This is a genomic window from Nocardia sp. NPDC052001 (assembly GCF_040680615.1).
GTDB lineage: Bacteria > Actinomycetota > Actinomycetes > Mycobacteriales > Mycobacteriaceae > Nocardia.
The window spans coordinates 1-230,686 of the sequence record NZ_JBFAXC010000005.1; the positions used below are offsets into that span (position 1 = coordinate 1).

General features: G+C 66.9%; 167 protein-coding genes and 1 pseudogene (1 of these 168 cut by a window edge). 59 read left to right on the plus strand and 109 right to left on the minus strand.

Annotated features, from left to right (window positions below):
- Positions 1 to 289: 289 nt before the first annotated feature.
- Entirely contained in the window at positions 290 to 1,444 is a 1,155-nt protein-coding gene (locus AB0L82_RS24360; protein WP_364640578.1) for a serine/threonine-protein kinase, read from the plus strand.
- A 1-nt stretch (position 1,445) separates the two neighbouring features.
- Here the strand turns inward: AB0L82_RS24360 and AB0L82_RS24365 are convergent, their stop codons facing one another.
- Complete coding sequence (locus tag AB0L82_RS24365; protein ID WP_364640581.1) at positions 1,446 to 2,087, minus strand: response regulator transcription factor; 642 nt, start codon at positions 2,085 to 2,087, stop codon at positions 1,446 to 1,448.
- Positions 2,088 to 2,097: 10 nt separating this feature from the next.
- Positions 2,098 to 3,420, minus strand: a complete 1,323-nt coding sequence (locus AB0L82_RS24370; RefSeq protein ID WP_364640584.1) for a PspC domain-containing protein — start codon at positions 3,418 to 3,420, stop codon at positions 2,098 to 2,100.
- 211 nt (positions 3,421 to 3,631) lie between these two features.
- On the opposite strand from AB0L82_RS24370, the gene AB0L82_RS24375 reads away from it, so the two are divergent.
- The 8 genes from AB0L82_RS24375 (at position 3,632) to AB0L82_RS24410 (ending at position 17,937) form a co-directional block, all read left to right on the plus strand.
- A complete protein-coding gene (locus tag AB0L82_RS24375; RefSeq protein ID WP_364640587.1) occupies positions 3,632 to 4,876 on the plus strand; it encodes a helix-turn-helix domain-containing protein in 1,245 nt (414 codons plus the stop codon).
- A 195-nt stretch (positions 4,877 to 5,071) separates the two neighbouring features.
- A complete protein-coding gene (locus AB0L82_RS24380; protein ID WP_364640590.1) occupies positions 5,072 to 6,040 on the plus strand; it encodes an alpha/beta hydrolase in 969 nt (322 codons plus the stop codon).
- A 202-nt stretch (positions 6,041 to 6,242) separates the two neighbouring features.
- Positions 6,243 to 6,893, plus strand: coding sequence for an MspA family porin (locus tag AB0L82_RS24385; protein WP_364640593.1), 651 nt, complete (start codon positions 6,243 to 6,245; stop codon positions 6,891 to 6,893).
- A 65-nt stretch (positions 6,894 to 6,958) separates the two neighbouring features.
- A complete protein-coding gene (locus tag AB0L82_RS24390) occupies positions 6,959 to 11,026 on the plus strand; it encodes a WD40 repeat domain-containing protein (protein ID WP_364640596.1) in 4,068 nt (1,355 codons plus the stop codon).
- A gap of 129 nt (positions 11,027 to 11,155) precedes the next feature.
- Positions 11,156 to 15,241 carry a hypothetical protein gene (locus tag AB0L82_RS24395; RefSeq protein WP_364640599.1) on the plus strand — a complete coding sequence of 1,362 codons (4,086 nt, stop codon included), beginning with the start codon at positions 11,156 to 11,158 and terminating at the stop codon, positions 15,239 to 15,241.
- Between the two features lie 106 nt (positions 15,242 to 15,347).
- Positions 15,348 to 15,992, plus strand: a complete 645-nt coding sequence (locus AB0L82_RS24400) for an MspA family porin (protein WP_364640602.1) — start codon at positions 15,348 to 15,350, stop codon at positions 15,990 to 15,992.
- Between the two features lie 90 nt (positions 15,993 to 16,082).
- Positions 16,083 to 17,744: a PspC domain-containing protein gene (locus AB0L82_RS24405; protein WP_364640605.1), complete on the plus strand. Its 1,662-nt coding sequence runs from the start codon at positions 16,083 to 16,085 to the stop codon at positions 17,742 to 17,744.
- A complete protein-coding gene (locus AB0L82_RS24410; protein ID WP_364640608.1) occupies positions 17,737 to 17,937 on the plus strand; it encodes a hypothetical protein in 201 nt (66 codons plus the stop codon). Before AB0L82_RS24405 ends, AB0L82_RS24410 begins: the two co-directional genes overlap by 8 nt.
- Before the next feature lie 126 nt (positions 17,938 to 18,063).
- On the opposite strand, the gene guaA is transcribed toward AB0L82_RS24410, so the two are convergent.
- On the minus strand, positions 18,064 to 19,623 hold the full coding sequence (gene guaA / locus AB0L82_RS24415; RefSeq protein ID WP_364640611.1) for a glutamine-hydrolyzing GMP synthase: 1,560 nt from the start codon (positions 19,621 to 19,623) through the stop codon (positions 18,064 to 18,066).
- 292 nt (positions 19,624 to 19,915) lie between these two features.
- Here guaA and AB0L82_RS24420 point away from each other — a divergent pair, with 292 nt between their 5' ends.
- Complete coding sequence (locus AB0L82_RS24420) at positions 19,916 to 20,767, plus strand: alpha/beta hydrolase (RefSeq protein WP_364640614.1); 852 nt, start codon at positions 19,916 to 19,918, stop codon at positions 20,765 to 20,767.
- A gap of 80 nt (positions 20,768 to 20,847) precedes the next feature.
- On the opposite strand, the gene AB0L82_RS24425 is transcribed toward AB0L82_RS24420, so the two are convergent.
- On the minus strand, positions 20,848 to 21,981 hold the full coding sequence (locus AB0L82_RS24425) for a GuaB3 family IMP dehydrogenase-related protein (RefSeq protein WP_364640617.1): 1,134 nt from the start codon (positions 21,979 to 21,981) through the stop codon (positions 20,848 to 20,850).
- 137 nt (positions 21,982 to 22,118) lie between these two features.
- Positions 22,119 to 23,663 (minus strand): IMP dehydrogenase, encoded by a 1,545-nt coding sequence (guaB, locus tag AB0L82_RS24430; RefSeq protein ID WP_364640620.1) that lies wholly within the window; start codon positions 23,661 to 23,663, stop codon positions 22,119 to 22,121.
- Positions 23,664 to 23,939: 276 nt separating this feature from the next.
- On the opposite strand from guaB, the gene AB0L82_RS24435 reads away from it, so the two are divergent.
- Positions 23,940 to 24,353 carry a DUF5319 domain-containing protein gene (locus AB0L82_RS24435; protein WP_067561879.1) on the plus strand — a complete coding sequence of 138 codons (414 nt, stop codon included), beginning with the start codon at positions 23,940 to 23,942 and terminating at the stop codon, positions 24,351 to 24,353.
- A gap of 127 nt (positions 24,354 to 24,480) precedes the next feature.
- On the opposite strand, the gene AB0L82_RS24440 is transcribed toward AB0L82_RS24435, so the two are convergent.
- The 3 genes from AB0L82_RS24440 to AB0L82_RS24450 form a co-directional block, all read right to left on the minus strand.
- Complete coding sequence (locus tag AB0L82_RS24440; protein ID WP_364640625.1) at positions 24,481 to 25,617, minus strand: anti-sigma-D factor RsdA; 1,137 nt, start codon at positions 25,615 to 25,617, stop codon at positions 24,481 to 24,483.
- Positions 25,610 to 26,191 carry a sigma-70 family RNA polymerase sigma factor gene (locus tag AB0L82_RS24445; protein ID WP_364640628.1) on the minus strand — a complete coding sequence of 194 codons (582 nt, stop codon included), beginning with the start codon at positions 26,189 to 26,191 and terminating at the stop codon, positions 25,610 to 25,612. Before AB0L82_RS24445 ends, AB0L82_RS24440 begins: the two co-directional genes overlap by 8 nt.
- A 156-nt stretch (positions 26,192 to 26,347) precedes the next feature.
- The gene (locus tag AB0L82_RS24450) at positions 26,348 to 27,337 is read right to left on the minus strand and encodes a hypothetical protein (protein ID WP_364640631.1); all 990 of its coding nucleotides are present in this window, start codon (positions 27,335 to 27,337) and stop codon (positions 26,348 to 26,350) included.
- A gap of 610 nt (positions 27,338 to 27,947) precedes the next feature.
- Between AB0L82_RS24450 and AB0L82_RS24455 the strand changes: the two genes are divergently transcribed.
- From AB0L82_RS24455 to AB0L82_RS24465, 3 genes are all read left to right on the plus strand, one after another.
- Positions 27,948 to 28,241 (plus strand): WhiB family transcriptional regulator, encoded by a 294-nt coding sequence (locus AB0L82_RS24455; protein WP_067561966.1) that lies wholly within the window; start codon positions 27,948 to 27,950, stop codon positions 28,239 to 28,241.
- Between the two features lie 454 nt (positions 28,242 to 28,695).
- On the plus strand, positions 28,696 to 29,259 hold the full coding sequence (locus AB0L82_RS24460; RefSeq protein WP_364640635.1) for a sigma-70 family RNA polymerase sigma factor: 564 nt from the start codon (positions 28,696 to 28,698) through the stop codon (positions 29,257 to 29,259).
- Between the two features lies 1 nt (position 29,260).
- On the plus strand, positions 29,261 to 29,572 hold the full coding sequence (locus AB0L82_RS24465; protein WP_364640638.1) for a hypothetical protein: 312 nt from the start codon (positions 29,261 to 29,263) through the stop codon (positions 29,570 to 29,572).
- 285 nt (positions 29,573 to 29,857) lie between these two features.
- On the opposite strand, the gene groL is transcribed toward AB0L82_RS24465, so the two are convergent.
- The gene (groL, locus tag AB0L82_RS24470; protein WP_364640641.1) at positions 29,858 to 31,465 is read right to left on the minus strand and encodes a chaperonin GroEL; all 1,608 of its coding nucleotides are present in this window, start codon (positions 31,463 to 31,465) and stop codon (positions 29,858 to 29,860) included.
- A 131-nt stretch (positions 31,466 to 31,596) separates the two neighbouring features.
- Positions 31,597 to 31,899, minus strand: coding sequence for a co-chaperone GroES (groES, locus tag AB0L82_RS24475; protein ID WP_067818842.1), 303 nt, complete (start codon positions 31,897 to 31,899; stop codon positions 31,597 to 31,599).
- Positions 31,900 to 32,481: 582 nt separating this feature from the next.
- Here groES and AB0L82_RS24480 point away from each other — a divergent pair.
- The gene (locus AB0L82_RS24480) at positions 32,482 to 33,963 is read left to right on the plus strand and encodes an Hsp70 family protein (RefSeq protein ID WP_364640644.1); all 1,482 of its coding nucleotides are present in this window, start codon (positions 32,482 to 32,484) and stop codon (positions 33,961 to 33,963) included.
- Between the two features lie 404 nt (positions 33,964 to 34,367).
- On the opposite strand, the gene tsaD is transcribed toward AB0L82_RS24480, so the two are convergent.
- The 6 genes from tsaD to dapA all read right to left on the minus strand — a co-directional run bounded on the left by tsaD (position 34,368) and on the right by dapA (position 39,204).
- The gene (gene tsaD / locus AB0L82_RS24485; RefSeq protein WP_364640647.1) at positions 34,368 to 35,399 is read right to left on the minus strand and encodes a tRNA (adenosine(37)-N6)-threonylcarbamoyltransferase complex transferase subunit TsaD; all 1,032 of its coding nucleotides are present in this window, start codon (positions 35,397 to 35,399) and stop codon (positions 34,368 to 34,370) included.
- Entirely contained in the window at positions 35,396 to 35,908 is a 513-nt protein-coding gene (rimI, locus tag AB0L82_RS24490) for a ribosomal protein S18-alanine N-acetyltransferase (RefSeq protein ID WP_364640650.1), read from the minus strand. Before rimI ends, tsaD begins: the two co-directional genes overlap by 4 nt.
- On the minus strand, positions 35,905 to 36,597 hold the full coding sequence (gene tsaB / locus AB0L82_RS24495) for a tRNA (adenosine(37)-N6)-threonylcarbamoyltransferase complex dimerization subunit type 1 TsaB (protein WP_364640653.1): 693 nt from the start codon (positions 36,595 to 36,597) through the stop codon (positions 35,905 to 35,907). Before tsaB ends, rimI begins: the two co-directional genes overlap by 4 nt.
- Positions 36,598 to 36,655: 58 nt before the next feature.
- A complete protein-coding gene (gene tsaE / locus AB0L82_RS24500; RefSeq protein WP_364640656.1) occupies positions 36,656 to 37,108 on the minus strand; it encodes a tRNA (adenosine(37)-N6)-threonylcarbamoyltransferase complex ATPase subunit type 1 TsaE in 453 nt (150 codons plus the stop codon).
- Positions 37,105 to 38,241, minus strand: a complete 1,137-nt coding sequence (gene alr / locus AB0L82_RS24505) for an alanine racemase (protein ID WP_364640659.1) — start codon at positions 38,239 to 38,241, stop codon at positions 37,105 to 37,107. The genes tsaE and alr overlap by 4 nt, the downstream gene beginning before the upstream one ends.
- A 69-nt stretch (positions 38,242 to 38,310) precedes the next feature.
- Entirely contained in the window at positions 38,311 to 39,204 is an 894-nt protein-coding gene (gene dapA / locus AB0L82_RS24510) for a 4-hydroxy-tetrahydrodipicolinate synthase (RefSeq protein WP_364640662.1), read from the minus strand.
- 70 nt (positions 39,205 to 39,274) lie between these two features.
- On the opposite strand from dapA, the gene AB0L82_RS24515 reads away from it, so the two are divergent.
- On the plus strand, positions 39,275 to 40,162 hold the full coding sequence (locus AB0L82_RS24515; RefSeq protein ID WP_364640664.1) for a LysR substrate-binding domain-containing protein: 888 nt from the start codon (positions 39,275 to 39,277) through the stop codon (positions 40,160 to 40,162).
- 99 nt (positions 40,163 to 40,261) lie between these two features.
- Here AB0L82_RS24515 and AB0L82_RS24520 read toward each other — a convergent pair whose 3' ends face one another.
- Positions 40,262 to 41,341: an amidohydrolase family protein gene (locus AB0L82_RS24520; RefSeq protein ID WP_364640667.1), complete on the minus strand. Its 1,080-nt coding sequence runs from the start codon at positions 41,339 to 41,341 to the stop codon at positions 40,262 to 40,264.
- A gap of 56 nt (positions 41,342 to 41,397) precedes the next feature.
- Positions 41,398 to 42,831 carry an NAD(P)H-hydrate dehydratase gene (locus tag AB0L82_RS24525; protein ID WP_364641763.1) on the minus strand — a complete coding sequence of 478 codons (1,434 nt, stop codon included), beginning with the start codon at positions 42,829 to 42,831 and terminating at the stop codon, positions 41,398 to 41,400.
- Positions 42,832 to 43,015: 184 nt separating this feature from the next.
- Between AB0L82_RS24525 and AB0L82_RS24530 the strand changes: the two genes are divergently transcribed.
- On the plus strand, positions 43,016 to 43,438 hold the full coding sequence (locus AB0L82_RS24530) for a cupredoxin family copper-binding protein (protein ID WP_364640670.1): 423 nt from the start codon (positions 43,016 to 43,018) through the stop codon (positions 43,436 to 43,438).
- Positions 43,439 to 43,497: 59 nt separating this feature from the next.
- On the opposite strand, the gene glmS is transcribed toward AB0L82_RS24530, so the two are convergent.
- Entirely contained in the window at positions 43,498 to 45,366 is a 1,869-nt protein-coding gene (glmS, locus tag AB0L82_RS24535; protein ID WP_364640673.1) for a glutamine--fructose-6-phosphate transaminase (isomerizing), read from the minus strand.
- A gap of 101 nt (positions 45,367 to 45,467) precedes the next feature.
- Here glmS and AB0L82_RS24540 point away from each other — a divergent pair, with 101 nt between their 5' ends.
- Complete coding sequence (locus tag AB0L82_RS24540; protein WP_364640676.1) at positions 45,468 to 46,331, plus strand: dienelactone hydrolase family protein; 864 nt, start codon at positions 45,468 to 45,470, stop codon at positions 46,329 to 46,331.
- A gap of 294 nt (positions 46,332 to 46,625) precedes the next feature.
- Here AB0L82_RS24540 and AB0L82_RS24545 read toward each other — a convergent pair whose 3' ends face one another.
- The 4 genes from AB0L82_RS24545 to AB0L82_RS24560 form a co-directional block, all read right to left on the minus strand.
- Positions 46,626 to 48,704: a hypothetical protein gene (locus AB0L82_RS24545; RefSeq protein ID WP_364640679.1), complete on the minus strand. Its 2,079-nt coding sequence runs from the start codon at positions 48,702 to 48,704 to the stop codon at positions 46,626 to 46,628.
- Complete coding sequence (locus AB0L82_RS24550; protein ID WP_364640681.1) at positions 48,701 to 49,015, minus strand: hypothetical protein; 315 nt, start codon at positions 49,013 to 49,015, stop codon at positions 48,701 to 48,703. The genes AB0L82_RS24545 and AB0L82_RS24550 overlap by 4 nt, the downstream gene beginning before the upstream one ends.
- 30 nt (positions 49,016 to 49,045) lie before the next feature.
- Positions 49,046 to 49,354 carry a DUF6802 family protein gene (locus AB0L82_RS24555; RefSeq protein ID WP_364640684.1) on the minus strand — a complete coding sequence of 103 codons (309 nt, stop codon included), beginning with the start codon at positions 49,352 to 49,354 and terminating at the stop codon, positions 49,046 to 49,048.
- Positions 49,355 to 49,476: 122 nt separating this feature from the next.
- Positions 49,477 to 49,671 (minus strand): PspC domain-containing protein, encoded by a 195-nt coding sequence (locus AB0L82_RS24560; protein WP_364640687.1) that lies wholly within the window; start codon positions 49,669 to 49,671, stop codon positions 49,477 to 49,479.
- Positions 49,672 to 49,787: 116 nt separating this feature from the next.
- Here AB0L82_RS24560 and AB0L82_RS24565 point away from each other — a divergent pair, with 116 nt between their 5' ends.
- Entirely contained in the window at positions 49,788 to 51,428 is a 1,641-nt protein-coding gene (locus AB0L82_RS24565) for an ABC-F family ATP-binding cassette domain-containing protein (protein ID WP_364640690.1), read from the plus strand.
- 83 nt (positions 51,429 to 51,511) lie between these two features.
- Here AB0L82_RS24565 and glmM read toward each other — a convergent pair whose 3' ends face one another.
- The 5 genes from glmM to AB0L82_RS24590 all read right to left on the minus strand — a co-directional run bounded on the left by glmM (position 51,512) and on the right by AB0L82_RS24590 (position 59,205).
- The gene (gene glmM / locus AB0L82_RS24570) at positions 51,512 to 52,873 is read right to left on the minus strand and encodes a phosphoglucosamine mutase (RefSeq protein WP_364640693.1); all 1,362 of its coding nucleotides are present in this window, start codon (positions 52,871 to 52,873) and stop codon (positions 51,512 to 51,514) included.
- 159 nt (positions 52,874 to 53,032) lie between these two features.
- On the minus strand, positions 53,033 to 53,545 hold the full coding sequence (gene rpsI / locus AB0L82_RS24575; protein ID WP_364640696.1) for a 30S ribosomal protein S9: 513 nt from the start codon (positions 53,543 to 53,545) through the stop codon (positions 53,033 to 53,035).
- Positions 53,542 to 53,985 carry a 50S ribosomal protein L13 gene (rplM, locus tag AB0L82_RS24580; protein ID WP_364640699.1) on the minus strand — a complete coding sequence of 148 codons (444 nt, stop codon included), beginning with the start codon at positions 53,983 to 53,985 and terminating at the stop codon, positions 53,542 to 53,544. Before rplM ends, rpsI begins: the two co-directional genes overlap by 4 nt.
- Before the next feature lie 201 nt (positions 53,986 to 54,186).
- Positions 54,187 to 56,394 carry a hypothetical protein gene (locus AB0L82_RS24585; RefSeq protein WP_364640701.1) on the minus strand — a complete coding sequence of 736 codons (2,208 nt, stop codon included), beginning with the start codon at positions 56,392 to 56,394 and terminating at the stop codon, positions 54,187 to 54,189.
- An 84-nt stretch (positions 56,395 to 56,478) separates the two neighbouring features.
- On the minus strand, positions 56,479 to 59,205 hold the full coding sequence (locus AB0L82_RS24590; RefSeq protein WP_364640704.1) for an FHA domain-containing protein: 2,727 nt from the start codon (positions 59,203 to 59,205) through the stop codon (positions 56,479 to 56,481).
- Between the two features lie 251 nt (positions 59,206 to 59,456).
- On the opposite strand from AB0L82_RS24590, the gene AB0L82_RS24595 reads away from it, so the two are divergent.
- Positions 59,457 to 60,902, plus strand: coding sequence for a metallopeptidase (locus AB0L82_RS24595; RefSeq protein WP_364641766.1), 1,446 nt, complete (start codon positions 59,457 to 59,459; stop codon positions 60,900 to 60,902).
- Between the two features lie 5 nt (positions 60,903 to 60,907).
- Here the strand turns inward: AB0L82_RS24595 and AB0L82_RS24600 are convergent, their stop codons facing one another.
- Entirely contained in the window at positions 60,908 to 62,290 is a 1,383-nt protein-coding gene (locus tag AB0L82_RS24600; protein WP_364640708.1) for an FHA domain-containing protein, read from the minus strand.
- A 206-nt stretch (positions 62,291 to 62,496) separates the two neighbouring features.
- On the opposite strand from AB0L82_RS24600, the gene AB0L82_RS24605 reads away from it, so the two are divergent.
- The 6 genes from AB0L82_RS24605 to AB0L82_RS24630 all read left to right on the plus strand — a co-directional run bounded on the left by AB0L82_RS24605 (position 62,497) and on the right by AB0L82_RS24630 (position 68,638).
- The gene (locus AB0L82_RS24605; protein WP_364640711.1) at positions 62,497 to 63,696 is read left to right on the plus strand and encodes a hypothetical protein; all 1,200 of its coding nucleotides are present in this window, start codon (positions 62,497 to 62,499) and stop codon (positions 63,694 to 63,696) included.
- Between the two features lie 67 nt (positions 63,697 to 63,763).
- On the plus strand, positions 63,764 to 65,320 hold the full coding sequence (locus tag AB0L82_RS24610) for a serine/threonine-protein kinase (RefSeq protein WP_364640714.1): 1,557 nt from the start codon (positions 63,764 to 63,766) through the stop codon (positions 65,318 to 65,320).
- A gap of 34 nt (positions 65,321 to 65,354) precedes the next feature.
- Positions 65,355 to 66,569 (plus strand): hypothetical protein, encoded by a 1,215-nt coding sequence (locus tag AB0L82_RS24615; RefSeq protein ID WP_364640717.1) that lies wholly within the window; start codon positions 65,355 to 65,357, stop codon positions 66,567 to 66,569.
- Between the two features lie 16 nt (positions 66,570 to 66,585).
- On the plus strand, positions 66,586 to 67,797 hold the full coding sequence (locus AB0L82_RS24620) for a hypothetical protein (protein ID WP_364640720.1): 1,212 nt from the start codon (positions 66,586 to 66,588) through the stop codon (positions 67,795 to 67,797).
- Between the two features lie 165 nt (positions 67,798 to 67,962).
- Positions 67,963 to 68,292, plus strand: a complete 330-nt coding sequence (locus AB0L82_RS24625) for a WXG100 family type VII secretion target (protein ID WP_364640723.1) — start codon at positions 67,963 to 67,965, stop codon at positions 68,290 to 68,292.
- Between the two features lie 43 nt (positions 68,293 to 68,335).
- Positions 68,336 to 68,638: a WXG100 family type VII secretion target gene (locus AB0L82_RS24630; protein ID WP_067561747.1), complete on the plus strand. Its 303-nt coding sequence runs from the start codon at positions 68,336 to 68,338 to the stop codon at positions 68,636 to 68,638.
- A gap of 86 nt (positions 68,639 to 68,724) precedes the next feature.
- On the opposite strand, the gene eccCa (AB0L82_RS24635) is transcribed toward AB0L82_RS24630, so the two are convergent.
- Entirely contained in the window at positions 68,725 to 72,744 is a 4,020-nt protein-coding gene (gene eccCa, locus AB0L82_RS24635) for a type VII secretion protein EccCa (RefSeq protein ID WP_364640728.1), read from the minus strand.
- Between the two features lie 256 nt (positions 72,745 to 73,000).
- On the opposite strand from eccCa (AB0L82_RS24635), the gene eccD (AB0L82_RS24640) reads away from it, so the two are divergent.
- Positions 73,001 to 74,461 (plus strand): type VII secretion integral membrane protein EccD, encoded by a 1,461-nt coding sequence (gene eccD, locus AB0L82_RS24640; RefSeq protein WP_364640731.1) that lies wholly within the window; start codon positions 73,001 to 73,003, stop codon positions 74,459 to 74,461.
- Positions 74,462 to 74,498: 37 nt separating this feature from the next.
- Entirely contained in the window at positions 74,499 to 75,944 is a 1,446-nt protein-coding gene (gene mycP / locus AB0L82_RS24645; protein ID WP_364640734.1) for a type VII secretion-associated serine protease mycosin, read from the plus strand.
- A 6-nt stretch (positions 75,945 to 75,950) separates the two neighbouring features.
- Here the strand turns inward: mycP (AB0L82_RS24645) and eccB (AB0L82_RS24650) are convergent, their stop codons facing one another.
- On the minus strand, positions 75,951 to 77,429 hold the full coding sequence (gene eccB / locus AB0L82_RS24650; protein ID WP_364640737.1) for a type VII secretion protein EccB: 1,479 nt from the start codon (positions 77,427 to 77,429) through the stop codon (positions 75,951 to 75,953).
- Between the two features lie 124 nt (positions 77,430 to 77,553).
- Between eccB (AB0L82_RS24650) and eccE (AB0L82_RS24655) the strand changes: the two genes are divergently transcribed.
- The gene (eccE, locus tag AB0L82_RS24655; protein ID WP_364640741.1) at positions 77,554 to 79,155 is read left to right on the plus strand and encodes a type VII secretion protein EccE; all 1,602 of its coding nucleotides are present in this window, start codon (positions 77,554 to 77,556) and stop codon (positions 79,153 to 79,155) included.
- A 51-nt stretch (positions 79,156 to 79,206) separates the two neighbouring features.
- On the opposite strand, the gene AB0L82_RS24660 is transcribed toward eccE (AB0L82_RS24655), so the two are convergent.
- From AB0L82_RS24660 to AB0L82_RS24670, 3 genes are all read right to left on the minus strand, one after another.
- On the minus strand, positions 79,207 to 79,767 hold the full coding sequence (locus tag AB0L82_RS24660; RefSeq protein WP_364640744.1) for an NAD(P)H-dependent oxidoreductase: 561 nt from the start codon (positions 79,765 to 79,767) through the stop codon (positions 79,207 to 79,209).
- Positions 79,768 to 79,802: 35 nt separating this feature from the next.
- Entirely contained in the window at positions 79,803 to 81,122 is a 1,320-nt protein-coding gene (locus AB0L82_RS24665; RefSeq protein WP_364640747.1) for an NAD-dependent epimerase/dehydratase family protein, read from the minus strand.
- A gap of 96 nt (positions 81,123 to 81,218) precedes the next feature.
- Complete coding sequence (locus tag AB0L82_RS24670) at positions 81,219 to 82,034, minus strand: S-methyl-5'-thioadenosine phosphorylase (protein WP_364640750.1); 816 nt, start codon at positions 82,032 to 82,034, stop codon at positions 81,219 to 81,221.
- A gap of 71 nt (positions 82,035 to 82,105) precedes the next feature.
- On the opposite strand from AB0L82_RS24670, the gene AB0L82_RS24675 reads away from it, so the two are divergent.
- On the plus strand, positions 82,106 to 82,486 hold the full coding sequence (locus tag AB0L82_RS24675) for a metal-sensitive transcriptional regulator (protein ID WP_364640753.1): 381 nt from the start codon (positions 82,106 to 82,108) through the stop codon (positions 82,484 to 82,486).
- Between the two features lies 1 nt (position 82,487).
- Here the strand turns inward: AB0L82_RS24675 and AB0L82_RS24680 are convergent, their stop codons facing one another.
- The 14 genes from AB0L82_RS24680 to infA all read right to left on the minus strand — a co-directional run bounded on the left by AB0L82_RS24680 (position 82,488) and on the right by infA (position 94,187).
- Positions 82,488 to 83,462, minus strand: a complete 975-nt coding sequence (locus tag AB0L82_RS24680) for an AraC family transcriptional regulator (protein ID WP_364640755.1) — start codon at positions 83,460 to 83,462, stop codon at positions 82,488 to 82,490.
- Between the two features lie 56 nt (positions 83,463 to 83,518).
- Positions 83,519 to 84,487, minus strand: a complete 969-nt coding sequence (locus AB0L82_RS24685) for a nitrilase-related carbon-nitrogen hydrolase (RefSeq protein WP_364640758.1) — start codon at positions 84,485 to 84,487, stop codon at positions 83,519 to 83,521.
- A gap of 113 nt (positions 84,488 to 84,600) precedes the next feature.
- Positions 84,601 to 85,563 (minus strand): AraC family transcriptional regulator, encoded by a 963-nt coding sequence (locus tag AB0L82_RS24690; protein ID WP_364640760.1) that lies wholly within the window; start codon positions 85,561 to 85,563, stop codon positions 84,601 to 84,603.
- A 161-nt stretch (positions 85,564 to 85,724) separates the two neighbouring features.
- Entirely contained in the window at positions 85,725 to 86,600 is an 876-nt protein-coding gene (locus tag AB0L82_RS24695) for a nitrilase-related carbon-nitrogen hydrolase (RefSeq protein WP_364640763.1), read from the minus strand.
- A 68-nt stretch (positions 86,601 to 86,668) separates the two neighbouring features.
- On the minus strand, positions 86,669 to 87,649 hold the full coding sequence (locus AB0L82_RS24700; protein WP_364640766.1) for an AraC family transcriptional regulator: 981 nt from the start codon (positions 87,647 to 87,649) through the stop codon (positions 86,669 to 86,671).
- Positions 87,650 to 88,162: 513 nt separating this feature from the next.
- Positions 88,163 to 89,125: a helix-turn-helix domain-containing protein gene (locus AB0L82_RS24705; protein ID WP_364640769.1), complete on the minus strand. Its 963-nt coding sequence runs from the start codon at positions 89,123 to 89,125 to the stop codon at positions 88,163 to 88,165.
- A gap of 281 nt (positions 89,126 to 89,406) precedes the next feature.
- A complete protein-coding gene (gene truA / locus AB0L82_RS24710; protein ID WP_364640772.1) occupies positions 89,407 to 90,258 on the minus strand; it encodes a tRNA pseudouridine(38-40) synthase TruA in 852 nt (283 codons plus the stop codon).
- Between the two features lie 79 nt (positions 90,259 to 90,337).
- Positions 90,338 to 90,847, minus strand: coding sequence for a 50S ribosomal protein L17 (gene rplQ, locus AB0L82_RS24715; protein ID WP_364640775.1), 510 nt, complete (start codon positions 90,845 to 90,847; stop codon positions 90,338 to 90,340).
- 47 nt (positions 90,848 to 90,894) lie between these two features.
- The gene (locus tag AB0L82_RS24720) at positions 90,895 to 91,953 is read right to left on the minus strand and encodes a DNA-directed RNA polymerase subunit alpha (protein ID WP_364640777.1); all 1,059 of its coding nucleotides are present in this window, start codon (positions 91,951 to 91,953) and stop codon (positions 90,895 to 90,897) included.
- 106 nt (positions 91,954 to 92,059) lie between these two features.
- Complete coding sequence (gene rpsD, locus AB0L82_RS24725) at positions 92,060 to 92,665, minus strand: 30S ribosomal protein S4 (protein ID WP_067561710.1); 606 nt, start codon at positions 92,663 to 92,665, stop codon at positions 92,060 to 92,062.
- Between the two features lie 24 nt (positions 92,666 to 92,689).
- The gene (gene rpsK / locus AB0L82_RS24730; protein WP_364640780.1) at positions 92,690 to 93,103 is read right to left on the minus strand and encodes a 30S ribosomal protein S11; all 414 of its coding nucleotides are present in this window, start codon (positions 93,101 to 93,103) and stop codon (positions 92,690 to 92,692) included.
- 9 nt (positions 93,104 to 93,112) lie between these two features.
- Entirely contained in the window at positions 93,113 to 93,484 is a 372-nt protein-coding gene (gene rpsM, locus AB0L82_RS24735) for a 30S ribosomal protein S13 (RefSeq protein ID WP_067561705.1), read from the minus strand.
- Between the two features lie 244 nt (positions 93,485 to 93,728).
- Positions 93,729 to 93,842, minus strand: a complete 114-nt coding sequence (rpmJ, locus tag AB0L82_RS24740; RefSeq protein WP_067561702.1) for a 50S ribosomal protein L36 — start codon at positions 93,840 to 93,842, stop codon at positions 93,729 to 93,731.
- Positions 93,843 to 93,965: 123 nt separating this feature from the next.
- A complete protein-coding gene (gene infA / locus AB0L82_RS24745; protein ID WP_040804562.1) occupies positions 93,966 to 94,187 on the minus strand; it encodes a translation initiation factor IF-1 in 222 nt (73 codons plus the stop codon).
- 3,931 nt (positions 94,188 to 98,118) lie between these two features.
- On the opposite strand from infA, the pseudogene AB0L82_RS24750 reads away from it, so the two are divergent.
- Together AB0L82_RS24750 and AB0L82_RS24755 are read left to right on the plus strand one after the other, a co-directional pair.
- Positions 98,119 to 99,057, plus strand: a pseudogene (locus AB0L82_RS24750) (MinD/ParA family protein); the annotation flags it as partial.
- A gap of 144 nt (positions 99,058 to 99,201) precedes the next feature.
- A complete protein-coding gene (locus AB0L82_RS24755) occupies positions 99,202 to 102,285 on the plus strand; it encodes an NAD-glutamate dehydrogenase domain-containing protein (RefSeq protein ID WP_364640785.1) in 3,084 nt (1,027 codons plus the stop codon).
- A gap of 77 nt (positions 102,286 to 102,362) precedes the next feature.
- Here the strand turns inward: AB0L82_RS24755 and AB0L82_RS24760 are convergent, their stop codons facing one another.
- The gene (locus AB0L82_RS24760; protein WP_364640788.1) at positions 102,363 to 103,889 is read right to left on the minus strand and encodes a PucR family transcriptional regulator ligand-binding domain-containing protein; all 1,527 of its coding nucleotides are present in this window, start codon (positions 103,887 to 103,889) and stop codon (positions 102,363 to 102,365) included.
- 140 nt (positions 103,890 to 104,029) lie between these two features.
- On the opposite strand from AB0L82_RS24760, the gene AB0L82_RS24765 reads away from it, so the two are divergent.
- The 10 genes from AB0L82_RS24765 (at position 104,030) to AB0L82_RS24810 (ending at position 118,743) form a co-directional block, all read left to right on the plus strand.
- Positions 104,030 to 105,457 (plus strand): aminobutyraldehyde dehydrogenase, encoded by a 1,428-nt coding sequence (locus AB0L82_RS24765; RefSeq protein ID WP_364640791.1) that lies wholly within the window; start codon positions 104,030 to 104,032, stop codon positions 105,455 to 105,457.
- A 48-nt stretch (positions 105,458 to 105,505) separates the two neighbouring features.
- A complete protein-coding gene (gabT, locus tag AB0L82_RS24770) occupies positions 105,506 to 106,846 on the plus strand; it encodes a 4-aminobutyrate--2-oxoglutarate transaminase (protein ID WP_364640794.1) in 1,341 nt (446 codons plus the stop codon).
- Positions 106,847 to 106,864: 18 nt separating this feature from the next.
- On the plus strand, positions 106,865 to 108,322 hold the full coding sequence (locus tag AB0L82_RS24775) for an NAD-dependent succinate-semialdehyde dehydrogenase (protein ID WP_364640797.1): 1,458 nt from the start codon (positions 106,865 to 106,867) through the stop codon (positions 108,320 to 108,322).
- Positions 108,323 to 108,484: 162 nt separating this feature from the next.
- Complete coding sequence (locus AB0L82_RS24780) at positions 108,485 to 110,062, plus strand: APC family permease (protein WP_364640801.1); 1,578 nt, start codon at positions 108,485 to 108,487, stop codon at positions 110,060 to 110,062.
- Positions 110,063 to 110,109: 47 nt separating this feature from the next.
- Positions 110,110 to 111,075 carry a nitrilase-related carbon-nitrogen hydrolase gene (locus tag AB0L82_RS24785; RefSeq protein WP_364640804.1) on the plus strand — a complete coding sequence of 322 codons (966 nt, stop codon included), beginning with the start codon at positions 110,110 to 110,112 and terminating at the stop codon, positions 111,073 to 111,075.
- Positions 111,075 to 112,121 carry an agmatine deiminase family protein gene (locus tag AB0L82_RS24790; RefSeq protein WP_364640807.1) on the plus strand — a complete coding sequence of 349 codons (1,047 nt, stop codon included), beginning with the start codon at positions 111,075 to 111,077 and terminating at the stop codon, positions 112,119 to 112,121. Before AB0L82_RS24785 ends, AB0L82_RS24790 begins: the two co-directional genes overlap by 1 nt.
- Positions 112,122 to 112,288: 167 nt before the next feature.
- A complete protein-coding gene (locus AB0L82_RS24795) occupies positions 112,289 to 113,653 on the plus strand; it encodes an NAD(P)/FAD-dependent oxidoreductase (protein ID WP_364640810.1) in 1,365 nt (454 codons plus the stop codon).
- A gap of 113 nt (positions 113,654 to 113,766) precedes the next feature.
- Positions 113,767 to 114,936: a hypothetical protein gene (locus AB0L82_RS24800; protein WP_364640813.1), complete on the plus strand. Its 1,170-nt coding sequence runs from the start codon at positions 113,767 to 113,769 to the stop codon at positions 114,934 to 114,936.
- A 64-nt stretch (positions 114,937 to 115,000) separates the two neighbouring features.
- Positions 115,001 to 116,860: a serine/threonine-protein kinase gene (locus AB0L82_RS24805; RefSeq protein ID WP_364640816.1), complete on the plus strand. Its 1,860-nt coding sequence runs from the start codon at positions 115,001 to 115,003 to the stop codon at positions 116,858 to 116,860.
- A complete protein-coding gene (locus AB0L82_RS24810) occupies positions 116,857 to 118,743 on the plus strand; it encodes a serine/threonine-protein kinase (protein WP_364640819.1) in 1,887 nt (628 codons plus the stop codon). Before AB0L82_RS24805 ends, AB0L82_RS24810 begins: the two co-directional genes overlap by 4 nt.
- A gap of 58 nt (positions 118,744 to 118,801) precedes the next feature.
- On the opposite strand, the gene AB0L82_RS24815 is transcribed toward AB0L82_RS24810, so the two are convergent.
- On the minus strand, positions 118,802 to 119,197 hold the full coding sequence (locus tag AB0L82_RS24815) for a DUF4254 domain-containing protein (protein ID WP_364640822.1): 396 nt from the start codon (positions 119,195 to 119,197) through the stop codon (positions 118,802 to 118,804).
- Between the two features lie 286 nt (positions 119,198 to 119,483).
- Between AB0L82_RS24815 and AB0L82_RS24820 the strand changes: the two genes are divergently transcribed.
- Positions 119,484 to 120,323, plus strand: coding sequence for a GntR family transcriptional regulator (locus AB0L82_RS24820; RefSeq protein ID WP_364640825.1), 840 nt, complete (start codon positions 119,484 to 119,486; stop codon positions 120,321 to 120,323).
- On the plus strand, positions 120,320 to 120,907 hold the full coding sequence (locus tag AB0L82_RS24825; RefSeq protein WP_364640828.1) for a GNAT family N-acetyltransferase: 588 nt from the start codon (positions 120,320 to 120,322) through the stop codon (positions 120,905 to 120,907). The genes AB0L82_RS24820 and AB0L82_RS24825 overlap by 4 nt, the downstream gene beginning before the upstream one ends.
- Positions 120,908 to 120,923: 16 nt before the next feature.
- Here AB0L82_RS24825 and AB0L82_RS24830 read toward each other — a convergent pair whose 3' ends face one another.
- The 5 genes from AB0L82_RS24830 to eccD (AB0L82_RS24850) form a co-directional block, all read right to left on the minus strand.
- Positions 120,924 to 122,528, minus strand: coding sequence for a protein kinase (locus tag AB0L82_RS24830; RefSeq protein WP_364640831.1), 1,605 nt, complete (start codon positions 122,526 to 122,528; stop codon positions 120,924 to 120,926).
- A gap of 24 nt (positions 122,529 to 122,552) precedes the next feature.
- Positions 122,553 to 124,016, minus strand: a complete 1,464-nt coding sequence (locus AB0L82_RS24835) for an FtsK/SpoIIIE domain-containing protein (protein WP_364640834.1) — start codon at positions 124,014 to 124,016, stop codon at positions 122,553 to 122,555.
- A complete protein-coding gene (eccCa, locus tag AB0L82_RS24840) occupies positions 124,017 to 128,039 on the minus strand; it encodes a type VII secretion protein EccCa (RefSeq protein ID WP_364640837.1) in 4,023 nt (1,340 codons plus the stop codon).
- An 18-nt stretch (positions 128,040 to 128,057) separates the two neighbouring features.
- Complete coding sequence (mycP, locus tag AB0L82_RS24845; RefSeq protein WP_364640840.1) at positions 128,058 to 129,419, minus strand: type VII secretion-associated serine protease mycosin; 1,362 nt, start codon at positions 129,417 to 129,419, stop codon at positions 128,058 to 128,060.
- Between the two features lie 62 nt (positions 129,420 to 129,481).
- Positions 129,482 to 130,957 (minus strand): type VII secretion integral membrane protein EccD, encoded by a 1,476-nt coding sequence (gene eccD / locus AB0L82_RS24850; RefSeq protein WP_364640843.1) that lies wholly within the window; start codon positions 130,955 to 130,957, stop codon positions 129,482 to 129,484.
- Between the two features lie 154 nt (positions 130,958 to 131,111).
- On the opposite strand from eccD (AB0L82_RS24850), the gene eccA reads away from it, so the two are divergent.
- Both eccA and eccE (AB0L82_RS24860) read left to right on the plus strand, forming a co-directional pair.
- The gene (eccA, locus tag AB0L82_RS24855) at positions 131,112 to 132,947 is read left to right on the plus strand and encodes a type VII secretion AAA-ATPase EccA (RefSeq protein WP_364640846.1); all 1,836 of its coding nucleotides are present in this window, start codon (positions 131,112 to 131,114) and stop codon (positions 132,945 to 132,947) included.
- Between the two features lie 68 nt (positions 132,948 to 133,015).
- Positions 133,016 to 134,752, plus strand: a complete 1,737-nt coding sequence (eccE, locus tag AB0L82_RS24860; protein WP_364640849.1) for a type VII secretion protein EccE — start codon at positions 133,016 to 133,018, stop codon at positions 134,750 to 134,752.
- A gap of 30 nt (positions 134,753 to 134,782) precedes the next feature.
- Here the strand turns inward: eccE (AB0L82_RS24860) and AB0L82_RS24865 are convergent, their stop codons facing one another.
- The 18 genes from AB0L82_RS24865 to AB0L82_RS24950 form a co-directional block, all read right to left on the minus strand.
- A complete protein-coding gene (locus AB0L82_RS24865; RefSeq protein WP_364640852.1) occupies positions 134,783 to 135,766 on the minus strand; it encodes a hypothetical protein in 984 nt (327 codons plus the stop codon).
- 281 nt (positions 135,767 to 136,047) lie between these two features.
- Positions 136,048 to 137,940, minus strand: coding sequence for a serine/threonine-protein kinase (locus tag AB0L82_RS24870; RefSeq protein ID WP_364640855.1), 1,893 nt, complete (start codon positions 137,938 to 137,940; stop codon positions 136,048 to 136,050).
- Entirely contained in the window at positions 137,937 to 139,802 is a 1,866-nt protein-coding gene (locus AB0L82_RS24875; RefSeq protein WP_364640858.1) for a serine/threonine-protein kinase, read from the minus strand. The genes AB0L82_RS24870 and AB0L82_RS24875 overlap by 4 nt, the downstream gene beginning before the upstream one ends.
- Before the next feature lie 49 nt (positions 139,803 to 139,851).
- Positions 139,852 to 141,042, minus strand: coding sequence for a hypothetical protein (locus AB0L82_RS24880; RefSeq protein ID WP_364640861.1), 1,191 nt, complete (start codon positions 141,040 to 141,042; stop codon positions 139,852 to 139,854).
- Positions 141,043 to 141,210: 168 nt separating this feature from the next.
- A complete protein-coding gene (gene eccB, locus AB0L82_RS24885) occupies positions 141,211 to 142,764 on the minus strand; it encodes a type VII secretion protein EccB (protein WP_364640864.1) in 1,554 nt (517 codons plus the stop codon).
- 109 nt (positions 142,765 to 142,873) lie between these two features.
- Positions 142,874 to 143,173 (minus strand): hypothetical protein, encoded by a 300-nt coding sequence (locus tag AB0L82_RS24890; RefSeq protein ID WP_364640867.1) that lies wholly within the window; start codon positions 143,171 to 143,173, stop codon positions 142,874 to 142,876.
- A 48-nt stretch (positions 143,174 to 143,221) separates the two neighbouring features.
- Entirely contained in the window at positions 143,222 to 143,539 is a 318-nt protein-coding gene (locus tag AB0L82_RS24895; RefSeq protein WP_364640869.1) for a WXG100 family type VII secretion target, read from the minus strand.
- A 96-nt stretch (positions 143,540 to 143,635) separates the two neighbouring features.
- Positions 143,636 to 144,424, minus strand: a complete 789-nt coding sequence (locus AB0L82_RS24900; RefSeq protein WP_364640872.1) for an ESX secretion-associated protein EspG — start codon at positions 144,422 to 144,424, stop codon at positions 143,636 to 143,638.
- On the minus strand, positions 144,421 to 145,452 hold the full coding sequence (locus AB0L82_RS24905) for a PPE domain-containing protein (RefSeq protein ID WP_364640875.1): 1,032 nt from the start codon (positions 145,450 to 145,452) through the stop codon (positions 144,421 to 144,423). Before AB0L82_RS24905 ends, AB0L82_RS24900 begins: the two co-directional genes overlap by 4 nt.
- A gap of 15 nt (positions 145,453 to 145,467) precedes the next feature.
- Complete coding sequence (locus AB0L82_RS24910) at positions 145,468 to 145,782, minus strand: PE family protein (RefSeq protein WP_364640878.1); 315 nt, start codon at positions 145,780 to 145,782, stop codon at positions 145,468 to 145,470.
- Between the two features lie 27 nt (positions 145,783 to 145,809).
- Positions 145,810 to 147,192 carry a hypothetical protein gene (locus tag AB0L82_RS24915; protein ID WP_364640881.1) on the minus strand — a complete coding sequence of 461 codons (1,383 nt, stop codon included), beginning with the start codon at positions 147,190 to 147,192 and terminating at the stop codon, positions 145,810 to 145,812.
- A complete protein-coding gene (locus AB0L82_RS24920) occupies positions 147,189 to 147,503 on the minus strand; it encodes a type VII secretion target (RefSeq protein ID WP_364640885.1) in 315 nt (104 codons plus the stop codon). Before AB0L82_RS24920 ends, AB0L82_RS24915 begins: the two co-directional genes overlap by 4 nt.
- A 110-nt stretch (positions 147,504 to 147,613) precedes the next feature.
- Positions 147,614 to 147,901 (minus strand): YbaB/EbfC family nucleoid-associated protein, encoded by a 288-nt coding sequence (locus tag AB0L82_RS24925; protein ID WP_364640888.1) that lies wholly within the window; start codon positions 147,899 to 147,901, stop codon positions 147,614 to 147,616.
- Between the two features lie 27 nt (positions 147,902 to 147,928).
- On the minus strand, positions 147,929 to 148,291 hold the full coding sequence (locus AB0L82_RS24930; protein WP_364640891.1) for a hypothetical protein: 363 nt from the start codon (positions 148,289 to 148,291) through the stop codon (positions 147,929 to 147,931).
- Between the two features lie 112 nt (positions 148,292 to 148,403).
- Positions 148,404 to 149,195, minus strand: coding sequence for an ESX secretion-associated protein EspG (locus AB0L82_RS24935; protein ID WP_364640894.1), 792 nt, complete (start codon positions 149,193 to 149,195; stop codon positions 148,404 to 148,406).
- A complete protein-coding gene (locus AB0L82_RS24940; RefSeq protein ID WP_364640897.1) occupies positions 149,195 to 151,081 on the minus strand; it encodes a hypothetical protein in 1,887 nt (628 codons plus the stop codon). Before AB0L82_RS24940 ends, AB0L82_RS24935 begins: the two co-directional genes overlap by 1 nt.
- A gap of 25 nt (positions 151,082 to 151,106) precedes the next feature.
- Complete coding sequence (locus AB0L82_RS24945; protein ID WP_364640900.1) at positions 151,107 to 152,900, minus strand: YncE family protein; 1,794 nt, start codon at positions 152,898 to 152,900, stop codon at positions 151,107 to 151,109.
- A gap of 90 nt (positions 152,901 to 152,990) precedes the next feature.
- Positions 152,991 to 154,520: a YncE family protein gene (locus AB0L82_RS24950; RefSeq protein WP_364640903.1), complete on the minus strand. Its 1,530-nt coding sequence runs from the start codon at positions 154,518 to 154,520 to the stop codon at positions 152,991 to 152,993.
- A gap of 336 nt (positions 154,521 to 154,856) precedes the next feature.
- Between AB0L82_RS24950 and AB0L82_RS24955 the strand changes: the two genes are divergently transcribed.
- Entirely contained in the window at positions 154,857 to 155,465 is a 609-nt protein-coding gene (locus tag AB0L82_RS24955) for a DUF4126 domain-containing protein (RefSeq protein ID WP_364640906.1), read from the plus strand.
- Positions 155,466 to 155,565: 100 nt separating this feature from the next.
- Here AB0L82_RS24955 and AB0L82_RS24960 read toward each other — a convergent pair whose 3' ends face one another.
- From AB0L82_RS24960 to AB0L82_RS24970, 3 genes are read right to left on the minus strand one after another with little or no spacing between them, the layout of a single operon-like run.
- Complete coding sequence (locus AB0L82_RS24960; RefSeq protein ID WP_364640910.1) at positions 155,566 to 155,955, minus strand: YwqJ-related putative deaminase; 390 nt, start codon at positions 155,953 to 155,955, stop codon at positions 155,566 to 155,568.
- Positions 155,948 to 156,421, minus strand: a complete 474-nt coding sequence (locus AB0L82_RS24965) for an SUKH-3 domain-containing protein (RefSeq protein WP_364640913.1) — start codon at positions 156,419 to 156,421, stop codon at positions 155,948 to 155,950. Before AB0L82_RS24965 ends, AB0L82_RS24960 begins: the two co-directional genes overlap by 8 nt.
- 28 nt (positions 156,422 to 156,449) lie before the next feature.
- Positions 156,450 to 162,983, minus strand: coding sequence for an alpha/beta hydrolase (locus tag AB0L82_RS24970; RefSeq protein WP_364640916.1), 6,534 nt, complete (start codon positions 162,981 to 162,983; stop codon positions 156,450 to 156,452).
- Between the two features lie 399 nt (positions 162,984 to 163,382).
- Here AB0L82_RS24970 and AB0L82_RS24975 point away from each other — a divergent pair, with 399 nt between their 5' ends.
- From AB0L82_RS24975 to AB0L82_RS24985, 3 genes are all read left to right on the plus strand, one after another.
- On the plus strand, positions 163,383 to 164,909 hold the full coding sequence (locus AB0L82_RS24975; protein WP_364640919.1) for a hypothetical protein: 1,527 nt from the start codon (positions 163,383 to 163,385) through the stop codon (positions 164,907 to 164,909).
- Between the two features lie 86 nt (positions 164,910 to 164,995).
- Complete coding sequence (locus AB0L82_RS24980; protein WP_364640922.1) at positions 164,996 to 165,319, plus strand: hypothetical protein; 324 nt, start codon at positions 164,996 to 164,998, stop codon at positions 165,317 to 165,319.
- 3 nt (positions 165,320 to 165,322) lie between these two features.
- Positions 165,323 to 165,820, plus strand: coding sequence for a YbaB/EbfC family nucleoid-associated protein (locus AB0L82_RS24985; protein ID WP_364640925.1), 498 nt, complete (start codon positions 165,323 to 165,325; stop codon positions 165,818 to 165,820).
- 102 nt (positions 165,821 to 165,922) lie between these two features.
- On the opposite strand, the gene AB0L82_RS24990 is transcribed toward AB0L82_RS24985, so the two are convergent.
- Positions 165,923 to 166,321, minus strand: a complete 399-nt coding sequence (locus AB0L82_RS24990; RefSeq protein ID WP_364640928.1) for a hypothetical protein — start codon at positions 166,319 to 166,321, stop codon at positions 165,923 to 165,925.
- Between the two features lie 152 nt (positions 166,322 to 166,473).
- Between AB0L82_RS24990 and AB0L82_RS24995 the strand changes: the two genes are divergently transcribed.
- A complete protein-coding gene (locus AB0L82_RS24995) occupies positions 166,474 to 166,845 on the plus strand; it encodes a hypothetical protein (RefSeq protein WP_364640931.1) in 372 nt (123 codons plus the stop codon).
- Positions 166,846 to 166,863: 18 nt separating this feature from the next.
- Positions 166,864 to 167,631: a hypothetical protein gene (locus tag AB0L82_RS25000; protein WP_364640933.1), complete on the plus strand. Its 768-nt coding sequence runs from the start codon at positions 166,864 to 166,866 to the stop codon at positions 167,629 to 167,631.
- Here the strand turns inward: AB0L82_RS25000 and AB0L82_RS25005 are convergent.
- From AB0L82_RS25005 to AB0L82_RS25060, 12 genes are all read right to left on the minus strand, one after another.
- Positions 167,600 to 168,841: a hypothetical protein gene (locus AB0L82_RS25005; protein ID WP_364640936.1), complete on the minus strand. Its 1,242-nt coding sequence runs from the start codon at positions 168,839 to 168,841 to the stop codon at positions 167,600 to 167,602. The two genes, AB0L82_RS25000 and AB0L82_RS25005, sit on opposite strands and share 32 nt — an antisense overlap.
- Positions 168,838 to 169,155 (minus strand): type VII secretion target, encoded by a 318-nt coding sequence (locus AB0L82_RS25010; RefSeq protein WP_364640939.1) that lies wholly within the window; start codon positions 169,153 to 169,155, stop codon positions 168,838 to 168,840. The genes AB0L82_RS25005 and AB0L82_RS25010 overlap by 4 nt, the downstream gene beginning before the upstream one ends.
- 183 nt (positions 169,156 to 169,338) lie before the next feature.
- A complete protein-coding gene (locus AB0L82_RS25015; protein WP_364640942.1) occupies positions 169,339 to 169,680 on the minus strand; it encodes a hypothetical protein in 342 nt (113 codons plus the stop codon).
- A 23-nt stretch (positions 169,681 to 169,703) separates the two neighbouring features.
- The gene (locus AB0L82_RS25020) at positions 169,704 to 170,480 is read right to left on the minus strand and encodes an ESX secretion-associated protein EspG (RefSeq protein ID WP_364640945.1); all 777 of its coding nucleotides are present in this window, start codon (positions 170,478 to 170,480) and stop codon (positions 169,704 to 169,706) included.
- 5 nt (positions 170,481 to 170,485) lie between these two features.
- The gene (locus AB0L82_RS25025) at positions 170,486 to 172,270 is read right to left on the minus strand and encodes a hypothetical protein (RefSeq protein ID WP_364640948.1); all 1,785 of its coding nucleotides are present in this window, start codon (positions 172,268 to 172,270) and stop codon (positions 170,486 to 170,488) included.
- A 77-nt stretch (positions 172,271 to 172,347) separates the two neighbouring features.
- Positions 172,348 to 173,967: a hypothetical protein gene (locus AB0L82_RS25030; RefSeq protein ID WP_364640951.1), complete on the minus strand. Its 1,620-nt coding sequence runs from the start codon at positions 173,965 to 173,967 to the stop codon at positions 172,348 to 172,350.
- A gap of 65 nt (positions 173,968 to 174,032) precedes the next feature.
- Positions 174,033 to 174,302: a hypothetical protein gene (locus AB0L82_RS25035; protein WP_364640954.1), complete on the minus strand. Its 270-nt coding sequence runs from the start codon at positions 174,300 to 174,302 to the stop codon at positions 174,033 to 174,035.
- A gap of 102 nt (positions 174,303 to 174,404) precedes the next feature.
- Positions 174,405 to 204,557: a hypothetical protein gene (locus tag AB0L82_RS25040; RefSeq protein WP_364640957.1), complete on the minus strand. Its 30,153-nt coding sequence runs from the start codon at positions 204,555 to 204,557 to the stop codon at positions 174,405 to 174,407.
- A gap of 29 nt (positions 204,558 to 204,586) precedes the next feature.
- Entirely contained in the window at positions 204,587 to 205,084 is a 498-nt protein-coding gene (locus tag AB0L82_RS25045) for a YbaB/EbfC family nucleoid-associated protein (protein WP_364640960.1), read from the minus strand.
- A gap of 10 nt (positions 205,085 to 205,094) precedes the next feature.
- Positions 205,095 to 205,409, minus strand: coding sequence for a hypothetical protein (locus tag AB0L82_RS25050; RefSeq protein ID WP_364640963.1), 315 nt, complete (start codon positions 205,407 to 205,409; stop codon positions 205,095 to 205,097).
- A gap of 139 nt (positions 205,410 to 205,548) precedes the next feature.
- A complete protein-coding gene (locus tag AB0L82_RS25055) occupies positions 205,549 to 206,337 on the minus strand; it encodes an ESX secretion-associated protein EspG (protein ID WP_364640965.1) in 789 nt (262 codons plus the stop codon).
- Positions 206,334 to 208,424, minus strand: a complete 2,091-nt coding sequence (locus AB0L82_RS25060; protein WP_364640968.1) for a hypothetical protein — start codon at positions 208,422 to 208,424, stop codon at positions 206,334 to 206,336. The genes AB0L82_RS25055 and AB0L82_RS25060 overlap by 4 nt, the downstream gene beginning before the upstream one ends.
- A gap of 114 nt (positions 208,425 to 208,538) precedes the next feature.
- Here AB0L82_RS25060 and dtd point away from each other — a divergent pair, with 114 nt between their 5' ends.
- On the plus strand, positions 208,539 to 208,982 hold the full coding sequence (dtd, locus tag AB0L82_RS25065; RefSeq protein WP_364640971.1) for a D-aminoacyl-tRNA deacylase: 444 nt from the start codon (positions 208,539 to 208,541) through the stop codon (positions 208,980 to 208,982).
- Between the two features lie 4 nt (positions 208,983 to 208,986).
- On the opposite strand, the gene AB0L82_RS25070 is transcribed toward dtd, so the two are convergent.
- Positions 208,987 to 209,394 (minus strand): nuclear transport factor 2 family protein, encoded by a 408-nt coding sequence (locus AB0L82_RS25070; protein WP_364640974.1) that lies wholly within the window; start codon positions 209,392 to 209,394, stop codon positions 208,987 to 208,989.
- A 71-nt stretch (positions 209,395 to 209,465) separates the two neighbouring features.
- Here AB0L82_RS25070 and AB0L82_RS25075 point away from each other — a divergent pair, with 71 nt between their 5' ends.
- Positions 209,466 to 210,374: a LysR family transcriptional regulator gene (locus tag AB0L82_RS25075; protein ID WP_364640977.1), complete on the plus strand. Its 909-nt coding sequence runs from the start codon at positions 209,466 to 209,468 to the stop codon at positions 210,372 to 210,374.
- Positions 210,375 to 210,468: 94 nt separating this feature from the next.
- On the opposite strand, the gene AB0L82_RS25080 is transcribed toward AB0L82_RS25075, so the two are convergent.
- From AB0L82_RS25080 to rpsH, 11 genes are all read right to left on the minus strand, one after another.
- On the minus strand, positions 210,469 to 210,687 hold the full coding sequence (locus AB0L82_RS25080) for a hypothetical protein (RefSeq protein WP_364640980.1): 219 nt from the start codon (positions 210,685 to 210,687) through the stop codon (positions 210,469 to 210,471).
- A gap of 11 nt (positions 210,688 to 210,698) precedes the next feature.
- Entirely contained in the window at positions 210,699 to 211,667 is a 969-nt protein-coding gene (locus tag AB0L82_RS25085; protein ID WP_364640983.1) for a DUF6585 family protein, read from the minus strand.
- A 174-nt stretch (positions 211,668 to 211,841) separates the two neighbouring features.
- Entirely contained in the window at positions 211,842 to 212,642 is an 801-nt protein-coding gene (gene map / locus AB0L82_RS25090; RefSeq protein ID WP_364640986.1) for a type I methionyl aminopeptidase, read from the minus strand.
- On the minus strand, positions 212,643 to 213,188 hold the full coding sequence (locus AB0L82_RS25095) for an adenylate kinase (protein WP_364640989.1): 546 nt from the start codon (positions 213,186 to 213,188) through the stop codon (positions 212,643 to 212,645).
- On the minus strand, positions 213,185 to 214,504 hold the full coding sequence (gene secY, locus AB0L82_RS25100) for a preprotein translocase subunit SecY (protein ID WP_364640992.1): 1,320 nt from the start codon (positions 214,502 to 214,504) through the stop codon (positions 213,185 to 213,187). Before secY ends, AB0L82_RS25095 begins: the two co-directional genes overlap by 4 nt.
- A gap of 155 nt (positions 214,505 to 214,659) precedes the next feature.
- Positions 214,660 to 215,103 (minus strand): 50S ribosomal protein L15, encoded by a 444-nt coding sequence (rplO, locus tag AB0L82_RS25105; protein ID WP_364640995.1) that lies wholly within the window; start codon positions 215,101 to 215,103, stop codon positions 214,660 to 214,662.
- 2 nt (positions 215,104 to 215,105) lie between these two features.
- Entirely contained in the window at positions 215,106 to 215,285 is a 180-nt protein-coding gene (rpmD, locus tag AB0L82_RS25110; protein ID WP_153809684.1) for a 50S ribosomal protein L30, read from the minus strand.
- 1 nt (position 215,286) lies between these two features.
- Positions 215,287 to 215,937 carry a 30S ribosomal protein S5 gene (gene rpsE, locus AB0L82_RS25115; RefSeq protein WP_067574578.1) on the minus strand — a complete coding sequence of 217 codons (651 nt, stop codon included), beginning with the start codon at positions 215,935 to 215,937 and terminating at the stop codon, positions 215,287 to 215,289.
- Between the two features lie 31 nt (positions 215,938 to 215,968).
- Complete coding sequence (rplR, locus tag AB0L82_RS25120) at positions 215,969 to 216,376, minus strand: 50S ribosomal protein L18 (RefSeq protein ID WP_364641000.1); 408 nt, start codon at positions 216,374 to 216,376, stop codon at positions 215,969 to 215,971.
- Between the two features lie 3 nt (positions 216,377 to 216,379).
- The gene (gene rplF, locus AB0L82_RS25125) at positions 216,380 to 216,919 is read right to left on the minus strand and encodes a 50S ribosomal protein L6 (RefSeq protein WP_364641003.1); all 540 of its coding nucleotides are present in this window, start codon (positions 216,917 to 216,919) and stop codon (positions 216,380 to 216,382) included.
- A gap of 14 nt (positions 216,920 to 216,933) precedes the next feature.
- On the minus strand, positions 216,934 to 217,332 hold the full coding sequence (gene rpsH, locus AB0L82_RS25130; protein WP_364641006.1) for a 30S ribosomal protein S8: 399 nt from the start codon (positions 217,330 to 217,332) through the stop codon (positions 216,934 to 216,936).
- A 441-nt stretch (positions 217,333 to 217,773) separates the two neighbouring features.
- On the opposite strand from rpsH, the gene AB0L82_RS25135 reads away from it, so the two are divergent.
- Complete coding sequence (locus AB0L82_RS25135) at positions 217,774 to 218,928, plus strand: hypothetical protein (protein ID WP_364641009.1); 1,155 nt, start codon at positions 217,774 to 217,776, stop codon at positions 218,926 to 218,928.
- 244 nt (positions 218,929 to 219,172) lie between these two features.
- Here AB0L82_RS25135 and AB0L82_RS25140 read toward each other — a convergent pair whose 3' ends face one another.
- The 6 genes from AB0L82_RS25140 to rplN form a co-directional block, all read right to left on the minus strand.
- Positions 219,173 to 219,448 (minus strand): hypothetical protein, encoded by a 276-nt coding sequence (locus tag AB0L82_RS25140; RefSeq protein ID WP_364641012.1) that lies wholly within the window; start codon positions 219,446 to 219,448, stop codon positions 219,173 to 219,175.
- A gap of 139 nt (positions 219,449 to 219,587) precedes the next feature.
- Positions 219,588 to 221,507, minus strand: a complete 1,920-nt coding sequence (locus AB0L82_RS25145; RefSeq protein ID WP_364641015.1) for an FAD-dependent oxidoreductase — start codon at positions 221,505 to 221,507, stop codon at positions 219,588 to 219,590.
- 142 nt (positions 221,508 to 221,649) lie between these two features.
- Positions 221,650 to 221,835: a type Z 30S ribosomal protein S14 gene (locus AB0L82_RS25150; protein ID WP_029923637.1), complete on the minus strand. Its 186-nt coding sequence runs from the start codon at positions 221,833 to 221,835 to the stop codon at positions 221,650 to 221,652.
- Between the two features lie 3 nt (positions 221,836 to 221,838).
- The gene (rplE, locus tag AB0L82_RS25155) at positions 221,839 to 222,405 is read right to left on the minus strand and encodes a 50S ribosomal protein L5 (RefSeq protein ID WP_364641018.1); all 567 of its coding nucleotides are present in this window, start codon (positions 222,403 to 222,405) and stop codon (positions 221,839 to 221,841) included.
- Position 222,406: 1 nt separating this feature from the next.
- A complete protein-coding gene (gene rplX, locus AB0L82_RS25160) occupies positions 222,407 to 222,721 on the minus strand; it encodes a 50S ribosomal protein L24 (RefSeq protein ID WP_153808457.1) in 315 nt (104 codons plus the stop codon).
- A 2-nt stretch (positions 222,722 to 222,723) separates the two neighbouring features.
- Positions 222,724 to 223,092, minus strand: coding sequence for a 50S ribosomal protein L14 (gene rplN / locus AB0L82_RS25165; protein WP_364641022.1), 369 nt, complete (start codon positions 223,090 to 223,092; stop codon positions 222,724 to 222,726).
- A 324-nt stretch (positions 223,093 to 223,416) separates the two neighbouring features.
- On the opposite strand from rplN, the gene AB0L82_RS25170 reads away from it, so the two are divergent.
- Together AB0L82_RS25170 and AB0L82_RS25175 are read left to right on the plus strand one after the other, a co-directional pair.
- Positions 223,417 to 225,465 carry a M13 family metallopeptidase gene (locus AB0L82_RS25170; protein WP_364641025.1) on the plus strand — a complete coding sequence of 683 codons (2,049 nt, stop codon included), beginning with the start codon at positions 223,417 to 223,419 and terminating at the stop codon, positions 225,463 to 225,465.
- Positions 225,466 to 225,595: 130 nt separating this feature from the next.
- Positions 225,596 to 227,632: a M13 family metallopeptidase gene (locus AB0L82_RS25175; RefSeq protein WP_364641028.1), complete on the plus strand. Its 2,037-nt coding sequence runs from the start codon at positions 225,596 to 225,598 to the stop codon at positions 227,630 to 227,632.
- A gap of 18 nt (positions 227,633 to 227,650) precedes the next feature.
- Here the strand turns inward: AB0L82_RS25175 and AB0L82_RS25180 are convergent, their stop codons facing one another.
- Together AB0L82_RS25180 and AB0L82_RS25185 are read right to left on the minus strand one after the other, a co-directional pair.
- Entirely contained in the window at positions 227,651 to 228,004 is a 354-nt protein-coding gene (locus AB0L82_RS25180) for an MmcQ/YjbR family DNA-binding protein (protein WP_364641031.1), read from the minus strand.
- Between the two features lie 29 nt (positions 228,005 to 228,033).
- A complete protein-coding gene (locus AB0L82_RS25185; protein ID WP_364641034.1) occupies positions 228,034 to 229,020 on the minus strand; it encodes an ABC transporter substrate-binding protein in 987 nt (328 codons plus the stop codon).
- Positions 229,021 to 229,132: 112 nt separating this feature from the next.
- Between AB0L82_RS25185 and AB0L82_RS25190 the strand changes: the two genes are divergently transcribed.
- Positions 229,133 to 230,191 (plus strand): AMP-binding protein, encoded by a 1,059-nt coding sequence (locus AB0L82_RS25190; RefSeq protein WP_364641037.1) that lies wholly within the window; start codon positions 229,133 to 229,135, stop codon positions 230,189 to 230,191.
- 346 nt (positions 230,192 to 230,537) lie between these two features.
- A protein-coding gene (locus AB0L82_RS25195; protein ID WP_364641040.1) for a glycosyltransferase family 4 protein crosses the window boundary here: on the plus strand, positions 230,538 to 230,686 show its 5' portion. 1,114 nt of this gene lie beyond the right edge of the window; only the first 149 of its 1,263 coding nucleotides appear in the window; its start codon is at positions 230,538 to 230,540; its stop codon lies off the right edge, out of view.

Sequence of the window (230,686 nt, forward strand, 5' to 3'; positions counted from 1 at the left end):
GGGCGGCCACCGGGCCCGGCCCGGGCGCGACCGCCGCCGGCACCCCGCGCGCCGGAATGGCCGCCATGCGTCGCCGCAGTTCAGCGAGCTGTGCCTGTTTCGCTTCCGCCGCCGCACTCATCTATCGACCCACCTCTCCCAACCGATGTCCGAGCCCGAGGAGACAGCACCGATCCAGCTACCTAACATAATCGAATATATGTTCGATCGCAGCAAAGTAGAACTCGAGTGTCGCCGCGCGTCAAGAGGGTGTGGCGCAAACGTTCGGCTTCGAAGGAGGCCGTTCAGGATGGTTTTCCGCTACCCTGCACCCGTGACCGAACGCGCCCGTCCCATCGTCGGCCCTGATTACCTGGTTGCCGGCCGCTATCGCCTCCAGTCGAAGCTCGGTGGCGGTGGCATGGGTGCGGTATGGCTGGCCACCGACCGCCTACTCCACCGCGATGTCGCCATCAAACAGGTGCTCACCACCGCCGGACTCAGCGAGGACGAGGCGCAGGAGGTGCGCAAGCGGATCATGCACGAGGGCCGGGTCGCCGCCAAGCTCTCCCATGAACACGCCATCGCCGTCTACGACGTGGTGCTGGAAGCCGGTGAACCCTGGCTGGTGATGGAGTACCTGCCCTCTCGCAGTGTGGCCAAGGCACTTTCGCTGGCCAACGCGCTCTCCCCCATCGAGGTGGCGCAGATCGGCGCACAGGTCGCCGACGCGCTCGCCACCGCGCACGCGGCGGGCATCGTGCACCGCGATATCAAGCCCGGCAACATTCTGGTCGCCGATCGCGGTGACGAGGTCGGCATGGTCAAGCTCAGCGACTTCGGCATCTCCAGCGGTGCGGGCGACGCCTCCGACGATCCCGGCGACGTCATCACCGGCACCCCCGCCTATCTGCCGCCGGAGGTCGCGCGCGGCACCCAGCCCAGCGCCGCCAGCGACGTATTCTCGCTCGGCGCAACGCTGTACACCGCCATCGAGGGCCAGCCGCCGTACGGCTTCCACGAGGACAGCGATGTGATCGTGGAACGCGCCGCCATGGCGCAGATCATTCCGCCGCAGCGCAGCGGACAGCTCACCGAGGTGCTGCTGCACATGATGGAACCGGCGCCGCAGCGCCGCCCCACCATGACCGAGGCGCGCAATGAGATCCTCACCGCCGCATTCGGTCCCGGCACCGCGCCCTACATTCTGGGCGCGCCGGTGCGCACCGATGACGGCACCATTCCGGCCTGGGCGGCCCGCAATTCCGCCGCCGGACTGCGCAGCCCGCACTCCAGCCCGCTGCCCCGGCCGCAGCGTGCCAATGCCTCGGCTCCGGCTGCGCCGCAACAGAAGTCGAAGGGTTTCGACTTCGCCAAGCTCGGCCCCAACGCCGGACCGCTCGCGGTGGCGATCGGCCTGCTCATCGGCCTGCTGATCATCATCGTCATTCTGGTGGCGCTGTAATTCAGTCGATACGGCGGCGGTGTGCCCAGCGCGTCAACGCATTCCGGTTGGACTGCTGGGTCTTTCGCAGCACGTTCGAGGCGTGGGTCTCGACCGTCTTCACCGAGATGAAGAGGTTCTCGGCGATTTCGCGATAGGTGTAGCCGCGCGCCAGCAGCCGCAGCACTTCCAGCTCACGCGGAGTCAGTGAATCGAGCTCCGGATCCAGCGGCGGTTCGGGCACCTGCGACTTACCGGTGAACGAGTCGAGCACGAAACCCGCCAGGCGCGGGCTGAATACGGCATCGCCACCCGATACCCGGCGAATGCCGTCGGCCAATTCCGGGCCGGAAATCGTCTTGGTGACATAGCCGCGCGCCCCCGCGCGAATCACCGCGATCACATCCTCCGCGGCATCGGACACGCTGAGCGCCAAGCACACCGGCCCCGCCTCGATACCCTGCAATACCGCCACGCCGCCGCCGTCCGGCATATGCACATCCAGCAGCACCACATCCGGCGTGGTCGCCTTGATACCGGCGATGGCCTCGGCCACCCCGCCCGCCTCGCCGACCACCTCCATATCGGATTCGCGGCTCAGCTCGGCCCGCACCCCGGACCGGAACACGGCGTGATCATCGACCAGAAACACCCGGACGCTCAACAACATCTCCTCATTCGGCGGCGGAATTCTCTTGCTGCACCACAATGCGCTCGTCCGCACCATCCTTGCGCGGCATGATGATTCGCACCTCGGTGCCCCGCCCCGGCGTGGACAGGATCTCCACCTTGCCACCCCGGCGCTCGATCCGCGCGCGGATGGATCTGCTCAGCCCCTGCCGGTCGGACTCGACGGCGTTCACATCGAAACCCTTACCGCGATCGCGCACGAACACGCTCACCTGATGCGGTTCCACCTCGGCGAACAGATCGATCGACGGCACCTCGGCATGTTTGGCGGCGTTCACCAGCGCCTCCCGGGACGCGCCGAGCACCGCGGTGAAATGTTCCTTGGGCAGGCCGATTCCGCTGTCGTCCACATCCATCGAGACATCGCCGACCGTCACCGGCGTCACCTTCACCCCGTGCTGATCCTCCACCTCACCGGAGATGGTGCGCAGTGCGGCGGCCAGACTCGATTCGGCAGGACCGGAATCGTCGAACAGCCAGCGGCGCAGTTCGCGTTCCTGACTGCGCGCCAGCCGCACCACCTCGTGCGGATCCTCGGCCTGCCGCTGAATCAGGGCCAGGGTCTGCAATACCGAATCGTGCAGATGCGAGGCGATCTCCTCGCGCTCGTCATTGCGAATGCGCGCCGCGCGTTCATCATTGAGCGCCCGCACCATGCGCAGCCACAGCGGCACCGTGAGCAGTCCGGCCCCGACCAGGGTCACCGCCACCGCCAGTAGCGCCGACCCCATCGAACTCCAGTTGATGCGCGCCAACACCACCACGCCCAGTCCGACCACGATCAGCGTGGCGCCGCCGACGATGCGCGCCCAGGTGACCACCGACGGCCGCGCGGGCAGGCCGATGACCGATCGCGGTCCGTCCGCGTCGAATTCGCGCCACACCAGCGCCGCGCCGATCGCCACCACGATGACCGGGCCGATCACATGCGCGGCGGTACCGCTGAACAACCACGACATGCCAACGGACAGCGCCAAACCCAGCAGCACCAGGCCGCCCGCCTGCCGCCGCTCCGAGGCGGACGGCCGCGCCTGATCATCACCGCCGGGGGTGAAGATCCACAGCATGCCGTAGGCCACCACCCCGGCCCCAAGCAGACCGGACAGCAGTACGAACGCGATCCGCACCTTGAATACGTCGATGCCGAGGTGATCGGAGATTCCGCCCGCCACACCACCGACCACCCGGCCGCCCGCCCGCCGCACCAGTTTCGGCGGCTGACCCGCCGGACCGGCCGCGTCGACGGACCCGCGCGCGGGATCGAACGCCCCACGGGCAGGGTCGAACAGGGGTGCGGACGGATACATGCCTTCGATACTGGCATGCGGCCGGGACACGCGGCATCGGGAAACACCCCGATTCAGCCCTGAGAACCGCCGCCGCGCGGTAGCGCCGCCGGTGCACGAAATGTAGAACATCGGCGTCTAAATTTGTATCCGGAGACAAACATATTGTCGAAATCCATGACCGGATTGCACAAAGATTGCGCCGAATCCTGTTCCACGTGACAATTCGGCGATGTCCATCACGCAGCATCACCTCACCCTCGACGCTCCGGTCCTGCTGCGATTGCTGCCCAAACTCTCCGAACTGGCGGACGAACTCTTCGCCGCCGGCCTGGCCACCGTGCCCGGTGCGGAACAGGTGCCGGACGAGCTCTTCTCCGATGACGTCGCGGCCCGCATCATCAGCGGAACCATGGCCGTACTGCGCGCGGTCGACGAACGGCGGGACGTGGACGAGCACGAGCTGATCGAACTGATCACCCCGATCGTGGAACAGCGCGCCGAGGAACGCATCCCGCTGCGCGTGCTCATCACCGCGTTCTTCGGCAGCGTGCGCCTGCTGTGGCGCAAGGCGGCCGCCGCGGCCGCGCCCGAGGATCTGCCCGATCTGATCGCGCTGTCGGAGATCCTGCTCGAGGTGCTCCAGCGCTCGACCATCGCCATGGCAGAAACCCATGCCGATGTGGAGCGTTCCCTGTACGGCAGTGAACGCGAAGCCCGCCGGGAACTGTGCGCCGCCCTGCTGCGCGGATCGGCCGGCGCGGATCTCGCGGCCCGCGCCGATATCACCATCGCCGAGAGCTACGACATGATCGCGCTCCAGGTGGTGCCGCCCGACCATTCGATTCCCCTGGTGGACAATGCCATCGCCCGGCGGCGCATGCAGCGGGCCCAGCATGCGCTGGAGGAGCTGGCCGGTGGCACCACGGCGCTGCACACCTTCGACGGCGCGGCCGGAATCGCGCTGCTGCCGCCCGGACCCATCCGGGGTGCGGCCCAGTACGCGGCCCTCGCGGCCGATCTCGAGCAGATCTTCAACGTTCCCGTCGTGATCATCGACTTCGGTGCGGTGGCCCGCGCCGACCTTCCCGAATCCAGTACGCAGATCACCGAATTCGGCGTACTGGCTCGAAAACTGGGCCGTCCCACCGGCGCCTATCGCCTCGATGATCTGATGCTGGAGTATCAGCTCACCCGCCCCGGCCCCGCCCGGGATCGGCTGGCGTCCCGCATCACCCCGCTGATCGAGCATCCGCATCTGCTGGAGACGCTCGAGGTCCACATCCGGTACGGCTGGGATCGCAAGAGCGCGGCGGCGGCGATGCACCTGCACCCCAACAGTTTCAGTTATCGACTGCGGCGCATCGCCGAACTCACCGGATTCGATCCCGCCGACCCCTACGATTCGCGGATGCTGGCGGCGGCGTTGACGGTGTACCGGCTCAGCGAACCCGAACCCGCCTTCGTCCCGAATTAGTCTCCGGTCACAAATCCGTACCGCCGGGTTCTCCCGAACATGCAGTGACACCGCGTATTCCGGCCTTCGATACTTGTCTCCGAGCACATCGGCACACGATGATGCCGGGCGGCGACGGGGCCGGAAACAGCTGTACCCCGGTGCGCGCGGACCCCGGTCCGCCGGGCACGACCGCACCGGCGGGAAGGCACTCTCATGACCGCGTCGGATCCCCTGCACCGCACCGATTTTCCCGGCGGCAGCCCGCAATCCCGGCTGGTATCGGCCCTGATCCGAGGTACGGTGCGGCCGCTCATCTCGATCTGGGCGCGCCATCCGCGGCTGCGCTGGCCCTACCGCGCCGCCGACTGGCTGGGGCGTCCACTGCCCGGTCCGCGCGGGCTCACCCGCACCGCGGTGGCGCTGCCCGAATGCGGTGCGACACTTACCGTCCCGGACGTCGTGGATCCGGAGCGCTTCGTGCTGTATCTGCACGGCGGCGGCTTCGTCGTCGGCGGACGGCATCTGCACCGGCAGCTGACCGCGCGTTTCGCGGTGCGCTTGCGCACCCGAGTACTCGCCGTGAACTATCGCAAGCTGCCCGAACACGGCATCCCACTGGCGATTTCGGACTGCGTCGACGGTTACCGGCAGGCATTGGAGTGGGGTTATCCACCCGAGAAGATCACCCTCATGGGCGATTCGGCGGGCGGCTATCTGGTCTTCATGACCGCGGTGGAGATCCGCAGGCGGGGATTGCCCATGCCCGCCGCCATCGTGTCCATGGCCCCGCTCGCCGATTGGGATTTCACCGCCAAGCTCGCCGCGGCCACCGCGCACACCTGCGATATCTTCGCCCCCGGCGCGATCCCCGCGTTCGAGGTGATGGCGCGCGCGGCGGGCGGCGGAATCGTGCCGGAATCGCCCGCGCACTGCGATCTCACCGGTCTGCCGCCGACCCTGATCCAGGCGAGCTCCTCGGAGATGCTCTACCCCGACGCCGTGCTGATGGCGGAACGGCTACAGGCGCACGGCGTCCCGTGCCGGCTCCAGATCTGGGGCGATCAGGTGCATGTGTTCCAGGCGGCGGCCGGGTTCGCACCGGAGGCCACGGCCGCCGTCGCCGAGATCGGTTCCTTCGTCGACGGCGTCCTCGACACGGCGGGCGAATACCGCTCGGCCTGAACGCGATACGAGCCGGTTCCTGTCCGGTCCGGACAGCGGACCGGCTCGCGCGCGGCCGGACCGGATAACCGGTCACACCAGCGGCCACCGGGTGTTTTTCCATCATCCGGCCCGAAACTCCGGCGTCCGGAACCGTGCTCCTCCCTACCTTTCGATCAGCGGGTCATCGAGTCCCGCAACGAGGTTCGGGGAGGAACCACACATGATCATCAAGACCGCGATCGCCGGAGCGCTCACCGCACTCAGCCTCATCGCTGCGCAGGGCGAGGCACAGGCCGGAGCACTGGCACCGCACGAGAAGACGGTGACCGCGCCCAACGGCATGAGCGTCACCGTCGGGCACACCGATAACGCCATCCGCCCGGTGCCGCCGTTGAACGGCATGCCCACCAGTCGGGAGGCGTACCTGGACAACACGTCCTACGGCACCGTCACCGGCGGCACCGGCAAGCTGCACACGGGCTGGTTCATCGCCTGCGCCGTCGACCTGGACGTCAAATTCGATATCAAGGCCAGCGCGGGCATCGATGTGAACGCCTCGGTGGGGGCGAGCGCGAGCCTGACCGAGGTGACACCGACCGCCAGCGTGTCGATCTCACCCGAGCTCGGGGCGAGCATCGGAGCCAATCTGTCGATCACGCCCGGCAAGATCATCGATCTGACCCTGCCGCCCGCGCTCACCGATAAGGAGCTGCCCGCGAGCGGCACCGGCTACATCATCAACCGCGACTATCGCCTCACCGTGCAGAACTGCGGCGGACCACTGACCGTGCAGGCGTACACCGTCATTCAGGCCACCTCACCCGAGGTCAGCGTGACGGAATACGTTCTCGGCGAACCGATGTCGCTGTGATCCGCGCACGACGGCGGCTAAATTGGCGGTATGCGGGTGGGGAGCGATCGAATGCCGGACGAACCATGGTGACCAGGGACACCGATTCCGAACCCCAGGTCCGTTCACCCCGAACGCATTTCGCCCAGCGCTTCGCCGAACTATATGAGGCGGCGGGCAATCCGACCCTCCGCCGCGTCGCCACCGCGGCCGAGCAACGCATGCGCGCCGCCCAGGGCACCCGCCCGGGCGGCGCGTCCGCACAGCGCATCAGCGATTGGAAAGCGGGCCGAAATGTCCCCGCCCGCTTCGAATCCCTGCTCCCGGTGGTGCTCACCCTCATCGACCTGGCCCGCAAAGCCGGACATCCACTGACCCGGGAACTCGCCGAACCCAAGGAATGGCAACGCCTCTGGCAATCCGCCACCACCTGGAATCCCGAAGCCGACACCGAATCCGCCTGCCCCTACCCCGGTCTGATCTCCTACGCCGCCGCCGACCACAACCTCTTCTTCGGCCGCACCCGCGCCACCACCGAACTCACCGACCTGATCCGCACCGCCACCGGCCCGATCACCCTCATCGGCGCCTCCGGCGCAGGCAAATCCTCCCTACTCGCGGCAGGCATCATCCCCGCCCTCACCGACTGGGAGACAACGGCACTCACCCCCGGCACACACCCACTCACCGCACTCGCCGAGGCGCTCACGGGATGGGCCTCGAACCCCGAGCCAACCGATTCGCTGCCAGCGCAGGAAAATCCAGCTCTCGCGCAGGCCGATTCGGTGCCCGCGCACACCGATTCGGCTCCCACACAGCTCGAATCGGCCCTCGCCCCGCGCGCGGACGGCCCGCGCCGACTGCTGATCATCGACCAGTTCGAGGAACTCTTCACCACCTGCGCGGCCGAACGCGAACGCGAGGACTTCCTCACCGCCCTGCACACCGCCGCCACCCGCACCAACGATCCTTTCGCCGTCGTACTCGCCCTGCGCGCCGACTTCTACGCCCACTACCTCAACTATCAAATCCTCCAGGACGCCCTGGAGAATCGCAGTTACCTTCTCGGCCCCATGCGCCCCGACGAACTGGCACAGGCGATTTCGGGCCCGGCTCGCTCCGTCGGCCTGGATCTCGAGCCCGGCCTCGAAGAACTCGTCATCACCGAACTCTGCGGCGCGGGCGACCACCACGGCCGCCAGAGCTACGACCCGGGCGCGCTCCCGCTGCTCTCGCACGTCATGGCCGCCACCTGGCAACACCGCGAAGGCCGCCGCCTCACCATCACCGGATACCGCAATTCCGGCGGTGTGGTCGGCTCGGTCACCGAAACCGCCGAACACGCCTGGAACGAACTCGGCCCCTCTCAGCGCGCCGCCGCCCGCGAAATCCTGCTCGGCCTCGTCACCGTCAGCCAGGACTCCCGAGACACCCGCCGCCGAGCCCAACGCCCCGACCTCCTACGCCGCGCCGAAAACCCCGAAGACGCCACCGCCGCACTGGAACTCCTCTCCCGCACCCGCCTCATCACCCTCGACGCGGACGCGGTCACCCTCACCCACGAAATCGTCCTCATCGCCTGGCCCCGCCTGCGCACCTGGATAGACGAGGACCGCGTCGGCTACCTGGTCCGCCAGCGACTGGAAACCGATGCCGCCGAATGGGCAGCGCAGGAACGAGATTCATCCCTGCTGTACCGCGGCACCCGGCTGCAGAACGCCATGCAGCATGCGGCCCCTCCGCCAGTCGGACCGCTGGCACAACAGTTCCTCGACGCCGCGAGCAATACCGCTCGCAAGTCCAAGCTCCTCGGTCGAATCACCAGGGCGGGACTGGTTTTCCTCGGCGTCTGCCTACTCATCGTCGGGATGGTCAGCTACAACAACGGCCGCCGCGCCGATCAGCAACGCGAGGACAAGAACTTCGCGGCGGTAATGGCGACGGCCGACCGCCTGGTGGCCGCCGATCCGTCAGTGGCGGCACAGATGTATCTGATCGCGCACCGCATGCGCCCCGAGGACGAGGATGTGCGCACCCGGTTACTGCAAACCCAGAACCTGCCGTTGATGACGCGAATCACCGCGCACGACAAAGAGATATCGGAGATCGAGTATCGACCGGACGGCAAGGTGCTGGCGTCGATCGCCATCGCGAACACGCTGCGCCTGTGGGATTCCACCGCGCCCCGGCAGTTGCGGCAGTTGGGCGCGGAAATATCGGACGTGAAGCACGTGGCGTTCAGTCCGGACAGCACGCTCATGATCACCTCGGGCTACCTGAACGATCCCCGAGTGTGGGATATCCGCACACCCGGCGCACCCCGTCTGGTGACCACGCTGAGCCGAGACGGGCAGCAGCGGACACGGCCGATAGAGATGATCTTCATCGGCGACGGGCACACCGTCGCCGCGTACTCCGCGACTGATCTCACGCTCTGGAATCTCAGCGATCCGGCTACCCCGATTCCGGGTCCACCCGCGCCGCGGCCGCCCAGATCCGATCCAGCGATACCCGCCTCCGTCGGGTTGGAATCGCTGGCGTACAACGCGACCGGACGCATACTGGCCACCACCGATTTCGCCGAACCCACTGGGACGGTAGGGCTCTGGGATGTCGGCAACCCGGCAGCCGCCACCCCGCTGAGCGAATTCCAAGCTGCCAGCGGTGGCGTCCGCCATATCGCCATCAGCCCCGACGGCAGTACTCTCGCGGCGGGCGGTTACGAGGCGGTTCCCGGCACCACGCGCCTGACATCGACCCTGCGCCTGTGGGATATCACCGATCGCGCGCACCCGCGACTTGCCTCGATCCTGGCCGACCCGGACGGCAGCACGGTGCTCGGACTGGCGTACAGCCCTGACGGGCAGACCCTCGCCGTCGCGGGCGGCAACGGCGGCGCGCTCTGGAACGTACTCGATCCAGGCAATCCCGTGCGCCGCCCGAACCGCCTGTCCACCAGTGCCAACACCTGCCGATACGACGGCAGCGCCGCGGCTTGCGAGGGCGGTTTCGAAGTGCTCACGTACGCTCCGGACGGGCGCACCCTGACCACCGGAAATCAGAGCGGGCAGATCCAACTGTGGTCGCCCCCCTCTGCAGATCTGAGCGGATACGCCGGAACCGTGTCCACAGCTGTCTTCGACGACCCCGGCGATCGCATGGTGACGATCTCCGCCGACGGTCGCATACTGGTCTGGGATCTGCGAAATCCCCTTGCGCCCAAGCGCATCGGCGAGTTCACCCTGCCACGGGTGTACTACGCACCGCATCTGAGTCCGGACGGGCGCACCCTGCTGGTGACGGCCGCCTCCCCCGCCACCGCTCTGCTGCTGGATCTGTCGGATCCCGCACACATCCCACCGCCGGTCAACTGGCCGTTGATATCCGGCGGCGAACTGGTCACCGTCACGGTGAGCCCCGATTGGCGACGCGCGGTCACGGTCGGCAACCACCACGCACAACTCTGGGATCTGTCCGACCGCACCCGCCCCACCCCGCTCGGCGCACGCATCACCCCGGCCGCGGAGATACCGGTCTTCCAAGGGGCAACAGTCACCCCGGACGGCCGCGCCCTGCTGGTCACCGAACTCTCGGGCGGCAGCTCCGGTGATCTCGTCGTCGTGCGCTGGGACATCAGCGATCCGGGCACACCACGGCAACTCGACGAGTTGTTCCGCGCACCTTTGCAAGACACCTATCGGGTGGCCTTCACCCCCGACCTGCACACCCTCCTGGCCTTCGGCGCGAGGACGACGCGGAGTTGGGCAATCGAGAATCCGGAAAAGCCCAGGGCCCTGAGTGATCCGATCGTCAGCCCACCCGGTTCGATCCTTTCGGTCGATTTCACCGCCGACGGTCACACAATGGCCATCAACACCATCGACGGCGCGGTTCAGCTCTGGGACTTCACCGATCGCGCCCATCCCCGGCGAATCGGCGGCTCCCTGGTGAATTCCGGCGAGATCATGGACGCCCGATTCCATCCATCCGGCCGCTTTCTGATCGGCACCGGAGGCGGTGGCGCGGTACGACTCTGGGACCTGAACCCCGACCACGTCGCCACCCGCGTCTGCGCCGCCACCGGCGTCACGTGGACCCCGCAGCTCTGGCAGTACTACCTACCCCAACTCCCCTATTCACCACCGTGTGCCTGAATGTGCGCGCCGTCAGCGGTCATAGAACCGGCTGGCGGCGCGCCGCGTCGGCGCGGCATACTCCCCAGGGGATGATCGAAGTGCGGTGGGGGCGTGGTGACGGGGAACGTGGTAGTCGACGATCGGGAAATGCCGACGCCGCGAGCGGTTTTCGCGGAGCGATTCGCCGAACTGTATGCGGCCGCCGGTAATCCGACACTGCGGCGGGTCGCGACGATCGCGGAGAATAGAATGCGGGCCGCACAGGGCAGTCGTGCGGGCGGGGGTGCCTCGGCGCAGCGGATCAGTGATTGGAAGGCCGGGCGGAATGTGCCCGCGCGGTTCGAATCACTGCTGCCGGTGGTGCTGACGCTCGTCGAACTGGCACGCAACGCCGAGCATCCGCTGACCAGGGAACTCGCCGAACCCAAAGAGTGGCAGCGCATCTGGCTCGCGGCCACCAGCTGGAGCCAGGACGATGCGGGCGAAACCGATTGCCCTTACCCGGGTTTGACCTCCTACGCCGCGGCGAACCAGCGGCTGTTCTTCGGCCGCGACCGAGCCACCGCCGAACTCGCCGAACTGGTGCGCACGGCGCACGGCCCGGTCGCGGTGATCGGTGCGTCCGGAGCAGGCAAGTCCTCACTGCTGGCGGCCGGTCTGGCACCGGTACTGGGAGATTGGCGAATCACCGCCCTCACCCCGGGCGCGCATCCGCTCACCGCCTTGGCCGCCGCACTGGAACTTGCCGAACCCTCGACCGCCATGCTGAGACCCGCCGAACCCTCGACCGCTGTGCTGGGACCTGACGAATCCCCTGGCGCGGCACTGGAACCCGTCGAACCCCCGGTCACAGCCATCGACGGTTCCGGCGTAGCGGATTCCACCGCGGCGGTCAGCATCGACGCGCTCACCACCGCTCTGGGCCCGTCCGACGGCCCGCGGCGGCTGCTGATCATCGATCAGTTCGAGGAGTTGTTCACCACCTGCGTGGGCGAATCCGAACGTGAGGAATTCCTGCGCGTCCTCAACGAGTGCGCGACGCGCGGTGACGATCCGGTCGCCGTGGTGATGGCGCTACGCGCCGACTTCTACGCGCAGTGCCTGAATTACCGGGTATTGCAGCACGCACTCGAGCAGCGGAGCTATCTACTCGGGCCTATGCGACCAGATGAACTGGCACAGGCGATTTCGGGTCCGGCCCGCACGGTCGGCCTCACCCTGGAACCCGGGCTGGAAGAACTCGTCATCACCGAACTGTGCGGCGTCGGCGACCAGCACGACCGCAGCGAATACCACCCCGGCGCGCTCCCCCTGCTCTCGCACGTCATGGCCGCCACCTGGCAGCACCGCGACGGCCGCAAGCTCACGGTCGCCGGATATCGCCGCGCGGGCGGCGTGGTCGGCTCGGTCACCGAGACCGCCGAACACGCCTGGAATGAACTCACCGACCCGCAGCGGACAGCGGCCAAGGACATACTGCTCGGACTTATCGCGGTGAGCCAGAATTCCCGCGACACCCGCCGCCGAGCTCAACGACCGGAACTACTCCGCCGCGCCGCCGATCCCGAAGCCGCCACCGCCGCACTGGAACTCCTCGCCGCCACCCGCCTCATCACCCTCGACGCCGACACCGTCACCCTCACCCACGAGATAGTCCTCACCGCTTGGCCCCGCCTGCGCGCGTGGATCGACGAGGACCGCGTCGGCTACCTCGTACGTCAACGCATGGAACTCGACGCGGCGGAATGGGCTGCGCAGGAACGGGATTCATCGCTGCTCTATCGCGGCACCCGGCTGCAGAACGCTCTCGAACACGCGAATCCACCACCCTTGGGTCCGCTCGCCGGGGAATTCCTCGACGCCGCGACCACCGCGCACACCCGCACCCGGCATCGCTCCTCCCGCATCAAGACGATCCTGGCGCTGTTGGGTGTCGCCCTGCTGGCACTCGGTTTCGCCGCGTACACCCAGACTCGCCTGGTCGAACAGCAACGCGATGACAAGACCTTCACGGCCGTACTCTCCGAAGCCGATCGCGTGCGCAATACCGACCCGTCCCTTGCCGCGCAGCTCTATCTGGTCGCACGACAGCTGCGCCCGCACGATGAAGACGTGCGGATCAGGCTGCTGCGCACCCAGGCCATGCCGCTCGCCAACGTGAATCGCGTTCAAAAAGAAGGTATTTGGCAGCAGCAGTACCGCCTCGGCAAGCTGCTCGTCACTCTCGGCTGGAGCGGTGAACTGCGCCGGTGGGATGTCAGCGACCCACACCACCCGCTGGCACTGGGGCAGAGTCTCGACAAAATCGAATCCATGGCCGTCAGCCCCGATGGGGAACTTCTGGCCACCGTCGCACGGGACTCCGGAATTCGAATCTGGGATGTGCGAGATCCCGCTGTCCCGCAACAGATATCGGAGCTTCCCGCACCCGGAGGCAGCCTGCTGGACATGCGTTTCGCCGGTGGTGATGGACGCACCCTGATCGTGGTGAAGCCGAATGACCTGACCTTCTGGAGCCTGCGGAAGCCCACCGCGCCCGAATCGAGCGCACCGTACGAATTCCACCGCCCCGCACCGAACACGCCGATCCCGCACCTCGCCGTCAGCCCGGATGGGCGCATGCTGGCCGTGAGCCGGGACACCGACGGCAAGGCGTTCAATCAATCCATCGAACTACTGAACCTGGGCGACGGCCAGATACCGCGGGTCATCACCGATCGGCTCGGCCCGGTCGACGCGTCCATCGGCGATCCGATCTTCAGCCCTGACGGCCACACCCTCGCGGTGATCACCATCGGTAGCGATTCGACGCTGCTCGACAGCAAGAACTTCATCCAACTCTGGAATATCACCGACCCCGCGAAACCACAGCAGGTCGGCATCCCCATCGCGACCGGGACCACCAGCATCTCCGCCATGGCCTACAGCCCGGACGGCCGCATACTGGCCATCTCGGAAGCCGTGGGCGTCGCGCTGTGGAATATCACCGAGCCCACCGCCCCGGCACTGATCACGAACGAACTCGCGCTGAGCACCGCCACCTGCCGCATGCGCGGGATCGAATTCCCCTGTACCGGAGCGCCATCGGTCTTGGACTTCACCTCCGACGGGCGAAACCTGTTGGCCTCCGGGGCCGGCGGCGAGATCCTGACCTGGTCGCTCCCACCCGCGATACTCACCGGCCAGGCCGGAACGGTATCTCAGCCACAATTCGACAGCACCGGCGAACGCATGGTCACTCAATCCGGCGACGGCCGAATCATGGTGTGGGACTTACGGAATAGGCACGCACCCGACCGAATCGGCGAATATCGGCGGCCACCGGGTATCTACGAGATCCAATTGTCTCCGGACGGGCGCACCCTGCTGCTGATCAGCGGCAATCGCGACACTCCACTCCAACTGCTGGACCTGACCGATCCCGCACACATCCGTCTACGGGCCGAATGGCGCGTACCGGGTGATAGAACCCAGGCATTTCAGGTCAGCGCGGATTGGCGCACGATGGCCACCGCCGGCGCCGACGGGACAGTCCGGCTGTGGGACCTGTCCGACCCGGCCCACCCACGGGGCTTCGGAGCGCCACTGGCACTGCACGTTTCCTCAGCCACCGACCTGGAATTCAGCGCCGACGGCAAAACCCTCTACACGCGGCAGCAGACCGACGCTGCAACCAACCCGGAAGCGATCATCAGCCGGTGGAATCTCACCGATCCGGACCACCCACGGCAGCAAGGTGAGCCACTGCGGTTGTTCGACGGCTTCTATCCACGCAGTCTCCGGCTCTCGCCAGATGAACGCACCATGGTCACCATCAATCAGCAAACGATCCAACTCTGGGACATCACCGATCCGAACCGCTTCACCGCACTCGGCGACCCCATCGCCGCGCACTCGCGAATGGTGATTTCGTCGATCTTCACCGCGGACGGGCGAACCATGGCGACCTCCAGCGCCGATGGCTCGATTCAACTCTGGGATGTCACCGATCGCACTCACCCGCGTCGCATCGGCGCACCGCTCGTCGAACCCTGGAACATTCTCTGGACCCTCGACTTCACCCCGGACGGCCACGCGCTCACCAGCGTCGCCGAGGATGGCGCAATCCTGCTGTGGGACTTGGACGAACAACCCGCCATCGACCGTGTGTGCGCCATCACCGGCAAATACTGGACCCCCGAACTCTGGCGGCGTTACCTGCCACAACTCCCCTACCACCCACCTTGCGATTGACCGTGCGCACAGGCGATTCACAGTCGTCCCGCAGCAGCCATGGAGGTTGCGGCTAGATCATCAGTGCTGGCTCGCGGGGCGGGTCGCCTGGTGGATGGGGAGAAGAATGCAACGCACATGGGTAGTGGCTGCCCTGATCGCTGTGGGCGGGTGCGTGCTGGGCGCGCCCGGGGCGGGCGCGGTGACGTCCGCCCCGCATGAGAAGAGTTACTCCACGCCGAACGGGTTCGAGTTCACGGTGGGGAATCAGGATCAGGATGTGCGGCCGGTGCCGCCCATGAACGGGATGCCGACCAATCGGGAAGTGTTCCTGGACAACACTTCCTACGGGAAGATCGCGGCGGGCGGCAAGGGGCATCTCAAGGCCGGGTATTACGTGGCGTGCCAGGTCGACGTGGACGCCAAACTGCATATCGATCCCGAGTTCGATCCCAATCCGGGCGTCACCGCGCACGCGGGCGTCGGACTGGACGGTCCGCAGGCCGGGGTCGACATGTCGATGGGGCCGACCGTGTACGGCGGTATCGGGCTCGACATCTACCTGGCCCCGGGCAAGATCGCCGATGTACTCGCCGGGGAGAAGGATCTGCCCGGCGACGGCAGCCTCACGTACCTGATGAACAAGGACTTCCACCTCGATGTCACCGGCTGCGGCGGACAGCTCACACTGCGGCCGTACACCATCATCACCGCCAACTCCGACGGTGACGGCGGCAGCGGCGCGGTCTACGGGGACCTGATCACGCTCTGACCGATTTCCGGTCCCCGACAGGCAATTCAGGTGCGGTTTCAGGGTCTTCCCCGATGCGCCCGGACCCGGCGCACAACCACCATGGAAGCCATGACGAGAACGAGCGACTGGTCCAGGGGCACCGGGCGTGCCGGCTTCGCGGAACAGATTCACGAGATGTGGCAGAGCCGGCCGCTGCGCCTGCCCCAGCAGGGACCCATCGCGGGCGTCGCCGCCGGATTCGGCCGCCGCTACAACGTCGACCCGGTGCTGATCCGGGTCGCGTTCGTGGTCTCGGCACTGTTCGGCGGCGCGGGCATCGTGCTCTACCTGCTCGGCTGGCTGTTGCTCAACCAGGCCGGCGACCAGTCCTCGGCGGCGGAATCGCTGTTCGGCAAGGGCCAGAGCTCGCAGACCTCGTCCAAGACCATCGTGCTCCTGGTGGCGTTGGGGATCGCCGTGAGCACGATGGGCCCCGTCGGCATCGGACTCGGCGGATCCGGTGTGGTGAGCTTCGGGCTCATGCTGGCCGGATGGTGGCTGCTGCATCAGCGCCAACCCGAACCGCCGATCGGCTATCTGGAGCAGGCGGGTGAGAGCGCGCTCGGCGGATTCCCGGTCGCCAACTCACCGTTCTGGACCGGATATCCCGGTACCACAGCGCCTTTCGAGACTTACGGGCCGTACACCAAACTCCCGGACAGCTACGTCCCGGACCCGGCGACCCAGCAGGCCGCGGAAGCCCCCACCGAAGCCTTTGCCGCCCAGGGTGTTCCGATGCCCGAGCAGGCCACGACCGTACTGCTCCGCAAAGACGCTCCGGCCGAACCGCCGGTAGACGCTGCGGCACAGGACATTCCGCCGGTCACCACCAACGACACGGTGGTGCTGACCAAGAGCGCGACGACCCCGGACGATCCGAACTCCGACGCGGAGACGCCATCGGAGTCCACCGGCACCGCCCTCGACATCCCGCCCGGCAACAGTCCGGCGGTACCGCCGAACCCGCCCGAAGCGCCTGTCCTGCACCGTATTCCACCGACCGGCGAACGCCCCTCCTACGCCTACGGTCCGGCTCCGATCTCCCCCGACTTCGGCCCCACCCCGCCCGACTGGGATCCGCTCGCGGTGGCCCCGCTGGCCTGGGATCTGCCCGAACCCGTTCCGGCACAGTCGCAAGCGCAACCGGTCCAGGTGGTTCCGCGCAAGCCCCGCTCCCGGCTGACCCCCGTCGTCATCGGCCTCTCCATCCTGGCCGCGGCGGCAGCGGGTTCGGCGGCCGCGGCGGGCGTGGAATGGATGACACCCAGCCGAATCGGCGCGGCCGCACTGGCGGTGCTGGCCTTCGGACTTGTCATCGGCGCGTTCCTGCGCCGCGGCTACGGCCTCATGGTGCTGCTCGCCCCGCTGGCCGGATTCGTCATCCTGTCCTCACTGATCGGGCCGATCCAATTCGATCAGGGCGCGATGGGTGATCGCACCTGGTCCGCGACCGGCGGAACCGAACTGCTGCCGGAGTATCACGTCTCCATGGGCTCGGCCACCCTCGACCTGAGCAAACTGGCGCTGACCGAGGACAAGACCACCAAGGTCTCGGTGCGCATGGGTGATGCCCGCGTGGTGCTGCCGGAGAACCTGCGGGTGAACACCACCTGCACGGTGCGGCTGGGTGATTCGAACTGTGTAAGTGGAATGTCCGGCCCCGCAACGGGTCCGGTCCTCAATCTGACCGTGGATGTGCAAATGGGCAATGCGGAGGTGCGTCGTGGCTGAGCAGAAGAATCGCAAACCGTCCTTCTCACTGCTGCTGGCGGGCCTGCTGGGCCTCGGAGTGAGCGTCTGGGCCTTCATCGGACCCAGCTCCTGGCCGGTGTCCGAAGGCATCTCACTCGGCTGGATTCTGGTCATCGCGGCCATTGTTGTCGGAATCGTGCTTGTGCTTTCCCCCCGGAAGAACAGAGACTGAATCACGCGCTGCCCCACCCTCGCCGGGGCAGCGCACCGCCTTTCCGGACTGCCCTCCGAAAGGCAGAAGGCCCCTCGCCAGTGCGGCGAGGGGCCTTCGTCATGCGTCAGGCGGGACCTGCCGCACTCACTCCCATTCGATGGTGCCCGGCGGCTTGCTGGTCACATCGAGCACTACGCGGTTCACGTCCGCGACCTCATTGGTGATGCGGGTGGAGATGCGCTCCAGCACCTCGTACGGCAGGCGCGTCCAGTCCGCGGTCATCGCGTCCTCACTGGAGACCGGGCGCAGCACGATCGGATGACCGTAGGTGCGGCCGTCACCCTGCACGCCGACGCTGCGCACATCCGCGAGCAGCACCACCGGGCACTGCCAAATCGACTTGTCCAGACCGGCGGCGGTAAGTTCCTCGCGCGCGATGGCATCGGCCTGACGCAGCAGATCCAGGCGGTCCTGATTCACCTCGCCGATAATGCGGATGGCCAGACCCGGACCCGGGAACGGCTGGCGCGCAACGATTTCCTCGGGCAGGCCGAGTTCACGGCCGACCGCGCGCACCTCATCCTTGAACAGCAGGCGCAGCGGCTCGACCAGCGAGAACTCCAGATCGTCCGGCAGACCGCCGACATTGTGGTGGCTCTTGATGTTCGCGGTGCCGGTGCCGCCGCCGGACTCGACCACGTCCGGGTACAGGGTGCCCTGCACCAGGTATTCGACCTTGGTCTCGCCCTGCTCGCCGACCACCTCGGAGACCGCGTCCTCGAACGACCGGATGAACTCCCGGCCGATGATCTTGCGCTTCTCCTCCGGATCGGTGACGCCCTTGAGCTCACCGAGGAACTTGTCCACAGCGTCAACGGTGACGAGCTTCGCGCCGGTCGCGGCCACGAAATCCCGCTGCACCTGCTCCCGCTCACCCGCGCGCAGCAGACCGTGATCGACGAACACACAGGTCAGCTTGTCGCCGATGGCACGCTGCACCAGCGCCGCCGCCACCGCGGAATCCACACCACCGGACAGACCGCAAATGGCATGCCCGTCACCGACCTGCTCGCGCACCTGATTGATCAGCGCCTCAGCGATATTCGACGCCGTCCACGCCGCCGGAATGCCCGCGATCTCATGCAGGAAGCGGCTCAGAATCTGCTGACCGTGCGGCGAATGCAGCACCTCGGGGTGGTACTGCACACCCGCCAGGCGACGCTCCAGGTTCTCGAACGCCGCGACCGGCGCGCCCGCGGAGGTGCCGGTGACCTCGAAACCGGCCGGGGCATCGGTGACCGCGTCACCGTGGCTCATCCACACCGGCTGCCGAGTGGGCAGGCCGCCGTGCAGAATGCCGCCGTCCACACTCAATTCGGTGCGGCCGTACTCCCGCGTCCCGGTATGCGCGACGGTGCCGCCGAGCGCCTGCGCCATGGCCTGGAATCCGTAGCAGATGCCGAAAACCGGCACATCCAGATCGAACAGGCGCGGATCCAGCTGCGGCGCGCCCTCCGCGTACACACTGGACGGACCACCGGAGAGAATCACGGCGAGGGGCTGCTTCTCCGCGATCTCCTCGACGGTGGCGGTATGCGGCACCACCTCGGAATACACGCTCGCCTCGCGCACCCGGCGCGCGATCAATTGCGCGTACTGCGCACCGAAGTCGACAACTAGGACTGGTCGCTGGGTATCTGCCACCGTCACAGTCTAAAGAGCGACATAGGACACAGTCCCGCCACCCCGAGACTCCAACGCACAGCTGAGAGCCGTAAACCGCTGGGAACGCGTAGGCCCGGTCGAGAGCCGAAACCATGTCGGCCGTACCCCCGGAGTTACCCCGACCGGAACGAAATCCGCCGTCGCCTTCGGCTACGCAAGGGCCTTCCGGCATCGAAATTCCGGGCAGTCCGGCCCACGGTCGACGGGCCGAGGACATCGGCCGCGTACAAAGCGACCGTTTTTGTCAGAGCGTCTGGCTATCCTCTATCTCGTGCCATTCGCCCGTGCGATCGATGCAGAGATCCACTACGAGGACAGCGGGGGCGAGGGTCCGGTACTGCTTCTCGGGCACGAATTCCTCATGGACAGAACGATGTTCGCGTCGCAAAAGGCGGCGTTGACACCGGAATTCCGATTGGTCACATGGGATGCCCGCGGCCACGGCGACACTCGCGACGAGGGTCTGCCGTTCACGTATTGGACCTGCGCCCGCGACGCGCTCTCCGTACTGGATCAGCTAGGCGTGGAAAGGGCCGTGCTGGGCGGGATTTCGCAAGGCGGCTTCATCGCGCTGCGCACCGCCCTGCTGGCCCCCGAACGCGTCTCCGCCCTGGTGCTCGTCAGCGCCGAGGCGCATGAGCCCACCGCCACCGAACTCGACAATGCCCGCAAGTTCCTGGACAAATGGCAGGACGACGCCTCCCGCGCGGCCCTGGCCGATCATCTGGCGCGCTCACTCATCGGCGATGACAGGTGGTATCGCTCGGTCTGGGTGCGGCACTGGCTCACCCGCGACCCGCACGCCACCGAGATCGCCGCGGGAGCCCTACTGAGCCGCGACTCGGTCCTGGACCGACTAACCGAAATCACCTGCCCCACACTGGTTATCCACCCCACCCGCAGCGGTATCCCGCGCTCGCACGCCCGCACCCTGGCCGACCGCCTCCCGACGGCCCACTACCTCGAACTCGACGGCGGCCACCGCACCGTCAACATGACCCACCCGGCGGCCGTCAACTCCGCCATCCAGGATTTCCTGCGCGAACACATCACCCCCCGCCCCCTCTCCTCCCCCCGAGTCCGCACCGGCGAAGTCCCCATCCCCCGCAAAACGCCCCGCTGACAAGGGATTTCGACTCCCGGAAACGATTTCGCCCCCGACCCGCGAATGCGCGGACCGGGGGCGAAGGTTCAAAGCTCTACTCAGGCGCGAATATTGAGGCCGACCTTCTGGAACTCCTTGAGGTCCGAGTAGCCGGTCTTGGCCATCGCACGGCGCAGGCCGCCAACGAGATTCAGCGAACCGAAGGGGTCGTTGGACGGGCCGTCCAGGACCTGGGACAGCGGGACGCGCTCCTCGTCGATGGCGTAGGGCAGCAGGGCACCACGCGGCACCGAGGGATGCGCGGCGGCGGACGGCCAGTACCAGCCCGCACCGGGGGCCTCCTGGGCCAGGGACAGCGGCACACCGAGCATGACCGCGTCCGCACCGCAGGCGATGGCCTTGGCGATATGGCCGGAGGTCAGCGTCTCACCGTCGGCGATGACATGCACGTAGCGGCCACCGGTCTCGTCCAGGTAATCCCGGCGCGCGGCGGCGGCATCGGCGATGGCGGTGGCCATCGGAACCCGAATGCCGAGCACCTCATTGGTGGTGGTCGCGCCCTGCAGGGAGCCGTAGCCCACGATGACACCGGCCGCACCGGTGCGCATCAGGTGCAGCGCGGTGCGGTGATCGCTCACGCCGCCCGCGACCACCGGCACATCCAGCTCGGCGATGAAGGTCTTGAGATTCAGCGGCTCACCATCGCCGACATGCTCGGCGGAGATGATGGTGCCGTGCACGACCAGCAGGTCGATTCCGGCCTGCACCAGGCTCGGGGTGAGCGCGCGCGCGTTCTGCGGGCTGACCCGCACCGCGGTGGTGACACCGGCGCCGCGCACCTCGGCGACCGCGGCGGCGAGCAGTTCGGGCTGCATCGGCGCGGCGTGCAACTGCTGCAGCAGCTGCACCGCGGCCTCGGTGCCCTCCTTCTCGGCCACCTCGGCGAGCTGCTGGATCCTGGCCTCGACATCGGCGTGCCGGGCCCACAGGCCCTCACCGTTGATGACGCCCAGGCCGCCGGCCTTGCCCAGCTCGATGGCGAAGCGCGGGGACACCAGCGCATCGGTGGGATGCGCCAGGAACGGAATCTCGAAGCGGTAGGCATCGAGCTGCCACGCGACGGACACCTGCTTCGACGAACGAGTCCGCCGGGACGGCACGATGTCGATATCGTCCAGTTCGTAGGTGCGCCGGGCGGTCCGGCCCATGCCGATCTCGACCATATCGCGCATAGCGAGTCAGTCCTCTCTGTATCCGATTGCCGCCGAAGCACTTCGGCGAAGGTCACGCCGAACGGCGCCGCACACCGCCCTCTCCGCACGAAAGCCCCGGCGGGAAACCGGGGCGACGTGCGAAGAGAGCGCGGCAATCACGCTCGGGTGGTGTAGTTGGGGGCCTCGACGGTCATGGTGATGTCGTGCGGGTGCGATTCCTTCAGGCCCGCCGCCGTGATCTGAACGAACTGCGCCGCCTGCAGATCCGGAATCGTCTGTGCGCCCGTATAACCCATGGCGGCGCGCAGGCCACCGACCAGCTGGTGGATCACCTGGTCCAGCGGTCCGCGGAACGGCACCCGGCCCTCGATGCCCTCGGGCACCAGCTTCTTCTCGGACAGCACATCGTCCTGGAAGTAGCGGTCCTTGGAGTACGACTTGGCCTCGCCGCGACCCTGCATGGCGCCGAGCGAACCCATACCGCGGTAGCTCTTGAACTGCTTGCCGCCCACCAGGATCAGCTCACCCGGGGATTCGGCGGTGCCCGCCAGCAGCGAACCCAGCATGACCGTGCCCGCGCCCGCGGCGATCGCCTTGGCGATATCACCGGAGTACTGCACACCGCCGTCCGCGATGACCGGCACACCGTGCGGCGCGCACGCGGCGGTCGCCTCGAGAATGGCGGTGATCTGCGGAGCGCCGACACCGGCGACGACACGCGTGGTGCAGATGGAGCCGGGGCCCACACCCACCTTCACCGCGTCCACCCCGGCCTCGACCAGCGCCAAAGCGCCTGCGCGCGTGGCGACATTGCCGCCGATGATCTGCACCCGGTCACCGACCTCGGCCTTGACCTTGGCGACCATCTGCAGCACGCCCGCCTGATGCCCGTGCGCGGTATCGACCACCAGCACGTCGACACCGACATCGGCCAGGGTCATGGCGCGCGTCCAGGCGTCCTCGCCGACACCGACCGCGGCACCGACCAGCAGGCGGCCGTCGCGGTCCTTGGTGGCGTTCGGGTACTGCTCGGTCTTGACGAAGTCCTTGACCGTGATCAGCCCGCGCAGCTTGCCATTGCCGTCCACGATGGGCAGCTTCTCCACCTTGTGGCGGCGCAGCAGGCCCAGCGCGGCCTCGGCGGTGACACCCTCCTGGGCGGTGATCAGCGGGGCCTTGGTCATGATCTCGGCGACCGGCCGGTTCTGATCCACCTCGAAGCGCATATCGCGATTGGTGATGATGCCGACCAGCTGGCCCGCGTCATCCACCACCGGAAGACCGGAGATGCGGTAGCGCGCGCACATGGCGTCGACCTCGCCGAGCGTATCGGTGGGACGACAGGTGACCGGATCGGTCACCATGCCCGCCTCGGACCGCTTCACGGTCTCGGCCTGCGCCGCCTGCGCCTGCACCGACAGATTGCGGTGCAGCACACCCATTCCGCCCGCACGCGCCATGGCGATGGCCATGCGCGCCTCGGTGACGGTATCCATGGCGGAGCTCACCAGCGGCGTGCGCAGTGAGATTTCCCGCGTGAGACGGCTCGAGGTGTCCACCGCGCTCGGAATCAGATCCGAGGCGGCGGGCAGCAGCAGCACATCATCGAAGGTGAGGCCGAGCATCGCGACCTTGTTCGGATCGTCTCCGCCCGTATGAGGGCGGCCGGCGTTTCGTTCGCCCGTAACGGGACTGCTCATCGGATCGACCCCTCCTGGAGCTCGGCACAGTCCCCCCGCCGGATCCCGGCGGACGACTGGATGAATGACAATGCCGGTGTTTGCCACCCGGCCTTTGGTCAACCATGGTATCCGGCGCACAATTCCAATCGGCAGCCACGCCCGGCCGCTGCGATGTCCCGTAACCGGGCAGAGTGATGTCCCAGAATGCCCGGTGTGTGTTTCGACACCAGACAACTGAGGGCAAATACTTAACAGCGCTGGCGCAGACCCCCTCTTTCTGCGTACCGTGGGACTGTGCGTGACCATCTACCACCTGGCTTGCCGCCGGATCCATTCGCCGGAGATCCCTCCGACCCGTCGGCCGCGCTCGATGCCATCGAGCCGGGGGAGCCGCTGGATCCTCACGAGCGCCTAGCGGTCGAAGAGGATCTCGCCGACCTCGCGGTATATGAGGCATTGCTGGCCCACCGCGGAATCCGCGGACTCGTGGTCAGCTGCGAGGACTGCCGACAGGACCACTACCACGATTGGGATATGTTGCGCGCCAACCTCCTCCAGCTGCTGGTGGATGGCACGGTGCGCCCCCATGAACCCGCCTACGACCCCACTCCCGAGGCGTACGTCACCTGGGATTACTGCCGCGGCTACGCCGATGCCTCGATGAACGAGGCGCTGCACGGCGACGGCTTCGACGGCTTCGACATCTAGTACGGCGAAAGGGCCTGCGTTCCAATGGAACGCAGGCCCTTTCCGGTACGAGAAAGCCGACTCCATCTGGGTCGGCCATTTATTTATGCCTGTAGCTCTTCCCGGCTCACTCGGCAGTACACCGTACTCACCGCAGACCGCCCGACAGCGGCGGAATGACCGGAGCCTGCGTGGGCACCTGCGTCGGCGGCACGGGCACCTGTGACACGGGCTTCTCCACCGGAGGCTGGGTGACCGGCTGCTGACCGCCCGCGGGCGCCGTGGTGGCCGGAGGGGCCCCCGTCGGCAATCCCGCGGTGGTGGTCGGCGCGCCACCGCCCGGCGGGGTGGCCGGATCGGTGGGCTCGGTCGCCGGTTGTGACGGCAACGTCACCGGCGGCGTGGCCGGCAGGGTGGTCGGACCGCCCGTGGACGGTCCCCCGGTGCCCGGTTCGGTGCCGCTGATGCGCGGATCGATCGTCGGCTCGGTGCTGCCACCGCCGGTGCTGCCCGGCACCGTGGTCGGCGCCACGGTGGCGCCCGGAAGCGTCACCGCGGGTTGACTGGTGACCGGCGGCTTACCCGTCGGCGTCGGCATCAACGAGGTGGCGAGATCGGGGTTGATCTTGGACAGCGAGGCGACAACCTGCTGCCAGCGATCCTGCAGATCATCCTTCTTGCCGTTGTCGTTGACCTGGCTGACATTCGCCGACGCCCGCTCCAGCAACGCCTTGGCCTGCTCCGGCTTGTTCTGCTTGATCAGATCCTCAGCCTGCGCCAAATCGCTGTCGGCACGCGAGACCACCGTGCTCTGCGCCTGCTCGCTGAACACGACCTCCTTGACCCGCCACAGCGGATCACCCGGATTCGCGTTGTACGAGAAGGCCGACAGCCCGCCGATGATCAGCGCGAGAGCGGCGGCCGACCCCAGAATGGGTCGCAGTAGCCGTAGTCGCCCGCCCGACTGTGCGCCGATGCGCGCGTCCCGGGCGCCGATCTCCTGATTGACCGCGGCAACGATGGTGTCCAGATCCGGTCCGGCCGGCATCGGCTCGTCCAGGATCTCCGCGCGCCAATTCGCGAGCAACGCCGCGAGTTGATACTCCTCCGTGGTGCCCGTCTGCACGGGACCGTCGCCGGAGATGGCATCGATCAGCGCGTCGTCACGGCGTACAGCCGCGATATCCACCGGCCCGGTGTCACCGGACGCCTCGGCGTAGGGACCGCTGTCTTGCGATCCAAGCCGCTTCCAGTCGCCCCGACCGCGCTCGCCATCCCTAGCCATACATTTCACCTGCCCTCGCCACTTGAGACTTGAGTTTCGCGAGCGCCCGATGCTGGGCCACTCGTATAGCACCTGCCGTACTGCCCACGGCAACTGCGGTTTCTTCGGCTGACAAACCCATGACCAAGCGCAGGATGAGGATCTCTCGATGCTTCTCCGGAAGCGTCGCCAGCAGAGAGTTCATCTGCCGGCTCGTCTCCGATTCGAGAGCCCGCTGTTCCGGCCCCTGGTCGGTGGATATGACATCCGGTACTTCGGCCATGGCATCCGCTTTGTTACGGGCGGCATTGCGATGAGCGTCGGCGACTTTGTGGGAGGCGATTCCATACACGAAAGCCATGAACGGTCTGCCCTGGTCCTGATAACGCGGCAGGGCTGTCATGACGGCCAGACAAACCTCCTGCGCCACATCGTCGGCGGAGAGCTGACCTCGCTCGGCCGACCCGATGCGCGCACGGCAATACCGCACCACCAAGGGGCGGATGCTCTCCAGTACCTGGGCTAGAGCGGACCGGTCGCCCTGCGCTGCGGCAGCGACGACAGCTGGGTCCAACTCCTCACCCGCGTTGTTCATCGTCAGAGCTGTTCCTGGCGTTACGAGTGGCACCGTGGCTGGAAGACCGGTGCTTCCGCGGAGGGGCGGAACGGTCCAACAATAGCGGCTGACGTATTCGAGCCAGCCGTTACGGGGTCAGTCTCGGGGACGACTCAGGGAGCTCTCGGGGACCGCTCAGGGACGGGCGAGAGTGTCGCTCGCCGAACGGAATCGCCCTCCGCGAAATATCAGCAATCGCTCGCACTCGGAAGCCGCTGCGGCGCCGCCGGATCCGGGATCGATGCCCGCGCGCAGCATGGCGCAGGCCCAGCGCAGCGGCAGCAGTTCGAATTCCCGCGTCTGCGTATCGACCTGGGCCGCGAGGGCGCGGGATCGATCGAGGTCGCCGGCGGCGGCACTGGCGGCGGCCAGCAATAACCGGGATTTCACCCGATGCCGTTGCGAGGGTGCCTGTTCAGCCAGGGCGAGCGCGGTCTCGGCATGTGCGAGAGCCGGATCCGAGGCATCGGATCGAGGGTTCGCGATGCCGGGACCGTCTTCGATGCTTTCGGGTGCGGAGATCAAACCGGCGCCGGGAGCCGACAGCGCGGTCTCGGCGGACACCCAGTGCAGGCGAATGCGCTGTCGCCACAGGGTTTCCGGATTCCGCGACCGCGTTTCGAGTTCACCCGAAAGGCTTTCGATCCGGTCTCGGCAACGCCGCAGCAGCCGGGCGGCGAGCTCGGGACGCGCGGTGCCGAGGGCGTCCGCGGCCAGGCCGGTCAACGCATCGCAAACCGCTTCGGCGCGGGCGATATCCGACTCGAGGATGATCCGCGCGGGCGTGTCGGGGTTTTCGGCGCGCCCGGCGGCGGGGGGCGCGGACAGCACCAGGGCGGCGGCGCGGCCGTCGGCGACGGCGGCGCGGGCATGCCAGCCGAGCTGGCGCAGCAGTGAGCCCTCGAGGCTGTGCGTGAGTGAGCGCAACACCGGATCGGTGGCCGACACGCGGGCGCGGCGGAGTTCGGCGCGCGCGGCGGCGTAATGCCCCGCACCGCCGAGCGCGACCGCGCGCAGCCAACTCTCGGTGGCGTCGGCGGGAGCGGGCAATCCGATAGCAGCGCGGGCGGGCGTACCGCCGAACGCGGTATCGGCCAGTAGTGAGTTCACTTCGAGCACAGGCACTGCCGCACTGTAACCAGTGCCGCCGGAGTTGCGTTGGGCTGACATAGCACAGAAGTGCAGCTACCTCTCAGCATTCATCAATGCCTTTGTGTTTCCACTCCGTAAATCTGTGCTCGCTATCGCCTAGCACGCCCGTAAGGAATTCGTATGGCGTTTCGCGTTATTAACCTGAGCGCCGCGAAGTGGCCATCTCGATGGCAGTCGATGCGCGTGACGCAATGGCTGAGATCACGCTGATCCCGATGCGGGCATAGCCGGGGTCGAGTGGATTACCGTAGGAAAAGCACGCCCTATCAGGCATTTTGACGAGTCACATCGGCTATCGAAGCATGGCCGGGCTACTGGGCAACCGATCAGTATCACCACAGTGGCCCTACTTTGTAAATAGCTACGATGTTAATTCTCTAATGCACTGGTATTTGAATCCGGATGGATCGGACTATTGACGCGAATTCATTCTCCGACCTAACGTACGACATCGCCGCCGTTGGCGCCGTGTGAAATTACGGCCCCTGCGGAGTGCGATCGCCGGGACCCGGTGATGCGGCCCACTGTTTGCCACCAGCACCGCTCGACAATGCCGACGAGCTCGCACCAAGAGGAGTTCACCATGCCCATGCCAACCCACCTCCCTGGTCCGAACGCCGATGTCTGGGACTGGCAGATGCGCGGGTCCTGCCGCGGACAGGATTCGTCGGTGTTCTTCCATCCTGACGGCGAACGCGGCCGGGCGCGCGCCCAGCGCGAAATGCGCGCCAAGGAAGTCTGCCGGTCCTGCCCCGTCCTGCTGCAGTGCCGTTCGCACGCCCTGAAGGTCAGTGAGCCCTACGGAATCTGGGGCGGAATGTCCGAGACCGAGCGTGAGATGCACGCGCGCCGCAATCGCCGCCGGGCGGTCGCCTAGACCCCGCGGCCGAGTGCCGCGAGCACTCCTGTGACGGCTGTGCACCAGCGATGCGCACGAGGCGTGCGACCTCGTTACCGCTGCACACGCCGGGTGTGAGTTCAGAAACTTTCCCATCCGCGCGGCGCGGCGTGCCGAATGCCTAGCAAACAACCGGCCACTGGTACAGCCGGAGGCGGTTGTGACTGGCAAAGCTTCGGCGATTCTCAAATGCTCCGGCGTGTCTTCGCGTGTCCTGCGATCAAGCAGGTTTGGGCGAGTCGGGACAAATCGGAAAACCGCTGCGCGCCAACCGTTTTAGCCGATACCCCCACGCGAAAGGAGGTTATAGCGGCAGGCTACCCTCGTGGCCGATGACACAGAACGGAGCGTTGTGACAGCGCGGCCGCCGGCCGCAGAGGGCGACTCGTTCCAGAGTTCCAGGGACGGGCGGACGGCGTCAGCCGACTCTGCGATGACGGCACGCGCAGCCGAAAGCCTCGAACTAGCCGCACTTCTCCAGCGCTGCGGGCAGTCCGACGAGCCGGCATTCGCCGAGCTCTACGACCGCACCTGCGCTCGGGTGTTCGGGCTGGTCCTACGGGTGCTACACGATCCGGGGTATGCGGAGGAGACCACTCAGGAGGTGTACCTCCAGATCTGGCGCACCGCGGCCAATTTCGATCCGGCCAAGGGTTCCGCGGTCACCTGGCTCATGACGCTGGCTCATCGCCGCGCGGTCGATCGCGTGCGGGCCGAACAGGCGCACGCGCAACGCGAAGTCGCTTATGGCACCAGTACTTTGGGTAACGAATTCGACGAGGTCACCGAAGAGGTGGGTCGACGGCTCGAACAGCAGGCGGTGCTGCAGGGGCTGGCCACTCTGACCGAGACCCAGCGGGAAGCCATTTCGCTCGCCTACTTCGGCGGACGCACATATGCCGAGGTGGCAGCCTATCTCGGCGTAGGGTTACCTACCGTTAAGTCCCGTATTCGGGATGGACTGACACGACTCAAGAAAAGTTTGGGAGTGACGTGAGATGAACGAAAGCCAGATCGATCTCGCGCACACTGTCGCGCTGGGATCGATCGGCGACGAAGATCAGCGCGCGGTGCGGGAATTACTGGATACCGACGATCCGGTACTGCGCGCGGCCTTCACCCAGGAAGTGCAGCACACCCGAGAGGCCCTCGCCCAGCTGGCGACCACGGCGGCCACACCGCCCCCGCCCGCACTCCGCGAACGCCTTCTCGCAGCCGTAGCAGCAGACCAGGCGCCACCAACCGCAATCCACCACAATCGCCCCGCGATCCACCCCGCCAACGGCCGCAGCCGCGCAATTCGCGACTAGCCCGTTCGCTCCGCAATCCAGGGCATCCGCCCAGTCCGTTCCCACCCCGGACTGCTCCGCCCTCCCCGCGTGAAATCTCCATGCTCCCGCGAGGCCCCCGGACACCCGTCCGGGGGCCTCGTCGCGTTATACGACGACGAACCCCGCTACGCGCGGCACCGTTGCCCAGCACGGCATCGAGCGTCCGGCAGCGAGCCGGGGCATCAGCCAATGACAAGGCCCCCGGACACATTTCGTGTCCGGGGGCCTTGTTCAGTGCTCAACCGCGAAGTGCGGCGGTCACTTTCAGTGCGAGTGGCCGTGGTGGGCGTCGGCCGGCTCCTCGGCCGGCTTCTCCACGATGGCGGACTCGGTGGTCAGGACCATGCGGGCGACCGAGATGGCGTTCTCGACCGCGGAGCGGGTCACCTTGACCGGATCGATGACGCCCTCGGCGACCAGGTCGCCGTAGGTCAGGGTGGCGGCGTTGAAGCCGTCCTTGCCATCGGTGACCTTGGAGACCACGACCGCGCCGTCGACGCCCGCGTTGCTGGCGATCCAGAACAGCGGGGCCAGCAGCGCGGCGCGCACGACCTCGACACCGACCGCCTCGTCACCGGTCAGCGACGCCTTCAGGTCGGCCAGCTGCGCGGCGGCCTGCACCAGGGCGGTGCCGCCGCCGGGGACGATGCCCTCGGCGACCGCGGCCTTGGCGGAGGAGACCGCGTCCTCGACGCGGTACTTGCGCTCCTTGAGCTCGGTCTCGGTGGCCGCGCCGACCTTGATGACGGCGACGCCGCCGGCCAGCTTGGCCAGGCGCTCTTCCAGCTTCTCGCGATCCCAGTCGGAGTCGGTGTTCTCGATCTCCTTGCGCAGCTGCGCGACCCGGGCCTGGATGGCGTCGGCGGTGCCGGCGCCCTCGACGATGGTGGTCTCGTCCTTGGTGACCACGACGCGCCGGGCCTTGCCCAGCACCTCGAGGCCCGCCTCGCGCAGCGTGATGCCCAGATCCGGGTTGATCACGGTGCCGCCGGTGACGATGGCCAGATCGTCCAGGAACGCCTTGCGGCGGTCACCGAAGAACGGGGCCTTGACGGCAACGGCCTTGAGGGTCTTGCGAATCGCGTTGACCACCAGGGTGGACAGCGCCTCGCCCTCGATGTCCTCGGCGATCAGCACGACCGGCTTACCGGATTCGGCGATCTTCTCCAGCAGCGGCAGCAGATCCGGCAGCGAGCTGATCTTCTCGCGGTTCAGCAGGATCCAGGCATCCTCCAGGACGGCCTGCTGGGTCTCGGGATCGGTGACGAAATACGGGGACTGGTAGCCCTTGTCGAACTGCACGCCCTCGGTGATGGCCAGCTCGGTCTGGGTCGAGGAGGACTCCTCGATGGTGACCACGCCGTCCTTGCCGACGGTGGTGAGCGCCTTGCCGACCAGCGCGCCGATCTCCTCGTCACGCGAGGACACGGTGGCGACCTGGGCGATGGCCTTCTCGCCGTCGACCGGGGTGGCGGCGGCCTGCAGGGCGGCGGTGACCGCGTCGGCGGCCTTGCTCATGCCCTTGCCCAGGGTCATCGGGTTGGCGCCCGCGGCGATGTTCTTCAGGCCGCCCTTGATGAGCGCCTGCGCCAGCACGGTGGCGGTGGTGGTGCCGTCGCCGGCGACATCGTTGGTCTTGGTGGCGACGCTCTTGACCAGCTGCGCGCCCAGGTTCTCGAACGGGTCCTCGAGATCGATGTCGCGGGCGATGGTCACACCGTCATTGGTGACGGTCGGGCCGCCGAAGGACTTGGCCAGCACCACGTGCCGGCCGCGCGGGCCCAGGGTGACCTTCACGGCGTCGGCGAGCTTGTCGACGCCACGCTCCATGGCGCGACGAGCCTTCTCGTCGAACTCGATCTGCTTTGGCATGTGTGTACCTACTCCTGAAGTGGTTGGGGGAGAACGCACTCCGCCCCGGGTCGGTAGCTGTTAAGCGCGACGCCGGGGCGGTGTAGCCGGGGTTTCGGGGGCGAAGCCCCTGTGAGGCCCCGGTTTTGGCGTTACTTGGTGACGACGGCCAGCAGGTCGCGCGCCGACAGGATCAGGTACTCGCCACCGTTGTACTTGATCTCGGTGCCGCCGTACTTGCTGTAGATGACGACGTCGCCTTCCTTGACGTCCAGCGGGATCCGCTTCTCGCCATCTTCGTCCCAGCGGCCGGGGCCGACGGCGATGACGGTGCCCTCCTGGGGCTTCTCCTTCGCCGTGTCGGGGATGACCAGGCCGGAGGCGGTCGTCGTCTCGGCCTCGTTGGCCTGGACGAGGATCTTGTCCTCGAGCGGCTTGATGTTCACGCTCGCCACGTTGAGCCCTCCACTTTTCAGGGTCTTCGCGCCCGGGGCGGTTCCCCGGGCTCACGGTTTCGGTCACGTTTGCTGACGCTGCGCATAAGCCCCGTCGTCGCGGGTGCCGGGACCATGGCCCAGTGCCACCTAGCACTCTATACACGGGAGTGCCAGCGCTCAAGGCCAGGCTCTGCTATCGGCCGTGGCCGACGCATCGCCATCGTCGCAGGAAATACGACACGCCGAGTGGAACGGCCGGGGAATCTGAGGGCTTCCAAAGAAATCCGAAAATCTGTAACGTTCGGATAACGGATTGTGACACCATTGACGACGGCTGCGTGGCAGGGCCGCATCAAGTCCGTCACGACACCGGTCGAACACAGTTACACAGTTGCTTTGCTTCACCCCACTGCGCGCGAAACCGCGCAGAGCTGAGACGAGAGCCTTACCGCAAGTGATCGCTGGCTGGTCCCGACGCCCCATCGGACAAGGGCCCCGCCGGATCCGTAGCTCCGGATCGTCCGTCATCAACGTGACGGTGTCGGAGTCCGTTCGAGATGGTCGTCTACACCAGGACCATCCGCTCGAAGGGAGGTGAAAATGCGAACATCCCTCGGCATCTCCGCCGGGAGCGAGGTGGTGTGCTCGGCGACGGTCGCCACCACCCCGAACGGTCTGCAGAACTTCGACTATCGAGTCGTCACCGCGGATACGGCCCACAGCGATCTCGGCGATCTGGTGGCCTCCTCCATCGAGTTGATGACCACCCAGATCCCCCGCGAGACAGTGCATCCCGTAGGCACCCACCCGGCCGCGCTGGCTGCGGCGCACAATTACGCGGCGCCGGGCGCGCCCGGTGATATCGCGGTCGCCTACCGGGACCGGGAACAGGCTCAGATCATCCGTTCGGCCATCGGCCGACAGCGCCGGGATGTGCGTCTCATCCCCGAAAGCACAGCGGCACTGGCCTTTCTGCGGCACACCGGTCTGCTGGACCGCTACCAAACGGTCGCCGTCCTCGATCTGGGCGCCACCGGAACCACGGTCACCGTGGCCGATCACGCCGATGACACCGTGTTGCGCTCCGAGCGCACCGGAACAGTCAGCGGCAATGCCGTGGACGAGCTGATCCTGCAGCATCTGCTGGACTGTCACCTGGCCCGGCGCGGCACCCGCCCGAATCGGGGCATGCTGCTCAATCGGTCGCGCGCGGCCAAGGAGCATCTGTCCATCGCGCCCGCGGTGACCATCGATCATGTGGCCGGGCAACCGCTCAAGCTGACCCGGGTGGATTTCGACGAGCTGGTCTCGGATCTCATGCGCGAGCTGGCCGTGTTCGCACGCGCCGTCTTCGCGCGGGCCCCGAAATTCCCCGAGGTGGTGGCCGTCATCGGCGGCGGCGCGAATACGCCCGCGGTACTGGCGAATCTGCAACGTCAGCTGGACGTTCCGGTGCTCACCGTGCCCGAACCCGAGGCCGCGATCGCCAAAGGCGCGGCGCTGGTGGCGGATTCGGCGACGCCGAGCACCTTCCCGGTGATCAGCCGCGGTTCGGACGCGCCGCTGGGCACCTTCACCAAGCTGGCGGGCACGCTCGCCGGCGCGATCGTCGTGGTCGGGCTGATCATCGGCTACGGCGTCAAAGAGCTCGTCCCCGAACCGCAGGGCACCAATTACTCGCCCAGCACCACCGGCGTGCAGCAGCCGGTGCTCTCCACCACGCCGCCGAGCGGCCCCACTTCCGGCGCGCCCGCGCCCGCCAATCAGAGCCCCTCGCATCGCAGCACGCCCGCGACGACCCCGGCCCCGGGCCCGTCCGGTGCCACCCCGAGCACGGCGCCCACCCCCGCGACCACCATCGCCCAGCCGCCGCTGCGTCCCGATCCGGGCCTACCCCAGATTCCCTTCCCCTCGGATCTCCCCCGCCTGCTGGGACCGCTGCTGGGCACCAGCCTGCCGCCCTCGGATCTGGTCGAGCCGACCAATCCGACAAGCACTCCCGGTTCCACCACTCCGGGTCTGCCCCGCAACAATTCCGGCTCCTCCGGCAGCACCACCACCCTGATTCGCCCCACCGATTAGCCGCGCCACCCACCCAATTTGGGTGGCCCGCAATTCACGCGAACCGCAATTCGCGATGCGAGCGAATTCGGTGCGACCCATAACCCTCTCATCGCCCCGACCCCCCGACCCGTTGCAATTCCGCGCGGCTATCGGCGTGGCGAATCGCCGCCCCTGCCACCGGGGCGAACCTCGCCCCGGTTTCTCGGGGCGCGGAAAGCTCTGGCTGGAGGGCGAATTCGCGCGCCACTAGCGTCGCTGCGGGGAACAGATCCCCCGGGGATGGGAGTGGTGATGCGGGTCAGGAACACGCGGGTCAAGAATGTGATGCTCGGGCTGATGGCGGCGGCCAGCCTGGCGCTGTCGGTGCTGTCGACCGCGCCTTGGCCCTGGTGAGCGTTCGCCTCCCCGCGGGATTTTCCCGCTCAGAGTTGGCTGGTGGAGACGGGCAGGCCCGGGTCGGTGGCGACGGTGAGTGCGGAAGGGGTTGCGCCGCCCGCGATTACATGGGCGCCGAGGGTGGCGATCATGACGCCGTTATCGGTGCACAGGCGGGGTTTGGGGACGCGCAGGGTGATACCCGCCGCGGTGCAGCGTTCCTCGGCCAGCGAGCGGATGCGGGAGTTGGCCGTCGCGCCACCGCCGAGGACGAGGGTGTCGAGGCCGTTGTCCTGTACGGCGCGAACGGCTTTCATGGTCAGGACGTCGGCGACGGCTTCCTGGAAGGAGGCGGCGATATCCGGGATGGGGAGTTTGCGGCCGTCGCGCTGGGCGGCTTCGACGTAGCGCGCCACCGCGGTCTTCAGTCCGGAGAACGAGAAGTCGTAGCGCGGATCGCGGGGTCCGGTCATACCGCGCGGGAAGGCGATGGCGTGCGGATCGCCTTCGGCGGCAATGGCATCGAGCACCGGTCCACCCGGATAGCCGAGGCCGAGCAGCCGCGCCACCTTGTCGAAGGCTTCCCCGGCGGCGTCGTCGACGGTGCTGCCGAGTTCCACGATGGGCTGGGCCAGATCGTCGATCTTCAGCAGATGGGTGTGCCCGCCGGAGACCAGCAGCGCCACCGCGGGCGGCATCGGCCCGTGCTCCAGGGTGTCGACGGCGACATGCCCGCCCAGATGGTTCAGCGCGTAGAACGGGATATCCCACGCCGCCGCATAGGCTTTCGCGGCCGCGACGCCGACCAGCAGCGCACCGGCGAGTCCGGGTCCGATGGTGACGGCGAGCGCGTCCGGCTTCTCGATATCGGCGGCGGCGAGCGCACGGCGCATGGCGGGCACGATGGCCTCGAGGTGTGCGCGCGAGGCGATTTCGGGCACCACGCCGCCGAAGCGCGCGTGCTGATCGACGCTGGAGGCGACCTCGTCGGCGAGCAGTTCGCAGCTGCCGTCGGGCAGTCGCCGCACGATGCCGACTCCCGTTTCGTCGCAGGAGCTCTCGATACCCATGACGATCATGACAAGACCTCTGTGTCCTCCGGGAACCCGGCGTCCTGGGTGTACCCGGCCATGGCGGGCTTGCGCATGGTGTACGCGTCGGCGCCGCTGGGCTGGTAGTAGTTCTTCCGCAGCCCGATGATGTGGAAGCCGTACTTCTCGTACAGGGCGATGGCGGCGGTGTTGTCGGTGCGCACCTCGAGGAAGACCGGTCCGCCGCGGCGTCCGGCTTCGGCGAGCATGGCGTGCAGCAGTTGGGTGCCGACGCCGCCGCGATGCAGTTCCGGGTCGACGCCGATGGTGTGGATTTCGGCTTCGGGCTGATCGTCGGTGCCCAGCAATGCGATTCCGGCGTAGCCGATCATGCGGCCGTCGGCGTCGCGCGCGGTGATGTACCGATTGTGCGAGGCGGCCAGTTCCGACAGGAACGAGACCTCATGCCAGGGATCGTCTTCCGGGAAGAGCAGCTGTTCGAGTTCGGCGCAGCGCACGGCATCGGCCGGCCGCATCGGTTCGATGCGGATGGTCATCGGCCCACCTGCGCATAGCTCTTCTCGACCGCGTCGGGGCGGCGCAGGTACAGCGGCACCAGTGGTTCGGGGGTGACTCCGGCGAGGATGTCGCGGGCGGCGATGCGCACCAGCCCGGACGGTGACGGGGTCTCCACCGGCAGTACGGGCAGATCGAAGTAGTCGACATGCGAGGCGGATCCGGCGATGACGGTCGCGGTGCCCGGATCGAGATCGGCGGGCTTGCTCACTTCAGGACCTTCGACGCGGCCCTCGGCGCGGTAGCGCGCCCAGTACACCTCGCGGCGGCGGGCGTCGGTGACGACGAGCAGTTCCACCGGTTCGGCCGGATCCCGCAGGTAACTCTCGGTGTCGGCGGCGATGGCGTCGAGGCTGCACACGCCGTGAACCGGTATGCCGAGCGCGTCGGCGAAGGCGGCGGCGGTGGCCATGCCGACGCGCAGACCGGTGAACGGTCCGGGTCCGATACCGGCGACGACGGCGTCGATCTCGGCTCTGGTGCGGCCGGATTCGGCGAGGCACGCCAGGATCTGCGGGGTCAGCACCTCGTTGTGCGCGCGTGCGTCCACGGTCACCTGGGAGGTGATCGTGGTGATGCGAGGTGCGTTGTTGCCCTCGTCCGCCGGTTCGAGTTCCACCAGTCCCGCCGTGACGGCAGGGGTCGAGGTGTCAACAGCCAGTACAAGCATGATTGGGCTAACGATACCGGGTGGTCGAGGCCACTCGACCCGGTGTGCGGCCCGCGCGCTAGTTGGCGGACACCCACTCCCATTCGGCGGTGCGGATGTCGGAGTCGAATTCGCGGCGGAGCAGGACGCGGAGGTGGCGGTCGGCCAGGTGCTCGACGACGCCGAGGCCCCATTCGACGACGACCACCGCATCGTGCAGGTCGGTGTCCAGGTCGAGGGCGTCGAGTTCGTCGAGGTCACCGCCGAGGCGGTAGGCGTCCACGTGCACCAGGGCGATGGAGGTGGGGTCGTCGCCGGCGCGGTGCTGGCGGGCGATGATGAAAGTCGGTGAGCTGACCCGGCCCTGGACGCCGAGCCCGGCGGCGATGCCGCGGGTGAGTGCGGTCTTGCCCGCGCCGAGCGGTCCATCGAGGATGACCAGATCGCCGGGCTGCAATTGCGCGGCGAGTTCGCGGCCGAGGGCTTCGGTGTCCTCGACGGTGGGCAGGGTGCGCATACCGGGTGCGGTCATCGGACGCCGCCGATGTAGGTGCGGACGACGCGGCCGCGTGGGGCGCAGACGATTTCGTAGTTGATGGTGCCGAGCGTGTCGGCCCATTCCTGGGCGTGTGGGACGCCCGCGTCGCCGCCGAAGAGGATGGCGGGATCGCCTTCGCTGATTCCGGCCGCGTTGTCGCCGAGGTCGACGACGAACTGATCCATGCAGATGCGGCCGATATTGGGTCTGCGTTCCCCGCCGAGCCAGACGTCGAAGCGGCCGCTCAGTGGGCGCGGCACGCCGTCGGCGTAACCGGCGGGGATGAGGGCGACGGTGGTGTCGTGCGGGGCGATCCACTGATGGCCGTACGAGACGCCTTCACCGGCGGCCACCTGTTTCACCAGGGCGACCCGGGCGCGCAGGGTCATGGCCGGGCGCAGGCCGAAATCGGAGATCTCCGGGATCGGGGACAGTCCGTAGACGGCGATGCCGGGGCGGACCATATCGAAGGCCAGGTCCGGGCGGGTGAGGGCGGCCGCGGAATTGGCCAGGTGCACCAATTCCGGTTGCAGCCCGTGCTCTTTCGCGGCCGCGATGGCGTCGAGGAAGCGGTCGCGCTGCATATCGATGCCGGGGTGATCGGGGGTGTCGGCGTGCGCGAGATGGGAGAAGATGGCGCGGAATCGGACCGTCCGATCGTCGACCAGTTCGCGGAGCAGGGTCAGGACCCGCGGATATTCGGCCGGGGCGATGCCATTGCGATTCAGTCCGGTATCGACCTTGAGCGAGACGATCGCCGTGCGGTCCAGTGCGCGGGCGGCCGCGGCGACGGCCGCCAATTGCGCCGTATCCGAGACCGCGATCTCGATATCGGCGGCGATGGCGCTCGCGTAATCGGAGTCGAAGGTGTTGAGCCAGCACAGGATCGGCGCGGTGATTCCGGCGGCGCGCAGTTTCAGCGCCTCTTCGATGGTGGTGACGCCGATTTCGCGCGCACCCGCGGCCAGCGCGGCCGCGGCGACCTCGATCGCGCCGTGGTTGTACCCGTCCGCCTTCACGACCACCATGACCGCCGCGTCCCCGGCGTGCTCGGCCACGATGCGCACGTTGTGGGCGATGGCGGCTAGGTCGACGACGGTCTCCACCTGCGGATCGGGCTTGTTCACGCCCCCGATCCTGCCATCCCGGGCGGCGCGACACCCGTCACACCCGGCATCGTGAGCGGGGCGCGGTGCTCAGCTCGCGTGCGGGGCGTAGGTGGATTCGAGTGCGGTGAGGGCTGCCGCGACCGCGGTATCGCTCGCGGGGAGCAGTGGGAGGCGGACGGCGGGGGTGGGGATGCGGCCCTGGGCGGCCAGCACGCCTTTGAGGACAGTCGGATTCGGTTCGGTGAAGAGGGCGGAGGCGAGCGGGGCCAGGGTGTTGCCGATGCGGCGGGCGCGGTCGAGGGGGCCGGTGCGCCAGGCCGAGACGAGTTCGGCGTAGGCGGCGGGGGCGATATTCGCGCAGGCCAGAATGGCTCCGGTGGCACCGAGGGCGAGCAGGGGCGCGGCGTACAGGTCGTCACCGGCCAGCACCGCGGTGTCATCGGCGGCCCGGCTCATGAAGGCGATGGTCTCGTCGTCGATTCCGCCCGCGGTGTATTTGAAGCCCGCGACATTCGGCAATTCGGCCAGGCGGCACAGGGTTTCGGCGCTCAGGGCGCGGCCGGTGCGGTACGGGATGTGGTAGATCACCAGCGGGACGGGGCTGGCGGCGGCGAGCTGCCGGAAGTGTTCCAGCACACCGGCTTCGGAGGGGCGCAGGTAGTACGGCACCACGGTGAGGGCGGCGGTGACCCGCGGGTCGAGTTCGGCGAGCGCCCGCGTCGAGGTCGCGGTGACATTCGATCCGGCGGCGGCGATGAGCGGAACCTGGCGTTCGGCGCAGACATTCGCGCAGATGTCCAGGACGCGGCGGCGCTCGTCCTCGGTGAGCAGATCGGGTTCCCCGGTGGTGCCGAGCGCGACGATTCCGGTCGCCCCCGCGTCGAGGACCTCGTGCGCGAGCCCCTCCAGTGCGGTCGCGGCCACGGCTCCGGTGGCGGTGAACGGGGTGACAAGCGGCACGTACAACCCGGTGAGTGTCATGCCATCAGCCTGGTCGCCCCGGACCGTCACGTCCATTTCATGTTTCTGCCGCCGAGCATAAGCTGTAGTGATGCTGGATCTGCGCCGTCTCCGCCTGCTGCGCGAACTCGCGCACCGCAAAACCATCGCGGCCGTCGCCGAGGCGCTGTCCTACACCCCGTCCGCGGTCTCGCAGCAGCTCACGGCGCTGGAGCGGGAAACCGGGGTGCCACTGCTGGAACGCACCGGTCGCAGCGTCACCCTCACCCCCGCCGCCCTGCGCCTGGTCGAGCACACCGAGACCATTCTGGCCACGGTCACCCAGGCGACGGCCGAATTGGCAACGGCCCGAACCGAACTCACCGGAACCCTGCGCATCGGCGCTTTCCCCACCGCCGTCCGCACCATCCTGTCCCCCGCCCTGGTGACCCTCAGCCGCGCCCACCCGCACCTGGAACTGCTTGTCACAGAACTGGATCCGGCCGCCGCCCCCGCCGCTCTGCGCGCCGAAACCCTGGATATCGCCCTGGTCCAGGAATACGACTACGTCCCGATGGATCCCGAACCCGGCCTCGACACCGAACCGCTGCTCACCGAAACCGTCCACCTGGCCGTACCCGCCCCCGCAGTCGACGGAACAGCTGAAGCTCTTGTCGCGCAGCGTGATTCCTCGTGGATTGCCAGCACTCCGGGCACGCTGTGCCACGCCATGACGGTTCGGGCCTGCCGCGCGGCCGGATTCACCCCGCGCATCCGTCATCACGCCGACGATTTCGGTGCGGTGCTGGCGCTGGTCGCCGCCGGTCAGGGCGTGGCGCTGGTACCGGATCTGGGCTTGTCATTCGTTCCGCCCGGCATCGTCCTCACTCCCCTGCCGACGCACCGCCGCACCCGCCTGGCCTACCGGCGCGGCGCGGCGGATCACCCGACCGTCGCGGCCGGGCGGGCTGCTCTGCACCTGGCCGTTCAATCCGGGTGAGCGTGGGCGCGGTGCACGCGCGTCACCCCATCACGCGCCGTCGGCCGCACCGAAGCGAGGCCATCGCACCACCTCGCGTCGATGGACCGGCTTGATCGGTCAGAGATCATCGGCAACCGGGTGTTCGACACCGCCGCACCAGATTCCGCGTATCGCGCGGGTCGCGCGGATGTCGGCGACCGGGTCACCGTCGAGCAGCACCAGGTCGGCGCGCATACCCGGTGCGATGACACCGCGATCGGTGAGTCCGAAGTGCCGGGCGGGCAGTGCCGTCGCCGCATTGAGTGCGTCGATGGTCGAAAGACCGGCGCGCACAAGCAATTCCAGTTCGTGATGCAGGCTCTGTCCGGGTTCCGGATGGAAGGGCACCCCCGGCGTGTGGTTGGCGTCGGTACCCGCGAGGATCGGAACCCCCGCCGCGTGCAGCGCGCCGACGCTGGTCAGTGCGGCCGCGAAAGCGGTTGCGACACCGAATAGTTCGGCACAGCCCTCCATCATGGTCAGCGTCGGCACCACGATATGCTCTCCCGTCGCCATGCGCTCGATCTCACCGTCGGACAGCACCGCACCCATCGGAATGTGGGTGAGGATATCGACCCCGCAGTCCACCGCCAGCGTGTACGCGCCGGGAGTCGAGGTGTGCGCGATCACCAGCAGGTTCCGCGCATGCGCTTCGGCCACAATGGCTTTGGCACTGCGCGCGTCGGGCCCGCCTTCGCCCGGGGCCTCCAGAATCAGCTTGATGTAGTCCGAGCCGTCGGCAACGCGCTGCGCCACCATCGCCTCGGCCTCCTCCGGACCGCGAATAACCGCGAGGTCGGCAACACCGGGCACCTGTGCGTGCACCCCGGCGGATCCGATAATCGGCACACCCGCACTGCGCAGGGTCGCCGCACCGGTCTGTGCGCGCAGGGCGGCAATCAACTCGGACTGCAGCGAGCCCATGTCGAGTCCGGTCGTAACGCCTTGCGCCGCAAGCTGATTGAGCACATTCGGTTCGTCCAGGTGTACATGCGCGTCGATGAATCCGGGCACGAGCACCGCCCCATCCGCATCGACGACCTCCGCCCCCGCGGCATCAACGCCGATCACCGAGCCGTCGATCACCACCGTCGCCGGTGCCCCGACCTCCCTGCCATCGAAAACCCGGACATTGCGCAGCGCGATCCTGTGATTCACATTCCCTCCCATGCGCCCAAACCTAGAACGCGTTTCAGCAATGGGCAATCAGAAGATCAGCGGCCGGACAGCTCGCGCAGGGTGCCGATGGCCGCGCGGAGGTGGTGCAGCAGCGGGGATGCCGAGATCGGAGCGCCCGCAACGGTGTTCGCGTGTGCCGCGAGGTTGGCGGCGAGGGCGTGTACGCGGGCCGCGGCGGCGGCGGACCAGGTGGGGTCGTGGCCCGAGGCGAGCAGGGCGGCGATGACGCCGGAGAGGATATCGCCCGCGCCGGCGGTGGCGGCCCAGGAGCCGCCCGCCTCATTGACCAGAACGGGGTGGCCGGGGGTGGCGATCAGGGTGGCTCGGCCCTTGAGCAGGACTGTCACCTGCCATGAGTCGGAGAGTTTGCGGACCGCGGCGACTCGGTCAGGGGCGGGGTCGGAGCCGGTGAGGCGGGCGAATTCCCCCGCGTGCGGGGTGAGGACGGTGGGTGCGCGGCGTGCGCTCAGCAGGCCGGGATCGGCGGCGAGCAGGGTGAGGCCGTCGGCGTCCACCACGACGGGCAGATCGGTGGCGAGGACTTCGGCGAGGCGGTCGCGGGCGTCGGAATCGGTGCCCGCGCCGGGGCCGAAGACCCAGGACTGGACTCGGCCGGTTTCCGAAATAGACGGTGCGGCAACGACTTCCGGGAAGTGTTCGAGCACCTGCGGCGAGCCGGTTCCGGCGTAGCGGACCATGCCGGAGGTGGCGGCCACCGCGCCGCCGGTGCACAGAATGGCAGCTCCCGGGTATTTGGCGCTGCCCGCGCAGACGCCCGTGACGCCCTGGGTGTACTTGTCATCGGTGGCGTGCGGGACCGGCCAAGACGCTCCGATCGATTCCGGTTCCAGCGCTGCGAGATTCGGATCGGGGAGCTGTAACCCGATGGGCACCAGTTCGATTCGACCGCAGTAGGGAGCCGCGAGCGCGTGTACCGGCTTGTACGCCCCGAAAGTCACCGTGACGGCGGCTCGGACGGCGGGACCCGCGACGACGCCGGTATCGGCATCCACGCCACTGGGCAGATCCGCCGCGATGATCGGAACATCGACTGCCGAAACAAGTTTCGCGGCTTCCGGCCGGAGCGGTCCGCGCCCGGAGATCCCGACGATTCCGTCGATGACAAGATCGGGCGTTCCGATATCGGAGCGAATTCGCCCGCCCGCCTTCCGCAGCGCGGCGAGCCCCGCCGCGTGCGCCCGCTCCGGCGACAGCAGTACCGCGTCCACCGCGACGCCTCGCCGCCGCAGGAATGACCCGGCCCACAGCGCATCCCCGCCATTGTCACCGGATCCGACGAGCAGCGTCACCGCCCGTCCCGCCACTCCCCCGGTCCGTTCCCGCAGTTCCCGCACCACCACCTCGGCGAGCCCGAAAGCCGCACGGCGCATGGGCATTCCCTCGGGCACGCGAGTGAACAGCTCAGCTTCCGCGGCTCGCACCTCATCTGCCGTGTAGTACCCGCGCAGTGCCGGACCGGTCATCGCTCGCCTCCCGCAGCCGAGATTCGCGGGATAGCCCCGCCTGCCTTCGACGTACGCAGACTACGCCGGGCCGGAGCAGGGCAGCACGAGCCGCTGGGCGATTCGCCCATTTCCGGGCGGGCGACCACCTGCGAATTGCCCGCAAATCGTGGCGGTTACGCTGGCTGGCATGCCTATCCGCCGCCCCTCGCCCGCCCGTGTGCTGCTGCTGCTCGTGACCGTTGTCGCGGGAGCGCTGATCGCGAGCGGCTGCGGTTCGGATTCCTCGAAGTCGGCGACGCCCACGACGACGGTGGCCACCACCTCCGCCGCCGCACCGTCCGGTCCGCGTCAGCCCGCCGATGTGACGGTGAATGTCGCGGATATGAAGTTCTCTCCCGCCGCCCTCACCGTCAAAGCGGGCGACAAGGTCACCTGGAAGTTCGATGACAAGGCCCCGCACGCGGTGCAGGGTATCGGCGATATCGCGCTCGGCATCAACAGCCCGATTATTCGCAAGGGCGAGTGGAGCTTCACCTTCACCACGCCCGGCACCTACCGCTACCTGTGCCCGCTGCATCCGGATATGAAGGGCACGGTCACCGTCGAATAGAAGACGACGAACTCCCCTGGCTTTCAGGGGCTTATGCCCCTGAAACCCCTGGACTCGAGCTATTCGACGGTGACGGACTTGGCGAGGTTGCGGGGCTTGTCCACGTCGTAGCCACGCGCCTGCGCCACCTCGGCGGCGAAGATCTGGAGCGGCACCGTCGCCAGCAAAGGCTGGAAAAGGGTTGGAGCGGCCGGGATTTCGATGAGGTGGTCGGCGAAGGGACGCACGGTGTCGTCGCCTTCCTCGGCGATCACGATGGTGCGCGCGCCGCGGGCCTGGATCTCGCGGATATTGCTCAACAGCTTGGAGTGCAGCACCGCGCGGCTCTTCGGGGACGGCATGACCACGAAGACGGGCAGACCCTCTTCGATCAACGCGATGGGCCCGTGCTTGAGTTCACCCGCCGCGAAGCCCTCGGCGTGGATGTACGCCAGTTCCTTGAGCTTCAGCGCGCCCTCCAGGGCGACCGGGTAGCCGACGTGGCGACCCAGGAACAGCACGGTCTCCACATGCGCGAGTTCACGGGCCAGGGCACGGATCCGATCACCCGATTCCAGTACGCGCGCCACGAGTTTCGGCATGGCCTCGAGTTCGGCGAATTCGCGCGCCACCTCATCCGGGTACTTGGTGCCGCGAGCCTGTGCGAGTGCCAGGCCGACCAGGTAGTTGGCGGTGATCTGCGCCAGGAACGCCTTGGTGGAGGCGACGCCGATCTCCGGTCCGGTGCGGGTGTAGAGCACGGCGTCGGATTCGCGGGGGATCTGCGCGCCATTGGTGTTGCAGATGGCCAGGACTCGCGCCTTCTGATCCTTGGCATGCCGGACCGCTTCGAGCGTGTCGGCGGTCTCCCCGGATTGGGAGATGGCCACCACCAGGGTGGAGCGGTCCAGAACCGGGTCGCGGTAGCGGAATTCGCTGGCCAGCTCGACCTCGACGGGCAGCCGGGTCCAGTGTTCGATGGCGTATTTGGCGAGCAGGCCCGCGTGATACGAACTGCCGCAGGCGACTACGAATACTTTGTCGAATTCGCGCAGTTCCTGATCGGCGAGGCGCTGTTCGTCGAGCACGATGCGGCCGTCGAGGAAATGCCCGATGAGGGTGTCCGCGACACCCGCGGGCTGTTCCTCGATTTCCTTGAGCATGAAGTAGTCGTGGCCGCCCTTCTCGGCGGCGGCCAGATCCCAGTCGATGGTGAAGGGGCGGGTGCGCACGCCTTCGGTCGAGCCGTTGAAATCGGTGACGGTGTACGAGTCGGCGGTGATGACGACGGCCTGATCCTGGCCGAGCTCAACGGCTTCCCGGGTGTGTTCGATGAACGCGGTCACATCCGAGGCCAGGAACATCTCGCCCTGACCGACCCCGACCACCAGCGGGGTGGAGCGGCGGGCGGCCACGATCGTGCCGGGATGGTCGGCGTGTGTGAAGAGCAGCGTGAACGCGCCCTCGAGTCGGCGCACCACCGCGAGCGCGGAGGCCACGAAGTCCCCGGCGGTGTCACCGTTCGCGTACGCGCGCGCCACCAGGTGCACGGCGACCTCGGTGTCGGTATCGCTGCCGAGTTCGATTCCGGCGTCCTCGAGTTCGCGGCGCAGCGGCGCGAAGTTCTCGATGATGCCGTTGTGCACCACCGCGACCCGCGCACTCGCGTCCCGATGCGGGTGCGCGTTGCGATCGGTCGGCGCGCCGTGTGTGGCCCAGCGGGTGTGGCCCATACCGGTGGTGCCGCCGAATCCGTCGATTCCGGTTTCGGCGAGTTCCGCCTCGAGATTGGCCAGGCGACCGGCCTTGCGTTCGACGGCGAGCCCGCCCAGGCCGTCGAGAATGGCGACTCCGGCGGAGTCGTAGCCGCGATATTCCATGCGGCGCAACGCGTCAACCACCACGCCGAGGGCATCCCTGTACCCGACGTACCCCACGATTCCGCACATGGGGGCTCAGCCTACCGAGGCCGGGGCCGTGTGCGAATCCGGATGCGCGCGGGACCGGGCGAAACGCCCCAAGCCCGCGACGATCGGATAAGTTCACTCTCGTGTCGGCGTCTGTGAAATCGCTTCTGAGCACCTTGACCGCCCGCGGCCCGCATGCGGTGCTGCGCGGCAACCTCGGCATAGCCGGGCAACCGGGCGTGGTCTACACGCCCGAGAAGGGGCTCAACCTACCCGCGGTGGCATTCGGGCACGGCTGGCTGGCCGGGGCGGCGAACTATCGGCGACTGCTGGAACATCTGGCGTCGTGGGGTTACGTCGCGGCCGCCCCGGATACCGAGCGCGGCCCGATTCCCTCGCACCTGAACCTGGCCACGGATCTGGTAACCACCCTGGACATCTGCACGGGTGTGCGGCTGGGTTCGGGCGATATCAGCGTGCATCCGGACAAGCTCGCCCTCGCCGGGCACGGTATGGGCGCGGGCGCAGCCATCATCGCCGCCTCCCAGCGCGAGGTGTCCGCGGTGGCGGCCCTCTACCCCTCCCCCACCGCTCCGTCGGGCGAGTCCCTCGCCCCCGGAATCGATGCTCCCGCACTGATCCTGGCGGGCGGCGAGGACATCGACTCGGTCAGCTCCAACGCAATCCCGCTCGGCCTGGCCTGGGGCGGCCCCGCCACCCTGCGCTCCCTGGACCGCGCCACCCACAACGGCATGGTCGAAGGCCGCCGCGCCCTGGCCGCCCTCGGTGCGGGCAAGCATGAACCCAAAACCGAACGCCTCACCCGAGCCCTCCTGGTCGGCTTCCTGAACTACACCCTCCTCGGCGACAAGAAATACAAACCCTTCGCCGACCCCGAAGCCCTCATCCCCCACACCCAGATCGTCGACCCCGAAGCCGTCGAGGAAGAACCCGCCGAGCCGCAAAAACTCCCCATCCTCCAACTGGTCCAGGCCCTGCGCAAGTAGCTTCGGAAGACCCGCACGACGCACAGAGCCCGCACCGAGTCTCATTCGGGGACACAAACTCCCGGATACGACCGACCGTGAGCCAATGCGGCAAAACGTCCGGTTGAGCCATCGCGGCTGAGTAGCGGCCTGTGTGGCACGTCCGAAACTGCTGCGCGGGAACGCTCGTCGTCATCCCGGCGGACTTGTGGCCGGATCCACCGATGGCAGCACATGCACTGGTAAGTGTGGATCCCGGCCAGAAACGCGCCGGGATGACGGGGTCCGGTTGGCGCATGAACCTTCGACGCGGCACTAGTCGGCTACGTCTGGGGGAATCTCCGGTATCTCCAGGCCGGAGTCGGGGATTTCGACGGCGGTGTCGCCGTGGTCGTCGAGGGGTGGGTTGCTGTCCGGCGCAGGGTTATCCGGAGTAGGGGCGGGAGAGCTGCTGCTGCCGGGAGACTGGGGATCGATCGGCGGTGTGGCGACACCGCCCGGTGGAGGTGGGGCCGCATCGCCGGTTGCGGGTGGGATCTTGCCGGGAGGGGCGCTGCCCGTTTCCGGCGAGTCGTCGTTGAGGGGCGTGCACTCGCGCTGCGGGAGTGAGTCATCGCAGTCCGGCTGGGGCTGTGGCGAAGTCGCGTCATCGCTCCGGGGCGGGCATCCGGGCCGCGAATCTGCGCCATCGATGTTCGGCTGGTCAAGGCACTCCGGACGGGGTGGCGGGCACGCGGTGTGCGGAGCTTCGGGACTGTCCGAGTACGGGGCCCGGCAGGTGCCGATGGGGGTCCGGACATCCGGGCCGGGTGTGGCTGGCTGGCATCCTTCGTGCGGTGCTTGGGTTTTGGTGTCCGGTGACGTCGGGCAGGCCAGGGTCTGGGGAGGGCATTGACCGTCGGGGTTCGGGGCGGGTGCCGGATTGTTCGGGGCGGGGTGTGATTTGTCCGGCGGCGCGGCGTTTTCGGCCGTTCCGCAGTCCGGGTCCGTATCGGGTTGGGGTGTTGCGTGTTTCGGCGGGGCGGCTGGATCGGCAGCCGGGTGGTTCGGCTGACCACCCGCCGAATTGTCCTGACTGTTCTGGTCCGGATTGTTCGAGTCCGGGGTGGACGGGTCGCCGGGGGTGGTCGAAGGGTGGAGGAGATCGGTCAGGGTGCTGAGGTCCAGGCCGGAGATCAGGGATTTGATGAGGTCGGTCAGGGCCGCGAGGGGGCTGGCTGATGAATCCGGGTGGTTGCCTTGGCCGGTGCGGTCGGGAGAGTTGGTGGGTTCGCTCGCGGTGGCGGGATTGGAGCGGGTGGGGGTCGTGCTACCCGGCGAGGTGGGGACCGACCGGGCGGGTGGGATGCTCTCGGGTGCAGCGTTATTGGGAACCGGTTGGGGCTGCCCCGCACCTTCGGGGATAGGAGCGGATTGGGGTCGGGTCGCACCGTCCGGAGGCTGCTGCGGGCTCGCGTTCAGCGACGTCTCCGGGTGGAGTTGTGACTGCGATTGGGCTGGGACCGGCTGGGCGGCGGTGGGGGAAGGTGCGGTGCCCACCGTCGCGGAAGGTGCGGTGCCCACTGTCTCGGGTGCCATCCCTGCGACGGCGGTGGGGGCGGTGCCCACCGTCGTGGGAGGTACGGAGCCCGCTGCGACGGGAGGCGGGACCGACTGATGCGGTTGGGAGGGAACGGGTTCCGGAGACAGGGCGGGCGGGGTGAGGGCGGTGGGATGTGGGTAGGGGAGGTCGATGACTTGGGTGAGGGCGCTTATGGCGGTGGCGTAGTGGGATTCGAAGGTGGCGGCGGTGGATTGGCACGCGGCCCTGAAGGTGTCGAGTTTGTGCTCGATATCGGGCTTGAAGGTAGTGGTGAGCCAGTAGGTGGCATTATCGGCTATCAGGGTGTCGATGTCTTCGGGGGATTTGCCGTCTATCGCGAGTTTTCCTGTGCCGCTCGGTGATTGATCGAGGAGGGCGAGGGTGGACTCGGCCTTGGTGAGGACCGCTTGGCGGAGAGGTTCGCTGAGGTCGGCGAGAGCAGCCGCGGCCGTATTTGCGGCGTCGAGATCTGTTCTGGCTCGGCGCAAGTGGGCGATGAGGGTGGTTTGCGCCTCGGCACCGGCGGGGCCGGTCCACAGGGTGGGGAGCGATTGGGCGGCTGTCCACTGCGCCGACCATTGGGATTCGGCCTCGGCCAGCGCCTTCGCCAATTCGGTGACGGCGGTGTCGAGTTGGGGCAGGTTCGCGCCGCGCTGTTCGTCGTAGGCGGCTTGCAGGGCCGGGAGCGAGGTGTCGCGGTGGGCGTCGAAGGCTTTGGCGTATCTGGGCAGGAACTGTTCCCAGTACTCCAGGCCCGGCGCACCGTAGTCGAGGATTTGGTCTGCCGATTTGCCGGTGGCGTCGAAGCTCACGGGTGCACCGCCGTGAGTTGGGCGGCGCGCTCGCGATCCATGCGGTCGTATTCGGTTGCGGCATGGTCGAATACATCGGCGATGGCGAGCGTGGCGGTGCTCCAGTGCGCCAGGCAGGCGGCAATGCGCTCGAGGCCCGCGTGGATGGCCGCGCCCTGCGCCGCGTAGTCACGGCCCGCATGGTCGGGGCCGAGGGGGTGTTCGGTAATGCGCCGGGATTGCCGCCCCAGCGTTTCGGCGCTGCCGCGCAATGCGCTGACGGTGGCGCGCAGGGCGTCGAGATCTACTCCGAGCGCGTTGAATCCAGGCATCGATCCCCCCTCGTCGAACCCCCGGTTCGGTTATTTGCCCAGGCGGCCTTCGTCTGTGCGGACCCATTCGCTACTGCCGTCCGGGTGATGGTGGAACTCCCAGGCGGAGTAGTCACCCCCGCTGTCCACGACGGTGACATGGTCGGCGTAACCGTCGTGATCCAGATCAGTCCACACATGCATGGCGTGATCGCTGGTGGTGGTCACGGTGTCGAGTAGGCCGTCGCCGTCGATATCCTGCGTGGGATGTTGTAGTTCGACGGCGCCGAGCGCACCGAGCTCGGTGTGCGAGTCGAAATTCGGCAGGTCAAGCCCCGGCAGATCACCCGATGTGACCATATGCGCTCCTCCGCGATGACGTGGTTACCATCCTGTCATCCGCGCAACACCCACGCAGCAGCTTCATACCGATTGTGGATAACTCTCAGCTGTGCACAACTCGCCCACGCGCGAAACACGCGTCAGCGCTTCGGAATCACCACCCACAGAATCAGGTACAGCACGAACTGCGGTCCGGGCAGCAGGCAGGACAGCACGAACAGGAACCGAACGAGTCCGGCGCTGATACCGAAGTATTCGGCGAGCCCGCCGCAGACTCCGGCGATCCACTTGTCCTGGCTGGAACGGGTAAGGCGCTTGGTGGTCTGAGTAGTCATATCTCCACTTTCCTTGTCCCGGCCCGGCCCGGCATCGGTCCCATGACCCATTCCGACCCTGAACTTCGACGGGCCCGGAGTCAGGGTGCTACCCCGAACAGGGCACAATTGCGCAGGTGAGCACCACTCTGCATGCGCGCGGACTCGCTGCCGGACACGGCGAACGCACCCTCTTCGAAGACCTCGATCTCGTGCTGGCCCCCGGCGATGTGATCGGCCTGGTCGGGGTGAACGGCGCCGGAAAGTCCACCCTGCTGCGCATGCTGGCCGACGGGCGCGCCCCCGAGGGCGAGATCACCCTCAGCCCGCCCGACGCCACCGTCGGCTATCTGGCCCAGGAACCCGAACGCGTCGAAGGTGAGACGGTGCTGGAATTCCTGCGCCGCCGCACCGGCGTCGGCGAAGCCCAGCGCACCATGGACGAGGCCGCCGAACGCCTGGCCGACGGCGGTGAGGACGAGTTCTCCCCCGCCCTGGAACGCTGGCTGGCCCTGGGCGGCGCGGATCTGGAACAGCGCGCCGATGAGATCGCCGCCGATCTCGGCCTGAGCGAGAGCCTCCCGCACGGCCTGGACACCCCCATGACGGTGCTGTCCGGCGGTCAGGCCGCCCGCGCCGGTCTGGCCTCGGTCCTGTTGTCCCGCTTCGACATTCTGCTGCTCGACGAGCCGACCAACGATCTCGACCTGAGCGGCCTGGACCGCCTGGAGCAGTTCGTCACCGGCGTCCGTGAGCCGCTCATGGTGATCAGCCATGACCGAGAGTTCCTGGCCCGCACCGTGAATCGCATCGTGGAACTGGATCTGGCGCAGCAGCAGGTTGGCGTCTACGACGGCGGCTACGAGTCCTATCTGGAGGAACGCGATATCGCCCGCAGGCACGCCCGCGAGGCGTACGACGAGTTCGCCGATACCAAAGCCGGACTCGAGGCACGCGCTGTCATGCAACGCAATTGGATGGAACACGGCGTCCGCAATGCCCGCCGCAAGGGCAAGAACGACTCCGACAAGATGGGCCGCAAAACCCGCGCCGAATCGACGGAGAAGCAGGCGTCGAAGGTCAAGCAGACGATCAAGCGCATCGAACGCCTGGACGCGGTGGAGGAGCCGCGCAAGGAATGGGAACTGCGCATGATCATCGCCGCCGCCCCGCGCAGCGGTACGGTGGTGGCGACGCTGTCGCACGCCACCGTCACCCGCGGCGATTTCACCCTCGGCCCGATCACCCTGCAGGTCGACTACGGCGACCGCATCGTCCTCACCGGAGCCAATGGCGCGGGCAAGTCCACCCTGCTGTCCCTGCTGCTCGGAAAGACCCAGCCGGACACCGGATCCGCGCACCTGGGCTCCGGCGTCGCCATCGGCGAGGTGGATCAGGCCCGCGGCCTGTTCCGCGGCACCGACACCCTCGCGGACACCTTCAGCGCCGAGATCCCGGACTGGCCCGAAGCCGAAGTCCGCACCCTGCTGGCCAAATTCGGCCTGCGCGGCCCACATGTGCTGCGCCCCAACGACACCCTCTCCCCCGGCGAGCGCACCCGCGCCGCGCTGGCGCTGTTGCAGGCTCGGGGCGTCAACCTCCTGGTCCTGGACGAGCCCACCAACCACCTGGACCTGCCCGCCATCGAACAGCTCGAGCAGGCCGTCGAATCCTTCACCGGCACAGTGCTACTGGTGACCCACGACCGCCGCATGCTCGACAATGTCCGAGCCACCCGCCGCTGGCACCTCGACGCGGGCAAGCTCACCGAGGAATAGCGACAGCGCGGCCGAACAGCGACAGCACAGCGCCCCTCGATCGAATGATCGAGGGGCGCTTACGTATTCGATCGGGACGGCGTTCAGACAGCCGCGACGAGCTTGGCGAGATCGTCCGCGAGCCGCTGCGCCTGGGTCGGATCGGTGGCCTCCACCATGACCCGCACCAGCTGTTCGGTACCGCTGGGGCGCAACAGGATTCGACCGGTGTCACCCAGCAGCCGCTCACCCTCGGCGACCGCCTCCAGCACCTCCGGGGCGGAGGCGACGGCGGCCTTGTCCGAGACGTGCACATTCACCAGCACCTGCGGCACCGTCCGCACGATGGACGCGAGATCGGCCAGGGTGCGGCCGGTTTCGGCCATCCGCGCCATGAGCTTCAGACCCGTCAGCACACCGTCGCCGGTGGTGCCGAACTGCGGCAGCACCACATGTCCGGACTGCTCGCCGCCGAGATTGAGCCCGCTGCGGCGCAGCTCCTCCAGCACGTAGCGATCGCCGACGGCGGTGGTGCGCATGGCGATTCCCGCATCGCGCATGGCGATATGCAGCCCGAGATTGCTCATGACGGTCGCGACGAGCGTGTTCTCGGCCAGCTCACCGGAGTCCCGCATGGCCAGCGCGATAATGGCCATGATGGCGTCGCCGTCGACCACATTGCCCTGTGCGTCCACCGCCAGGCAGCGATCGGCATCGCCGTCCAGCGCCAATCCCAGATCGCCGCCGTGCTCGCGCACCGCGCGCTGAATCTGCTCCAGATGCGTTGAGCCGCAACCGTCATTGATATTCAAGCCATCGGGATCGGCGTTGATGGCGATAACCGTCGCACCCGCCTCGCGCAGCGCCGCGGGGCCGACCTCAGAGGCCGCGCCGTGTGCGCAGTCGACCACCACGGTGAGTCCGCTCAGGTCGCGCCCGGTGGCTTCCACCAGGTGTTCCACATAGCGTTCGTGGGTGCCTTCGAGGCTGTACTGATCGTGCGCGCCGAACGGCTGCTTGCCGAGCACGCGCCCGATGGCCCCGCCGGTCGGGCGGTGGAAGCCGCCTTCGGCGATGAGGGCTTCGATGCGGTCCTCGATGGCGTCGTCGAGCTTGTGCCCGCCCGCCGCGAAGATCTTGATGCCGTTATCCGGCATGGGGTTGTGCGAGGCGGAGATCATCACGCCCAGGCAGGCGTCGAAGACGCCGGTCAGGTAGGCGACGGCGGGCGTCGGCAGCACGCCGACCGAGAGCACGTCCACGCCCGCGGAAGTCAGGCCGGCGGTGACGGCGGCTTCCAGCATTTCGCCGCTGGCGCGCGGATCACGGCCGACAACCGCCAGCGCACGCTTCTTGCCCCGGCTGAGCACCTGCGCGGCCGCACTCGACACGGCAAGCGCCAACTCGGGACTCAACGAGTCGTTGGCGAGCCCGCGGACTCCGTCGGTGCCGAACAAACGTCCCATAACCTCACCCCTGATAGGTCGATACAGCACGAGAGCAGGCGCCCGGTGCGACGGTCGAAAACCGTTGCGGGGAGCCTGCTCTCGTACAGGTTGCCGCGTAGACCGTACCGTGCCCGTCCACGAAAAGGGGCGGGCACGGTAGAGCCGTGCGACGAAAAATCAGCGCTTCGAGTACTGAGGCGCCTTACGGGCCTTCTTGAGGCCGTACTTCTTACGCTCGGTGGCACGCGGGTCACGAGTCAGGAAGCCGGCACGCTTGAGGGCGGGACGGTCGTCCGGGGTGACCTCGATCAGCGCACGGGCGATGGCCAGGCGCAGCGCGCCGGCCTGACCCGAGGGACCGCCACCGACCAGGCGAGCGAAGATGTCGAAGGACTCGACGCGCTCGACGGTCACCAGCGGCGACTTGACCAGCTGCTGGTGCACCTTGTTCGGGAAGTAGTTCTCGATGGTGCGGCCGTTCAGCACGAAGTTGCCGGTACCCGGCACCATGCGCACGCGAACGACGGCTTCCTTACGACGGCCGACGGTCTGGATCGGGCGATCGATGAGAACCGGCGCGAAGGTCTCCTCGGCGGTGTACTCGGCCTCGTAGCCGTCACCCTCCTCGACGACCTCGACGGTGGTGTCCTCGACGACGTAGTCGTCGTTGAATTCCTCAGGAGCGGTCACTGGGCAACCTGCTTGATCTCGAAGGGGATGGGCTGCTGAGCGGCATGCGGGTGGTTCGGGCCTGCGTAGACCTTCAGCTTGCCGCCGATGCTGTTACCCAGCTTGTTCTTCGGGATCATGCCCTTGACGGCGCGCTCGACCAGACGGTCGGGGCGGGTGTCCAGGATCTGGCCGACGGAGCGGGACTTGAGACCGCCCGGGTGCCCGGAGTGGGTGTGGATGAACTTGTTCTCACGCTTGTTGCCGGAGATGGCAACCTTGTCAGCGTTGATGATGATGACGAAGTCGCCACCATCGACGTTCGGCGCGTAGGTCGGCTTGGTCTTACCGCGCAGCAGGTTGGCCGCTGCGACGGAGAGACGGCCGAGCACTACGTCAGTGGCGTCGATGACGTACCACTTGCGGGTCACGTCACCCGCCTTCGGGCTGTACGTAGGCACAGTCGTTCCCTGTCTGTCGTATGTGGTGCCAGCCAGGCATGCGGTCGAGCGACCCCGGCGGCTGGTGGAGACCCGGGACTCGTGGGACGGCCAGGGAGAACCCGGGCTGTACCGAACGCCAACGGAGAACGATACCAGTGCGCTACCGCCCACCCGAAACCGGGCGATGTGCGGTCGAGCGCACATCGCGGCGGCCGATGCTCAGATCTGGACCGGCGGGCCCGGGTCGACGCCGCGGACCGGGCCGGGGATGGTGTAGCGCAGGGTGTCTATCCCCAGGGTCTGGCAGTTCAGGTGCTGCGGCTCGTCGATTCTGGAGATGCCCGAGTGCGGCACAGTGGAGACGGAGGGCGTGATCGCGCACAGCTCATCGATGAGATGGGTGTCGAGCACGTCGCGGATGCTGTGCACGGCCGTGAGATCGCCCGCCAGCGCGGCCAGGTCCACGGGTTCACTGTCGGAGTGCACGCCCATGGCGCTGAGCGCGGCCACCCCGATGATGATGGGCGCACCGAAGCGTTTGCCCTTCATCTTGTTCCACAGCTTGTTCTTGCGCTTGCCTTCCCCCTCGCCACCGGAGCCCGAATCAGACTGACCGGCACTGCCTTCCGACATCTGCGGATTCGACTGACGCGACCCACTCTGCGGCATCGACCCACCGTACATCGCACCGGCCTGACCAGGAGCGTTTCCGGAAGGACCAGCGAAGTTCGCACCCGGGCCGCCGTAACCGCCCGGCCCGTAACCGCCGCCCTGCTGGCCGTATCCGCCCTGTCCGGGCTGGCCGTAACCCGGCTGCGGCGCACCCTGTCCCTGCTGCGGCGGGGCCTGCTGGCCGTAACCCGGCTGCCCCTGCTGCCCGCCCTGCGGGCCGTAGCCGGGGCCGTACTGCACCACGGGCGCATTCGACTGTCCCGCACCGGTATTCGGCTGCCCACCGGGCGGGGACTGCTGCCCACCCGCCGGAGGCTGTTGCTGCGCACCGGGATGCGGTTGTCCCGCACCGGTATTCGACTGTCCACCGGAAGCGGGAGGCCACTGCTCCTGACCGGGCGGCGGCGTGCGGCCCACGATGGCGGTCATCTGGTCATCGGCCGGAGTCCCCGGCGGCCGGGTGAATCGGCCACCCACCCCGGCCAGTCCGGGCGGCAGTCCACCGCGCGAGGCGGTCGGAATCTGCGCCACGTCTTCCGCTGTGATGCGGCGGGTTTCACCCATCGCGGCGGCGTCGCCACCGGCCTGCGCGGCGGCAGGCTGCGGAGCCGGTCCGGGCTGCTGCGGTGCCTGTCCGGGCTGCGGGGCCGGTCCCGTCTGCTGCCCGCTCGGCGGCGGGCCCTGCGGCGGCGCAACCGATTGCGGCTGCGGACCGGTGGAAGGTGCTGCGGGCCGCTGGGATTCGGCGCGCGGCGCACCGGAATCGGCGGGCTGCGGGATATTTCGCGGTCCCTGTTCGACCGGCCTGACCTCACCCGCGCCGGAGGCGGTATCGGCCGGGGCGGCGGGCCGGGGTGCCACGGGAGCCGGACCCGGCTGTGGCACCTGGGTTTCCGGCCGCGCGGCCATCGCCTCGGCGCTCAGCTCGCTGTCGTTGACGAGCAGATGCGTCGCCCCGAGCACGAGCGCGTGCATCGGATGTTCGGCGACCTGGAAGCGGTGCCCGAGATGGTTCTGGAAGGCCAGTCGCAGGGCGTCGTTGAAGCACACGTTCCCGGCGAGCAGCACGGTGGAGGTGTCGGCGTTGATACCGCGCGCCGCGGCCATCACCTCGATCACCACATTGTCGGCGGCGCGCGCGGAGTGCAGCGCGTCGGCGGTGATGGGCACGCTCACCGATTCGGTGGGTTCCTCGTCATCACCGTGCACGGCGACCACCAGGCAGTCGCGCCCGTCCGAGTAGACCCCGGTCGCCCCGACCGCGGCCCCGCGACCGGGCGGGCGCACCAGTCCGAGCGCCCGGATATAGCCGGACATCGCCACCGATTCGGGCAGCGCCTCGGCGACCACGCCGAGCTGTTCGACGAGCCGGATGAACTCGTCCACCTTGGGATCGGGCCATTCGTCCGGGAACGGCACGGCCAGCACATCGGGCGGCCCGCCCAGATGTTCGGTCACCGAGGCCAGCGGATTGTGCATGCGCGCCCGGAAGACGAGATCGGCGGGCCAGGTCGCGCCCGCCACCACGATCTGCGGATGGCCGAGGATGTCGCGCACATCGCTGATGGCGATGCCGACGTCCGGCCGCCGGTCCACACCCGCGGTGTGCAACCGGCCGGACGCGTCCGCCAGCAGGTACGCGGGCGGCGTATAGGTTCCTTCGACCTGGACGGGACGGATCGGCGCGCCACCGCCACCGGCGGCCACCGACACCACGTCCCAGCCGAGATGTACTGCCCCAACTCGAGCTGTCACAGCCATCAGTGTGCCTGCTCGCCGGAAGAAGCGCGCGACTCCCTACTCACTGGATGCCCTTTCGGCCGGTAACGAAGGCCATGCTCATGAGGCGGACTTCTTCAGCCGCAGTCGCGACCAGGTGAGCAGCGCCAGCACCACGGTCAGGACCAGCAGCATCCCGTTGTCGAGGAACCAGATGCCCGCCTCGTGCTTCCACAGCGCATCGGCCTGCGCGCTGGGGAACAATTCCCGGATGTTCACCGTCGACGCGCCGGAGGCGTAACCCCAGCGGGCCGGGAACAGCCACGAAACCTGTTCCAGCACAACGCGGCCGGTGACCGGGATCATGCCGCCCGCCATCACCAGCTGGCACATGATGATGACCACGAGCAGCGGCATCACCTGCTCATTGGATTTGGCCAGCGTGGACAGCAGCAGTCCGACCACCACGCAGGTGACCGCGGTCAAAGCGATGTCGATGTACAGTTCGGCACTGCCCGCGGACAGCACCGCGCCCGGTCCGGGTCGTTTCTTGCCCGCCAGCACGATGCCCATCATGACGCCCGCCTGCAACAGCGCGGCCAGGCTGAACACCACCACCTTCGACATCAGGTATGCGCCGGAACGCAATCCGACGGCACGCTCGCGGTGGTAGATGGCGCGTTCACCCACCAGATCACGCACGGTGAGCGTGGAGCCCATGAAGCAGGCGCCGAGGATCAGCACCACCAGCAACTGCTGTGCCTCACTGCCGCCGGTCATGACGTAGGAGCCGTCCGGCATCTGGGTGAAGCCGCCCTTTTGGAAACCGTTCTTACCCGGCACCACCAGTGACAGTCCGCCCAGCACGAACGGGAGTATCAGCAGGAAGGCCAGATATCCGCGATCGGCGAAGATCAGTCGCAGCTGTCTGCGCGACAGTGTCGAGAACTGTTTGAACGCACTGGATTTCGGCGGCTTGGCCTTCTCGACCGATTGCACCGCCGGTGGCGGTGGCGCGAATGCCTGGCGGGAGCGGAAATTCGCGAAGGCGCGGTCCGGATCGGCGGCGACGCGGGTGAAAATCTCCGCCCAGTCGCTGGTGCCCAGGAAGTCGCGCACACTGCCGGGATGTCCGGCGAAGGCGGTCTTACCGCCCGGCGCGAGCAGCAGCACCTGATCGCACATATCAAGGCAGGCAACCGAATGCGTGACCACGATGACGGTGCGCCCGGCGTCGGCGAGCTCGCGCAGCATGGTCATGACCTGCCGGTCCAGCGCCGGATCCAGGCCCGAGGTGGGCTCGTCCAGGATCAGCAGTGACGGACCGGTGAGCAGTTCCATGGCCACCGAGGCGCGCTTGCGCTGACCACCCGAGAGCCGATCCACGCGGGTGTCCGCGTGCTGGGTGAGCGAGAGTTCGGCCAGCACACCGTCGATGACGCGTTTGCGGTCGGCCTTGCTGGTATCGGGTGGCAGGCGCAATTGCGCGGCGAAACTCAGCGCCTGCTTGACGGTGAGCTGCCGGTGCAGCACATCGTCCTGCGGCACCATGCCGATGCGGGAGCGCAGCGCTTCGTACTCCGCGTGCAGCCCGCGCCCTTCGAAGGTGACCACGCCCGCGGACGGCTGGGTCGTTCCCGCGATGAGTTTGGACAGCGTGGACTTGCCCGCGCCGGACGGGCCGATGAGTGCGGTGAGGGTGCCGCGCCCGGCGGCCATGTTCACATCGACGAGCAGTTGCTTGTTGCCCTCGACGGTGAAGCCGACGCCGTGCACGTGCAGACCTTGTTCGGCAGCCGGGCGCTCGCGGCGCACCAGCGTGCCCTGCTGCACCTCGAAGTCGACATTGCCGATGGTGATGATGTCGCGATCGCGCAGCACCGCGCGCTGTTCCCGGCGGCCGTTGACGAAGGTGCCGTTGGCCGAGCCCAGATCCTCGATGGCCAGATTGCCGCGATCGGACAGCAGGCGGGCGTGCCGGCGCGAGGCCAGCGGATCGTTGACGACGATCTGGTTATCGCTGGTGCGGCCGATGTGCAAGCCGCCCTGCGGGATTCGGTCCGCGCGCGCGGCCGGACCGGTGGAGGCGCGGGCACGCACCGGCGGGGCGGCGGCGACGCTGGCCTTGGCGGTCATATTGATGTTGTCCGGTGCGTCCGGATGCATCGGCAGCGACGGTTGTGCGGCGGACTGCGGCGCGTGCGCGGGTATTCCCTGCGATGGCAAGCCCTGCGACGGCATCCCCTGTGACGGCGGCAGCGATGAACGCGGCGGCTGTCCGGATTTCGGCGGCTGACCGTGTGCGGGCTGCGCGTGGCCGTGCGCGGCCTGACCCGACCGCGGCGGCCGCACATAGTTGATCGGCTGCTGCCCCTGTGCGGGCGGCCGCTGTTGCGGCTGCTGCTGCGCCGGTGTCGGCGGCCGATTCTGCTGCGGCGGAGCGTAATTCTGCGGCGGCGTCCAGCGCTGCTGCGGCTGCTGTCCCGAGGGTGGTTGCTGCTGGGGTTGCTGGCCGGACGGCGGCTGCTGCATTCCCACCCGTGGGATCAGGTGCAGCAGTGGCCCGGTGATGGCGTCGCCGAGCCGGACCTGCATGGGCCGGTCGATCGGAATCGGCTGGCCGATCCGCCGCGCATCGACGAAAACCCCATTGGTGCTGCCATTGTCGGCCAGCACCCACCCGTTGCCGCGCCAGGCCAGAGTGGCGTGCACCCGGGAGACCAGTGGGCTGTCCACGAACAGCGTGACCTCCGGCGCCCGCCCCATGGTGATCTGCTGGCTCGCGTCGAAAACCCGATCGGTTCCTTCATGACGCACGGTGATCTGCTGCGCCCCCGGTGAAGACATGGCCCGGATACTACCGTCTGCCCCGCTCAGAGCCGCAGGAGTAAGCAGACGGATACCGATCGGTCTGTAAAGGTTCCGGCAGACACCGCGAATCCGGCATTACAGCCCCGTTGCAACCCTTCCCAGCCGCAGCCAACCCGGACAACGAACAGCGGATTCGGCGGATAATATGCGTGGGCTCGGACCGGGAACGACGTCGGCACACCCGGTCCCGAGGTGGAATGTCGGCGGGTGAGGGAGAAGACGTGGGGATACGCGCACGCCGGCTGACGGTGGCCTGCACCGTTCTCACCCTGATCGCGGTACTGCTCAGCGGCTGTACCCGGGATGTGCGCGGGCGCGCGGTATCGATCTACGACGATCCCTTCAAGGTCGCCGGACTACCCACCACCAGTGGCCCCAACGGCCCGCGCGCGGGCGTTCCGGACAGCACGCTCACCGCCGCGAACTCCGATGGCGGACCGATCGACAAACTCGTGCTCAACGCCCTCGAGGATATCCAGACCTATTGGCAGGCCGAGTATCCGCGCGATTTCGACGGCGCCTTCAAACCCGTCGACAAATTCCTGTCCTGGAGCGCCAAAGCCCCACGCGCGCAGGCCATGCAGTTCTGCGAGGAATCCACCTACCGACTGGTCAACGCCGCCTTCTGCAGCCTGGACGGCTCCATCGGCTGGGATCGCAGCGTGCTGCTGCCCACCGTGCAGGAGACCTTCGGCAAGATGGCCGTGGTGATGGTGCTGGCCCACGAGTACGGGCACGCCATTCAGACCATGGCCAATATCGTCAGCCGCAAGACCGCGACCCTGGTCAAGGAACAGCAGGCGGACTGCTTCGCGGGCGCGTTCATTCGCAATGTGGCCGAAGGCAAGTCGAAGCATTTCACCATCAACACCTCCGACGGTTTGAACGCCGTGCTGGCCGCCACCGTAGCCATTCGCGATGACAATCCCAGCGATCCGGGCAGCGTGCACGGATCGGCGTTCGAACGCGTCACCGCGGTGCAGATCGGTTTCACCGACGGCGGCAAGGGCTGCAAGGGCATCGACACCAAGGAGATCGACCGGCGGCGCGGCAATCTGCCGCAGTCCTTCGGCAATGACACCACCAATGGCCAATCCGATGTGGACAGAACCAATCTCGACGAACTGTCCAAGGCCATGGCCGACATCATGCCGATCAAGAAGGAACCCAAATACACCTTCGACGGCGCGAAACTGAACTGCAGCAACGGTAAGGACACCGAACCGGTCACCTACTGCCCGTCCAGCAACACCATCGGCACCGATCTGCCCGCACTGCACGATCGCGGCGTCGCCGACGATGACGGACAGGATGCGTTGCCGGTCAAGGTGACCGGCGATTTCACCGCCTACGTGGTGTACATCTCGCGATACGCGCTGGCCGTGCAGCAGAGCGCCGGACAGGCGCTCAAGGGCGCGAAAACCGGTTTGCGGGCGGCCTGCCTGTCGGGCGTGATCACCGGAAAACTGGCCGACCCCAACAGATCCAAGGCCAATGGCAATATCAGCCTCTCCCCCGGCGATCTGGACGAGGCGGTCTCGGGCCTGCTCACCGACGGCCTCGCGGCCAGTGATACCGACGGCCGCACGGTGCCGAGCGGATTCTCCCGCGTGGACGCCTTCCGCGCGGGCGTGCTCGGCAACCAGAACACCTGCACCTCCAGGTATTCCTAGACCGTTCAGCCGAAGGGCGGCGGGGCGATCGGCTCCAGGCGCAGCACCCGATTGCCGAGCATGACCTCCGCGCCCGGCATCAGCAGCATCGGCTGATTCGGTTGCAGCCGAATCCAATCCCGATAGCCGGGCGGCCGCACCCGGGTGCCATTGGTGGAACCCCGGTCGACCACGGTGACATCCCAGTTCACCAGCCGGATCTCGGCGTGCGCGCGGGACATGCCGCCGGAGGAATCGTCGATCTTCAAGGGCGCCAATCCGGCTCGCGCCGCCTCGGACTGTTCCGGATCACGCCCGGCGACCGCGTCGGTGGCCAGCATGTACGTCATACCGTCATCGAGCACCAGCATCCCCAGCGGCGGCCGGATCACCTCGGCCACCGGCTGCGTCTGATCCACCGGCATCCCGCACACCGAACAGAACGCCGAGCGCGGATCGCTGGGATGCGCACGCGCGCACTTGAATCCGAGCACCTTGACGGTGAGCGTGGTCGCCTTGGCGGTCGCCTCCAACCGCCGCTGCAATCCCGGATCGGGTTTGGGCGCGGGATTGGTGCCGCCCATCTCGGTCGGCGCGCGATGCGGGTCGTAACCGGCCGTGGCGGCCTCGGATTCATCGGTGTCGTCGTAACCGGCGGTACCGGACGATGATTCGAAGTCCCGATCCAGATCGACCGGAATCCGATTCGAGGTGCGGGTCGGAGTCAGGTTGGGGTCCAGCGGAATCCGATCCGGCTCCGGATCGAAGGCCGCGGTCGGCGCGGGCAGATCGACCTGCGTCGACTCCAACTCGACCGGGATCGGCTCGGCCCGGGTGTCGAACTCCGTGTGGACGCGGGGCTGCCAGGTCCGCGCCGGCTCGCCCTCGAACCAGACGATCGCGCCCGCGGCCTGCGCGATTCCCGTTACCAGGGAACCGATTCCGCGCTCGGGCAGTTCGGGCACCTGTCGCGTGGCGTCCTCGGCGAACAGCGCGGCCGCGCGGGCCGGATGCGCGGCGACCCGATCCACGGTGAACGCGGCATCGCTGCCGCGGTAGTACTCGACGGCCGGTCCGGCCAGCACCGCGGTCACCGAACCGTGCAGGAAGAGCGCGACCCCGCCGGTTTCGGCGGCCGAGAGGATGCCGAATTCCACGGGAACCCCGGGTGAGATGCGCTCGGCTTCCTTCATGAGCCAGCGGGTGGCCTGCCGCGCGACCAGGCGGCCCGGTCCGTCGGGGGCCTGTTCGGTGGCTTCGAGGACCAGGTCGGCCAGCGCCCGTCCGGCGATGGCGGCGCGTGAATCCGCCGTGAGTGCTCCCCGTTCCCGGTGTGCGACCAGGATGACCGCCCCCGCCGCCCGCAGCACCATATGCGCGCCCGCGACAACCTCGACCTGCCGATCCATCAATGGAACCGGCCCCCGGTGTTCGCGCGGCGCGGGATGTTCAGCACACCGACCAGGTTACGTTGCCGCTCCGCGTTGCGTCCGAGCCACCGTCGCGCGATGACGGTAGGACGGCATCGCGCCGGGTCCGGTGATCTTCGACCGCGCCCGGCGGCGGGCGCGGTCCGTTATTTTGAATGCACCGTACGGGAGGAACGAGGACCCTCATGGTTCGGAATTCACGCAGAGCGCTCTTCGCCGCATGCGTTTCACTCACCGCCCTATTGCTGACCGCGTGCAGCGTCAGCGGTACCGCGACCCCCGGCGAGATCGATGTCCGCAAGCTCGAGGTGGGCGGTTATCCGGTCGACCGGCACACCTATGCGCAGGACGCGGGCTCCAACGGCCCACTGCTGGAAGGCTTCCGGATGTCCGAAGCCGTGGTGCCCACCGTCAAGATCGACCCGTCGCTGGTGTACGGCGGCGGCGGGCGCGCCACCACCGATACCGCCGACGCCACCAAGGTCGGGCTGGCCGCGACCTCCCAGCCGGTGCTGGACCGCAATCACCTGATCACCGCCTTCGCCGCCAGCGGCGCGGATCAGCCCGGCGGGCCCACCCAGAAGGGCGGCACCTCGGTCACCAATATGGTGATGCGCTTCTCGGACGACAAGACCGCCAAAACCGCGGCGCGCGAACTGGAGGACGCCGATTTCGGCGTGGCCCCGGATCTGAACAAGAAGCTCGCGCTCAGCCAGTACCCGGACGCGTTCATCCACTGGCGGCCGGGCATCGCGACCATCGGCGCGTTCCTGCCCTATAAGCAGTACGTCGTCTCGCTGTTCATCGAGCGCCCGACCGCCGATCAGCAGGATCTGCTGTCCTGGGTGCGCAAGACCTTCGACGCGCAGGTCCCGGTGCTGGACCACTTCACCCCCACCCCCGAGGCCAATCTGACTTCGCTGAAGGTGGATCCGAACGATCTGCTGGCGCGCGCGGTGATCAAGGATCGCAACGGGCACGTCCCCGATCCGAAGCAGTTCGCCGTCTACGGCGGCACCAAGATCGTGCACAACGCCAATAACGAGACCAAGATCCAGCAGGCCGTGACCGACAGCGGCGCGGACGCGCTCGCCACGGTCGGCGAGGCATGGCTGATCCGCGCCCGGGACGACGCGGGCGCGCAGGCGCTCATGCCCGCCCTGCTCGCCGATGAGACCGACCATTACGACAGCGTCGCCGCCCCCAATGACGTGCCCGGCGCCAAATGCGTGCAATTGAACAGTAAGGGCGATACCGATTCCGAGTTCAAGAACCGCTGCTATGTCGTCTACAAGCGGTATATCGGCGTCGTGAGCAGCGATGACGAACCCGATGTGCGGCAGAAGATCGCCGCGCAGTACGCATTGCTGGCCAACAGTCTGTGACCCGATGCGCCTCCCGCAAGTAAGCTCCGGCGTGCAGTAGCCGCAGTCAGATCGGGGGGTTCCAGCCATGGCGATGAGTCCGGGCGTCATCGTCGGCGGTTACCGGATCGAGCGCGTACTCGGCTCCGGCGGGATGGGCACCGTCTATCTCGCCAAACATCCGAGCCTGCCGCGCATGGACGCGCTCAAGGTGCTCTCCGCCGATCTTTCCCGCGACGGGGAGTTCCGCCGCCGCTTCGAGCGCGAAGCCAATCTCGTTGCCGGACTTGATCATCCGAATATCGTCGCGGTGCACAATCGCGGCGAGGAGAACGGTCAGCTCTGGATCGCCATGCAGTACGTGGAGGGCACCGATGCCGCCGCGGAACTCAAACGCGATCCGACCGCCATGAATCCGCTACGCGCACTGAGCATTATCGGCCAGGTCGGCAGCGGACTGGACTACGCGCATCGAAAGGGCCTGCTGCACCGCGATATCAAGCCCGCCAACTTCCTGCTGTCGCATGTCGACGGGGAGGACGAGCGCGCGCTGCTCGCCGATTTCGGGGTCGCCAAATCCACCGATGACACGGTCGAGCTCACCCAGACCGGCAGTTTCGTCGCCACCATCGCCTACGCGTCGCCGGAGCAGCTCTCCGGGGAGCCGCTCGATCATCGCTCCGATCTGTACAGCCTGGCCTGCTCGTTCTACAAGCTGATCACCGGCCAGAACCCCTATCCGGCAACCCAGCCCGCGCTGGTGATGATGGGACATCTGCACGAACCGCCGCCCCGCGTGACGACGGTGAACCCGCAGCTGCCCGCGGCCCTGGACCAGGTGCTCGAACGCGCCCTGGCCAAGAATCCGGCCGAACGCTTCAACAGCTCCAGGGAATTCACCGAGGCGGCCGCGAATGCGCTGACTCCCGGGCACAATCCGGTGTCGACGAACACCTCACCGACCCATCCGATTCAGGTCGGCGCATCCGGGCTGTTCGGGCGCAGTGATGCGACAACAAGCCGCACAGCGCTTTCCGAACCCGATTCGGCCGATCGCACGGGGCGCAGGACCCTCTATCTGGGCTCGGCGGCCGCGGTGATCGTGGTGGCGCTGGCCGTCGGAATCAGCGCGATCGTCTTGCGCGGCAATAACGACGAACCCGCTTCGACACCCGCCGCCGTTGTCACGACCACCGCCGCGCCCATGTCGATGGACAAGGCGCGCAGCGATAATCCCGCGTTCGCGGGCAAATCCATCACCCTGGTCGACGTCACGCAGGGGACGCTGTCCGCCAAATACGCCATCTACCTGACCGGGACCGAACAGGCGAAGTTCATGACGCGGCTGGGCTTCGTCTACAACTCCGAATACGAGCCCGTCGGCGATGAGACCTCACCGCGTCCCGCCACCGGCTACGGCTCACTGAAGGTGAAAGACGACTCCTATATCGTCGCCGTCCGCAGCGATGACAAGGCCGGTGGCGGTGGACAGCTCGGGCTGCCCAGTGAGATCACCGGTTCGCACGCCGTCGTGGTGACGCTGGACGACGCGGCCGCCGTCGCGGCCATGCGCAATTGGACCCCGGAATCGGAGCAGATGCTGCTGAACAAGCTGGTCCCGGTGCTGCACAACCAGATCAAATAGGGAGTGCCCGCATAGCGGGCCGGGGAGGGGAACCATGGGAAGGTTCGGTCGCGCGCTATCGGCCGCCGGTATCGCGATGGTGGTGGCGGGGACCGCCGCCTGCGGATCGGATACGGCCGCACCGGCGGAGCCGGTGGTGGATGTGAGCACCCTCGATGTGGGTAACAACACCACCACACCGAAGTTCTACGACAAGCCGGTGTCCACGGATCACGCCAAATTGATGGAGGCACTGCGGCTGGCGAGCTATATCCCGCTGCCGTCCGAGGTCGATCCCGAGGTGAAGTACCCCGCACAGGCCATGAGCGTGGTGGTGCGCAGTTTCGTCGATCTCAGCTCCGCCGCGATCCACAACCGGGTGCACGCCGATGCGGCCGTATTGAATTCCGCCGCATCGGGATTCATGAGCGGATTCGTGACCAGCGGTAAATCCGACGAGAAGATCTCGCTCTCCTACGAGCTGGAGAATATCGTGCTGCTCTTCACCGACGAGCAGTCCGCGAGCGCCGCCGCGCCCGTGCTCGGGCAGGCGGACTTCGCCAGCACACCGGGTGCGGAGCGGGTGCCGATCGACGGGTATCCGGCGGCGTACGCACTGGTCGAGAAGGGCAATGGCGGCCCGTTCCGATCCTGGTACGCCACCGGCAGATTCGTCATTCTCACCAATATCTTCGACAGCGTGATGGCGGAAATCCATGAACGCGATCTCACGAAAATGGCGGCGCGCGTGCGGCGCAGCCTGGATGTGATCCCGCCCGCCCTCGCGAAATTCCCGGTCACCCCGCTGGACGCATTGCTGGGTATCCCGGTGGATCCGGACGGGGTGCTGGCCCGCTCGTTGCCGACGGTGCTCGCCGATCCCTCGCAGGCCGGCATCCCCGGCATCTACGACCGGCGCGGCGGACTCCAATTGGTACAGGGCGCGGATGAGGAGAAACTCTTCGACGAGGCCGGGGTGGACCGCGTCGCATGGCGCGGCAACTACCTCTTCCGGGCGCGAGATGCGGCGGGTGCGGCACGGATCGTCGACGCGCACAGCGCGACCTCGCGCCGATTCCGGCCGGTGGACTCCCCGAAGAACCTGCCGAATGCCAAGTGCCGCAAATATATCGGGCCGGGTGTGGGAATAATCGCGCACTACTGCTTCGTCTCCTACGGCCGCTATGCCGCGGAAGTGTCGGCCAATCAATTGCTGGACGCACAGCAGCGCATCGCCGCGCAATACGCGCTACTGGTCAATGCGCACTGATATGGGGGTAACTGTAATGCGCACCAGTCGAATTCGCGGCGCGGTAGTGCTGATGGCCGCGCTCCTGACCGCCGGTTGCGGATCGAATGTCGGCGGTTCCGCGCAGCCGGGTGAAATCGATGTGCGGACACTGGATGTCGGCAAATACGCCACCGGTCCGCTGGAAGAGCGGTTCATCTACTACCCCGATCTGGGGAAGGGCTTCAATCTGGCGGCCACGCGGCTGGCCGATAAGCTGGCGAATGGCTCGGATATCGATCCGCGGTTGACCTACGGCACGGGAATGCGGGCGTTCATCGATCCGGACAAAGGCAATCTGCTCGCGAAATCCTCGCGAGCGGTGCTGGCCGATAATGGCATGTTGTTCGGGGCGGCCGCGAGCACCGCCGAGAAATCGGTCGACAGTGACGGAAAGCTGCCCGATAACATCACTTTCGCGGCACTCACCGTCGTGCAATTCGCCACCGAGGCGGCGGCGGACAAGGCCGCGCGGGAGATGGAGGCGGCGGATTTCGGGGTCGCCGCCGCGGCCAATCAGCCGGTCACGCTGTCGAAATATCCGGCGGCGCACGCACATTGGCGACCGGATCAACCGTCGCTCGGATCCCGGCTCGCCCACGGGAAATACGTCGTCGATCTGGTGGTCGGCCTGCCCGCACCGGACCTGACTCAGCTCACCGCTCTCACCGAACGGGCGTATGACGTGCAGCTGGGACTGCTGGACGGGCTGGCGGCGCTGAGCAAGGAGGACGCGCTGCGGCTGCCGTACGACCCCGACGACATGTTGCGGCGCACCCTGAATCCCAGTGGCCTGGGCAATCCCGACACCACCAGTCAGTACGTCTCCGAAACGCATGGATTCCTGAATCAGCTGACGGATCAAGCCTATTGGCGGCACGTATTCGACGAGAACGGCGTGGATCGCGTGGCCAACAGTACGGAGATGTCCAATACCACGCTGCTGTATCGAGCACGCGATACCGCGCAGGCTCGCGCACTCGCCGGATTGATTCTGACCAAGGCATATCCCGGGGCGACCGGCGCACCGTCGGCGCTGCCGAATGCGATATGTGGCGAACGCACGAAAAAGGACAATTTCTACACCAAACGTTACCGGTGCGCGGTGACATATCGCCGCTACGTAGCGACGGTCGAAGGCGACCAACTCGCCGATGTGCATCAGCGAGCGAACGCCCAGTACGCATTGCTGGCCAATAGCACGTGGTAACCCCTTTGTGACGTACGCACTGGTCACAGGGACCGGTCCTTGGGTAGTGTGCTGGCGAATTGCTGTAACAGGGGTGGAACCGCCGGGCCGTGACTTCCGTCTAATCAGGTTGTACGAGGTCTCCCGCTCGCGCAGTGTGCGGTACATAATCGAAAGGAGGCACCGGTGGCCGGTGCATTCGAAGCCAGTAATGAGCTCATCCAGGCCAAGGCCCAGGAGTTCAAGAAGACCCACGACATGCTCATGCACGCCATCGCGGATCTCAAGCGCGATGAGGACGCCATGACGGTCGGCTCGAATTGGCAGGGTGGGGCACGGGACGCCTTCAACGCCTTCATGGAGCGGTACTACTTCCAGGCCGACAAGCTCAACGACAAGCTGGCGCAGACCGCCGAGAACCTGATCCGCGTCGGCTCCAATTACGAAGAGCACGACCAGGACTACAAGTCCCAGATCAACGCGCAGGTCTCCAGCCTCGACCTGCCCCCGGTCTAAATCGCTCCCCCTTCCTTCCTCTCCTTCCGAAAAGGACACCACCATGGCAGCAGCCAACGGCCAGGTCATCTCCGCCCACTTCGAAGGCGTCGCCGACGGCGCCAACTCGGTCATCCGCCGTGCCGAGCACATTCGCGACCAGCTCGAAGCTTTCCACCGCAGCGTGGAGGAATTCGTCACCAACAACTGGAAGGGCTCGACCAACGAGGCCTTCGCCGATATGCAGCGCATGTGGAACACCCACGTCGCCCAGCTCAACGCCACCCTCAGCGGCGCCGGCACCCTGGTCCGCACCGGCAATGCCGAACTCCAGGCCAAGGACATCGCCCTCGCGGGCCTGTTCTGAACCGAACGCACAAGAGAAACAGAGCGCGCCCCGACAAGAGTCGGGGCGCGCTGTCGTCGCTGGGGAATGGCGGGGCGTAGCACCGGTCAGGCGGGTGGGAGCCAGCCGAGTTGGACGAGGTCCTCGCCGGAGCGGGTGACGTAGGTGCCTCGGCCCGGGGGCATCAAGGACGGCCGAGTATTGCCGAAGAGGATGCCTTCCTCGCGGCTGGTGCTCATGATCAGGGCCGCGGAGTTGAGTTCCTTCATGCGGTTGAGCGTCGCCTCGTACAGGGCGCGGCCCGCACCGCCGGAGCGGCGGGCGATGATCAGGTGGAAGCCGAGGTCGCGGGCGTGTGCGAGGTGATCGACGAGGGCGTGCATGGGGTTGCCGGTGGCGGTGGCGACCAGGTCGTAGTCATCGACGATCACGTACAGCTCCGGGCCCTTCCACCAGGAGCGGTCCTTGAGCTGCTGCGGGGTGACGTCCGGGCCGGGCATGCGCTGGGTGACATACGCCGCGAGATCGGCCATCTGCCGGGTGAATTGCGGTGCGGTGGAACCGTATCCGGCGAGATAGCCCTGCGGTACGGTGCCCAGCATGGTGCGGCGGTAGTCACCCATGATGATGCGGGCTCGGTCGGGAGTATTGGTCGCGCAGATGGATTGAACGATCGAGCGCAACAGCGTTGTCTTACCGCTCTCCGAGTCGCCGATGATCACGAAATGCGGACTCGTCGCGAAGTCCAGGTACACCGGGGCGAGCTCTGATTCGTTGATGCCGATCGGGAAGCGCAGCGTCGGTTGGTCGGTGTCATTTCCAGGAGCGGGTGCCAGCGCTGGCAATTCCTCGCGGGGCAGACGCTCCGGCAGCATGCGCACGCGCGGGGCGGGGCGGCCGGGCGTACGTTCGGCGATGGCCGAAACCGCCTGCGCCACACCGATTCCCAATGTCGTCGGATTCGGGTCGCCGTCCACGCGCGGGAGCGCGGTGAGCATATGCAGCAGATCCGCGGTCATACCGCGACCGGGCCGCCCCTGCGGTACCAGCGCCGCGAATTTGCGCCCGAGGTCCGAATCCATCGGATCGCCGAGCCGCAGTTCGATGCGGGTGCCGATCTGATCCTTGAGCGCGGGTCGCGCCTCCGGCCAGCGCGCGAGCGAGATCACCACGTGCACGCCGTACGAAAGTCCCTGCACCGCAAGGTTCATGACGGTCTGTTCCAGCGCCTCGAATTCCTGCCGGAAGGTGCCGTATCCGTCGATCACCAGGAAAGCGTCCCCGAACTGGTCCTCGTGCGCCCCGGCCGCCGCGGCGCTGGTGGCCGCCGCCACGGACCGCAATCGCCGGAATTCCGCCATGGATTCGATGCCGAGCTGCCGGAATCGGGCCTCGCGCTGCCGCACGATCGTCACCATCTCGGCGACGGTGCGGCGCACCTTATCCCCCTCCATCCGGCTGGCGACGGTGCCGACGTGCGGCAGCCCCTCCAGCCCGACCAGGGTGCCGCCGCCGAAGTCCAGCAGATAGAACTGCGCCTGTTCCGCGGTGTGCGTCAACGACATTCCCATGACCAGCGAGCGCAAGGCCGTCGACTTACCGGACTGCGGCCCGCCCACCACCGCCACATTGCCGCGCGATCCGGACAGGTCCACCACCATGGGATCGCGGCGCTGATCGTACGGCCGGTCCACGATGCCGATGGGCGCGCGCAGCAGCGCGATCGGATTCCAGTCCCCGGTGAGCACCGAGCGCGGCACCAGTTGATCCAGCGTGGGCGCGGCATCCAGTGGCGGCAGCCAGATCTCGTGCGCGGGCCGCCCGTGCTCGCGTACCCGCGATACCAGCATTTGCAGGTTGGAGACCTGTTCGGCCTCCGGCGGCAGCTCCAACTCGGCGGCCCGCACCGGCAGCGGAATATGGTCCTCCGCACGGAAATCCACATGGGTGGCCGTGAACGGCCGTGCGGTGATGTCGATATCGCCGTCGAAGGCGTCCGCGGCGAGTTCACGTTGCGCGCCGACACCCGCATAAGGCCCGGAAACATAGGCGGATTGGAACCGCACGATCTCCCCGGAGTCGGATTTCAGATAACCGCCGCCGGGATTGCCCGGCAGATTGTAGGCGTCCGGAACACCGAGCACCTGCCGGGATTCATTGGCGGAGAACGTCTTCAACCCGATGCGATAGGACAGGTGGCTCTCCAGTCCCTTGAGCCGCCCTTCCTCCAGCCGCTGCGAGGCGAGCAGCAGGTGCACATGCAGTGACCGCCCCAGTCGTCCGATCATGGTGAACAGTTCCGCGAAATCCGGGTGCTGCGAGAGCAATTCGGAGAATTCGTCCAGCACCACGAACAGCGCGGGCATGGGATCGAGATCCGCCCCGGCGGCCCGCGCCTTCTCGTATTCGGAGACATTGGCGAAATTGCCCGCCGCGCGCAGTACTTCCTGCCGGCGGTTCATCTCACCGGCGAGCGCGTCCCGCATGCGCTCGACGAGATCGGCCTCTTCCTCGAGATTGGTGATGATGGCCGCGACGTGCGCGACGCCCTCCAATCCGAGGAAGGTCGCACCGCCCTTGAAGTCCACCAGTACGAAATTGAGCTGATCGGGTGAATGCGTGGCGATGAGCGAAAGCACCAGTGTGCGAAGGAATTCCGATTTTCCGGAACCGGTCGCGCCGATGCACAACCCGTGCGGTCCCATACCGCCCTCGGCGGCCTCCTTGATATCCAGCACCACCGGCAGCCCGTCCGCGCCGACGCCGAACGGCACCCGCAGCCGCTCGCGGCCGTAGCGCGGCTGCCAGGAATTCTCCGGGTTGAAGGTGCCGATGTCGCCGAGACCGAGCAGTTGCGCCCAGCTCGAAATGACCTCGCCCTCTTCACCACCGGAGTCCCCGGCGCGCTGTACGGCCGCCCGGTACGGCGCGAGCCGACGCGCCGCCTGTTCGGCCTCGCGCGCACCGATGCGATCGATGACGGCGAACCGCTCCATGGCCCCGGACGGTCCGCGCCCGGCGCATTCCCCGTTCTCCACCAGCATCTGAATACCGCGCGAGGCGGCCAGTCGCGGCGCGTACCCGCACAGGTCGACGATGGTGACGCCTTCGAAACCGTTCTCGCGCAACGGATCTTCCTCGGCCTCCAGCAGTCCGCCGTCCACCACCAGCACGATCTGCACCAGATTCGGATTGGGCGGCTGATTACGCGAATACCGCACCCGGTTGTACAGCAGCGGCGCGAGGCTCGCGTGCGCTTCGCGAATGGACCCGAACACCATGCGCTCGCTGCCCACCCCGTCCTGCGCGTCCGGATGCTGGCTGTGCGGCAGCCATTTCACCCATTCCCATTCGCGGGCGGTGTCGGGACCGCAGACGACGGCGATGAGTACCTGATCCGGCCCCTGGAACATGGCCAGCTGTACTAGCATTGCCCGCGTCATCTCGCGGGCCTGTGCCCGGTCTCCGGTGAGCTGCACGCTCGCGAAGCCCTTCACCGCGAGCGCGGTTGGCAGATCCGGAACCGTCGAATGGGTTCGGACGAAGCGTCTCAGCGACACCGCAGCTATCGGCTCCAGCTCCTCCACCGGACCGGTCTCCGGCGCCACCAGCCGGGTGGCCAGACGCTGGCCGCCGAGGCCGATGCGGGCATGGCAGAAATCCTTGTCGCCGGGACGTCGCTCCCACATGCGCGTGGTCCCCGCGAGCATCCAGATGAGCCCGGGTTCGGGATGGCTCCACTCGACCGCGGCGCGCTGCTGCGCGGCGGTCTCCTCGACATCGCGGCGCACCTGATCCAGATAGCGCAGATAGTCCTTGCGGTCCTCGTTCGCCTCCGCGGCCTTCTGCCCTTTACCGCCCTGACCGGCATACATGCCGACCATGGAGAACACCATCATCATCGGGAACATCAGGCTCATGGGATTGCTCGCGAGACCGCTGCCCGAGGTGAACATGAGCACGACCATGCCCAGCATGCCGACGCCCATGACCACCGGCATGAGCTTGCCGAACAGGTTCGCCGGAATGTTGCGAGGAATCTCCGGCGGCGGCTGTAGCGTCACCTCGCCGCCCGGTGAGCGCGGAATCTCCCGGCGTGGACGGCGCTGGAAACGGACGGTGCTCATCGCGTGCGGAATCCCCCATCGCGTGTCTGGAATTGCGGGCTCAGTGTACGACCGGCGACCTCGATGCCGTACAGTCTGGGCAGCATTTACGCATCTCAGTCGAGAAATACCGTCCGGCGCAGCACGTGTTCCCGCGCGCCGATGAGGACTCACAGAGCGCACCGACGTTTGGGGGCAGCAGCGTGACACAGCCGCGTAGTGGCCATCGGACCCAGCCGCGTAGTGGCCATCGGACCCAGCCGCGAGTCGAGGCCCGGTGACCCAGCAGCGCATGGACCATATCGATGACGCGCGCGGTCTGGTTCGTGCGCCCGATCTGGCCCGGGTCACCCTGCTCGCCAAGCACACCCAGGTCGATATGGCCATCCCGGTGGATGTGCCGGTGGCACTGGTCATTCCCAGCGTGGTCGATATGGTCGCCCAGCACAGCCTCGCCAATGACTTCGACAATGACGGCGAACAGTTCGAACCGCACGAATGGGTGCTGGCCCGCATCGGCCGCCCGCCGCTCTCCAATTCGCTCAGCCTGGCCGAACAGGGCGTGCACGACGGTGAACTGCTCATGCTGGAGAGCGCCGAGCACACCGCGCCCACCCCGCTGTTCGACGACATCATGTACAACGTCGCCATCGCGGACGCCGATCATTTCCGCGGCTGGACACCGCGCACCGCCCGGCTGACCGGTTCGATCCTGGCCGTGCTGACCATGCTGACCGGCTGCCTCGGCCTGCTCGCCGCACCCGATGCCATCCCCGGCTGGGTGAGCGGCACGGTCGCGCTGTTCATCGCGGTCCTGCTGGTCATCTCCAGCATGGTGCTGAGCCGCATGTACTCCGATACCGCGAGCGCACTGGTGCTGGGCGGCTGCGCCCTACCCGCCGCGTTCAGCGCGGGCATGCTGTTCGTCCCCGGCCATTACGGCTGGGCCAATCTGCTGCTCGGGGCCGTATTGACCGCTGCCACAGCGATTCTCGCGTGGCGGGTGAGCGGCGTCGGCCTCGGGGTGTTCATCGGCGCGACCACCCTCGCGGTCTACCTCATCCCGGCGAGCCTGCTCGGACTGCTCGGCCATGTGCCCGGCAAGGCCATCGGCGCGGGTGCGGCCGCCCTCGGTCTGGCCGGATTGTCGCTGGCCCCAAGGCTTTCCATGCTGCTGGCCAAACTGCCGCTGCCTCCGGTGCCCGCCCCCGGCACCCCGATCGACCCCACCGAGGACGATCCGGACGATCACCGCGCCCTGCCGACCATGGCCGCCCTGCGCGCCAAATCCCAGCGCGCACGCGAATATCTGGCCGGATTGGTCACCGCCACCACGCTGGTGACCGCGGCGGGCGCGCTCGCCGCGACCGATCCCGGCGCGGACAATCGCTACTGGCCGGGTCTGGCCCTCGCCCTGGTGTGCGCGGCCGTCCTCATGTTCCGCAGTCGCACCTACGCGGGCGCGGAACAGGCGGTGATCCTGATAGCGGGCGGTACGGCGATCCTGCTGATCCTGCTGGGTGGCGCGGCCTTCCTGATCCACCAGCCGCTCACCGTCTTCGGCCTGGCACTGCTGATCCTGGTGGCCGCCCTGGTACTCGGCATCATCGTCCCGCGCCGGCAGGCCACCCCGCCCATGCGCCGCGCGGTGGAACTCCTCGAATACGCCTTCGTCGCCGCCGTCGTCCCCCTGGTCTTCTGGGTAACCGGTCTGTACGCCCTGGTGCGCGGGCTGTGAGCGGATCGAATCGCCCTCGCGCGCATAGCGGCTACAAGTGGCGGGCAGCAAGCACGTGAATGTCAGGGTCTTCCGGGCGCGCGCGATGCGCGTTGTCACCGCCGGGGCGGTGCTGGCGATCGCGGCGGGCCCGGCGGTGGAGCCCGTTGCCGCACAGGCGGATCGGCCCCCGGCGATCAATCCCGGCCTGCTGCCACCGGGTGGTCCGGCCGCCCCGCCGGGTAAGACCGAGCATCCCGCGAATTCGCCCTGCATCAGCACGCAGGCGGGTGGTGACGGCCCAACGATTCCACCGACGCAGCGCGCCTTGGACCTCGACCACGCATGGCAATTCTCGCGTGGCGCCGGACAATTGGTCGCGGTCATCGATACCGGCGTCGCCCCGCATCCGCGCCTGCCGGGTCTCATCGCGGGCGGTGACTATGTCGCAAATGCCGGTGACGGCACCGAGGACTGCGATGCGCACGGCACCATCGTCGCCGGTCTCATCGCCGCGAATCAGCGTGCGGGAGAGGGCTTCGCGGGCGTCGCTCCGGAGGCCCGGATCATGACCATCCGGCAGACCAGCGCCATGTACCAGGCCGAGGGCGCGGGCCGGGACAAAGGCCCCGACGATATGCCGGACGGCTACGGCAAGATCTCCGCCCTGGCCTCGGCCATTCGCCGCGCCGCCGACGCCGGGGCCCGGGTCGTCAATATCTCCCTGGTCGCCTGTCCCACAAAGGAACCCGAGAGCACCGAGATGGGCATGCTCGGCGCGGCCGTGCAGTACGCGGCGGTCGACAAGGATGTCGTCATCGTGACGTCGGCGGGCAATACCGACACCTGCAAGGCGAGTAATCCGGGCTTCGATCCGCTGCATCCGAACGAGGATCTCTGGAATCACATCACCTCGTACGTGACCCCGGCGTGGTGGGACGAGTACGTGCTGTCGGTCGGCTCCATCGACGCGTTCGGCCAGCCCTCGAAATTCACCGTGCCCGGCCCCTGGGTCGGGGTGGCCGCGCCGGGCGAGGACGTCATCTCCCTCGACCCGCGCGGTCCCGGCCTGACCACCGCCAAGTTCACCAATCAGGGTCAGGTGAACCGTTACAGCGGAACGAGTTTCGCCGCGCCCTATGTCTCCGGCGTCGCGGCGCTGCTGCGTTCCCGGTTCCCCGATATGCCCGCGCGCGAGATCATCAGGCGCATCGAGGCCACCGCGCACGCACCGGGCGAGGGCTGGAATCCGTATGTCGGCTACGGCGCGGTCGACCCCATCGCCGCGCTCACCGCGGAAACGCCGAAAGACCTCCCGCCGAAACAGCCCAGCGCCGCCAAGGACCGGCAGCTGGCCATTCCCGCCGCCGCGCCGACGCCGGATAACACCGCCCGCGATGTGGCGCTCATCGGCACCGGAATCGTCTGCCTGCTGGGCATTCTCGGCTTCCTGGCCTCATTCCCGCTGCGCCGCCGTTTCGGCGTGCACTCCGACGACGCCTGAGCCCCTTCAGTTCTGCGTCTTGACCGGTTCCCCGGCGGGATTCGGATCCGGTGCTACGCCATCGTGCGCGACCATCGCGGCCTCGCGACTCAAGGTCGGCCCCGGCGCGAGCAGTCCGACGATCGGCCACGGCGCGGGTTCCGGCCGCACCGATTCCGGGTCCATGCCGAGGGATTTCGCGGCGTCGAGATTCCGGATGCCGTAGCGCACACCGTAATCGGAGACGAAGAACAGGCTGTCCCGTCGCTGACTGTCCGGTTCCAGCCCGGTGGTCTGCACATAGGCCCCGGCACCGGGCTTCAGATAGAACGAATCCACTTCCGGCCCATTGCCATCGGCCTGTGCGAGCGGCACCGGCCGGGCGCGATCGGGAATCGGCACGGCATGGCCGGTGAGCACGGTCAGATCGGCGTGTTTGCTGCCGTCGGACTTGTCGGCGGCCCGAACCGGTTGCCAGGCCAGACAATCCACCGGCTGATCCTTGCCGTCGACGATTCCGGGGGCCCGGTCCGGATAGTCGGCGACCGGCAGCGCCGAAGACACCGGCGCCCCGGTGCGATCGGCCTGCGCGATGTGATCGTCATCGGCCATGGACCGGTAGGCATTGCGCACGATGTCGGCGGTCAGCGGCGACACCGGTTGCAGCCCATCGACGAGCACCACGTAGTTCCGGCTGTCCGTGCGCACCCGCACCACATCGCCGATGCGATGGTCGCCGATCGAATAGTTGGGCGCGGCACCGGCATTCGCGATCTGCGGCGGCACGATGGGCAGCACCTCGGGAATCGCGTTGAGCAGTCCCTCACTGATCGGGCGCGGGGTGTGCCCGCGAATATCGAGGGCGTCCACCACCGCGCGATCGTTCATATCCAGCTGGGCGCGATGATTGTCGTAGATCAGATAGGTGTGATCGCGCCCCTGCACCAGCAGCGCTTTCCCCGATTCCAGTGCGGAGGCCTTCTCCCCGAGCACCGGATCACCGGCGAGCACGGAGGTGGTGAGGGTCCGGCTGCCGTCATTGGCGAGCACATCGCAGACGGTCCAGCCCCGGCCATTGCTCTTGGCCTCGAAATTCAGCGTCGCGGGCGCCCCTGGAATACCGATGAGCTGCCCGCGCGGCTTCTTGCTCAGCTCCGATTCCTTCACCGTCGCCGGTTTGGCGGCCTCCCCCGCCGCCAGCCGCGCCGAGGCGAGGTTCAGCGCCGGATGCACCACATTGTCGATGACCACGTAGACCGCGCCGGTGTCCTTGCCGATGAGGATCTTGTTCGACCCGATCTTGTCCTGCGGCCGCAGCAGAGCAAGCACTCCGCAACCCGCGAGCGCGACGCACGCCAGGATGAGCCCGACGCTGAATGCCCGGCTCTGCGAGCGCATCGGGTCGTGCAGCATCCGCACGTCCCTGCGCACCAGGGCGTGTTCCATGCGGCGAACCAGAAAGCGATAGCCGCTGACCTGCCATCGCGTCGTCGGTTTTGAAGGCATAAAACTCCCCCGACCAGTGATTGCGTTCGACGCACACAGTACAGTTCCCGGGAATCCGCATTCGCACTCGGCCACGCGCAGGACTCGGATCGGCGCGGCCGGGCCCGGCAGTTGGGGGACGAATATGGCTCGGACGGGCATGGTGAACCTGCTGGTCGCGGAGATGACCGCGGTGGCCGTGCTGTGCGTCGCGGTGCTGTGCGGAACGCCGTTCTGGATCGCGTTCGGGGTCGCCATAGCATTCGGACTGGTCTTGTTTTTACCCCTTGGCAAACGACCAGTTTCCGAATGGATCGGCACCCGCCTGCGCTTTCGCGCCCGCCGCCCGCGCCCCGTCGCCGAGCTCATCGACCATCGCGCCGCCGACGGCCGCTCCCTGGGGATCTTCCGGGACGGCAGCCGCGTGGTGGCCGTGGTCGAGATACTCCCGCCCCGGGGCGGATTGACCCGGCTGGATCGCGGCACGGTCCGCGCCGCACACCTGCTGCCGCTGCCCGAACTCGCGAAAAGCCTTACCCAGCACGATATTCAGCTGGCGGGCATCGATATCGTCTCGCACGGTCACCGCAGCCGCTCCGGCACACCCGCCGGTGCCATCTACGAATCGCTGATCGGCCCGCTGCCCGCCACCGCGCACCGCACCGTCTGGCTGGCCATCGCCTTCGATCCTCTGAACTGCCCGGACGCCGCCGCCCGGCGCGGCGGCGGACTGGACGGCGCGTGCCGCGCGGTCACCATCGCCACTCGGCGCATCCTGCGCACGCTGGAGGATGCCGACTGCGCCGCGCGCATTCTCACCGCGCCCGAAATCACCAGGGCCACACTGCAGATCACCGGCGGCAACGATCCGCGCGAACTCACCCAGCATTGGCGCTACGCCGAACTCGGCAACAGCGTGAACATCGGCGCGGCGGTCGCCCCGGCCCGGCTGGATTCCGAACAGCTTGCACGCCTGTGGATTCCACCCTCGCGCGGCACCACCGTCGCGGTCCGGCTGCGCCCCGGCAGTTCGGCGGAGACCGTGCGCATCGGCGCGGCCTGGCGGCTCACCGCGCGCGAACTGCCGCAGGAGCAACTGCAACCGCACATGATCTCCATGAACGGCAGGCATCGCGAAGCCCTGCTCGGTCAACTTCCGCTCGCCGCACCGGGAATGGACGACACCGTGCCCACCCGGGAACGCGAGATCGCCGATCTCGGGGCCGTCGAACTGCCCTCGGCGGGCTGCGGACAGCTGGTCGGCTCCGACGATGACGGCAATGGCGTCGCCGTCCGCCTTGTCGGACAGGGCATTTCGAGCGTCTACCTGGCGGGCGAACTGTACCTGGCGCAACAGCTGGTATTCCGCGCCCTGGCCATCGGCGAGAGCGTGCTGCTGCGCACCGAACGCCCGCACGTCTGGGAACAGCTGATCACCACCATCGGCAATCCGGAACGACTCACCCTGGCCGCCGACACCCACGAATCCGACGCCGGATTCACCGCCGTGCTGGTCGACGGCGTCCTCGCCCCCGCCCCGCACGCCGGGATCACCACCATCTACCTGGCCGGAGATCCGCTGGGCTGGCCGGGCGCCCGCCCCGACCTGTCCATCACCCAACCCGGTGCCGGAGGCAACCGCATCACGCTCCGCACCGGAGCCACCCGCGTGGAACTGACCCTGGTTTCCATCCCCCGCGAATCCACCTACATAGGCCAGCCCCGCGCGGCGGCACTGTCCGGCTGATCGCACACGGGACAGCCCGGACGCTGTCGGCGACGCGATCAACCGAGCCGATCAGCCCGGGTACGGGTCGGCGGCGCGGGCGTCGCGCAAAGTGCGGCCCCACCAGCCGAGTTGGCGCAGCAGACGGCCCGCCGCGTCGATGGCGGCACCGTCCCGCGTCTCCCCCGCCGCATCGAATTTCCGCTTGGCTTCGTGGAAGCTCACGGTCTCGCGAATGGAGACCATATGGATCTCGGCAACCACCTGCCGCAACTGCTCGACCGCGCGCAATCCGCCGGAAAGCCCGCCGTAGCTGACGAATCCGATCGGCTTGGCCCGCCATTCCCGCTTGGCGGTATCGAGCGCGGTCTTCAGCGAGGCCGGATACCCGTGGTTGTACTCCGAGGTGACCACCGCGAAAGCGTCTGCGGCGGCGATCCTTTCGCAGTACGCACGGGATTCGTCGGTTTCGCTCAAATCCAGCGGCAGCGGCGTATCGAGCAGATCGAGCACGCCCACCTCGAATTGCCCGTCCGCCCGCGCCGCGCGCAGGAACCAGTCCGCGACCACGGGCGCGAACCGCTGCGGTCGCACACTGGCCACGATTACCTCAAGCCGCAGTGGAGTGCTCACCCGCCGAGCCTAAGCCCCGGCCACCGGGAACCGCGCTAGCGCTCGGCCCCCGCCGTGGCATAACCGGCCAGCCCCACCCCGGGACCGGTGCGCGCGCTGAATTCCAAGGCGTGCCGGGCCCGTTCGGGATTCGCGACCAGATGCCGGATATCGGTGATCCGATACTGTCCGGACACCACCGGGGCCGGACCGTCGAGGGCCTTGGCCATGGTGGACGCCACCTCCCACAGCGTGAGCGGTTGTCCCGAGGCGATATTCAACGGCACGAATCCGGCCAGCCGCCGCCGCACCGCCGCCACCGTGGCGGCGGCGACATCGCGGACGTGCACGAAATCCCTTACCTGCCCGCCGTCCTCGAACACCTTGGGCGACCGCCCCGCCAGCAGTTCGGCCCGGAAGCGCGCCACCACACCGGTTTCCGCCGAGCGCAGCGTCCGCGCGGTATCGGCCGGTTCCCCGTACACGTGGTGATAGCGCAGCACGGTGGCCGCCGAACCGGTGCTGGCGACCCAGGCCAGCGCGTAATGCTCCTGCGCGACTTTGCTTGCGGCGTAAGCGCTCCGGGGCCGCAGCGGTGCGTCCTCGCCCAGCGACTCCCAGGTCAGCAGATCCCCGGTGCGCGGTGCGCGGTGGTCGAACAGGCCGCGATCGAGATCCGCCCGCCGCCGCAGTCCCGGGAAGAACGGCCCCTGCCGCCCGGCCCGGTACCGCCCCTCGCCGTAGACCGCGACCGATGATCCCAGCACCAGCCGCCGCACCCCGGCCCGCTCCATCGCCGCGAGCAGCACCGCCGTCCCGGCGTCATTGTGGGTGGCGTAGATGGCGGCCCGCTGCATCTCCATCGGCCCGCGCGCGGGTTCGCGCGAGGGCTCCACCGGCCCGCGCACACAGGGTCCGGCCCCGTGCCCGGCATCCTCCCGGCGTCCCGCCGAAGTCTGCACGCGCCCACCGGATTCCATCCCCGCCGCGGCCCGCAGCGCGCCGCCGTCCAGCGGCCGGATCAGCTTGCGCCCGTCCTCGGGCACATCGGCGCGCTCGGCCGCCGTATGCGGCGGCACCCAGCGCCCCGGGCCCGGACCGGGCAGATCCGGAATCGGCACCGCGGCGGCCAGGTGGCACACCACGTCGACCCCGCGCAGCAGCGGTTCGAGCGCATCCGGATTGCGAATATCGACGCGCGAAACGCCTTCGGGGACAGTGGGATCGAAACCGTGGACGGAGTCGAGCAGGGTGTCGATGGCGATCACCTCGTGCCCGGCTGCGGTGAGGGCGCGCCGCACATGGGAGCCGATATAGCCGGCCGCGCCGGTCAGCAGTACTCGCGTCCGGTCGGCCTGGGGTCCGCCTTCGCTCATGGCCCCAGCCTAGGCGACCGCGGCGCGGGGGTGAGGAGCGGAAAAGCCAAGGCCCGGTCCGACACTGCGAACCGGGCCGATGAGCTGGGGTTCCGCCTACGGCAGCTCGAACGGGAGCTGCACGCCCGTGCCAGTGAGCACGCGGCACGCATCGCAGGTGTCATCGCCCTCGACGGCGGCGATGGCCCGCGCCACCAGTGCCTTGAACGGCACCAGATTGCGCTCGAACTCGGCGAACACGTCGACCGCGCTGACACCGTGCCCGGATTCCACGCCCGCGTCCAGATCGGTCACGAGAGCGATTGCGGAGTAGCACATTTCGAGTTCCCGGGCGAGTACGGCCTCCGGATGCCCGGTCATATTGACCAGTTCCCAGCCCAGCCCGGCGAACCACTGGCTCTCCGCGCGCGTGGAGAAGCGCGGCCCCTGCACCACGACCATGGTGCCGTGATCCTTCAGCGGCAACTCGGTCCCGGCCGCCGAGATGGCGGCGGTGCGCAGCTCACCGCAGTACGGGTCGGCGAAGGACACGTGCACGCCGCCCGCGTCGTAGAAGGTCTGATCGCGCCCGGAGGTGCGATCGACCAGCTGATCGGGCACCGCCACGGTGCCCGGCCCCCAATCGGCGCGCAGGCTGCCCACCGCACAGGGCCCGAAGATCCGGCGCACGCCGAGGGTGCGCAGCGCCCACATATTGGCGCGGTAGGGCACGGTGTGCGGGGAGTACTCGTGTTTGCGCCCGTGTCGCGGCAGGAAGGCGACCGAACGCCCTTCCACCTGTCCGATGGTGATGGGCGCACTGGGTGCGCCGTAGGGCGTCTCGAGCTCCACGGTGGTCGCATCGTCGCCGAAGAAGTCGTAGAACCCGCTGCCGCCGATAATGGCCAGCGTGGCCCGAGGATCCGAACTCATGCGGGCAATTCTTGCGCATGCGCGCATGAGTGGTGCTACCGGATCGGAGCATGTACCCTAGGGGGGTATTGATGCCGGGAGTGAGGAAATCGTCGGTGACCAGCGAACAGACCGCCACAACCGAATCCGTCGACGCACCCGCAGCCGACGCATCCCACCACGACCACGGCTCGCACGGCTACATCACCGCCAAGGACGACTACCTCAAGCGCCTGCGCCGCATCGAGGGCCAGGCCCGCGGCCTGCAGCGCATGGTGGAAGAGGAAAAGTACTGCATCGACATCCTCACCCAGGTCTCGGCCATGACCAAGGCCCTGCAGGCGGTGGCCATGGGCCTGCTCGAGGATCACATCAGCCACTGCGTCGTGGACGCCGCCGTCGCGGGCGGCCCGGAAGCCGAGGCCAAGATCAAGGAAGCCACCGACGCCATCGCCCGCCTGGTGCGCTCCTGAGCTACGCCGATTGCGCCCGGAATTCGCTCGGGGTCATCCCCATTTCCTGCCGGAAGACGCGATAGAAGTTGCGTTCGTCGGCGAATCCGGCCGCACCGGCGATCGTGGCCAGCGAGCGGGAGCCGGGTTCGCGGAGCAGGTTCCGCGCGTGCTCGAGGCGGGTGCGGCGCACCAGTGCGCCGAAGCCGCCGAATTGCTCACAGGCGCGATAGAGGGATCGCCGGGACAGACCGCAGGCGTGCGCCACCTCCTCGACCGTCATGGCCGGATCGGCGTGATGATCCCGGACATACGCCGCGATCACCTCGTGTATCAGCGCCGGGCTGTTCCGCGCGTATCCGGCGTCACCGGCGATGAGTGAGAGCGCCCCGGCGAGTAGTTCGAAGCCGTGCCCGGCCAGCACGTCCGCGGCGGGATCGGCCTCGGCGCCCAATTCGGCGAGACCGCACAGGAATTCGGCCACCACGGCGAGGGTGCCGCGCACCGCTATGGGCGTGGCCATCGGCAGGTCGGCGGGCGCCAGGCCGGTGCTCGCCAGCAACCGATCCAGCGGAATGCGCAGCATGACCGATTCGGCCTCCGCCGCGTGCGAACCGGCGAAGGGGCGGCTGGTGTCGATCAGCACCAGCGAGCCCGGCCCCCAGTCGGCCCGGCGGCCGCCCTGTTCCATCCGCGCTCTACCGGTCCGCTGAATGCTGACCAGCAGGTAGTCCTGATCGGAGCGGGCGATGTGCCGGCGCGTTCGCGCGATGCGCTGCGTAGTCGCGCCGATGACGGCGGCGCCGAACTGTTCGAATTGGGTGTCGGCGATATGGGCGCGAAACTGCCCGGGCGGCAGCCCGTTTGCCCCACCGTCGGCCGGTGTCACCGAGAGCGGTACGAACGCGGCGGTGACCAGTGCTTCCCATTTTTCGAAGGCCAGTTGCGGTGAGGTGTCTGTACCCGAGCGCACGATGGCCGATACCGAGTGACTCACCTTTCCGATCTTCGCATCGAATGACTAGACAGACCATTCGGTTCGCAGATTGCCCGTCAACAGGCGGCCAAACCGCCCGGTCCCGAGCCGAGCATGAGCGGTACCGCCCAGCGATCCGCACCCAGCCGACGCGGCGTCGCCGTGCGCGCGGCCTGCTGTCCGCGCCGCATGCGCGGCCGCGCCGCGAGATCCACCTCGCGCCGATCCGGTGCGGCCGAACCGATCTCCAGATCCGCGTACAGAATCCCCTCCGCGCCCGCGGCGAGCGGCGGAACCACCTCGGCCCCACCCGCGGCGTAGATCCGCGCCTGCCCACTGCTCCGGACGCCCTGCGGCCCACGACGATCCCAGGCCGCCGCGCCGACCACCGCGCACGGCGCCACCACGTAGGCGTTCGCCTCCAGCGCGTACATGCGGCTCACGGTCGCGGGCGAATCCGGGCCGGGCATCTCACCTTCCGGATTTCCCGGCCAGGCCGCGATATGAATCTGCTCCTCATCGGCGCGCAGCGCCCGGGTCAGCAGCGGCCGCTGATTCTCCTGTCCGGAGAGCGCGCCCACCTTCCCGATCACACCGTGCCGCACCGCCGGGAGATTCGGTGTGCCGGAAGCGAATACCTTGCGTTCAATCGGATTGAGCCCGGCTTTTCGCCGCACCGAAACGATCTCACCGTTCTCGTCGATAACAGCCTGTGCCATATAGATTCGACGATCCTGTCGTTCCCCGAATCCGAGTACCACGTGTATGCCGTGATCCCTTGCCGCGCCGGTGATTCGGCGCATTTCCGCGCCGTCACGAGTTATCGAATTCTCGCGGCAGCGGGTCGAATATTCGACGTTCCACTGATTGGAATCCACCCAGCGCCACCATGGATAACCGGGTAGGAAGGTCTCCGGGAATGCGACCAGGCGAGCGCCCGACGCGGCAGCGGCGCCGATCAGTTCGACAACCTGCTCCACTCCCTCCGATAACCGCAGCCATTTCGGCTCGGCCTGGATCGCCGCCACTCGCACAGTCTTTCTCATCCCATTTCCCTCATGGAATGGATGCTTGCGGAATGGCGACACAGCACGCCATGGCCGAGTGTGCCGCTTTACCGACTGTTCATGCCACTGCGGTGTTTATAGCAATAAACAGTTCAAGGCAATGTACGGAATGCTCCGGGGGTAGTACCCATTTCGGTGCGGAACGAACGATAGAAGCTGCGCTCGGTCAGGAAACCCGAAGCCTTCGCCACCGCGGACAGCGGCAACTGCGGTGCGGTGCGCAACAACTCACAGGAACGCTCGATGCGCATACGCCGCAACACCGCCCCCGGACCGCCCTCGAACTCACCGAACACGCGATACAGAGTACGCCGCGACATTCGGCAACCTTCCGCGATTCGATCGACTCCGAGATCCGGATCCGCGCAGTTCTCGCGCATGAAACTCAACACCCGCTGCCGATTCAGCGCATCGGCGGACTGATCCCGCGGCGCACCGCCCGAGGCCGCCACCACCGCCGCGGCCAGCAGATCCATTCCGGGCTCGGCCAGCAGCGCCGCACCACCCGGATCATCGCGCCGCAATCGGGCCACACTCCGGAAGAATTGCGCGACCACGCCCGGCGCGCTTTCCCTCGAAAAGTGCTTCGCGGTAGGCACTTCCGCGCCCATCACACCGTAACGCTCGCGCAGCTTGCTCATCGGCACCTGTAGTACGACCTGTTCCCACTCCTGATCGAATTCCCAGTCATAGGGCCGCGAGGTGTCGTAGAACACGATGCCCCCGGGCCCGACTTCCGCGACTCGATCGTCCTGACGTAACCGCGCACTACCGGAAAGCGGAATGCTCGCCAGCAAGAACTCGTCCTCGGTGCGAGCGATCAGCGAACCGGTGCGGTGGATCAACTGCGGCGTCGACCCGACCACGGTCAGCTCCATATCGCCATATCGGGCGTGCTCGATATGCCCGCGAAACAGGCCGGTGGGCATGGGCGAAACCGCAAGTGGCACATAGGCCGCACTCACATGCGCTTCCCAGCGCTCGAACGCCTCCACCGTCGACGCATCCGATCCGGACCGCACCTCGACCCGATTGACTTGCTCAGACCGCTCCACTCCCCATCCCTCGACACATTCGACGGCCGCTGCCCGGCCGAATACCGGGCAGTGTCCCAGATCCACCAATACACGGCCAACAACCGAAAATCACTGCGGCCGTTGATCAGCCGACCTTCCCACGGCACTCGGAAAAACGCCGACGCCACTCGGAGCGAATGCTAGGCCGCGGACTCGCAACTCAGATCCAACTCCAGGTCCGCGTACAGGATTCCCTGTTCATGCCCGCTGAGCGGAGCCGCCAACTCGGTACCCCCCGGCGCGTAAATTCGAGAATGCCCGCCCGGCCCCCGCACCAGCTGTTTGGCGGGTTCCGTTCCGCCGCGCCGACTTTCGCTGCCCGCCACATCCATCACCGAACAGGCCGCGATCACATTCAGATTGCCGACCACCGCGTACCAGAGCGTGGCGGCATTGTTCACCCGCACACCCCAGTCCACATCCCGCGCGATGATGAAACCGGGCCAGGACACGATATGCAGCTGCGCGCCGGTGCGTTCCAGCTCGCGGCGCGCGGGCAGATGCAACTGCTCGGACCCGCCCTGCACGCCGATCCGCCCGATATCGGTGCGGAACACATACGGGTCGGTGATCTCGCCGCAGCGGAAGATCCGATGCTCCAGCGGCGTCAGCTCCGGCTTGCGCCGCACCCCCGCCAGCACGCCCCGATCATCGATGAGGCATTGCGACATGTACAGCGAGCTCCCGCAGCGTTCACTGAACCCGAGCAGTACGTGGATGCGATGCCGGCGCGCGGCATCGGCGATGCGGCGGAACTCGGTGCGGCCCACGGTCAGCGAATTGGTCCGATAGCGCGCGAAGAAACCCTGCCCCCAACTCACCGAATCGAGCCACAGCCACCACGGGTAACCGGGCAGGAAGGTCTCCGGGAAAGCGACCAGCCGCGCACCGCCGGCCGCCGCCGCCTCGATGAGTTCGATGGCCTGCTGGACGCCCGCCCGCAGGTCCAGCCACCGCGGTTCGGCTTGGACGGCTGCAACACGCACCTTCGTCGGCACCTCGGCTCCCTTCGACACGATGGGGATGATCTGTGCCATCACCCTTCGCCGAACGGCTGCCCGGTACAGCGACATCCCGTGCCGAGCTACCGACGTGGTGTGCCTGGGTCCAATTGGGCGCGGAATTGCCCGGGCGTCTGCCCGGTCTCATCGCGGAACGCGCGATAGAAATGCCGATCGGTGGCGAAACCGGACGCCGCCGCGATCGCGGCCAGCGGCCGATTCGGATCGGCGCGCAGCAGACGGCGGGCATGTTCGACCCGCATCCGCCGCACCAGCGCCGCCGGACCGCCGAACCCCTCGCACAGCCGGTACAGCGTGCGCCGCGACACCAGGCAGGCGTGCGCCACCTCGTCCACGGTGAGCTCGGGATCGGTATAGCGCTTGCGGAGGTAGGCCAGCACCTGCTGGCGCGTGTACAGCGAATCCGAGGGGGCGGGCGAATTGCGCCCGGTGGCCAGCAGCACCGCGGAGGACAGCATGCCAGCGATCTCCGAATCCAGTACCGTTGCGGCCCTGGAGGTCTCATCGGGCGCGAGTTCGGCCAGCCCGCGGAAGAACCCGGCCACCACGCCGAGCGCACCGGTGGTGGGCAATGGCGTGGCGATCGGCAGTTCGTCACGCACCAGCCCGGCGTGCTCGAGCACCAGATGCATGGGGGCGCGCACGATCGCCGATACCGAATTCTCGGTGGTGCGGCTCTCGATCGGGCGGGCACTGTCGAAGAAGACGATGGAACCGGCGGGCGTATCGGCCACCCGGCCGTTCTGCTCGGTCCAGTTCGAGCCTTCCACAACGATATTCACCAGCAGGAACTCCGCGGTGGCCTGTTCGACCTGACGACGGGTGCGCATAACCCGCTGCGCGCTGGCGGACATGAGGGTGAAACTGGAGCGATCGAACTGGGTCGTACTGACCCTGCCGTGCCAATGTCCGGTGGCCAGCGGCTCGATCGTGGAGGGCAGCACAGCATCGGAGACCAGTGCCTCCCACTGCTCGAATGCCTGGCGAGCCGAGGTTTCCGTACCGGAGCAGACCTCGGCGCTGGCGGTTGCCGCGTTTCCCACCCCAGCATCATCCCATCCCCCGGGCACCAGCAAACATGTATTGAACCTGTTCGAACCCGGCGAAACGGACCAGTTACCTGAGAATTCCAGGCAGTTACCAGAGAATTTCGGGCAGTACGCCGCCCGGTCGTCGGCGGCTCGACAACGACCGGACGGCGTCTCCGCATCGCATGACCCGACCCGTCGGCATCATCGGCGACTGCCAGCGCAAAGAGGTCGAGCGCTACGTGCAGGCAACGCATCGCCTCGGGGCACAATCGTGACGAGGAGACCGCCGGTGCACGGGGTCAGCGATTTGGCTACAGGGCTACCCCCGGCACGAACCGGGTGCCCCACAAGTATTCACACCGGCAGCCACACTGTGACTGCCCATCGGTGCCAAGTCACTGACCATTGACGTCAGTCCCGTTCGCCACGCATCGCGCACAATGCGTCCCGGCGCCACCCGATGCGCCGCGGCACATCGCGCACAATGCATCGAGCCGGAACGGCATCGGGCGGCGCGCCCGCGAATCACGCGTGCACGGAGCGGAATTCGCCCGGCGTCATTCCGATCTCGCGTTTGAAGGCGCGATAGAACTGTCGCTCGGAGACGAATCCGGCGGCCCGCGCGATGGAGAGCAACGGCCGGGTCGGATCGGTCCGGATCAATGCCAGCGCGCGCTCGATTCGCATGCGGCGCAACATCGCCGCCAGCCCGTCCTCACCATTCTCGAACAGCCGATACAGCGTGCGCCGCGATACCGAACAGGCCGCCGCCACCCGGTCCACCGTGAGCCCCGGATCGGCATAGTGTTGCTGGATATACGCCATCGCCTGCTGTTTGGTGAGCGCCTGCATCGGCTCGTCATGCGGTGCGGCACCGGCCGCCAGCTGCACCACCGAGGCCAGCAAACCCGTGCCGTGCCGCGCCAGCACCGAAGCCTGTTCGGGCGCGGTGTGCTGCAATTGCGCGAGGCCGCAGAAGAATCGGCCGACGATCCCGGCCGCACCCTCCGGCGGAAAGCGCACCGCCGTCGGCAATCGGTCCGAGGCGACACCGGACGCGCTCACCACCTGCGATAGCGGCACCTGCACCGCCACCACACCCCAGCTCTGCTCGAAATGCGCGGTGAACGGGCGCGAGCTGACGTACAGCAGCAGTCCGCCGTCGGCCATCTCGCCGACCCGGCCGTCCTGTTCCAGCCAGCCGCGCCCGTGCGTGGTCACGCTGGCGAACAGGATGGGTTCGTCCGGTTCGTCGATCAGCCGCGGAATGCGGGTGATGTGCTGACCGCTCGCGTCAACCGTCGAGACATCCAGATCATCGAACCGGGACTGCACTATTCGGGCCCGGAAGTCGCCGGATCGCACCGGCGTCACCACCAGGGGCACGTACGCCTGTGCCACCGCTGCCTCCCACTGCTCGAAGGTCTCCTGTTCGGAAACCTCCGGCATGGACCGCACCTCCACCACTGCGGGCTCCGGGCCGCTCATTGGCCGATTGTCGCACCATTGGGCGGGCGGAAAGTCGAAATCCCTTCATAACTTCCAACTTTCGGGCCACGTGCCCGAATTCACCGGTGTGTCCCGACTGCCGAGTGTCGGATGGCGCGTGGAAAAACCCGCGCTTTGCGAGTTGCACTACGAATCCTCACGGCGGAGTTGAGGATTCGCGGCGACCGCCGGTTTCGACGCCGGCGCCCCGCAATCTTCCTCCGAATCCGGGAAAATCACGAATCCCGCTCCGCTATAGGCGAATTCGAGTCCAGTATGACTCAATCCCCACAGCATCCGGAAGAATCGGGCACAGTTCGCATTTCGCGGGTCTCCGCATTGCGCGCGGCCAGGTCCGAATCATCCGGATAATCCACCGCGATGAGACTCAAACCGTGCGCGGGCGCGACGGTGACCGCACTGGCGCGCTCGCGCTCGTTCAGCAATCCGCCGACCCATTCCGGGGTGCGCCTGCCCTCGCCGACCGCGAGCACCGCACCGACCAGACTGCGCACCATGGACCAGCAGAACGCGTCCGCGGAGACATACGCGGTGAGCAGATCGCCCTCGCGCTCCCAGTCGAAGCGCTGCAATTCCCGAATGGTGGTCGCGCCCTCCCGGCGCTTGCAGAAGGCCGCGAAATCGTGCAGCCCCAGCAGCTTTCGCGAGGCGGCCGCCATGGCCTCCAGATCCACACCGGGGCGGCACGGCACGATATGCCTGGCCCGCAATGGATCCGCGCCGTACGGGGCGGTGGTGAGGCGATACGCGTAATGCCGCCGGATGGCGGAGAACCGGGCGTCGAACTCCGGCGGTACCAGCCGAACATCCTTGACCCGCACATCTTTCGGCAGGAATCGCGCCAGCCGGTGCACCAGCCGCGGGCCGTCCACCTCGCCGTGCGTATCGAAATGCGCGACCTGACCCTCGGCGTGCACACCGGCGTCGGTGCGCCCGGCCACGGTCAGCTGGATCGGCTCGCGCCGCACCTTGCTCAGCGCCTCCTCCAGGGTGCCCTGCACGGTGCGCAGGCCGGGCTGGCGGGCCCAGCCGGTGAAGTCGGTGCCGTCATAGCCGATGTCGAGCCGTACCCGAACCGAAACCGGCTCCGGCGCCTGATCCTCCACGGTCACAGCGATCTCCTGGTTAACATGAAGAAAGCCCGCCGACCCGGAGGGGACGGCGGGCTTCCTCATGGAATGAGACGGAAGACTAGTCTTCCTTCTTCTCCTCGGCAGCGGCCTCGGCCGGAGCGTCGGCGACGACCTCGGCGGCGGTCTCCTCGGCCGGAGCCTCGGCGACCGGGGTCTCGGCCTGCTGCGAAGCCGCGACGCGACGGGCACGATCGGCCTCGTTGGTCACGGTCTTCTCGCGAACCAGCTCGATGATCGCCATCGGAGCGTTGTCACCCTTGCGCGGGATGGTCTTGATGATGCGGGTGTAGCCACCCTCGCGACCCTCGAACGACGGGCCGATGTCCGCGAACAGCGAGTGCACGACGTCCTTGTTGCGGATCACCTTCATCACCTCGCGACGGTCGGCAAGGGAGCCGGCCTTCGCCTTGGTGACAAGCTTCTCGGCATAGGGGCGCAGCGCCTTGGCCTTGGACTCGGTGGTCTTGATGCGACCGTGCTCGAAGAGCGCCGTGGCCAGGTTGGCGAAGATCGCCTTCTGGTGCGACGCCGACCCGCCGAAGCGGGCACCCTTCTTGGGCTTGGGCATTGGAATCTCCTGTGTCTAAGACCGCCGGGGCGCCCGCCCCATACGGCCTAAAGCTGTTCGGTCTCGGCGTAGTCCTGCTCGCCGCTGTCGGTGTCGCTGAACGAACCGCTGTCGCTCCAGGTGCCGCTCGCCGCGTCGTAACCGACGACGGAGGACGGATCGAAGGAGGCCGGGGAGTCCTTGAGGGACAGACCAAGCGAATGCAGCTTGACCTTGACCTCGTCGATGGACTTCTGGCCGAAGTTGCGGATATCCAGCAGATCGGACTCGGTGCGGGCAACCAGCTCGCCGACGGTGTGCACACCCTCGCGCTTGAGGCAGTTGTAGGACCGCACGGTCAGGTCCAGGTCCTCGATCGGCAGACCGAACGAAGCGATGTGATCCGCTTCGGCCGGGCTCGGGCCGATCTCGATGCCCTCGGCCTCGACGTTCAGCTCGCGAGCGAGACCGAACAGTTCGACCAGAGTCTTACCCGCCGACGCCAGCGCATCCCGAGCGGAAATCGAGTTCTTGGTCTCGACATCCAGGATGAGCCGGTCGAAGTCGGTGCGCTGCTCGACACGAGTCGCCTCGACCTTGTAGGTCACCTTGAGAACCGGCGAGTAGATCGAATCCACCGGAATCCGGCCGATTTCCGCACCCGACGCCTTGTTCTGCACGGCAGGAACGTAGCCGCGACCGCGCTCGACAACGAGCTCGATCTCCAGCTTGCCCTTGTCGTTCAGGGTCGCGATGTGCATGTCCGGGTTGTGCACGGTCACGCCGGCCGGGGGAACGATGTCCCCACCGGTGACCGAGCCCGGGCCCTGCTTGCGGACGTACATGGTGACCGGCTCGTCCTCTTCGGACGAGACAACCAGGCCCTTGAGGTTCAGGATGATGTCGGTGACATCTTCCTTCACGCCCGGAACCGTGGTGAACTCGTGCAGCACGCCGTCGATACGAATGCTCGTAACGGCAGCCCCCGGGATCGAGGACAGCAGCGTGCGGCGCAGCGAGTTACCGAGGGTGTAACCGAAACCCGGCTCCAGCGGTTCGATGGTGAACCGCGACCGGTTCTCGGACACAACCTCTTCGGTCAGTGTCGGTCGCTGTGAAATCAGCATGGATTTCTCCTCCTTCGAGCGTCCGCTATTTGACGCTCACGACTGGAAAATGTTGCTGCCCTGAACAATTCAGGGCACCAACCAGCGATGCGCTGAGCGCACCTCATTACTTCGAGTAGAACTCGACGATCAGCTGTTCCTGCAGCGGAACATCGATCTGCGCACGCTCGGGGAGCTGGTGCACCAGAATGCGAAGACGGCCCGGAACGACCTGGAGCCAACCCGGAACGGGACGGTCACCGACGGTCTCGCGCGCAACCTGGAAAGGCAGCGTGCCCAGCGACTTCTCCTTGACATCGATGATGTCGTACTGGGAAACCTGGTAGCTGGGGACGTCGACCTTCACGCCGTTGACCACGAGGTGGCCGTGGCTGACGAGCTGACGAGCCTGACGACGGGTACGGGCCAGACCGGCGCGGTACACGACGTTGTCCAGACGGGTCTCGAGCAGACGCAGCAGGTTGTCGCCGGTCTTACCCTTCTGGCGGTTCGCCTCTTCGTAGTAGCGGCGGAACTGCTTCTCCATGACGCCGTACGAGAAGCGAGCCTTCTGCTTCTCCTGCAGCTGCATGAGGTACTCGGATTCCTTGATCCGCGCGCGGCCGTGCTGGCCGGGCGGGTAAGGACGACGCTCGAACGCCTGGTCGCCTCCAACGAGGTCAACACGAAGGCGACGCGACTTGCGGGTGATGGGGCCTGTATAACGAGCCATGATTCTCTACCTTTTCCTTCCCGCTTAGACGCGACGCCGCTTGGGCGGACGGCAGCCGTTGTGCGGCTGCGGGGTGACATCGGAGATCGTGCCGACCTCGAGGCCGGCGGCCTGGAGGGAACGGATCGCGGTCTCGCGGCCCGAGCCCGGGCCCTTCACGAACACGTCGACCTTCTTGACGCCGTGCTCCTGCGCCTTGCGGGCAGCGTTCTCGGCGGCGAGCTGCGCGGCGAACGGGGTCGACTTACGCGAGCCCTTGAAGCCGACGTGGCCCGAGGACGCCCAAGAGATGACGTTGCCGGACGGGTCGGTGATCGACACGATGGTGTTGTTGAACGTGCTCTTGATGTGCGCGTGGCCGTGCGGGACGTTCTTCTTATCCCGGCGACGCGACTTCTGAGTCTTCTTCGGACCCGAGGTCCTGCTCTTCGGAGGCATGCGCTATCCCTACTTCTTCTTGCCGGCGACGGTCTTCTTCGGACCCTTGCGCGTGCGGGCATTGGTCTTGGTCCGCTGGCCGCGCACAGGCAGGCCACGACGGTGACGCAGGCCCTGGTAGCAGCCGATCTCGATCTTGCGACGGATGTCGGCCTGAACCTCGCGGCGCAGGTCGCCTTCCACCTTCAGAGCGGAGCTTTCGATGTAGTCACGCAGAACCGTGACCTGCTCATCGGTGAGGTCCTTGGAACGGATGTCACCGGAGACACCGGTGGCTTCCAGGATCTCCTTGGCGCGGGTGCGACCAATGCCGAAGATGTAAGTCAGCGCGATCTCCATGCGCTTTTCGCGCGGAAGATCGACGCCCATCAGACGTGCCATGTGGCATTTCCTTAATGGTTGCGGAGGTCTGCTCCCTGGCCGTCCCCTCGTAATGGGGCCCCGGCCTCCGTACCGGGGGAAGGCCGCCATCCGCCCCCTGCGGGGCTCGACAACGGCGACTGGCGTTGGGAGTTACTTCTGTGTTGCTGCCAATCCGAATCGCGTTCGGTGCTTGGCTGGTGAGCGACCGGGGTTGCCCCCGGCGATCACGGCGCTGAGCGTCTTACGACGATCAGCGGCGAGATCAGCCCTGACGCTGCTTGTGGCGCAGGTTCTCGCAGATCACCATGACCCGACCGTGACGGCGGATCACCTTGCACTTCTCGCAGATCGGCTTGACGCTGGGGTTGACCTTCACGTCAGATCCAATCTGGTTCCGTGTGCTCACTGGCCGTGAACACAGTTTTTCCCCGGCCTAATGGCCGGGGAAGACCCGGAGCGGAAAAGCTCCGGAAGCCTCTTATGCCCGGTTAAGGGCAAATCACTTGTAGCGGTAGACGATCCGACCGCGGGTCAAGTCGTAGGGCGACAGCTCCACGACGACGCGATCCTCGGGCAGAATGCGGATGTAGTGCTGCCGCATCTTGCCGCTGATGTGCGCGAGAACCTTGTGACCGTTCTCCAGCTCAATCCGGAACATCGCGTTGGGCAATGGTTCGATAACCCGGCCCTCGACCTCGATGGCCCCTTCCTTCTTCGCCATATCCTCCGCGATCCCGTTTCAGGCTGAACCTGGTTGGTTCAACTCATCACGTCTTTCAGTCTGTCGTAGTTAGTCGTGCACTACATGCGACCGGGTGCGATACTCGCTGACAGTCGCTCATCCGCACGGAATGTGGACATGCCACAGCCAGCAGGTAGGTGCACCGCCGACCAATGCTACCCGCTGCGTCAGATGCGGCCAAATACGCCCTGCTCGGGGTGGGCTGGAACACGCTCGGCCCAGGGTTGGGAAGCACCGGACGGGGCAGTCTGTATCGGTTACCGCCAAGCTGGGTGGGTGCGAGCTCGCGCAGGCCCGAGCACGGCACGGCGAGAGATCGCTAAACTACGGCCTGTCCTGCCAGACCGCGCAACACACGGGGGTTGATGTGAGCCGCAATAACGACGGGCTCCCCATGCTTCCGCCATGGCTGTCCGAGAGCGATGTCTCCCAATCCGGCTACGAAGCCCCCGTGGAGAACCTCCCGCACGACGACCTCATCCCCGAGGAGAAGTCGCCCCGTCGCCTCTTCGGCCGTCGCAAATCCCGCAAGGACAGCACCCCGGAAACCGACCCGGCTCCCACCCGCCAGCCCTGGTCCACCTCCGACCCGCACCTCCCCGCGCCCCCCATCACCCCCGAACTCGACTCCCCGGGCAACGGCAACGGCCGCTTCACCACCCCGCCGAACCCTCAGCGCGACAGCCACTCCCCGGCCTCCGACACCCAGCACCGCACACCCGCCGAACAGCGTGGACCGTCGCCCCAGTCGGCGCGCGAGTCGAACCCCACCACTTCCGGTACCGATCTGCCCGCCCGCCCGAACAACGGCGCGGCCCCGGATCAACAGCCCCCGGGCGCACGCTTCTCCGCCCCGCCCGCCCCGGACTCCCATCGCGGCGCACCACAGCCGTCATTCGGACAACCCCGCCAGTCGACCCCGCTCCCCCCACCCCCGCACGGCGCACCCCCCATCCCCGATGCGCCCCACCAGCATTCGCCTTCCCCGGCACAGCCGACCGCCCCCGCAGCCAACGCAGCACCGGCGCGGCCCGCTCTCCCGGATTCGCCGCCGCAGAGTGCCCGGCCCGGCACCCGCGTACCCACGCAGCAGTCCGATTCGCCCGCACCGCAGGAGCCGGGCGCGGCGAGCTCGCGCGCCCCGCTGCCGCCCTCCCCGAGCGAGATCGCCAGGCAGCGACCGGCGCTTCCCGATCCCCCTCCGCACCAGCCCGAAGCAGCGGCCCCCACCGCCCCGCCGCGGCTACCCCCGCTCGAAGGACCCGGCGCACAGCCCGATCCCCACACCCCCGCCCCGGAAGCCAGGCAACGCCCGCCGCTGCCCGAGCCACCCACGCACGCCGACCAATCCGTTCCGCCCGGCGCACCGCTCGAGGGCTCGGATACCGCTGCGCCACCGGCATTCCCGGTCCCAGGCACACCGGTGGACGACATCCTCGCCCCGCCGCGCACCTCAGCCCCGGTGGACGACATCCTCGTCCCGCCACGCACCTCGGCCCCGGTGGCCGAGCCGCCGCTGCTCCCACCCCCGCCGCACGGTGGCGGAAGCCCGCTCCCGCAGGGACCGGCCGTCACCGGCCCACTGGCTTTCCCTGTGCCGGGCACTCCCCTGGACGACATCCTCGCGCCGCCCCGGCCGACCACACCCGCGAATACGCCGACTGACCAAGGCAATTCAGGCGGAGAACCGGCCCGGCCCGCCTTCGCGTCGGATATGACTGTCCGGGTACCGGTTTCACCCGCATCGCCGCACCCGGACCAGGCCGCTCCGGAAGCACCGCGTGAATCCACGCCCGGGACGGCGCAGCGTCCGACCGGCTCGGACCACGACACTCCTCGAAACCCTGCGGCGCCCAATGCCGCGCCGAACGGCTTGCCCGATCCCAGCCTCGGGTCCGTGCACGACACCCCCCTCGCCACGGGAACCACCTCGCGGCCCAACCCGGCCACACCCCAGAGCGCAGCGCCGACTTCCGCGGAACCCAGCACCGGTCTGCCCGTAGACAGCGAAGAGGATACGAACACCGGCCGGCATCGAGCGATCGACGCGGCACTGCCGGGAACCCCGGAATCCATTCCAGGACAACCGACTTCACCTACCGACTCCCAAGGCAGCCGAGGGCCGGACCCCGCCCCCGCCACCCCGCCGGACCACGCACCGCAGGCGGCGAGGCCGCCTTGGCGTCCCCCCACCGCTCCCCTGCCCGGACAGCAGGCTCCCGCAACGGATCCGCAGCACGGATCCACTCCCGGACCGCAGCAACCCTCCCGCGCGGGACACGGACCCCATCAATCCGACGCCCAGCGGGGACGCGCACCCGAGCGGCTTGATCAGACACCGCCGCCGCATGGCCCCTCCGCAACACCCGGAGGACCCTCGACCGGAGGCCAGTGGCCCCCGGCAGGACCCGCGACGGGCCCGCACGGATCCCCCGCACCGCAGTACGGCCCAGCTGCGCAGCACGGCCCCGCGACCGGACCGCACGGCCCAGGCCCGCAAGGCCCAGGCCACCAGGGCGCACACACCGGCGGCCTGCCGGTCCTCACACCCCCGGACGCACCGGGAATGGCCGCATGGCACCGCGGACCCCAGCCACCGCAGCAGGGCACCCCCGTTGCGCCGCAGCACAATCCGCCCCACCACGCTCCCGGACAAGACTTGTCGGGTCAAACACCCCAGCACGCCCCCGAACAGGGTCTGCCAGGCCAACCCCCGCAACCTGTCGGACAGGGTCTGCCGGGCCAACCCCCGCTGCCCGTCGAACAGGGTCTGCCGGGCCAACTCCCGCAACCTGTCGGGCAGAGTCTGCCGGGCCAACCCCCGCAAACCATCGGACAAGGTCTGCCGGGTCAACGCCCGCAGCCCGTCGAGCAGAGTCTGCCGGGTGAGGCGGCGCAGAGCGGTTCGCAGGGACCCGCGACGCACCAGCCCTCCGCGCCTGCCGCGGCATCGGATCGTTCACCGCTCGGGTCGGCTCGGGTACCGGGAGCCAACTGGGCTCCGAACCCATTGCTGTCGGGTCCGAACACCTGGCAACAGAACCCGGCCCTCGCCGAAAGCAACCCCGCCGCACCGAATTCCGGCGGATCCGCTACCAACGGCGGCCCTTCGGCGGTCCCCCCGACCGCCCCAACATCACCCGCTGGCACCCCCACTCCGGCTCGCCCGGATGGAGCACCCCAGCCCGATCAGGCCGCGCCGAACGCGCCCGCCCACCAGTTCCCGCCCGCCAACCAGCTTCCGGGCGTCAACCACGTCCAACCGGCGAACCAAGCACCGGCGCAACCCTATTGGGGCCCAGACGGTCCGATGGGCATCAATCCCCAGACGGGCCAGGAGCATTCCGAGGCCGCCGCAGCGCAGGCGAACTGGGGTGTACCGCAGGGACTCGCCCATGGCGCCGCGAACAACGGCGGACAGTCGCAGCCGACCCCAGTCGCACCGAACTGGGTTGCGCCTCAGCAGCCCGGCACAGTTCCGGGCGGGTCAGCCGATCGCAGCGGAGGACCGCAAACCGGCGCCCGGGGGCAGGCGACCCCGAATGGACAGCGGACCGGAGCCGACGAGTCGAGCGCAGTCGGCCGGGAAGCGACCGGTGAGCCTGCCGGACAGGCGAACTGGGGAGTTGCGCAGCCGGGAGCCGCAGACAATGGCGCGGGTAGCGGACAGCCAGGTGCGCCGGGGTATGCCCAGCAGGCACATGGGCAACAGCAGGGTCCGGTGACGCAGGGGCAGCAGGCTGGGCCACAGGCGTACGGGCAGCAAGCTGGAGCTGAAGCGTACGGGCAGCAGCCTGGGGCTGAGGCGTATGGACAGCAGCCCGGCCCGGCAGGGTATGGCCAGCCGGGGTATGGGCAGCAACCGGGTGGGTATGTGCCGCCCGCTGCGCCTTTGCAGTTCGGGGTGGGGCGGCAGCAAGGGGTGCCTTCGCTGGATGATGTGCCGTTGCGGCGGGTGAAGAAGGCCGCCGGGTCGGGGTGGCGACGGGCCGTGCACCATGCGACCGGTGGGGCCATCAATCCGGGGATGTCCGCGGAGGAGCGGCGGCTGCAGGAGTTGGTGGCTCGGATTCGGCAGCCCGTGCGCGGGGATTACCGGATTGCCGTGCTGTCCTTGAAGGGTGGCGTGGGTAAGACGACCACGACCATGGGGTTGGGGTCGATCTTCTCGTCCATTCGCGGGGACCGCGTTATCGCGGTGGACGCGAATCCGGACTTCGGCACGCTGTCGCAGCGGGTGCCGTTGCAGACGCGCTCGACCGTGCGGGATCTGCTGCTGGATCCGACGATCGCGCGGTATTCGGATGTGCGGCGGCATACCTCGCAGGCCGGTAGCCGGTTGGAAGTGCTTGCGAGCGAACGGGATCCGGCGGCCTCGGAGGCGTTCAGCGAGGACGAGTACCGCAATGTGGCACGTATTCTGCAGCGCTTCTACAACATCATTCTGACCGATTGCGGTACGGGACTTATGCATTCGGCCATGGCGGGTGTGCTGGATCTGGCGCATTCGCTGGTGCTGATCTCGTCGTCGGCGATCGACGGCGCGCGCAGTGCCGCGGCCACGCTGGATTGGCTGTCCCTGCACGGGCACGACCATCTGGTGCGCAATGCGGTCGTGGTGATCAACCTGCCGCGCCCGGGCGCCCCGAATGTCGGTATCAATCAGCTGCGGGATTACTTCCTGTCGCGCTGCCGCGCGGTGCACATCATCCCGTACGACGGTCATCTGGGTGAGGGCGCGGAGATCGACTTGACCCGCCTGTCGAAGGACACCAAGCGCGCCTACGTGGAGCTCGCCGCCACCGTGGCCGATGATTTCGCCACCGATCACCGCCGCTACGGCGGCTGATAAGAACGCGGCTGATTCGACCCTGCTGGACGAAACGGAGCGGCGCACGAACCGCACCGCTCCTTTTCGTCCACTGTGTCCTGCGTCTCTTTGCGGCAGATTAACTGCCACCACCGTAGGGTCACGCGCAGGGAGTTGAGGCAGATGCATCTCGGAGCAGCCGTCGGCGTTCTGGACGAGGATCGGATGGCCGCCGCGCCGCGGCTCGAATTCGATCCTGGTTCGCAGCCGCCGGGCGCCAGGCTGGTCTGGCCGGGCGCTCCGGCCTCACTCACCGAGCTGATCGAGATCTTCTCCGCACTGGGCCTGCACGTCACCGCCCATGAGGTGAGCGCCGATGCGGCCGAGCATCGATTCACCTTCCGCCCCACCGCTTTCGAGCTCACCGAGCCGATGGCGGAGCTGCTGGCCGCGGCCTTCCTGGCCGCCGCCGAGGGCGAGTTCGAGATCGACGGCTTCACCAGTTTGACCGCGACCGCCGGTCTGGCCTGGCGCGATGTGGTGCTGGTGCGCGCGGCCTGCCGCTACCTGCGGCAGGCGGGCCTGCGTCTGGGCGGTCCGCGCATCGCCGAAATCCTCACCGCGCATTCGGATTTCGTGCGCGCGTTCGTCACACTGTGGCATGCCCGCTTCGATCCCGCGCTGCCGGATCGCACCGCTCGGGTGGAAGCGGCCGAAGCCGAAGTCCGCCACCGCATGGAAGCCGCGACCACACTCCCCGAGGATCAACTACTGCGCGGCCTGTCCACATTTTGCACAGCGGTATTGCGCACCAACTGGTTCCAGCCCGATCGCGCGGTCGCCGCGTTCAAAATCGATCCGTCACGCCTGTCGCTGACCGGTCCGATCACCCCGTACCGCGAGATCTTCGTGCATTCCACTCGCGTGGAGGGCAGTCATGTGCGCAGCGGCGTGATCGCACGCGGCGGCCTGCGCTGGTCCGATCGCGTCGACGACTTCCGCACGGAGGTACTGGGTTTGATGAAAACCCAGACGGTGAAGAATTCGGTGATCGTCCCCATGGGCGCGAAGGGCGCGTTCGTGGTGCGCGGCGGTGTCACCGATCCGGCGTCGGTGGAGCGCGCGTACGCGGCGTTCATCGGCGGCCTGCTCGATGTCACCGACAATATCGTCGAGGGCGTGAGTACCCCGCCCGCGCACACGGTGGTCTACGACGATCCCGATTCGTATCTGGTGGTGGCCGCGGACAAGGGCACCGCGCGGTTCTCCGATCTCGCGAATTCCATTGCGGTGGAGCGTGGTTTCTGGCTGGGCGACGCTTTCGCCTCGGGCGGTTCGACGGGCTATGACCACAAGACGCTCGGCATCACCGCGCGCGGCGCGTGGCGTTCGATCCGGCAGCATTTCGCCGAACTCGGCATCGATCCCGAGGTGCAGCCGTTCACGGTGACCGGCATCGGCGATATGTCGGGTGATGTCTTCGGCAACGGCATGCTGGAAACCGAATGCATCCGCCTGGTCGCCGCTTTCGACCACCGGCACATCTTCCTCGATCCGGATCCGGACCCGGTGCTGTCGTTCAAGGAGCGCACCCGCCTGGCGGCTCTGGAGCGCACCAGCTGGGCGGATTACGACCCGACGCTCATCTCCGAGGGCGGCGGCGTCTGGCCGCGCACCGCGAAATCGGTTCCGCTCTCCCCACAGGTGCGACGACGATTGGGCGTCACCGCAACGGAATTGCCCGCACCGGAACTGATTCGGGCAATGCTGTGCGCGGAGGTCGATCTGCTGTTCAACGGCGGTATCGGCACCTATGTGCGGGCCGGCGGCGAACTCGACGCCGAGGTCGCCGACCCGTCCAATGACGAGGTGCGGGTGAGCGCCGACCGCCTGCGCTGCCGAGTCATCGGCGAGGGCGGCAATCTGGGGCTGACCCAGCAGGCCCGCATCGAATTCGCCGTCGCGGGCGGCAAGGTGAACGCCGATTTCATCGATAACGCGGCGGGCGTCGCCACCTCCGACCGCGAGGTGAATCTCAAGATCGCCCTGGATTCCGCGGTGGCGGAGGGTCTTTCGACGGTCGCCGAGCGCAATAAGCTGCTCGCCGCCAATGCCGACGCCGTGGCGCGGGCGGTGCTCGCCGATTGCGATCGGCAGGCCCTTGCCATCAGCCTGGCCGAGGCGCACGCTCCCTTCCTCATCGACCGGCACGGCCGCCTGATCGAAAATCTGGAGCAGGCAACCGATCTCGATCGCGCGGCCGAATTCCTGCCCACCCGGGCCGAACTCGCCGCCCGCCGTCGCGCGGGTAAGGGCCTGGTGCGCCCGGAGATCGCGGTGCTGCTGGCCACAGCCAAGAACCTGGTCCGCGATGAACTGCTGGCCTCGGACGCCCTCGACGATGCGGTCGTATCCGGAACCCTGGCGGGCTATTTCCCGGAGCGCATTCGCACGCTGCTGGGCGAACGACTGCTCAACGAGCATCCGGTGGCGCGCGAGATCGTCGCGGTGGCAGCGGCCAATCAGGTGATCAACCGGGTCGGCCCCGGCCTGATCCATCGCCTGGAGGAGCGCATCGGCGCGGGCACCCCGCAGATCGTGCTGGCCTGCACCGTAATCGACACGGTGCTGGATGTGGACCGCTGGTGGCGCGACGCCCTGGCGCTGCCGGGCGTCTCCCCCCAGGTCCGCATGGGCGTGCTCAAGGGCATCCAGGACGCGGTGGAACAGTCCACCGCCTGGCTGCTCACCCACCGCTCCGACGATTCCTGGTCCGCCGAAATCGACCGCCACGCACCGCTTGTCGCGGAACTGATCGCGGTGCTCCCCCGCCCGGGCGGTCACTCCGGCCGGGACCTGGCCAACCTGCGCCTACTCGCCCAGGCCCTCCCCCTGAGCGATACGGCCCGCCGCACCCGCCTACCGGTCGCCCTGGTCGCCCAGACCTACCGCGAACTGGGCGAACTGATCGGCCTGGATTGGCTGGCAACGACTTTCGCCACCGTCCGCACCTCCGATCACTGGGAAACCCTCGCCGCCGCCGTCCTGGCCGACGAACTCCAATCCCGCTGGCACGCCCTGGTGGCCGCGGTCCTGTCCGAGGCCACCCCCGGCGATTCCGCCCGCGACCACGTCACCGCATGGAAGGACAAACAGGCCGCGACCCGCCTGATCGAACTCGTCGGCCAACTACAACGTTCCGACACCGTCGATATCGCCCGCCTGTGCGTGGTCAATGCCGAATTGGCCACGGCCGCAACACTCTAATCTCCGAGAGCTGTCCAACGCCGCGAAAGTGTTCAAGCGGCGACTGACCCACGGGGGATGGTACGAGCTCAAGTGGATCAACGGCGGGCGATGACCGCCAGGAGCAGCTCGGCGCGGACCAGGGCCTGATCCAGCTGGCAGCCGAGGACGGATTCGATTTTCGCCACTCGGCTGCGCAACGTATGACGGTGTACGCCAAGGGCGTTGGCGGCGGTTTCCCATTGGCCGTGTGCTTCGAGGTACGCGCGCAGTGAGGTGATGAGGTCGGTGCCGTGCCGTTCGTCGTAGTCGACGAGGGGTTGCAGCATGGCTTCGGAGACCGCGCTCAGGACGCGTTGCGCCTCCGGGAAGGCAAGCAGCGCATGGCCCGCCAGCGCCGCGAGTTCGAGCGGGCGCGCACCGGGCAGGGCGGCGGAGGCGGCGAGTTCGGCGTGTTCGATGGCGGCGTTGAAGCGGCGCAATGGATGTGGGGCGCTGAGCCCGGCGCGCAAGGTGGCCCGGACTTCAGCGGGAATTCCGGTGAGCAGTTGTTCGGCGGTGGCGTCGGTGTCGGAGCCCGGGAGCAGCACCGCCACCCGATCCCCGGCGAGATGCGCGAAGAGCTGCCGATTCTGCGGATGCAACTGCGCGTCAACGGTTTCCAGCGCCTGTCTGGCCACCGGCGCGGAGGCACACCGCAGTACCAGGGCGCGCACGCGTCCGGTGCGGTCGGCGGCGGCCGCCAGGTGTTGCCACATGATGTCCGGATCTCCGGGCTCGTCCAGCAGCATCGCCATGGCCTGGGAGTTCAAGCGGTTCTGTGCGATGTGCAGTCGTGCGGGCTTCTCGAAGTCGAGGGCGAGCAGTGAGCTGGCATGGCCGAGCAGCACCTGATCCACCGAGCCGATCGCACCGGCGGTCACCACCGCGAGGTGTCCGTGCACCGTATGTCCGGCCGTAATGGCTTGCAGCACAATGTATTGCCCGGTCGGCAGCTGTATCGCACCGCTGCCGACCGCATCGCTGCGGGTGGCCAGGAATTCCCGGATACGGTCGAGTATCTCGGCACCCGGCTGCCGCGGATGCGCCTCGGCGATCGCACCGTCGGCCCCGACCACCAGCACGGTGGCCGATAATGCCGCTGACAGCTCCCGGATCACCGCCCGCACTCCCTGAATGGCGGCCCGGGTCATGCGCGGTTGCGCGCGGGAGGCGCGCAGCACCTTCTCGTATTCCTGTTCGGCGAGCCGCTGCATCACCTTCTTGGTGATCGCGCCGAACGGCGTCGGCAGCGGCACCTCGAACAGCGGCAGCCCGCACTGATCCGCGGCCTCGACCAGATCCTCGGGCACGGTCTCGTGCGAGAGCCCGACGCCGAAGCCGAGTCCCGCGATTCCGGCCCGATACAGATCCTGGAGATAACGCAGCCGGTCGGGACGGCTGAGCGGTAACCCCATTCCGGTGGTGAGCACGAGTTCCCCGCCGGACATCCACTGCTGCGGTTCGGTGAGCTCGGAGGTGAGCACCAGGGTGACGGCGCGCCCGAGTCCGTCTCCGCCGCCTTTGAGGACCAGTCCCAGCTCGGGTTGGGACAGTATCCATCGGACCGGAATTCCCGCGTTCACAGCTCTCCCGTAGCAAACTGGACAAGTTGTCGAAACCTGATTCTGCCTCCACGCCGATCCGGCAGGTGACGCGGGGGTGTGTCGCACAGCACACTGACTGGCAACCGCACAGCACTTCCTTCGAACGAGATCGGGCACACATGACTGAGATGCTTCGGAACTACATCGACGGCCGGTTCGTACCCGCGACCGCATCGGAGTCGTTCGAACTGATCAGCCCGGTGGACGAATCGGTGACCGGTATCAGCCCGATTTCCGGGCAGGCCGATATCGATGCCGCAGTCGCCGCCGCCTCCGCCGCCTTCCCCGCGTGGAAGGCCACCACCCCCAGTCAGCGTCAGGCCGCCCTGCTCAAACTGGCCGACGCCATCGAAGCCAATTCCGACCGCCTGGTCGAGGCGCAGTGCCGCGACACCGGCCAGCCCAAGCATCTGGTGGCCTCCGAGGAGGTCGCCGTCGGAGCCGATCACCTCCGCTTCTTCGCCGGCGCCGCGCGCGGGCTGGAAGGCAAGTCCGCGGGCGAGTACATGCCCGGTTTCACCTCGTATGTGCGCCGCGAACCGGTCGGTGTGATCGGCCAGGTGACCCCGTGGAATTACCCGCTGATGATGGCCATCTGGAAGATCGGCCCCGCGCTGGCGACCGGAAACACCGTGGTGCTCAAGCCGAGTGACACCACTCCCGGCAGCACCCTGGTGCTGGCCGAGCTGACCAAGGGCATCCTCCCGGACGGCGTCCTCAATGTGGTGCTCGGCACCGCCGTCAGCGGCGCGGCTCTGGTGAGCCATCCGCGCCTGGACATGGTGGCCATCACCGGTTCGGTGCGCGCGGGCATCGCCGTCGCCACGGCCGCCGCCGAACAGGTCAAGCGGGCGCATCTGGAACTGGGCGGCAATGCCCCGGTGGTCGTCTTCGGTGACGCTGATCCGGCCCTGGCCGCCGATCGCATCGGCGATGCCGCGTTCTTCAACGCCGGGCAGGACTGCACCGCCGCCACCCGCGTCCTGGTGCACGAATCGCTGCATGACGATCTGGTCGCCGCGCTGGTGAAGAAGGCCGAGTCCGTGAAGCCCGGCCTGCCCGATGATCCGGATGCCGCGTACGGACCGCTGAACAACATTCGACACTTCGAATCCGTCACCGGCAAACTCGCGGCGCTGCCCGCGCACGCCACCGTCGCGACCGGTGGCACCCGGGTCGGCGATACCGGCTTCTACCTCGCGCCGACCATCATCACCGGTGTGCGCCAGGACGATCCGATCGTGCAGGAGGAAACCTTCGGCCCGGTCCTGACCGTGCAGTCCTTCGCCGATGAGGCCGAGGCGATCCAGCTCGCCAACGATGTCGACTACGGCCTGGCCTCGAGTGTGTGGACTCGGGATCACGGTGTGGTGCAGCGCGTTTCGGCCGCCCTCGACTTCGGCGCGGTCTGGGTGAACTGCCATATCCCGCTGGTGGCGGAGATGCCGCACGGCGGTTTCAAGCGGTCGGGCTATGGCAAGGATCTGTCCGCGTACGGCGTGGAGGACTACACCCGCATCAAGCATGTGATGAGCGCGCACGACTGACCGCGCGCCTCGCGAACCCTCGAACCTCTTTCCGCAGAAGGATTTTCAATGACCGAGATCAGCTACCGGCTCCCGCAGCAGCGGGTGCTGAACACCGCCCTGCCGGGCCCGCGCTCGCAGGAGCTGGCCGCGCGCCGCAAGGCCGCCGTCGCGGCCGGTGTGGGTTCCACCGCGCCGGTGTACGCCGCGGATGCCGACGGCGGCGTCATCGTGGACGTGGACGGTAATTCGCTCATCGATCTGGCGGCCGGTATCGCGGTCACCAACGTCGGTGCCTCGCATCCGAAAGTCGTTGCGGCGGTTCAGGAGCAGATCGAGCGGTTCGCACACACCTGCTTCATGGTGACCCCGTACGAGGCGTACATCCGGGTCTGCGAGGAGCTGGCCACGCTCACCCCGGGCGATTACGAGAAGCGCAGCGTGCTCTTCAACTCCGGCGCGGAAGCGGTGGAGAACGCCATCAAGGTGGCGCGCCTGGCCACCGGCCGCACCGCGGTGGTCGCCTTCGATCACGCGTACCACGGCCGCACCAATCTCACGATGGCCCTGACCGCCAAGAACATGCCGTACAAGGCACATTTCGGCCCGTTCGCCCCCGAGGTGTACCGCATGCCGATGTCGTACCCGTTCCGCGATGGCGGCCTGGACGGCGTGACGGCGGCTCGCGAGGCGATCTCGCGCATCGAGAAGCAGATCGGCGCGGATCAGCTGGCGGCCATCATCATCGAGCCGATCCAGGGCGAGGGCGGATTCATCGTTCCCGCGGCGGGCTTCCTGCCGACCCTGGTCGAATGGGCACGCGCGAACGGCGTGGTCTTCATCGCCGATGAGGTGCAGACCGGTTTCGCCCGCACCGGCGACTGGTTCGCCTGCGAGGCGGAAGGCGTTGTGCCGGACATCATCACGATGGCCAAGGGCATCGCCGGCGGTATGCCGCTCTCGGCCATCACCGGCCGCGCGGATCTGCTGGACGCCGTGCACGCGGGCGGCCTGGGCGGCACCTACGGCGGCAATCCGGTGGCGTGCGCCGCCGCGCTGGCCGCCATCGACGCCATTCGCGAACATGATCTGCCCGCCCGCGCCCGGCATATCGGCGAGGTCGCCACCGCCCGGTTCACCGAACTCGCGCAACAGGTTCCGGCCATCGGCGAGGTGCGCGGCCGCGGCGCCATGCTGGCGCTGGAGTTCGTCCGCCCCGGCACCACCGAGCCCGATGCCGCGCTCACCGCCGCCATCGCCAAGCGTTGCCTGGAGCAGGGTGTCATCACCCTGACCTGCGGCACCTACGGCAATGTCATCCGCCTGCTGCCCCCGCTGGTGATCGGCGACGACCTACTCGACGAGGCGCTGACGGTGCTGTGCACCGCGATCAGCGACCTCGCGGGCTGAACACCTTCAGGGAGAACGATGTTGGAGTACGACCGGATCAGCGGCCTCATCCCCACCGGTGTGTGGATCGACGGCACCTCCGCGCCCGCCGCCTCGAAAGCCACTTTCGCGGTGCGCAATCCGGCGAGCGGTGAGATCCTCACCGAGGTCGCCGACGGCAATGGCGACGATGCCCTGTGCGCGCTGGACTCGGCCGTCCGGGTTCAATCCGCTTGGGCCGCAACGGCTCCGCGTGAGCGTTCGGCGATTCTGCGCCGCGCCTGGGAGATCCTGACCGATCGCACCGAGGAAATCGCGCTGCTGATGACCCTGGAGATGGGCAAGACCCTCGCCGAGGCGCGCGGTGAAGTCGCCTACGGCGGTGAGTTCCTGCGCTGGTTCAGCGAGGAGGCGGTGCGCGTCGGCGGCCGCTACACCGAATCCCCCGCCGGGACCGGCCGTATTCTGGTCACCCAGCAGCCGGTCGGGCCGTGCCTGGCCATCACGCCGTGGAACTTCCCGCTGGCCATGGGTTCTCGCAAGATCGGCCCCGCGCTGGCCGCGGGCTGCACGGTGATCGTGAAGCCCGCCGAGGACACCCCGCTGACCATGCTGGCGCTGGCCCAGATCTTCGCCGAGGCCGGTCTGCCCGAGGGCGTGCTGTCGGTGGTGCCGGGCAGCGATGCCGCCGCCATCACCGCGCCGCTGCTCGCTGATTCCCGGTTGCGCAAGGTGACCTTCACCGGTTCCACCCGGGTCGGCAAGCTGCTGCTGCGCCAGGCCGCCGACAATGTGCTGCGCACGTCGATGGAATTGGGCGGCAATGCCCCCTTCATCGTGTTCGAGGACGCCGATCTGGAGCAGGCGCTCGCCGGTGCCATGGCGGCCAAGATGCGCAATGGCGGCGAGGCGTGCACCGCGGCGAACCGCATCTACGTGCAAAATTCGATCCGCGAGGAGTTCGCGACCAAACTCGCCGAGAAGATCGGCGCACTGCGCGTCGGCCCCGGCCACGAGTCCGGTGTGGACACCGGCCCACTCATCAATGAGCGGCAGCGTGATTCCGTTGCCGCACTGGTGGAGGACGCGGTCGCGGCGGGCGCGGTGGTACGCACCGGCGGTAAGGCCATCGACGGTCCGGGCTGGTTCTTCCAGCCGACTGTGCTCGACGGGGTGCCGCGCACCGCGCGCATGCATCGCGAGGAGATCTTCGGCCCGGTCGCCGCCATCTACGGCTTCGATACCGAGGACGATGTCGTGGCCGCGGCCAATGACACCGAATACGGTCTGGCCGCCTACTTCTACACGCGGGATCTGGATCGGGCCCTGCGTGTTTCGAATGCCCTGGACGCCGGCATGGTCGGCGTGAACCGGGGCGTCATCTCCGATCCGGCGGCCCCGTTCGGCGGTATGAAGCAGTCCGGGCTGGGCAGCGAGGGTGGATCAGAGGGGATCCACGAATACCTCGATACCAAATACGTCGCGCTGACCCGCTGACGTCATCGGCGCCCCGGCCCCTGCGCCGGATTCGGCGCCCACCCGGAATCCGGCGCTCACCCGCCGGGTTCCGGTTCACCACCGTGGCGCGGTGGCGTTGTCTGTCCGTATCGCTGAGCAGCGGGGCTTTCGGCACCACCAGACCCAACACGAGGAGCTTGGATGCTCGTGCAGAATGCCTCCGAGGCGACAGTGCCGTCGCGTGATACCACCCCCGCAAGCGGGAAGGGCCTGGCCACCAATAAGGTCGGCACCTTCTCCGGTGCGATCCTGAGTATCGCGTCCATCGCGCCCGCCTACACCACCACCGCCTCCATGGGCCTGATCGTCGCCGCGGTCGGCTTGAAAATGCCCGCGCTGCTGATCGCGGGTTTCATTCCAATGTTCTTGGCGGCCTACGCATATCGCGAATTCAGCGCCGAAACCCCGGACTGCGGCGCGTCCTTCACCTGGTCCGCTCGTTCGCTCGGCCCGTACATGGGCTGGATGGCGGGCTGGGGTTCGGTGATCGCGGTCGTCATCGTGCTGGCCAATATCGCGGCCGTTGGCGCGGAGTTCCTCTACCTGTTCATCGGGCGGCTGGTGCACTCGGAATACATTGCGACGCTGGGCGATAACAAGCTGATCAATATCGCGACGACGCTGGCCTTCCTGGCCGCGGCCGGGTGGGCGGCCAGTCGCGGGATCAGTTCCAGTGAGCGCGCACAGTATGTGCTCGTCGGCTTCCAGCTCATCGTGCTGCTGCTGTTCGCGGGCATCGCGCTGAGTAAGGCCATCACCGGCGACGGCCCGTCCGGCCTGAGCTTCGATATCGACTGGTTCAACCCGTTCACCGGACTTACGTTGGGCGCGTTCGCGATCGGCCTGATCGGTTCGGTCTTCATGTACTGGGGCTGGGATACCGCGCTGACCCTCGGTGAGGAATGCAAGGACCCCAAGCGCACACCCGGCCGCGCCGGACTGCTGTCCATCCTGACCGTGCTCGGCACGTATCTGCTGCTGGCCGTTGCGCTCATGTGGTACGCCGGTGTCGGCGATACCGGTATCGGCCTGGGCAGTCCGGACGCGAAGAACAATGTCTTCGGCACCCTGGCCCAGCCCGTGATGGGCGGAGCCGGTGAGCTGCTGCTGTTCCTGGCGGTGCTGGTCTCGACCATCGCCAGTCTGCAGGCCACCTTCCTGCCCGCCGCCCGCGCCATGCTGGCCATGGGCACCTTCAAGGCGCTGCCGGAGCGGTTCGCCACGGTGCATCCGGTGTATCAGGTGCCGCGTTTCGGCGCGGCCGTGGCCGCAGTCGTGGCGGGCGGTTTCTACGCGATCACCGCGCTGCTTTCCGAGCATGTGCTGCTGGATACCATTGCGGCCCTCGGCATCATGATCTGCTGGTACTACGGCATCACCGCGTTCGCCTGTGTCTGGTACTTCCGCGAGCGCTGGTTCGCCTCGGTGCGCGATTTCGTGTTCAAGCTGCTGTTCCCGCTGCTGGGCGGCTCCATGCTGCTGATCGTCTTCTGCATCTCGGTGCGCGAGAGCCTCAAGCCCGAAGTCGGCAGCGGCGCTTCGATTTTCGGTATCGGCCTGGTGTTCTACCTGGGCTTCGGGATTCTGGCGCTTGGCGCGGTGCTGATGCTGGTGCAGCGCTGGCGGCGGCCGGATTACTTCCGCGGTAAGACGCTGCCGCGCGCGGTGTCGGGCGATCCCATGCCGGTGGTGCCGGAACCGCATCTGAGCTCGCTGTAGCGAAACCACCTCTCCCTGAGTCCACTTCGAGAAGATCCGGAGTAGTCATGAACGTCATCACCTGTCTGGAACCACCCGCCTCACCGGCCCGGGTCGACGCCCCGGCGCGCACACCGCTGCGCGTGGCCCTGGTGCAGCATCGCTGGCAGGCCGACGCCGACGCCGTGCGTGCCGAACTGAACGAGGGCATCGCCAAGGCCGCCGAATTGGGCGCGAAGGCGGTCTTCCTGCCCGAGGTGACGTTCAGCAAGTACCCGGCCTTCGAGCGCGGCGGTGCGAATCCCGGTGCGGACGCGGAGGATCTGGCCACCGGGCCCACCTTCACCTTCGCGGCGAAGGCGGCCATCGAACACGGCGTCTTCGTGCACGCCTCGCTATATGAGCACGCCGATCAGGGCGACGGTCTGGGCTTCAATACCGCGATCCTGGTGTCGCCCACCGGTGAGCTGGTCGGGCGGACCCGCAAGCTGCACATTCCGGTGACGGACGGATACTACGAGGACACCTACTTCCGCGCGGGCCCCGCGACCGAGGAGGCGTACCGGCCGCACAGCCATCCGGATCTCGGCGATGTGCGCATCGGCCTGCCGACCTGCTGGGACGAATGGTTCCCGGAGGTCGCCCGGATGTACTCGCTCGCCGGTGCGGACATCATCGTCTACCCGACCGCGATCGGCTCCGAGCCGTCGTTCCCCGCCTTCGACACCCAGCCGCTGTGGCAGCACGTGATCGTCGGCAATGGCATCACCGCGGGCACCTTCATGATCGTGCCCAACCGGTACGGCAATGAAGGTGAGATCACCTTCTACGGTTCATCTTTCATCTCCGATCCGTACGGCCGCGTGCTGGTGCAGGCGCCGCGCGACGAGTCCGCGGTGCTGGTGGCCGATCTGGATCTGGATCAGCGCAAGGATTGGCTGACGCTGTTCCCGTTCCTGGAGACCCGCCGACCGGACACCTACGCCCGGCTGACCGAGCCGGTCGATCGCGCGCACCCGTTCGGGAGGGCGTGATGAGTTCCGCTGGGAATCAATCGAATTGGCGGATGCCCGCCGAGCACGCACCGCATCGCCGGACCTGGATGGCGTTCCCGCCCGCGGGTTCGGAGATCACCGCGACCCCCGAGGCGGTGGACGAGGCGCGCGCGGCATGGACCGCGGTGGCGCATGCGGTGGCCGAATTCGAGCCGGTGACCATGGTGGTCGATCCGGCCGATATCGGTGCCGCGAAACAGCAACTCTCCGGCGCGATCGACATTCTCGAAGCGCCGCTCGATGACGCCTGGATGCGCGATATCGGGCCCACCTTCGTGCACGCCGCCGACGGTTCCGTCGCGGCCGTGGACTGGGTCTTCAATGGCTGGGGACAACAGGATTGGGCACGCTGGGACAACGACTCGAAGATCGGCCGGGCGGTGGCCGAGGCGGCCGGGGTGCCGGTCATCGATTCACCGCTGGTGAACGAGGGCGGCGGTATCCAGGTCGACGGTGCGGGCACGGTCGTCCTGACCGAGACCGTACAGCTGGACCCCTTCCGTAATCCCGGCCTGACCCGGGCGGATGTCGAGGCCGAACTGCGGCGCACCATCGGCATCGATACCGCGATCTGGCTGCCGCGCGGGCTGTGGCGGGATTCGCAGCGCTTCGGCACCCGCGGGCACGCCGATATCGTGGCGGCGCTGCCGTCGCCGGGTGTGGTGCTGGTGCACGATCAGCGCGATCCCGAGCACCCCGATCATGAACTGAGCCGCGAGCTCATGAAGCAGTTCGCCGCCGAGACCTCTTCCGCCGGAACGCCTTTCGAGGTGATCCTGGTGCCAGCCCCGCGCACGCTGCGGGATGAGGAGGGCTTCGTGGACTACAGCTATATCAACCATTACGTCTGTGACGGCGCGGTCATCCTCTGCGGGTTCGACGATCCGAGCGATGCCGAGGCCGCCGAGATCATGGCCGGGGTGTACCCGGGCCGCACCATTGTGACCGTGGACGCCCGGGAGATCTTCGCCCGCGGCGGCGGCATCCACTGCATCACCCAGAACGAGCCGCTTCCGGCTCGCTGACCAGCGCCGAGGTCAGCAGGTGATCCGGCCCGCGCACGCCGAAGTGGCGAATGAGGGGCGGGCCGGCTCACCGAAACGGCGTGGGCACAATCGTGATCACGCGCACATACTGAAGTAGCAACCTTCGGGTTATCCGAAGTTTCCGAATGTATCGGTAAGGAGCTCTCGTGGCTGTCATCACTCGTGACGTCGTGATCGTCGGTGCCGGACCGTCCGGTCTGACGGCCGCCGCCGAACTGCGCAAGGCCGGCCTCACGGTGGCCGTGCTGGAAGCCCGCGATCGGGTCGGCGGCCGGACCTGGACCGGTGATATCGAAGGCGCCATGATCGAGATCGGCGGCCAGTGGCTGTCCCCGCACCACACCGCCGCGCTGGCGCTGGTCGAGGAACTCGGTTTGCGGACCTTCTCCCGGTACCGCGACGGCGAGTCGGTGTACCTCGCGGCGGACGGCACCAGGCAGCAGTTCACCGGTGACGTATTCCCCGCGCCCGCCGAGACCGCAGCCGAGATCGATCGGCTCATCGCACTGCTGGACGGCCTCGCGGCCGAGGTCGGCGCATGGGAGCCGTGGGCGCATCCGCAAGCGGCGGAACTGGATTCGGTGCCGTTCAGTATTTGGCTGGAGCGCCAGTCCGATAACGAGTACGCCCGCGAGACCGTCTCGTTCTTCGTCGCCGGCGCCATGCTGACCAAGCCCGCGCATACCTTCTCGACCCTCCAGGCGCTGCATATGGCCGCCGCGCAAGGCTCCTACACCGCGCTGGCCACCGACACCTTCATGCTCGACAAGCGCGTTATCGGTGGCATGCAACAGGTTTCGCAACGTCTGGCGGCCTCGCTGGGCGCGGATGTGCATCTGGGCGCGCCGGTGCGCAAGATCCAGTGGTCCGATGCGGGCGTGACCGTCTTCGCCGACGGCGATCTCGAGGTGCGCGCGAGCCGCGTGGTGCTGGCCGTGCCGCCGACCCAGTACGCGGGCATCAGCTTCGATCCCCCGATGCCGCGCCGCCGCCACCAGATGTACCAGCACATGTCCTTCGGTTTCGTGGTCAAGGTGCACGCGGTGTACGAGACCCCGTTCTGGCGCGAAAAGGGCCTGTCCGGAACGGGTTTCAGCGATACCGACATGGTGTCCGAGGTCTACGACAACACCAACCACGGCGTGGACAACGGCGCGATGGTCGGCTTCATCGCACACGAACAGGCCGACGCCTACTTCGCCATGGGCCCGGCCGAGCGCAAGGCCGCCGCCCTGGACTGCCTGGTCCGCTACCTCGGCCCCGAAGCCGCCAACCCCGTCGTCTTCTACGAATCCGACTGGGGCAGTGAGGAATGGACCCGCGGCGCCTACGGCGTCAGCTTCGACTTCGGCGGTATGACCCGCTACGGCCACGACCACCGCGACCCCATCGGCCCCATGCACTTCGCCTGTTCGGACCTCGCGGGCCACGGCTTCCAGCACGTCGACGGCGCGGTCCGCATGGGCCAGCGCGTAGCCGCGGCCATTGTCGCCGAGCGCACTCTGGTCTGAGTCCGGCGCAGTACCACTCCGGCCGCCCGATGGTCTCATCGGGCGGCCGGTGCTAGGTTCGTGCGAGATGTACGGATCGGAGTAGGCACCGTCTAACGCGGTGTGGGGGGATTATGCGGTTCAAACCGGGTGGATTCGCCGTTGCCGCAGTGGGTTCGCTCATGCTGGTCACCGGCTGCGGTGGCAATTCAGGCGATACGGTCGATTACGGTTCGTATCCCGCGCATCGCATCGACGGTGATTTCGATCAGCGTCCGAGTCGGGCACGCGGCATTCTGGCGGAATCGCTGCGCCTGGGCGAACGCATCGTGCTCGGCAACGAAGTCGATTCCGATCTCACGGCCGGGCGCGGCGGCGGTGTCCTGGTCGACAGCACCGGTATCGACAGCACGCTGTCCGGGCCGCAAAGGATGGCGCTTCAGGGTTATTCGATTCTCGGCGGGTACAGCGCGCTGACGGGGAACAAGCCCTTCGACCCGGCGGAGACGACGAAGAAGTTCCTGGCGGTCTCGCTGCTCGCCTTTCCCGATGAACAGACGGCAGCGGCCGCGGCCCGCGATATGGAGCACGCGGATTTCCTGAGCAACCCCGACAATGTGCCGGTCGGCCTGGACGCCTATCCGGCCGCCATCAATCATTGGCGGCCCGGGGTGCCGACGCTGGGCAGTTGGATCGCCTGGAAATCGGTGGTCATCCGGGTATTCGCCGAACTCCCCGAGCCGGATTACGGCACGCTCGGCCAGCAGGTCACCAAGGCCCTGCAATTGCAGTTGTCGGCGCTCGAAAGATTCACTCCCACATCGGCATCGGACCTGCCGAACTTGCGTCTGGATCCGGACGGCCTACTGCCGCGACTGGTCAAGACCGATGACTACACCCCGGATGAGCACACCTTCGCCGTGTACAGCACGCGCGCTTTCGCAGCGGCCTCCCTCAAGCCCGCGGCGGATTTCGAGGCGAGCAGTTCCCGGGGCCTGACCTCGATCGCGGTGTCCTACAACAAGATGCTGTACCGACTGCGTGACAACACCGCCGCCACCGAGTTCGCCCGCCACCTCATCGAAGCCACGCAAACCGACTATGCCCCGATGACCGGTGTAGCAGCACGGGATTCGATCAGCTGCGCACAATTGACGCAACCGAATCCGCGTACCGCCGACGCGACTCGATATCGCTGCCTGATCACCCGCGGCGAATACGTGGCCAAGGTTTTCAGCAATACCGATATCGACGTGCGCCGATTGGCCGCCGCCGAGGACTCGATCCTGTCGGATCGGCAGTGAGACAGCACATGTCCTTGAGCGCACAGGCACCATCCGCAAGAGCACTATTCGCAGGAGGTACGCGATGAAGCCGCTCATGCCGCAGGATCCGCAATGGCTCGGCGAGAATCGATTGCTCACGGTGATCGGCCAGGGCGGTATGGGCCGGGTGTTCCTGGGCCGTACACCGACCGGAAGACTGGTGGCGGTCAAGCAGATTCACCGGCATCTGGCGGGCGATCCGGAGTTCCGGGCGCGCTTCGAACGCGAGGTGCAGGCCGGGCGGATGGTCACCGGCGCATACACCGCCGCGGTGGTCGACAGCAGCGCCGATCCAGAGCATCCATGGCTGGCAACGGAGTACATCGCCGCCCCGGATCTGGGGACCGTGGTAGAAGAGTGTGGGCCGCTGCATCTGGGCGGGCTGCGGCTGCTGGCGGCGGGGCTGGCCTCGGCGCTGGTGGAGATCCATCGCGCCGGTCTGATGCACCGAGATCTCAAGCCCGGCAACGTATTGCTGACGCCCGAGGGGCCCCGGGTGATCGATCTGGGCATCGCCCGGGTGGAGCAGGCCGACGGACAGTTGACCATGACCGGTCAGCTCATCGGCTCTCCCGGCTACACCTCACCGGAACAGTCTGAGGGCCGCCCGGTCACCCCGGCCACGGACGTATTCTCCTTCGGAGCCGTATTGACCTTCGCGGCAACGGGTTCGGGGCCGTTCCCGGGCACGTCGACGCCGCAAATCCTCTACGCCATCGCCCATTCGGCTCCCGACACCGCGAGTGTGCCATCCTCGCTGCGCGGGCTGGTCGACGCCTGCCTGGCGAAGGATCCCGCGCAGCGCCCCACCGTCGAGGAAGTGCTCACGGCGACCACCGCAATCACCGCGGAACCTGCATGGCCGGATCCGGTGCGCGAGCGGGTCGCCGCTCATCGCGCCGATTCGGAATGGTGGGCACGGACCGCCGAGAAGCAATCGAAGTATCAGGATCAATTGGCGGACATACAGACTCGCCGCCGTGAGCTGCTGCGGTGGCTGGCCGCCGGTGCGGCGGCGGTGCTGGTGCTAACCGGATGCGGTGTGGTGGCGAGCCGGTGGGCGGGCGCGAACGGGCATCCGGAGCCGGTGAACGATCCGTCGCTGGCGCTCACCGCGGCCGAATTGCGCACGCTGGATGGCTGCAAACTGCTCGATATGACCTTGTCAGGCAAGTTCGGCACCCGGAAAACAGATCCGGAGCGGAACAGCGTCGGCGACTGTTCGCTGCCGCTCGCCGATGCGTCGAGCAAGAACACGATATTCACGCTGCAGGTGGGAGCGCCGCTTTCCGAAACTCTTGTGCCGCCGGAGAACACCGGACACACCGTCGGCTGGACCCCGATCTTCGGCGGTACGGCGTCCTACAACCTCTGCGACCGTTCGGTGATCACACAGAGTGGCGGACAGGTCGCGCTGAGGCTCACCGTGCACAGCACGAATGGCGATCCGTGCGATATCGCCGAGCGCGCTCTGGTCGCGGTGGTCCGGCAATTGACGGTGTTCCCACCGTTACGGACGCTGCCACAGCAGTCGTTGCTGCGGCTCGACCCCTGCGCGGTGCTCGATATCGACAAGAGCCGCACCATAACCGGCGATCCGGGTAAGCGAGGCGCGACACCGCACGAGTGCACGATCAGTGGCGGCAATGCCATCGTGCGCCTCGCACTCGCCGAGACGACCCGGCCCGACAGCGGTATGGAGAAGGCGCAACTGGGTCAGTACACCGTATATCGCTCGGCCGCGGATTCGGTGTGCACCGTCGCGTACATGGCGCGCCCCACCGCGGGGAAAATGGCCGAGGTGGCGAGCGTGACGGTCGCGGACCGTTCGGGGCAGGTCGACAAATGCGCCAGAGCGCAGGACGTGCTGACCGATGTCATCGCCAAACTGCCGAAATCATGATGGTACAACCGCTTACGCCCGATGAGCCGCGCACGATCGGCCGGTACCGGGTGCTCGGGGTCCTCGGCTCGGGCGGGATGGGCCGGGTGCTGCTCGGGGCCGGACCGGACGGACGGCTGTTGGCGATCAAGCAGGTGCACGCGCATCTGCTGAATCAGCGTGGCTACCGCGCACGGTTCCAGCGGGAAGTGTCGGCGAGTACCCGGGTGTCGGGCGCGTTCACCGCACCAGTGGTCGATTTCGATGTGGATGGCGAGACACCCTGGCTTGCTTCCGTTTTCGTCATCGGCATGCCATTGAACCGGGCCATCGAGGAATGCGGCCCACTGCCGGTTCCGGCAGTGCGGGCGCTGGCCGCGGGCCTGGCGGTGGCGCTTGCGGATATCCATCGCGCCGGGCTGGTGCACCGGGATCTCAAGCCCGCCAATGTATTGCTGACCGCTGATGGCCCGCGCGTCATCGACTTCGGTATCGCGTACATGATGGAGAACCCCGGCGGGCTCACCGAAACCGGTTCCACACTGGGCTCGCCCGCGTTCATGTCACCGGAACAGACTCTGGGCGAATCGGTTACGGCGGCCAGCGATATGTTCGCCCTCGGTTCGGTACTGGCGACAGCAGCGTCGGGGACCAATCCGTTCCAGGCCGCCTCACTGGCCTACACGCTGTTCCAGATCGCCCACGGTGCCTCGGATCTGGATACGGTTCCGGCGGAGTTGCGATCACTCATCGAGCCCTGCCTCTACAAGGATCCGAACCACCGGCCGACCCCGGCGCAGCTGCTGGCGGCGTTGGGCAGACAGCCTGAGGGTCCGGCACCGTGGCCGGATTCGATCCGGGATGCCATCGAGTGGCAGCGGCGGGAGTTCGCGGGGATCGCGAGCGATCCGAATGCGACCCTGGTGGGTTCGCGGGCGTCTCGTTCCACCATGCCCTCACGGGCGGGCGACGCATCGGATTCCAGGCGAAAGGTGGCCTGGCTCGGTGTTGCCGGGCTGCTGGCGATCGTCGCGCTCGTCGCGGGCGTACTTACCTGGAAGCATTCGGAAAGTTCCGCACAGGCGCAGCCGGGGCCGGGTACGGCGTTATCCACGCTGCGTGCGGCCGACATGTGCGCGTGGTTGCGGGAGGCGCTGAGCGGATCGGTCCCGGCGGAGTCCGGCTGGGACGCCGATCCCAAGAACTGGACGGTGAGCTCCAGCTACACCTGGGGCTGCGACGCCGGGTCCGGTGCGCAGCGCATGATCGTACATGCGGGCGAAACGACCGCGCTGATCCGGGAAACCGCAGGAAAAGTCGGTGGTTTCACTATGCTCGGCACCGAGGGCTCGGGCAACGTCGGCTGTGATCGGGGTGTCAATCTTGCTGATGGTCAACAGGTTTGGGGTATCACCGTGAATCTGGCCAATGCACAGAACTGCGACTTCGCCGTCCACGTGATCGAGCGGCTGCTCGCCACCCGGACCACGCCCCCGAAACGCGTCGATCCCGCCTCGCTGGCCGAGGTCGACGTATGCGCGATCGTGCCGCGTGCGACATTGGACAGCGCGATCGGCCCACTGTCGCAGACGCCACCGCTGGCCACCGCGCACAGCTGTCACTGGGATGGCTCCGCGACGCTGGAGGTGCACACGCAATTGGTGGATCTGGCGGCCATGCGGCTGGACGCCGGGGTGGAATTGGCGAACGGCAAGACCGTTTTTCCCCGAACGTCCAAACTCACTTCGACTTGCGAGTTCATCTACGTCCATCGCACCGTCGCGGATCGCCAAGAAATCGTAGAGGTTCAGGTAGCCGGGACGAATGGTGCGCGCGAACAATACTGCGACACAGCACGATCCATACTGAACAGCCTCATAGGACAACTGCCCAAGACAAATTGAGCCTACAAACCCCCGAACGCGGTCCGAGCCACCCTCGGGCCCGGACCGCCGGGGTCGCCTACCAGGCGGGCAGTCGCCGCCGTCCGGCGAGTACATCGCGCACGAGATCATCGTAGGCGTCGGACAATTCGGCTAGATGGTGCCAAGCGCCGTGCAGCATCTCATCGTTCGCGTCAAGCGTCATCAACGCGTGATGCGCGCGTATCGACGCCTCCGCCAATCGATCGATGACCGATCCGACGGTTTCGGTGTGCAAGGTCGCACCCAGGCGATGCTGGGGAATCGACCGCACGATCCAATCATCGATGGCCATCACCAATTCGGTTCGGCGACGCTTGTTTTCGATGATTGCGGCGGGATCGGTCTCGGCGCCGATACCACCCCTGCCGACTATGCGCCGCTCATGCAGCACCGCGAGATCATGGGCGAACCACAGGAGGGGTCCGCCGATCACACGGTGACCACGGCAGGCGCGTAAAAGTAGATCGGAGGTCGGCAATAGGCCGCTCGTGAGGGCATGCGTGTCTACGTCCGCATATTGATCGGACATATCAGGCAAAGCCACAACGACCGTATTTGATGTCTCCGAACCAGCCACGTTGCCTCACGTTCATCGACGTACAACACCGCATTCAGGACCTTCATTACAATAAACCTCAGAAGAGGGCTGTCAAGCCTTACACGGCGATTCGGCACCCGGAGTAGACTTCGGGGCCTTGAAGCAACAACCGAGGAGCGAGATGGCGGACGGTCCGAGATACCAACGGATCGCAGACCTCCTCCGCGAGGAGATCCGCGCCGGCAAGTGGAAACCGGGCGATCGACTACCCAGCCATAACGAGCTGGCTGATCAGATGCAGGTCTCGATCACCACCGCTCGCAACGCGATTCAGCTCCTGGTTGCCGAAAACCTGGTCTATACGGCGACTTCCAGGGGCACCATCGTGCGCAGTCAAGAGGTGCTGGAATCGGTTGTCACCAACCACATTCGGCCGGACCGGCCGCGTGCGGCCCACGATATCTTCGTGGAGATCGCGCGCGCGGCGGGTCGCGAGCCGTCCAAGCAGTTCAGCGCGCGGATGGAACCGGCCAGTCCGGACGTCGCGCATTGGCTGGGGGTGCAACGGGATTCGTGGGTGGTCTCGCGCACCGTCATGCAGTACCTGGACAACGAACCGTGGTCCTGGGAGGTGAGCTTCTATCCGCGGGACCTCGCCGAGGCCACCGGTATCGACCATCCGTACGACATACCGGAAGGTACGACACGCCGACTCGCCGAGCGTGGTTTCGCCGAAACGGCGCATCGGGATACCGTCGTCGCGCGCCCGGCCACCGCTGAGGAGGCCGCCGTGCTCGGCGTCGGACCAGGCACCATCCTGCTGGACCACCTGCGCATAGGCGCGAACCACGAACGCATCACGCGTGTCACCCGCCATCGTTCGACGGCGGCCCGCAACCGCCTGGCATACGAGCTGGGCGACGACCCAGGTACGGACATCATTCGCAAAACACTCGGCGCCCCACCGCCGCCCGGCAATTCGCACTCCTTCGAGAGCTCGCTCCTACCCGGCTCGTCATGACTCCGCACCTACGCCCGGCCCTGCACACCGATATCGGAACCATCACCCGGTTCCGGCTCCAACGCACCAGCTGGCTGGCCGCCCGCGGTAGCGATCAATGGACCCGGGCCGGTCGTGGGCTGCCCATCGAAACCTTCGTCCGCTCGGTGGCGCGCGCGGTCGACAATGGCGAGACCTGGATGGCCGAAATCGACGGTGAGCCCGCGGGCACCATCACGGTCAACGACCGCGCCGACGAGGGCCTGTGGTCCCCCGGCGAAATAGCCGAAGCGGTCATCGTCCACTACATGATCGTCGACCTCCGCTTCGCCGGTCACCGCATCGGCCACGCCCTCCTGGAAAAGGCCGCCCACCTGGCCGCCCAAGCCAACCGCGACTGGGTCCGCCTCGACGCCTGGACCACCAACGCCGACCTGCACGCCTACTACATCCGAGCCGGCTTCCGCCAAGCCCGCTTCGCAGGCCCCGAAGCCACCGGCCCCTCCGGCGCCCTCTTCGAACGCCCCACCACCAGCTGGCTCTCCACCCGCCACCTCCCCGACCCCATACCCGTAACCGCCGAAGCCCAACTGCACGCGGGGTGACCCGGAGCAGGTGGGCTCACCGGCGGATCCGCGGATAGACCCGGTCGGCCAGATCCTGTGCGCTGCGACATAGTTCGTCGGGGCCGACCTTGCTGAAGTAATTGCTGAACTCCACCCGGCCCGATCCATACGTGGTGGGCCAGACGACGGCACACGTCGTGTACTCGGGGTGACCGGCGATCGGGGCGCGGATCAACAGACCATCGACGGACCCGCCGACGCGAACGGACTGGGCGTCCGACGCGGAAGGCATCGCCCGCAGTGCCAGCAAGATGCTTCCCGAGACTCCCCCGTCGTTGACGGGATGCCATGTACAACTGCGCATATCATCCAGATCGGTCGCCGTGGAGACCTGCGACAGACCGAACCGAGTCGCACCGGTCGAGTCGTCTTGATCGAGGAGTCGGCACGGGTCCTGTATCCGCGCCGCCCCGGCCGACAGCACGGCGGTGGTGGATTGGATCGCAGCCGAGCTCGACGGCCGTCCCATCGGCATGGTGGTGCTCGTGTGCTCGTCCGCGCTGCCGGCGCGGTTGACAGCGAATACGACCAATCCGACGATCAGCAGGCAGAGCACTACCGCACCCACCGCGGCGAATCCGCCGAAATGCGGGCCGGAAGGCGCCGAGGGTTGGTCGATCGACGGTTGGTTGACCACTGTCTCGGACTGCCTGGGATTGCGGATGGTGTCCTCCGCCCGGCCCTCATCACGTCGGCGGGCCGCGAGATCCGCGAAGGGTGCCGCGAAATTGCCTGCGGGAACGGCTCTTCTCACATCATGGCCGGATAGCGCCTGCGCGAGCGCGCCGGTGAATTGGGCGCAGGACGCGTACCGGTCCACCGGGGATTTCGCGAGGACCTGGGCCAGGACGTCGTCCAGGGCACGGGGCAGATCGGGTCGCAGTGCCGTAATACGAGGTGGGGGCTCGTTGATGTGCCCCATCATGACGGTGAGCGGTTGTGTTCCCGGATAAGGGTTCTGGGCGGTGAGCAGGCGGTAGAACGAGCAACCGAGGCTGTAGATATCGCTGCGGGGCGATACGGGGTTGCCGGAGAGTTGTTCGGGTGACGCGTACGCGACGGTGGCCACGAACGCGCCCGTCCTGGTCAGCTGAGTGGCGTCGTCGGAGGGCTTGGAGATACCGAAATCCGCCAGCAGCACCCGTTCCTCGCCGTGCGACACATCTGCCAGCAGGAAGTTGGCGGGCTTGACATCACGATGCAGCAACCCGGCCCGGTGCGCGTGGTCCAGGCCCTTACCGACCTCGGTGACGATGTGCAGTGCCCGGGCAGGTGTCATCGCGGTGGGATCGCGGTCCACAGCCGTCGCCGCGTCGGTGCCGGGGACGTATTGCAGGGCTATCCAGAGGCAGCCCTGGTCTTCACCCTTGTTCTGGACGGCCACGATGTTCGGATGATCCAGGGCCGCAGCGAGATTCGCCTCGCGTTCGAAACGGGCTCGATATTCGGGGTCCGAGGCCAAGTGGGGCCAGAGGACCTTGAGTGCGTCGTAGCGCGGCAGTGCGGGGTGGCGGGCCAGGTAGACGGTGCCCATACCGCCGCTGCCGAGCTGACGTTCGATGAGGTAGCCGCCGAGGATGCCGCCCGGGCCGATGATCACTTGTCCCCCTGGATATTCGGTGAGCTAGGCGCCGGGAAGATTGGATAGTTGGATGAGATCCGGTGCGGTGCGGCGGGTTACGAAGATGGCGCGGCCCGGGGGTAGGGGCATGGGGCGGGTGTTCGCGATGACTCTGCCCTCTTCGCGGGAGCCGGACATGAGGAGGACGGTGGGGGCGGTGGTGTGCAGGGCGGCCAGGAATGGGTCGGCGGTGAAGGCGTCGACCGCACGGACCATGCGGCGGGTGAGGATCAGGTGGAAGCCGAGATGTTCTGCTTGCCGGAGTAATTCGATGAGGGGCGTGCAGGGGTTGGCGGAGCCCGCGCGGGTCACGCGTTCGTAGTCGTCGACGAGGAGGAAGATCTCCGGACCCGTCCACCAATCCCGTTCGCGGATCTGCCGCGGGGTGAGGTCGGGGCCGGGGAGGCGCTTGGCGAGGTAGTCGGCCAGGTCCCGCATCAGGGTGGTGGCTGAATCGTGCTTGGTGGCGTATCCGGCCAGATATTCGCTGGGGACCGCACCCAGCAATGTGCGGCAGGGGTCGACGACCAGGATCCGCGCCCACTCCGGCCCGGTGAAGTCGGTGATGCCGCGAATCACGTTGCGCAGCAGCGTGGTCTTGCCGCTTTCGGTGTCGCCGAGCACCAGTAGATGGGGATCGATGTCGAAATCCACCGCCTGCGGCCGTAATTCGGATTCGGTGATGCCGAGTACGACCCTGGTCGCGCCCTGCGTGATTCCGTGCGCCTCTGCCTGGCGCAGCACCTCGGCGCGAGTGATATCGGTTGGCAGCAGCTGAATTTCGGGCGGACGAAACCCGCGCCGCGGCTCGGCGGGGTCGGGCTCGCCGAACAGCGGTTCGACCACAAGCGACGGGCGCACCAGACGATCCGAAGGATAGTCGGGCCACATGTCGATCTCGGTCTTGATCACCTCACGCAGGAGGGGCCGAATCTGGAACCTCTTGGAGACGACCAAAATTAGGTGGATGCCATATGCCAGACCGTGGTGGGCGAGTTGATCGACGCTGCGTACCAGGTCCTCGAACTCCTCGGTCAGCACCAACCAGTAATCGACAACGAGAAAGACATCGCCGTAACCGTCCCGCAGCACCGGATCATCGACCGCCCCGGCCTCGCGGGCGCTGTGCTGCCAGTCCCGGAATTCCGCGATGTCCCGAATCCCCAGCCGGGCGAAACTCTCCTGACGCCGACGCAGCAGCGCCGCGAGCTCGAAAACGATGCGCCGCACCAATTCAGCATCACGTTTGCCGGCGATCGCCCCGACGTGCGGCAGTGCGGCGAGGTCCGCCAGCCTGCGCCCGATATCGATGAAGTAGAACTGCACCTGTTCGGGCGTGTGCCGCACCGCGATCCCATTGATCAACTCGTGCAGTACGGCCCGCTGATCGGCGTCCGGCCCGCCGATCAGCATCACATGGCCGCGTTCGCCCGAGAGGTCGACCCGCAGCTCCTCGACTTCCGGCAATTACAGCCCCGGCAGATCGCAGAACTGGATCATTTCCTGGCCTCGGCTGCGCGAGGCGAGGATGCCGCGGCCCGGTGGCAGCTTCATCGGGCGCAGTTCGCCGATGATCTTGCCCTCGTCGCGCGGTCCGGACATGAGCACCGCGTCGACGGACATGTTCTTCATCGCGCCCAGCACACCGTCGTAGAGCGCGCGGGAGACGCCGCCCATGCGCCGGGTGACGATCACGTGCATACCGATATCGCGCGCCTGGGGCAGGTATTCCACCAGCGGCGCAAGGGGATTCATCATGCCGCTGGTGGCGACCATGTCGTAGTCGTCGATGATGATGTAGATCTCGGGCCCGGTCCACCAGCTGCGCTCGCGCAACTGCTGCGGGGTGATGTCAGAGCCCGGAATGCGCTTGCCGAGGTAGTTGACGACCTCTTGGATCATCGGCCCGCAGGTCTGCGACGAGGTCGAATAACCCGCCAGCTGATCGCCTTCCAGCGCACCGAGCAGCGTGCGGCGGTAATCGATGAGGATGACGCGCGCCTGGTCGGCGTTGGAGCTCTCGGCGATGCCGTGGATGATGTTGCGCAGCGCGGTGGTCTTGCCGCTCTCCACGTCGGCGAAGATCATGAGGTGCGGGTCGGCGCTGAAATCCAGAGCCAGGGGCTGCAATTCGGATTCGCCGAGTCCGACGACGACCTTGGTCGGGCTCTGCTGGATACCGTGTGCCTGTGCGAGCCGCAGTACCTGATCGCGCGGAACGCTCATCGGCAGCATGCGCACCTCGGGTGCGCGGCGATCGCCGTACAGCGCCGCCAGCTGTTCCTTGGCCACGCCCACACCCTCGGGCAGCGTGGTCGGATCGGTATCGGAGTCCAAGCGCGGCAATGCGATCAGCAGGTGCAGCGGATCGGCGGTGAGACCGCGACCGGGCTGATTCACCGGAACATTCACCGCGACCCGGCGTCCCATCTCCGAATCCGAGGGATCACCGAGCCGCAGCTCGATGCGGGTGCCGATCATATCCTTCATATTGGGCCGGATCTCCGCCCAGCGGTTGGCACTCACGATGACGTGGATACCGTAGGAAAGACCCTGTGCCGCAAGGGCGCTGACCGATCCTTCCAGCGTGTCGAAGTCATCGCGGAACTGCTGCCAGCCGTCGACGACCAGGAAGACGTCACCGAATCTGTCGGCGAGAATCGGATCGTCCATCGCGCCCGCCGCGAGCGCCGCGTGCTTGCGCCGCCGGAACTCGGCCATGGATTCGATGCCCAGTTGCGCGAACCGCTCCTCGCGCTGATGCAGCAGGGTGATGAGCTCGGAAATGGTGCGGCGCAACCGATCCACGTCGAGCTTGCTGGCGACCGAGCCGACGTGCGGGATCCCGGCCATACTGCCGAGACTGCCGCCGCCGAGGTCGATGCAGTAGAACTGCATCTGCTCGGGCGTGTGCGTGGCGGCCGCGGCCATGATGATGGTGCGCAGCGCGGTGGACTTACCGGCGAGCTTGCCGCCGACCACCGCGACATTGCCCTGTGCGCCGGACAGACTGATGGTGAGCACATCACGCCGCTGCTCGTACGGCTTGTCGATGATGCCGATCGGCATCCACAGCTGCCCGTGCCGGTTGACCGGCGAACTCCACTCCGGATCGGGCAGCAGCATATCGACGGTCGGCGACTCATCCAGCGGCGGCAACCACACCTCGTGCGCCGGACGGCCATGTCCGGTAAGGCGTTTCACCACGACCTGGAGCAGGGTGTCGGGAATGCCCTCGTCCGCGGGCGGAGGCGGCGGCAGCAGATCCAGCGGATCGAGCGGATTCTCGGGCTCCGGCAGCGCGAGCATCTCCACCGGCCCGGCGGTGAATTCGCGCGGCGGCGCTTCGGCCACGGCCCGCCCGTCCAGCTGCCGGGAGGCGCGCGGCGCGACATAGGGCCCGGAGACATAGGTCGCGTTGAACCGCAACGGATCCGACGCATCGCTCTTGAGATAACCCGAGCCCGGGATACCAGGCAGATGATAGGCGTCGGTGATACCGAGCACGGCGCGAGATTCATTGGCGGAGAACGTGCGCAGACCGATGCGGTAGGACAGATGCGAGTCGAGCCCGCGCATCTTGTTCTCTTCCAGGCGCTGCGAGGCGAGCAGCAGATGCACATGCAGCGACCGGCCGAGTCGGCCGATCATGACGAACAGATCCGCGAAATCCGGTTTCTGCGAGAGCAATTCGGAGAACTCGTCGATGACCACGAACAGCGCCGGTAGCGGATCCAGCGGAACGCCCGCCGCACGCGCCTTCTCGTAATCGGTGACATTGGCGAAATTGCCCGCCGTGCGCAGCAATTCCTGTCGCCGGTTCATCTCACCGGCGAGCGCGTCGCGCATACGGTCGACGAGCGAGAGCTCTTCCTCGAGGTTGGTGATGACCGCCGCGACATGCGGCAGCGGATCCATACCCAGGAAGGTCGCACCACCCTTGAAGTCGACCAGCACCAGGTTCAGCTGATCGGGTGAATGCGTCGCCACCATCGAAAGCAGCAGGGTGCGAAGGAATTCCGACTTACCGGAACCGGTCGCGCCGATGCAGAGCCCGTGCGGCCCCATACCGTTCTCGGCGGATTCCTTGATATCGATCTCGACGGGCGTGCCGTCGGGCGTGATGCCGATCGGCACGCGCAGGCGTTCACGCCCGTAGCGCGGCCGCCACACCTTGGCGGGATCGATCTGGGCCGCGTCCGGAATCTTGAGCAGCGCCATCAAACCCGGGTCCGCGGTGGAGGTATTGTCCCCCAGGCTCACGATCTGCGCGGCGGTGGCGACGCGGAACCGCGCCAGACTGCGCGAGAATGCTTCGGCCTCAGCCAAAGTCACATTGTCGGCGGTGGCGAACTTCTCGGTACCCGCCGCGCTCTTGGCGAAGACGTCCCCGCCCGAGGCGACCAGCTGCAACCCGCGCCGCGCGGCCAGCGAGTTCTCCGCCGCGCTCAAATCGATGACGGTGACCGCGTCCAAACCGGATTCGCTGATCAGCCGTTCGGAACCACTCACGTATCCGTCGTCCACGATCACGACGAAGTGCAGACGTCCCTGTGTCGGTTGCGGATTGCGCATGAACCGCCCGCGTTCTAGCAGATCGTCCGCCAGCGCGGTCTCGAACTCACCGAGCGAGCGATACATCATGCGGGCCGCGCCCATACCGTCGCGATGGCTCGGATGCTGCAGCTGCGGAAGCCATTTCGCCCACGCCCAGGCTTCGGAGTCCGGATCGGCGCAGACGATCGCCACCGCGACATGGTCGGGCCCGTGGAAGGCGCACAGCTCGATGAGCATGGCCCACACCAGTCTGCGCGCGTCCTCGGCCGGTCCCTCGACATTGATGGCCGGGAAAGCGCGCAGCGAGACGGCGGTGGGCAGCTGATGCACCACCGAATGCGTGCGCACGAACCGCCGCAGCGCGACGGTCGACACCGGCTCCAGATCCTCCAGCGGCCCGGTCTCGGGTCGCGCGAGTTTGGCCGCGAGCCGGTGGGTTCCGATGCCGACCCGCACATGCCCGAAGTCGGGATCGTTGGGCCGCCGCTCCCACATGCGCCGGGTGCCGACGACCGAATGCAGATCCGCGGGTTCGGGATGGCTCCAGACCAGCGTCTCGAGCTGTTTCAAAGCGGTGCGCCGCACCTCGCGCCGGGTCTGGTCGAGATACCGGAAGTAGTCCTTGCGTTCCTCATTGAGCTCGCCCGCGCTCTTGGCGCCGCTGCGCTGACCCATGAACATGCCGGCCATCGACATGATCATCATCATCGGGAACATCATCATCATGGGGTTGGTCAGAATCGACCGCCCCATCATCGCCATCATGGCGATCATGCCCACCATGGCCACGACCATGACCACCGGCATCAGCTTGCTGAGCAGGTTGCCGGGCACCGCGCGCGGAATCTCCGGCGGCGGCGTGAGCGCCATCTCACCGCCGGGCGCGCGCGGCGGCGCGATACGCGGTCTGCGGACGAAACCTTCTGTAGCCATGAGTGTTTCTCCGGTCGTCTAAGAATCGAGGTCGGGCAGCTCGTCGTCGCGGCGGGCGCGCCGGAATGGAATCGACAGTGCGAGACCGATTCCCAGCGCGGCGAGACAGACGATGGACCCGATGACGGCGACCAGACGCGGCAAAGCGTCCGGCCCGGCGGGCTTTTCGAGCGGGGGAATGGCGCGCGGTTTATCGGCGCCGACATTGACCGCCTGCGCGGGCAGCTGCGCGGTGAGCGCGGCGAGCGGATCGATGAGGCCGTAGCCGACCCGGTCGTCACGTCCGGTCGGCCCGCCCGGATTGTGCGCGGTGCGGGTGATCCGGTTCATGACTTCCTGCGCGGTCATATCCGGGTACTTGGCGCGGACGAGCGCGGCCAGTCCCGCGACATACGGTGCCGCGAAACTGGTTCCACCGAGCAGGTTCGGCTTACCGTCCTGGCCGTATCCGTTGGCATCGACGAGTCCGGTGGCGCCGGGCTTGTTGTCCAGCGACACGATCGGGGTGCCGACCGCGGCCACGCTCACCCACGGACCGTGCATCGACGAGTCGGCCGGACTGCCGTCCCTGGAGATGACCGAGGCGACACTGAGCACATAGGGGCTGAACCACGCCGGACTGACCACGGTGCTCAATTTGTCCCACCCGGCGATGGCGTTCTGTCCGCATCCACTGGAGGAGTCGACATTTCCGGCGGCGGCGACCACCACGACATTCCGGTCGTAGGCGTATTTCACCGCCGCGCCCACGGCAGCGTCCTCGGGTGTCGCGGAGGCGCTGGAGCAGGCGGCCAGCGACATATTGATCACCTGCGCGCCCATATTCACCGCGCGTACGACGGAGGCGGCCAGCGTCCGCATATTGCCGTAGCCGGACCCGTGGATCTTGCCCGGCTCATCGCCACCGGACGCGTTCTTGGCCTTGTAGTACTCGCTGTTCTGCCGGATGGAGAGAATGTCGGCATCGGGCGCGACGCCGACGAAGGCGTCATCGGGACTCGGCCGGGCGGCGATGATTCCGGCGACGGCGGTGCCGTGCCCATCGCAGTCGACGGTGCCGTCCCCGTCCGGGGAGACGTAGTCACCGCCCACTTCCACCGAGCCCAACCGCGGATGCCGGGAAACCCCGGTGTCGATGACCGCGACCTTCACCCCCGCGCCGGTGCTGAATTGCCAAGCGGCGGGCAGATTCAGCACGCGCTGTGCGACCGGCGCGTCCTTCTGCGTGGTGCCGCTCATGAACGGTTCGGCGCAAAAGTGCTGTTTCTCAGTGGTTTCCGGCGGTGCGGGCTTACCGCTGAGCGCGATCGCGTCCGCCAGCGCGCCGTCGTCGATCGTCGGCGGCTTGACCTCGGCCGCCGCGATCCCCTGCGGGCTCAACAGCGCGACACCGAGAACCGCTGTGGCACAGAGAATTCGCGACCAGCCTCCGCCGAGCGCTCTCATATGTTGCGCGCCATCGAGTAGACACCCGAGATCCAGAGCACCAGCGGGACGATCGATACGATCAGGCCGTATTCGAAGATCTCGTTGAAGCGCCGGGTCACCGGGGTCACCTCGATGTGCGGGCCGATCACGCCGAACACGATGGCGGCCACCGCGAAAACCAGCAGCAGTCCGGCCGAGACGAGCAGCATGCCGTCGTCCTCGAACGCCAGCAGCACCAGCAGTGAGACGAAAGTCATTCCGCCACCGGCGATCAGGACCGAAGCCTGGGTCAGATCGGCGAAGGCGCGCCCGCGCAGGCACAGGATGATCGCGACGATCACGGCCAGCGCGATGCCCTGCCAGCGTGCGCCGCCCAGCGGATCCGCCGCGGCCACGGCACCGAAGGTCGCGCCGATCGCCGCACCGACGACCATGCCGGTCTGGAATTGATTGGCGATGCGGGCGCGCAATCCGAGCCCGTGCGCCGACGGCAGAACGGTCGCGCCGATCGCGCCGATGCCCTCGATGGTGGGCCGGGGCTCATGATCGGCGGGATCGATGGCCGCACCGGCGGTCGGCACCGGCGGCACCGGCAACCGGGCCAGCATGGCGGCCAGTCGCGGTACGGCCGAGAGCAGCAGAATCGACGCGACCAGTACTCCGGCAGCGAGTTTCGGCAGTTCGGTGTCCCAGATCAGGCGCGCGGCCGCGGCACAGCCGATGAAGATCGCGAGCGTGACGGCCGCGGAGACGATGGCCGCGCCGGTCCGGATCATTCGATATCCGACGACCGCGACCAGCAAAGTCGCACTGGCTCCGAGCAATACGTGCGGACTGCCCAATTCGTGCGGTACGGCCAGCGCCGCGCCACCGAAGGTGAGCAATAGCAGCAGCAGGGTGAGCACCGTCGCGGTCAGCTCATCGCCGTACTTGCGTTCGGCGATGATGGCGGCGACCAGTGCCGCGACCGCGCCGCCGAGCAGCATGGCCGGTGCGACGAATTGATCTCCGGCACCGCGCGATACCGCGCCCAGGAACAGCGCGAACAGCGTCGCGACAATTGCCCCGCACAGTCCGGTCCACCGCGCCGAGGCCGGTGACCAGCCCCGGAACTCCTCGGAGGTGAGCCGCGAGACCGCGTCGATCACATCGTCGAAGAGTGCGGGCGCTTCCTTGGCCGCGACGGCGCGCAGCACCAGCAGTTCACCATCGTAGATTTCGGCGTCATTGAGCGTCTGACTGGGCGCGATCATATCGCGTCCGAGTTTGGCCAGCGTCCAATGTTGTGGCTGGAGCGGCGTTCCCCCTTCTTCGCCGCCCAGCGGGTCCGGATTGCGTGATTCGATAAGCCGCACCAGATCGCCGATGAAGGCGGCGATCGGCGCGTTTGCCGGCAGACCGACGTCGAGCTGGGTATTCCCCCCGATGACGGACACTCGGCACAATTCGGGTTCAGCGGCTCCCAAACCGCTGATCGACTGTGCGGTCACTAGCTGAACTGCTCCCTCACCCTCGTAACAGTTGCCCGCCCAGGGCGGTTAACCATAATGTATCCGACTGTCCGCAACTGTGCGATCCGCACCTGCGGATGGGGATTGTGAACGAAAGCCTAACCAGGTTCAACGAATTCGGGGTTCGACTACGATGATCGACACTCGTCAGGCACAACGCGCCTTCGACGCCGGCGTGCTCTCACTGGGGTTGAGCATCGACGGGCAGGAGTCCAACAAGGATCTCGAGTACGCGAAGCTGGCCTTTCAGCGCGCGACCGAGTGGGATCCCACCATGTGTGACGCCTGGCTCGGCCGGGCGGTAGCCGGTGAGGTAACCAAGGACGTTCTACACAACCTGTACAAGTGCAGCACCATCTCGCTGGGACGGGAACAGCGGCGGTTGGGGCTGCCGCCGCGGGTGTTAGCCGGACGTTTCCTGCCGGGTCTCTACATCGATTACCCGCTGGCCAGTTTCACCGAAATCTGGCTGGCGTACGCGGCCCAGTTGATCGCCGAGAAGCAGTACGGCGAGGCCGAGGTCGTACTGGACGAACTCGAGCAGCATCGCCGGGCGCGGGCCAATGAACCGGACTTCGAGATCGACGGCCGCGTTGCCAAATACGTGCGCGGCATTCTGCATTACAACAGCCAGCGCTGGTCCGATGTGATGACCGTGCTGGCGGGCTCCGAGGCGTGGGAAGATCCGTACCTGGCCGCGGGCGCACATGTGATGGTCGGCACAGCGTGCGCGCAGCTGGGTTTGTTCGGTGAGGCCATTCGCCGCATGGAACAGGCCGAGGCGGGCCCGATTCCGGCCGCCCGCACCGCCGCCATGTTCTGCCGCGGCCTGTGCCTGCGCGAGACCGGCGAGGCCGATGAGGCGCAGGCGCTGTTCGAGAAGGTGTATTCGCAGGCCCCGGATTTCGAGGCCAACACCTCCGCCATGCGCGATCGGACGTACCGGATCACCGTCACCTCCAAAGAGGTGATCGAGGCCCGCACCGATAAATGGGATCCCGCCTCCGCGCCGTCGCTGGAGGAGAAGCGGCAGGCCGAGAATGAGGATCGCGCCAAGGTGATCCTGGCCGAGGCGCGCGCCGAACTGGATAAGCAGATCGGCCTGGCCGCGGTGAAGACCCAGGTCGCGAAACTGCAGTCGAGTGCGCAGCTGGCGAAAATCCGTGCGGAGAAAGGGCTTTCGAGCTCGGCGCGCGGTCAGCACCTGGCGTTCACCGGTCCGCCCGGAACGGGTAAGACCACCATCGCGCGCGTGGTCGCCAAAATCTATTGCGGCCTCGGCATTCTCAAGACCGAGAAGGTGGTGGAGACCAAGCGCTCGGACTTCGTCGGCCAGCACTTGGGTTCCACGGCCATCAAGACCGAGAAGCTGATCGATACCGCCATGGACGGCGTGCTGTTCATCGATGAGGCGTACACCCTTATCCAGCAGGGTCTTTCGGGTGGTGACGCGTTCGGCCGCGAGGCGGTCGACACGCTGCTGGCCCGCATGGAGAACGATCGCGATCGGCTGGTGGTGATCATCGCCGGATACGACGGTGAGATCGACCGCTTCCTGGCCGCCAATGACGGTCTGGCCTCGCGTTTCGCCAAGCGCCTGCAATTCCCGTCGTACACCGCGCCCGAGCTCGGTGAGATCGGTCAGGTCATCGCGCACAAACGGGATTCGGAATTGTCCGATGGCGCGATGGAGCAGCTGGTCAAGACCTGCCAGAAGCTCTACGACCTGGAGAGCACCGATCAGAGCGGGCAGCCGCGGCGCGGGGTGGACGTGGCCGGTAACGGTCGTTTCATCCGCAATCTGATCGAGGCGGCCGAGGAGGAACGCGAATTCCGGCTCGCCAATGACGAATCCATCGATTTGAGCGATATCGACGAGGCCGCGCTCATGCGCATCGAGGCGCCCGATATGAAGGCGGCGCTCACCACGCTGCTGAGCTCACTGGGTTTGTCGTCCGCAGCTGAATAGGGTGTGGCCGCGGGCAACGCGGTTCGCCGGTATAGAGGGGGCTTGGCTGTGAACGAAGGTATGCGGCTGTGAACGAGGGTGTGCGGCTGAACGATACGGAACTGCGTTCGGACGATCTGTGGCTGTTCCGGGTGCTGCCGCTGCGCCTGGTCATTCCGGTCGCGCTGGTGGGGGTGCTCGCCTCCCTGGTGGCGGTCGCATGCCAAGCGCCTTGGTGGGCAGTCGGATTGGCTGCGGCACTGCCGGTGCTGATCGGTCTCGCCCCGATCGGCGGTAAGCCGATCGGTATGCGGATGGGCCGCTGGGTGGCCTATCGCTGGCGGGTATCGCGCCGTCGCCCGGTCGAGGAGTCCAAGCAGTTCGACGTGCCGCTGCCCGACGGCGGCACCTACGGATTGCGCTGGGACGGAACGCTGCTCACCACCATGCTGCGCATCGACACCCCACCGGACACCCTGACGCTGCTGCGGCGCGGTTCGCTGAGCACCGATCAGGTGCTGCCGCTGGCCGAAATCGCTTCCTGCCTAAGGCAATACGATGTCGAACTGGATTCGGCCGATGTGATCAGCACCGGCACCCGCACCGCCGGTACCGAGGCGGTGCTGTCCGGCTATGCCGCGAGCATCGCGCCGCTGGGGCGGCTGTACGACGAAATCCTCGGTCCACTACCGGCTATCGCGCATCGCACGGTGTGGCTGGTACTGCGGCTGAATCCGCTCGCGAACTCCAAGGCCGTGCAGAATCGCGGCGGCGGACCGGAGGGCGCGTTGCGCGCCGCGATCGTCGCGACCCGGCGCGTGGCGAATCGGCTTGCCGCGCGCGGTATCACCGCCTCGATCCTCACCACCGCCGAAATGACCGCGTTCACCCGGGAATTGACCCGCGGTATCCCGCTCGAGGAGTTCGTCGAGACGCCGCATTCGCTGGAGCACAACGACGTTCACCTCACCAGCTTCCAGATCGATCCGAACCTGTTCACCCCCGACGGCCTGGCGGCGGTCTGGTCGGTGCGCAGCCTGGCCACCACGGTCACGGTGCGCCTGCGTCCCGCCGCGGCGAACGCCGACAGCGATCGCAAGGATGAGTTCATCGAGGTGGACGCCCGCGTCCGCTATGACACCCAGCAGCCGATGGACGAACCGCCGGTGGACGGTCTGCGTCAGCTCCCCCAGCGCCAATTGTGGGCGCTCACCGATACTTTGGCGTTCGGCGCGCAGGAGTTGCACTCGTCCTCGCATCGCGGTCCGGTGAGCGCGCTGGCCGAGATCTCGGTGCCGACCGCGGGCTGCGGTCAGCTGATCGGCGCGGACGCCACCGGCAGCGGTGTGGCGGTGCCGCTGATCGGCGATGGTTCACGGCGCATCGACATCATCTCGGACCTGCATCTGGCGCAGCAGGTCATCCTGCGCGCCATCGCGCTGGGCGCGGGCGCGGTGGTGCACACCGCGCGCCCCGGCTCCTGGCAGCGCATGGTCAACAATGTCGGTGCGGCGCACGCGCTTTCGCTGGCCTCCTCGGTCACGCACAGCTCGCGCCACAACACCATGACCGCGCGCGCCCCGCATCCGGCGGCCACCGTGATCGTCTTCGACGGTGTCCCCTCGACCACACCGCCGGGTTCGGCAACCGTTGTCACCGTGCACGATCGGCTCCCCCGGGATTACCAGCCGGACGCCGATGTGACGATCGTGCAGCACCCCAACGCACCGCACACCGTCACGGTGCACACTCCCGCCACCCGTACCACCGCCCAGCTGGTCACGACACCGACCGAACAGCATTACATCGGTGCGACGGGCCGCTGAACCATTTCCCGGCCACAGGCGGGCTGGAAACTACATCCAGCCGCTGTTTACCAGGATGGCGAATTGCGCCGCGGCGCGCTGATGCGCGTCCTGTAACTGCGCGCTGCCGACCTGTGCGACATAGCGACCGGCGCGCACGGTGCAGGTGAATCGCGCGGCGGCCGCGGTGTTCTCGACACAGAACGCATCGGGAACCCCCGTCGGTGCGGCGGTGGTCGGTCCGGCCGCGGTGCGCAGATCGTTCAATACCAGCGTGGCGGCTTTGGGATCACGGGCGCGCGCGACCAGTCCGACCTCGGAAACACGTGCGACGGCATCGATTCCACCGACCTCGAGCAGTCGCCGCCAGAGTTCGGGCGCCACATGCCGGAAGCCGCGCGCGTTGAACACCGCCTCCCGATCGAAACTCGGCGTGAAATCCGCCTTCGGATGCAGCGTCCGCCGCAGCATGTCCTGCGGATCATGATCCAGCGCCCGCATTTCCGGCACCGAAAGCGACGGCAGCTGATCCAGCAACGGCAATTGCGCCGCGATCGTCTTCTTGCCGAGATCCTGTAGGGCGGCGAGATTCGGCCGCGGCTGGGCGACATTCACGATGATCAGATAATTCCCGCGAGCCAAGGCGGCGTCCAGCGACGGAATATCCTGCCGCCAGTGCGCTTTGGCATCCGGATACCAGTCCAGCGTCACCGGCGCATTGGCCTTGGGCGCCGCACCGAACCCCGCGGCCTCCACTTCGATAGCGGCCGTTCGCGCCGCGGCCGGCTCCGGGAATTGCAGTACGGTGAGCCGAACCCAGGTGGTCGCCGACTCGGCGGCGGCCCCCGCGCCGAACCCGAACATCATCCCATTCCGCTCGACAATCGGCGCAAGCCTGTCATCGACGTCTCTACTCGTCCTGATGGCCTTGCCCGCCAGCTCATTTCGCAACCGCGGATCAATCTCGGTCCCCGCAGCCACGAACCCCGCCAGCCGCGTGATCGCCAACTCCGCCCCGAATTCGGTCTTCGACACCGACAGCGCCCGATAATTCAACGGATCAGTCGAGTAAGAGCCCACATCGAGCCCCCGAACATCAACCTCACCCGCGATCGGAACACCGGGAACCACACTCCCGCACCCCGCCAACCCCAGCGCCGCCACCAGCGCCAACGCCGTCTTCCGGAATATCCTGTGCACGTACACCATTACGCCTATCTAGCCTTGACCAGCTGAGCGTACTGCGCCGAAACACATTGCCGGACATCGAGAGCTGTCACATCATCGCGGAACGTGATCACGAAGCACCCGAACCGCTACCTCGGAAGCTTGCCGATGACCATGCGCGCGATGGATTCCGCAACGGCGCAGTGCGATTCAGTGTCATCGTTGCCGTGCACCTGAATCTCCACCTGCTCGAGTTGCTTTCCGAGATCGCGGTATGTATATCGCCGGGTACAGATCGAGGCAACAACGGTTTTCGGAGCTTCCAACTGTCGCCCGTCACCGAGGTCGATCCGGGGGTCGGCCGGGTTCTTGGGCGTGAGCCTTCGAAGATTTATGTCCACCTGGGCAGATCCCTCCCACACACACGAATGAGCAGAGTTCTCCGACGGGACGCTCGGTAGCGGGCCGACCAGTGAATTCAGAGCGGCCTGGTCGATCAGTGCACAGGGATCCACATGTGTGAGCGACCGCCCGGCATCGGAAAGACGCGGCACGTCGGTCACCGCCGACAATCGCGTCAGCAGGTACTCGGCCAGCGCACATTGATTCGGATTCTGTACCGAGACGATCATTCCCCACTTCTGCTCCGCACCAGCTGGTTTCAGTGCGCGGTCACACCTGTCCGTACTCTGCCACCCCAGGATGGGCAAGCCGGTCGCGTTGGAGCTGGTTGGACCGAATCCCTCGATGTAGGTCCCCGGCTCGAAGTTCAGCGATCGCCTCGCACCCCCGTCAACCTGGCAGCCCCACACCCACGACGGACTCATCGACCAGCTGGATACATCGGTCGGCCAGTCCGGCGCGAGTCCGGCCGGAATCGTCTTACCGAGGGCGGTACGCAGCCACTCGCACGCATCAACTTCCCGCATCTGCGGAAGGGAATAGGTGACCGCTGCCGTTTGCGGGGAATCGGTTCGGCCCCATCGAACCCAGGCCGCACCGGCGGACCCTGCGACTACCAATAGCACCGCGAGCAGGATCAAGAGCGTTTTCGCGAGGCGACTTCGAGGGCGGCTTCCTTCCGCCACCGATGCGTACCGCGCCGCGCGACCTCCACTCCGACCGCCTGGCAGCACCACGGTAGCTTCGGGATCTGCTGCCAAGGCAGCGAATTCGGCTCCGAGTCGGTCGATTTCGAGATGCACTGGCTCCGGCCACGGCCGTCCGTGCCCCGACGGCTGTCCGAGGTAGTCCAGGATTTGAGCCGGTGTCGGACGAGCAGCCGGGTCCTTGCGCAGGCATGCTCCGAGCAGCTCCCGCAGATCTGGTGGGACCCGCTCGAGATTCGGTTCGGTATGCACGATGCTGAACAGGGTGTAGGCCAGAGTGGATGCCGCGAACGGGTTCGCGCCAGTCGCCGCCATCACCAATAGCGAACCCAAGGAGAACACATCACTCGCACGAGTAAGCGGTTCCGACAGCGCCTGCTCCGGCGACATATAGGCGGGTGACCCGAGTACCGACCCGGCCTCGGTGAGGCCACCTGGGTTTTCGGTGACCGTAGCGATACCGAAGTCGATCACTCGCGGTCCATCGACCGCCAGTAGAACGTTGGCGGGCTTGAGGTCTCGATGAATCAGGTCGGCCCGGTGAATGGCTTGCAACGCTGATGCCAGGCCGGCCGCAAGCATTCGAACCGCCTGCGGTGGGAGTGGTCCGTACTCCTGTATAACCTTGTCCAGCGGCATTCCCACAACGAAAACCGATGCCAGCCACGGCATCGACGAATCGATGTCGAAATCGATCACCGGTGCCGTGAACGCTCCTGAGACACGGGTCGATGCTGACACCTCGCGGCGGAAGCGGGACCGGTATTCCTTCTCGCCGAGCAAGTGCGCATGCACCTGCTTGATGGCTACAAGGCGACCGTCCGCACCGGTGCCCAGAAGCACCCTTCCCATACCTCCGGAGCCAAGAAGACCCAGGATGCGATAGCGCCCGATCTGCTGAGGATCCTCTTGCGCAAGTGGTCGAATAGTCATTTCGGCAACTGCGAGATCACGGTGGAGAGCACCCGTTCGGCCCGCTCGCACGCGCCGGGGAGATCGTTGTGGGTGGAGAATTGGAGAGACACGACCTCAGCCAGATCATTGTGTGTAGGTCTGGCCATGTAGTTCAGTGTGCAGCTGTGGTATCGCTCGGAATTGTCGTCAATATTGACCGTCGCACCGTTCACCTGCACGGTCGTTGTCTTTCCATTGACACCGAGCTTGTCCGGGCGCATTCGCTCCGAGAATTCGAGGTACAGCATCGCGTCGGAGCCGTCCAGTCCGCATGCCGTCGGAAAGCCGCTATGCCGCAGATTGTCCCCGAGCACCTCGTTGGTCAGGCGCTGGTCCAGCAGTGCGCAGGGATCGAGTCGGCGAATCGAATTCGCTTGCAGTGGTAGCTGAGGCGGATTGACCGCGAGCCGGTTGGCCACAGACAGCAGCACCGCTTCGGAGGACTTACACCCGTCCGACTTCCCCGAGACCGAAATCGCGACGGCGACTGCCGGGCGTCCCTGTGTGATCACCCGGCGATCACAGGACACCGGAATACCAAAAATCGGCATCCAGCCTGCGACGGCACCGGTTGGTGTCCAGTCACCCAGACTGGCCGAGGTGGAACCCACCGACAGTTCGAACGATCGTTTCGTGCCACCCGAATCGGCGTAGCTGGCCGAACACTTACCGGAATAGGAAGTCGAAAAGTCTCCGCTGCGGACTCCGATTTGGCTGCTCACCGATGTGTCCAGCAAGGTGCAGAGATCCAGCAATCGCCACTGGTCTCCCGCCAGAGCCACCGATAGATCGCTGGCCGGCGCGGCATGTCCCGACTGTAGCGCCCACCGGTGCGCAGTCACGCCCGTGGCGGTAAGCAATACGAGACACACGGCGGCGACCGCGAGCAAGCGGAACTTACGCTGCCGTTGCGCACGCAGCCCTGCCAGCTGCGCCTCGTATTTGGCATGCTTCGCAGTGGTTTCCACCCACCAGCCGGAGTCGGACTGATAATCGGCGATCGCATCTCGCACCGCGCCCGGCCAGACCGGTTCTGCCTCGATCTGCCCTGCTGCATCGAGCAGTTGCTCGGGCGTCGGTCGGTCTTCCGGATTCTTCGAAAGGCAGCGAGTGACAATGCCGCGCAATTCCGCAGGCACTCGACCAGTATCCGGGGCCGAGTTCATGACGCTGAAAAGCACTTGGGGAGTGGATGTTCCGGCGAACGGGTTCTCGCCGGACGCCGCCATCGCCAGGATCGCGCCCACCGAGAACACATCGGCGGCCGGGGTCAGCGGAAACCCTTGGGCCTGCTCGGGTGACATGAACGCCGGTGACCCGATAACCGAGCCGGTCATAGTCAGCTGTGCGTCACCCTCCAGGGCGCGAGCAATGCCGAAATCGATCACCCGCGGACCGTCGGGCGCCAACAACACATTGCCAGGCTTGAGATCCCGGTGAATCAGACCAGCGCGATGAATCTCGATCAGCGCCGCGGCTAGACCGGCCGCCAGCAGTCGTAATCCGCCGAGCGACAACGGCCCGGCCTCCTCGATCACCGTCTTCAGTGACGGACCGGGAATGTATTCGGTTGCCAGCCATGGGCTCTCGGACTCAGTGTCACAGTCCACAACGGCCGCCGAATAGGCGCCGGTCACGCTTCGACTGGCTTCCACCTCGCGCCGGAACCGCATCCGGAACTCGGCATCGTTCGCCAGGTGCCGGTGGATCTGCTTGACCGCCACCAGTCTTCCGGTAGGCGACTCACCGAGCAGGACCCGGCCCATACCGCCCTGACCGATCACCGCCACCATGCGATTACGCCCCAGCTGGCGCGGATCTTGCGACCCCAGGCCCTTCATGCGATCCCTCCCGCGTGATTCCTTCGACTGTGCACCGGCTGGATCGCGGTCATCCGGCGTCCTTCAGCAACAGATACTGAGCCGCGGCCAGCTGCCGCACGTCGGACTCCTGATCGCTGAACACCTCGGCAACAACGCCGTCGTACGGAATCAGGCAGCGGAAGCGACGTGCTCCCACAATCGTCGGATTAGGTTGGGTCGCCTTGAAACACATGACATCCACGGTGCCGGGCACTCCCGCGATCGGAATATATTTCGACACCGTCGAGTCACCGGCAAGATAGTTGGTGAAGCTCTTGGAGGCCGCGGCGTCATTCAATTTGTACAGATACTTGTTGTCCGACACCGCGATAGCCTGCACACCCTGCGCGTCGTAATCCCGGGCAGCCGTGGTGGGATCGGCGCCCAGGCCGGCGAAGCCGCGAGCACTGTAAACGGCGAAACTGCGCTGGTCCGGGATCGCGTCGTCGGTCTTGACCAATCGAGTAAGCAGATTGTCCCGATCCATTCGCAGCATCGAGAGCTGATCCGGAGAAGTCGGCGTATAGCTCTCCAGTTTGGGCATCTGCTGCTGATACGTCTTAGAAACGAATCCCGCCAACTGATCAAGGTTCGCCTGCACCCCCTCGACGTACACCGCGATCACAACCGATTTGAATGCCATCCAGCTACCCAGATTTGGCGTTCCAGGCCGCCAATGGCTCAGCGCGGTCGGGTGATCGGCAAGGGGCACAGGAACATTGGAGCCATTCGCGCCGAAATCCTCACGCTCCATGGCCGCTGCGGCATTCGCAGCTGTCTGATCATCGGGAAACGCCACGAGAGCCACCGAGAGCTCGTAATGCTTGTGATACTCACCTATGTAGGGCGTGTCCTGTGCATTCGAGATGAAGGCGGCCAAAGGGTTGAACGGTTCCATCGCCGCGGCGGACACACCGTCGGCGTTCCGGAAGCCGCTGCCGGTGGCGAGCACTTTGCCACCGTGGCCCGCCGAGAACTCCGGTGCCACCTCGCTACCGAATACGACGCGTTCACCCAGGCGAAGCGACTCCACCAGCATCCCGCGCGAGCGACTGGACCGATCATCGAAACCGCTGTCGGGCCGTTGCGTCGAGTAGGCACCGACATCCAGAACCGACGCGTGATCCGTTGTCTGACTGTCACTTCCACACGCGGTGGAAACGCTCGCGATCGCGACGGTCAACGCCGCCACGGCGAGTCGGCGAAACGCGAACCGCATGCATCCCCCTCTGCCCACGACTCCCCCGCGGACATTCGGTAACCATCCAACTCAACCAGCGGTGAGACCGCATGGTCGGCGACAATCTAACATCGGCTGTGTGCCAGAGCCATTTACGATGGAATGCGTCACAGCCGAAGCAGGCGGCAACCTTTCGGTCGAGTGGCGCTATCCGCCAACCGGTTTCTCGATGATCATCGAGTCGTAGCTGGTCGAGGCTGCTGCGGCGCTCAAAGTCGGGCCGGTCACGAACTGCCCGATAACTTCCCACGGGGCCAGCCGCGGCGTGCTACCGAGCCCGAGCATCTGGGCGGTCTTCAGATCGGGTATGCCGTAGCTGATTCCATTGTCCGCGATGTAGAACAGGCTGTCCCGCCGTCGACTGCCCGGCGCAATACCTGTCGACTGCACGAACTCACCGCTGGTCGGCGGTATGTAGGCACCGTCGATGCGATTGCCGGTGCCGTCGGACGTCGCCAGTTTCACCGGAACCGAAGAGTCCGGCAGCGGCAGCCGGGTACCGACCAATAGCGAGACCACGGCTCGATCGGACGGGCCTTCGGCCGTATCGGCGTCCTTGACATCGGTGGCCTTGTTCTTGGACCACGTAATGCAGGAAACCGGGTCGTCTTCCGTGGCGATGATCTTCGGCGCGACACTCGGAAAGTCAGCCACCGGTAGCGGATTCGCCGGGCGATCCAGCCCGACGATCAGGTCCGGCGGTACCGACTTGATTTCATCCATACCCTGCGAATTGGCCGCGCGAATCACGTCGGAGGTGAACGACGAAATGCGTTGTACGCCATCGGAGAGCACTACGTAAAGGTCAGAGTTACTCGAACCACCGAGTGATGCCACACGAATGACTCCACCAACACGAATCCCGTTGAGTCGCCCAGGTCCTGGATCTCCGGCGTTCGGAATGGTCGGCGGAACCAGGGCCGGCACCTCGGTCGCCGCTCCAACCAGACCGGTGGTAATGGGTCGCGGTCGGGGCGCGGTCAGATTCAGTGCACGCAGTATGGTCGGATCGTTGAGATTCACTTCGGCGCGTTTGCCGTCGTAGAGCAGGTAGTCCTTCGTCACCGTCTCGGTGGAACTCTTCGTGGCCACGCTGCGCACCAGCAGAGCAGCATTGCTGTCCGTTGGCTTGATCCGCTCGCTCAGCTCGAGTTTGCCCGCTATCGCCGTGGTTGTCGCGCCCACCGAGGAGGCAGCGCCGCCGGCCGCGGACAGTTGCACGGTGTCGCAAATCGTCCACTGCGATCGATCACCCTGTGTCGACCCCGGCAAAGCCGCCGGGGCGCCGGCAATTCCGAGAATCGGGCCGCGCGGCATCGTATTCAGCTTGCTGTCTTTGACCGATTTCGGAGACTCGGCGCTACCGACATACAAACGAGCGGATGCGAGATTCAGAACCGGCCGTAACTCCACATCGCTCTTGTCGTTCGGGTTCGTGTAAACGACGTACAGCGCACCGCTGTCCTTGCCCATGACGATCTTCGCGTCACCGATCGAGCCTTGGGGACGAATGAAAGCCAAGATCGCGCAACCCGCGACCACCAGCAGCGCCAGAATCGCACCCGACACCAGCGACCGGAACTGAGCGCGCATGGGGTCGTGCAGCATTCGCACATCGCGGCGAATGAGCGCGTGATCGAGACGTCGCAGCAGGAACCGGTACCCATTGACCTGGGCCCGGGTGGTCAACTGGGCTGGCACTGAACCTCCGTCGGAACGAGAACTACAAGCGGGAGACTACCGAGGCGGGCATCCCACAGCGCACCCCACGGTGACAGCGGGGTGCGCTGTGGAAAGAGATCCGGTGGTCTCAGATACCGCCGAAGCCGTCACCGATCTTCTTGTCGGCGCCGAGCGCCGACTGCATGGCGTTCTCGACCGCGACGGCGACCTGGTTCAGCACGTGCAGCGAATCCTTGTACTCGGTCGACCAACGAGCGTGCACATCCTTGAATCCCGTCATGGAATCATTGCTGTTCCACGAGGACTCGAGCTGGTTCGCAGCCTTCTCCAGGTCCTCACCGGCCACCACGAGCTGGCCGAAGTTCGACTTGAGCGACTCCACCAGCGGGTTGATTACGGCGGGGTCATACAGCATTTCGTCCGACATAGGTCAGTCCTCCATCAAAGATTGTCTGGCGATTGAAAGTGGTGCGACTTAGACGAGGTTGGTGTGCGAGCCACCGCTGAGCGACTTGAAGCCCGCTTCGTTCTCGGAATCGAGGTTCGAGAACTGAGCGACACCGGTGCCGACCTGACCCTCGATCTCATGCAGCAGCGTGCGCAGCTTGTCGGCCTCGACGTGCCAGTTGTCGGCGGCGACATTGAACGCGGCCGCGGCCGTGCCCTTGAAGCCGCTCTTCGAGTGGTCGACCTCGTTGGTCACTTTGTCGAGAATGGCCTTCACGGTGGTGACCACGTCAGCCATGTGAGTCTGTGCCGCCTTGGCGACAGCGGTGTTCTGTGAAACGGTCATCGCGAATCCTCCATCAGTGCTTATTTTCGGATCAGCAGGCGGCGCCACTCTGCGCCACCCGGCTCGGATTGGAATAGCTGCCTGGCTACTTGCCCGTCACCGCAGCCACCTCCCCCCAGGCAGCGAGTCGATGAGTGCCGAAATCGCTTGCGCGACACGGTGATCGGTGCCCGGTGTCAACGTGGACCAGACTTGCTGATCCGGAGCGATCCCGGGTGCGGCGACAATGCGCCCGCGCGCGGTGTCGTAAACCACCACGGCCCCCGGGGATCGATCGGTCACGCCGTCGGCGTAGGCGTAGGCCACCACCTCGGCGTAAGCATGGCAGGACGCGAGCGCGAGGCCGTAGACCGTGGCGTCGGTATCGGCGACGCCCAGACTGTAGACGGCGCTCGCGAACTGTTCGGAAGTCGTTGCGGTATCGAAGCGTTCGCTCAGTTCGGTGGATAGCGCACTGAAGCTGGCGACGTCGGCCGGAGGGAATGCGCCGAGGGCGTCCAGGATCGGCCGGGCGAGGGAATCGCCGCTGCCGTCCGTCCAAGTTGAACGGATATCCAGGGTATCGCCGCGCCGGATCGCCAGCACGGTCTCATCGGCGCGCTGCGCGAGGCAGACCCGGATCTGACCATCGGGGGTGTAAATGCGCGCGGCCAGTTCACTGTCGGGCTGCGCGAGAGCGAAAAGCGCTGTGGCTATTCCGGTTTCGACGTCGCCGCGTTGGTCAACGATCCGACCGGATCGCAGATCGGCTCGGGCACGCTCTTGCCCCTCGGCCCACTCGATATGTGAATCCTGTTGCGGGCCAATAGACAACACCAGCGGCAGGGTCTGCACTCCCAAATGGGAGGCGAGCGCCATGACGCTGTCATTGGTGAGGGTCGTCATGCCGACGCCTCCTCACTCGTCGCGGGAACGGGTGCAGGGCTGGAACTCTCGACACCGGTGGTCCCGGCATTGAACGCGATATCCGGAACCCGCTGCTGCGCATTGGGATCCAAGCCACCCAGCACCGCAGGCGCAACCTGCATACCCGAGGTGAGGCCGAGTTCCTCATCGCTGGTGGGCGCACCGGCGAGCCCGGAGCGCGTGTGATGCTCGCTCTCGTCCTGGCTGTTCGGCGCCATACCGCCGGGCGCCATGGGCACCGAACCGGCCTGCTGCACCGTAACCGGTTGCACGGTGACCTTTTGCGTGGTGCTCGCGTTCACCTCGGCCACGCCCTGCGGGCGGAACGCGGTGATGACCGGAGGGATGTTGAGCGCCCCCAGCGGGATTCCCGGCATGCCGGCGGGCAACTCGGGCGTCACCGCTTCCGGATCCACCTGCGGCGCGCTCTGCGTCGGGGTCATACCGGCGGTGATCTGCGGCGGCGCGGGGTGTTCCCAAGGCGTGGCCAGTGTTTCGGTCGCGCCTTCATAGGTGTGCATGACGCGCGACGCGACGGCTTTCACCGTGTCCGCGTCGGTGTCGGTCTGTGCGAGTTGGGCGAGCATCGGGGCGCCGATGGCGGTTCCCAGTTGCTCCAGCGTCTCGCGCAGATGCTTCAGTTTCTCGACATCGTCGGCGTCGGGCATGGCCAGGCGCGCGATTTCGTATGCGGCGGCGTGTGTTTCGGCCTTGGCGGCATTGGCCGCCGCATCGGCCGCGGAACTGGCGAACCAGTCCCGCAGCGTGCGAACGCGCTCGATGAACTGGCTACTGTTCTTCGATTGCCATGCGCTGTCGAGGTTTTCGAGAATGCGCTCGTAGTCGAGTGCGGCCGCGGCGAATCCGGCGCTCAAGCGCGCCCAGGCGAGACCGGCCTCGGCGGCGGGCACTGCGCCCGCCCCCGTCACCAGATCACGTGCCAGCTGCTCGGGTGGTCTGGCTTCCCAGACCACACCGGTGAAGCCGGGGCTCGTCGGTTCCAACATCGGCTACGGCGCTCCTCAGACCGCGAACCCGAGGACGCTCTGCTCCTCGACCGAGGTGTACTGACCGACCTGCGCACGCAGCGCCGCGGCCAGCTTGCGCACCTCGTCGACACCGGTGCCGCCGGACGTCTGGAACGACGCCGCAACGGAATTCAGCGTCTGCGCCGCACGCGTGGAAACCTCATCGGCCCCGGCCGGAGCGATCTCCAGCTTGGCCTGCTCCGCGCTCAGCCCGTTCGCAATGCGATCGGCCAGCGCGTCCAGCTGCATCGCGGCCTGAAGTGCGCTCGACGCATCGAACCGCACGCCTTCGAAATCGTTGGTGCTCATGGCAATCCTCCTAATACCCCTGCGTTTTCAGAGCGTGAGCGCTTTGTCCGGCGGTTCGTCGACGGCTTCCACCGCGCCTACCACCGGGATGGAGACGCCTTCGATTACGCCGACCACTTCGTCGCCGTGTGCGCCGGTGACCAGAGCGGTGCGCTCGCCCGCCGATTCGGTGTCGCCCTTGTTCGCCAAGCCCGCCCCGGTGCCCATGCCGCCGGGCATGCCTGTGGTGGAACGGGTTTGGGTCTCGTTGTTATTGCTGGTGACGCGTGAGACCGGTGAGCCCGAGCCCACGCCCTCCGCCGTCGGCATTTTGCCGGTGTAGGGGCTCAGCGGGCTGTTGCTGAGTCCCGCGCCCATCGGCATGCCGCCCGGGATACCGCCACCGCCACCGGTTGTGGTGGTGTCGTTGGTCTTGAGGGTGGTGTCGACCGGCTTGGTCTCGGTGGTGGTCTTGTCGTCCGGGTTGGTCGTGGTGGTCTTGTTGGTGGTGGTCGTGTCTTTGCTGGTGTTCGAGGTCAGCGCGCTCACGACCGACTGCCCGGCCGAGCTGATGCTGCTGGCCGAGGATGCCGCCGAAGACGCCACCGTGCTGCCCTTTTCGACCACCTTCTGGACGGCGGTGGTGCCGACGTTCAGGAACGGCTGCACGGCCTGCGTCACCTGGTTGGCGAGTGACGCCGCATCCGCGATGTTCGGCGCACCGGGCACCGGGATCTTGATTCCGGCGGCGGCGACATTGGCGGTGTGCACGGTGAGCTGGGCACGGGTGTTGGCGGTGATGGTCCCCGCCTCCGACAACGCGTCGGTGGCCATCGCGACCAGCACCGGCACGCCGACCGGAGTGACCAGGAAGGGCAGATCCGCCAGCACCGACGCGACGAATCGCGAGATGAGGGCCGAGAGCAGCCCGTATCCCTCCGCGACGGTCGCTTCGGCGGCGAGCAGGATCGTCCGCAGCTCCTGCCCCTGCGCGTCAACGGTCGGGATGACGGTTTCGACCTGCTTGCTCTTCACCTCCGCGGCTTTGGCCGCGTCACCCTGCCAACTGTTCGAAACCGCCGCTGTAGCAGCAGAACTCGTGCTGGCCGCCGAGGTGAGCGCCTTGCTCACCGAAGCGAAGATCGAGATCAACTGGGTGCCGATGCTGGCCGCGCCGTTGCCCATGGCGGACAGCAGGCTGATCGCCGGCTGAATCAGCGTCGTGGGATCGATGGTCGGCAGCGTGGGCATCTGGATGCCCGACAGATCCGGCAATTGGATCGCCGGAAACTGCGGCAGCTGCGGCAATCCCAGCCCGTTGATCACATCGGCCACGGGCGTATCCACCAGCGCCCCAGCCGGACTGGTACGAATGACGTCCAGCACGGTGGGGCTCGGTGTCGTAGTGACTACACCGACGGATTCAGTCACAGGTTGCTGAGGAAGGTCGTCGCCGAGGCCAGTTCAGTGGTGGAGTAGGTGCCCACCGCGGACGCGGCGCTGATCGCGGTCTCCGCGTGCACACCGGCGATCTCCGCCGCCGAGGACAGGTAGCTGCCCTGCGCACCCGCGAACGCCAGCAGGAAGTCCTGACCGATCAGACCGAACATCGGCACCGCCGAAGCCATCGCACCGATCGAGTCGGCCGCGGCCGCCCCCGCGATCTGCGCCGCGATCCCGGCATGCGTGGTTCCGTACGCCAGAATCGGTTCGAAATCCGCTTTCACGTAGTCGTTGGCCATCGGTGGTCCCTCCCAGATACACGATCTTGAATGACAGTACAAGCACGAAATTGGTTGTGCCAGACAGTAAAACGCAAATTCTGGCGCAAGATTGCGTTAACGGACCGGATCTACCCGGCCATCTCCTCATTGAACCGATTGACAATTTCCGCCCGCCGCTCGAACGCCGCCCGCGCCGCCGCGGCGGACGTCGCGACCACGACCTGCTCGAACTGATCCGGCGTCATCCGCGAAATAGCATGCCCGAACTGCAAATCCCGCAGCGCGCCATTCCCGTCGACCTCGGCCATCACGGCACCGTCCTCGGAAGTCTCCCGCCCCCGGACCGCGGCCATCTGCTCGGCCAAATCCTGAAACCGATACAGCTGCCGCCGAACCCGCTCCTCGAGCTCATCCATCGACCCCACCATGAGTGTCCCCCCTCCTCACAAAGTGCGTAGCCAGCTCTGCGGCTCTGTATCGTAGTCCTGCTCCTCGACAATCTCTTGTCGAGCCACGTCCGCCTCGGTAGGAAGCCCGGTGCGCGCGAGCATCTCGGGACTCATCCCGGCTTCTTCATACTGCTTCCGCTTGGCAAGCCCCGCGCGCGCCGCCGCCCGCTGACACAGCCGCAGCACCTCCCCCGCCAACTGCGCCGGATCCCGATGCAGCTCAGCCGCATCCACCTTCACAGCCAGCGGAATCCCCTGCTCGGTGGTGCGCAGCTTGATTGAGCCGTACGGGTTCGCGATCGTCGTCGAAGCCCAACCCTGCTCGGCAGCGCCGGAATTGACCGCCCCCTCGGTCATAACAACTCCCTCCCAAGTTTGTTACGGGTATGGCTATCACACGTACAGCCCGTAGCGCCAGCGACTTCGCCTGGAATTCGGAACCAGGGAGCCATCTCACACTGGTCGACTATCACTGGTAGAGCCCCTCCCGCTCCTCCTTGATAACGCGGATCACCGCGGCAATCCTCGAGTTGATCAGCGCGATCGCCCGCCGTTCGTCCGCAGCCGCGGCTGTCGGCGGATTCTGGTCGGTGATCACATATCGACCATCGTCCCGGATATCCCTCCACCGCAACACATGTTCGGTGATTCCGCGTGGTCCGAAAATCGATTTGCCCTGGGTGACGGTGATTTTCCCGATGCGATCGGTCTGTGCCCGAAAGAAGCGCGATGATCTGGCCGAGTCCGAATCGGTCATCCAGTCCCGGACCGTGATGCCTTCGGACTCCGTATCCGCGGGTTCATCACGTCGTGCGGGCAGCACGATGTCCCCTTGCTGACCCGCCTCCGCATCCGGCAGTTCACGGACCAATTCATCCGCGAGCTGCACCGGATCGCATTCTCGAATGCTGTATCCGCCTCCGTGCCAGAAACTCTCGCCAGGTTTCTGGGTCACGACGTAACCCATGGACCCCTGGCGCGCTCCGAGCACCCGGATCTGCCCGGCCGCTCCGAGCGGTTCCTGTTCGTCCCATCCGCTCAGCGCCACAGACAAGTCCGGCTCCGCGACCGCCTTGATCATGGCGAGCACTCCCGGGTCGAACTTCTCCCGAGCGGCCTCCCGCGCCTGACGCCGCTCGTTCTCGTACTCGGCGGTGGAATTCGCCTTCGACTTCGACAGAAAGGGCAGGGGCAGATTGTCCTGCACCAAATCCGCCCACATGACCATGAACTCGGCCTCGGTGAAGTCCCAGCTCGCCATCATTTCTCCGCGACCGGGGTGACCGCGACCGGCAGATCGCCCAGCCCCTCGGCGAGATTCTCACCGGACCTGAGGAATTCGGGTCGCTTGTGCTCCTTGCCCGCGCCCTGGCTGCCCGCCTGCGCTCCCGAGCCCATCGGCGTGCCGGACGCACCGGTCGTGCCCGTCCCGGTGGTGGACGCGGAACCCGTCGCAAGACCCGCGCGCGAGGTGACCGTCGATTCGTCTTTGGTGGTCGAGGAGACGGTGGAGCGCGGGAACAACTTGGTTTGCGGGTTCTCCTTCGGAGCAGTCCCGACTGGACCTCCTCCGCCGCCCCCGGTTGTCGTCTTCGGCGATCCTCCCGGCGAGCCGGGTTCCGTCGGGGTGGTTTGCAGATTCGTCAATGCGGCGAGCTGCTGCTTCAACTGATCGGCGGTCGTCGTCGTATCAGTTGTCGTTGCGCTCTTCTGCAAAGACTGAATCAACGAAGAGCCGGACGAGACCAGGGATTGCGCCAACGATGAACCCTGTTGCGCGAGAGTCGAGAGCAGCGAAGTCAGCTGCGATGTCTGATCCGTGGTCGTCGTTGTCGACGGAGTCTGCGTCTTGGGTTGCTCGGTGGTGACCGGGTTGTTCTTGAGCTCGTCCGTGAGCTCCTGCTTCAAGGTCGAGAGGTCGGGAGTGCCGCTTGGAGTGCCACTCGGGGAACCACTCGGAGAACCCTTGCTGGGATTGCCTCCTGCGCCGTTGTCGGTAAGGGAGGGACCAGGAGCCTTTTGAGTTTGAGGCGACTTCAGGAATGGTATGGCATTACTCGTCGCACGAAGGCCCACCCCATACCATTCATCCCATTTTGCGGCATAGACCGGCTCTACGTACTTTATAGCATCAGGGTCACCCTTTGCAATGCGATAGTCATCCGCAGACATTGTCGGCAATTCGGTCTGCAATTTTCGCAACCAGGAGGCCGATGTGCCGAGGTTTTTTCCCACATTACGCAGCGAACTTATGAGGTCGACCGTACTCTTGTCATATCTCTCAACCGCAGCTCGAGCTTGCGGACCGGAGCCGCCCGTCCAATTTTCACTCCGGAACTCGGCAGCGATGCCGTTAACAAATCTGCCACGCTCGCCGTCCAGGAAATTCGCAGCACCATCCCAATTTCTTGCCGCATCTTCGATCTTATCTATATTGACACTCATCAAATTGTAGTGCGCGAGATACCGCTCCCATTTCATTATAGCCCCAGCCTCAGGCTCGACCGGCATGGTCTCATGTTCGCCATTTGCGACCAGGCTGGCGAGAGCTTTTATTTCGGGCAGGTCCGCCAATTTATCCTGATAATACTTGGTGAAGTTTACTTTTCGATTGATCTCGGTGTAGGGATTTCCGTCGCGATCGTATCGGGGAGTTTTGTCGACGGTGTAATTTACGCCTTCCCCGTCGCCATCTACATCAGGCTTCTTAGCACTTCGCCAACCTGTCAGATCCACTTTACCTGGAGAGAATTTCCTACTATCCGCGAAACCCGGAGCTCCGGTGACACTGCTCTTCAACTTATCAAACTCTGCGGCCGAGTTCGATTCGGTCATCTGAACTTCACTTGCAGCGTTTATGAAGGCTTGCGCCATATTTGTCAGCAATGTGGCATGATCGGTCAGCACTTCATCACGAAGCCGATCGGATACCAGACCGAATTTATCGGCGATCAGCCTGCCGGAAGCCTCCGAACTGAAAGACGGAACGGCCAACAGAGAAATATATTCCTTCTTGAGCTGTTCGACCGCCCACAGCATCGCAGCGCACAAACTTGCATTCTTCTGCGCTAAGTCTGCACTGAACTTGAAACTCTTATTGTGGCCCAGCCCCTGGTCGCCCGCCCACTCGTTGTAGCCTTCGGTCATCGATCCCACCCCTTCTCGACTCTAGTCATCGATGTATCAACGAAATTCGACTGTCGCCGAATGAATAGACAGCGTGCGAGTCCGGGTCGACGGCCAGCGATGAAGGAGCTGGAGCACGGAAGGAGCCGGTTACGGCGTGCGTAACGGTATCGATCGTCCGAATCCTGCTGTCTTGGAAGCTAGCTATGTATAGAGTATGGGTTGCGGAATCGACTGCGACAGCGTCGATCTCCTGCCCCAATCCATCAATGGTTCCTGCCACCGACATCGCAATCGGATCAATGATGGCGATCAGACCCTTCTTGTCTACCGCAAAGACCCTGTTCACTCCCGGGTCGAAGAGAATTTTGGAAGGGTTGATCGACAACGAGATCGTGCCGATGAGGGCGTTTTTCGCCAGATCGACAACCTTCACAGACTTGTCACTGCTCGTCACAAAAGCCGTGCCCGGCTCCGGCACAATGGTGAAGTCAGTAGAGAACGTTCCAGTGGAAATAGTCGCGGTTACCGTGCGGGAGCCGTGGGGAACAACGGCCAGCGAGCTCGCCGCATAATTCCCTATCTTCGGATCAATACCCCTGTCCGAAGAGTTGTTTACATACGCAATATGTGTTACGGGATCGACACCGACCGACACAGACTCTTTATTGGTCGGAATGGTTGTGACAACAGTATTGGTGACGGTATCGAAAATGGTCAGCAATCCATCGCTTCTGCCCGCATTAGGAGCACTGACGACATAGACAGAGCGACCACTCGGGTCAACTGCGATAGCTTGTGGGAAGGCCGCGATCTCGACTGTTGAGATTATTTTCGAGGTGGCCATATCGATAGCCGAGAGCGAGCCCGGAGAAGTGGTGCTCTGATGACCATTCGCAACATATAGGATCTTGGCGGCCGGATCGATGGCGACATAACCGTATGCTCCCGGCGGAACCGGGATCGACTCGATCCTGCCGGCGTTGTCCGTCGCACCCGGGCGTTGATTGCCGCCATCGCCGCCGACGTTGAGCGTGACGGCGATAACGATTGCGATCGTCCAAGCGACGGCCAGTCCTATCCAGACGGTCCTTCGCCGCCGACTTGTGGCAGATGTTTTGACATCCGACCTTCTATGGCGCGGCGCACCGGCCGGATGAGGAAATGGCCTCCCCGAATCCGGGGCAATCAGCGGAAGGTTCGACGCGGTATGGGTCGAACCGGATGTGCCCCATATGGTGTGGGCACCGGGGACCTGACCGTCACGAATCAGATTGAGAGCCGAAGCGGGAAAGAGCTCTCGGGGTAGAGCGAGGCTGGAGCCGAACTCCCGATGGAGGAGAGCCGCGCCGCCGAAAAAGGTGACGCCTTTGATCCCCGTGTAGTCGATGGTCGCGGTCCCGCTCGTCAGGGACACCTCCATCGCCGTTCGGCCGTATCGCACTCGCATCGGCAGCCCGACAGAGGAGTATGCGGTTACCAGGGGATTCTTTTTCATCATGCGCACTCCGGTGATGAGCGCGACGATGATGGCGGCCGGTATCAACAAGGCGATGTACGCACCCAAGAGTCCGAGCGGCCCCGTATCCGAGCGGCCCGCTCCGGTCACTAGTTCGAAGATGTGGCGCGCCATAACCACTAGCGGCAATGCGGCCACAATCGCCCAGGTCCTCGGCGATCGCCAGCGATCGAGCTCGATCACCCGGCTCAGCCGCAGCGCGGTCCTTGAATCCGCCACATAGGTGCACTCGAGCAGCGCTTCCGAACCCTGTTGCCGGGCAGATTGATCCGGCGAACCCGACCCCGGGTGTGGTACCTGCTGGTCAAACGGCTGCTGCACGAACCCCCCTATACCTCCGGCATTCGCACCGACCCTAACGCGCTGGCACCTCGAGAACCAGTCGGTAGCTTCGAACCAGGGGGACGTGCGTCATCGTCGAATCACCGAAACCTGGCCCGCCGAGTAGGCATAGAGCGTGTGCGTAGTCGGATCGACCGCCAGCGACTGCGGGCTCGGCGTCCCGAAGGCGCCGGTGATCGCATGGGAGACGGTGTCGACGACCTTGACCCGATCGTCGGTCGCACTGGCCAGGTACATGGCATGGGTACCGGAATCGATTGCCACAGCATGGATTTCCTGGCCGAGACCGTCAATTGTCCCGACGATGTTTCGGGTGCCCGGGTCGATCACGGCGACTACCCCTTTGCGGTCCACCGCGAAGACTTTGTTCGAACCCGGATCGAACATGATGGTCCCGGCATCGATGGACAGTGGAATGGAGCCCGTCTGGGTATTGGTCGCGAGGTCGATGACTTTCACGGTCCTATCCTGGCTGCTGACGAAGGCGGTCCGAAGGTCCGGGACCACAGCTATACCCATCGAGTAGATACCGCTCGGCACAGTGGTGGCGACCGATGTCGAGCCCGCGGGAATTACCGACACCGCGCTCTCCGCGTGGTTGGCCTTCGGGTCGTTCACATCACTGCTGCCCGTCAGGTTGTTCACCAGTACGGTGTGAGTGGCGGGATCTACCACCACAACTCTCGAGTCCTGCTTGGTTGGGATGTTCGCGGTAATCGTGTTCGTGACACCATCGATCACCGTCACACTACCGACGCGGCTGCCGATCCCCGATGAGCTCGCGACGTATACCGTCCGCGTACTCGGGTCCACCGCAATCGATTTCGGATTCGTGGTCAGTCGAATGGTTGTCTTCACGGTGTTGGTGACGAGATCGACGACCGATACCGAACCCGGCATGGAACTGTCTTCGGGCGAATTACCCACGTAGAGCAGCTTTTCCACGGGATCCAGCGCAAGGGTGCCGGATGTTTGGAGTTCGACGGCGATGGTGGTGCCAACGGCCCTCTGGACGGGGGTGCCGTAGCCGTGATCGCCACCCGTGGTCAACCCGATCGTCGCGAATATCGCGACTGCGACGGCGAGAGCGCAAACAACGAGGATGGTCTGACGCAGACGGGAGCGCGGCGCTTGTCCGGCATCATCGGCATGCGGCGTATCGACTGTCGTCTCAGGCATCGGAACAGCCGACCGACCACGGGACCGAAGCGCCGCCAGGGCTTGATCCGGCACGAGTTCCACTGGCAGTGCGAACCCCTGCCCATGATGCGGTCGAATGAATACAGCGGTACCGAAGGCTGCGACATCCTTGATCTCGTCGTAACGGAGAGTCGAGCGTCCGGTCGTCGAGGGCACATCCAACAACTCGTTGCCGTAGCGTGCCCACATTCGAGTTCCGGCGGCGGCGTAGGACTCCAACAGCGGATTTCTCCGCAGCATACGAATCCCGGTGATGAGCGGAACCATGATCAAGGCCACGGCCAGCAGTGCGAAGTACACGCCGAAGAGCCCGAGAAGCCCTAATTCCGAACGACTTTCGCTCGTCAGCAGGTCGAAGATATGGCGGGCCATGATGATCAGAGGCAGCACGGCCACCACGACCCAGGCACGCGGCGACCGCCACCGCGCCAACTCCATCGCCCGGCTCAGCCGCCGAGCGGTCCGTGCATCCGCGGTGTACGAAGCCTCCAGAGCCATCTCCGATTCCGTGCGCCGACCAGCCCGGTCAGGCGCGCTGTGCATTCCGGACGTCCCACCCTGATCAAAATATTGCTCCACGAATCCCCCTGCGATCTGGCAATCGCACCGACCCTAACCCGTTCGACCGGAGCCGGCCGGTCGGCCCCGGCGCGCGCATCACACTCGCGACCCGGCGTAAATCGGTGTGATCCGCCAAATACAGCCGAATCCGCGCCCCGGCCTCACACTCGTGGCATGGAGATCACATCGGCTGTCAGCGCCGTCCTCGGCGCCTTCGGCCTCTCGGGCGCGGCCGGCCTCAACGCCTGGCTGCCCTTGCTCGCGGTCGGCATCGCGGACCGGTTCGGCTGGATCGACCTCGGCAGCTCATACGGCTGGCTGTCGTCGACTCCCGCACTGATCGCGATCGGATTGATCTTCCTGCTCGACCTCATCGGCGACAAGATCCCCGCCCTGGATTCGGTGCTGCACGGCATTGGAACTCTCATCGCTCCGGCGTCCGGCGCGATCCTCTTCACCGCCGAAACCAGCCTGACCTCACATATGCCCCCGGCGGTCGCTGCGGTCCTCGGCGCGATCACCGCGGGCAGCGTGCACGTCGGCCGCTCGGTAGCGCGACCGTTCGTGACGGGAACCACTGCGGGAGTGGGGAATCCAGTCGTGTCGAGCGCCGAGGACGGAACCTCGTTGGCACTCACTGTGTTAGCGCTGGCAGTCCCGGTCGTGGCATTCGTCGCGGTACTGATCCTGCTGATTATGTTGGGCTGGATCGCATTCCGTGCCGCACGGTGGATGCGCAAGCGGCGTGAGCGGAAGGAATCCGGTCAACGACAGGACCGGTGAGGTCAACCGTTCACAGCCGTCGCCGACCCCCTACGTATCGAGGACCCCGGGACCTTCAACGCGACCTACGTCACCTTCGCGTGAACCCACCGCGCCTCATTCATCTCCGCAGTATGCGTATACCAAGAGCGTCGATCAAATCTTTACAAACAGAACAAGGCTCTGATGGCTGATCATGTTCAGGATGGTTCGGCGGTCGCACTTTACGGGAGAAGATCACCGCACCATCGAAATGCAGTGCCGCCTGGTCCATCGATGTGACCGACTGAACATCGGAGGTCGATTCAAGCCCCCAGAACTGATCCGATATCAATGCCACCTCAGCGCACTTCCCAGAGAATTCATCCCCTTGGGCAGAGGCACGAGCGATGACGAAATCACGAACTACAGGATGCAAATTCGGCTCTCCAGCACCGTACATATTCGTCTGGCTGAAAATCTTCCCTTGCACCAATAATGAAGCTGCTACGGCGGGGCACTCTTCAGGCATAGAAATCCTCCGCATCTATCAGAACCTGGCCGGTATAGGCTGCAATGAATGCCTCGCGCTCATTCTCACCAAGAAAATACCCCCCGGTGTGGTGCCAAAGAAAGAATCGACTGGACTCGTCCACGAGCCAAATACTTCCCTCAACTGTTTCGTAAGCAACAGGGAAGACCTGCATGCCGAGATTACCTGACAGCTCGGCAAAGTTATCAACGTCACCCCTATAGCCGATCGTCGGCTTGAGAATCAGCAGACGCTCGGGAGATGTGCGAGGAAGGGCAAGTTCAAGATCTCCGTATGAATGAACGAATGCGACAGCAGGATCAATGACCTCAAGCACGGCACCTTGCCGCGCAGCATCTTCGACTCGAAGCGCTATCAACTCCTCGGCCCGAGCGCCGATGTCACGCGACTTGGTCCAGCCTGCGCTCATCAGCCACTCATCCACGCCTGCGGGATCGATAGTCATGATCAACAGCCTCTCTGAATTAGTTCGTTCATAGCACCATAATATCCAGGAACCGAAGCAGATGTACGCAGGTCTCGCATGGCGGGATGTAATCGCCGTGCCGGTGCTGAATATTTCCATCTTGGTCAATATGATCACCAATTCGGTGAGTATGAATTTTTGAACCCTCGAGAGCGCTGCGCGCCTCTTCCAGAGTTGTAATTTTCATCCCACCAGACTCGAACCTCCACAGTCGGTCACTCAGCAAAACCACTTCGGCACACTTTCCATGCCCGTTGCCTATTCGATCAAGGCGCCCGGCCTCCTTGTCCGCACGGATACCGTCGAGCAAGGCTTGCACAACTGGATGGGTGACCGGCATCTTCTGCCCATCCATCTTAGTGGTGCTAGTGTGCGACGTGAGGACATCGTCGTGCAATAGCGACCCACCACAACCGCTTTCGAGCTTATTACTTCCCTTGGGAACCTTGTCCTTTGCGTGAGCCTGTTTCTCTTCCGCTGTCATCTCCGGCTTCAGCGCTTCGTCCACGAGTTCGTGCGTTCGCTGGATCAGAGCATCTTCCTGATGTGCGGAACTCAACATCGAGACATCCTCGGCTGGAAGACGGTAGTGCCTCATTTTCAGGGCCGATGCGCCGTGCCACGCGGGTTGCGGATCAAGTTGGGCCCCTCGAGGACCTCCGCCTGATTCAAATATATTTGAATCGGGATCTCCGTGCGGCGGCGTCCCCGCACCGTCATCTGAACCAGCTATCCGGTCTCTGGCCGTATCAGGACTCAGATTCTGTTTGTCTTCGGCACGGGTACCAGGCGCGAAACTGTCGTCTGTCGCTTTAGTCCTGGTGCCGTCCGGGTGGAAGGTTTCCCAGTGGCCGTCCGGGGGGATGCGGGGGCGGCGGGTGCCGTCGGGGTGGGTTTCGGCGGTGCTGGTGTAGAGGCGGCCGTGGGTGTCGGACCAGGCGGGTTTGGTGGGGGCCAAGACGTCGGTGCCGAGGTAGATGGCGAGGTCGCGGGCGAAGCCGTTGGTGGCGGCGTCGCAGCCGATGAGGCGGATGGGGGTGTGGCCGTCCCAGGTGGTTTGGCGGAGGAGGTTGGCGAATTCCTCCGGGGTGTAGGTGCGGTCGCCGATGCGGGCGTGGCCGTCCTCGGTGATGTGGACGTCGGCGGTGAAGTGGTTCGGGTCCTTGGCTATTCGGGAGGCCAAGTCCGACATGACCGGGTCGTCGGGGTGGCAGGAGACCCCGGCTTCGGTCTCCTTGATCGGGGATGGGTGGGGTTCGTTGGTGGGGTGGACGTTGTCTGCGTGCGGATGAGAATTCTGTTGTGGCTCTTCGGTGTGCGCGCGTCCAGCAGGCTCGGACGTGCGTACTTCCGGCTGGAGTCTCAGCAGGGCGTTGCCGTTGGTTTCGAGATATGCCTTGAAGACCGGGTCGTGCTCACCGAGCAGTCGCCAGGGGGTGACGGCCGTGTCTGGATCCATCAATCCGACCCGATCCAGAAGCTCGACGAAATCTGTTCGCAGACTGATTAATTCGCCGTGTCGAGCTGGATCGTTGATGGCGTGGGCGATTTCTGTGCCCAATGACCTCATATCGTCGAAGCGCCCCTGCAGGTGCGGCGTCAGCGCGTCCGGCCGATCATTCGGTGCCTCCACGACCGGAGCCGGGTGCTCATCGCCGAGCTGGAATGGGACATGATCCAGGTCCGGCGCATTGTGCGAGCGTGCGGGTGGCTCTTCCCTGCCGAGACTGAACGGGACGTGATCGAGATCTGGACCGTCGTGAGGACGAGCAGTGGCGGCCGTCGAATCGGCGGGACGATATTCCGCCGAATCCGAAGGGATTACGTCGTCTCGCCGCGCTCCCGGTTGATCCGATTGATCTCCGATTCGCCCCACGCCTGCCAGATCTTCATCTGGTCCTCGGTCGGCTCGGGGCGTCCCTTCGCTTCCATCTCCTCGAGGACTGCCATGTTGTGGTCCAGCTTCGCGCGGAGTTCCGGGTCCGTGACCTCGGTCCGCATCGACGGTCCCAACCTTTCGCGCGCTATCCGCTCCATGTCCTGCGGGCTGATGGGCATCTGGCCCCCTTCCTAAATCAGTGAGTTGAATGAACCACTTACCGCCCTTGAACTCCTGGCTCAGGACATGGAATGTGGTGCCCGGTGGGAAAACGACTTCTTTCTGAGACGGGTTCGACCAGGTGATGTCTTTCCCCGTGTGTGAATCGATGATCAGCTCGATATTGCCGCCGGGCATCGACGCTTCCTTGTCCGAGGACGAGAACCCGTGATCAGTTGGTGGTACCGGATTATCGGGGTGGTACTCGTCCAGGAACCGTTCGAGCAGCACTGGATCATCGATATACAGCGAACGATAAACGACACCCTCATGGTCCGGAAGCTTGTTGTATCCGGACACGAGGGTACGGATCTCGACATCGCGGTCGCTCAGGAGCTGGTGGTCGCCATTGCGAGTGGCATCGTTGACCTGCTCGTTGAGGCTCATGAACTGGTTGCGGCGGATCGCGGCGATCTCGGCATCCGTCAGGCGAGCGAGGTCCGGATGGTTGGGAGTTTCGTATTCGCGGGTGGTTTCGACCTCGCGGAGGTTGATGGTGTTCTTTGCGGCGTATTCGTGTGAGGCGCTCGGGTCTTCATAACGCGGGTTCGCGTAGTAGGGCTTGTCCTCTACGGGCAGATTCGGGCGCTCAGCTTGGCCGATACGGACCTCCGGATGCGCACCGGGGTGATTCGACATCGCAGAGTCACTGGGATGCACCGGGTTTCCGTGCCCGTCGTAGAGGACGGCGTAGGTTGCGCGGACATCCGTGCGGCCCGCAGGGAAGGGGTGGGGGCCGCTGCCCAGGGCAGAGTCGTGGACCACCAAACGGCCGCCGTCGTTGGTGACGGTATAGGCGTGCGCGCCGATGCCGTTGGTGTCCGTGGGGCCGTGGAATTCGGAGATGACGATGGCGGTCGCGCCTTCGCCGAGGCGGGTGAGGTGGTCGGCCAGGACGCCTGGGGTTTCCATATGTTGCATGCGGCCGCCGGCGGCCGTTTCCAGGTCGTGGGCGCTCATGCCGCGTTGGGTGATTTCCGGATCGGTTGGGATGCGGATGTTTTCGTTGCCGGTGAGTTCTTGGGCTTGGCGGAGAGCCTGGGGGCCGCAGTCGTTTACCGGCTGGTGGTCGGCGGGGAGGGTGGGGTGGTCGGGGACAGGGTCGGGGTGGCGGAATTCGTCTACGAGGTGTTCATAGCCGAAGGGGGCACCCTCGTGCGGGTCGAAGATGGGTGGGCGCAGGTGGGCGGGGTCGCTGGGGAGCGAGCCTATGTTGCGTTGCCAGGCGTTGAGGCTCTCGTGGTCGGGGCGGGCGAATTCGGGGATGATGTTGGCTTTGTCGCCCGCGGCGATCTTGGCGAAGTTGTGGAGTGACTCGCTCGGGATCGAGTGCGCCTCGTCGTGGAATCTGTAGTAGCCGGTGTGGGTGCTGATATCGCTGAATGTTTTGACACCACCGGGGAATTGGGCGATCACCCGGCGGGCTCCGAAAGCTTCCACCGAGGGGTCCATGCCCAAGCCCATGCCGAGACCGGGTGCGGCTCGGGCGATTTCGCCGGGGGTGCTGGAGCCAATCCAGGTGACCGGGTCGCGGGAGGAGCTGGCTACGAAGACGTTTTCCGCGCCGATGCCGAATTCGGAGGCGTGTACGACCGGGCCGGCGCCCGGTGAACCCAGGAGCGTGATGGTGCTGACTTCGCCGGTGAGGCGGCCGCCCGCACCGGCGTAGCTCGTTGTGGTGGAGCCGTAACTGTGGCCGAACAGGTGCACTTCCGGGGGTGGTGATCCCCCTGGCAGACCAGCGTTGATCTTTCGAGTCTGGTTGAAGGCGGCCACATCTCGCGCCAGCAGTTGGCCTCCGCGTTGGGCCAGAGCGGGGTTCGTCATCTCGCGGCCGATTCGCGAACCGCTGGGGGCGTCGTAGCCGATCCAGGCGATCGCGGCGACCGTGGCAGGGTCGTGCACATTGTCCGAAGTCGCCCAGAAGTGGTTGAAGGCGTTGTTCAAGTTCACTTCGAGGCTTCGGACGGTGGTGGTGATGCCGGGGATGTGGAACGAGACGGTGGACGCGTGGTCGACGTCGCCTATCGCGACGACCGCGCGGCCCTCACCGTTGAAAGCCTTCGAGTCGTAGGACAGTACGTGCACCGGTGGGCGGTAGCCGGGCGGGTCGGTCGGATCGGTGCGATCGCGATTGGCGAAGTTGTCGGCCAGGGTGTCGGCGTGCTCGAGATTGCGAATGGTGCTCTGCAGATTCTGGAACTGCTGGCGGCCCTCGGGATCGGAGAAGCGGCTCGTCCACTTCTCCACGCGGGGATTGCGTTCGCGGAGTTCGGCCAGGTCCCGGGCGATCGAGAGGCGATTGGCCTGGTCGCGGGCGTGCGGGGGTACGCCGTCGGCATTGCCGACCTCGTGCGGGTGCAGGCGAGTGACCGCCGATTGTTGGTCGGGGGTCAGGTCCTGCCACCAGTCGTGGTTTTCGCGGGCTTTTTGATGGGCACCAGCCTGATCGACGTTATCGGCATACAGAAGTTGCCGTGGCTCGGTGTCGTGGCCGAGCTTGGCGAGCGCGTCGGCGGCATGTTGGCGCTCAGCGGCGGTGATCGGATGATCCACCGGCAGTAGAGGTCTCGGGGTGTGATCGCCGAATGAGGACGGTTCGGGATGCGAGTGCAGCGGATCATGGCTCAGCTGACCGTCATGTGCGGGCTGCCCGGCGCGATCCTGCCGACCATCGTGAGCAGGTTGGCCATCCCGATCGGGCTGCCCGTCTCGATCGGTGCGCCCGTCCCTGTTCGTGTGGCCGTCGCCGGTTATATCGTTGTCCCGCTGTGGATTCCGTTCACCATTGGCGACGTCGTCGTTGTGGGTGCGGCCCGAGCCGTTCGGTTGATACTCCTCGAGGCCACCGATCATCCCCTTCGGTCGATCCGAAGCCGGGACGCTCGCGCGATCGTTCGAGGTGACATCCAAGCGCTCGGCACGCGAGGTCGCTTCCACCCCAGTGGCTTTCGCCTGGGCATACGGTGACTGCCCGGGAGCCTCACGGCCGGGAGCAGCACCTGCGGCGCGGTCTGCGGAGGGCGCGGCAGGGGCCTCGGTGCGGGGCGCGCGGCTTTCCGGTGGCGTTTTCGGCTCGCCAGCGGGATGCGCGGCGGCGGGTTGAGCCGCGCCGGGCTGGGCGGCATCGAGTTTGGGTCCTGCCGTCGGCTGCGCGGCGGACGGTTGGTGCGCGCCCGGCACCGAAGCGACATTCTGACCATTCGACAGCTGACCACCGACGAGATCGCTTCGCCCTGAGGGGTTTCCAACGATCTGCGACTCTCCCGCCAAACCCGCGGCCGGAGCCGCAGCGGGGGCGACGTCGCGGCCGTTCGCAGACACGGACGAATCCCCGGCGTGTGGCGCGCCGTTGGCCGGTCCGGCTCCCGCCGCCGTGTCGGCGGGCGCAGACGGTGCATGGTCAGCCAAGGCCGGGACCTGCTGGACACCAGCCGGCTTGGCTGTCGCCGGGTCACTCTTCACCGGATCGACCACCGTCGGTGCGTGCATCTTCGGTTTGACCGAACGCAACGCACCCGGTGCCGCGCCACCCCACATGCCAGCGGTGATCATGCGGGGGTCGAGCTCGGTATTGCCGGTGATCAACGCGCTGGCACCCCAACCCGCGAGACCCGCACCGCCACCGGCCGCCAGCATGGTGACACCGGTTGTCGCGACCCGCGTGGTCATCTTCACCGGCATGCCGAACAGTCCGCGCATTCCACTGCCGATGCCCGCGGCCGCCACCCCACCCGCGGCGCCCGCCACGGCCATGATGCCGACCTGCTCCCAGCTGAATTCCTGGCGGCGTCCGTTGTAGCGCTGCCACAACTGAATTCCCGCATCGGGCACCGTGCCCATGGCCGCGCCGAGAGCGGCGGATTTCGCCCCGGTCACGGCCGCATCGATCGCCAACCGCTTGAGTACAGCCTTGAGCTCGGCGATCTCGGCGAACTTCACGCCCTGCGTGATCAGCTTCGTCAGCAACTTCTTCATGATGACCCGCGCGGCAACGCGATTCGCGGCGATGATCGCGGCCTCCGCCGCCGGGGCTCCGAACAGACTGAAGGCGGCGAACGCCATATCCACAGCCATGATCAACAACATGGCGTTGAACATCAGCTTGGTGTATTCGAATTCGGTGCCGGTGTTCTCCGCCAGCCCCGCGATGCTCTCGAACCACTTGACGAAGCTGTCGATCGATCCGGCGCCGTCCTTGCTCAGATCCCCGTACTTGAGCGCGTTGAGTTGCGCCAGCATGGCGTCTCCGCCATCGCCCTCCGGATAGGCGGCCCGAACCGCGGATATGGCGGCGTCGATATCGGCTTTGACATTGTCGAGCTGTGTGGCGGCGGCCTTCCAGTCGTCGGCCAGCTTCCACATATTGTCTTCATTGCCCTCGGGCCACTGCATGCCCACGAGCCAGCCGTAGTAATCGGCGCCGGGCGGACGCCAGATCACCGCGACCTCGCCATAGTGGAAAGCACGTGCCCAGCAGCGGCTTTCGCCCCCCGAACTGCCACTCCCGCCCCCGGATTCGACCGACCGTCAGTTATCGCACTGCCGGGTGGCGGTTTTCACCGACGCGGGGCAGTGATCTCGCGTCACGGTGCCATAGAACACGGTGATCAGCAACTGGGCCGATGCGGTCCGCTATCGGTCAGCAGCCCTGCTGCTCGGGCAGGTTCGCCCGGAACAGGCCGAACCCGGGATGGGGAGACGCCAGCGGGTCGCTCCCCCACCGGTGAATTCCCCGCTACCGCACCGACCGGACCTGAATCACCGCTCACGAATGTGTAGGGTCGCAGGCGTATCCGAACGGGCGGCCGATGACGCCCGGTCGAGGAGGGGAGCTACATCGTGAACAATCCGCAGGCCGGGAGCCCGGACGACTTCATGAAGTCATTCATGGACGGTTTCACGCAGGCCGGCGGCGACGTCGGCATGACGATCGTCTCTCATCCCGGTCAGCCGAGCGGTCCCGATGAGAAGCAGATCACCGAGCGGGCGCGCGAACTCACCCACGAGATCGCGCGGGCGCTCGCGGCGGACGGACCCGAGGGCTGGGAGCGGATCGACGCGGTATTCGCGTGGACGGTCGCCACGCAAGCCTGGAACGTTATCTATTCGGCGCAGGGGCGCGGGGTGCGGGCCGAACCTCCGCAGGCGACATTGCTTTTGGTACAGGAGCAGCGGGAGGTCGCCGCGCAACTGTCCGAGGGGCCGTGGTGGCGGATGCGGATCGTGCTCACCGATAAGGGCGAGATTCAGACCGATTACGACTACGGCGATGAGCCGTTTCCCGATGATCAGTTGTTTCCGGCGGAGGCGTATCAGGCCGATCTCGCGGAGTATCCGCGGCGGCGGTTGCCGGTGTGGCTGGCGGCGTATGTCGGTCATGAAGGGCGACAGGCGCGGCCGCCGCGAGTGGCGGCGGAGCAGTCGCGGCTCGATCGGGGAAAAGGGGTTCACGGGGAAGTCTCCACGACGGATTTCCCTGTGCTGCCGCTGCTTTGGGCGCGATGGACTGCGATCGCGGCGACCTATGCCGCTCTCGAGGTGACGCAGGGGCCGCGCATTCTGCCGTCGCTGGCGTGGTTCGAGACGACCAAGCGCAGTGGCAGCACGCTGTATGTGCTGCCGGGTGATCGGGCGGTCATCTCCGGCGGGGTCTGGAATTCGCCGGAGCTCGACGCCGCGTACAACGGCGAGGCTCCGATGCCGGAACTGTATGCGGGAGCGCCGGATTGGGTGACCGATGCGGTGCTGAACCCGCGTACGGCGTCCGGGCTGCTGTCGTTCTGCTACTGGTGGGAGAACGGGCGGTGGTATCGCGGTGAGTCGCCGAGCGGTCCGGGACTGGCGCTGGCCTGCCCAGGGGTCTGGACCTCCGATGTCACCGCCGAGATCATCACCGGGGCGCTCGCGCAGGCGACCGGGGCACCGCTGAGCGATCAGGACAGGAGCGCGGTGGCGACGCTTGTGGCGGCCGCCGAAGCCGGAGTCGTCACCTTTGAAACCATCACCGCCGCAATCGATCCCGCGCGATTCGATGTGGATGCGGCGTTGAATCAATTCACGCTCGCGGGGTTGCGCACCTTCGTCACCGCTCCCCCGCTGTCGCGGGTCGACGCGATCGAGCAGGTGCGGGCGCACATCGTGGACAAGGGCTCGGATACCACTGGATATCCGCTCGATCAGCTGACCGCGGATCGCATCGAATCGGGGTGGATGGTTTACGTGCCGACCCAGCCGGGCGAAATCATGCTGGGGCGGGCGATCTACTACATCGCCGATGACGGTGTCATCGAGGCGGCATCGTCGTCGGTGCCGCCCGCCGTGTACATCGCGGGATTCGTCCAGCGTTATCGAGCACGCAACATCTGAGCGCGAAAACACATGGTTCGCATTGCCGTCGATGGTGATCAGCGGATATCGTCGGCGGCAATACTGATTGGGGAGGAGTCGGTTTCATGACCGGAAAAGTAGAGGTCAACGCGGAATTGCTGCGGCAGGCGTCCGCCAAGACATTGGACGTGACCGATAAGGTCCGCGATGTGTTCGCCAATCTATCCGCGGCAGCCGATGGCCTCGGCCAGCCCTGGGGCAGCGATACCTACGGTGTGAAGTTCGCCAATGGCGAGGCGAACAACGGTTACACCGCCGCGCGCGACAACCTCAAAGAACTCACCACCGACTACACCAAACAGGCCGAGGATCAGGCGAACGCGCAGAACGATTCGTCGAAGCTGCACGACAATACCGATACGAACAGCGCCAACGCCTTCAAGAAGTAGCTCATGGCGAACGAATTCCTGAAGACCGAACTCGCCTCGATGATGGACGAGTTCCAGAAGCAGATGACGGTGCTCGCCGACGTCCAGCAGCGGCGAGCCCGCCTCACCGCCTCCGGAACCGCTTCCCAGAAGCGAATCACGGTGACGCTCAACGCCGATGGAGTCGTCATCGAAACGCGATTCACCGACACCGACGACCTCACCCACGAGGAACTCGCCAAGGCTGTCACCGAAGCCGCCCAGGAAGCCGCCGCCGAGCTGTCCCGTAAAACAGCCGACCTGATGAACCCCATCCAGCAACAACGCGGCCGCATGCCGAAAATGTCCGACCTAATCGAGAACTTCCCCAACCTCGACACCCACCTCCCCGAACTGATCCCCGCCTCCCTCGCACCCCCGAACTCCCCCGAACGCCAACAACACGATCCAGGCATGGTCTTCACCGACGTCGAAGACCTCGACGACCTCCGCCCCAGCCGAATCAGCGCCGACGACTGGTGACCGATCGGCGGCGCTGTCATCGCTTCCCAGGAGATTCGCCTTGCCCAACGCCTCAGCTGGAGTTGATCTTGGACAGCGGATTCGGGGAGATGCCGGGCGGAATTACTCCGGGAGGGGGAAGGCCGGGGTGGTGGCGCTGTATAGGACCGTGGGGGTGTGGTCGGGGATGCGGAGTTCCAGGGTGCAGCCGGAGCGGTAGGCGGTGATCAGGGTGCGGTTTACTTCGCGGGATTCGGAGACTTCCCAGCCGGAGTTCGCCAGCAGGGTCGCGGCTTGGCGGATGGTGTCGGCGGCGGTGATGGAGTTGGGGCGTTGACCGCGGAAGGTGGTCGAATAGTGGTGGGCGGCGGGGTCTTCGTCGTCGACGGGTGTGGGCTCGTCGAGGAAGAGCAGGGTGGGGTCCGCGCCGGGGGTGAGCAGGGTGATCAGGTCCAGGAGTTGGGTGCGCAGCGAATTCCCGAGCCGGTCCAGTTCGGCCCGTGCATCTGGTACTTCGCCCATGCGGACTCCTCTCCGGGCGGAGATTATCACTCGGCGCGGTCCCGACTATCATCCCTCGCGGCCGCGAGCGGGACTCGCCATGAACCGATATCCGGGCCGAGACCGAGAAACAACGCAGCGGTGCGGCATGCGACTGGCATAGGCTGCGATTCATGTTCGAGCACTCCTTGCGCATGGCCCGGGTCTACGACGGCCGGGACGCCGACGGACGGCCGGTGGCGGACCGTGCACCGGTGATTCCGTGGTTCACCGAGCGGGTGCTCGAATATCTCGAATCCGCGCCGGTGGTGCTGGCGGCGCGCAGTTTCGATGTGGACGAATTCGCGCCCGGGCAGCGCGATGTGCCGTTGAATTTCCGGACCGACGGGGTGTGGGTGTGGTCGGGCTCGGTGCCGCATTATCTGCGCAAGCACGGGCTGCCGCCGGAGATGGATCTGGTTACCCACATTCTGGCGCGCGACTGCCGCGTTGCCGAGGTGGATGAGGCGGCCAAGGATGCCGCCGTCCGGCTCATCACCGGCTGATCCGAAAGGGGTTACGGCATGCCTGGATTCGATCTAGTGCGGCGGCAGGAGTTACTCGACGAGGGCTTCCCGCTCATGAGGTTCTACTACGGCGGCCAGTCTTCGGCAGCGAAATTCCCCGCCTTCGACCGGCTGTGCGATCTACGTGACGAATATCGGAAACTGCTGCCGGAAACCGTCATCGCACGCTGCCCACTGACCGATCGCATGTTGCGATGGCCGATAGACACCGCCGGTCTGGATGGCTGGTACTGGGAGTGGTTGAACCCGACGCAACGACGACCGGCAGGCCTGCCCGGTACCTGGATCGCACTCAAAGGTGCTGTGCGACTTACCGAACCGATCGCCGCCGCACCGTTCGACTGCCGACCGGGCCCGAGCGCACCCTTCGTGCTCCCGCACCTGCTGGAACTGCCCGAGGCTCACGCCGTCATCGCGGAGATTCCGATCGGACCCCATACCGGCTGGGCGATAAACTATTTCGCACCGAAGCGGCCGAAAGACATCTCACTGGAGGACGTCTGGGGCCAGTGCCGCAACCCGATCTTCGATCCCACCAGCCTGGACCGCGAATACGCCGAAAAGATGCCACCCAGCGATGAGGATTTCGAGCTACGGCCTTGGCTGGACGCGGGCAAACTGCTGTGGATCGCCCCTGGTGACCACACCGCCACCCTGCGCCACGGCGCGGCCGACTGCCCCTACCTCGATATCGAGATCGACCGGCGGCCGCAGCACATCTACGACGGCAAGGTCACGCGGTACCCACGTTCAGATTCGTCGTAGGCACCCGCGGACTGGCCGCACCGACCGCACCCACCACCGGCACCCCGGTATTGCCGAGGTCGCCGACCACATCATCACCGTGTTCTCCGGTGACCAACTGCGAGCGGATCTCCGCATCGCCTTCGCCGTCCTCCGACCGCGGCGCCAGGCCCGCGCCCGCCATCGGCGGCATCATGCTCGGCCCCGGAGTAGCGGCCGCACGGGAATTCGCCGCCGGTTGCGTTGCGGCAGAACCATTTCCGGGTGGCGCGGAAGCCGAACGGGTACCGCTGTATTCGCTCAGTTGCGTCGGGGTGCTCAGCCCCAGAGCGCCGAGCGGCATGCCACCGGGAGCGAAACCGCCGCCCGTGGCCGGATCGAGAGCATCCGCCACCGGTGTGATCTGTGCGGCCGTCTCGGTGGCGGTCAGCGTCTGCGCGATCGATTGCACCTGCTGCACACCGGTATTCGCCGCACTCGCCAGCGGCGAGAGCAGCCCGAGCAGCTGCGTCACCTGCGAGAGCGAATCGACGCCACTCGGGGCATTGGTGACCTTCACCTTCTGCCCGGCGGCGGTCATATTCGCGCTGTGCACCGCCAGTTCGCCCTTGGTCTTGGCGACCACGGCGGTGGCTTCGGCCGCGGTCTCCCCCGCCATGGACAGCAGGAAGGCCTGTCCGGGCGGCGTCACCAGGAATGGGGCCGAAGCGACAACGGCGGCAAGGAATTTGGCGATGATCGCGGACATCGACGCCGCACCGGTCGCCACGGTGCCCGCCGCACCACCGAGCACCATTTTCTGCTGCCCGTTCTGGGTCTCGAGCTGCACCGCGTCCGCTTGCGCCGCAGTGCCTTTCGCGAGCGCGCTGGTTGCCCCGGAGCCCTGCCAATCGCCGGAGGAGGCCATCGACATGAGCGAGGTCGCCATGGTCATGATCTGTTGCAGCGCACTGGAAACGCTCGACAGCACCTGGGTGGGATCCACGCTCGCACCGCCGAGCTTGCCGGTCCCGAAGGATTGCGCGAGATCGGTGAGCGGGCGCGCGAGGGTGGACAGGTCGAGCACCGGTAGCACCGGCATACCCGGCAGCGGCGGCATGGCGGTCAATTGCGGCAGCGCCGACAGGCCGAGATCGCGCAGGACATCATTGACCGGGCGGTCCAGCAGCGCACCGATATCGGTGCCGCGCAGGATATCCGCCACCGTGGGATCCGGCTGCGGCGCGCTCATGACTCCAGCGACAGCGACAGGAAGTCGACGCTGGACCGCTCCTCGACCGCCTCGTAGGCCGCGGCGGCCTCGTGCGCGGTGACCGCGGTACCGGCGTGCACGGCGGCGAGATCCGCGGTGGCGGCGAAGTGATTACCTTGCGCGCCAGCGAAACTCAGCAGGAATTCCTGGCCGATCAAACCGAAGACCGGGACGACCGCCGCCACGGTGGCGGCCTGATCGGCGGCGGCGACGCCGGCGATCGTGGATGCCATGGCTGCGGAGACGTCACCGTAATGCCGGATCGTGTCAGAGTTGGCTGCGAGATTGCTCATGAGACCCCCATCAGGAAGATCAACTCGAAATGAACTATACAGAGCGAATATTCGGTGAGCTCATCAAAATCTGAGCGAATTCCAAACGCAAAGCGTTAACGGCGGGTGAGCGGCGGGTTATCTTCGCAGCTCGGATCGGGTTGCCACACTGGGGCTTTCGTCCGTTTCCGCCGAGGCATTGGCTCAAATGGGCCGCAGCCAGCTGTCCGGTTCGGTATCGAAGTCCTGCTCCTCGATAATTTCCTGCCGGGTCACCTCCGACAGCGTAGGCAATCCGGTCAAGGCCAGCATCTCGGGCGCGAGACCGGCTGAACGCAATTGCTCGCGGCGCTGCGCACCGGCGCGCGCGGCGGACTGCTTACACAACCGCAGCACCTCCGCCGCCAGCGCGGCCGGATCACCGCGCAGCTGATCGCGTTCCACGCTCACCGCGAGCGGCAAACCCTGTTCGGTGGTGCAGACGACCACCGCTCCGGTCCGTGAGGCGATGGTGAACTCGGTGGGGAACTGATCCTCCAGTTGCACTGGTACACCTTCTTTTTCGCTCGTCATTCATCCTCGATCGCGACGAGCACCTCGGCGATCCGAGCCTGCACCGTCGCGGTCATTCGCCGCAGGTCGGCGGGAGCCGCCACCCGCGGATGGTCACCGGTGAGCACATAGCGGCCGTCATCGACCAGATCGCGCCAGTCCACCCGATGCCGGGTGATACCGCGCGGGCCGAAACGGGAATAGCCCTGCACCACTTCGATCACGCCCCGGCTGGCCGCCGGGGCGGCCAGGAATTCGGCGGCGCGGTCGATGACCGAACCGTCCATGGTCTCGTGCGCCGGAGACAGGCCGAAACCGTAGTCGTGCTCCTCGATATCGGCGGGTTCGGCCAGCACCAGCTCCGGACCGTGGCCCGCCGCGGTATCCGGCAGCACCGCCATCAATTCGGCCGCCAATTGTGACGCGTCACATGCGATGACATCGAAACCCGCACTGTGACTGACGGTTTCACCGGGTTGCTGGACGACCACGTAGCCGATATCGCCGCGCCGGACGCCGAGCAGGCGGATGCTGCCCTTGGGATCGGACGCGTCACGACCGTCACGACCGCACACCTCCACCCGGACATCGGGTAGTGACAGGGTGTCGAAGATGTCCTGCCATTCGGGGTCGCGCTCACGCAGATCATCACGGGTGCGCGCCATCTCCTCCACGTGCTCGCTCCACCGCCGGGCGCGACTGGAGAACAGCAGCGGCTCGGGCAGGAATTCCGCGCCGCGTTCCGCCCACAGCACCATGAACTCCAGATCGGTGAACGAGAAGGTCCGAAGCACCGAACTCAGCCCTCCACCACGGGTTTCGCCACGACCGGGGCCGCGCCCATGGCCTCCTCCAGATATTCGGTGGAGTCCAGGAATTCCGGTCGCTTGTGCTCCTTGCCCTGACCACCCTGACCACCCGCGCCATGGCCGCCGCCCATCGGAGCGCCGCCCATACCTCCCATGGGAGCCGCACCGGCGGTGGCGATTCCGGCCCGCGTACCCATCGTAATGGCTCCCTCGACCTCGGCCGAGAGCGCGGCGCGCGGGAACAGTTTCGAGGTGAGCTCCTTCGGCGCGGACGCCGGGCTGATACCCGGACCACCACCGCCGGGGCCACCGCCGCCCTTGGCCAGATCCTTGGTCAGGTTGCTGAGCATATTGGGGATACCGGCCAGGGTGGAGCTGGGATCGTTCGTCTTGGCCTGATTCGCGGTCGAGGTCAGGCCCTGCAGGCCCTGTTGCAGGGCACTGGACAGCTGCGAGGCATCCGAGGAGCCGTTCGAACTCTGTTGCGAGGTACCGTCACCCGATTTCTGGCCGGGATCCGTCGAGCCGGAGCCGGACTTGCCCGGATCGGTCTTGCTCGGGTCCGTCTTACCGTTCGGGTCGGTCTTGCCGTTGGGATCGGTCTTGCCCGGATCGGTCTTGTTCGGATTGGTACCCGGCGACTGTTTGGCGTTCGGATCGGTGCCGTTCGGCTGCAGGGAATTGGCAGGCAGGCTCGCCGCGGCCAGTCCGAGCTTGCTCTTGGTGCCGCCACCACCGCCACCGTCTCCGCCACCGCCGCCATCCGTCGTGGTCTTCGTCGCCAGCCCGGGCAGCTGCGCCAGCGGGTCGATCAGATGCGGAATGGCCGGACTGCCCGCGATCATGCCGGTGACATAGAAGTTCTGAAAGGCCAATCGGGCGGCCTTGACGATCCGATCCTCGCGCTGAGGATGGTCGTAATCGAAATCGGTTGGCGCGCTCGGCATCCGTACCTTGGTGTTGTCCAGCCAGCCCGCCACATAGGTCAGATTGGCCGCCATCGCGCGCATATCGGCGGTGAGGCCGTCCGCCTCGGTCTTGAATTCCCCGGCCACGCGGCGCGCGGCATCTCCGCCACGACCGCTCCAGCCGTTCTTCATCTCGTCCAGCCGCTTGGTGAGCTGGTCGAAGCTGGTATCCACCTTGTCCGCGACCAATAGCCAGGTGCCACCGATATCGGACACCAACTGCGGATTCATGCCCGTGCCCGCCTGATGGAGCCAGACCCGATCCTTATCGTTCGGATTCTCGGGGTCGAGGGCGTCGTAATGGCCCTTCTCCTCGGCGATCTTCGCCAGGCCCCCGTTACCGTTCTTGCTGTCCAGCGGCGGGGCCGTTTCATCGTTCCACACCGGAATTTTGGTGTTGCCGACCAGTGTCGGGGTTCCGGGGGCCGGGTGCACCGTGGATTCATTCTTGAACCGGGTGAACATGGCCTTCGAATCTTCTTCTGTCGCTTTGTAATTGTTGTCCGCCACGATCATGGTGTCGGCCATGGCTTCGACCAGGTCGATATACCGCTTCAGGACGGTGCCGAGGTTCTTGCCCTGGGTATTGAAGCGGTCCTGCAGATTCCCCGCCGACGGCAGAATCGCGTGATCGCCGAAGCCCTTGTGCTCGGTGAGCAATGGTTGATAGGCCAGCGCGATACCCAGCGTGTTCGCCACATCGGCGGCGATCTTGGCCGCCGCGGCGCCCGCCCCCTCGCTCAAATGCAGGGTGCCTCCGCGCGCCTGCTGGGCCAGCCCCCGCCACGGATTGTCTTCGTCACCCACGTTCCGCTCCTGCCCTCAGGTATTCGTCGAACCCTAATGCGCACCAATACAACTCAGCCATCATCAGAGCGATTTCCTTATGCGTGCCTGGCGCGGAAACGCTGTTCGAAGCCGGGCAGATGGACCGAAGGCGGGCTGGCGGAGGTCGAGGACTCCACCACGCCGTCATCGGCTATATAGAACAGTGCGCGCTGTACCGATATCTCGCCCGGTTCGGCGGGGGCGTAAATGAGCCAGCCGACCGTAAGTCGTTCCGCGCGAAGCCGATCCAGCGGATAACCGGTGACATCGAGACCGACGGTGGCGATGTGGCGCAGCACCTCTGCCACCGCCTCCTCCCGCGGCAGTGGGCCGGGACCGGTACGGGCCACACCCGAGAGGCTGAGTTGATAGTGCGCGCCGTCGAGATCGGCTGTATCGCCGAAGGTTTCGGACAGCTGTTCGCGAGTGACGTCATTGCGCTCAGCGGCGGTGACATAGGCGGTGACGGCTGCGCGCAGCGGCTCCGAGGGCGCATCGGCTAGCAAGCCGCGAATCAGATCGACCACGGTGGCGGTGGTCCAGATACCGGGGACCGCGGCCGCCAGTTCGGTGGCGCGCGGGGATTCACCGCGATACCAGCGGCCGCGCTCCCACCAGTAGCAGAAGGTCAGCAGGCCGCCCGCGGCGCGAGAGTTCAAGACCGAGTTGGCAACCCACTCGGGGGCGCCCGCGTACAGGCGCGGCAGCGCGGATCCGCCGTTGTAGGCGGCATCGAGCTCGGGGGCGTTCCACACGCCGCCGGACAACACCGCGCGACCGCCTGGCAGCGCGTACAGCGAGGAGCCGGAGCGGCGCGAACCCTCGAACCAGCCGAAGGACGGCAGCACCCGCGGACCCCAATCCGAGCCGATGGCGACGAAGGCGGCGGCGATCGCCGACCAGCGCGACCACAGCACCGGGAAATCCGGGAAGTCGTTATCGGAAATCGTTGGGAGCAACGCGGATTCACGGTCGGCGCGGGCGGCGACACCCGCCTGCTGCGGGGTGCGGGCCTGCTGATTGTCATGCCGGACGTAGGCGGCCAGCCAGATCGGCAGGCTGGTGCGGGGGTAGGTTTCCAGATCCGCGAGGTAATCCTGGGGCGCGAAGAGCTGGTCGTCCGGGAACGGATCATCACCGTAGTCGTGATCGACATCGAGTTCGCCCTGCGCGGTGAGGGTCAGCTCGAAACGCCACCAGGGGCCGTCACCGAGCGCGGCGGACAGGGCGCGGTGCTCGATCACCAGGTTCAGAATCTCCGGGGAGGGCTGGGCCTGCGCCTGCCAGCCCTCGTCATCGGAGTAGATCACCCGGGACAGCCGGCCCGTCACCGTCAGCGCGAAGGCGGCGCGCACGCTGGTCCAGCCCTGCGGGCCCAGCGACATCAGCTCGCGCGCGATGCCGTGGGCCAGGTCGCGAGCCTGTTCCGGGATGTCCACCGAATCGGGCGCGGGCCGCGAGCGGGTGAGGTTGAAGCCCACGTCGGGATCGGACTCCGTTGCGGCATCGCCGGATCCGGAAGCTGCCGCGGCCTCGCCGGTCGGTTCATCGACCCCGATCACGGGGGCGAGCGGATCGATCGCGGAATCCCGATCCGGCGCAGCGGCATCGGACGCGTGCGACTCGGAAGCGGTTTCACCGCTTGTCGTTTCGCTGGACTCGGGCAGGCTGGTCACGCGGAATCGTCTCCTCGACGGTCACATTCGAGACGGCGGCGCCCTCGGAGGACGCGATGGAACGGCTAGTCGTGCTCGTTGAAGATGCGATCCATCTCGGCGTGCCGAGCGGCGGCGTTCGCACCGCTGAGCTGATCGGCGAAGGCCGCACGCGCCTTGGCGACGAGATCGGGGGACGCGTTCGGATGGGCCTGGGAGATGGCCCGCAGCGCGATCACGACCTCCCGATCGAGGCCGGAATCCGTACGCGTGCCCTTACCGGCCAGCACCCGCTCCAGCATGCTGTCGAAACGAGCCCGCAGCTGCTCATCGCTCGGTTGGCCCCCGAAGCGCACGTGCTTCCTCCTCTGATCGAACCCAACCCTCAGCATCGCATATCCGAGTCAACCGGACGGTTGCCGGAATTGGACCAACAGGCGAACTCCACGGACCGGCGCTCACCCGAAAATCCCCATCCGGCGCACCGGATCGGACAGCACATCGCGGATCAGCAGGCCCAGATCCGCGTCCGCTCCGACCGAGCTGTAGCGCAGCTCGCACTGGGCCTGCCCACCCGCGGACACGGTGAAACGGGTGAAGCCCTGGCCCGTTCGCTCCCATATCGCCTCCGCGCCGAGCTGATCCACTTCGATCGCCTGATCACCGACGCGCAGCACCAGGCCGTGCGGGGCGCGGTAGAAGACCACCGGGATGCCATCGAGATCGCCGTACACGCCCGATAGCGCGCCCGCGGCCATCGGGGCCGACTGCAACAGACCGGTACCGGGATCGAAGGTCGCGAACTCGCCGTAGCCGGAATGCGCACGGAGATAGATGGTCCCGTTCTTCGCGGGGCCGCCGCCCGCGCGCGGGAAGCGGCGGTCGGCACGGCCCGCGCCGTTACGCGCGCCGGAGTTGTTCGCGCCGTGGGGCGAGCCGCCCATCGGGGAGCCGCCCATGGGGCTGCCCGAACCGTTCGCCGCCGCACCGTTATTCGCGGTTCGGTCGTCCGAGGACGGGTCATGGGGCGTCGCGTCCGATGCGTTCGGGCCGAAACCCGGTGTGCCGAAGGGCGAACCCGGGCCACCGGGCATCGGGGTGAGCCCCGGACCGCCACCGCCCGGCGCGCCCGGCGCCGGGCGCTCACCGAGCGACTCCAGCAATCTGTTGATCGCGTCGGCCGGATCATTATGCGGCGGCGTACCATTCGCCGGGGTCGACGGATGCGCCGAACCCGGACTCTGCTGCCCGGGGAACTGGTTCGGTCCCGACTCCGGTCGCGACGGATACTGTTCCGCCTGCGGCCATCCCGGTGACGGTTGCGAACCATCCGGTGTCCCGCCTTGCGGAGGCCACGGCAGGCTCTCGGGCCAACCGGCGGGCGGATGCGGAATCCCCGGCGGCCAACCGGAACCCGGCTGCGGGATGCCCGGGGGCCAACCATCGGTCGGCGGCCACGGCATGCCGGGCGGCCACCCCTCCGGCGGGACCGGAATATTCGGCGGCACCGGCAATTCGGGCAGCTGCGGCGTGCCAGGCTGCGGCACCTCGGGCAACTGGGGAAGCTGCGGACTCTGCGGTTGCGGGATCGGCCCCGGCGTCGGGGTCGGCTGCGGATGCGGCCCAGGTCCGGGCGTCGGCTGCGGATGCGGTTGCGGATGCGGATGCGGATGCGGTTGCGGTTGCGGCTCAGGCTGCGGTCGCGGCTGCTCATCCTCGGGAGGCAACGTCCAGGGGTACGGCTGCCGAGACGGCTCCGGCGTGTACTCCGGCAGGTTGTAATCAGGCTCCTGATGCGGCACATGCGGCAGATGCGACCGCATATGCGCCCAATTCACCTCATCCGCAGGGTGCAGCACCTTCGAATCAGAATCGCCCGAATCCGGCCCGTCGGAGTCAGGACCATCGGAATCCGGTCCGTCAGAGTCGGGACCATCGGAATCTGGACCGTCCGAATCCGGACCATCGGAGTCGAGCCTGTCAGTGTCCGAGTTACGCGAGCCGGTACCGTCCGAGTCCGGGTCATGAGCATTGGGACCATCGGAATTTGTTGTACCGGAAGCGGAACCATCGGAATTCGAGGTGATTGGGCCCGGATTGTCCGGCACTGAACCGTCGCGGTCCGAACCAAGATGTTCAGGGGACACAGGCTTTTCACCGTCATCCTTGGTGCCGCCGACGTCACCCGCTTCGTCGCCGTTGGCTGCCCCGGTTCCGGTGTTCGCCTTCGGACTCTCGGGCGCAATGCTTTCCACGCCGGACTGCCGCAGCTCGGTTTCCACCGGGGCCGAGTGGGGTCGCGGTGCAGCGGGAGGCGGAGTTGCGGTGGAGGGTGGGGTTCCGCTGGGAGGCTGGTGCGTGTGACCAGCAGTTGATTGCTCGGGTGCCGACTGACCAGTCAGCGGCGGATGGGTGCCCGCGGGGCCGGTGGCAGCGCTCTGATGAGGGGTACCGGGCTGGCTCGTTTCCGCCGCCATCGGTGCGGCGGGGGTGGTATTCGGTTGTGCCGGTGTGGTTTCCGAAGCATGCGGGTGCGGTTCGATGGCGGGTGGGGTGGGTGCGTTGGCGGCCACCCAGTCGGCGAAGGCTTCGGCGGCGTGCAGGCGGTTGGCCGCGGCGTGCAGGCGGTCGAAGGCGGCGCCGGGGTCACCGTTGCCGAAGGTGACCGTGCGGGAGCGCAGGTCGGCCATGGCTTCGTCGAGGTGGACGAGGTCGCGTTCGCTGGTGTTGAGGCCGGTCACCTCGCGCAGATTCGCGATGGCCTGCCGCAGGTCGGTGCGAGCGAGATCGCGGGCGCGGTGGGCGGCGGCCTCCGGGGTGTCGGCGGCGGCGCGGGCGGCCGCTTCCAGGCGTCGCTGTTCGGCTTCCCAGCGGGAGAGGCGATCCTGGACCGCGTTGTGGCGTTCGGCGGCGTCGGCGAGCTCGAGGCGGGAACGGTCCGCGACCGACAGTTCGGTGTGCGGCGTGGCCGCGAGTTCGGTGCGGGTGGCGTCGATCCACTCGCGGGTCAGGTCGGCGCCGGTCAGCGGCAGACCCGTCGCCAGCGCGTCGCGGACTGCGGCGACGCCTATCAATTCCATTCGGGTGTCGCGGATTTCGCGGGCCGCGACCTGCTCCGGCGTCTGTCCCGCGTGTACGGCCGCGACGGTCCCGGTTTCGGCGGCGTCGAGGAATTCCTGTGCCAGCCGGTAGTGGTGTGCGGCATCGCGCAGCGGGACGAGTTCCGGCGTCCAGACATCGCCGCTCTCGTGCGCCATGCGCGACATGCGATCGACCTGATCGAGCACGCGGTCCAGGCCCAGGCGCGCCAGGCCCGGATCGGCCGCGATGACCGCTTCGAGTTCGGTACGCGCGGTGTCGAGTTGCCGCCGCCAGACATCGACCGGGGTCTCCTGCGGACCGGCCGCCGCGTCGATCGAACGGTTCAGCGCCGATTCCAGCTCGCGAACCCGGGCTTCGGCCCGGTTGTACTCGTGCGCGGCGTCGACCAGATCGGCGATGCGCTGTTCATGCCCGGGCAGCGTGCCCGCCTCGTGCGCGAGCCGGGTGCCCAGGTATTCCGCGGTACCCGGCAGCCGCTGCTCGGTGAGATCGCTCGCGCGCAGTGCGCGATTGTTCTCCAGATACACCCGTCCGATCGCGTAGTCGCGGCCGTCGCGCGCCAGGTCGAGGCGATGACGAGCCCGCGCGAGATCGTTCGCCAGTTGCCTCGGATCACCGTGCGGCACTTCGGGTTCGGCGGGCGCGATGAGCCTGCGATGCTCCTCCGCGAGCCGCTCCAGCAGGGTGATGTCGGCGTCGCGCGCCCGCACCTCGGCGCGCATGGTGTCGATGACCGCGGCCAGCTCGGACGCCTTGAGCCGCTCGTGCTTGTCGATCTTGCCATCGCGGTAGTACTCGTACACCTGGGCGTAGCGGACATCGCGGACCCGCTGGATCAGGCTCTCGAACTCCCGGGGTGTCAGCAGTCTGCGCTGATCGGTGACGCTGTCGCGGTAGTCCGCGTACGCCCTCGCGTTGTCGCCGCCGGAGCGCAGCGTGTTCAGCGCGTCGGTGAGCTGCCGGGGCGACATCCGATCGTGTAGTTCGCCGCCGTGGTTGGTGTAGACGCGCACCAGGCGCTCGACATTGTCGAGATCGAATCCGAGCAGTCGCCGCCAGACCTCCGACGCACCCGATGGGAAGTCGGAAGTTGGTGGCTCGCCGATGGATTCGCTCATCATCGCGCGCAGCAGCGCGGGCGCGTCGCTGTCGTGGATCGGCAGTTCGCCGTCCGCCACGCGCGGATCGGTGAACGGATCGAAACGCATATTCGAGCGGAAGGGATCGCGTCCGGACACCGTCTCGGCGTACTCGGTGAGCGCCGCCAACAGTCCCGGCCGTTCCGCGGTGCGGTACAGCAGATCGTTGATCGCTCGCAAAACCGCACGGGGACTGGTGGTCTCGGCGTCGGGGCCGTATCCGACGACCTCATTGTCCTCGAAGATGTGCTTTCGCCCGTACAGCTGCTCCGGATCGACGCCGAGGCGTTCGGCGAGCCGGTCGCGCGCCGCCAGTACGGCCGCCGCGTCGCCGGGACGATTCAGCGAATCCGCGTAGGCGAGTAGGTCTTCGACCGCCTGCAACCGGCGCGCGTTGCGCAGCCCGGGATCGGCCAGCGCGTGCGCGAGTGCCTCCGGGGTCAGCGCGTCCGGATCCAGTTTCAGACGGTGCGCCAGATTCTTCAGGGTGCGGTCGAGCGCGTGGAAGTTGTCGATGGCGTCGCTGCTGCGGATGAAGTCCGCCATACCTTCGATTTGCGCTTCGCGTAGGGCGTTGTCGTGACGCAGGCCCTCGATGATGGGGGCGATACCGGCGTCGAGGTCCATCTCGTAAACGGCCAGGCGGCGGGCGGCGGCATTGCGTTCCTCGAGCACGACGGCCGGATCGCGAGCGACGGCGGGCTGGTGCGCGGGCTCGGTATGCGGTTCCAGCGCACCGGGTTCCGGACGCACGAAGCGCCACGGGCCCTCACCGTCCCGGAGCATGACGCCGGGCAGCGGGCGGCCGTCATGGTTCAGCTCGTGGTAGTACGCCTCGGGCGGGCGGGCCGCCATCACGTAGGTGCCCTGCTCGTCGATGCCGACCATGCGGTAATGCAGTTGCAGCTCACCACTGTTGAGTTGTGCGCCGATTTCGGGATGGGCGGTCAACGCGTCGGCGAGGCGGATGTCGTGATCGCGGGTGCCGCGAATCACGATGAGCCGGTGCGGATCTCCAGGATGCGCGCCCGGAATCACGCCGACGCCGGGTGCGAGCTGGATTCCGCCCTGCGCGTCCAGCCATTCGCGTGCGACGCCGTCGGCCATCTCGGTCAAGCGGTCGCGGGCGAGGGTGTCCTCGCGCAGGAAATCCTCCATGGCGCCGGACAATTCGGCGAGCCGGTCGATGCGGTCGCGCACATCGATCCGCAGATCGCCGATGGCGTGGTCGATGCCCGCCTGCGATTCCAGTTCCCGCAGGCTGACGCCAAGCAATTGCGCCCAGTTGGAGCGCTCATCACGGATCTGGTCGCGCCGCAACGCGTCCTCGAACAGCTGTCCGGCGCGGGTGCCGGGGTGTTCCTGATCGAGATCCTCGAAGTGCCGGACCCATTCGCCGCCATTGTTGGCGCCGTTGAAATCGAGTGCTCGCACCCCGGGTTCGCGGGGCCGCCATTCGAGTGAATCGTCCTCGGGGTCGATACCGAACTCCTCGCGCCGCCGCTGGGCGCGTTCGACTTCGCGGGCCAGGGCATCCGCGTGGTGCGATTCGCGCACGTAGCGGCCGAGCGGATCATTGTCGAGGAAGCTGACGGGGTTGTACGGCACCGCCTCGTTCTGCAAGTGGAAACGGGTGGCGGCGTCGCGCAGCGCTTCGATCGCGCCCGCGCGGCGCATGAGCTGAGCGGTCTCGGCATTGAGCAGGCGGTGCAGATCGGCCCGGGTGAGATCGGTCAGATCGATGCGCTGCTCGCGGGCCACCCGCACCAGCTCGGCCAGCGCCGCTTCCCGGGCGTCGACGGCGGCGGTGACCGGTTCGGGCATGCGCGGGCCCCAGTCCCGCTGCTGGTGCACCGGGGGCAATTCCGGTTCCGGTAGGGCGCGCGGGGCCGGGGGCTCGTCGCCCTCGACGGGAAGCTCGGCGATGCGCAGGCTTTCCTCTACCTCGGCGCGCAACAGCGGGTCGGCTTCGGTGAGCCAGGGGCGGTATTCCTCACCGTCCCGCATATGCATGGGGACCACGGGGGCGGAGATGTCGCGGACCCGGCCGGTCGGCTGCCACAGCGGCATCAGCTCGCGGTCCTGGATGAGCGTGCCCAGCTCCTTCGCGATCCGGAGCGGATTGAAATCGGCTTCGTTGTCCATCGCCGAGAGGCCGTGGTGGTCGGTCGCGTCGCCGAAGCCGCGGGCCAGGTTGATCTGACCCTTGCGGTCGAAGCCCGAACCCGAGGGGTATTTCGGTGTGTGCGAATGGAATCCGTGCATCATGCGACGCCACATGCGACGCAGCAGACTCGGTCGCGGCTTCTCGGCTTCCCCCTGCGGGGTGGTGCGGATCGGCAGGTCCGGGCGGGAGGTCAGCGCGACGCCGCGGGTGCCGTCGGGGTTTTCGGTAATGCTGACGTGTACGCGGTCGCCGCCCACCTCGACCACCCCGCGGGTGATGTTCGGCTCCGCGATGTGTGCGGTGGCCGCCACCAGGTCCGCGATATCGGATGCGCGGCGCAGGGTTTCGGCTCGCAGGTCGGCGAGTGTGGTGTCCATGCGCGCCGGGGTGAGGCGTTCCGGATCGACCCGGAGGCGGCGGGCCCAATCATCGCGATCGGCCGCGGCGCGGGCCCGGGCTTCGGGATCGGTCGCGGCGTCGTGGTGTTGGGCGGCCTGGTCCAGGGCTTCGATCGCGCCCGCGCGCAGCAGGTTTCGGAGTTGGAGGTCCCCGGCGAGCTCGTACAGGCGCGGTGGGGTGCGGTCGGCCTCGGACAGGCGCAGGCGGTCCGCGATATCGGTGCCCAGCTCCCGGAGCGTGAGCGAGCGCGGTTCCGCGTGCGGCGCTGGACGATTCGTGCCGTCCCAGGGGTCGAGCGGGGTTTCCCCGGGCGCGGGCAGGCGCACCGTCTCCGCCCTCGCCGAATCGGGATGGGGCACGGTCGGATTGGGATCCGAGCCCAGTTCAGTTGCTCGCGAAAGCCTTTCGTCTAGGTCGAGGGCGCGATGCGCACCGTCGATGGCCTGCAATTCGGCCGGGGTAACCTCGGTGCGCCAGAACTGTTCACCGCCGTAGAGTTCCTCCACGGTGAGCGGGCGGAAATCGTCCGGCCTCATGGCCGAGGGCGGAACACCCAGGTCGGGATCACCCAAATGGCTTCGCGCGCGTGCCATCTCGGTCAGTTCCCGCAGTGCGCCGAGCGGATCTCCATGGCGGGTGATGGCCTGCCCGAGCCCGAGTTCCGCCGCGAGCCGCCGAACGTACGTCTCCGCCGCGGGCGGCAACTGCGCGCCGGGCGGTCCGGCGGGCGACTGCCGCAGGAAGTCCGCCACCGCCCGCAACCCGGCCGACGCCACCGCCGGATCAACCGGCGCGGCCGGGATCTCCATGGTCACCGCCTCCGCCGAATGCGGATCCACCAGCGTCGGCGTCTCCGCCACCTCCGGGCGGGAAAGCTCCTGCGTCTCCATCGAATCCGGATCGAACGGAGTCTGCGTCGCCTCCGGCCGGGAAAGTTCCTGCGTCGGCACCGAATCCGGATCAACCAGCGCCTGGGTTTCCACCGAATCCGGCCGGTTCAGCTCCTGGGTCGGCACCGAGTCGGGGTCGGCCGCCTCCTGTGTCGCGGCCGAATCCGGACGGGTGAGTTCCTGGGTCGGGACGGAATCCGGGTCCGGGGCGGACTCGGGAAGGCCGCGGTTGGGGTCTGGCGTACCGGCTGCGGGGTCTGTGGTGGACGGCGTGGATTTCGGTTGCGGGGTGGGGGTTTCGGGGGTTTCCGCTGCCGGGGTGGCGGGACGGATCGGGGCCGGACCGGGGGTGGGAGAACCGCCGGGGGTTGGGTCGTGCGGCGGGCCGGAAGGGCCCGGATCGGTTGGGTTGTCGTCGGATGAGGAGTGCGGGCCTTCGTCGGGCTCCGAGGGGGACGGCGTGCGCGGCGGGTGGTTCGGAGGTGTTCCCTCGCCGGAGCCGCCGGTTTGGGTGGGTGGAGCCGGAGTTTCGGCGGGGTTCGCCCATTCGATGCGGGGGTCGATCGGGCGGGGTGCGGGGGTGGTGGGTTCGGGGGTGGTGGCGGCTACCCACTCGCGGAAGTCATTGGCGCGGTGGAGTTGTTCGGCGGCGGAGCGGAGTTGGGTGAAGGCGTGGGCGGGATTGGTGCCTCGGGGGGCTATAACGGTGCGGGACAGCAGGTCTCGCATGGTGGTGTCGAGATGTTCGGGGGTCAGGGCGGATTCGGTGGTGGTCAGGCCGGTGGCGGCACGCAGATCGGTGATGGCTTCGCGCAGGGCGGTGCTCGCGGCATCGTGGGCGCGCTGGGCGGCGGCGGACGGGGTGTCGGCGGCCATGGCGGCGGCGACCGATTGGCGGTGTTGTTCGGCTTCCCAGCGGGCGACTCGATCCGCCGCGCGATGGTGGCGTTCGGCGGCATCGGCCAGATCGAGCCGGGCGCGGTCGGCGGCGGGGAGACCGGGACGGTGGGCGTCCGCGAATTCGGCTCGGGTGGCTGCCACCCAGGCGGGGGTGAGGTCGGCGGGTGTCAGCGCGCTGCCGATCAGGGCGATATTGCGGGCGGCGTCGGCGGCCAGCAGTTCCAGGCGGGCGTCGGTCAGGCCGCGTTCGGCGGACTGTGCCGGCGTCTCGGAGGCGTGGTTGTCCGCCACGGCTTCGATGTGCGCGGCTTCGAGGAACTGCTGGGCGTGCTGGTAGCCGTGCACCGCGTCGCGCAGCGGTATGAGTTCGGGGGTCCAGACATCGGCCGGGTCGAGCGGCATGCGGGAGAGACGATCGACCTGGGCGACGACCCGGTCCAGGCCCGCCTGCGCCAGGCTCGGATCGGCGTCGATCAGCGCTTGCAGATCCGCCGTGGCGGAATCCAATCGACGCTGCCAGAGGTCGACCGGGGTTTCGGTGGGGCCGAGTTCGTCCGCGACCGCGCGCGAGAGTTCGGCCTCCAACTCCGCCACCCGGGTCTCGGCGCGCGAGTATTCACCCGCCGCCGCAACCAGATCCGCGATGCGCTGGTCATTGGCGGGCAGTGTCCCGCCCTCCTCGGCATTGCGGGTGCCGAGGTAGTCGGCGGTGCCGCGAATGCGTTCGGGGGTGAGGTCGCTGTCGGTGATGGGCCGGTTGTCCTCCAGATACATCCGGCCCAGGGCATGGTCGCGGCCGTCCCGCGCCAGGTCGAGCTCGTGCCGGGCGGCGGTCAGCTCTCCGGCGAGTTCCTCGGTATTGCGCTGCGGCGGGGTGGGTTCCGGTGGCCTGGTGAGGTCGTTGTGCTCCTTGGCCAGGCGCGCCAGGGCCCGGATATCGGCCTCGCGGGCGGCACCCTCGGCGCGTAGCGTCTCGACCGTCTCGGCAAGCTTCTCGGGGGTGAGCCGCTCATGCTTGTCGATCTTGCCGTCGCGGTAGTACTCGTAGACCTCGGCGTAGCGCGCATTGCGCGAACCCTCGACGGTCTGAATGAAGTCCGCCTCGGAGAACAGGTTTCGCCGATCGGTGACCGAGTTCCGGTACTCCTCGTAGGCGGCGTGCATATCGCCGTCGCCGTCCAGGGTGCGTAGCGCGCGGTCCAGTTGCGCCGGGCTCATCCGGTCGTGCAACGCGGTCGCGAGCGTCTTGTAGATCTCGACGGTGCGCGGAATATTCGTCAGGTCCACCCCGAGCAGGCGCGACCAGACGCGCGCCGCCTGCGACGGATTGTCGGAAGTCGGTGGCTCGCCGATGGATTCGCTCAGCAGCGGACGCAACAGCGCCGGGGCGTCCCGATCGTGGATCGGCACCGCACCGTCGGCCGCGCGCGGATCGTTGAACGGATCGAACCGCAGGTCCCGGTGGAACGGGTCGAGATCGCTGAGCGCGCCGACGTATTCGGTCAGGGCGGCGAGCAGTTCGGGATTGTCGCCCGAACGGTGCAGCAGATCGTTGACCGCGCCGAGCAACTCCTTCGGGTTGGTGCCCTTGGGATCCGGGTTCTTCGCGACGATCTCACCGCGTTGCGGATCGACCTTGAACTTGCTGGAGTACAGCTCCTCCGGCTCCACGCCGAGCCGGTGCGCCAGCCGATCCCGCGCCGCCAGCACCGCACCGGTGTCCACGTTGTCGCGCAACAGTTTCGCGTAGTCCAGCAGATCGCCGAGCGCCTGCAGGCGGCGCACCCGGCGCACACCGGGATCGGCCATCGCCTCGGCAAGTCGACTGGGGGACAGCGTTTCCGGGTCCAGGTTCAGGCGATGCGCGAGATTGTTGAGTGTGCGATCCAGGTCGTGGAAGTTGTCGATGGCGTCGCTGCTGCGGATGAAGTCCGCCATGCCCTCGACCTGTGCGGCGCGCAGCGCACTGTCATGCTCCAGTGCCCGGATGGTCTCATCGAGGATGCGGCCGGGGCCCAGATCCAGGTGGTAGACCGACAGGCGCGCCGCGACCTCATTGCGTTCGGCGCGAACCACATCCGGATCACGGGGTATCGCGGCCGCCGTGCTCGGTTCCGCGGGTGCGACCGGGTCCGGGGTGGCCTGCACGACCCGCCACGGGCCGTCGGCATCGCGGAGCATGAGCATCGGCATGCGTTCGCCGTCGACGGTGGCCTCATGGTAAAGCGCTTGTGGCGCTTCACGTTCCATGATGTGCGGCTGGCCGTCATCGGTCAGGCCGACCACGCGGTAGTCGAGTCGCAGGTCACCGCGATTGAGTTGTGCGCCCAATTCCGGGTTTTCGGCCAGCGCGTCGACCAGACGGTGATGATGGTCGATATCGCCGCTGATGACGACCAGGCGGTTGGGCGCGCCCGGATGGTCGCCGGGGTGCACCCCGACACCCGGGGCGAGCATGACGCCGCCCTGACCGTCCACCCAGGCGTGCGCGGCGATATCGGCCACTTCGGTGGCGCGGGCGCGGGCTTCGGCGTCCAGCCGCTGGAAGGTGTCGACCGCGTCGACGAAGTCGTGCAGCCGGTCCGCGTTATCGCGCATATCCATGCGCAGGTCGGCGATGGTGTGCCGGATCTGCTCCGGGGTTCCGAGCTGATCCAGCGGAACACCGAGCAGCTGAGCCCAATTGGAGCGCTCATCGCGGATCTGGTCGCGCATGAGCGCGTCCTCGAAGAGCCTGCCCTCGCGGCCGTCGTACATGCCGTGGTACGGGTCGTCGAAGTGCCGGGCCCATTCGCCACCGTTGTTGACCCCTTCCGCGTCGAGCACCGAGGCGCGCGGTTCACGCGGCCGGAATTCGAGCGAATCGTCATCGGGATCGGCGCCCGCCTCCTCGCGACGGCGTTGTGCGCGTTCCTCTTCCACGCGCAGCGCCTCGGCGTATCGGGTTTCGCGGACGTAGCGCCCGAGCGGGTCCTTGTCGAAGAAGCTGACCGGGCTGTAGGGCACGCGCTCGTTCTCGACGGCGTAGCGCAGGGCGGCATCGCGCAGCGCTTCGATCGCACCGGCGCGGCGCATGTGCTCGTAGGTTGCGTCCTCGATGGCGCGGCGCAGGGTCGCGGGCTCGGCATCGGTGAGCGCGATGGTGTGGCGATCCGGGGCGTTGTACCGCGTGGCCGCCTGCACCAGATCGGCGAGGGCGGCATCGCGCGCGTCGATGGCCGACACCAGCGGTTCGGGCAGGTTCGGGCCCCAATCCCGCTCGCCGGGGGCCTCCAGGCGCGGTTCTCGCGAATTCTGCCGGGCGTTATCGGGATTCGAAGTGGATTCCAGTTCGGGCCGGCCGTGTTCCGGCTCTGAGCGCGCTTGTTCGGCGGCGGCGCGGGCGTAGTCCTCCTCGGTGGGCAGGCCCGCCAGCCGTAGCGACTCCTCCACTTCGGCGCGCAGCACCGGATCGGCCTCGGTGTACCAGGGCTGGTATTCCTCGCCGTCGCGGGTGCGCATGGGCACGACATCGACGGAGATATCGGCGATGCGGCCGGTGAAACGCCACAGGATCGGCATGCGCTCGCGATCCTTGTAGATGGTGATGATTTCCTTGGCGGCGCGGACCGGATTGAAATCGTCGTCGATATGGGCGAGGACATCGTTGTGGATGAGTTCGCCCAGGCCGTGGGTGAGGTTGACCTGGCCCTTCTTGTCCCAGCCCGAACCGGACGGGTATTTCGGTGTGTCGGCGTGGAATCCGCCCATCATGCGCTGCCAGATGCGGCGCAGCAGGCCGGGGCGGGGTTCGGCCTTTGCCGCGTCCGGGACCGCCGGGACCGGGAGGTCCGGGCGCGGGACGACCTCGGCGCGGCGGGTGCCGTCGGGCGATTCGGTGACCAGCACGTGCACGCGATCGTCACCTGCGGCGAGCACCAGGCGACGGCCTTCGGCCGGGTCCGGGGCATGGAAGGTGGTGGCCAGCAGATCGGCGACATCGGCTGCGCGGCGCAGGGTTTCGTCGTGCAGGGCGGCGAGGGTGCCGTCGCGGTGCGCGGGGTCGAGACTGGTTCGATCGGTGATGCCGAGCAGGCGGGCCCATTCGTCGCGGTCGGCGGCCAGGCGGGCGCGGTCGCCCGGGTCGGTGGCCTGGTCGTAGTGCCGCATGGCGTGGTCGAGCGCGTCGATGGCACCGGCGCGCAAGGCATTTCGAACCTGTAGCTCGCCCGCGACATCGGTGAGGTGTTGCGTGGAGCGCTGTTCATCGGTGAGGCCGAGTCGGTCGGCGATCTCGGTGCGCAGCTCGTCGAGGGTGCGAACCTGCGGATCCTGATGCGACAGATCACGATTCACCGTCGACCAGGGTTCCAGCGCGAGATCCGGACGCGGGCGACCGGACGGCTCGGGCCGCGCCTGCGGTGACAGCGCCCGCTCACGCTCGGCCGCGGTCAGCTTGCCGAGATCCTCGCCGCGCATCGACACCGGCGGACGACCGCGCTCCGGATCACCGAAATGCCCACGCGCACGCGCGGTCTCGGCTACCTCGCGCAGTGACCCGAGCGGATCGGAATGCCTGCGCATCGCCTCGCCCAGGCCGAGGTCACGCGCCAACTGCCGCCCGTACGCATCACGACTCGGATCGCGCGGACCCGCCATCGCACCGGGCGCGTCGCGCAGATGGTCGGCCAGCGCCCGCAACGCGGGCGAGGCGACCGCCGGATCAACCACCCGCTCCGGCGGCACAGCCCCCGGCGCGATCTCCAGGGTCTGCGTCTGCCCCGCTTGCGGATCAGCCGAATTCTGCTGGGTCACGGCAGGATGCGTCGGCGGATCATGAACGGCCACTTCACCCGTCGGTGCCTGCCCACCCGGCAGCTCGACCGTCGGCGCTTCGCCCGCCGGACCCAGTTCAACGGTCGGGGCCTCACTCAGCGGACCCAGCTCAACAGTCGGCCGCTCACTCGGCGAACCGAGTTCAACCGTCGGGGCCTCACTCGAGGGCGTTCCGGCTTCAACCGGATTCACCTCGATTGTCGGTGCCTCGCTCGGCAGCACCGCGAACTTGGCGGTATCCACCTCGACAGTCGGCGATTCACTTGCGGACAGACCAGGGTCGGCCGCCTCGCCGAGATCACCGCGATCGGACCAGGCGATTCGCGGATCGACGGGCAGGGGCAACTCGGCCTCGGACCGAGTTGGATAGTCCGCCCAGTCGATTCGCGGATCGGTGGGGGGAGGAACCTCGGGGTCGGGGTGGGGCGAATTGTCCGCCCACTCCACCCGAGGGTCGGTTGGCGGAGAAGCCTCGGTATCGGGGCGGGGTTGGTAATCGGCCCAATCGACGCGGGGGTCGGTGGGTTGGGTTGTGGAGGAGGGGGTTTCCCCTTCGTCGGCGGGTGGGCGGGCGGCGTCGGAGTCGGTGTCCGGGCGGGTGGGGCCGGTGGGGCGGACAGGGTTTCCGTCGTCGGAGGGGCCCTGGTCGCGGGGGCCGTCGGAGGGGGGTTCGGGGGTGCCGGGGTCGGGGCGGCCGCCTGCGCGTTCCCAGAGGAAGTCGGCGCGTTCGGCGGCGATGCGGGCCACGTCCTCGGCCGCGGCGGCGCGGAAGTTCGCCCAGCTTTCGGTGGTGCTGCCGGGCTCGCTCTGGGCGGCGATCTCGCGCAGCCAGGTGGCGTGGTCGGATTCCATGCGGGCCACCCAGTCGGCCTGCAGCGCCAGTTGGCGCTTGAGCCACGGGGAACCCTCCGGATCGGAGGACGACGCGGACAGCGGGGGGTCGGTGGGCGGTTCGCCACCGCCCGCGCCGTCCGGGTTCGGCTCGGGATCGGTTGACTCCGGGGCGGTATCCCGCGGTGCCGCACCGTCTCCGGAGGGAGAATGAGCGGCAGCCGGGGCCCCACCCGTCCCATCGGAACCGCCCGGACGTGCCGGCGATGGGCCTTCCGGCCCGGAATCCGTTGGCGCATCGGGGTTCTGGGGCGGTTCGCCGCCATCACCATCGGTGCGCCCCGGGTAGTCGGCCCAATCGATACGCGGATCCGTTCGCGACCCATCCGAATCCGGGCGCGGATAGTCCGCCCAGTCCACGCGCGGATCAGGTCGGGACGCATCGGATTCAGGGCGCGGGTAATCCGCCCACTCAACACGCGGGTCGGACTGAGTCGGTTCCGAATCGGGTCGCGGATAATCCGCCCAAGCGACGCGCGGATCCGGGACGGGAGTCTGCGGGTCGGGGCGTGGGTAGTCGGCCCAGGCGGCGCGGGGATCGGTGGGGGGTGTGCCGGGGGCGGTGGGGGTGAGGTTGTCGGCTACCCAGTGGGCGAACGCGTCGGCTCGGTGGAAGTCGGTTGCGGCGGTGTGGAGTTGGGTGAAGGCGGCGGCGGGGTCGCCGAGGTCGAAGCGGACCTGGCGGGATTGCAGGTCGGCCATGGTTTCGGCGAGCACGTCGGGGGTGAGGTCGGATTCGGAGGTGCGCAGGCCGGTGATCTCACGCAGGTTGGTGATGGCTTCGCGCAGGGCGGTGCGGGCGGTGTCGCGGGCCCGGTTCGCGGCGTCGGTGAGGGGTTCGCGGGCGGCCGCGGCGGCGGATTCGACGCGAGCGAGTTCGGCTTGCCAGCGGGATACGTCGGCCCTGGCGTGGTCGACACGGTTTGCGGCGGCGGCCATTTCGGCCAGGGCCTGGGGATCGGTGGTGCGGGGACGGGACGGTGCGGTCGGGTCATTGCCGTCACGCCCGATATTGGTGATGTCACGCTGCAATTCGGCTGTGCGCAGGTCGAATTCGGCGTCCGCCAGGCCACGCCGCGCTGCCTCGTGCGGAGTCTCGCTCGCGTGCATGGCGTCGACCGCCGCCGATTGCGCCGCGGCCAGACCGTTTTCGGCGAGATGCACGCGCCGGGTGGCATCGACTATGTCCTGGATTCGATCCTGCCAGGCGGCCTGCTGCTCCACCGGAAGGCGGCGTTCGGCCACACCGTCGATGGCCGCGACATAGTTCTCGGGGGTGAGCTCGGCCGGGTCGAGCGGCAGGCTGCCGATCACCTCGCGCAGCGCGGTATTCGCGGTGTCGAGTTCGGAACGCCACGCTTCGATGGTGGTGTCGCCCGGACGCACGGTCGCCGATACCGCCGCGTCCAGTTCGGCCTGGAGCGCGGCGACGTGGTCGACGAGCCGGTTGTGCTCCTCGGCGGCGGCGCGCAGCACGCCAACCCGCTGGTCGATCTGCGCCTGTGAGGTGCCGACAGGTTCCCGCGTGGCCAGGTAATCGAGCGTGCCGTTGAGCCGGCCCGGCGTCAGATCGGAGTCGCCGATCGGCCGCGCGGTGTCGACCGGCACCTGATCGAGCGCGTAATCCCTACGGACCCTGGCACTGTCGAGATCGGCACGGGCCTGCCCGAGATCAGCCGCCAGCTCGCGGGTGTCGGTGCGCGGGGGCGCGGGAGCGGGTTCGGTGAGCGCGTTGTGCTCGGCGGCGAGCCGGGCGAGTTCATCGATATCGGCGGTGCGCGCGCGGACCTCTTCGCGCAATGTCCCGAGCACCTCGGCGAGGTCCGCCGGGGTGAGCCGCTCATGCTGGTCGATCTTGCCGTCGCGGTACACCTCGTACGCCTTGGCCCAGCTCGCGGGATCCTCACCGAGTTGCAGACCCAGCAGCCGCGACCACGCGTCGGCCGCCAGCGAGGGCGCGTCCGAGGTCGGCGGCTCCCCCACCCGGTCGGTGACCAGATCCCGCAGGGCGGGCAGCGCGCCCCGCTTGTGAATGGGCAGCTCGCCCTCCGCGATTCGCGGATCGGTGGCGGGGTCGAAGCGCAGGCCATCGGTGAAGGGATCGATCCGGCCCAGCGCGGAGGCGTATTCGGTAAGCGCGGCGAGCAGAGCCGGGCGATCGCCGGGACGGTGCATCAGGTTGGCGATGGCGTCCTGCAGCGCCGGCGGATGGATGCCCTTCGGATCCGGCTCGTAGCGGGTCAGGTCCTTACTGTGCTTGTTGGGCAGCAGGTCCTCGGGTTCGAGGCCGAGTCGCACGGCCAGGCGGTCGCGCGCGGCCAGCGCCGCCGACTCATCCAGTCCGCGCAGCAGTTTGGCGTAGCTCGCCAAATCCTTGACCTGCTGGGCACGCAGCACCGCGGGGGTCTTCGGATCGGCGAGGCGCTCCGCGAGCAGTTCGGGGGTCAGATCGTTCGGATCGACGCGCAGGCGGTTCGCCAGTCGATCCCGGGCCCCGTCCAGACTGTGGAAATTGTCGATGGCGTCGGTGGTGCGGATGAAATCCGCCATGCCCTCGATCTGGGCGGCGTGCAACGCGTTGTCGTGATGCAGTGCCGCGATGGTGTCCTCGAGGCGGGCCGAGTTCAGGTCCATGTGGTACTGCGTGAGCCGCGCTGCGACCTCATTGCGCTGCTCGCGCACCAGGTTCGGATCGCGCGGCGGCTCCGAGCCCAGCGCCGACTCATGCCGCGGGACAGGCGCGTCCAAGCCGGGCGAGACGGCACGCCACGGCTCGTCGTCGGTGCGCAGCATGGTTACCGGCATGGCGCGATCGTCGATATCGACATGCTGGAAGCGCGCCTCCGGTGGGCGCTCACTCTCCAAGATGTGCACCTGACCGGCGTCGTCGATCAGTGCCAGCCGGTAATCCAGTTGCAGCGCACCGGAATTGAGTAGTTCGCCGATATGCGGTTGCTCAGCCAGGAAACCGGCGAGATGCGCATCGTGATCCTCTTCACCGCGCATGACGACCAGGCGGTGCGGGTCGCCGGGAGCATCACCGGGGTAGATGCCAACGCTCGGGTCGAGGGTCACCCCGCCGCGCTCGTCCACCCAGCCGTGCGCGAGATCGTCCACCAGCAGTTGCCGCTGGTCGCGCGCCACCGTATCGGCATGCAGGAAATCGTCGACGGCCGTGGAGAATTCGTGCATCGCGTCGAGCCGGTCGCGCATATCCAGGCGCAGTTCGGCGAGTGTGCGATTGAGCCTGTCCGGTGTCAGCGCGTCCAATTCGACACCGAGCAGCTGCGCCCAGTTCGAGCGCTCATCGCGAATCTGGTCCCGCAGCAGGGCATTGCGGAAGAGCACACCCTCCTTGCGGGTGTTCATCTCGTCACCGGACAGGTCGTCGAAGTCGCGGCCGGGTTCGGCGCTGTTGTTGACGCCCTCCCACCTGAGCAAAGCGGTTCCGTCGCCGCGGGATTCGGCGACCTCGCGCAGGAATCTGCTCAGCGGGTCGTTGTCGAAGAAGCTCACCTCGTCGCTGTAGGGGATGCGAGCGTTCTCGGTGTTGTAGCGCTGTGCGGCGCTGGCCAGGCCCTCGATCGCGCCCGCCTGGCGCAGGGCCAGATAGTTGGCTTCATCGAGGGCGTTACGCAGTCCTTCGGCATCGACCTGGGTCAGGTCGATATCGGCGCGGCCGGCCTGGCGGATCAGCTCGCCGAGCGCGGCTTCGTGCGCGTCCAGGGCGGCCGCGAAGGGTTGCGGCAGTGCGGGATCGCGCGGGGGATGCGCGGTGTTCTCCGGATCGCCGTGCACCGCAGTCGGTTCCGTCTCGGTGCGACCGGTTGCGGGATCCGGATGCACCGGGCCGGATTGAGGCTCGGTATGAGTGGGATCCGGGTGCGCCGCGCCGGATGAAAGCTCGGGATGCGCTGCGCCGGTAGGAAGCTCGGGGTGCGCGGGGCCCGCCGGGAGTTCCGGCTTGCCGGCATCACGCAGACGCAGGCTCTCCTCCACCGCGGCACGGAGCTTGGGGTCGGCCTCGGTGAGCCACGGCTGGTATTCGCCGCCGTCCCGGGTGCGCATCGGGACCGCGCTCGCCGCCACATCGGCGATTCGGCGGCTGAGCAGGCGCAATAGCGGCATGCGCTCGCGCGCCTTCCAGATCGTCGCACCTTCCTTGCCGACGCGCATCGGGTTGAAGCCCTCCTTGAAGGCTTCCATATCGTGGTTGTGCAGCACGTAGCCGAGTTCCTTGACCACGGAGGCCACATACTTGCTGTCCTGCTTGGAACCGGAACCGTACTTGGGCGAGTAGCCGCCGTATCCGCCCTTGAACGCGTCCCACAGCTTGCGCAGTAGCGAGCGGCGCGGCGGCTCGGTCGCTGGGGCCGGGGTTGACGGCTGTTCGGGAAGTGCCGGGCGAGTAGCCATTTCGATGCGCTGCGCGCCGTCCGGGTCGGTGTGCACGCGCACGTGCACACGCTCACCGTCCGCTTCCAGGACCATATGGCGGCTGTCGGAGGTATCGCCGGTGTAGTTCGCGGCGGCCACCAGATCGGCGACATCCTCTGCGCGGCGCACGGTTTCGGCGCGCAGCTCGTCGAGCAGCGCGCCCCGATGCTCGGGTGCCAGGCGGTCGGCGTCTGCGCCGAGACCGAGACGGCGCGCCCATTCGTCGCGCAGAGCCGCGATCTCGGCCCGATGCGCCGGATCGGTGGTCTGATCGTGTCGCTCGGACAGGCGGGCAAGTTCCTCGATGGCACCGGCGCGCAGCATATTTCGGACCTGCATGTCACCGGCGAGCTCGGCCAGGCGGGCCGGGGCGAGGTCGGTTTCCGAAAGCCGCAGGCGAATGGCGATATCGTCGCGGAGCTCGGACATCGACAGGGCGCGCGGTTCGGGCGGCACACCCTCCCGGATCGGTCCGGAACCCGGCTCCAGCGGGTGATCCGTTCGCGGCGTGGCGGATTCGCCGTGTGGGCGGCCGGTCGCGGGGTCTATGCCGGATTCGCCGTGCGGGCGGCCGGCGGCAGGGTTGGCGACGTGCTCGCCCGAGGTGAGTTCGGGGCGGGTGGATTGGCCGGTGAGCGCGCGAGCGGCCTGATCCGCGTCTTCCGCCAGTCCCGCGCGGGCAAGTCGATCATCCAGGCCGAGGGCGCGATACTCCGCTTCGGCGGCGGCCAACTGGGCCGGGTCGACCTCACTGCGCCAGTACTCCTCACCGGCGTACAGCTCTTCGGCGGTGAGCGGCCGCAAATCCTCGGGCCGCGGGGCGGTGGTCGGGGTTCCCGCCTCCGGATCCCCGAAATGACCTCGCGCACCGACATTTTCAGCGATCTCACGCAGGGCGGCCAGCGGATCGGGATGGCGGGACAACGCGTCGCCCATACCGAGCGCGTCCAACAGACGAGCGATCTGCGCGCGCTCCTCCGGGGTGCGCGGCGTCGAGCCCTGCTGCGGCGGCATCTGCCGCAGATGCTCACCCAGATCGCGCATGGCCGTGGAGCCCAGCGCCGGATCTATCTGCCCGACAACGGAATTCGACGCCTCGCGAGCAGGCAATTCGACCGTTGCGGCCTCGGATTGCGGAATCGCGGCCGGATCAGTACCAGGCGCGGACAATTCCACCGTGGCTGCCTCGGACAGCGGCACCCCGGCAGGATCCGGCGCTCGTGCGGACAACTCGACCGTAGGGGCCTCGGATTGCGGAATCGCGGCCGGATCTGCGCCCGGCGCGGGCAATTCCACCGTGGTGGCCTCGTGCGGCGGCACCGCAGCCGAGTCGGTTCCCGGTGCGGGCAGTTCCACCGTTGGCGCTTCTGACGAATGCTGTGGCGCGACTGGAGGATTCGCGGTGGGATCGGGGCCGGGGGCGGGCAGCTCTACCGTGTTCGCGTCTGGGGAGTGCTGCGGTGGGGTGGGGGTAGTTGGCGGATCGCCCGGGGTGAGCGGGACGGTTGGGTCTTCACCGGTCGGGTCGCCGTAGGACATTTTGCGATTCGGTGTGCCGTCGTCCGTGCCGGGGGCGTCGTCGGGGGCGTCCGGCGGTTTCAGGGTGCCGTCGGGGTTGAACGGGGAGTAGGGCTCGGCGGGCGGGGACGGTTGGGCCGCGGGTGGGGGCGGTTCGGGCGTGGGCTCGGGGATCGGCTCGGTGCCGCGCAGGGCCACCTGGTCTATCAGCAGTTGGTGCAGGACCTGGGCGGGCTCGCTGGCGGCGGGGCCGTTGCGAGTGAAATCGGAGAACGCCTCGGCGAGTGCTTCGGTCGGGTTCAGATCGCCGAACTCGCCGAAACTGTAGCGGCTGAGCTGGTTCATCCAGTCGTAGAAGCCGACCTTGGTGCCACGCGTCGTCTTATAGTGCTCGAGCAGGGTTTTGAAGGCAAGCTTGATCGCCTTCTCCTCGCCCATCAACTCGACCACGTGCCCGAATTCGTGCACGATCGTCGAATACACCGGGCGGTCACCGTGGCCGGGGACGAACGAGCCATCCGCGGTGCCGGTCCGGGCCAGGGCCGCCCACTTCTCGGGATGCTCGGCCAGATCCATATTGAGGACGATGCATTCAGCGGCGATACGGCCGTCCGGAGCGATCTCTTCGGTGACGAAGGCCGCGGTGTCCTTGTCCTCCTCGTTGAATTCGTCGATCTCGAGCGCGCGCAGGATGGTGCCGGGGTGCTCGGTCAGCATGGCGTCGACCGCGCGGGCGAACTCGCGCAGCACCTCGATATCGACGCGGGGGTCCTGGAAGCCGTCGATCTCCAGATTCCAGCGTTCGGTGAGTCGATCCTCGATCTGCCTGGAATCCAGGGGCGACCACTCGTCGTCCGGTCGCGGGGACCAATCGTGTTCGGCGGCAGCGGGATTCGAGTCGTCGGGGTGCGAGCTGTCCGGCGGCGTCTTCGAATTCTCGTGCGGCGGCGTGTGCTCCGGCCGCGGTTGTTCGTCCGGGACGGCCATGCGTCGGCGCGGGCTGTCGTCGCCGGGCGGATCGTCCGTATCGCGTGGGGGTGTGGGGTTTTCGGCTCCGGTGTCACGCGCGGGCAGCGTGCCCGACGCGTCGTCGCGGGCTGGACCGGCGCGATGCTCGCCGAGGGCGTCGGCCGAATCGCCGGTGAAGTGGTCGGTCAGGCGCTGCCAGAGTCCGCGCGGGCGTTCGGGTTCGCCATTGAGCGGGGCGGAACCGTCGAGCATGCGGGCGGTGATCCGATCCACCAGGCGGCCCGCGTCGGTGTCGGTCATGTGCTGGAAGCGTTCGGCCAGCAGATCGGACGGGCGGCCCGCACCGGTGGGCGGCGGCACGCGCCAGCCACCCTGACCGTCGCGTTCGAGCCAGAGATCCAGCGAAACGGTGTCGAGGCGAATCGGGTGGCGGCTGTAGCGATCCGGATCCTGCGCGCGGTAGGCGTCGTGCGGCTCGCCGTCCCAGGTGGACATGGGCAGGCGGCGCATCATCAGATCGCGGGCGACCGCGGCCGGATGCGGGTAGGTGATCGACGGGTTCGCGTCGGCTTGGCGGCGGCCCGCCTCCAGGAAGCGGTCGGACAGGTGGGTGGGAATCTGCTCGTGCATGCCGTCGCGGCGCATCGAGAACTTCGGGCGGGTGGTGTGATCGAAGGCGTCCGAATCCAGTTGCGCCAGCCAGCGGTCGAAACCCAGTGTGGTGGAGCCTTCTTCGCGGTAGCGCAGGTAGTGGGCGAGCATCTCGGCCACCGCCTCACCGTGCATGGGGCGGCGGAGTTCACCCTCGGCGTCGCCGTGGAACATCGAGCGGGTGTCATAGCCGCCCGCGCCGTCCGATGCGACGAGACGGTATTCGAGGCGGTGCGAGCCGTCCCACAGCACATTCGCGTAGCGCGGATCGGTGGCGGCCAGATCGTGCAGGGCGCGCAGATGCCCGCCCTCGGGGGCGAAGATCATCAGGACCGGCTGCACGCCCGTGGTGGTGCGCGAGCCGATCACCTGATCGGTGAGCCGCTCCCCCATCGGGTAGACACGTTGCAGTTCGGCTTCCGAAGCGCGCCTGGACAATTCGTTGGGGTCGGAGTGCTCTGGTGGCACCGTGGAGTCGTCGCCGGGCTGCGTGGCATCGGCCGGACGCGACTCGTCGGTGAGCGAACCGTCGGGACGGGGTGCGCCCGGACGCGATGCGTCGGCACCCGGGGAATCGGAACGGGTTGCGCCGGAGTTGAATTCGTCGGCGTTCGGGGTTCGGGAGCCCTGCGGCGGGTGGGCTTCCTCCGCACGAGGTGGTGTCACCGGCGGCGGGACCTCGCCGGCCGGAGCGCTGGACCAGGGCAGATCGGAGCGCGGCGGGGCGATGTGCGGGAGATCGATGGTGGGGTGGGCGCGTGAAGGCGCGAGATCGGGGGCGCGGTTCGACGTCGGGTTGCCCCAGGTGGGGTCGCCCGCTTCGCCGTAGGAGCGGACCACGTCGAAGGCGACTTCGGCGGCGTCCAGGCCGGTCTTCTTCAGGTAGCGGCGCAGGGCGTCGACACCCGCCACGTAGGCGCGGGTGGTGGGATTGTCGCCGCGTCCGCGGGCCAATTCCCTGTCGTAGGCGGCGGTGTAGGCGCGTTCGGCTGGACCCATCAGGATCGGGGTGCCGGAGTCACGAAGCAGGCGCAGGTGTTCGATCTCGACGGCGTAGTCGGCCGCGCGGCGATCGATGCCGGGTTTGGTGTCCTTACCGTGGGGCGCCGGGGCGGGCGTGGGTTCGGTACTCGGCGAAATGCCATGGGCGCGATCCCATTCCGCGCCGTGCACGACTCCCAGATCGTATTGTCCGACCAGCGGGCCTTCCGTGGTGATGCGCGCGGTCACCTCGCGAACGGCGGCGCGGTAGGCGGCAGCCTCCAGCATGCGGCGGGTCGCGCTGTCATTGCCGCGATAGGCACGCTGAGCGGTCTCGAGTGCCCGATCGCGGGTTTCCAGGAAGGCGCGCTCCAGCGGATCGCGCACCGCCGGGCGTTCGAAACCGTTACCGGAGAACCAGATTCGGCGATTCTCGAACGAGAGCGCCAAACCCTCGGCATGTCTGCCGAGCATGGCGCGCACGTACTCCGCACGCGTGAGGCCGAAGCGCTCGAGCGGGCCGTCGACGGTATGGATCGAATCGGCGAGGAAGGCGGCGCGCACCAGTTGGGCGACCGCGCCCTCGTGGGAGCTGACGGGGTAGCCCAGCACAACGGTATTCGTCGCCGGGTCGTAACCCAGGTACGGACCCTGCCTGGTGCGGCCGTCCGGACCGGTATGGGTCGACGCCTCCGGCTCGGCGCTGAAACGGATCTCGACACCGTGGCGGTCCAAGGTGTCGATCGCCCAGCGGCTGACATTGGTCCCGCCGTCCTGGAGCGCGGTGTGCACCACCTGATCCCGGGTGGCGGAGAGGTCGAGGGGGCTCGGATGGTCCGCCCACGCGCCGGGAATCGGCTCATGACCCGGAAGCGGGCGCTGACCGTCCACCGGCGGTTCGCGGTACTGGTCGGCGATCGCGGCCGGACGCGTCGGGTCGGCACCGCCGATGAAGCGGGGGTCCGCGAGCAGCGCCTCGACTCCGGCCGTGCGGGCGATCCGGTGGGCATCCGCCCCGGACAGGGCGGGGTCGGCCGCGCGGGCGGCGCGCACCGCGTCCGCACCGGCGATCAGATAGGTGTCCTGAACCGATCGCAGGTACTCGGATTCGGCTCGATCGCGCAGCAATCCGCCCGCCGGGTCGTAACCCGCGTTACGCAGTGCGCTGTCGAATTCCGCCTGCCTGCCGAAGGATTCGGCCGCGGCGTGCAGCGGATCGCGGGTCGGATCGGCGGATCCGGTCAGGGCATCGAGGTGCGCGACCGCGGCGACCACCGCCGACGCCTGTTCCAGCTGACCGCGGCCGTGCGTATCGATGACGAGTTCGTGGGTCGCGGCATCGAACCGGTCACCGGGGCCATCGCCTTCGGAATCGGTCAGGCGCAGGGTGACGCCCGCCTCGCGCAGCGCGGCCAGGGTCTCACGGCCCGGGGCGGCGTGCGGGCCGCCATTCTCGGTGAGCAGCAAGACTTCCGCGATGGCGATGAGTTCCGGGCGGGCCGGGCGGCCTGCCCAGGCGTCGGGGGCGTCGCTCGGGTAGGCCAGATCGCGGATGGGGCGGTCGGGGGATCCGGCGTACTCCATGCGTCTGGAGGGGCGACGTTCACCATCGTGCGAATCCGCCGGAGACGTATGTGGTTCGGCCACAGGGGAATCGGGATGATGCGCGGTATCGGCGCGTGCGTCGTCACGCGAGGGAGTGGGCGCGTCCTCGGCGGAGTTCTCGGGGCGGCGGCCGCCCGCGTTGTCACCCGAGTCATCCGGGGAGGACGGGCGAATCGGCTGCGCGCCGGGTTCTTCCGGCGGCTCGTCCGTACGGGTACCGGTGGATTGCTCATCCACATGAGGGGAATCGGCCGGGCGGGCGGGCGCGGGATCCTCGTGCTGGATCGGGGGCAGGTCGTCGATGGGATGGCCTGCGGCGCGCCAGCTTTCGCGGGCGGTATTGACCAGGACGCGGTTGAGGACCTTGGCGGGTTCGCTGGCGGCATCACCGTTGAGTTCGAAGTCGGCGAAGGCTTCGGGGAGGGCTTCCTGGGCGAAGAACATGCCGTCTTCGCGGAAGCTGTACTTGCTGAGCTTGTTCAACCAGGCGTCGAAGGCCGCGTGATTGCCGCTGATCGGGCCGTAGCGGGCCTCGTAGTAGTCGGCCAGGGCCTCGAAGGCGTGCTGATTGGCGACTTCGCCACCCGCGAAGTCGACGCCGTGGCCGAGCTCGTGCACCAGGGACGAATACACCGGGCGCTCGGCAGCTCTCGGAACGCGAATGCCCGCGGCCTCATCCGCCGCGACCCGGCTGCGGAACTCCTGCGGGTTGACGGCGAAATTCTCGTTCAGGATGAGACGTTCGGTGACCTTGCGGCCGTCGGGGGTATCGCCGGAATCCGCTATCGCGAATACATTCGAGTCGGAGATCTCGCCGATCGCGACGCTGCGCAGGTCGATGTACGGATGCTTGCCGAGCATGTCCTCGACCGCACGGGCGAACTCGCGCAACACTTCCGGGTGGATGTCGGTGCGATCGAAACCGTGGACCTCCAGGCCGAAGTCCTCGCGCAGCACGCGCTGGATTTCGTCGGGGTCGCGGATCGACCACGAATCCTCCGGGCGCGGTGGCCAATCCGGCTCGATCGGGAGCACGGTGCCGTCGCCGTCGCCCGCGCTATCGGTCGAATGGTGCTCCAGTGCGGGCTGTTCCGCATCATCGAGCGGCTGCGCGTGATCGACCGTGCCCCAATCGCCGTCGTCGAAGAACTCGGGACCATCGGCTTCGTCCTCGGATGAGCGCCGCGATCCCGGCTCGGACTGCTCCCCCGCCGGGCCATCCGTGCGGGTGGCGTCGGTGGGGCGCGGGTCCTGCGCCTTGGTCACCGTTCTCGGCGAGTCTGACGGAGCAGCGGACGGATCGAGCTGCGCGGCAAGGAAATCCGCGTTGTGCGCGGACGGATCGGAGCCATCCGGATCCGATGCGGGCGCGACCGGCGGATCTGCCGGTGGCTTCCCGCCGCCCGCCGCATCGGACGCATCCGGCTGGGGCGCAGACGAATCCGCTGCATCGGGCCGGGGCGCAGACGTGTCCGGGCGGGCGGTGGGCGCATCCGGGTCGGTTGCGGCCGGATGCTCATCGGGTCGGGTGGTGTGGGGGGCGGGCGCCTCGGAGATGGGGAGAACTGTGGCTTGGATGCCGAAATGGCCTTCGCCGCGGGCTTGGACGGCGTCGATGTGCAGGTCGAGGCCGTGCGCCAGGAGCATGGTGGGGAGACGATCGCCCAGCGGGGAGAGGTCGCCCAGGAAGAGGGCGGGGGTGCCGGCGGGGAGGGTCAGTTCGATGTGGTGGGTTACGCCGTCCAGCGACGGGAGAGCACCGAGGGTGGGGCGCAGGAATTCGGGGAGATGCTGGGCGGTGCCGACCAGGTCGAGCGGGGAACCCGGGAAGGGGTTGGTGTCGGTGGCAAAGGTGACCATCACCGGCTCGCCGAGCGGATGCAGGTTCAGGGCGCTGTTGATATCGCCTATGGCACGGGCGATTTCGGGCGTCGGCTCGGCCTCACCGCGCAATACCGCGTCGATGGCGGCGGGCGTGGGGGCATCCGGGCGGGGACGCGGGCCGTCGGCGGACGGATCGCCCAGGTAGGCGCGGATGGCCGCGCGTTGCGCATCGGTCAGGCGGGCGTGCGCGTCCGCCCAGGTCTCGCGGCCGTAGGCGAGGGTGTGCGGGAGATCGAGGGCGGGCTCATCGGAGGTGCGCAGGAAACGCACGGGCTGATGGCCGTGGCCGATGCGGACGCGCTCGTCGAGCATCGTCCGCTGTTTGGCGGCGAGACGGTGCACCGGATCACCGTCGGGCTTGAAGAGAATCGCATGCGTGCCTTGGGTTTCGCGCGGCACCACCGGCGGAAAACCGTGCTCGCGCTCGGCGGCCGGATCCCTGACCACGATCTCGCCGCCCTCATTGACCAGCAGGTAGGCGTGCGCGCCCACACCGTAGGCGTCCGCGTCACCGGCGTAGTGGTCCACCACCAGCGCCGCGGAACCGGGGCCGAGGTCGCGCAGGCGGTCGGCGATGGCATCGTGATCGGGGTACTCGCGCAACCGTCCGCCCGCGGCCGAGACCAGCTCGTCGCGGGACATGCCGGATGCGCCGATGGTGCGCTCCGGGATTCGAATCCGATCGCTGCCGGTGATATCGCGCAGCAGTCGCAACGACAGTTCACCACAGCGGCCTCGGGTGGAGCGGCGCTCTTCCTGGTCGGGAGCGGGCGAATCATCTTGCCGCGCCGGGGATTGCGCGGTGTCATCCAGGCTGCCCGGATGCGGGGTCGCGCCATCGCCGCGATCCGGCGGGGTGGAACGGTGGCCGGGCTCGTCCTCGGGCTTGCGGGCGTTCGGGCGGGGCTCTGCGGCGTCGGAGTCGGCTCGGTCCGTGCGGGCGCGCGAATCGGCGGGGCGTTGGGCGCCATCGTGCGTGTGCGGGGTCGCGCCGTCGGCGATCGGAATCGGGGCCACCAGCAGGGCATCCGGGTCATCGGCGTGCGGGCGGGAATCGTCGTCGGATCCGCGACGGGACGAATCATCCAATGCGCGAGCAGGATCCGACGCACCATCGCGGACCGGGTGCGGCTGTCCTCGAGCATCCGAGTCGGCCCTGGCGCGATCGGAATCGCCTTCCGCGTCCGAGCGCGGTTTCGCGTCCGAGTCATGGGACGTCGTATCGTCAGCGCGCGGCGAATCCTGCTGCCGCTCTACGGAATCCGTGCGATCGCGAGAGCCGTCTTCGGCATCCACGCGTGGGGATCGGCCCGAATCGTGAGGAGTGGCGGCGTCGTGCGGCGGTGAATCCTGTTGAGAATCAGTCGCATCCGCGCGATCGCGCGCGCCATCGTACGAACCCGGCCGAGTATTCGGATCGTCGCCACGCGGAGTTGGCTCGTCGCTGCGCGGAGCGGACTCATCACGATGTGAGGTGATCTCATCGCTACGCGGGGGCGAGTCGTCGCTACGCGGCATGATCTCGTCGCGACGCGGAGCGGTTTCATCGCTATGCGGGGCGGAGTCGGTGCGATCTCGGGGAGCATCCGGCGAATTCTGGTGGTCACCAGGGGTTTCCGTGTGGTCGCGAGGGGCGTTGTCGGAGTTCGGGTGGGGAACGGCGGAGTCGTCTGGGTGACCGGCGCGGTGGTTCGTGTCGGTGGGGTTCGGAGCTTCGGATTCGGGTTTGGGGGCAGAGGTGTCCGCGTCCGATTCCGGGGTGGGAGTGGCGCGATCCGTGTCGGTGTGGTCGCCGGTTGGGTCGGTCGCGTCCGAATGGGGGGCGGATCGCTCGGGTGCGGGGGCGTCTTTGGCGACGTCCGGGTGAGGGGCGTCGGGGCGGGGTGCGTCCGATGAGTCGCGGGTGGGGGTGGTATCGCCGTGGTCGGCGTGGGGAGCGGCGGTTTCGGGGGTGGCCGGTTCGGGCGGGGTGGCGGACTCGGCGCGGGGGGCGGCTGCGGGGCGATCGGTGGTGGGGCGGGCGTCAGCGGCGCGGGGTTCCGGATTCGTCTGGGGGCGAGTGGTTTCGGTGCGTGGGGTGGTGGCATCGGTCGGGCGTGGGGTTGTGCCGTCTCCGGCACGGGGGGAAGTGTCGGCTCGGGGAGCGTTGGCGTCGGCTCGGGGGGCGGTAGTTGATCCGGGGGTGCTTCGGTCGTGGGCCGCACCGGCGGTGGCGTTCGGGTTGGAGCTCGCGTTCACGCCGGAGGTCGCGTTGGCGGCGGATCCGGCCGCGGCGTTCGCGTTCGGTGCGGTGCCCGCGTTTCCGGCGGATGGCGCGTTGGGGGCAACGGCCGCGTTCGCGCCCGCGCTTGCCCTCGGGGCTTCGCCCGCACCGGTGTTCGCGGCTGCGGCGGCGGGACCGGTGCCGCCGGTGCCGGTTTGGGGGGCCGCGGCGGGGCTGGTGCTCGGCGACCCGCTGCCTGGGGTTGCGCCGCTGCTCGGTGCGGAACCGCTGCTCGGCGAAGAACTGCTGCCGGGCGAGGAACTGGCCGGAGCAGCGCTGCTGGGCGAAGCACCGCCGGGGGAAGAACTGCTCGGTGCGGAACCTGCCGGGGCGGAACTGCTCGGTGCCGAGCCGCTTGCGGCCGCACTGCTCGGTGCCGCACTGCTCGGTGCCGCACTGCTCGGTGCCGCACTGCTCGCGGCCGCGCTGCTCGGCGCGGAGCCAGTCGGGGCAGCGCTGCTCGGCGCGACGGCGGCTGGCGCGACGCTGTTCGCGGCGGGGCCGGGGGTTGCCGATAGGGCCGCGTCGGAGGTGTGCGGAATGCCTGCGCGCGAGCCGGGGTCGGTGGATGATGGTGCGCCGCCCGGTGATTCGGACGGTGAGTGGCTGTTCGAGGAGCCGTTCGGGGATAGCCCGGCGTGTGAGCCCGCGCCGTCATGTGCTGCGGGGTCGATTGGACCGGTGTCGTTCGCGGCTGGAGACCGGGTGCTGATTCCACCGGGATGATCAACGGTGGGGCGGGATTCGCCGGTGGTGTCGTCGTTGCCGTGAATGGGGCGGTTGCCGTTCTCACCGGTATCGGGGCTGCCCGCGGGGTGCAGGGAGCTGCCGTCGCCGCCGTGAGTGGCGCTCGGGGTGGAGCCACCTCCGTTGTGGCCGTTGGCATTCGGGCCGTTGCCGTTCGCGCCGTCGCCATTGACGCCGTTCAGGACGGGGGCGTTGCCGGGGTGGAGGCCGGGACCGGCACCGGGGTCGAACTCGGGCGGGCGGAAGCCGATACCGGGCACATTGCGCCCGCTGCCGCCCAGCTTCGAATCCCAGAAGTGATGCGCCCGGGCATGCATATCACCGGAGATCGCGCCATTGGAAATGCCCGCGGTGAGCATGCGCGGATCGAATTGGGTATTGGCCAGGTTCTGCACGGCCTGGTCCCAGCCGTGCTGCATGACGTCGGCGGCGAACTGGGTGCCGGTCGCGGCGACGAAACCTGCTCCGGCACCGACGATTCCGGCTCCCATACCGGTGACTCGGGCGGCCACCAGATGATTGACCCCGGCATGGCCGAGCTTGTTACCCGCCCACTCACCGAGCGGCCCCGCAGCCAAACCGCCGGCCGCCGAGCTGACCATCGTGACGGCCGCCTGCGTCCAGTTGATGTCCTTGCGGTGCCCCTCGATCACCTGCCATTCCTGAATCCCGAGCTCCTGCAAGGTGCCCAGCGCGGTATCGATGGCGGCGTGCTTGAGGAAGAACTTCACGAATGACGCACCCGCCATGCGCGCCACCCGCGCCAGAATGGCGTCCAGCGCCTCCCGGCCGATGATGCGCACCGCGACCCGCGTGAACGCGACCGCCACGGCCTCCGCCGCCGGTGCGGTCGGCGGAAACAGCCAGGCCGCCGCGATCTCCCCCGCCAGCAGCACCAGCGAGGAATAGAACATCAGCTTGGTGTATTCGATCTCGGTGCCGACCCCGTCGGCCGATTCCCCGATCTGATCGAAGTATTTCGCCAGATCCGGCAGCGAGGTGCTGTCCTTGTCGCCGCCCTTACCGGACAGCGAATCGAACGCCCGCGACATCTCCTCGACGCCCTTGCCATCCGGATACGCGTTCAGCGTCGCGTATTTCGCGTCGTCGATGGCGGACATCATGTCGCGCAGGCCCGAGGCAGCGGTGTGCCAGTCCTGTGCGAGCGCTCGCATCTGGTCTTCGTCCCCGTGCGGCCATTCCATGCCGACGAGCCAGCCCAGCCATTCCAGCGATCCGGGCAGTTCCATCATGTGCGGAGGTTCACCCCGATAGTCCGCCGCTACCAACCGGAATCGGTGGCCGCATTGCGACGCGGGGCCGCCGTACCATCCGATTCGGGATTCGACTGTGCCGCAATGCGTTCCGGAGCCTTCGGCGGGGCCGTCGACACCACCGGAGGCTCCGGTACACGCAACTCCCGGCTCAGATCCGGCATACCCGGCACCAGCTCGGACAGTTTCGGCAACCGCTCCCGATTCTGCGAGACCGGCGCGAGCACCTCGCGCCCGCGCTTGGCCACCTCGGCCGCCGCCTGCTGGGCCGCCTCGGTCACCGCCTTGGCGATCTCGGCATAGTCCAAATCCTCGATGCTGGAAGAGAATTTGGTCTCGATCACGGTGCCATCGGCATTCACCGTCACCGTCACCCGCTTCTGCCGCACCGAGGCGGTCGCGGTCAAAGCCGCACGCTCACGCTGCAATTGGGTGATGGTGCGCATCTGGTCGGCGAAGCCTTCCAGGATATCGGTCAGATCGTTGCGCGCGCGTTCATTGCTCATCGGCTCAGTCTCACTTGAACTGTCCGCCGTTGCCGTCATCCATACGGGTCAACAACTCCAGCGCGTCCTGCTGCCCCTTGGAGAAGTTGCCGAAGGTGCCCGACATATTGCGGGCGCCCTTGATGATGTTGATGCTGCTCTTGCCATAACCGTTGTCGCCGTCGACGAACCCGGCCCCCATGGTGTCGTTACCCCACGGCTCACCGCGCCCCGTGGAGTCGGCGACCAGCTTGTCCACCACTTTGTCGATACCGTCGCGGACAATGCCCGTCTTGTTCGACGCGGTGCGCAGCAGGTCCTTATAGGACTTCAACCGGTCGTTCACGAGTCGTCTCCGTCCGTTGGGCGAGAACCGCGGGGGTTCCAACCCTGACAGGCCAGAGCGACCGATCAGTTGACGGAATATTAACGGCGAGTGCCGATTCGAGCGGGGCACGAACGATCCTCGTCCCGCCCCACCGGACTCATACCTGCTGCTCGCCCCGAGCTTCCATATGCCGCAGCACATGATCCACATACCGCCCGACCCGCTGCACCAGCCGCTCCGGACTCGTAGCCACCGCGCGAATCTCGGGCTCGTCGAGTTCGAACAGATAGCGGCCGTCATCGGGTTGATCCCGCCACAGCGCGCTCTGGGTCAGCAGTCCGCGCGGACCGAAGATCGACCGGCCCTGCAGGACCCGGATCCACCCGCTGTGCTCGGCGGGCTCCGCCCAGAAGGCCCGGCTGCGGACTTCGGCCGTATCGTCGAACGAGTCGAAGGCCAGCGACTGCCTGGCCTCGTAAGGATCGCGTTCCGGAGGCTCGAACACCATGGGCAGCGGCGGCGCGCTGCCCGCCCCGGTTTGCGGCAATTGCGCGACCATCAGCGCGGGCAGCTGTTCGGGATCACATTCGGTCAACGTGAAACCCGCACTGTGATAGATGGTTTCGCCCATCTTCTGGGTGATCATGACCGCGTTCCAGCCCAGCCGCGCACCGTGCACCTGAATGCGGTGCTCCGGATTCTCGTAATCGCTGTCGCGCCAGGCGGTCATGATGATCTGGATCTCGGGCTGCCGCAGTGTTTCGAACACCGCGGCCAGGCCGGAATCCAGCCGCTCACGCAATCCGGCCTCCAGCTCGGCGAGTTCGCGTTCGTAGTCATCGAGCAACGGGGTGCGACTGAAATACGACAGCGGCGCGGGCAGCGCCCCATCCAGAAAACGGTTGCACAGCACCTTGAACTCGTCGTCGGTGAGCTCCCAGGTCACGCCTCCACCACCGGATCGGCCTCGGAGTAGGCGTGCGCCACGGGCGGCGGTTCACCGATATGCGCGAGCGCGGACAGGAAATCCACCGGCGGCGGTTCATGATCCGCGCCCGCCTTGACGCCCGCCATCATCGGGTTGTCCGAAAGATCTGCTGTCACACCGAAAACCGGCTGCGTGAAACTCGTATCCAGGCCCGCGCGCGGGAACAGGTTGGTCAACCCGCCCGCCGGCGTGGTCGCGACCGCGGCCGAGGCGGGGGTCACCACGGCCGCGCCCGCGGGCGTCACGTCACCGGGCAGCCCGGCCGTCGGAACCACCGGGGTCTGCCCGGAGGTCAGCCCGAGTAGCTGCGAGAGCTCGGCCAGCTTGTCCGGCTGGTCCTTGATCTGTGCCATGGCCGCGGTCACCTTGTCCTCCGGCACTCCGAGCAACTGCGCCAGCGCACCGGTGTCACCGGACTTCAGCGCCGTATCGAGCGCGGTGAGCAGCGACGGCAACGACTGCGCCGCAGTCGTTCCCGCGCTCATCAAACCGCTCAGCAGACTCGACAGCTGGGAAAGACCCTGACCGCTGTTGGACGCGTTGGACGCGGGACTCGTCGTCGAACCCGTCGAGGGCGTGCTGCCGCTCGGCGAGGTCGAGGGCAGCGAGGCGCTCGGCGTAGTGCCATTGCCGTTCGGATTGGCCGCGTTCTTGGCATCGTCGGCGGCCTTCTTATCCGCGGCGGCCTTGGCGTCGTCGGCGGCCTTCTTATCGGCCGCGTCCTTCGCATCCTGGGCTGCCTTCTTATCGGCGGCGTCCTTGGCGTCCTGCGCCGCCTTCGCATCAGCGGCAGCCTTCTTATCCGCTGCGTCCTTCGCGTCCTGCGCCGCCTTCGCATCGCCGGTCTTCTTGGACTGATCGGTCGTGCCGCCACCGCCGGTGTCGTTCTTGGCGTTCGACTTGTCCGACGGATCGGTCTTCTTGTCGTTCGGGTCGGTCTTCTTGTCGTTCGGATCCGTCTTCTTGTCATTGGGATCGGTCTTGGGTCCGGTGGAATCCACCGGCTTGGGCTGATCCAACGCGGGCGGCGAGATGATCGGCAGCGAGTTCTGCGTCTCCTTGCCGCCGTTCTTCACATAGTCGGTGTCGAAGCGATTCTGGTAATCGCCCAGACTGGTGCCGCCCAAACCGCAGGTGCTCGGGTTGTCGTCCTTCTTCCACGGCATCCGGGTGGACACGTACAACATCCAGTGCGCGGTGAAATCCAGCACCTGGCTCATGATCTTCATGGTGTCGACCAGCGGATCGGTATCGGTCGCGTACTTGGCGACCGCCTTGCGCGCCGCGTCCGCGCCCGCGCCGTGCCAGGAGTTGTTGAACGCCTCGACATCCATCACGAAACCCGAGACGGCGGTATGCACCTTGTCCGCCAACGTCTTCCAATCCTGCGCGGCGTAATAGATGCCCGCGGTATTGCTCAGGGTGTTGTGCAGGCCGATCAGCGGATCCCAGCCCTGATTGCCGCCGTTCTCCCAATCGATGTAGATCGAACCGAGCGCGCCGCCCGGATCCTTCGACTTCTGTGCCTGATCACGCCACTTCTTCACACTGTCGGGCAGATCGTGATCGATCTTCCCCAACTCGATCAGACCTATCTGACGGTTCTTGGTGTCGATGCCGACGGGGGTGAAATCGTCGGTCTTGGGGAGCTTGTAATCGTCCAGCGCCGGAATGGTTCTGCCGGCCTTGTCCAACTGCTCCGCGGAAAGACCATCGGTGTCCTTGTACGCCTTACCGGCGGCACGGAACGTGTCCACCATGGCCTCGAGGATCGAGATGTGCCGATCGAACGCGGTCTGCAGCTCGAAACCGCGGGTGCTCAACGCCGTAGCGAGCAACTCCCCGGACTTCATATTGCCGATGTTCGGAAGCTTGGTCAGCCCGAGATCGTCCACAGCTCGTCTGAAGCCGCGCATCGCCAGGATCACCTTGCCGGCCGCCTCCATACCCTTCTGCGCCGCGGAAGGGTCGAACTGCAGGGTGTGCCCCGCGACCGCGGTGTTCAGGTCCGTGCCCCAGGCCGCGGTTTTATTATCAGGTGCCATCGGTGCTTCAGTCTCTTCCGCCCGTGATCAACTCGTTGTGCACAGCACAGCCTACTTTCATTAACTGACGGTGGCGCGCAATGGAATTCGAGGTCTCTGCCATGATCAGGGGCTATGCGAGTACTGGTGCAGCGGGTGAGTGCGGCGGCGGTGACCGTCGATGACGAGGTGGTCGGGCGGATCGATCCGGCGGCGCACGGGGCTCCGCACGGGTTGGTGGCGCTGGTGGGAGTCACCCACGGGGATACCGAGGCGACCGCGAAAACGCTGGCGGACAAACTGTTCCGGCTGCGGATACTCGAGGGGGAACGGTCGGCCGCCGATCTGGGTGCGCCGATCCTGGTGATCAGTCAGTTCACGCTGTACGCCGATACCGCGAAGGGGCGGCGGCCGTCGTGGAACGCGGCCGCGCCGGGGGCCGTGGCCGAACCGCTGGTGGACGCGTTCGCCGCCGCACTGCGGGAGCTGGGGGCGACCGTGGCCACCGGGCGATTCGGGGCGCATATGCGGGTTGAGCTGGTGAACGACGGGCCGGTCACGCTGCTGCTGGAGGGCTGAGCACTCAGGTCGTGATCGGGTCGAGGACGCGCTCGACCAGTGCAGTGTCGCAGTGCTCGATGATTTCGGCGATGCGGCCGTCGGCCATACGCAGGATCAGGCAGTAGGTCTGGGGGTACGCCTCACCGCGGGTGGTGGTGCCGTAGCCGCGTGCTTGGACCACCACGCGGTCCTCGTCCGCCAGGACGAAATCCGCTTCCATGCGATAGCCGTCCGCGAACTGGGTCATGAGGGGGCGCAGCAGGCCGTGCAGGACTTGGGTTTTCGGCTCCCAGGTGCCCGCCCAGGACCAATTGCCGGGGAAGGTCCAGCGGCAGTCGTCGGCCATGGCTTCGCTCAGTGCGCGGGTATTGCCCTGCGCCAATTGGGTGAAGACGCCGCGGATGAATTCCTTGTTCTCGAGAGTGTTCACATCAGCGAAGCTACGGGCGCGCGAGTCATGCGACCAGCGACAGTCTGTCATATCTGGTATCACATTTGCGCATGGGTGAGTTCACGGTGACCGGGTTGCGGGTGGTGCGCGAGGCCGCGCGCACCGGATCGTTCACGCGGGCGGCGGAGCGGCTGGGGTACACGCAGTCGGCGGTATCGCGGCAGATCACGCTGATGGAACAGGCCGCGGGACATCCGCTTTTCGAGCGACAGGCGCGCGGGGTACGATCCACCGAAGCGTGCCGGATCGTGCTGCGGCACGCCGATATCGTGCTGGACTCGTTGGACACTGCCCGCGAGGAACTGCGTAATCCACGGCAGCCGAGCCGAATTCGCCTCGGAGCATTCTCCACCGCCACAGCCGCGCTGGTGCCGCGCGCCATAGCCCTTGCTGTGCAGCGTGATCCGGTGCTGGAGGTGCGGCTGCGAGAGGGAATGACACCCGGGCTGCTGTCCGCGCTCGCGCGCGGGCGCATCGACATGGCGGTGCTGTCCGGCGATATCGAGACGCCCGCCGGGGTGGAAGTCGAACCGCTGCTGGCGGATTCGCTACACGTGGCGGTACATCCGGCGCATCCGCTCGCCGGTCACATCGGACTCGCACCGGCGGCGCTGCGCGATGAGCGCTGGATCGTCGGCAGCGAAGATCCGCGCACCACACTGCTCGGGGTGTGGACGCACGCCGACTGGCAGCCGCACATCGCCTACATCGCACGCGACTGGGTGGCCAAACTCGGGCTCGTCGCGGCCGGACTCGGCGTCACACTGGTGCCCGGGCTGGCCGTACCGGCGCTTCCCGCAACGGTTTCCGTCATTCGCATCGACGATCCGGCGGCCCTGCGCCCGACCCTGCTGGCCTACCGCGCCGACGGGCCGGGCGGCGCACATCCTCTCGCCGAGGCGCTCCGCGACTCCGCCGCCCAGCTCACCGCCGAACTCCGTGCACGCCTGCGGAATTGAATGCGGTACGGATCAACCGGGCTCCGGCTCCAGCCGGTGGGCCCGACCAGGTGTGGGCGTTCGCGACTGCGCGCCTCAGGTCGGTCGCGGTCGTTCAGTTGCCCTGCCAGTACATGCGGTCGTCACCGCCGCGTCCGGGCGGCGGGGAAGGGCGGGGTTCGCGGGCCGGGGTGCTCAGGGCCAGGATGAAGCCGATGCCGCCGAGGGTGAGGATGACGCTGGGCCAGACCCAGCTGGTGGTCAGCACCATGGCCAGCGCGCCGAGGATCAGGGTGAAGGTGCTGACCAGCAGGCTTTGCGTATCTCGGTTCATGGCGCTTCCCTTCAGAACGGACTTGCTTGGCAGACAGCGCGAATGGAGACCGTCGCGTCGTCCAGATCCGAATCCTTCAGCCAGTGATACCCGGAGCCGGTGTATTTACCCAACTTCTCGCTGTCGGCTCGGACGCCATCCTGATTGTCGCCGCGATAGTTTTCCGATGCGTTGCGGAGATCTTTCAATTGTTCGGTCAATTCCGATCTCGCCGCCTGCAGGGTCGAGAGTTTGTCGCAGAGTTCGGTTTTCTGCACCGGCCAACTGGTCAGGCAGGCGATGCCGAACGCGATCACCGCGACGATCGCGAAGAAGGTGTTCAGGCCGCGCACCAGCAGTCGGCGGCCGAACACCTTGCCCGCCGACTCCGGCAGCTCGGGCAGCAACTGTTTGACCAGGAATCGGAAGACCAGGAAATTCGGGATCGCGTCGATGCCCTGGGTGATGCGGATGTCATCGCCCGCCTCAACCACGACCTGCCCCTGATGCACCCGAAAGGCCCGAAGGTCTTGCAGCGCAATGGTTTTCTTGCCGGTACCGAGCTCGACCGCCGACAGCGACCAGGCCCCGAACTCCACCCGCTGCCCAGCGCGCAATGCCTCGAGGGAACCCTGCGCCTGGCGCACCGCGATGGACTCCACCAATTCCGGACCCCATTCGTCCGGATTCGACAGACTTTCGGTGAGTTTCAGTTCCGCGCCGCGGATGTCGATGAGCCGGTATTCGTGGTTGGTATGGGTGTGCACGCCATTGCGATGTACCCGAGTTACCTTCTGCCACACCCTGGTTGAGGAATACAGCACCACCCGTACCTCGCCGCCCTGCAGCAGCGTGCACCCGTTCTCGTACAGATCGAGCCGGGAATCCCCCTTCAGCGCCAGGTATCCCTTGCGATGCGCGCCGAGCCGATTCACATCGGCGGTCTGCGCGATTCGCCGCAGCAGCTCCGGATCCTGATTCCCCACCTGCGCCCCGGCCATGCCCCTCCTAGCTCGATCACTTCGGGCTCAAACTATCCCCCGTGCGCGATCGCCGCAAAACAAACCGGTACGTTGCGAACTCGTTCTATTGGACCCACAAAAAAACGCACCCGTACCGGTAAAACCGGTACGGGTGCGAAAAACTTTGTGCCAGTGGCGGCTTGCCGCGGCGGACTACTCCGGACGCAAGGTCAGAATGCGCGGACCATCCTCGGTAACCGCAACCGTGTGCTCCCAGTGCGCGGCACGCGTGCCGTCGGTGGTCACCACGGTCCAGTCATCGTCGAGCGTCTTGGTCTCGGTGGTCCCGAGCGTCAGCATCGGCTCGATCGCCAGCACCGAACCCACCACCAGGCGCGGACCCTTACCGGGCGCACCCTCATTGGGCAGGAACGGATCCATATGCATCTCACGGCCGATGGCGTGACCGCCGTACCCGTCCACGATGCCGTACGAACGACCGTGCTCGGCCTCCGCGGCGTGCGTGCCGAGTTCGATGGCGTGCGAGATATCGGTCAGCCGCGCGCCGTCGATCATGGCGGCGATACCCGCCTCCATCGACAACCGGGTCGCCTCACTCAGCAGCCGATCCGCCTCGATGATGTTGCCGACCCCGAACGTCCAGGCCGAATCACCGTGCCAGCCTTCGAGAATCGCGCCGCAGTCGATGGACACCAGATCGCCCTCGGCCAGCACATCGTCCTTCGACGGAATGCCATGCACCACACGATCATTCACAGACGAGCAGATCGATCCCGGAAAACCGTGATAGCCCTTGAACGAAGGGATGGCACCGTTCTCGCGGATGAGCTGCTCTGCGACCTCGTCCAATTCCAGGGTCGAAACCCCGGGCTTGGCGGCATTGCGCACCGCCACCAGCGCACGGCCGACGATAGCGCCGGCCGCCGCCATGGCATCCAGTTCACCGGCGGTGCGGAACGGCACCACCTTCTTGTTCTTGCGGCCGAAGACCATTCAGTGACCCAGCGCCGCGAGTGCGCGTGCGTTCACATCTTCGATCTCGCCGACACCCTCGACGGTGACGACCAGGCCGTCATAGTGATCCAGCAACGGTTCGGTCTCCTCGCGGTAGACACGCATGCGGTTACGGATGGTCTCCTCGGTGTCGTCACCGCGGCCACGGGCCAGCATGCGCTCGACCACGACGTCCTCGGCGACCACGAAGCACAGCACGGCGTCGAGCTCATGGCCCGACTCCTTGAGCATCTTCTCCAGCGCGTCGGCCTGATCCACGGTGCGCGGGTAACCGTCCAGCACAAAGCCATTGGTCGCGTCCGGCTCCGCGATACGCGCCTCGACCATGCGGTTGGTCACCGTGCTGGGCACCAGATCGCCCGCGTCCATGTACTTCTTGGCTTCCAGGCCCAGCGCGGTCTGCTGGCCGATGTTCGCACGGAACAGATCCCCAGTGGAGATATGCGGTACACCCAGCTTTTCCGAAAGCAGCACGGCCTGGGTGCCTTTGCCGGCACCGGGCGGCCCGAGCAGAACAACTCTCACTTGAGGAACCCTTCGTAATTTCGATTCATCAACTGGCTCTCGATCTGTTTCACCGTATCGAGGCCGACGCTCACAATGATCAGCACCGCGGTACCGCCGAACGGCAGGTTCTGCACACCGCTATTGGTGCCGAGGCCCAGCAACAGGTTCGGAAGCACGGCGACGGCGCCGAGGTAGATCGAACCGGGCAGGGTGATTCGGCTCAGGACGTAGTTCAGATAGTCCGCGGTCGGCTTACCGGGCCGATAGCCCGGAATGAAGCCGCCGAACTTCTTCATCTCGTCCGCGCGCTCCTCCGGATTGAAGGTGATCGCGACATAGAAGTAGGTGAAGAACACGATCAGCGCGAAGTAGATCCCGACGTAGACCGGGTTGCTCGGATTGACCAGATACTTCTGGATGAGCTCCTGCCACTTGGCCGGATCTCCCGTGGTCTTCTGGGTCAACTGCGCCAACAGGTTCGGCAGATAGAGCAGCGAGGAGGCGAAGATGACGGGGATGACGCCCGCCTGATTCACCTTCAGCGGCAGATAGGTCGACGAACCGCCGTACATCTTCCGGCCGACCACGCGCTTGGCGTACTGCACCGGAATCCGGCGCTGGCCCTGCTCCACGAAGATGACGCCCACGATCACGACCAGCGCGGCGGCGGCCACCATCGCGGTGACGCCCCAGCCACGACCGTCGTAGATCGTCTTGCCCTCGGACGGGATACGCGCCGCGATACCCGCGAAGATCAACAGCGACATGCCGTTACCGACACCGCGCTCGGTGATCTGCTCGCCGAACCACATCACCAGGGCCGCACCGGCCGTCATGACCAGCACGATGATGATCATGCCGAAGACGGAGGTGTCATCGAGAATGTCTTTGGGGCACCCGCGCAGCAGCTGTCCACGCGAAGCGAGCGCGACCAGACCGGTCGACTGCAGAATCGCCAGCGCGACCGACAGATAGCGGGTGTACTGGGTCATTTTGTTCTGACCCGATTGACCTTCCTTGCGAAGTTCCTCGAACCGAGGAATCACAACGGTCAACAGCTGGATAATGATGCTCGCGGTGATGTACGGCATGATGCCGATCGCGAACACCGAGAGCTGAAGTAGCGCGCCGCCGGAGAAGAGATTGATGAGCTGATAGATGCCGGCGGAATCCCCGCCGTTGACCAGCGCCACACAGTCTTGGACGTTCTTGTAACTGACGCCCGGCGAAGGCAAGGACGCACCCAGCCGGTAGAGGGCGATCAGTCCCAGCGTGAAGAGAATCTTCCGCCGTAAGTCCGGGGTCCGGAAAGCCGACACGAAGGCGGAAAGCACAGATCCTCCTGGCGAACGACATAGGTCAGGCCATGGCTACAACGACGGAAACGCCGAATCCCCATGACGGTGTTGGCAGACAACACTTGAACTCTAACAGTGACACCGGACGAGCTCGCGACTCGTCCGGTGTCTCTGGTTAATTCAGGTTACCGTCAGGCCAGAACGGTGGTGGTGCCGCCAGCAGCGGAGATCTTCTCCACGGCCGAACCCGAGAACTTATCGGCCGAGACCTGAACGGCCACACCGATTTCGCCCTCGCCGAGCACCTTCACGAGCTCGTTCTTGCGAACGAGGCCGCGAGCCACGAGCTCGGACTTGCCGATGGTGCCACCCTCGGGGAACACCCGCGCGATGTCGGAGACATTCACGACCTGGTATTCGGTGCGGAACGGGTTCTTGAACCCCTTCAGCTTCGGCAGACGCATGTGGATCGGCATCTGCCCGCCCTCGAAGCGGACCGGAACATTCTTGCGAGCCTTCGTACCCTTGGTACCACGGCCCGCGGTCTTACCCTTGGAACCCTCACCGCGACCCACACGGGTCTTCTCGGTCTTGGAACCGGGGGCAGGACGCAGGTGATGCAACTTGATGGTCATGCTTAAACCTCCTCAACCTGAACGAGGTGGCGCACGACGTTGATCAGACCGCGGTTCTGCGCGTTGTCCTCACGGACGACAGTCTGGCGAATGCCACGCAGGCCGAGGGTCCGCAGCGACTCGCGCTGGTTACGCAGGGCGCCAATGGAGCTCTTGGTCTGGGTCACTTTGAGATCTGCCATGTCAGACTCCCTGTCCCGCACGTGCACGCAGCATGCCCGCAGGAGCCACATCCTCGATCGGGAGACCGCGGCGAGCGGCAACCTCTTCGGGGCGCTGCAGCATCTTGAGAGCAGCAACGGTGGCGTGCACAACGTTGATGGCGTTATCGCTACCGAGCGACTTCGCCAGAATGTCGTGGATGCCAGCGCACTCCAGCACGGCGCGAGCCGCGCCACCGGCGATCACACCGGTACCCGGCGAAGCCGGACGCAGCATGACGACACCGGCCGCCGCCTCACCCTGAACGGGGTGAGTGATGGTGGAGCCGATCATCGGAACGCGGAAGAAGCTCTTGCGAGCCTCCTCGACACCCTTCTGGATGGCCGCGGGAACTTCCTTGGCCTTGCCGTAGCCGACGCCGACCAGACCGTTGCCGTCACCGACGATCACGAGGGCGGTGAAGCTGAAGCGACGACCACCCTTCACAACCTTGGAGACGCGGTTGATCGCGACTACGCGCTCGAGCTGATTGCTCTTCTCGGCCTGCTGCTGATCGCGCTGACCGCCACGACCACGGCCGCGGCCGCCGTCACGATCGTTGCCACCCGCGTTGGGGCCATTGTTTCCGGCGGGACCGTTGTTTCCGCCGTCACGCCGCTGACGTCCCGGCATCAGACGTTCCTTCCGTTTGCAGTGTTGATCATCAGAACTTCAGCCCACCTTCACGGGCGGCGTCCGCGAGCGCCGCGATACGGCCGTGGTAGTCGTGACCACCACGGTCGAACACGACCGCCTCGACGCCGGCAGCCTTGGCGCGGGCGGCGATGAGCTCGCCGACCTTGGCGCCCTTGGCGGACTTGTCACCCTCGACGGCACGCACATCGGCCTCGATGGTCGACGCCGAAGCGATGGTCTTACCCACCGTGTCGTCGATCAGCTGAGCGTGGATGTGGCGAGCCGAGCGGTTGACCACCAGGCGCGGACGCACGGTGGTGCCTTCGATCTTCTTACGGAGACGGAAGTGGCGACGCGTCTTGGACAAACGACGACGAGTCGAAGCGTCGGTGCCCTTCGGCTTCCGCTTCAGCTTCTGGTTCTCAGTTTGTGCCATGGCTTACTTACCCGTCTTTCCGACCTTGCGGCGAACGACCTCGCCGGCGTAGCGGATGCCCTTGCCCTTGTACGGGTCGGGCTTGCGCAGGCCGTGGATAACCGCTGCGATCTGGCCGACCTTCTGCTTGTCGATGCCCGACACCGAGAACTTGGTGGGAGCCTCGACCGCGAAGGTGATGCCCTCAGGAGCCTCGACCGGGACAGCGTGGCTGTAACCCAGGGCGAACTCGAGGTTCGAGCCCTTGGCCTGCACGCGGTAACCGACGCCGAAGATTTCCATCTTCTTCTCGTAGCCCTTGGTGACACCCTCGATCATGTTGCTGATCAGGGTGCGGGTCAGGCCGTGGAGCGAGCGGTTCTGACGCTCGTCGTTCGGACGAACGACCTCGAGCTCACCGGACTCCGCCTTGGTGACGGTGATCGGCTCGGCGACCACATGCGACAGGGTGCCCTTGGGACCCTTCACCGCGATGTTCTGGCCGTCGATGGTCACCTCGACACCGGCGGGAACCGGGATCGGCTTCTTACCGATACGCGACATTGTTCCTACCTCCCTTACCAGACGTAGGCGAGGACTTCCCCGCCTACACTCTGCTGCTTGGCCTGACGGTCCGTGAGCAGGCCGGCGGACGTGGAGATGATCGCCACGCCGAGGCCACCCAGCACCTTGGGCAGGTTGGTGGACTTCGCGTAAACCCGGAGGCCCGGCTTCGAAACGCGACGCACGCCCTGCAGGCTGCGCTCACGGCTCGGGCCGTACTTGAGGTCGACAACCAGGTTCTTGCCGACGGTCGCATCTTCGATGCGGTAGTCGGCGATGTAGCCCTCGCGCTTGAGGATCTCGGCGATGTTCACCTTGATCTTCGAGTGCGGCGCCTTCACCTGATCGTGGTACGCCGAGTTGGCGTTGCGCAGACGGGTCAAGAAGTCTGCGATTGGGTCAGTCATGGTCATGAGTTGACCGCTACCTTTCTCGCCGCGGTTCCCATTCAGCACCGTCACACGGGCGGTCGTGGGCCTACGACAATTCGGTTCGGTCCAGCCGGGTATGCCCGACCGGATTAGCTATCGCCTTCCGAGCAAGCCCGCACACCGAGGTGCGGACATAGATGTGCCCAGGCAACCGGTTCAGTGTAGGCAACCCCTGCTCAGCCACCAAATCGGGGGTGGTGTGCGACTGCTCACGGCGGTTTCGGCGGGCAGATGCATAGCGCCGCAAACATTCGGCGATCTGAGTCACATCCACCGGGGACTGGATTGACACCGGGCGTTTCGCGCGGCTGTACTCGTGGCCGCCAGTTGTCTGGGACGGTAATCGCTTTCGGGGGGATGCGGACGCTTCATTGCGGTCGAAAAGCTCGAAAGACCCAATGCAAGAAGAGGTTTGGTACACACATGGCTCGTCACCGCAAGCAGTCCGCGGCACGCAACGCACTGTTCGGATCCGTCACCGCGGTGCCCATCGCCGCCGTGATCACCTTCGCCGGATCGGCACAGGCGGCTCCGCAATTCATCACGCCACAACCGGGGGTGACCACGCCGCCGAGCGCCCGGCAGCCGGGGGTGACCATCGCGCCGTCGGACTCGCTCGCGGTCGCGCATGATCAGGCCGCGCCCGATACCGATTACGGGGTGTCTCGGCCGATTCCGGCGCCCGCGTACACCGCGCCACTGGATCTCGGACAGTTGCACGCGCCCGAGCCCACGCCCCGGGTCGCGCCCATCGTTCCGGCTCCGGAGACGATCCGCATCGGCGACTTCACCGCTCCCGCCGGCAATTTGGTACCCAAAGGGCTGACCGATGGGGTGAACGCGACGGCCGCGAATCTCGAAGCGGATATCTCGACCTTCGCTCGGTCGATCGGCATTTCCCCGAATCGCTCGGATGAGCTCGCCGGTAGAGGTCTACTCGGCGCTACCACCGGTGCGGCCGCCGTAGGCGTGCCGTCGGCCGTGCTCGGCGGTACCGCCGGAGCCGCGCTGGCCGGGCTCGCGGGCGCGACCGCCGGTGGGCTCGCGGTCGGCGCCGGTGCGGGCCTCGCGGGGGCGACCGTCGGGGCGATCGGTGGCGGAGTGGTCGGCTCGGGTCTGGGCGCGGTCGGCGGCGGCGCGTTCGGTCTCGCGGCCGGAACCGCCATCGGGGCCATCGCGGGCGGGCTGATCGGCGGAACCATCGGCGGCACAGCCGGAGTCGGACTTCCCGCCCTGACCGGCGTCGGAATCGTCGTCACACCGGTCACGGGTGCGGTCGGCACCGTGACCGGTGGCGCCATCGGGGCGGCGATCGGCGCTGCGGTGGGTGCGGCGATCGGAGTCACCGCCGGAGTCGTCGGCGGCACCGTGCTCGGAGCCGGTGGGGGTGCGCTGGTCGGCGGGGCGACGGTCGGCGCGCTGGCCGGGCTGGCGGGCGTGGCGGCGGGCGGTATCGGGGGCGGCATTGCGAGCGGAACCGCCGGTGCGGCCGTCGGCGGTGCGCTCGCGGGTGCGGTCGGCACCGCGGCGGGTGTAGGAGCCGGAGCGCTCCTGGGCCTGGCCACCGGCGCGGCCTGACCACGAATACGGCTCGTGGGCAAGAGTTTCCGCCGCGTCCGCGGCGAGAAACTCTGCCGCCCAGAGGAGTTGAGAGTCTCTCGGTTTGTCGGAAGCGCCCGGCGTCGACGAAGACGGCCGAGCGCGCGGCGGCACTAGGCGACCGACACGATTTCCTCGCAACCGGTGCCCGCGCTGCCGGTGGTGTTGGGCGAGACGATGCGAACCAAAAGGTATCTTTCGGCTTCAACCTTAGCGAACTCGCCTATCGAGCGGCGCAGCCGTCGGCTACCAGGTCGCCAGGGGCGCGCATACCGATGGTGGCTATACCTGCCACGCAGTACCAGACCGCGGTCCGGTACTGCTTCAGCTGAACGTAGAACTTGTCGACCGGGCCCTGGGAAGGGAAACCGGGGGACGCGATGCAGCCGTAGCCGTTCAGTTGGTGCGAGCCCTTGGCGTCTACGCGGTCGCAGGCGAAAGTGCCGCCCTCGGGGTAGCCCGCGCCAGCGACTGCGGGCAGGGTGAAACCTCCGGCCACGACTGCCGCACCGACTACGATTGATGCACGAATTCTATTGCCCCACATGACTATTCCCTTCGAAGAGCTACCGAGCTCCCCGGCTCGGCCAACCGATCGTAGCCGGACGGACCGACAGGAATATGGCGGGGGAAATTTGTCAGGGTTCGGTGGGGTGGCGGGGCCCGAGGAGGCGGAGGGCGCCGGTGAGGGTGGCGGCGCCGAGGACGTCTTCGAGTTGTTCCCAGCGGGAGACGAGGTCGGCGAGCATGGTCATCATGACGTCGGGGAAGGCGTAGAGGAAGGTTTTGTAGCGGTAGTGGTCCAGGAAGTAGAGGCGGACCTGGGATTTGGCGGTGACGGTGGTGGTGCGGGCGTCGTAGAAGATGTCGTGGCTGCCCAGCACCGCGCCTCGGGACATGACGGCGGGTTCGTAGACGCCGCCGAAGTCGACTTCCACTTCGCCGTCGGCGATTACGTAGACGCCGTGGGCGGGGTCCTCCTCGCGGCAGATGAGATCGCCTGGGGTGTAGGTGATTTCGTCGAACATGGAGGCGAGGGTTTCCAGGTCGGCGTCTACCAGTGGCGCGAAGAGGCGGACACCGAAGGGGTCGACGCCCTCGGACAGGCAGGCGGTGCGGTCGCGCAGGGTTTCGAAGCTGTAGTGGCTCATGCGCATTCGGGCGAAGCGCTTCATGCGGTCGATATCGCGGCGCTGGCGGCGGGAGGTTTCGGTGGCGGGCGGGGTGTGCAGGGAAGGGTCGTCGGCGATGCGGGCCGCTTCGCGCAGGCCCGATTCATACGCGCTGTGCACGCAGCCCCAGTGGTAGCTGTTGGTGGCCTCGCCCGCGAAATACACCCGGTCGCCGATGGGTTCGGCGAGGATGTCCAGATCGCGCGGGGAGGCGTCGACGCCGATACAGGCGTAGGAACCGCGCGCATACGGGTCCGCGGACCAGCTGGTGCGCGAAATCTTTTGCGGTTCAGGCACATTCGTGCCGAAGATATCGGAGACGACGGTGGTCGCGTAATCGTGGACTTCGGTGTCGGACCAGGATTCCATTTCCCGGCCCAGCGATGCGCCGAGCAGCAGCACCAGGATTGGCTGGCCGTGTGACTTCCACATGCTGATCACGACGGTGGGATAGCGGTCGGTCTCGCGGCACATATAGCCGAAGACGTACTGTTCGGCGGGCCAGAAGCGGGCGTCGTAGTGCAGGGCGATTTTGTTGAGGGTCCCGAAACCGAGGCGCTCGACCGCACGGCGCTTGAGTTCGGGCAGCGGCGGCTCGAAGCCGATATCGCCCGCCTTGAGCACTCCGAGCGGGACCGTGACGAGCACCTTATCGGCGTCGTAGACACCTTTCGCGGTGGTGACCCGCACCGGGTTGCTCGCGTCGCCGTACGCGATATCGCTTACGGCACTGCATGTTTCGATATCGAGATCAGCCGCCAGCGCTCGCACCAGTGCTTGGTAACCACCGTGCAGAACACTGTCCCCGTACCCGTAGACCCGGTACCCGTCCTCCCAGTACTTGAAGGACAGCAGCCCCGGATCCTCGGCCACATCCTCGCGCAGAATCACATTGAGGTGATAGCGAATAGCCTGCTCATCGGCCGGTTCATACCCGCCCGCGGCCAAAATCTCATCCAGCACCGCGGCCAGCGAAACATCCGGATCCCCGTGCCGCCGAGCCAATTCCGCCCGCAGCTCCAGTTCGTGCAGCACCGCGTCCGCCAATTCCAGCGTGCGGTTCTTCATGGTGGCGGGCGCGGCCACCCGATCCGGCCCGAACAGCGTGAGACTGTCGAACCCGCCCGTATACGAACTGTCCCCACCCACATATCCGTACGGCAGCTCCAGCCGCTCCACGAGTTCGGTCAGCGGATTCCCTTCGGTCCCGTGAATCCAATGCGCCCCGAGATCAACCCCGTCCGCATCGGTCCAGATCCGCCCCCCGATCCGATCCCGAGCCTCCAGCACCGTCACCGCGTATCCGAGTTTGCGAAGGGCTTGCGCAGCAGCCAATCCCGCGATCCCCGCACCCACCACCACAATCGATCCACGCGGCTGTGTCATAGCCACAGTATCGGCGAGAGCGGTGGCGCCGGACCGGGAAATGGTCTTGATGGTCGGTCGTTCAAACACCGAAAGCCCCCACACCGGAAAATTCCGGCATGGGGGCCTTCGATCAAGTTGTCAGCTCACGAGGGAGCTGAGCTCACCAGGAGCTCTTGTGCACGCCCGGGAGCTCACCGCGGTGCGCCATTTCGCGCAGGCACACGCGGCAGAGGCCGAACTTGCGGTAGACCGCGTGGGGGCGGCCGCAGCGCTGGCAGCGGGTGTAGGCACGCACCGCGAACTTCGGCTTGGCGTTGGCCTTGTTGATCAGAGCCTTCTTAGCCATGGATCAGTTCTCCTTGAACGGGAAGCCGAGGTGCTTGAGCAGGGCACGGCCTTCTTCGTTGTTGGTCGCGGTGGTCACCACGGTGATGTCCATACCACGGGGGCGATCGATGCGGTCCACGTCGATCTCGTGGAACATCGACTGCTCCGAGAGGCCGAAGGTGTAGTTGCCGTTGCCGTCGAACTGCTTCGGCGACAGGCCGCGGAAGTCGCGGATACGGGGCAGCGCGATGGAGATCAGGCGATCCAGGAACTCCCACATGCGGTCGCCACGAAGGGTGACCTTCGCGCCGATCGGCATGCCCTCACGCAGCTTGAACTGCGCGATGGACTTGGTGGCCTTGCGGATCTCGGGCTTCTGGCCGGTGATCAGGGTGAGGTCGGCGACCGCACCGTTGATCAGCTTCGCGTCACGGGCGGCGTCGCCGACACCCATGTTCACGACGACCTTCACGACACCCGGGATCTGCATCACGTTGTCGTAGTTGAACTCGCTGTTCAGCGCGTCCTTGATTTCGGCGCGGTAGCGCGCCTTCAGGCGCGGCTGCACCTTGTTCTCAGTCGAAGTCATCTCAGATGTCCTTCCCGTTGCGACGGGAGATGCGAACGCGCTTGCCGTTCTCATCGGTGCGGTAACCGACGCGAGTCGGCTTGCCGTCCGAGTCCACAACCATCACGTTGGAGGCCTGGATCGCAGCTTCCTGGGTAACGATGCCGCCGGAGCTGGCGCCACGCTGGTTCGCGGAGTTCGCGACGTGCTTCTTGATCCGGTTGACGCCCTCGACCAGGACCTTGCCGGTCGCCGGGAAGGCCTGAATGACCTTGCCCTTGGCGCCCTTGTCCTTGCCCGAAACGACGATCACGGTGTCGCCCTTGTGCACCTTCATGGTCAGAGCACCTCCGGGGCCAGCGAAACGATCTTCATGAACTTCTTCTCGCGCAGCTCACGGCCGACCGGGCCGAAGATGCGGGTGCCGCGCGGATCGTGATCCGGCTTGATCAGCACCGCGGCGTTCTCGTCGAAACGGATGTACGAGCCATCCGCGCGACGGCGCTCCTTGGTGGTGCGAACGACGACGGCCTTGACGACCTCGCCCTTCTTGACGTTGCCACCCGGGATGGCGTCTTTCACGGTGGCGACGATGATGTCGCCGATACCGGCATAGCGACGCGACGAACCACCGAGCACGCGAATGCAAAGGATTTCCTTGGCACCCGTGTTGTCGGCGACGCGCAGTCGCGACTCCTGCTGAATCACTTCAGCTCCTCCTAGACCTGGACGAAATGCACGCCGGATTGCCGACCCGACGGGCATGGTCAGTTGCCCTTCGCACGCGCGCCTGCCAGCGGTTTTCACCGATCTGGGAAGACCGAACCGCTGTGGGTTCGCGGCCGAAGTGCGGGCATAGCTCCCGCAGGCAACCGGACAAGTGTAGCCAAGCCGCAGGTGGCAGCGAAATCGGGGTCGGTTCGGCGGTTATCGCAGGCGACACCGGGCGTGGATTCAGCTGATGCTCAGCCTCGACTATTAGCGTCGGGCCGACCGAGCAATACCCGATTATCCGATATGAGGAGATTCGCGTTGACCTCTGCGCGCCCCTTCGCTGTTGATCGCCGGAAGTTCCTGATCGCGCTGGGGGTGTTGCCTGCCGCCGCGCTGTTGCCGGGATGTTCGAGTTCGGAGCCCGCGAAAACCGCCGCGCAACTGATCGGACCGGATATGTCCGGATCGAATCCGGCGATCCGGCCGCAGGACGATCTGTATCGGTTCGTCAACGGCAAATGGCTCGACGAGTATCAGCTGCCGCCGGACAAGACCTCGTTCGGCACCTTCGACGAGGTGCAGGACCGGGTCGAGGAACAGCTCCGGGACATCATCACCGGGATTCACGATCCGAAATCCGGGACCGATGAGCAGAAGATCCGGGATCTGTACGACGCGCGGCTGGATCTGAACGATATCGAGACCCTCGGCATGCAGCCGCTGCAGGATCTGTTCGCAAAGATCGACGGGGCGCAGACCAAGCCGGATCTGGCGAAGGTGATGGGCGCGCTGCCCGGGGTGGGGTTGATCGGGCTGATGGTCGGGGCCGATCCCAAGAACTCCAATGCCTATCTGGCGCAGGTCCAGCAGTCCGGGACCGGGCTGGATCAGCAGTACTACCTCAAGCCCGCGAATGCCGACAAGCTCACGGCGTACCGCACTTTCATGGCGCAGATCGCCGGTGGCGCGGGATTCGCCGATCCGGTGGCGCTGGCCGGGCGCGTGGTGGATCTGGAGGGCCGCATCGCGGCCGCGCAGTGGACCAATGTGCAGCTGCGCGATACCGATGCCGGGTACAACCCGCGCAGCTGGGCCGAATTGGTCGCGCTCGCACCGGGATTCGATTGGGATCCGTGGCTGGCTGGCAATACCGACCGGCCGAAGAACCTGTTCGACAGGGTGAATGTCGGGCAGCCCTCGTTCATGACCGCGGCCGGGGACCTATGGCAGCAGGTCGATATCGCGCAGTGGCGTGACTATTTGAAGCTCGCGCTGGTGCGCGGGTTCGCGCCGTATCTGCCCAAGGCGATCAACGACGCCAATTTCGACTTCAATTTCACGGTGATGGCGGGGGTGAAACAGCGGCCCGAGCGCTGGAAGTCCGCGGTGGCGACGATCAACTCCAATCTCGGGGACGCGCTCGGAAAGCTGTACGTGGACAAGCACTTTCCGGCCGAGGCCAAGAAGCGGGCGGACGACATGGTGGCGGATCTGCGGGCCGCCTACAAGGAGAATTTCACCAACTCCAGCTGGATGTCGCCCGATACCAGGACCGCGGCCATCGCCAAGCTGGAGAAGATCGACGCCAAGATCGGATACCCGGCCAAGTGGGAGGACTATTCGTCCGTCACGGTCACGCGCGGCAAACTCATCGAATCCATCCGCGCGATAGGCGAATTCGAGGCCAAGCGGATGTTCAACCGGCTCGGCACGCCGGTCGACAAGACCGAATGGGGTATGCCGCCGCAGACGGTGAACGCCTACTACAACCCGAGCGCGAACGAGATCGTCTTCCCGGCCGCGTTCCTGCAGCCGCCGTTCTTCGACAAGGACGCGCTGCCCGCGGTGAATTACGGTGCGGGCGGGGCGGTCATCGGGCATGAGATCGGGCACGGGTTCGACGATCAGGGCTCCAAATACGACGCGGACGGGAATCTGCACGACTGGTGGACGCCCGGGGATCGGACGGCGTTCGAGGCCAAGACCAAGCTGCTGATCGACCAGTACAACGCGCTGGTGCCGACCGGGCTGCCCGCCGATCAGCATGTGAACGGCGAACTCACGGTCGGTGAGAATCTGGCGGATCTGCGCGGGCTGGAGATCTCGCTGGCCGCGTACCGGATGCTCGAAAAGCGCGGCGGCAATACCAATCCCGATTTGAAGCCGATGTTCGAGTCGTGGGGGCGGACCTGGCGCACCAAGCAGACGCAGGAGGCCCTGGAGGATCAGATCGCCAATGATCCGCACTCCCCGGCCGAATTCCGCTGCAATCAGGTGGTGCGCAATCTCGCCGATTTCTACGAGACGTATCAGGTGAAGGACGGCGATAAGGAGTTCTTGCCGCCGGAGCAGCGCGTGAGTCTCTGACTCGAGCGCCCGCCCGCGACAGTGACATCCCGCCCGCGACAGACCGACGCGGGCGGGCGAACCCCGGTAGCCTCGGGCGCACCATTGGCTACTAGCAGGGGTGCGGCGTACCGCACCGGGAGGGTTCTTCGTGACTTCGTCGGGTCCGGTGCGCCTCGATCGCCGCGCATTTCTGATCGCACTCGGGCTGGTTCCGGCCGCTGCCGTGGTGGCGTCGTGCGCGAAAGATGATGCGCCCAAGCAGTTGTCGGGGGTGGATCTGGCGGGTGTGGACGAGGCGGTTCGGCCGCAGGACGATCTGTACCGATACGTCAACGGCAAGTGGCTGCGCGAGTATCAGTTGCCGCCGGACAAGACCGCGTTCGGCGCGGGCAGTGAGGCCGGGGAACGGACGCAGGATCGGTTGCGCGCCATCATCGACGGCATCAAGGATCCGAAGCCCGGGTCCGAGGCGCAGCAGATTCGCGATCTGTACGACGCCCGCGTGGACTGGGATACGGTCGAGAAGCTGGGGCTCTCGCCCTTGCAGGACCTGTTCGACAAGGTCGACAAGGCCGCGACCAAACCGGATCTGGCCAAGGTCATGGCGGAGTTGCCGATCGGCGGGCTGATCGGGCTGGGCGTGAGCGTGGACCGCAAGAAGTCGGACAGCTATGTGCCGATCGTGGTGCAGTCCGGGATCGGGCTCGACGAGGAGCAGTACCGCAAACCGCAGTACGCCGAGATTCGCGCGGGGTATCGCACCTATCTCGAGGACATCGCCAAGGCGGCGAATTTCCCGGATCCGGCCGGGGTGGCGCAGCGCATGTTCGATCTGGAGACGCGGATCGCGGCCGCGCACTGGGACAGTGTGCGCGGGCGCGATGCCAATGCCACCTACAACAAGATGAGCTGGCAGCAGCTGACCGAGTTGGGGCGCGGATTCGATTGGGAGCCTTGGCTGGCGGGCAATACCGACCGGCCGAAGGAGTTGTTCTCCGAGGTGGTGGTGGGGCAGCCGTCGTTCATCACCACGGCGGGGCAGATCTGGGCCGACACCGATATCGCGGTGTGGCGGGATTACTTGAAGCTCAGTGTGATTCGCGGGTATTCGCGGTATCTGCCGTTGGCGTTCAATGACGCGTACTTCCGTTTCTTCGGCACGATTCTGCGCGGGCAGAAGGAGCGCGCCGAACGCTGGAAGTACGGCGTGGACATGGTCAATTCGTCGCTGTCCGAGCAGCTCGGCAAACTGTATGTGACGCAGTACTTTCCGCCGGAGGCCAAGGAAGAGGTCAAGCGGATGGTGGACGATCTCATGTCCGCCTACCGGGAGAACTTCCGCACCAATAAGTGGATGACCCAGCCCACCCGGGACGCGGCGCTGGCCAAGCTGGACAAGATGCGGGTCAAGCTCGGTTATCCGGACAACTGGGTGGACTACTCCAAGCTGGAGATCGTGCGCGGCAAGCTCATTCAATCCCTGCGCAATATCGGGACTTTCGAGTCCAAGCGGGATCTGGCGCGGCTCGGGACGCCGGTCGACAAGACCGAGTGGAGCATGAGCCCGCAGACGGTCAACGCCTACTATTCGCCGCCGTTGAATGAAATCGTTTTTCCCGCAGCGTATTTGCAGGCCCCGTACTTCGACAAGGACGCGCAGCTGGCGGTCAACTTCGGTGCGGTCGGCGCGACCATCGGCCACGAGATCGGGCACGGTTTCGACGATCAGGGCTCGAAATACGACGGCGACGGCAACCTGCACGATTGGTGGACCGCCGAGGATCGCCGGGCGTTCGACGCGACCGCGGATAGGCTGGTGGCACAGTTCGATCCGCTGGTCCCCGAGGGCTTGAATCCGGATCAGCATGTCGATGGCCGTCTGACCCTGGGCGAGAATCTCGCGGATCTGCGCGGTCTGCAGATCGCGCTCGCGGCCTATCGGATCGCCGAAAAGCGTGCGGGCAACGACAATCCGGACTATCACACGCTGTTTCTGTCCTGGGCCCGTGGCTGGCGCATCAAGATGACCAAGGAGCTCGCCGCCGAACTCCTCACCGACACCCACTCCCCCGACGAGTTCCGCTGCAATCAGGTGGTGCGCAACCTGCCGGAGTTCTACGCCGCCTTCGGCGTCCAGTCGACCGACAAACTGTTCCTCCCCGAGGATCAGCGCATCACCTTCTAGAGCAACGCGCCGCCGGACTCACGCGGGTTCGGCGGCGTCCCGCTGCTGCACCAGTTTCGGCGGCGCGGCCTGCCGCCACGAATCCAGCACGATCGCCGCCAATTCCTCGTGATCCTCCAGCGCGGCCAGCCGCACCCGCACCCAGGCCCCGCCCGCCTCATGCGGCGCCACCCAGAACTTCTCCGGCTCCGCCAGCACCAATTCGTTCCGCTCGGCAATGGGACACCGCACCGCCATCGACGTCTCCCCCTCCGGCAACGTCAGAAACAACTTCTTCGCCACCCGAAACGTAGGCATATCCCACTCGAACAGCTCCCGCACCTCCCCCAGCGAAAGCGCCACCGCCCGCACATCCTCACCACTCACCCGCATGCCCCGATCCTCCCAGCCGGGTACGACAGCTACCGAGCGGCGTTGGCGAGGGCGGGTTCGAGTTTGGTCAGCAGGTGTGGGAGGGAGAGGGGGGTGGGGTGGGTCAGGGCGGCTAGTTCCTGGGTGGTGAGGAAGAGGGTGGCGTTCTTCCGTACGGCTGGGAGGTCGGTGAATCCCGGTAGGGCTCGGTAGGTTTCGTCCATTCCGGGGGAATAGGCCGCTATCAGGAGGTCCGCGTCCAGGGGTGGGAGGTGGTCGAGGGTGAGGCGGCCGGTGGGGCGGCCCTGGGTGATCAGGGGTGGCGGGATGGTCAGGCCGAGTTGGGTGAGGAGGGTGTTGGCGGGGTCTTCGGGGGCGGTGAAGGCCATGAATTGGGTGGGGGCGGAGAGCCAGGTGATGGTGAAGGTTTTGGTTTTCAGGGTGGGGTGATGTTGGGGGATGGCGTTGATTCGGGTGGTCAGGTCGGTGATGAGGGTTTCCGCGGGAGCGTCTTTGCGGAGGGCTTTGCCGAGGGCGCGCAGACGGTCGGGCCACGCGGTGTCGTCGGCCTCGGAGAGTGCGGGGAGGGTGGGGGCGATTGTGGATAGCTCGGTGTAGGTGGCGCGGGTGGCGATCACGAGGTCGGCCAGGATGAGGTCGGGGTGCAGCGGGGTCAGTTGGCCGACCAGCTGAGCGCTGGTGTCGAGCGATCGGGCCGCGGTGAGGGTGGCGGGTTCCCAGGGCGGAGTGGATCCGGCGGGGGCGGCGAGGTCGTCGATATAGGCGATCGGGGTGATACCGAGCGCTCGAGCGGTGTCCAGCCACTGATTACCCAGAGCCACAACGCGTTTGGGGATGCCCGGAATGGTGGTTTCGCCGAACGCGTGGGTGATGGTGACCGGCTGGGGTGCGGGCGTGTCGACGGGACCGGTTGGTTCGTCATGTTTCTCACACGCCGCGACGAAGAGCGCGAACAGCATTGCGAAGGTGGCGAAGAGTGCCCGCTTTCGGACGCGTGACCTGCGGATCGACCCCATTTCCGCCCTTCCGTCGCAAGCTGTTGCAGGTTCGATCCCCGATGGGGCTGCCTATTGTGTCCTCGATCGATTAGGTTAGGGTTGCATAAGTAATTGTTCGGGGGTGTGAGCGATGGAGCGTTGGTTGCCGGAGAGTCTTTCCGCGGTCGAGCGGCATCGTCTCGTGGACGAGTGGGCCAACGGAGTCGAACTGTACGACGTGCCGTCGGTGGAATCGCTGATCGGCTGCGGGCGTCGCGTGCCGATTCTGCGTACCGCTGTCCGTCATGGCGGCCACATCCTCACCTATGCCGAGCTGTTCACCGTGCTCGACGGCGGCGTCATCGGCACCGCCGGTCCCAGTCTGGACGGTCTGGCCCGGGTGCTGTGCGATATCGCCGATGCCACCGAGAACGATTCCGCGGTCGCCTTCGGCTCCGGCATCTCGCTGACCCCGGACGCGCTGGCCGCCGCGGCGGACGATCGCCGCGCGGTGGTCGCCGATCATCGCGAGTGCCGGGTGGATCGGGCCTTCGGTTCGGCCGATGTGCGCCTGTTCGCGACCCGCTGGGATTGTGCGGACGCAGCGGTGGAATTGCTGGCCGCGCTGGCCGACGGTGCGACCCTGGTGCTGGCCACCGAGACGCAGCGCACCGATCCGGCCGCGCTGGCCGAACTCATCTCGACCTGTGCGGCGACCCATGTGGTGGCCCCGGCCGAGATCCTGTCCGGGCTGGCCGATCGCCCGGCTCCGGCGCTGCCGTCGGTGCGGCGCTGGGATGTCACCGGAACCGCCTGTCCGGCGGTGCTTTCCGGGCTGCTGCGGTCCATCGCCCCGGGTTCGGTGGCCGGATTCGCCTATAGCGCGGCCGCTTACGCGGGTGTCGCGGCGCGCGGTCCGCTCGATGGTTCGGGCCGGGTGCGCCCGATTCCGGGTGCGCGACTGCTGGTGCTGGACGAGGCGCTGGAGCTGGTGGCGCCGGGTGTGACCGGTGCGGTGTATTTGGGTGGTGCGGCGCTGGCGGTCACCGCCGCCGGTTCCGTCGCGGACCCGTTCGCCGTGCGCGGCACGCTTTCCCGCACCGGTGCGCGCGGGCACTGGACCGCTGATGGCTGGCTGGTGTTCGAATCGGCCGAGGTGGCCGAGCACGCGACCGCGACGGCGGATGACGAAGTCGGCTACGCGGCCTGAACTTTCCGCCAATAAACACCGGAACAATTCCGATCTGTCCCTCATATGTGATTTGCGGCGATAGTGTGGAAATCACCAAATGGCCGCCGAGCGCGAGGAAGCGCCCGGGGTGCCTGTGATCCGGTCAGCGAACCGCCAGGCACCGGCCGGCGCGACGATCATCAGGCGTTCAAACCCTAGAGCGTGCTGTCGAACTTCCCACCGGGCTCATCCGCGCACTGTCGCGTCCAGATGAGCCGGGTAGTTCACTGCGGCACAGTCGCTTTCGATCTTCCACCGGAGTCGGCCGCCCATGCCGACGCCCACTGCACCGGGCGAAGGCGGTTGTGTTCCGGAAGGAGTGGTCATGAGCGCCACATTCGAATTCGCATCCCTTACCCGTGATCGGCTTCGCATCGCGATGGTGGTGCCGCCGTACTTCGACATCCCGCCCAAGGCATACGGCGGCGTTGAGGCCGTGGTGGCCGATCTGGTGGACGCCCTGGTGGCACGCGG

What these genes read in the sequence shown, in the direction of transcription:
- AB0L82_RS24360 (WP_364640578.1), top strand. Translation starts at nt 290, where the DNA reads ATGGTTTTCCGCTACCCTGCACCCGTGACCGAACGCGCCCGTCCCATC.
- AB0L82_RS24370 (WP_364640584.1), bottom strand. Translation starts at nt 3,420, where the DNA reads ATGTATCCGTCCGCACCCCTGTTCGACCCTGCCCGTGGGGCGTTCGAT.
- AB0L82_RS24375 (WP_364640587.1), top strand. Translation starts at nt 3,632, where the DNA reads ATGTCCATCACGCAGCATCACCTCACCCTCGACGCTCCGGTCCTGCTG.
- AB0L82_RS24380 (WP_364640590.1), top strand. Translation starts at nt 5,072, where the DNA reads ATGACCGCGTCGGATCCCCTGCACCGCACCGATTTTCCCGGCGGCAGC.
- AB0L82_RS24385 (WP_364640593.1), top strand. Translation starts at nt 6,243, where the DNA reads ATGATCATCAAGACCGCGATCGCCGGAGCGCTCACCGCACTCAGCCTC.
- AB0L82_RS24390 (WP_364640596.1), top strand. Translation starts at nt 6,959, where the DNA reads ATGGTGACCAGGGACACCGATTCCGAACCCCAGGTCCGTTCACCCCGA.
- AB0L82_RS24395 (WP_364640599.1), top strand. Translation starts at nt 11,156, where the DNA reads ATGCCGACGCCGCGAGCGGTTTTCGCGGAGCGATTCGCCGAACTGTAT.
- AB0L82_RS24400 (WP_364640602.1), top strand. Translation starts at nt 15,348, where the DNA reads ATGCAACGCACATGGGTAGTGGCTGCCCTGATCGCTGTGGGCGGGTGC.
- AB0L82_RS24405 (WP_364640605.1), top strand. Translation starts at nt 16,083, where the DNA reads ATGACGAGAACGAGCGACTGGTCCAGGGGCACCGGGCGTGCCGGCTTC.
- AB0L82_RS24425 (WP_364640617.1), bottom strand. Translation starts at nt 21,981, where the DNA reads ATGCGCGATATGGTCGAGATCGGCATGGGCCGGACCGCCCGGCGCACC.
- guaB (WP_364640620.1), bottom strand. Translation starts at nt 23,663, where the DNA reads ATGAGCAGTCCCGTTACGGGCGAACGAAACGCCGGCCGCCCTCATACG.
- AB0L82_RS24440 (WP_364640625.1), bottom strand. Translation starts at nt 25,617, where the DNA reads ATGGCTAGGGATGGCGAGCGCGGTCGGGGCGACTGGAAGCGGCTTGGA.
- AB0L82_RS24445 (WP_364640628.1), bottom strand. Translation starts at nt 26,191, where the DNA reads ATGAACAACGCGGGTGAGGAGTTGGACCCAGCTGTCGTCGCTGCCGCA.
- AB0L82_RS24455 (WP_067561966.1), top strand. Translation starts at nt 27,948, where the DNA reads ATGCCCATGCCAACCCACCTCCCTGGTCCGAACGCCGATGTCTGGGAC.
- AB0L82_RS24460 (WP_364640635.1), top strand. Translation starts at nt 28,696, where the DNA reads ATGACGGCACGCGCAGCCGAAAGCCTCGAACTAGCCGCACTTCTCCAG.
- AB0L82_RS24465 (WP_364640638.1), top strand. Translation starts at nt 29,261, where the DNA reads ATGAACGAAAGCCAGATCGATCTCGCGCACACTGTCGCGCTGGGATCG.
- groL (WP_364640641.1), bottom strand. Translation starts at nt 31,465, where the DNA reads ATGCCAAAGCAGATCGAGTTCGACGAGAAGGCTCGTCGCGCCATGGAG.
- AB0L82_RS24480 (WP_364640644.1), top strand. Translation starts at nt 32,482, where the DNA reads ATGCGAACATCCCTCGGCATCTCCGCCGGGAGCGAGGTGGTGTGCTCG.
- tsaD (WP_364640647.1), bottom strand. Translation starts at nt 35,399, where the DNA reads ATGATCGTCATGGGTATCGAGAGCTCCTGCGACGAAACGGGAGTCGGC.
- rimI (WP_364640650.1), bottom strand. Translation starts at nt 35,908, where the DNA reads ATGACCATCCGCATCGAACCGATGCGGCCGGCCGATGCCGTGCGCTGC.
- tsaB (WP_364640653.1), bottom strand. Translation starts at nt 36,597, where the DNA reads ATGCTTGTACTGGCTGTTGACACCTCGACCCCTGCCGTCACGGCGGGA.
- tsaE (WP_364640656.1), bottom strand. Translation starts at nt 37,108, where the DNA reads ATGACCGCACCCGGTATGCGCACCCTGCCCACCGTCGAGGACACCGAA.
- dapA (WP_364640662.1), bottom strand. Translation starts at nt 39,204, where the DNA reads ATGACACTCACCGGGTTGTACGTGCCGCTTGTCACCCCGTTCACCGCC.
- AB0L82_RS24515 (WP_364640664.1), top strand. Translation starts at nt 39,275, where the DNA reads ATGCTGGATCTGCGCCGTCTCCGCCTGCTGCGCGAACTCGCGCACCGC.
- AB0L82_RS24530 (WP_364640670.1), top strand. Translation starts at nt 43,016, where the DNA reads ATGCCTATCCGCCGCCCCTCGCCCGCCCGTGTGCTGCTGCTGCTCGTG.
- glmS (WP_364640673.1), bottom strand. Translation starts at nt 45,366, where the DNA reads ATGTGCGGAATCGTGGGGTACGTCGGGTACAGGGATGCCCTCGGCGTG.
- AB0L82_RS24550 (WP_364640681.1), bottom strand. Translation starts at nt 49,015, where the DNA reads ATGCCTGGATTCAACGCGCTCGGAGTAGATCTCGACGCCCTGCGCGCC.
- AB0L82_RS24555 (WP_364640684.1), bottom strand. Translation starts at nt 49,354, where the DNA reads ATGGTCACATCGGGTGATCTGCCGGGGCTTGACCTGCCGAATTTCGAC.
- AB0L82_RS24560 (WP_364640687.1), bottom strand. Translation starts at nt 49,671, where the DNA reads ATGACTACTCAGACCACCAAGCGCCTTACCCGTTCCAGCCAGGACAAG.
- glmM (WP_364640693.1), bottom strand. Translation starts at nt 52,873, where the DNA reads ATGGGACGTTTGTTCGGCACCGACGGAGTCCGCGGGCTCGCCAACGAC.
- AB0L82_RS24590 (WP_364640704.1), bottom strand. Translation starts at nt 59,205, where the DNA reads ATGTCTTCACCGGGGGCGCAGCAGATCACCGTGCGTCATGAAGGAACC.
- AB0L82_RS24600 (WP_364640708.1), bottom strand. Translation starts at nt 62,290, where the DNA reads ATGGATCGGCAGGTCGAGGTTGTCGCGGGCGCGCATATGGTGCTGCGG.
- AB0L82_RS24605 (WP_364640711.1), top strand. Translation starts at nt 62,497, where the DNA reads ATGGTTCGGAATTCACGCAGAGCGCTCTTCGCCGCATGCGTTTCACTC.
- AB0L82_RS24610 (WP_364640714.1), top strand. Translation starts at nt 63,764, where the DNA reads ATGGCGATGAGTCCGGGCGTCATCGTCGGCGGTTACCGGATCGAGCGC.
- AB0L82_RS24615 (WP_364640717.1), top strand. Translation starts at nt 65,355, where the DNA reads ATGGGAAGGTTCGGTCGCGCGCTATCGGCCGCCGGTATCGCGATGGTG.
- AB0L82_RS24620 (WP_364640720.1), top strand. Translation starts at nt 66,586, where the DNA reads ATGCGCACCAGTCGAATTCGCGGCGCGGTAGTGCTGATGGCCGCGCTC.
- AB0L82_RS24630 (WP_067561747.1), top strand. Translation starts at nt 68,336, where the DNA reads ATGGCAGCAGCCAACGGCCAGGTCATCTCCGCCCACTTCGAAGGCGTC.
- eccCa (WP_364640728.1), bottom strand. Translation starts at nt 72,744, where the DNA reads ATGAGCACCGTCCGTTTCCAGCGCCGTCCACGCCGGGAGATTCCGCGC.
- eccB (WP_364640737.1), bottom strand. Translation starts at nt 77,429, where the DNA reads ATGCCTTCAAAACCGACGACGCGATGGCAGGTCAGCGGCTATCGCTTT.
- eccE (WP_364640741.1), top strand. Translation starts at nt 77,554, where the DNA reads ATGGCTCGGACGGGCATGGTGAACCTGCTGGTCGCGGAGATGACCGCG.
- AB0L82_RS24665 (WP_364640747.1), bottom strand. Translation starts at nt 81,122, where the DNA reads ATGAGCGAAGGCGGACCCCAGGCCGACCGGACGCGAGTACTGCTGACC.
- AB0L82_RS24670 (WP_364640750.1), bottom strand. Translation starts at nt 82,034, where the DNA reads ATGAGTTCGGATCCTCGGGCCACGCTGGCCATTATCGGCGGCAGCGGG.
- AB0L82_RS24675 (WP_364640753.1), top strand. Translation starts at nt 82,106, where the DNA reads ATGCCGGGAGTGAGGAAATCGTCGGTGACCAGCGAACAGACCGCCACA.
- AB0L82_RS24685 (WP_364640758.1), bottom strand. Translation starts at nt 84,487, where the DNA reads ATGAGAAAGACTGTGCGAGTGGCGGCGATCCAGGCCGAGCCGAAATGG.
- AB0L82_RS24705 (WP_364640769.1), bottom strand. Translation starts at nt 89,125, where the DNA reads ATGAGCGGCCCGGAGCCCGCAGTGGTGGAGGTGCGGTCCATGCCGGAG.
- rplQ (WP_364640775.1), bottom strand. Translation starts at nt 90,847, where the DNA reads ATGCCCAAGCCCAAGAAGGGTGCCCGCTTCGGCGGGTCGGCGTCGCAC.
- AB0L82_RS24720 (WP_364640777.1), bottom strand. Translation starts at nt 91,953, where the DNA reads ATGCTGATTTCACAGCGACCGACACTGACCGAAGAGGTTGTGTCCGAG.
- rpsD (WP_067561710.1), bottom strand. Translation starts at nt 92,665, where the DNA reads ATGGCTCGTTATACAGGCCCCATCACCCGCAAGTCGCGTCGCCTTCGT.
- rpsK (WP_364640780.1), bottom strand. Translation starts at nt 93,103, where the DNA reads ATGCCTCCGAAGAGCAGGACCTCGGGTCCGAAGAAGACTCAGAAGTCG.
- rpsM (WP_067561705.1), bottom strand. Translation starts at nt 93,484, where the DNA reads ATGGCACGTCTGATGGGCGTCGATCTTCCGCGCGAAAAGCGCATGGAG.
- infA (WP_040804562.1), bottom strand. Translation starts at nt 94,187, where the DNA reads ATGGCGAAGAAGGAAGGGGCCATCGAGGTCGAGGGCCGGGTTATCGAA.
- AB0L82_RS24755 (WP_364640785.1), top strand. Translation starts at nt 99,202, where the DNA reads ATGCATCTCGGAGCAGCCGTCGGCGTTCTGGACGAGGATCGGATGGCC.
- AB0L82_RS24765 (WP_364640791.1), top strand. Translation starts at nt 104,030, where the DNA reads ATGACTGAGATGCTTCGGAACTACATCGACGGCCGGTTCGTACCCGCG.
- gabT (WP_364640794.1), top strand. Translation starts at nt 105,506, where the DNA reads ATGACCGAGATCAGCTACCGGCTCCCGCAGCAGCGGGTGCTGAACACC.
- AB0L82_RS24775 (WP_364640797.1), top strand. Translation starts at nt 106,865, where the DNA reads ATGTTGGAGTACGACCGGATCAGCGGCCTCATCCCCACCGGTGTGTGG.
- AB0L82_RS24780 (WP_364640801.1), top strand. Translation starts at nt 108,485, where the DNA reads ATGCTCGTGCAGAATGCCTCCGAGGCGACAGTGCCGTCGCGTGATACC.
- AB0L82_RS24785 (WP_364640804.1), top strand. Translation starts at nt 110,110, where the DNA reads ATGAACGTCATCACCTGTCTGGAACCACCCGCCTCACCGGCCCGGGTC.
- AB0L82_RS24790 (WP_364640807.1), top strand. Translation starts at nt 111,075, where the DNA reads ATGAGTTCCGCTGGGAATCAATCGAATTGGCGGATGCCCGCCGAGCAC.
- AB0L82_RS24800 (WP_364640813.1), top strand. Translation starts at nt 113,767, where the DNA reads ATGCGGTTCAAACCGGGTGGATTCGCCGTTGCCGCAGTGGGTTCGCTC.
- AB0L82_RS24805 (WP_364640816.1), top strand. Translation starts at nt 115,001, where the DNA reads ATGAAGCCGCTCATGCCGCAGGATCCGCAATGGCTCGGCGAGAATCGA.
- AB0L82_RS24810 (WP_364640819.1), top strand. Translation starts at nt 116,857, where the DNA reads ATGATGGTACAACCGCTTACGCCCGATGAGCCGCGCACGATCGGCCGG.
- AB0L82_RS24820 (WP_364640825.1), top strand. Translation starts at nt 119,484, where the DNA reads ATGGCGGACGGTCCGAGATACCAACGGATCGCAGACCTCCTCCGCGAG.
- AB0L82_RS24825 (WP_364640828.1), top strand. Translation starts at nt 120,320, where the DNA reads ATGACTCCGCACCTACGCCCGGCCCTGCACACCGATATCGGAACCATC.
- eccCa (WP_364640837.1), bottom strand. Translation starts at nt 128,039, where the DNA reads ATGGCTACAGAAGGTTTCGTCCGCAGACCGCGTATCGCGCCGCCGCGC.
- eccA (WP_364640846.1), top strand. Translation starts at nt 131,112, where the DNA reads ATGATCGACACTCGTCAGGCACAACGCGCCTTCGACGCCGGCGTGCTC.
- AB0L82_RS24870 (WP_364640855.1), bottom strand. Translation starts at nt 137,940, where the DNA reads ATGACTATTCGACCACTTGCGCAAGAGGATCCTCAGCAGATCGGGCGC.
- AB0L82_RS24875 (WP_364640858.1), bottom strand. Translation starts at nt 139,802, where the DNA reads ATGAAGGGCCTGGGGTCGCAAGATCCGCGCCAGCTGGGGCGTAATCGC.
- AB0L82_RS24880 (WP_364640861.1), bottom strand. Translation starts at nt 141,042, where the DNA reads ATGCGGTTCGCGTTTCGCCGACTCGCCGTGGCGGCGTTGACCGTCGCG.
- AB0L82_RS24890 (WP_364640867.1), bottom strand. Translation starts at nt 143,173, where the DNA reads ATGTCGGACGAAATGCTGTATGACCCCGCCGTAATCAACCCGCTGGTG.
- AB0L82_RS24895 (WP_364640869.1), bottom strand. Translation starts at nt 143,539, where the DNA reads ATGACCGTTTCACAGAACACCGCTGTCGCCAAGGCGGCACAGACTCAC.
- AB0L82_RS24900 (WP_364640872.1), bottom strand. Translation starts at nt 144,424, where the DNA reads ATGACGACCCTCACCAATGACAGCGTCATGGCGCTCGCCTCCCATTTG.
- AB0L82_RS24905 (WP_364640875.1), bottom strand. Translation starts at nt 145,452, where the DNA reads ATGTTGGAACCGACGAGCCCCGGCTTCACCGGTGTGGTCTGGGAAGCC.
- AB0L82_RS24910 (WP_364640878.1), bottom strand. Translation starts at nt 145,782, where the DNA reads ATGAGCACCAACGATTTCGAAGGCGTGCGGTTCGATGCGTCGAGCGCA.
- AB0L82_RS24920 (WP_364640885.1), bottom strand. Translation starts at nt 147,503, where the DNA reads ATGGCCAACGACTACGTGAAAGCGGATTTCGAACCGATTCTGGCGTAC.
- AB0L82_RS24925 (WP_364640888.1), bottom strand. Translation starts at nt 147,901, where the DNA reads ATGGATGAGCTCGAGGAGCGGGTTCGGCGGCAGCTGTATCGGTTTCAG.
- AB0L82_RS24930 (WP_364640891.1), bottom strand. Translation starts at nt 148,291, where the DNA reads ATGACCGAGGGGGCGGTCAATTCCGGCGCTGCCGAGCAGGGTTGGGCT.
- AB0L82_RS24935 (WP_364640894.1), bottom strand. Translation starts at nt 149,195, where the DNA reads ATGGCGAGCTGGGACTTCACCGAGGCCGAGTTCATGGTCATGTGGGCG.
- AB0L82_RS24940 (WP_364640897.1), bottom strand. Translation starts at nt 151,081, where the DNA reads ATGACCGAAGGCTACAACGAGTGGGCGGGCGACCAGGGGCTGGGCCAC.
- AB0L82_RS24955 (WP_364640906.1), top strand. Translation starts at nt 154,857, where the DNA reads ATGGAGATCACATCGGCTGTCAGCGCCGTCCTCGGCGCCTTCGGCCTC.
- AB0L82_RS24960 (WP_364640910.1), bottom strand. Translation starts at nt 155,955, where the DNA reads ATGCCTGAAGAGTGCCCCGCCGTAGCAGCTTCATTATTGGTGCAAGGG.
- AB0L82_RS24965 (WP_364640913.1), bottom strand. Translation starts at nt 156,421, where the DNA reads ATGACTATCGATCCCGCAGGCGTGGATGAGTGGCTGATGAGCGCAGGC.
- AB0L82_RS24980 (WP_364640922.1), top strand. Translation starts at nt 164,996, where the DNA reads ATGACCGGAAAAGTAGAGGTCAACGCGGAATTGCTGCGGCAGGCGTCC.
- AB0L82_RS24985 (WP_364640925.1), top strand. Translation starts at nt 165,323, where the DNA reads ATGGCGAACGAATTCCTGAAGACCGAACTCGCCTCGATGATGGACGAG.
- AB0L82_RS24990 (WP_364640928.1), bottom strand. Translation starts at nt 166,321, where the DNA reads ATGGGCGAAGTACCAGATGCACGGGCCGAACTGGACCGGCTCGGGAAT.
- AB0L82_RS24995 (WP_364640931.1), top strand. Translation starts at nt 166,474, where the DNA reads ATGTTCGAGCACTCCTTGCGCATGGCCCGGGTCTACGACGGCCGGGAC.
- AB0L82_RS25000 (WP_364640933.1), top strand. Translation starts at nt 166,864, where the DNA reads ATGCCTGGATTCGATCTAGTGCGGCGGCAGGAGTTACTCGACGAGGGC.
- AB0L82_RS25005 (WP_364640936.1), bottom strand. Translation starts at nt 168,841, where the DNA reads ATGAGCGCGCCGCAGCCGGATCCCACGGTGGCGGATATCCTGCGCGGC.
- AB0L82_RS25010 (WP_364640939.1), bottom strand. Translation starts at nt 169,155, where the DNA reads ATGAGCAATCTCGCAGCCAACTCTGACACGATCCGGCATTACGGTGAC.
- AB0L82_RS25040 (WP_364640957.1), bottom strand. Translation starts at nt 204,557, where the DNA reads ATGATGGAACTGCCCGGATCGCTGGAATGGCTGGGCTGGCTCGTCGGC.
- AB0L82_RS25045 (WP_364640960.1), bottom strand. Translation starts at nt 205,084, where the DNA reads ATGAGCAATGAACGCGCGCGCAACGATCTGACCGATATCCTGGAAGGC.
- AB0L82_RS25060 (WP_364640968.1), bottom strand. Translation starts at nt 208,424, where the DNA reads ATGGCACCTGATAATAAAACCGCGGCCTGGGGCACGGACCTGAACACC.
- dtd (WP_364640971.1), top strand. Translation starts at nt 208,539, where the DNA reads ATGCGAGTACTGGTGCAGCGGGTGAGTGCGGCGGCGGTGACCGTCGAT.
- AB0L82_RS25075 (WP_364640977.1), top strand. Translation starts at nt 209,466, where the DNA reads ATGGGTGAGTTCACGGTGACCGGGTTGCGGGTGGTGCGCGAGGCCGCG.
- AB0L82_RS25080 (WP_364640980.1), bottom strand. Translation starts at nt 210,687, where the DNA reads ATGAACCGAGATACGCAAAGCCTGCTGGTCAGCACCTTCACCCTGATC.
- AB0L82_RS25085 (WP_364640983.1), bottom strand. Translation starts at nt 211,667, where the DNA reads ATGGCCGGGGCGCAGGTGGGGAATCAGGATCCGGAGCTGCTGCGGCGA.
- map (WP_364640986.1), bottom strand. Translation starts at nt 212,642, where the DNA reads ATGGTCTTCGGCCGCAAGAACAAGAAGGTGGTGCCGTTCCGCACCGCC.
- rplO (WP_364640995.1), bottom strand. Translation starts at nt 215,103, where the DNA reads ATGACCATCAAGTTGCATCACCTGCGTCCTGCCCCCGGTTCCAAGACC.
- rpmD (WP_153809684.1), bottom strand. Translation starts at nt 215,285, where the DNA reads ATGGCAGATCTCAAAGTGACCCAGACCAAGAGCTCCATTGGCGCCCTG.
- rpsE (WP_067574578.1), bottom strand. Translation starts at nt 215,937, where the DNA reads ATGCCGGGACGTCAGCGGCGTGACGGCGGAAACAACGGTCCCGCCGGA.
- rplR (WP_364641000.1), bottom strand. Translation starts at nt 216,376, where the DNA reads ATGGCACAAACTGAGAACCAGAAGCTGAAGCGGAAGCCGAAGGGCACC.
- rplF (WP_364641003.1), bottom strand. Translation starts at nt 216,919, where the DNA reads ATGTCGCGTATCGGTAAGAAGCCGATCCCGGTTCCCGCCGGTGTCGAG.
- rpsH (WP_364641006.1), bottom strand. Translation starts at nt 217,332, where the DNA reads ATGACCATGACTGACCCAATCGCAGACTTCTTGACCCGTCTGCGCAAC.
- AB0L82_RS25135 (WP_364641009.1), top strand. Translation starts at nt 217,774, where the DNA reads ATGGCTCGTCACCGCAAGCAGTCCGCGGCACGCAACGCACTGTTCGGA.
- AB0L82_RS25145 (WP_364641015.1), bottom strand. Translation starts at nt 221,507, where the DNA reads ATGACACAGCCGCGTGGATCGATTGTGGTGGTGGGTGCGGGGATCGCG.
- AB0L82_RS25150 (WP_029923637.1), bottom strand. Translation starts at nt 221,835, where the DNA reads ATGGCTAAGAAGGCTCTGATCAACAAGGCCAACGCCAAGCCGAAGTTC.
- rplE (WP_364641018.1), bottom strand. Translation starts at nt 222,405, where the DNA reads ATGACTTCGACTGAGAACAAGGTGCAGCCGCGCCTGAAGGCGCGCTAC.
- rplX (WP_153808457.1), bottom strand. Translation starts at nt 222,721, where the DNA reads ATGAAGGTGCACAAGGGCGACACCGTGATCGTCGTTTCGGGCAAGGAC.
- AB0L82_RS25180 (WP_364641031.1), bottom strand. Translation starts at nt 228,004, where the DNA reads ATGCGGGTGAGTGGTGAGGATGTGCGGGCGGTGGCGCTTTCGCTGGGG.
- AB0L82_RS25185 (WP_364641034.1), bottom strand. Translation starts at nt 229,020, where the DNA reads ATGGGGTCGATCCGCAGGTCACGCGTCCGAAAGCGGGCACTCTTCGCC.
- AB0L82_RS25190 (WP_364641037.1), top strand. Translation starts at nt 229,133, where the DNA reads ATGGAGCGTTGGTTGCCGGAGAGTCTTTCCGCGGTCGAGCGGCATCGT.